Source organism: Pseudaestuariivita atlantica, assembly GCF_001205715.1.
Lineage (GTDB): Bacteria > Pseudomonadota > Alphaproteobacteria > Rhodobacterales > Rhodobacteraceae > Pseudaestuariivita > Pseudaestuariivita atlantica.
Genome location: NZ_AQQZ01000007.1, coordinates 1 through 222,945, shown reverse-complemented (window position 1 = coordinate 222,945; position 222,945 = coordinate 1). Strand labels below are relative to the sequence as shown.

Genomic DNA, 222,945 nt, shown 5'->3' with positions numbered 1-222,945 from the left:
GGATGGCGACGACACGCTTTATGGCGGGCTCGGCAACGACGTGCTCGACGGCGGCGCGGGCGACGACCTGTTCCGCACCGATACGTTCGAAGACGGCGCCACCACCACCATCCGCCCCGGCACCGGCACCAACACGCTGGAATATTTCGACACGCTCGAAGTCGACCTCGACGCCATCGTGTTCGACCCGGCCACCGGCGTGATGGAGTTCCGCTCCGCCTACGGCCAGGTCACGCAGGTCGACACCGCGACCGGAACGCTGGATTACGTGCAGTTCGTGGACCTGTTCGACCTGTCGCCCGGCAACCGCTACCAAGTCGTGACGGACGTGGCGCAGGCGACGCAAGTCGCCATCGCGCTGGCCGGGACCGATGGCAATGACGACGTCGTCATCCCCGACGCCGCCACCCTTGGCGGCCCCGCCCCGGACGGAACCGACCTTGGCCTTCTGTTCTTCAACGGCGGTGACGACCGCGTCACCCTGTCGGACGATTTCCTGCATATCGCCATCATGGGCGAAGGCGACGACACCGGCATCGGCGGATCGGGCAATGACCGCATGCAGGGCGATGCAGGCCAGGACAGCCTTCTCGGCAATGCCGGCGACGACACCCTGCTGGGCGATGACGGGCTCGACACGCTCGACGGCGGCACCGGCAACGACGCCCTCCTCGGCGGTGCGGGCAACGATACGGCCCTCGGCGCGACGGGACAGGATTCGCTCTTCGGTGATGACGGCGACGACCTGCTCGACGGGGGCGAGGACGACGACATCGTCAGCGGCAACGCGGGCAACGACACGCTGATGGGCGGCGCGGGCGACGACACGCTCTTTGGCGAGGCCGGCGCCGACCGGTTCGAAGGCGGCGACGGGTTCGACCTTGTCGACCATTCCGTCGATGGCGACGGGCGCATCCTCGTCGACCTGCAAACCGACGTGTCGGGCGCGGGCTTTGCCCGCTTCTACGACCACGGCGCGGCCGAGGGCGACACCTATGCCGGGATCGAACACGTCATCGGCGGGACCGCCGCCGACAACCTGCGCGGCGACGGGGCCGCGAACCGCCTCGAAGGCGGCGGCGTCAGCGACCGGCTGTATGGCCGCGCGGGGGACGACACGCTGGATGGCGGCGCGGGGGCGGACGCGATGTACGGCAACCTCGGCGCGGACGTGATGACCGGCGGCACGGGCGATGTTCGTGACCGCTTCATCTATTTCCAGGCCAACGAGACGGGCGTGGGCGCGGGCAACCGCGACATCATCACCGACTTCGTCTCGGGCGAGGACCGGATCGAGATCTCCCGCATCGACGCCGACATCACCCAAGGGTTCAAGCAGCGGTTCGAGTTCATCGGCGGGCTCGACTTCACCGGCCGCGCGGGCCAGCTGCGGTTCGAAATCGACGCCGGCACCACGCTGGTGCAGGCCGACCGCGACGGCGACGGCATCGCCGATTTCGAAATCGAGCTGACCGGCGAACTGTTGCTGACCCGCGACGACTTCCTGATCTGACGTCCTGCAACCCCTACGGGAGGTTTGACGCACCGCCTATCCCCGTGGCACTCATTGGACACGCATTTGAACACGAGGAAATAGATGCCGACCATTCGCGTTGACGGAGACATCTCCGACCGCATCAACCAGTTCATCGATTTCATGGCCAATGGCCTCGTGCGCGAAACGGCTTTTGGCTTCACCTTCTCCACCTCGGGCAGCGGCGGGGTGACGATGAACGGCACCGACCTCGCCTTCGCCGATAACGGCCAGGATTTCATCACGGGAACGGTCTCGCGGTTCGAGATGGCGCAGATCACCGCCAACGGCCTCGACCGCCCGTTTGACATCACCGGGCTGTCCGAAGACGCGACCGACCTGTTCTTCCTCGTCAGTCAGACCTCGACCACGATCACCGGCGCCTTCGACTTCGCCTATTTCCAGACGCTGCTGGATACGAGCAACTGGTTCGTTCAGGGCGGTGAAGGCGGCGACACGATCACGCCCGGCCTTGTATTCAGCCTTCTGAACGCGGACACGCTGCGCGGCGGGGACGGCGACGACACGCTCGACGGCGGGCCGGGCAACGACGACATCGAAGGCAGCACCGGCAATGATTCCATGGCCGGGAGCAGTGGCGACGACACCCTGCGCGGCGGCGACGGCAACGACACGCTGACCGATGGCGCGGGCAATGACAGCCTGTTCGGGGACGCGGGCGACGACCTGTTCGAGATGAACACGGGCGAGGACCATTTCGACGGCGGCCTCGGCAACGACACGATCGCGGTCGATACCGGCACCACCAGCGCCGACGCCTATACCGCCTATGGCAACCTCACGACCGGACGGGGCGGCGCGAACGAATTCACCCAACTGTCCGACACTTTCGCCAATATCGAGAACTACCACTTCACCGGCAACATCTTCATGACGCTGACCGGCACCGATGGCGCGAACGAGCTCTTCTCGGACAACGGCGCCGACACGCTTTTCGGCCTTGGCGGCGACGACACTTTGCGCAGCGGCGCGATGGATGACAGCCTCGATGGCGGCGACGGCGATGACGTTCTGGACGGCGAAGACGGCAACGACACGCTGGTCGGTGGCGCAGGCGTGGACGATCTGCGCGGCGGGAACGGCGACGACACGGTGATCGACGATGCCCCGCTTTCCGCCGGGGCCTTCCTTTCGGGCGGTGCCGGTGTCGACACGCTGGTCTACGATCATGACGGCAGCGCTGGTGCCATCATGGTGCACATGGAACTGGGCGGCACCTTCCTTGGCACGACCCAACTCGACGAATTCCGCGATTTCGAACATCTCGCGGTGACCGGAAGCGGATCGGCGATCCTCAACGGCGACGCCGGCGACAACAGCCTGTCCGGCGGCAGCGGCGAGGACACGCTGATCGGCAATAACGGCGACGATACGCTGGATGGCGGCGGCGGCGCGGATTCGCTCGTCGGCGGCCCCGGCTACGACATCGCGTCCTATGAAAGCGCCACGCGGTCCGTTCGGGTGGATTTGCAGAACCCCAACATCTCGTTCAACGACGCCGCCGGCGACACGTTCAGCGGGATCGAGGAATTCCAGACCGGCTCCGGCATCGACCAGCTGCGCGGCGATGCGGGCGACAACATCTTCCGCACCGGCGGCGTGTCGGACCGGCTTTATGGCCGGGCAGGCGACGACCTGCTCTTTGGCGAAGCGGGGGCGGACGCCTTCTATGGCGGGCTTGGCGCCGACACGATGACGGGTGGCGACGATGCCGGGCGCAGGGATCGCTACATCTATTTCAACGCCGTCGAGTCGGGCGTGGGCGCGGGCAACCGTGACGTCATCACCGACTACGTGGCGGGCGAAGACCGGATCGAACTCAGCCGGATCGACGCCGACCTCACCCAAGGCTTCAAGCAGCGCTTCGACTTCATCGGCGACGCGGCATTCAGCGGAACGGGCGGCGAACTCAGGTTCGAACAGACCGGCGGCATCACCCTCGTCCAGGCCGACCGCGACGGCGACGGCCTCGCGGATTTCGAGATCGAACTGACCGGCACACACACCCTCACGACCGATGATTTCCTGATCTGAACCACCTGCCGACGGAGCGCTCCACATGCCACTCCCCCATACCGGTTTCCTCTCCATCGTTCAGGGCGACTATCAGGGCATCCGTGACGAGATGAACCTCACGCCACTCTCGGACGGCGGGTATTTCGCGACGTGGCACGAAGCGAACAGCGCCACCGATGCCTACGACATCTACGGCCAGCGGTTCGACGCGCAGGGCGCGCCCACGGGCGATCCGGTGATCCTCAACACCGAACAGACGGATTTCCAGCGCAACCCGGACGTGACCCAGCTTGCCGACGGACGGCTGGTGGTGGTCTGGCAATCCTTCGGGCAGGAAGACGGGTTCATCGGCACCGTGGGCTACGGCATCTTCGCGCAGCTTTACGATGTGGACGGCACGCCGCTGGGCGATCCGATCCAGATCAACACCCAGACCCGCGACGACCAGATCAATCCCAACATCATCCCCCTTCTGGATGGCGGGTTCCTCGTGCATTGGCGCGAAACGGACTATCCCGGCCCGGAAATCGTCCTGCGCCGGTTCGATGCCAACGCCGACCCGGTGGGCGATGAGTTCCTGCTCGACCATATCGGCGACGGCCCGTCGAACATGCCGTCGCTCGTTCAGGCCCCCGATGGGCGGCTGCTGGCCACCTACCAGATCTTCGATGCCACGATCGGGAACTGGGACAGCTACCTCGGCCAGTTCGACCTGTCGGGCAATTCGGTCATGACCCCCGTCCTGCTGGGCGAAAACATCCAGTCGAGCTTCAATCCAACCGCACACATCACCATGGCCGCGGACGGGTCCTTCGTCGTCACGCTCGACTATACGTCGGTCAACGACCTCTACCTGATGCCCTTCGGCGCGGACGGCGTCGCGACCGGCCCGGCAGAGCCGGTGGGTGCGACTTATGCCTCCCCCCCCTTCTACCCGCAATCGACCTTCCTGCCCGACGGGCGGCTGGTGCTGACCTACAGCCAGCTCTTCGAGTCCGGGTCACGGGGCGTGATCCTCGACAGTGACCTCACCTTCGACGGGACCAGCTATTTCGACGTCTCCTTCGGTTACGAATGGGAATACGGTGCGCGGCCCACCCTGCTGGAAGGCGGCGCGCTGGTGCTGCAATGGTGGAACGACCTGATTCTCGACAATGCCCCCGCCCATTTCACCCAGGTCTTCTTCGACGACCCGATGGGCAGCGCCACGGGCTTCACCGAAGGGCGCGATACCATCACCCTGCCCGACACCGGATTGAACGTCGCGGCGCTTGGCGGCAGCGACAGCGTCACGGGCGGTGCGGACTCCGACACGATCTGGGGCGAAGGCGCGAACGACACGCTGGCAGGTCGCGGCGGCGATGACGTGCTGGATGGCGGCACTGGTGCCGACAGCCTGCTTGGCGATGCCGGGTCCGACCGGCTGTATGGCGCGGACGGGGCCGACACGCTGATCGGCGGCGATGACGGCGACGTGCTGGATGGCGGGCGCGGCACCGACTGGCTCATGGGCGGCGACGGGGCCGACTTCCTCACCGGCGGCGGCGGGACCGACACGCTTGATGGCGAGGCGGGCGACGACACGCTTCTGGCCAGCGACACCAGCGGCAGCACCCTGTCGGGCGGTTTGGGCCACGACCTGCTGATCGGCTCCACCGAGGCCGACATGATCGACGGTGGCACCGGCAACGACACGCTCGTCGGCAACCGCGTGGGGCCGCTGAACATGGGCGGGAACGAAACCGCCGCCGACACGCTTTTGGGCGGCGACGGCGACGACTTTCTCAGCGGTGGCGGCGCGGGCGCGCTGCTGGATGGCGGCGCGGGCAACGACCGCCTGACTTGGGGCCAAGGCACCGTCGACGGCGGCGCGGGCGAAGACACCCTGATCGACCCCGAAAACCTCGATTTCGGCAGCGAGTTCCGCGGCACCCGCGTCGATATCGACCTTCAGGCGGGCACCGTCGACTATTACGATGGCGTGCCTATCGGCACGATCCGCAACATCGAACATGTCGACCTTGCGCTTGGCGACAGCGCCGCCGACATCTCGGGCACGTCGGGCAACAACATCCTGATCGGCAGCAATCCCTACACCAACATCAACGGTCGCGGCGGCGACGACTACCTGTCCGGCTGGGGCGTTCTGAACGGCGGCGGCGGCAACGACACGATCGAAGGCCGCGAGCGCGACGACCGCCTGCTGGGCGGCGCGGGCGACGATGTGCTGATCACGCAGGTGCGGCAGGACACGCTGTATGGCCGCGACATCATCCGGGGCGGCGACGGGTTCGACCTCCTGGTGATCGACCCGGTCTATAACAACGGCCAGGTCGAGTATGTCGAGGTCAACCTCGCCACCGGCCTGATCGAAGAGCACGGATATTGGGAAGAGGCCCCGGTCCTTGAAGAGGTCGAAGCCGTGCAGGTGCTGGGCGACCTGCGCGCCCACCTGACGGGCGACGCGGGCGACAACCTGCTGGTCGGCGGCAACCTCGACGACACGCTGTCGGGCGGCGCGGGCGCGGATGCGCTGATCGGCGGCGCAGGCCACGACATCGCCGATTACACCTCCGCCACGCGGTCCGTGCGCGTCGACCTGCAGAACGCGGCCTTGTCCTACAACGACGCGGCTGGCGACACGTTCGACGGGATCGAGGAATTCCGCACCGGCGACAATATCGACCAGCTGCGCGGCGACGCGTCAGCCAACCTCTTCCGCACCGGTGGGCTCAGCGACCGGCTTTACGGCCGCGCCGGCGACGACACCCTGCTGGGCGAGGCGGGAGCCGATGCGTTCTATGGCGGGCTCGGGGCCGACGTGATGACCGGCGGCGACGATGCGGGCCGCCGCGACCGGTTCATCTATTTCAACGCCTCCGAGTCCGGCGTGGGCGACGGCAACCGCGACGTCATTACCGATTTCGTCTCGGGCGAGGACCGGATCGAGTTGAGCCGGATCGACGCGGACCTCACCCAAGGGTTCAAGCAAGCCTTCCAATTCATTGGCGACACGGCCTTTTCCGGCACGGCGGGCGAACTCAGGTTCGAACAGCAGGGCGGCATCACGCTGGTGCAGGCCGACCGCGACGGCGACGGCGCGGCGGATTTCGAGATCGAACTGACCGGCACCCTCACGCTCACAAGCACCGATTTCCTGATCTAACCGCCCTTCACCACGCACTCCGGCAGGAATTGACCGCCTTGACCCGGCGGTGTTAGCGTCGCTCTGCTTGCATTGAATTTCATTTTACAACCTGCGTTTGTTTGGAGTGTTTCCATGTCTGGTGCGATGACCTTTGCCACCCAACCCGTCCCCCCCACCACCTATGCCAATGACCGATCCGAAGACGTGATCGCCCGCGCCGATGGCGGCACCGCGGTCGCATGGTCGAACGGGGACCGCCTCTACCTGTCGCTCTTCGACGATGCCGGAATTGCCGAAGGCGACCCGATCCGCATCGACGTGCCCGGCCAGTTCGAGGTCCGCGACCCCGACGTCATCGAACTGCCGGACGGACGCTTGCTTGTCTCGTGGCACCAGCGCGCGGCCTTTGGCGCAGATGCCACGTTCGAAGCGCGCTTCTTCAACGCCGATGGCACGCCGGACGGCCCGTCCTTCACCCTGTTCGCCAGCCATTCACGCTCCACGCGCGGCCCTGACGTGGCGGTTCTCGACGACGGCACGCTGATCGTCACGGGCGTGGGACCAAACAGCGCGTTCGACCCCAACCTGACCACCGGCATCTCGGTCCTGGTGCGCCAGTTCGCCGCCGACGGCACACCGCTGACCGACCCGATGCAGGTCTTCGGCGATATCGAACTGTTCCCGACGGGCCCGGAAGTCGTGGCGCTTGAAAACGGCGGCTTCGTCATCGCATGGGGCGGCGGCTGGACGGGCAACCTCGTGGACCTCGAAGCATTCGGCCTCCAGCTTTACGACGCGGACCTGCAGCCCGTTTCCGTCACGCTCCCCCGGTTCGAAGTCCCGCCCGAATACCTGCCCGATTTCGGCAACCCGCGGATCGCCCCCCTGTCGGATGGCGGGTTCGTCCTCGCGGTCGGGTTCAACGACGAGGATTTCCTCTACAATGACGGGGTCGTGGCGCTGACGGTCAATTCCGACGGCACCATCGGATCGGCCCCGCAAGTCACGCTCAACGACACCGACCTGCTGCTTCTCGATGTCGTCGGCACGCCCGATGACGGCTACGCGCTCCTGATGCGCTCAAGGGCCGGTTTCCCGAACACCGACCTGCGTTATGTCCGCGTGGCAAGCGACGGCACGCCCGTGTTCGACACGCTTGTGAACGACCCCGGCGACCGCATCATCGACGGCCACATGACGGTAACGGGTAACGGCCATGTCACGCTGGCATGGAGCGAGTACTTCCAGAACTCCTTCGTGGCGGCCGATGCGCTCATGACCGCCTTCGGCCCCGACCTGTTCGGGACCGAGGCGGGCGACGACATCCTGATGCCCCTGCCCGGCCCCGGAGAGATCGACGGCCGCGGCGGCACCGACACCGCCGATTACAGCGCCGCTTCGGGCCGCGTGCTTGTGGACCTCGACCGCGACGTGTCGGGCGAAGGCTTCGCGCGGTTCTTCGACGCGGGCGCAGGGTCCGGCAACACCTTCACCAGCATCGAGAACGTGACCGGCGGCGCGATGGCCGACAACCTGCGCGGCGATGCGGGCGCCAACGTGATCGAAGGCGGCGGCGTCAGCGACCGGCTTTACGGGCGCGAGGGCGACGACACGATAGACGGCGGCACCGGGTTCGACGCGATCTTCGGCAACAACGGCGCCGACCTGATGATCGGCGGCGCGGGCGGCGACCGCTTCATCTATTTCCGCGCCACCGATACCGGCGTGGGCAGCGGCAACCGCGACGTGATCGACGATTTCACGCCGGGAGAGGACCGGATCGAGATCCGCCGCATCGACGCCGACATCACCCAGGGCTTCAAGCAGTCGTTCGACTTCATCGGCGACGCCGCGTTCAGCGGCACGGCGGGCGAGTTGCGGTTCGAACAGCAGGGCGGCATCACCCTCGTTCAGGCCGACCGCGACGGCGACGGAGCCGCGGATTTCGAGATCGAGCTGACCGGCACCCTGACCCTCACATCGGACGATTTTCTCATTTGAAAACGGCCCCACCGGCGATAACCTGCGGTCATTCAGGGGGACCAAATGCTTTCGAATGACCTGTTGTCGCTGGTGGGCGACGCGCCGCATTATCGCTGGAACATCGCGGCGCCGGTGGGCACGCCCGTCGTCATCACCTACAGCTTTCCGACCGAACCGGCGGATTACGACTTCTCCAGCACCTCGACCACGTTCGCCGCGTTCTCCTCCGCGCACCAGGTGCATATCCGCACCGCGCTCGACACCTGGGCAGCGGCCTCGGGCATCACCTTCGTCGAGGTCCCGCCGGGCGAAGGCGACATCCGCTTTTCCATGTTCGACATGACCGGGCTCAACAATTCCGCCGGGCGGCAATTGTCGGGCTATGCCTATTACCCGTCGATCTGGTGGTTCACAGATTCCAACGGCAACCCGACCGAATACAACGTCAACCACGACACGATCGGCGGCGACGTATTCCTCAACTCGAACTACTACTTCGCCAGCGCCGCCTCCATCGCCCCCGGCCAGCGCGGCTACTCGATCCTCCTGCACGAGATCGGCCACGCGATCGGCCTCGAACACCCGTTCGAGGGCACCTACACGATCGACCCCGCGCGCAACAACGGCACCTACACGGTCATGGCCTACGACCGCCCTCGCTCCACCACCGAACTGGGGATCTATGACCTCGAAGCGATGGAGTACCTCTACGGACCGGACAGCGCCTCGCTCACCGCCTCCTATGACGCAGTGCTGGACGCAGTCCTGATCGACGCCCCCGACATCCCGAGCTGGCTGCTCGCGGCATGGGACGGCGCGAACGTCCTGACCGGCGGCGCGGGCGACGATACCCTGCTCGGCGCGCGCGGCAACGACACGCTGATGGGCGGGCCGGGCGACGATTCAGTCCGCGCCAACGAGGGCGACGACCTGATCTATGACGGACCCGGCGCCGACACGCTGGAAGGTGGCTACGGCAACGACACCGTCATGGTCATGGCCGACGCGGCCGGCATCGAAATCGTGGCGTCATCGTGGTCGGGCACCATCACCCGTCCGGGCGGAGATACCGACCTGCTCGCCTCGGTCGAGACGATCATGGTCACGGGATCCGAGGGGATTTACGCGAGTGCCGGGGGCGTCGACATCCATGGCGGAGGTGGCGACGACACGATGGTCGCCTCGCTCGACGGCGCGATGCTCGACGGCGGGGATGGCAACGACATCCTGTCGACCCTGCGCTTTGTCGATGCGACGCTGATCGGCGGCGCGGGCAACGACACGATTGACGGCAATTCCGAGGACGACGTGATCGATGGCGGCGCGGGAGACGATGTCATCAATGGCGGCGACGGCAACGACATGATCGAGGCCGGTTCCGGCGCGGACGCGGTCGATGGCGGCGGCGGCTACGACATCGCCACCTTCTTCTCCGCCACCCGCTCGGTCCGCGTCGACCTGCAGAACCCCGCGATCAGCTTCGGCGACGCGGCGGGCGACAGCTATACCGGGGTCGAGGAGTTCCGCACCGGCGACGGCATCGACCAACTGCGCGGCGATGCCGGCGACAACATCTTCCGCACCGGCGGCGTATCCGACCGCCTCTATGGCCGCGCCGGTGACGACCTGCTCTTCGGCGAGGCCGGGGCGGACGCGTTCTACGGTGGTCTCGGCGCCGACACAATGACGGCGGGCGACGATGCAGGCCGCCGCGACCGGTTCATCTATTTCAACGCGGTCGAGTCGGGCGTCGGCGCGGGCAACCGTGACGTCATCACCGATTTCGTACCGGGCGAGGACCGGATCGAGCTCAGCCGCATCGACGCCGACCTCACGCAGGGCTTCAAGCAAGCCTTCCAATTCATTGGCGACAATGCCTTTTCCGGCACCGGCGGCGAGCTGCGCTTCGAACAACAGGGCGGCATCACGTTGGTGCAGGCCGACCGCGACGGCGACGGCCTCGCGGATTTCGAAATCGAACTGACCGGCACGCACACGCTGACAGCGGGCGATTTCCTGATCTAGTCTGCGCGAGACTGGCCTTTGCCCTCCGAGTAACAAGGATCTCTTTTGATGGACGCCTATATTTTAGAACCTGTTTTCTCGAACATTGTGAGGATCAACGGTGATGAAGGCGGGACGTTGCCCGACACAATCGTCGGTGCCGACCGACCGATTACCGGCCAGTACGAGATAACCGCGACTTTGACACTGGCGGCTGGTGGGACCCCAGAGGTATTTGGTCCGGTTATTGTCGACTTCGACAGGTCCAGCTTTTCGCTTGTTGATATCAACATTCCGGCGAATTCTCTTTCAGTCGGGCTCTATGACGTTGTTCTCGAGATCGAGCCGGTCAACGGCACGATCGACGATGATCCTTCGAACAACATTCGAGAGGTACGGCAGGTTGAAATCTGGGAACCGTTTACCGACGCCTATATCCAGCCGCCGAACTCCAATGCCATCTGGCCGATCTACGCCGACCAGGGCGGGACCCTGCCCGACGGGTTCATCCGCTCGGACACGCCGATCACCGGGCGCTATGAAGTAACCGCCACGCTGACACTAGAAACCGGAGGCCCGCCCGAAGTGTTCGGCCCGGTGGTCGTGGAGTTCAACGGCTCGGGGTTGGCGTTGGCGCAGATCATGATCCCCGCGGATGCGCTGGGACTTGGCGTTTATGATGTCGTGATGGCGATCGAGCCCATCGACGGCACGATGGACGACGACCCGACGAACAACGTGCTGGAGGTGCGGCAGGTGGAAATCCTGCCCCCCCGCCCCGACCTGACGCTGATCGAGGGCACCACAGAATTCGGCAGCGCCCCGGTGGGCGTTCTATTCGAGATTAGTGCGCAAATCACCAATAACCGCAATTTCACCGACACGCCCGTGATCCGGTTCTACCTGTCGGATGACGAGGTGCTTGACCCCCTAACCGACACTTTCATCGGCTCGGTCCGCGACGTGACCTTCGCCGGGATGGAGACGCAGACCGTCACAGTGGAGTCGTCGCTGGGCTTCGACAGTATTGGCACCGGCTTCGTCATCGCCGATGTCGAATCGGCCACCGTGGGCCGCGAGCAGGACACGTCCGACAATATCGGCGTCGTGGGAACGCTCACCATCACAGATGCGGTCCCCGATCTGGAGCCGTTCTACGTCGAGCCAATGGCGTTCTGGGCCGCCGATCAGTCGCTGGCCGGTTGGCGCGTGCAGTTTATCAATGACGGGTTCGGCGATTTCAGCGGCGCGCTGCGGGTGGAACTGTTCGCCTCCACCGACGGCACGATCAGCGTCGACGACGTGCAATTGGCGGACGTGACCACCCAGCCCTTCACGCTCGCATCTCGCGACCACACACTGGTCTCCGACGCCTATACCGACCCGGCCCAGTTCTATGCCATCCACCTCGAATCAACGCTGCGCGGGGTCGAGGTGCAATACCTCGTTCGCCTCACCCCCGCCGACGGCGCAACGCCGGATTACGACCCGACCAACAACGTGTTGCAACAGGCGTGGTCAAGCACGATGCGCGACAACAACGTCCCCTTCTTCTTTCTCGCAGACGGTGGCTTCGAGGATGGGTCAATGCTGAACGACTGGATCGTCGGACAGTCAGGAGATCAGAGGCTCGACGGGCGGTTGGGCGACGATCTCGTGCAGGCCGGGCCGGGCGATGACACGCTGCAAGGTGGGCCGGGCGATGACACGCTGGTACCCGAAGCGGGCCAGGACCAGATCGATGGCGGGCCCGGTCTCGACACTGTCAGCTACCGCAACGCCGAGGGCCGGGTGCTGGTGGACTTGCAAACCGACGTCTCAAGCGCAGGCTACGCGCGGTTCTTCGACGAGGGCGCCGGCGATGGTGATCTCTTTACCGAGATCGAAAACGTAATCGGTTCGAACCAGGCCGACAACCTGCGCGGCGACGGCGCGGACAACGATCTGCAAGGCGGCGGCGTCAGCGATCGCCTTTATGGCCGCGCCGGCGACGACACGCTCGATGGTGGAGGGGGAGCCGACGCCATCTACGGAAACCGCGGTGCGGACATGATGACAGGTGGATTTGACGGTATTCGGGATCGCTTCATCTATTTCCAAGCCAACGAGTCAGGCGTCGGCGCAGGCAACCGCGACGTCATCACCGATTTCGAACCGGGCGAGGACCGGATAGAGCTGTCTCGCATCGACGCCGACCTCACGCAGGGCTTCAAGCAAGCCTTCCAATTCATTGGCGACAATGCTTTTTCCGGCACCGGCGGCGAACTGCGCTTCGAACAACAGGGCGGCATCACGCTGGTGCAGGCCGACCGCGACGGCGACGGCCTCGCGGATTTCGAAATCGAACTGACCGGCACCCACACGCTCACCAGCACCGACTTCCTGATCTGACGGGGGTTCAGTCAGTCAGGCCGCGCGGGTTCATCCCGTCATGCTTGCCGATCTCGCGGCGCAGGATCTCCACGTCCGACAGCGCGTTGCGGAAGGTGTCCATGTGCGGCGCCCTGGCATGCGCGGCCAGCGCCTCCTCGTCGCGCCACTCCTCGTAGACGCGGAAGGTCCCCGGCTTCTCCACGTCCTCGTAGAACGCGTACAGAAGGCAGCCCTCGTCATCGGAGCGTGTCGCCTTGGCCGCGCGCGCGGCGGCCACGCGAAAGGTCTCGGCATCTTCGGGTGCGACCTCGATCACCCCGGTCACCACAAGTACGTCCATCCCGGCTCCTTTCCTCACTCGACCTCGGCCGCGCGCGCCTCCTCGACGCTCCGCCAGCCCTCACGCTGGCACAAGTTGGACCGCCCGCCCACCTTGTCCAGCGCCAGCGCGGGTGGGGAGGAGAAATACCACCGCGCCATGTCGTACAGGATCACCGCAAGGCACAGGTCGGAAATCTCCCGCATCGTCCCGGTTTCGACGGCGATCACGTTCAGCGCCTTCTGCGCGCCATCGCTGTTGCGCGTCAGCGGCACGCGGAAGAGGGCAAAGTTGCTCGCCGGCCCCAGCCGCGCCAGTTCGCGCCGCAGAACCTGTTCCAGAACGTGGCCCTCGGCATCCTCCGGCGCATCGAAATCGGCAAGGAACATCACGTAGACGTCGAGGTCGAACAGGTCGCGCCCCGGCTCGGCCGCAATCGCCCCCCGCCCCGCATCGAGGTCCGACAGTAGGATTTCCAGAAAGGCCCGGTTCGACCGCCAAAGACGCAGCGCGAATGGCCGCTCCAGCGCCGCCTCAAGGGGCCGCGCGGCCCCGGTCGGGGCCACGCCCTGCGAGGGCGCTTGCGTGGCCAGCATCAGCACCGCCGCACACAGCAGGGCGGCGCGGCGTCTCACAGGCCCAGCTGGTCGCGCATGAAGGCCAGCGCGACCGACAACCCGTCCGGCGCGATCCCGTGCGCCGTGCCCTTCATCACGTGGGCATAGACATCGCGGAACCCCGCGCCCTGCAGCGCCTCCACCGCCTGCGGAAGCGAGGCAGGCGGCACCACGTCGTCCATGTCGCCATGCACCAGCAGCACCGGCATCCGGCTCACCGTCTCGTCCGCCAGCAGTTCCGGGTAAAGCAGACGCCCGGAAAAGCCCACGATCCCCGCGACCGGGTCCTCGCGCCGGGGCGCGACATGCAGCGACATCATCGTGCCCTGGCTGAACCCGAACAGGCAGACCTGTTCCGGCAGCAGGTCATGATCGACCATCAGCGCGTCAAGAAAGGCGTTCAGGTCCGCCGCCGCCGCGTCCAGCCCCCGCGCCGCCTCTTCCTCGGACGATCCGTCAAGCCACGGGATCGGAAACCACTGGTATCCTCCGGGAAAGCCGGGGATCGCCTCGGGCGCGTCGGGGGCGACGAACAGCGTGTCGGGCAGATGCGGCGCCAGCGGATCGGCCAGCCCCAACAGGTCCGCCCCGTTCGCGCCGTACCCGTGCACGAACACCACCGCCGACCGGACCGAGCCCGATTGCGGCCCCCGCGTTTCTGCCTGCAAAACCCGTGTCACCGCACACCCTCCCGGTTCTTCGCCACGCGGTAGTAGGCCCAAAGCGCCCGCGCCGCAACCGACCGCCACGGCGCCCAATCCTCGGCAATCGCCCGCATCTCGCGCTCCCCTGGCCGCTCCGGCAAATCCAGCATCAGCCGCGCGCCCTCCTGCAAGGCCAGGTCGCCATGGGCAAAGACATCCGCGCGACCCAGCGAGAACATGGCATAGATCTCCGCCGTCCACGTCCCGATCCCCGACACCTGCGTCAGCGTGTCGATCACCCGGTCCGTCGGCGTGCTGCGCAACCCGTCGAAATCGATCCCCGCTTCCGCCAGTGCCCGCGCATACCGCACCTTCTGACGGCTGAGGCCCAACCCGCGCAACGCGTCGTCCGACGCCGCCCAGATCGCCTCCGGCGTCACCATGCCCGCGCCCTCCAGCCGCCCCCAGATCGCCGCCGCCGAGGCGACCGACACCTGCTGGCTCACGATCGCGCTCAGCACCTGCGCAAACCCGTCCGGGCGGCGCCGCAAGGGCAAGTCGCCACAGGCATCCAGTACCGGCACGAATACCGGCACCTCCGCCCGCAACCACGCCACGCCCTCGCGCACGCAGGCATCCGTCTCGATGATCCGCCCTATTCCCATGCGCCGGACCCTACCCGCTGCCAAACCCGAAACACAACGCCACCCGAACACACGCCGCCCGACATCTTCTTCTCTTCGAAAATATGTCCGCCGGAGGCTCCCACACCCTCCTTCCATCCCACCGCCCGCAATGGCGCAGATCCTGCGCGGCGACCCGTAGGACGGGTGCTCGCCACCCGTCGCTTCGCACCCGGCAGGGGGACCTTGTAGGTCGGGTGCTCGTCACCCGACAGGCGCACCTTGCCCCTGCCCGCCGCCCGCGCTACGCCTCGGCGCATGAGTGCCGCTCCCACCTCCGCACGCCGCAACGTGATCGTGCTCGTCATGGCGCAGGCCATCCTCGGTGCGCAGATGCCGATGATCTTCACCATCGGCGGGCTGGCGGGGCAATCGCTGGCCTCCAACGTGTGTTTCGCCACCCTGCCGATCTCGCTGATCGTGCTCGGCTCGATGCTGTCGGCCAACCCGATCTCGATGCTGATGCAGCGCCGCGGGCGGCGCGCGGGCTTCCTCGTGGGCGCTGCCGGAGGCGCGCTTGGCGGCGCCGTCGGCGCCATCGGGCTCTACACCGCCTCCTTCCCGATCTTCCTACTGGGCAGCCTCCTGACCGGCATCTACATGTCGGCGCAGGGCTTCTACCGCTTTGCCGCCGCCGACACCGCAACGCCCGAATTCCGGCCCAAGGCCATATCTTACGTCATGGCAGGCGGCCTCGCCGCCGCGATCCTCGGCCCGCAACTGGTCAAGGCCACGTCGGACGCCTTCGTCATCCCCTTCCTCGGCGCCTACCTCGCGGTGATCGTGCTGAACGTCGCGGGCTCTGCACTGTTCGGCCTCATCCGTATCCCGCCCCCGTCCGACGCCTCCGACGATCCCTCGCAGGGCCGCACCCGCTGGCAGCTGATCACCACGCCCCGCATCGCCGTGGCGGTGATCTGCGCGCTGGTGGCCTACGCGCTGATGAACCTCGTGATGACCTCCACACCGCTCGCCGTCGTAGGCTGCGGTTATACCAAGAACGACGCCGCCGACATCGTGTCGGCCCACGTGCTGGCGATGTTCGCGCCGTCCTTCTTCACCGGCCACCTGATCGCGCGCTTCGGGGTCGAACGCATCGTGACCCTCGGCATGGCGATCCTCACCGGCGCGGGGCTGGTGGCGCTGTCGGGCGTCGCGCTCGAAAACTTCTTCGTGGCGCTCATCCTGCTGGGGCTCGGCTGGAACTTCGGCTTCATCGGCGCAACTGCCATGCTCGCCGCCGCCCACACGCCCGCCGAACGCGGCCGGATGCAGGGCCTGAACGACCTGATCGTGTTCGGCGGCGTGACCGTCGCATCGCTGTCGTCAGGCGGTCTGATGAACTGCTCGGGCGGCGACCCCGTCGAGGGCTGGACGGCGGTGAACCTCGCCATGACGCCCTTCCTCGTCCTCGCCTTCGGTGCGCTCCTTTGGCTGGTCCTGTACGAACGCCGCGGCGGCACCGCCTCGGCCTGATCCGTCAGACGCGCCAGGCGGCGCGCGCCAGCGACAGCGCGCTGCGCATGGGTCCGGGCGCCAGCCGCCCCTCCGCCACCGCGCCCGGATCCCGCACCGCGCGCTCCAGCAAGGCCCGCGTCTGCCACCCCGCCAGAAGCGCAATCCGCACCGCCGGTGATCCCTTCGGCCCAGCGCGCCATGCCTCCAGCGCCGCCCGCGCCATGTCGCGCACCGCCTCCGGCCGCCCGTCGATCAGCGGCACCCGCCCCCGCGCCTCCAGTTCCGGCACCGCCCGAAGCCATTGCGCAACGCCCATGGCGCCGCCCCGCCGCGCGGCGATCTCACCATCCTCCGCGCCCAGCGCCTCGGCCGCGACCCGCATCAGCAGCCCCGATGTATCCGCCAGGTAGGCTTCCAGCGCCGCCTGGTCCGCGAAGGGGTCGCGCGCGATATCGGCCCGCCGCGCCGCGACCAGCGCATCCAGCGCCCCCGCCTGCGCCCGCGTCAGCACCCGCGCCAGTGGCGAGACCACCTCGTGCCGCCGCACCACGCCGCCTTCTGCAATCTCGCCCAACGCGTCGCGCCACCATTGCAGGCGCATCTCGGCGATCATCGGCTCCTGCGTCACCCATGGCGCGCGGCTCACCTCGATGTTGAACGCATGCAGCGGGAACAGCACCTCCCGCGCCGCGACCGGGGCCGCCATTACCGCGCGGAACCGCTCCGGGTCGCCGCGCTCCACCAGTTCCGCGCAGGCCTCGACGCTCATACCGGCCTCACGAGGCTCAACAGGTAGCCACATTCGCGCCGGTGCGCCCGCCACAGCTCCGCCTCCCGTGCACCCGCATCCAGCACCTCGGTCAGCGCCGCATCCGCCCCGTCCCTGAGCGCCGCGATCCGCGCATCGAGCGGCGTGTAATAGGCCTCCCACGCCGCATCGCTCACCACCCGTGTATCAAGCGTCTCGTACCCCGCCGCTCGTACCCGTGCGTCGATCCCCGCGGCATCGGTGATCGCCGGGTATTCCGCCCACATCTCCCGCGCCCCTTCGCTCGGGTCGGCGGTGAACCAGCAGAGTTCGGAAAAGGCGACCTTGCCACCCCGCGCCAGCGCCCCGCGCCACGCCTGCAAGCCTTCGGTCACCCCAAGGAAATAGAGCGCCCCCGCGCACCAGATCAGGTCATAGGGGCCATCCAGCGCACCCATGTCGCCCTCGATCACCCGCACCCTTGGCTCGTCGGCCCAGCGCGCCCGCGCCTCTGCCACGAACCCCGGATGCCGCTCCACCGCGTCCACCCGCGCGCGCGGCGCGGCCTCCAGTAGCGCCCCGATATCCGCCCCCGGCCCGCAGCCCGCGTCGCAAATGACAGCACCCGGCGGCAGCCCGGCCAGCCCCGTGGCCCAGGCCACCTCCGCCGCCTCGCCCGGCCCCTCGCGCGGCAGATCCCGGTGCAGTTCGAAAAACCGCGCCCGGTCCATCACACCGGGGTCGCGCCGTCGCGCACCAGCTTCCACGTGATCGCGTCCAGCAGCGCCTCGAACGAGGCGTCGACGAGGTTCGCGCTCACCCCCACGGTGGACCAGCGGCGGCCCTTGCCATCCTCGCTGTCGATGATGACCCGCGTCACCGCCTCGGTCCCGCCTTGGGTGATGCGCACCTTGAAATCGACCAGCCGCAGATCCTCGATCGCCTGCTGGTAGGGGCCCAGATCCTTCGCCAGCGCCTTCGACAGCGCGTTAACCGGGCCGCGGTCATTGCCGCTTTCATCCATCGACTCGCTGACCGACAGCTTCTTCTCGTCGCCCACCTTCACGACCACCACCGCTTCGGACAGCGACACCATGCGGTCGTACTTGTTCTTCCTCCGCTCCACCGTCACGCGGTAGCGCTTGACCTCGAAGAAGGCGGGCAACAGGCCCAGCTCCCTTCGCGCCAGCAACTCGAACGAGGCCTGCGCCGTGTCATAGGCATAGCCATCCGCCTCCCGCGCCTTCACGACGTCAAGGATGCGGCCCAGCGCCGGATCGCCCGGATCCACCTCCAACCCCGCATCCGCCAGCCGCTTGCGCAGGTTCGATTGCCCCGCCTGGTTCGACATCGGGATGATGCGCGCATTGCCCACCACGCCCGGATCGACATGTTCATAAGTGGCCGGGTCCTTGGCGATGGCCGAGGCATGCAGCCCCGCCTTGTGCGCGAACGCGCTCGCGCCAACATACGCCGCCTGCTTCTGCGGCACCCGGTTCAGGATCTCGTCCAGAAGGCGCGAGGTGCGCGTCAGCCCCGCCAGTGCGTCCTGCGTGATCCCGGTCTCGAACAGGCTCGCATAGGGCTCCTTCAGCATCAGCGTCGGGATCAGCGAGACGAGGTTGGCGTTGCCGCACCGCTCCCCCAGGCCGTTGAGCGTACCCTGCACCTGCCGCGCGCCCGCCATCACGGCGGCCAGCGACCCGGCCACGGCAGTCTCGGTATCGTTGTGGGTGTGAATGCCCAGCCGGTCCCCCGGCACTCCCGCCGCGATCACCTCGCCGGTGATCCGCCCGATCTCTTCCGGCAGCGTGCCGCCATTGGTGTCGCACAAGACGATCCACCGCGCCCCCGCCTCCATCGCCGCCCGCAGGCAGTCCAGCGCGTAGCCGGGGTTGGCCTTGTAGCCGTCGAAGAAATGCTCGGCATCGAACAGCGCCTCGCGCCCGTTCTGCACGAGATGGCGCACCGAGTCGCCGATGGCCGCCACGTTGTCCTCCAGCGTCACGCCCAGCGCGTCGGTGACGTGGAAGTCATGCGTCTTGCCCACGAGGCAGACCGCCGGCGTGCCCGCGTTCACCACCGCCGCCAGCACGTCGTCGTTCTCCGCCGACCGGCCCACGCGCTTGGTCATCCCGAACGCCGTCAGCGTGGCGTCGAGCTTCGGCAACGCCTCGAAGAACGCGCTGTCGGTGGGGTTCGCCCCCGGCCAGCCGCCCTCGACGTAATCCACCCCCAGCGCGTCCAGCGCGCGGGCGATCTGCACCTTCTCCTCGGTCGAGAACTGCACGCCCTGCGTCTGCTGCCCGTCCCGCAGCGTGGTGTCGTAAAGATAGACCCTGTCCATGCCCCCCCTTTCCCCCAGCCGGACGCACAAGACAAGGGGGTCGGCCCGCCCCGTCCCTTCTTCTCTTTGACAAATATGTCCCCCGGAGGGTCGCTCCGTCGCCCCTCCCGCCCCCCGGCAGGCTCGCACCACGGGCGGAAATCTGCTAGGATAGCATCCATGTCGCGCGATACCGTGAACCAGATCTGCAGCAGCTTTCCGGGGGCGGAATGGTCCGACCCCTGGGGCGGCGGGCACGATGCGTGGAAGGTCGGCACCAAGATGTTCGCCTGCATGGGCATCGCCAATGACGGCGTGTCGGTGAAGACCTCCTCGATCGAGATCGCGGAACTGATGATCGACACCGGCGATGCCGAACGCGCGCCCTATTTCCACAAAAGCTGGGTGCGCCTTCCCTTCAACGCCGATCCCGACTTCCTGCGCAAAACGCTGGAGACGAGCTACGACCTCGTCCGCGCCTCGCTCACGAAACGCGTGCAGGCCTCCATCCCGCCCCGCACCTGACCGCGCCGCGCAACGACGGGCCCTGGACCGGCGACCCGACGGTCACTTCCGGGCCCTTTATCCCAGCCATCCCGCACTAGCTGCGAACGACGCGCAAACTTCCACCAAATCGCCGGGCCGAGGGAGGGCCCGTCGATGCGCGGCGGCCTCCGGCCTTGATTCCGCGCGAACCTGAGCAGAGATGCGCCCCACACCGGCACCCCCCAAGTACATAGTCGGATCAAAGCGCCGCCCAGCCGCGCCGCCCTTGTCCCCAACCCCACGCCAAGCCGCGCGGCGACGGGACCTGGACCGGCGACCCGACGGTCATTCCCGCGCCCTTTATCCCCGCCACCCCGCATTAGCTGCGATCGGCGCGCCAACACCCACCAAATCGCCGGGCCGTGGGAGGGCCCGGCGATGCGCGGCGGCCTCCGGCCTTGATTCCGCCCCCCCCCGGCAGCGCAAGCTCACTCCGTCTCGGACGACCGGGCCCACAGGTTGATGCCTTCATCCTGCGCCAGCCGGTCGATCTCGGCCAGTTCGGCGTCAGAGAAGTCGAGGTTCCGAACCGCGCCCGCGCAATCCACGATCTGCGAGGCCTTCGACGCCCCGATCAGGGCCGACGTGACCCGGCCTCCCCGCAGCACCCATGCAAGCGCCATCTGCGCCAGCGTCTGGCCGCGCGCCTCTGCCATCCCGTTCAGCCCCCGGACCGAGGCCAGCGCGCGCTCGCTCAGCATCTCGTCGCGCAGCGACTTGCCCTGCGTCGCGCGGCTGCCTTCGGGGATGCCGCCCAGGTACTTCTTCGTCAGGATACCCTGTGCGAGCGGCGTGAAGGCGATCGACCCCACGCCCGCCTCCTCCAGCGTGTCCAGCAAACCGTCCTCCTCCACCCAGCGGTTCAGCATGTTGTAGGACGGCTGGTGGATCACGCAGGGTGTGCCGAGGTCCTTCAGGATCGCCACCGCCTCCCGCGTCCGGCGCGAATTGTAGGACGAGATGCCGGCATACAGCGCCCGCCCCGACCGCACGATGTGGTCGAGCGCCCCCATCGTCTCTTCCAGCGGCGTCTCGGGATCGAAGCGGTGGGAATAGAAGATGTCGAAGTAATCGACCCCGCACCGCGCCAGCGACTGGTCGCAGGACGCGACCAGGTACTTGCGGCTGCCGAACTCTCCATACGGCCCCGGCCACATCCGGTAGCCCGCCTTGTTCGAGATGATCAGCTCGTCCCGCAACCCCGCGAAATTGGTCCTCAGGATCTCTCCGAAGGCGACCTCCGCCGACCCGGCGGGCGGGCCGTAATTGTTGGCGAGGTCGAAATGCGTGATCCCGTGGTCGAACGCCGTACGGCACATCTCCCGCTTGGTCTCGTGCGGCGTGTCCTCTCCGAAATTGTGCCACAATCCCAGCGAGATCGCGGGCAGCTTCAGCCCCGACCGCCCGCAACGGCGGTACTGCATGCGGTCATAACGATCCTCGGCGGGGGTGTAGTCGGACATGAAGGCGGGGCGCGGCGGCAAGGTATGGGTCATGCCACACCGATACCGCAGTCCGCACCCGCCCGCCACCCGGTCCACAGGATTGAATCCCGGCACCGCCTTGCCTAGTGTCCCCGGCACCGCCGCCCCGTCCGACCGGAGAGCCGCACATGATCGCCTATGTCACCGTCGGGGCCGACGACATTGCCGCCGCCCGTCGCTTCTACACCGCCTTCCTGCACGCGCTCGGTTATGACCTCGACGAAGGGCCGGAAGGGCTCAGCTTTGCCCTGCCCGTCCCGGCGGGCGAAAGGCCGGTTTCGCCGGATTTCTATGTCAAGCCGCCCTTCGACGGGCAGGCCGCGCGCGCCGGGAACGGCACCATGACCGCGTTCGAGGCCCCTTCGCAGGCGCAGGTCCGCGCCCTGCACGCCGCAGCACTCGCCGCCGGTGGCAAGGATGAAGGCGCTCCGGGGTTCCGTCCCGATTACGGCCCGCGCTTCTACGTGGGCTACCTGCGCGACCCGCAGGGCAACAAGATCGCGCTGTTCTCCAGCAACCCGAACGAGCCGGGGCGCGACGACTGACGCGCCCTACCCCGCGCCGCTCGTCCGGCGCACGATCAGTTCCGGCATCACCAGCGCCCCCACCTCGGCCTCCGCGCCCGAGGTGATCAGCTGCACGATGGCATCCGCCGCCTTGGTGCCGATGGTGCGCGCCGGGATGCGCACGGTGGTCAGCGACGGTTCGAAATCGCGCGAGCCGTTGAAATCGCCGATCCCCGTCACCGCCATCTCTCCGGGCACGTCCACGCCATCCCGCGACAGCGCGTGCAGCGCGCCCCAGGCCAGCACGTCATTGCCGCAGATCAGCGCCGTGGGCCGCTCTTTCGCCGTGATCAGCCCCCGCACCGCCGACTTGGCCGAGGCCACGCTATAGGGCGTTTCCAGCCGCCAGAGCGTGTCGATGGCGCGGCCTTGCGCCTTCAGGGCATCGGTCACGCCGCGCATGCGCCCGCTGGCCCGGTCATTGCCGTCAAGCGGCGGGAACAGCGCCGCGATGCGTTCATGGCCCAGCGCCGCGACATGCTCCCCGATCAGGTACCCCGCGCGGTAATTGTCCGACCCGACGCAGGGCAAGGGCGCCTCCGCCGAATGGTTCCACAACAGAAGCGCCGGGATGTTCTGCTGCGCCAGAAGCTCATAGGTATCCGCCGAATGCTCGATCCCGATCAGGCCGATCCCGTCCACCCGGTGTTCGAGCATCTTCCGCGCCAGCGCGTATTCCCGTTCAAGGCTGTAGCCGTGAGAGGCCAGAAGGATCGTGAACCCCATCTCCTCCACCGCCGACGAGAAACTCTGGATCAGCTCGGCAAAGATCGCCTGGTCGATCGTCGGCACGATCACCCCGATCGTCCCGCTGCGGATGCCGTGGATCGTCTGCGCCGCGCGGTTGCGGATATAGCCCAGCCGCCGCACCGCCGCGTCGATTTTCTTGCGAGTCGCGGGCTTGACCAGTTCGGGGTGGTTGAAGCTGCGCGACACGGTCGACGGCGACACCCGCGCCGCCTTGGCCACGGCCAGTATATCGGCCTTTTGTTTCGCGTTATCAGCCATCTGCGACCCGTTCCTGCGCCAAAAATGAAAACATTTGCAAAACTATTTTCATCACTTACCCTCACATCTCAATCGCGACAAGCTGCGTTTGGGGAGGATACGGCTTGGAGTTCATCTACTATTTCGGCGACGTCTTCACGCCGTTCAACTTCATGCTGCTTCTGCTGGGGACGGTCGGCGGGCTGATCCTTGGGGCGACGCCGGGCCTGTCGCCCACGATGGCCGTGGCGCTCCTGATCCCCTTCACCTTCCGGCTGGAACCGGCCTCGGGCCTGATCCTGCTGGGCGCGGCCTATACCTCCACCGTCGCGGGCGGAGCGGTCAGCGCGATCCTGCTGAAGATACCCGGCGCCCCCGCAAATATCGCCACCACGCTCGACGGACACACGATGGCCAAGAAGGGCGAAGGCGCGCGGGCGCTGCAACTGTCCTTTATCGCCTCCGCCGTGGGCGGCGTCTTCGGCGTGCTGCTCCTGATCTTCCTCACACCTCTTCTGGCGCAATGGGCGCTGGCGTTCGGCCCCTCGCACCTCTTCTGGCTCGCGATCCTTGGTGTGACGATCATCGGCTCGCTCGATTCCAGTTCGGTGGTCAAAGGGCTCCTGTCGGGCTGCATCGGCCTCTGGCTCGCGACCATCGGGTTCGACGACATCATGGGCGCGCAGCGCTTCATCTTCCATTCCAGCGTCTCGGGCGGGATCAATGTGATCCCGGCACTGATCGGCCTCTTTGCCATCCCGCAGGTCATCACCATGTTCGCCAAGGGCCGCGCGCGGCTTGATGCCGAGGTTCTGTCGGTCGAAAAGCACCCGATCTCAAAGGCTTTCCGCGAAGTCTTCAACCGCTTCCGCGCCCTCAGCATCGGCACGATCACCGGGTCGATCATCGGTCTGATCCCCGGCGTGGGCGGCCAGATCGCGGGGCTTGTCGCCTATGACCAGGCCAAGAAGATGAGCCCCGAACGCGGCAAGTTCGGCACCGGCCACAGCGAAGGCGTGATCGCGGCGGAAAGCGCCAACAACGCCATGGTCGGCCCCTCGCTGGTGCCTCTGCTCACGCTGTCGATCCCCGGCTCACCCACCGCCGCAGTCCTGCTGGGCGGCCTCTTGATCCACGGCATCTTCCCCGGCAGCGACCTCTTCGACAACTACCCCGAGGTCGCGTGGACCTTCATCAACTCGATGCTGATCGGGCAGATCCTGATGTGCATCTTCGGCCTCTACATCGCGGGGCTGGCGGCGCGCGTCGCACAGGTGCCGAACAACGTGATGGCCGCCGTGGTGCTGGGGCTGGCGGTCTTCGGCAGCTACTCGGTCCAGAACTCGATGGGTGACGTCTACATCATGATGGCGCTCGGCACGGGGATGTTTTTCCTCGAACGCTTCGGGTTCTCGGCGGCGCCGCTGGTCCTTGGCCTCATCCTCGGCCCGATTGCCGAGGCGAACTTCATCCAGGGCTCCATGATCGCCAATGCGACCTCGTCCATCGGCAGCTACTTCTTCACCGGCCCGCTGAACCTCCTGCTCATCGGCATCGTGGTCGCCTCGGTCGCCTATTCCGGCTGGATGGAACTGCGCAGCCGCCGCTACACGACCAAGGACGACGCGGTCGCCAAGGAAGAGGCGCTGTCATGACAGACCTGCCCCGCAACCAGCACATAATCGCCAGCGGCCTCGTCGCCGCGGTGGGCGTGACCGTCGCCTATATCTCCTACACCGCGCAACCGGCGGCGGCGTTCCTGTTCCCGCGCATCATTTCGACCGTGTTCGTGGTGCTGGCGCTCTGGACCTTCGGCAAGGCGCTCCTGGGCCGGACCAAGGTGGGCAACGGCCTGTCGGCCACGGCAATCCGCAACATCCTGCCGGGCCTCGTGGTGGCGCTGGTCTACGTCTTCTGGGCGGCGCAGACGCTGGGTTTCTACACCGCGTCGACCATCACCTTCTTCATTCTCGTCACCCTCTATGACCCCGCCCCCCACGGCGAGGTCAAAAGCTGGGTCCGGCGCATCATCATCACGGCGGGCTTTCTCGCCGTCATGTACGGCCTCTTCGCGATGCTACTCAATGTCTTCACACCGCGAGAGATCTTCTTCTGAACCGCAAAAGCGGCAGAGCACATTCCAAGGGAGGAAAACCATGAAGAACCTTATTGCAGCCGCGTCCATCGCCCTGATGGGCCTGACCGGAGCCGCCGCCGCCGACGGCCACGCCAACTATCCCGAACGCCCGATGATGCTGATGGTCAGCTACGGCGCGGGCGGGGCGACCGACTTCCAGGCGCGGATCGTGACCATGACCGCGGGCAACGACGACGCGCTGGGCATGCCCATCGCGATCATCAACAAACCCGGCGCGGGTGGCCGCGTGGGCTGGAACTGGTTCGCGACGCAGGCCGAAGCGGACGGCTACACGCTTGGTGCCTACAACATCCCCCACTTCATCGCGCAGTCGATCGAAGGCGGCGTGGAATACGGTGCCGACAGCTTTGAACCCATCGCCAACTGGGGTGCCGACCCGGCCGTCTTCGTCGTGGCCGCCGACAGCCCGTTCAACTCGATGGCCGATGTGGTGAACTATGCCAAGGAAAACCCCGGCGGGCTGACCTTCTCGGGCGCGGGCCTCTTCGTGGGTCACCACATCGCGGCGCTGCAGCTTGAAAAGGCGGCGGGCGTGAAACTGGCCTACATCCCCAACAGCAAGGGCGGCGCGGGTGCCATGAAGGCCGTGATCGCGGGCGAAGTCCTCGGCGGCGTCAACAACCTGTCGGACGCGTTCCGCGCGCGTGAGGCGGGCAACGTCAAGATCCTCGGCGTGTTCGACCTGGAACGCAACGACTTCCTGCCCGACGTGCCGACGATGATGGAGCAGGGCTATGACATCGACAACGCATCGGTCAACTTCCGCGGCGTGATGGTGCCCAAGGGCACGCCCCAGCCGATCATCGACAAGCTGGCCGAAATCGTGCCGACGATGTTCGCCAATGGCCGCGTGGCCGGCAAGATGAAGGCCGGTGGCAGCCCGATGCACATCATGAACCGCGCCGAAGTGCAGGAAATGTGGGCAGCGCGCGAGAAAACGCTGAAAGAGCTTCTCGCAGGCCTTTGACCCGAACCGGCGGTGCGCGGATCGTCCCGCGCACCGCACCCTTTCACAGGACATGACATGACCGCGCCCGATCCCCTCACCGAACTCGATGCCATCGTCGCCCGCGCCCGTGCCGCGCAGGCCCGGTTCGAAGCGGACGGGTCGCAGGAACGGTATGACCGCGCGGCTCAGGCCGTGGGCTGGGCCATCATGGAGCCGGGCCGCAACCGGCACCTCGCCGAACTGGCGGTCGACACCACGGGCCTCGGCAACGTGCCCGACAAGATCACCAAGAACCACCGCAAGACGCTGGGCCTTCTGCGCGATATCCAAGGCGTCGCGACCTTCGGCGTGATCCGCGACGACGCCGCGACCGGCATCACCGAAATCGCCCGCGCCAAGGGCGTGGTCGGCGCCATCGTGCCTTCGACCAACCCCGCCGCGACCCCCGCCAACAACATCATCAACGCGCTGAAATGCGGCAATGCCATCGTGGTGGCTCCGTCTCCGAAGGGCGTGGCCAGCTGCGAGACGCTGATCGCCTACATCCATGCCGAGTTCGCCAGGATCGGCGAAGACCCCGACCTCGTGCAGATGGTCCCCGCGCCGGGCTCGAAAGAGAAAACCCAGCGCCTGATGGAGACCTGCGACATGATCGTCGCCACCGGCAGCCAGAACAACGTGCACCGCGCGCAGACCGCCGGCACCCCCGCCGTCGCCGTGGGCGCGGGCAACGTGACCGTCATCGTGGACGAAACCGCCGATCTGGCCGCCGCCGCCGAGAAGATCCGCGCCTCCAAGACCTTCGACAACGCCACCTCCTGCTCGTCCGAGAACGCGGTGGTTGTCGTCGACGCCGTGCGCGACGCCTTCATCGCCGCCATGGCCGAGGCTGGCGGCGCGCTGGTCGAGGATGAAGCCGCCATCGTCGCCGCCCTCTGGCCCGACGGGCACCTCAACCGCGCCGCCATCGCGCAGGACGCCGACAAGATGATCGCGGCCCTCGGCCTCGACGGTCGGGTGCCGGCGGGGACCGAATACATCGCCGTCCCCACCTCGGGCATCGGCCCCGACCACCCGCTGTCGGGCGAGAAACTGAGCCGCGTTCTGGCGCTTTATTCCGCCAAGGACTTCGACGACGCCGTGCGCATCGCCCGCGAAATCCAGCTGCACCAGGGCGCGGGCCATTCCGTGGGCCTGCACTCCACCAACCCCGACCGCCCCATGGTGCTCGCCACCGCGATCCCCACCAGCCGCGTGATCGTCAATCAGGCGCATACCTTCGCCACCGGCGGGTCGTTCACCAACGGCATGCCGTTTTCGCTGTCCATGGGCTGCGGCACGTGGGGCGGCAATTCGGTGGACGAGAACGTGCACTGGAAGCACTTCCTGCAATCCACCAAGATCGTTCGCGAAATCCCCCCGCGTGAGCCCAGCCTCGACGACATCTTCGCCGACTACTGGGCGCAGGCCGGAAAATGACTGTCGCCGCCGACACGCCGCCCGGCGGAACCGTCCGGGACTGGCTGGCGCGGCGCGCCAATGCGGGCGGTATCGCCTTCGTCTTCCCCGAAACCGACACGTCGATGGACTGGGCCACCCTTCAGGACCACGCACTGGCCTTCGCCCGCCTCCTGACCTCGAAAGGTGTCGCCAAGGGGGACAGCGTCGCCATCGTCTCCCCCAACAGCCGCGAAGGGCTGGTGGCCTTGTACGGTGCGCTCGCGGGCGGGTTCCGGGCGACCATGATCAACCTCGCCGCCGGGCGGGACGCCATCGCCTATGCGCTCGACCATTCCGGCGCGCGCTTCGCCTTCGTCCACCCCGCCTGTGCCGAGATGTTCGCTACCGCCAATGCCTCGGGCGTCACGGCGCTCGACCCCTCCGAACAGGCCGACGCGACGCTGCACCCCGTCACGCCCGCTGACCACGCCCTTCTGATGTATACCTCCGGCACAACGGGCCGGCCCAAGGGCGTACTGCACTCCCATGCGAGCCTTCTGGCGGGCGGCTGGACCACCACCATCGCCCACGCGCTGGGGCCGTCCGATCGCGGCTTCTGCGTCCTGCCCGTCTACCACATCAACGGCCTCTGCGTGACGATCATGGGCGCGCTTGTCTCTGGCGGCTCCCTCGCCGTCGTGTCGCGCTTTTCCGCCTCGCAATTCTGGGATCAGGCCGCGCGGGCGGGTGTGACGTGGTTCTCCGCCGTGCCCACCATCATCTCCCACCTCCTGCATGGCGATGCCGAACCGGACGAGGCCTGCCGCGCCCGCCTGCGCTTTGGCCGCTCCGCGTCGTCGGCCCTCGCGGTCGAGACGCAATCCGCCTTCGAGCGCCGCTTCTCAGTCCCCATCATCGAAACCATGGGCCTGACCGAGACCGCCGCGCAGATCCTGTCGAACCCCCTGCCCCCCGGCACCCGCAAGATCGGCTCGCCCGGCACCGGCTTCGGCTGCGAGGTCGAAATCCAGGGCCCCGACGGCACCCGCATCAATGACGGCACCGAGGGCGAGATCGTCGTGCGCGGACCCAACGTGATGCTCGGCTACCTCGACAACCCCGACGCCACCCGCGCCACCTTCCGCGACGGCTGGCTGCGCACCGGCGATTTGGGCCGGATGGACCCAGACGGCTACATCTTCGTCACCGGTCGCCTGAAGGAGCTGATCATCAAGGGCGGCGAAAACATCGCCCCGCGCGAGGTGGACGAGGCGCTCTACACCCACCCCGACGTGATCGAGGCCGCGGCCTTCGCCCGCAAATCCGACCGCTACGGCGAAACGGTCGAGGCGGCGGTGCGCGTGCGCGACGGCTCTCCCGTCACCGATGCCGATCTCAAGGACCTCTGCCAGGAACGCCTCGGCACGTTCAAGACGCCCGACGTCGTGCATTTCCTCGACGAACTGCCGAAAGGCCCGTCTGGCAAGATCCAGCGCCTCAAACTCGCCGACCTGATCGCCGCGCCCGCGCTGTGAGCCTCCCGCGCATCCGCGCCGCGCCTAGCGCACGAACTGCTCCACGTACTCCTCGCCCAGACCGACGCTTGCGTAATGCGCGCGGCACATGTCGATCTTGGTGAAGACGTCCTCGTATCCCAGGACCTCGCCGTAGGGGTCGACGTAACACATCACCCCGTTCACCTGGAACAGCGTGATCATCTCCTCCACGCCTTCCGGCACGACCAGCGTATGCGTCTCGCCCGGTGGTTCGAACACGTATCCGCCCTCTTCCGCGACCCAGTCGTGTTCAAGGTACTCCCACCGCCCCTTCAGCACGAAGCCGTGCACCGGTTGCGGATGGCGGTGGCGCGACAGCACGCCCGATTTGCGCACGCGCAGCAGGTTCACCCAGTACCCCTGCGACCGCGACAGGCACAGGGGCCGGAACCACACGTTTTCCGCCTGCGGCACCCACAGGCGTTCGTCCTCGGGCACCGCGTTCGGCACCACGATCTCCTCCAGCGCGTCCTTCGGAAAGGGCAGCTGGTAGGGCATCAACGGGTTTTCGTCCTTCATCGGGGTCTCCTCACATCGCCATGTAGCCACCGTCGACGGGATAGACCGCCCCGGTGACGAAACTCGCCTCTTCGCTCAACAGCCACGCGACCAGCGCGCCGACTTCCGCCGTTTTGCCCCAGCGCGCCATGGGCGTGCGGCCAAGGATGCCCGCCTCCCGCGCCGGGTCTGCGCGCAGGCCCTCGGTCATCTCCGTCTCGATCCAGCCGGGCGCGACCGCGTTCACGCGCACTCCGTCCCCGGCCCAGCGACCCGCCAGCGCCTTGGTCAACTGCGCGACACCGCCTTTCGAGGCCGAATAGGCCGGCACCAGCGGCCCGCCGAAGGTCGACAGCATCGAGGCCGTGGTCACGATCGCCCCGCTTGATGCCGCGAGCAACGGGTGCGCCGCAAGGCAGCAGCGCATCGTGCCCGTCAGGTTGACCGCGATCACCTGCTCGAACACGTCGATGTCGTATTCCTCGCCCCGCCGCAGGATGCCCGCGCAGGTCACCAAGCCATCCAGCTGGTCGAGCCCGCCGAAGAACTCCCCAACCGCAGCGCCATCGGTCACGTCCAGCACCTCGGCCCGCGCGCCTTCGGGCGCGTCGAACCCGGCCACCTCGTCGCCGGAGGCGCTGACCGCAATCACCCGCCAGCCATCGGCGGCAAGCCTCTGCACCACGCCCGCGCCGATCCCGCGCGTGCCTCCCGTGACCACCGCTGTCCGCGTCATCGCGTCTCCTCCCTCGCGCCGACGCTAGCCTTGTCCGAGACGCGCATGCAAGGGCGCGGCGAGGGGTTGCCCCGCCCCCGGCGCTCAGGCACCAAGGACGCGCGCACGAACGAGGTCCCCATGCAGCTCAGCCACCGCATCACCCACCTGCTCGACGGCGGCTCCGACGGGTGGGAGGTCTTCAACCGCGCCCGCGCCATGATCGCCTCGGGCACGCCCGTGACCGAGCTGACGATCGGCGAACACGACATCCGCACCGCCCCCGCGATCCTCGACGCCATGCACCGCGCGGCAAAGGCGGGGCATACTGGCTATGCCTCGGTCCCCGGCACACCCGCCCTGCGTGACACCATCGCCGCGCGCGTGACCGACCGGACCGGCGTGCCGACCACGCGCGACAACATCCTCGTGACGACCGGCGGGCAGGCAGCACTCTTCGCCGCCCACATGGCGGTGCTGGATCCCGGCGACACCGCGCTCTTCGTCGATCCCTATTACGCCACCTATCCCGGCACCCTGCGCGCCGCGGGCGCCGTGGCCCGCGCCATCCCCACCCTGTCGCGACACGGCTTCCAGCCGCAGACCGATGCGCTCGCCGCCGCCGCCCCCGGCGCGCGGTCGCTTCTGGTCAACACCCCCAACAACCCCACCGGCGCTGTCTATTCCGCCGCCACCATCGACGCGATCTGCGATACCTGCCGCAACCACGACCTGTGGCTCATCTCGGACGAGGTCTATTACACGCAGGTCTGGGACGGCACCCACATCACCCCCCGCGCGCGTCCCGGCATGGCCGACCGCACGCTCGTCGTGGGCTCGATGTCGAAAAGCCATGCCATGACCGGCTCGCGCGTCGGCTGGATCGTCGGCCCGCCGGACGTCATCTCCCACCTGATCGACCTCTCCACCGACACGACCTATGGCGTGCCCGGCTACATCCAGGACGCCGCCCTTTTCGCCCTGAACGAAGGCCGGGCGCTGGAAGAGGAAATCGCCGCCCCCTTCCGCCGCCGCCGCGCGCTGACCGAAGCGGCGCTTGCCGGCCAGAACGCCGTTCGCCTGATCCCCGCCGAAGGCGCGATGTACGTGATGCTCGACATCCGCGCGACGGGCCTCAGCGGCGAGGAGTTCGCCCACGCCCTCCTCGACACCCACCAGATCGCGGTGATGCCGGGCGAAAGCTTCGGCCAGTCCGCCGCCGGCCACCTGCGCGTCGCCATGACGGTGGACGATGCCAGCTACGAGGCCGCCCTGCGCACCCTCGTGGCCTTCGCCGCCGACCGCGCCCACGCCTCCGCCTGACGCTCCCTTGCGCGATTTTGCGGTTCCCACCCGCACGCGCCGCGCCTAACCTCGCCCCATGAAAGATGATCCCGGCTCCCGCTTTCGCGCCCTGCATGTCCGGGGCCAGCCGCTTGTCATGCCCAACCCGTGGGATGCAGGGTCGGCGCGGATGATGGCGGCGATGGGGGCACAGGCGCTCGGCACCTCGTCCGCCGCGCTCGCCTTCACGCTGGGCTATACCGACGGCCACGGGATCGACCGCGACACCCACCTCGCCCACGCGCAGGACCTGGTCGCCGCCACCGGCCTGCCCGTGTCGGGCGATTTCGAAAACGGCTATGGCGACGCGCCCGAGGACGTGGCCGACATCGTCCGCCTCGCCGCCGAGGCAGGTCTCGCCGGCATCGGGATCGAGGATACCGCGCTCCCCGGCACCGCGCCCTACCCGTTCGACCTCGCCGTCGAACGCATCCGCGCCGCGCTTTCCGCCGCCCGCGCCCTGCCGCGCGACTTCGTCGTGACCGCCCGCACCGATGTCGTCCTGCTGGGCACCGCCGACGCGGACGAGGCGCTGCGCCGCCTGCAGGCCTTTGACGAGGCGGGCGCAGATTGCCTCTATGCCCCGATGGGCAGCGGCATGGACATACAGGCCCGCATCTGCGCCACCTGCCGCGCGCCGGTGAACGTGCTCGTCACCGGCGCGTTTGCGGCAGAGAGCCGCGACAGCCTCGCCCGGATCGGGGCCGCGCGCATCTCCTTCGGATCGGGCGCCCTGCGCGCGGTGGCCCAAACCCTGCACGACGTCTCTGCCGCGGCCCTCGGCCCCGAAGGCCGGTTCGATCCGCTCGCCCGCGCGCTGCCGTTTGCCACGCTCGACCCGATGCTGCGCGGGTCCTGACGCCGATGACCGGCGCGCCCGTCTCCTCCCTCCGCAATCTCGGCCCCGCGATGGACGCCACCTGCGCCCGCGCGGGCATCCACTCAGCCGAGGAATTGCGCGAGATCGGCGCCGACGCCGCCTATGCCCGCCTGCTCGCCACCGGCACCAAACCGCATTTCATCGGCTATTACGTGCTGCACATGGCGCTTCAGGGCCGCCCGTGGAACGATTGCAAGGGCGAGGAAAAGAAGGCCCTCCGCGCCCGGTTCGACGCGCTCAAGGCCGCCTCCACGCAGGACGGCACCGGCCGCATCGAACAGGCCCTGAACGAGATCGGCACCGGCCTGCGCCGGTGACCACGCCGGAACTCTGCCCCACCCCTCCGGGTTGTTCCCCCAACACGATCAACACCGGAGAGACACATGGCTGACTTCATCCGCATCCTCATCGCCGTCCTGCTGCCGCCGCTTGGCGTCTTCCTGCAAGTGGGCCTCGGCGGGGCCTTCTGGCTCAACATCCTGCTGACGCTGCTGGGCTACATTCCCGGCATCGTGCACGCCGTCTACATCATCGCGCGCCGCCCCGCCCATGCCTGACCCGCACCCCGACCACGCCGCGCGGCTCGACCGCGTGGACCGCATCGCCAGACGGATGGACCGCGCCTTTCGCGTGCCCGTCGTCGGCATGCGCGTCGGCTATGACAGCATCCTCGGCCTGATCCCCGGCATCGGCGACGCGCTGGCACTGGCCCCCGCGGGCTACATCCTGCTCGAAGCGCACCGCCTCGGCGCTTCGCTGGGTACGCTGGCAAGGATGGGAGCAAACGTGGGCATCGACTTCGTGATCGGGGCGATCCCGTTGATCGGCGACCTGTTCGATATCGGCTGGAAAGCCAACACGCGCAATGCCGCCCTCCTGCGCCGCGACCTGTCCCGCCGGTCGCCCGCGATACCCCGGCGCCCAAGAACCGAGGCCGCCCACCAGGGCGGATGAGGCCCCCGCCTGACCCCGCCAAACGAAAACGGCCCGCGCAGGCAGCGCGGGCCGTTTCACATTCAGGGACGTGGAAAAGGTCAGCCGACCATTTCGAGACCCGAGAAGAAATACGCGATCTCGACCGCCGCCGTCTCCGGCGCGTCCGACCCGTGGACCGAGTTCTCGCCGACCGATTCGGCGAATTCCGCACGGATCGTGCCCGGCGCCGCGTCGGCGGGGTTCGTCGCACCCATCACTTCACGGTTCTTCGCGATCGCACCTTCGCCTTCCAGAACCTGCACGACGACCGGCTCGGACGCCATGAACTCGCACAGCTCGTCATAGAACGGACGCTCGGCATGCACGGCATAGAACACGCCGGCCTGCGCCTTGGTCAGGTGAATGCGCTTCTGCGCGACGATCCGCAGACCCGCATCCTCGAACTTGGCGTTGATCTTGCCGGTCAGGTTGCGCTTGGTGGCGTCCGGTTTGATGATGGACAGCGTGCGTTCGACAGCCATGTCGTGCTCCTCTGGATCGGGGCACGCATCCTTGCGGCCCCCTTGAAATTTGGCGAGGCCCTAACACGCGTCCGGGCGTGACGGAACCCCCGAAACGTGTCCTTGGCACCGGCAATCGGCACAACTCCGGGCGCGCGGGACCCGTCTGCTCATTTCCGGGGGGCAAACTGTGCAGATTGTACCGTTTCACCGCCATTGACAGGATCGGGGCCACCTGTCACCTCACGCCCCATGCTGCGCCTCACCGATCTGCGGTTCTCCATCGCCGGACGCCCCTTGCTCGAGGGCGCATCGGCCACGATCCCCACCGGCCACAAGGTCGGGCTCGTGGGGCGGAACGGCACGGGAAAAACCACGCTTTTCAAACTGATATACGGCGAACTTGCACTGGAATCCGGCCAGATCGACGTGCCCAAGGGCGCCCGCATCGGCGGCGTCAGCCAGGAAGTGCCGGGATCGGACGTGTCGCTGCTCGACACCGTGCTCGCCGCCGACACCGAACGCGCGGCGCTTCTGAAGCAGTCCGAGACCGAACAAGATCCTGACAAGATTGCAGAAATCCAGACGCGCCTGACGGATATCGACGCATGGTCGGCCGAGGCGCGTGCGTCGTCGATCCTGCGCGGCCTCGGGTTCGAACCGGATCAGCAGGCCCTGCCTTGTTCAAGTTTTTCAGGGGGTTGGCGAATGCGCGTCGCGCTTGCGGGTGTCCTTTTCGCCCAGCCCGACCTGCTGCTTCTGGACGAACCCACCAACTACCTCGACCTCGAAGGCGCGCTCTGGCTCGAAAGCTACCTCGCGCGGTATCCACATACCGTCATCATCATCAGCCACGACCGGGGCCTGCTGAACCGCGCGGTCGGATCCATCCTGCATCTCGAAGACAGGAAACTCACCTACTACACTGTTCCGTATGACAAATTCGCCGAACAGCGTGCCGCGAAACTGGCGCAGGCCGAGGCGCTGAACGCCCGCAACGCCGCCCGCGTCGCCCATCTGCAAAGCTTCGTGGACCGGTTCCGCTACAAGGCGTCCAAGGCCGTGCAGGCGCAGTCGCGGCTCAAGATGATCGACCGGATCAAGCTCATCTCCACCCCGCAAGAGGCTGCTTTGAAAGCCTTTTCCTTCCCAACGCCCGAAGAGTTGAGCCCGCCCATCGTGGCGCTCGACCACGCGGCGACCGGGTATGACGGCACGCCGGTGCTGCGGCGCATGACCCTGCGCATCGACCAGGACGACCGGATCGCGCTTCTGGGCAAGAACGGTGAGGGAAAATCCACGCTTTCCAAGATGTTGTCAGACCGTCTTGATGTGATGGAGGGGCAGAAAACCGCCGCCTCCAAACTCCGCATCGGCTATTTCGCGCAGCACCAGGTCGACGAGCTGGTGGTCGAGGACACGCCGCTCGACCACATCCGCCGCCTCCGCCCCGACCACCTGCCCGGGCGGCTCCGGGCCATGCTGGCGGGTTTCGGCCTTGGCGCGGATCAGGCGGAGACGCCGGTCGGCCAACTCTCCGGCGGACAAAAAGCGCGTCTTTCCCTGTGCTTGGCCACTCTGGACGCACCGCACCTGCTGATCCTCGACGAGCCGACCAACCACCTCGACATCGAAAGCCGCGAGGCGCTGGTGGAGGCGCTGAACGCCTATACCGGCGCCGTCGTGCTGGTCAGTCACGACATGCACCTGCTCAGCCTCGTGGCGGACCGGCTGTGGCTGGTGAAGGACGGCGGGGTCAGCCCTTATGACGGCGACCTCGAAAGCTATCGCAAGCTGCTGTTGTCAAACGACAAACCCGCATCGGCCGAGAAGAAGAAAGCGCCCCGACCCAGCCGTGAACGCATCCTCGAACTCAGGGCCGAGGTGCGCAAGTGCGAGGCGCGGATCGAGAAGCTGGAAGAGATGCGCGAAACGCTGGCCGCCCGGCTGGGCACGCCCGAGATGTACGAGGACGACCAGATCCACAAGATGGAACAATACCAGAAGAAATACGCCGAGGTGATGGAGGCGATGGACCGGGCGGAAGCCCTGTGGGTCACCGCGCAGGACAAGCTCGACAAGGCCGAACATGCCCGATAGCGCCTTTCTGATCACCGCCTTCGTCACGCTGTTCGTCGTGGTCGATCCCATTGGTCTTGCACCGCTTTTCGCCGCCCTGACGCAGGGGATGAGCACCGGTCGGCGGCGCCGCATCGCCCTGACCGCCTGCGCCGTGGCGATGGGCATCCTTGTCCTGTTCACCCTGCTTGGGGAGGCGGTTCTGGGCTTCGTCGGCATCTCCATGCCCGCCTTCCGCATCGCGGGCGGGCTGCTTCTGTTCCTCACCGCGCTCGAGATGCTGTTCGAGCGGCGCAGCAAGCGGCGCGAGGATCGCAACGAGGACGAGGTGTTCAACGACCCGTCGGTCTTTCCACTGGGAATTCCACTGATCGCAGGGCCGGGCTCCATCGCGACGGTGATCCTGCTGGCGGGCGAAGCGCCGGGATGGCCGGGCACCGCGTCGATCATCGGGTTGAGCTTTGCCGTCGTCTGCCTTGTTTTCGCGATGTTTTCCACCGCCGGACCGATGGAGCGCCTGCTGGGCCGGACCGGAATCAACGTCGTCACCCGCGTCCTCGGCATGCTGCTGGCGGCGCTGTCGGTGCAGTTCGTGCTGGACGGGCTGTCCGCCTATTGGGGCGGCTGACCCTTCCGCGACGCGGGCCCCGTGCCTATCTGGGTCGCAAAGGAGAGACGCATGGACGGCGACGATATTGCAAGACTGGTCTACTTGGGCCTCTTCGCGACGGTCATCGCGGGGGCGCTGCTGCTGCAGATGCGCCACCGGATGTCCGAGCTGGCGCGCGGCGCGGCGATCTGGGTGCTGATCTTCCTCGGCGCGATCCTTGCGGTCGGGCTGTGGGAGGACATTCGCGGCACCGTGTCACCGCGCGCCGCGGTCAACCAGTCTGACGGCACGATCACCATCCCCCGCGCGCCGGACGGGCATTACTATGCCACGCTGGACGTGAACGGCGCGCCGGTGACCTTCGTGGTCGATACCGGAGCGACCGGCATCGTGCTGTCGCGCGAGGATGCGGAGCGCGCCGGGATCGACGTGGACGGGCTGGCCTTCCTCGGCCAGGCGGCAACCGCCAACGGCACCGTGGCGATCGCGCCCGTGCGGCTGGACAGCATCGCCTTCGGCCCGATCGAGGATCGCAACCTGTCGGCCTCGGTCAATGGCGGCGAACTGGACCAGTCGCTTCTGGGCATGACCTATCTGCAACGCTATGCGCGGATCGAGATCGAGGGCGGCAAGCTCGTCCTTACCCGCTAGGCGGCAAAATTTTCCTGCGAAAATTTTGCCCCGCTCAGCGGCGCGCGAGGATGTAGTCGACAAGCTGCGCGGTGGAGCCGTCCTTGCCATCGGTCCCTTCTTCGCCCGTCACGACGGGGCCAAGGGCCGTCGCCAGTTCCTTGCCCAGTTCCACGCCCCACTGGTCGAACGAGTTGATGCCGAGGATCACGCCTTCGACGAACACGCGGTGTTCGTAGAGCGCCACGATCTGGCCGAAGATCTCGGGCGTGAGTTGCGGATAGACCAGCGTGGTCGACGGGCGGTTGCCCGGGAAGACGCGGTGGCGGGCCTGCCGCTCCAGCTCGTCGCCGTCGAACTTGCCCGCGACCTTGGCGCGCGCCTCGTCCAGCGTCCGGCCCCGCATCAGGGCTTCGGACTGCGCGAGGCAGTTGGCGACCAGCAGGTTGTGGTGGTGCTGCAATTCCGGCTCATGCCCTTGCGCTGCGACCATGAACTCGCAGGGGATCACCCGCGTGCCCTGGTGGATCAGCTGGTAGAAGGCGTGCTGGCCGTTGGTGCCCGGCTCTCCCCAGACGACGGGGCCGGAATGGTAGGGCAGCGTGGTGCCGTCGCGGGCGACGCCCTTGCCGTTGCTCTCCATCTCCAGCTGTTGCAGGTAGGCGGGCAGCCGCGACAGGCGCTGGTCATAGGGCAGGACGGCGCGGGTGGCGTAATCCATCACCTGGTTGTGCCACATGCCCACAAGCGCCAGCATCACCGGCATGTTCTCGGCCAGATCGGCGCTGCGGAAGTGCCGGTCCATCGCCTGCGCTCCGCGCAGCATGGCGCGGAAGGCGTCGGGCCCGACGGCGATCATCAGCGACAGGCCGATGGGTCCCCACATGGAATAGCGCCCGCCGACCCAGTCTTCGAACCCGAAGACGCGCGAGGGGTCGATGCCGAACTCCGCCGTCTTGTCCTCGGCCGAGGACAGGGCCGCGAATTGCGCGGCGGGGTCGGTTACGGTGTCGGACATCCATGCGCGCGCGGTGCGGGCGTTGGTCATGGTTTCGATCGTGGTGAAGGTCTTGGAGGCGACGATCACCAGCGTCGTGGCCGGGTCCAGCCCGCGCACGGTGTCGGCGATATGCGCGCCATCCACGTTCGACACGAAATGGCAGCGCGGGCCATCGTGGTAGGGCGCCAGCGCCAGCGTCGCCATCGCGGGGCCAAGGTCGGACCCGCCGATGCCAATATTGACCACGTCGGTGATCTGCCCGCCCTGCCCGGCAAAGCTGCCATCGCGGACGGCGGTGGCGAAGGCCTCCATCCGCGCCAGCGTGTCGAGAACGCCTGGCATGACATCCTCGCCTTCCACCGTCACCGGCCCGCCGTCGAGGTTGCGCAGGGCGGTGTGCAGGACGGCGCGGCCTTCGGTGTCGTTGATCGGCGCGCCCGCGAACATGGCGTCGCGTGCGGCTTCGACCCCGGCGGCGCGGGCCACGTCCAGAAGCATCTTGCGGGCGGTGTCGTCCAGTTGCGTCTTGGAATAGTCGAACAGCATGTCACCCATCCGGGTCGAGAACCCGCCCGCGCGGTCGGGATCATCGAACAGGCTGTCGATGCGGCGGTCGGCGATGGTGCCGGCATAGGTTTTCAGAGCGTCCCACATGGGTGGTCTCCTTGGCTTACGGGGCCCAGTGGACCGTGGCACCGGGCAAGACGGCGGCTACGGGGGCCTCGGCGGGCGACAGGACCAGCGCGCGGTCATAGGCGGCGCGCTTTTCCTCGCCAGTGATGACGATGTGCCGGGCGGCGGCGGTGTTCAGGACGCGCGCCGACAGGGTGATGCGCGGCTCGGGCGCACCGGGCGCGCGCATGGCGAGCAGGACGGGCGCGTCCTCGGCCAGCGCCGCGTCCAGTTGATCGGCACCGGGGAAGAGCGAGGCGGTGTGCATGTCCGCGCCCATGCCCAGCAGCACCACGTCCAGCGGCAACCGCGCCTCGATCGCGCCCGACAGGTCATCGAGCGCATCCTCGGGCGCATCAGCGGGCGCGTAAAGCGGCAAATAGCCCGCATCCGCCGCCTTGCCCACCAGCAGGCGCTCGCGTAACAGCCGCGTGTTGGAGCGTTCGTGATCCTCGGGCACCCAGCGTTCGTCGTTCAGCAGCACGTCGACGCGCGACCAGTCGAGCGGCGTCTCGGTCAGCCGGTCAAAGATCGGGCCCGGCGTGGTGCCCCCCGGCACGCACAGCGTCACCCGGTCGCGGCGGCCCATCGCCATGCGCAGATCGTCCGCCAGCCGCGCGGCCAGCGCCGCCATCAGCGCGTCGCGGTCGGCATAGGCGATCAGGCTCATGCTTTGATCTCCCGCCACCGGCGCCCGTCGCGGTGCATCAGCATCAGCGCGTCTTCCGGCCCCGAACTGCCCGGTTCATAGGGTTTCGGCACGTCGGCGCGGGCCTCCCAGCCGGCGATGATCGGGTCGGTCCAGGCCCAGGCCGCTTCCACCTCGTCCCCGCGCATGAACAGCGTCTGGTTGCCGCGGATCACGTCCATGATGAGGCGCTCATAGGCGTCCGGCACGTCCTCTGCCTCGGGTCCCAGCGCCTCGGAAAAGGTCATGTCGAGAGGAACCGTGACAAGGCGCATGCCCCCTGGCCCCGGCTCCTTGATGGTCACGTCCAGCGTCATGCCCTCGTTCGGCTGGAGCCGGATATGGAGCATGTTGGAATGTACGTCCTCGCCCTCGCCGATGTCGAAGATCGAATGGCGGGTAGGTTTGAAGACAACCGTGATCTCGGACATGCGCGCCTTCATCCGCTTGCCGGTCCGCAGGTAGAAGGGCACGCCCGCCCAGCGCCAGTTCTCGATATGACAACGCAGGGCGATGAAGCTTTCGGTGAAGCTCTTGGGGTTCTCGGCATGGTCGCGGTAGCTCGCCACGCCGCCGCCCGCCTCGTACTGGCCGCGCACGATGTGGTGCGGCTCGACGGGCGCAAGCGCGCGGATGACCTTCAGCTTTTCATCGCGCACGGCGTCCGGGTCGAACCGCGACGGCGGCTCCATCGCGATCAGGCACAACAGCTGCATCAGGTGGTTCTGCACCATGTCCCGCATCGCGCCGGACTTGTCGTAATAGGCGCCCCGCCCCTCGACGCTGACGGTTTCCGCCACGGTGATCTGGATGTGATCGACGAATTGCGCGTTCCAGAGCGGTTCGAACAGCACGTTGCCAAACCGCACCGCCATCAGGTTCTGAACCGTCTCTTTCCCGAGGTAATGGTCGATGCGATAAATCTGGTCCTCGCGGAAATGCTGGGCGAGGTCGGCGTTCAGCGCACGCGCGCTGCCCAGATCGCGGCCGAACGGCTTTTCCACCACGACGCGGCTGTCCTCGGTGGCAAGGCCATGGCTTTGCAGGCGCGCGGCGATGTCGCCGAAGAGGCCCGGACCGACCGAGAAATAGAAGGCGCGGACAACGTCGGAATCATCGCGCAACATGTCCTTCAGCGCGTCCCACCCGTCCTCGCCCCGCGCATCGACGCGCATGTAGTCGAGGGTTTCGAGGAAGTCGTCGAGCGTCGCGCCTTCGCAGGGCGCCCCCGTTCCGAATTCGGTGATCGCGTCGCGCACCATGTCCTGGAAGGCCCCGCGGTCGAGGTCGGACCGCGCCGCGCCGATGATGCGCGCGCCGTCCGGCATCTGCCCCGCGCAGAAGCGCCGGTAGAGACCCGGCAGAATCTTGCGCCGGGCAAGGTCGCCCGTGCCGCCGAAAATCACGAGGTCGAACCGGTCAACCGGTATGACGCGAGACACCATGGCCCATCTCCTTGTCCTCGATCCGCCCACGCTCCGGTCGCGCGTCGTTAGCGCTAACGGAATGGGTCGGCGCACCTGTAGCGGCCTTCGCGGGGCTTGTCTAACACGATGTCACAAACGGGCAATGGCAACATTGTGATGTGCCGAAGGTTTGCGCAGCCCCCCGCGCGGGTCTATCACGGCACGGCAGTGCTGCAGGCGGGGCGAGTGACCGATGAAAGACCAGGCTCTTGGCGAGACTGCCAAGTTCTCCGATCCGTTCGTGACCGCCAAGGGCGAGGAACGGGCCGAGGTCCCGCTGATGGGCGCAAAAACGCTGTGGTTCAACACCGGCACGCTGTGCAACATCACCTGCGCCAACTGCTACATCGAAAGCTCTCCCACCAATGACGCGCTGGTCTACCTGACGGCGGACGAGGTGTCGGGATATCTCGACCAGATCACCGCGCGCGGCTGGCCCGTGACCGAGATCGCGTTCACCGGCGGCGAGCCCTTCATGAACCCCCAGATGATCGAGATGGCGCGGCGCGCGCTTCAGGCGGGTTACGAGGTGCTGATCCTGACGAACGCCATGCAGCCGATGATGCGCCCGCGCGTCCGCGCGGGGCTTGAGGCGCTGCAGGCCGATCATCAGGGCAAGCTGACGCTGCGCGTGTCCCTCGACCACCATTCGGCGGCGTTGCACGATGCCGAACGCGGCGACGGCGCCTTTGCCCGCACGCTCGACGGCATGCGCTGGCTGCGCGATGCCGGGATCGCGATGACCGTCGCGGGCCGGATCGAGTTTTCCGAAACCGAAGCCGAGGCGCGGGCGGGGTTCGCGGCCCTCTACGCCGCCAAGGGGTTCGCGATCGACCCCGATCACCCCGCCCGGACGGTGCTTTTTCCCGAAATGGACGCCTCGGTCGACGTGCCCGAGATCACGACCGCCTGCTGGGGTATCCTGAACAAATCCCCGTCGGACGTGATGTGCGCAACCTCGCGCATGGTGGTGAAACGCAAGGGCGCCGATGCGCCCACGGTGCTGGCCTGCACGCTCCTGCCCTACGACGCCCAGTTCGACCTCGGCCCGACGCTGGAAGAGGCCGAGCGCCCGGTGCGCCTGAACCACCCCCACTGCTCCAAGTTCTGCGTCCTCGGCGGCGCGTCCTGCTCTGCCTGAGGCCGGGCTGGAAAGCCACCCTGACGCTAAACGGGCGCAAAACAACTGCGATGGATCGCCCCCGGCGCGCACCCCATGCGCTTCTTCTCTTCCAAAATATGTCCGCCGGAGGCTCCTGCCCGCGCGACCCGCGCCGCCCGGTCAGTCCATGGGGCGCAACAGTTCCACTTCCTCGCCCTCCCGCACGGCGGTGTAGAAACAGGACCGGCGGTTGGTGTGGCAGGCGGGGCCTTCCTGCGTGACCCGCACCAGCAGGCAGTCGCGGTCGCAATCGACGCGCAGGTCGACAAGCGTCTGCACGTGGCCCGAGGTCTCTCCCTTCACCCAGAAGGCCTGCCGGGAGCGCGACCAGTACGTGACGCGGCCCGTCTCGAGCGTACGGGCCACCGCCTCGGCATTCATCCAGGCCATCATCAGCACCTCGCCCGTGGCGTGATCCTGCGCGATCGCGGGGATGAGGCCTGCGACATCGTATCTGAGGCTTGCGGGATCGAATGCCATGCTCGCCCTTTCCTTGGCTCGTGCGACGCCTTATCTTTTCACCACAGCCGTGCGGGAAACGCCATGTCCGACAGTGACCTGATCAAACTCTATTCCTCGCGCATCCTTGCGCTCGCCGCCGACATGCCGTTGACGGATCGGTTGCCCGCGCCCGACGCGACGGTGATGAAGCGCGCGCCGCTTTGCGGCTCCACGGTGACGGTCGACATCAACGTCGAGGACGGGCGCATCAGCGGCTACGGGCAGGACGTGAAGGCCTGCGCGCTGGGACAGGCGGCGGCGTCGGTCGTGGGCCGCGCCATCGTGGGACGCACGCGGGCCGAGGTCGAAGCCGCGCGCGACGCGCTGCGCGCGATGCTGAAAAAGGACGGCCCGGTGCCGGACGCGCCCTTTGACGGGCTGGAGGTTTTACAACCTGCGCGCGAATACAAGAACCGCCATGCCTCGATCCTGTTGTCGCTCGAAGCGACGGCGGACGCGATGGCCGAGGCCGAAAAGGCCGCATGCGCCTAGGCTTTCGCGCGGCTGCCGAAGACGACCTTCCCGCCCTTTCTGCCCTGTGCATGCGGTCCAAGGCGCATTGGGGCTATGACGCCGCTTTCATCGAGGCCTGCCGGGACGAGCTGACCCTCACCACGCACGACCTCGGGGCGTTCGACATGCAGGTGGCCGCCGATGGTGCCGCGCTTCTGGGTGTCGCGGCGGTGGGGGTGACCGGGGCCGGGGCGGACCTGGAATTGCTGTTCATCGACCCGCCCGCGATGGGGCGCGGCATCGGGCGGGCGCTGTTCGTCTGGGCCTGCGACAAGGCGCGGACACGCGGCGCGCGGCGCCTGCGGATCGAGGCCGATCCCGGCGCGAGGCCCGTCTACGAGCGCATGGGCGCCACCGTGACGGGGCATGCGCCCTCCGGTTCGGTACCGGGGCGGAGGCTGCCTGTCCTGCATCTCGATCTGTGAGGTCTGGCGCTCCGCGGCCAAATCGGTCGCTTTCGCGATGGTATCGGGCGACCCGGCGCAATAGACCGGCGCAACAGTCTACAAAGGCGACCGCGCGATCCCATGTTCCTATCCGTCCTCGACATGTTCAAGATCGGCGTCGGCCCGTCCTCGTCCCACACGATGGGGCCGATGGTGGCGGCGGGCCGGTTCCTCGACCGCTTGCGCGCCGCGCCCTTCGCCGCGCACGGGTTGCGCGCCTCGCTGCACGGCTCGCTGGCGCATACCGGTGTCGGCCACGCGACGGACCGGGCGACGATCCTCGGCCTCGCAGGCGTGCTGCCCGACCGGTACGACCACGAGAAGGCCGAGGCCCTGCTGGCCGCGATCCGCGACACCCACACGATCACCCCGCCCGACCTGCCGCCGCTCGCCTTCGATCCGCGCGCCGATCTGCGGTTCGATTTCGGCCCCGCCCTGCCCGGCCACGCCAACGGGATGCAGCTGCAAGCCACGGATGCACAAGGCGATGTCATCCTGAGCGAGACCTATTATTCCATCGGCGGCGGGTTCGTCCTGACCGAGGCCGAGCTTGAGGAAGGCCGCGATACCGATACCGGCCCGCCCGTCCCCTACCCGTTCCAGACCGCCGCCGAGATGCTGGAAATGGCCGAGACCTCGGGCAAGTCCATCGCCGAGATGAAGCGCGCCAACGAACGCTCGCGCCGGGGCGACGTGACGCCGGACGTGGCGCGCGTCTGGCAGGTGATGCGCGACTGCATCGACCGCGGGCTGGAGGCGGACGGCACGCTGCCGGGCGGCCTTGGCGTCAAGCGCCGGGCGCGCGGCATCCACCAGGCGCTTCTGGCCGAACGCGGCATGAACCTGACCGCGCCGCACACGATCAACGACTGGATCAGCGTCTATGCCATGGCGGTGAACGAGGAAAACGCCGCCGGGGGGCAGATCGTGACCGCGCCTACCAATGGCGCCGCGGGCGTGGTGCCCGCGACCTTGCGCTATTACCTCGACCACGTGCCTGGCGCGTCCGAAGCGCGGGTGGAGGATTTCCTGATGACCGCCGCCGCCATCGGCGGGCTGGTGAAGTTCAACGCCTCGATCTCGGGCGCCGAGGCCGGGTGCCAGGCGGAGGTCGGCAGCGCCAGCGCGATGGCGGCGGCGGGCCTTTGCGCGGTGATGGGCGGCACGCCCGAGCAGGTCGAGAACGCCGCCGAGATCGCGCTCGAACATCACCTCGGCATGACGTGCGACCCGGTGCGCGGCCTCGTGCAGGTTCCCTGCATCGAACGCAACGGCCTTGGCGCGATCAAGGCGGTGTCGGCGGCCTCGCTCAGCCTGCGGGGCGACGGGACGCACCTTGTCCCGCTTGACGCCTGCATCGAGACGATGCGCCAGACCGGTGCGGACATGAGCGAGAAGTACAAGGAGACCTCTCTGGGAGGTCTCGCGGTCAACATACCCAATTGTTGAGCACCCCGCCGATTGACCAAGGGTCAGGGAGACAACAGCTTCGCCTTTTCCGCACAACTCCTGATTGCCAATGGAGAAAAACGCACTTAGCTTTTTGACATGACAGGCGACCGCCCGCTTCTAGGGATAATTCTGATGCTCCTCTTCTGCGCGATCGCGCCGTTGGGAGATGCCGTTGCCAAGATTCTCGGCCAGACCATCCCGATCAGCCAGCTTGTCTTCGTGCGCTTCGCGGTGCAGGCGGTGCTTCTGATCCCGCTGGTCTGGCTGGCCGCGCGGCCATGGCGGATGTCGCGTCGGGTGCTGGGGCTGACCGCGCTGCGCACCGTCATGCATGTCTTCGGCATCTGGGCGATGGTGACCGCGCTCAAGTTCCTGCCGCTTGCCGATGCGGTCGCGATTGCTTTCGTCATGCCCTTCATCATGCTGATCCTCGGCCATTACGTGCTGGAAGAGGAAATCGGGTGGCGGCGGTTCGGCGCCTGCGCGGTCGGGTTCGTGGGGACGCTGATGGTGGTGCAGCCCTCCTTTGCCGAGGTCGGCTGGCCCGCCCTTCTGCCGGTGGTCGTGGCGATCAATTTCGCCCTGTTCATGCTGGTCACCCGCCAGATCGCGAAAGAGACCGACCCGATCTCGCTTCAGGCGGTGTCCGGCGTGATGGCGACTGTGGGGCTGGCACCGGTTTTCCTGATCACCCATCCGCTGGGGGTGGCGGGACTGACCTTCGTGACCCCGACCTCCTTTGAATGGACGCTTCTGATCGCGATCGGCCTGCTTGGCACCGCCGCGCACCTTTTGATGACGTGGTCGCTGCGCTACGCGCCGTCGGCCACCTTGGCGCCCATGCAATACCTTGAAATACCGTTCGCCACCGCCATCGGCTGGGTCGTGTTCCGCGATTTGCCGAACGGTCTGGCCGCGATCGGGATTCTCGTCATCATGACCGCCGGGCTTTACGTCGTCTGGCGCGAACGGCGGGTCACCATCGTCACCCCGCCAACCCCCTGACCAGCGCGTCGAGGCACGATCTGGGCAGCAGGACGAGGCAGCCCGCCCCCTCCATTTCCAGCGTGACCGGGCCGGTCGCGCGGTTCGACGTCCCGATCCGCCCCATGGGTGACAGGGTCAGCCCGTCGATGGGCCAGTGCAGGCCGGTGCCGCGGCCCCGGACCTCGGCCAGCGGGTAGAGAGAGACGCGCGTGCCTGCATCCACATCCAGCGTCAGGCGGTCAGGCACATGGGCGATCACGTCGCGCGCGCCGACCAGCACGCAAGGCGTTGCGGCGTGGCGGACGAGGCCCGACAGCGCGGCAAGCGAATGATCCATGCGCCGTCCGAGGAAGCCCGCGGCAAGCACCAGCGGCGCGTTGATGCGCGACAGGCATTTCTCGAAATCGGTGCTGTCCTGCTCGGCGATCTCGTGCACGCGGCCGGGATCAAGGCGGGCGCGCAGGCCTTCGGGCAGCGAGTCCATGTCACCGATCACGCGGTCCGGCACGATGCCCAGACGGTCCAGCGTCAGCGCCCCGCCATCGGCGGCCACCACCAGCCCGGCACGGTCCCGCAGGGCGTGGATGTCGCGCGCCTTTGCCTTTCCCGCACCCACCAGAAGCACCGGCGCATCGGTATGAACCAATTCTTCAGACATCGCCGCTTTATTGTCGAAAATGGAAACAGAACACAATCCGGCCTTAAAATGATACGGTAATGACCGCAGATTCGGGCCGCTTTTGTCGCGGCCGACATGGTAAACGCTTGATCCGAGGCAGAAGTGGAAGTGAGCACTCCATGAATCAGTCAAACAAGATTCTTACTGTGTCCTATGGCACGTTTTCGTGCACCCTCGAGGGATTCGAGGACTCGTTCGACACGATGAAGGCGATTGCGGAGTATTTCCGCGACCTCGCGGCGGATGACCGGTATTTCGGGGCCGAACCGCCGACGCCCGATGCCGAGATGCTCGCCCGGATCGCGGAGAAGGAGATCGCCCGCCGGGTCGAGGCACATTCCGACACGTCCGGTATCCACCTGCGCGCGGCCACCCCTGCCCTGGCCGCTGCCGGTGCTGCTGCCATCGCGGATGAAACGCCGGCGGATGATGCCGAAGATGACGTCACCGACGCGCCCGCCGAAGACGAGGCCATCGTGGCCGAGGCCGATGCCGATGTCAGCGCGCTTGACCTCCAAGACGAGGACGACGGTGAGGACGGCGGTGCGGAAGAGGCCTCCGCCGAAGCCGAAGAGGCGGCGGAAGAGGATCACGCGGATATCGGGGATGCGGACGAAGACGCGGCCACGGTAGCCGAGGCCGATGCGGATGACATGGATGCGGAAGCCGAGGCGCAGGACGCCGAAGCGGACGCGCCCGCCGAGGATGCTGCCGCAACCGAGCCGGAGGAAGCGCCCGAACCCGAGGTCGACCTGGCCGCCATCGCCGCCCTGACAGAGGGCGCGGACCACGACGACGAGGACGGTGAGGAAGAGGATTACGAAGCGTCCGTCGAGGATGCGCCCGCCGACCTCCGTGCCGAGGACGAGGCCGCCGACGAGGTCGAGGCCGAAGTCGTGCCCGAACCTGCTCCTGCCCCTGCTCCCGAATTGTCGAGCGTTGCCGCCAAGCTGGCGCGCATCCGCCAGGTCGTGTCGCGCAAGGGCGAGGCCAGCGACGACGGGTTCACCGAGGACGAACATGCCGAGGCCGACACCGCGTTCGAGGAGCCGGGCGATCTTGAAGACATGTCGGTCGCGGCGGAAGCCCCGGCCCCGGCGGACACCATCGCCAATGTCCTCGACCAGATGCAGGCCGACGACGAGGATAACGCGGCGGACGAAGACGACGCGCCCAAGGCCGAAGCCGAACCCGCACCGCGCGCGCCGATCGCGGCCCGCGTGATCAAGGTCAAGCGGACCGAGTTCGAAAAGGCCGTGTCCTCGGGCATGCTGGAGGAAGTGGACGCGGATGACGCGGCATCGGAGGATGCCGAAGACACGCCCGAGCCGCAGCCCGCCGCCGCCAAGCCCGCGCGCGAAAGCACGCTGTCGGATGCGGATGAAGCCGATCTGCAGGCGGCGCTGGCCGCCGTTGCCGCCGAGGCGGAGGAGCCCGCCGAAGACGAAGATGAAGACGACACGCCGGACCACGCCGCCGACATGACGGCAGGCATGGACGCGTATGAGGACGACGACGCGGACGAGGATTACGAGGACGAAGACGACGCCATGACCGCGGCAGGGGCTGGCGCTCCGGGCCGTGACGTCCTGATGCGCGCCGGTGTGGCCGAGCATGACGACGAGGTCTCGCGCCTGCTCGACAAGGCGGATTCGGAAATGGCCGAACCGTCGGGCCGCCAGCGCCGCAACGCGATCTCGCATCTGCGCGCCGCCGTGGCCGCCACGCGCGAGGACGAGGATCTGGCCCGCGATCCGCAGTCAGACAGCGAAGCCTACCGCAACGACCTTGACGAAGTCGTGCGCCCCCGCCGCCCGGTCAGCTCCGGTTCGGCACGCGATGCGCGCCCGGACGACGTCAAGCCCGCGCCGCTGCAACTGGTGGCCGAACAGCGCATCGATTCACCTGCCGAGCCCGTGGCCCCCGTCCGCCCGCGCCGCGTGTCGGCCCTGTCGGCCATCGCCGACGGAGGCGAGGACGAGACGCTGGAAATCGACGGCGATGTCAGCTTTGCCGAGTTCGCCGAAGAGATGGGCGCGTCGGAATTGCCCGACCTCCTCGAAGCGGCGGCGGCCTACATGCGCTTTGTCGAGAAACGCGACGCGTTCTCGCGCCCGCAGCTGATGACCAAGGTGCGCAGCGCGGAATCGGTGACCTATTCCCGCGAGGACCGTCTGCGCAGCTTTGGCGTGCTTCTGCGCGAGGGCAAGATCGAGAAGACGCAAGGTGGCCAGTTCACCGCGTCGGACCGCATCGGCTATCGCCCGGACGACGACCGCGAAGCGGGCTGAGTCAGCCGTCCAGCCGAACCGGCTGTCCGTGCGGCGTTGAAAGATACGCCGCGCGCCATGCCGTGACCTTTTCGGCGATCTCTGCCGCTTCGATCCCCGATCGCTGCCGCAACAGACCTTCCAGCGCCGCCATCCATGCCAACCAGTAGCCCGGACCGCCATCGACCGGCCCGTCGGCCCGCGCCTCATCGAGCGCGGCGCCAAGCGCGTCGGACCATTCGGCGGCGGTGAACAGCCCCTCTCCTTCCAGCGCGCGGGTCACGGCGTAAAGCTGGGCCTGCCACGGCGCGTCGAACCCCGGCGGCGCGGTCATGGCGCGCGCAGGTAGGATTGCCAGAGATCGACCACGACCTCGTCCCGCGGGTGTTCGGGCGCCTCCCACAGGTCACCCGCCGCGAAGGCCACCGCGTACAGGTGTTCGGGCCGCTCGCCCAGCCCGTGCGCGGCGGCATCGGGCAGGACATGCGCGCCGTGATGGCGCAGGACGCGGCCCGTCAGCCCCGCGGCATAAGCGGGCAACCGGGTATGGCCACCCGCAACGAAGACATTGAACGGACGCGTGCGGGTCACGACGGACTGGCCGACGGCAAAGGCGGGCGGGTCGTCCACGTCACGGGTGTAGGGCACGCGGCGCCCGGCGGCGGCGGCAACCGCCTCGGGCGTGAGCTTGCGCGCCTGCATGTCGGCGGGGGCGGCACCGGGCGTACCGCTTTGCAATTCCTCGCCCGTCAGCACGCCACCCGCCACCAGCATGTCGGTCAGACCCGCGAGCCATTTCTCGTAGTAACTCAGCGCCATGTAGGTCGCGGGCGGCAGGCATTCGCGGCCATGTCGGCGGGCATCGATCGTCCAGCCGCCCAGCGGCATCGCGGCGGTTGTCAGCGCGTGGGCCCGCGTCTCCCAATCGGCCTTGAAGGCGGGGTATTCGGTGGCGTCGACCGGCCCGTCCCCGAACCGCCCGCCCATGTCGTGCACGCGGCTCATGCCGGGGCCTCGGGCAGGCCGGTGCCGACCATGGCATTGCGGGTGACCCATGCCTCGAGCGCGTCGGCATCGAGGCCCCGCGCCGCGTCGGGTTGCATCGGCAGGACGAGGTAGCGGGTTTCTGCCGTGGAGTCCCAGACACGCACGGCCTGATCCGCGGGCAGGTCGAGCCCGAATTCGGCCAGCACCTTGCGCGGCTCGCGCACGACGCGGGCGCGGTAAGCGTCGGACTTGTACCACGCGGGCGGCACGCCAAGCAGGGGCCACGGGTAGCAGGAGCACAAGGTGCAGACGACGACGTTATGGGTGTCGGGCGTGTTCTCGACGACGACGACATGTTCGCCCTGCGCGCCGGTCAGGCCCATCTCGATCAGGTCGGGCATCGCGTCATCGAGGATGCGGGCACGGAATGCCGGGTCGGTCCATGCGCGGGAGACCACCCGCGCACCGGCGCGAGGACCGACGTGATTCTGCATCTGGTCGACGATGGCGTCGACCGCCGCCGGGTCCACGAGGCCCTTGGCCACCAGAAGCGATTCGAGCGCCTTCACCCGCAATTCGGGCTCGGACGGCAGCAGGGTATGCGGGGGCGCGTCGCCGTGATCGTGTGGCATGACGCGACAGTGACGCGACGAGTGCGCTCTGTCCAGCATCGACGGGTTGCCCCCCGCCCGACTTGCGCTTACATGGGCGGAACGCATGGCAAACGAAGGGCTCCGGGCTTGGAAAACGTCGTCCTGATCATTCACCTGTTGTTGGCGCTGGCGCTGATCGGCGTCGTGCTGATGCAGCGCTCGGAAGGCGGTGGCCTTGGTATCGGCGGAGGCGGCGGTGGCGCCGTGTCGGGCCGGTCGGCGGCCACGGCCCTTGGCAAGGTGACCTGGGTGCTGGCCATCGCGTTCATCATCACGTCGATGACGCTGACGATCTTCGCGGCGCAGAACTCTGCCGGGTCCTCGGTGATCGACCGGCTGACAGATCCGGCGGCCCCGGCGAGCGAGGAACCGGCCGATCCGTCGCTGCCCGCGCTCGATGGCCTGCTGCCGCCGCCGAGCGGTGGCGCGGACGATCCGCTGGTGCCGACGCTCGACTGAGGCGGCGGCGCAGGGTCACCACCACACTTTGTTAACAATCAGGCTGACGCATCATCATGTTGCGGCAGCCTTGTGTCGGCGATGCGAATCCGCCTATACTGGATTCCCGTGGCGAGGGGTTTCCGAAGCACCGTTTTCGGCCCAGGCACAACAAGTCACGCGCCCGTCAGAACAAGGCGCGCAAGGTCACGGGGAGAGCAGTCAGACAATGGCGCGGTTCATTTTCATCACCGGCGGAGTCGTATCATCGCTGGGCAAGGGGCTGGCATCCGCCGCCCTTGGCGCGCTGTTGCAGGCGCGCGGGTTCTCGGTTCGCCTGCGCAAGCTCGATCCCTACCTGAACGTCGATCCCGGCACGATGAGCCCGTTCGAACATGGCGAGGTCTTCGTCACCGATGACGGGGCGGAAACCGACCTCGACCTCGGCCATTACGAACGCTTCACGGGCGTGCCCGCGCGCAAGACCGACAGCATCAGTTCCGGGCGCATCTATACCAACGTGCTCGAACGCGAACGGCGCGGCGACTACCTTGGCAAGACGATCCAGGTGATCCCGCACGTCACCAACGAGATCAAGGACTTCATCCGCATCGGCGAGGACGAGGTCGATTTCATGCTGTGCGAGATCGGAGGCACGGTTGGCGACATCGAGGGCCTGCCCTTCTTCGAGGCCATCCGCCAGTTCGCACAGGACAAGCCGCGCGGGCAATGCGTGTTCATGCACCTGACGCTTCTGCCCTTCATCAAGGCCTCGGGCGAGTTGAAGACCAAGCCCACCCAGCACTCGGTCAAGGAGTTGCGGTCGATCGGGCTGGCACCCGACATCCTCGTCTGCCGGTCCGAGGGCCCGATCCCGGTGAAGGAGCGCGAGAAGCTGGCGCTGTTCTGCAACGTGCGCCCCGACAGCGTGATCGCGGCGCAGGACCTCAAATCCATCTACGAGGCGCCGCTGGCCTATCACCGCGAGGGGCTGGACCAGGCGGTGCTGGACGCGTTCCAGATCACGCCCGCGCCGAAGCCGCAGCTGGACCGGTGGGAGGACGTGGCCGACCGCATCTTCCACGCCGAGGGCGCGGTGAAGGTGGCGATCGTGGGCAAGTACACGCAGCTGGAAGACGCCTACAAATCCATCGCCGAGGCGCTGACCCATGGCGGCATGGCCAACCGCGTGAAGGTGCAGATCGAGTGGGTCGACGCCGAATTGTTCGAAACCGAGGACCCCGCCCCGCATCTTGAAGGCTTCCACGCGATCCTCGTCCCCGGCGGGTTCGGCGAACGCGGGACCGAGGGCAAGATCCGCGCCGCGCAGTTCGCGCGGGAGCGGAAGGTGCCCTACCTTGGCATCTGCCTCGGCATGCAGATGGCGGTGATCGAGGCGGCGCGCAATGTGGCGGGGCTGAAGACCGCCGGGTCGGAGGAATTCGACCACGAGGCGGGCAAGAAGCGGTTCGAGCCGGTCGTCTATCACCTGAAGGAATGGGTGCAGGGCAACGCCAAGGTCGAACGCAAGGTCACCGACGACAAGGGCGGCACGATGCGGTTGGGCGCTTATGACGCGGTGCTGGCGGAGGGGTCGAAAGTGGCGGAAATCTATGGCGCGACGCAGATCGACGAACGCCATCGCCACCGTTACGAAGTCGACCTGACCTACCGCGACCAGCTGGAAGCGGTGGGTCTGAAATTCACCGGCATGTCACCGGACGGGCGGCTGCCCGAGATCGTGGAATGGGAAGATCACCCGTGGTTCATCGGCGTGCAGTTTCATCCCGAGCTGAAGTCGAAACCGTTCGAGCCGCATCCCCTGTTCGCCGATTTCATCCGCGCCGCGAAGGACGTGTCGCGGCTGGTCTAGGGCGAATGCTCATCCGCCCTGATGGGCGGCCTCGCCACCGGCGGCTCTGCGAAAGGGGAAGTGGTGGGTGATAAGAGATTCGAACTCCTGACATCTTCGATGTGAACGAAGCGCTCTACCACTGAGCTAATCACCCATCCGGGCCTTGCGTTTAGCCTCGGTCGGCTAGCGGTGCAAGAGCGTTTGAGCGAATTTCGCGGCGAAGCCCCGCGTCCACGGATTATGTTGACCACCGGCATGCCGACGGCTACCAAATTGGGTCATACGCTGGGGGAAAGGACGTATAAATGAAGAAGATCGTGTTGGCCGCTGCCCTTGGCGCGGCTGTCGCGGCGCCGGGTTGGGCCGATGGCCCGTCGACTGCCGTGATCGACCAGGACGTCATCGTCGAGGACGCAACCGCGCAGGCATCGTCCGGAAACGCGGAGATGCTGGTGGTGTTCCTGACCATCGCCGTGCTGGGCACCGCCCTGACGAACTAGAACAGAAAAGGGCCACGCCGGATCGGCGTGGCCCTTTCAATTGGCTTACCCCGTGATGTCAGTGCGTGACGGCGCTGGCCGCGTGGTCGTCACGCCGGGCCGCCGCTGCAGCCTCTTCGGCATCCTCGTCCCATTCGACCGGCGTCGGCGCCTCGATCAGCGCGTGTTTCAGCACGTCCTGAACGTGGTCGACCGGGATGATGTCGAGCCCTTCCTTCACATTGTCGGGGATCTCGGCGAGGTCCTTTTCGTTCTCGCGCGGGATCAGCACCGTCTTGATGCCGCCGCGGAGCGCCGCGAGGAGTTTCTCCTTCAACCCGCCGATGGCGGACGCATTGCCGCGCAACGTGACCTCGCCCGTCATGGCGATGTCCTTGCGCACCGGGATGCCCGTCAGGACCGACACGATCGCCGTGACCATCGCAAGGCCGGCGGACGGCCCGTCCTTGGGCGTGGCCCCGTCCGGCACGTGCACGTGGATGTCGATCTTTTCGAACTGCGGCGGCTTGACCCCGATCTCGGGCGAGATCGACCGGACATAGCTGGAGGCCGCGTCGATCGACTCCTTCATCACGTCGCCCAGCGTACCGGTGGTCTTCATCCGGCCCTTGCCCGGCAGTTTCAGCGCCTCGATATGCAGCAGGTCGCCGCCAACGGACGTGTAGGCAAGCCCGGTCACCACGCCCACGGCGTTCTCGTCTTCGGCGAGGCCAAAGCGATACTTGCGTACGCCAAGGTAGTCGGACAGGTTTTCCGGCGTGATAACAACGCTTTCAACGTCCTTCTTCACGATCTGGGTGACCGCCTTGCGCGCCAGCTTGGCCAGCTCGCGTTCAAGGTTCCGCACGCCCGCCTCGCGGGTGTAGTAGCGGATGATGTCGGTCAGCGCCTCGTCCGTCACCTCGAACTCGCCTTTCTTGAGCCCGTGGTTCTTGACCTGCTTCGACAGCAGGTGACGCTTAGCGATCTCGGCCTTCTCGTCCTCGGTGTAGCCCGACAGCGGAATGATCTCCATCCGGTCCAGAAGCGGGCCCGGCATGTTGTAGGAGTTCGACGTCGTCAGGAACATCACGTCGCTGAGGTCATATTCGACCTCGAGGTAGTGATCGACGAAGGTCGAGTTCTGTTCCGGGTCCAGCACTTCCAGCATGGCCGAGGCAGGGTCACCCCGGAAATCCTGCCCCATCTTGTCGATTTCATCGAGCAGGATCAGCGGGTTGGTGGTTTTCGCCTTCTTCAGCGCCTGGATGATCTTGCCGGGCATCGAGCCGATATAGGTCCGGCGGTGGCCGCGGATTTCGGACTCGTCGCGCACACCACCCAGCGAGATGCGAATGAATTCGCGCCCCGTGGCCTTGGCGACCGATTTGCCAAGCGACGTCTTACCCACGCCCGGAGGACCGACGAGGCACATGATCGGCCCCTTCAGCTTTTTCGAGCGTTGCTGCACGGCGAGGTATTCGACGATGCGTTCCTTCACCTTGTCGAGCGAGTAGTGATCGTCGTCGAGGATCTTCTGGGCGCGGCCCAGATCCTTCTTGACGCGCGACCGCACGCCCCACGGGATCGACAGCATCCAGTCAAGGTAGTTGCGCACCACCGTCGCCTCGGCCGACATCGGGCTCATGTTCTTCAGCTTCTTCAGCTCGCCCTCGGCCTTTTCGCGGGCCTCTTTCGACAGCTTGGTCTCGGCGATCTTGGCTTCCAGTTCCGCCACCTCGTTCGAGCCGTCCTCGCCATCGCCCAGTTCCTTCTGGATGGCCTTCATCTGCTCGTTGAGGTAGTACTCGCGCTGGGTCCGCTCCATCTGCGACTTCACGCGCGTCTTGATCTTCTTCTCAACCTGCAGGACGGACATCTCCCCCTGCATCAGGCCATACACCTTCTCCAGTCGCTCGCTCACGCTGAGCGTTTCCAGAAGGTCCTGCTTCTGGTCGACCTCGATCCCGAGATGGCCGGCCACGAGGTCGGCAAGCTTGGCGGGCTCGTCGGCCTCGGCCACGGCGCCCAGTGCTTCCTCGGGGATGTTCTTCTTGACCTTGGCGTAGCGTTCGAACTCTTCCGCCACCGAGCGCACCAGCGCCTCGGTCGTGGCGGTGTCGCCTGGCATCTCGGTCAGGTACTCGGCACGGGCCTCGAAGAAGTCGTCATTGTCGAGATATTCGGTGATGCGCACACGCGCCTGCCCTTCCACCAGAACCTTCACGGTCCCGTCGGGAAGTTTCAGCAATTGCAGCACATTGGCCAGCACACCGGCCTGGAAGATGCCCTGTGCATCGGGGTCGTCCTCGGCCGGGTCACGCTGCGATGACAGCAGGATCTGCTTGTCATCGGCCATCACGTCTTCAAGCGCCCGAACCGATTTGTCCCGCCCCACGAACAGCGGCACGATCATGTGGGGGAAGACCACGATGTCGCGCAGTGGCAGAACGGGATAGGACGCGTTGAGAGGTTCTCTCATATCTGTTCCTTTTTCTAGCAAGACGGGCCCGCCCCGATATGCGGCAGCATGGTCCGTCTCCGGTCAGGTGGTATATGTGGGGTTGTCGCGCAGGGGCGTCAACCGGGGCTGCTCATTGCGGTGAAACCTGCACGCTTCGCCGGCGAGACACAAGCCAACTGGGACATCGTCGCCGAATAATCTGTTGACCTTGGCGCGGACGGATTATCTCCCTGCCCATGCAGGTGGTGGCCCTTCTTCTGACGGCGGCGCTTTTCGGCGGCATGGTCTTTTTCAGCTTCGGTTTCGCGCCGGTGCTGTTCAAATTGCTGGGGCTGGAGCAGACGCGCCCGATCCTGCGCGGCACGTTTCCCTATTACTACCTTGTCGTGATCGGCGTGGCCGGGGCGGCCGCGCTCACGGCCATGTCGGCCTCCCTACTCGGCGCGGCGCTGCTGGGCGCGATCTGCGGCAGCACGATTTATGCGCGGCAGGTCCTGATGCCACGGATCAATGCCGCGACGGATGCGGGCGATACGGCGGGCTTCAAGCGCCTGCACGGGGCGTCGGTCGTGCTGCAACTGGTGCAGATCGCCGCCTGCGCCTATGCGCTGGTGCTGATCACCTGACGGGACGGCGGGCGGGGCGATCCGCGCATGCGGGAGCGGCACACGTCCGGCCCGGTCAATAGCGGTAGGTCTTGAAATCCTCGCTCAGGCGGTCGCGGATCTCGGCCGGGGCCCGGTCGTTGGAAAAGATCGACAGGAAGGCGTGCGGCGCGCCGTCCGTTTCAAGGCAGACGATGATCGCGTCGTCGCCCGCCTCGTTCATGTCCCACTGGTAGACGATCCATTCGTCGTCCGTCCGGTCGCCGACCTCGAAGGTGTTGAACAGGGAAAACCGGGCAAAGACCCGTTTGGCGTTCACCATGCATTGCTCCATGTCGGGGGTCGGCCCCAGGTCGGCCACGGCCCAGCCTTCGGCGGCAGCCTGGCCACCCAGGCCGGCGACAAGCGTCGCCATGCAGACAATTCTGTGCATTTCCAATTCCTCGCTGAAAATTCAATGGCGCCATTGTGCCCACCGGACCGGCACCTGTCCAACCCCGGATCGGTGCATGTACCGGGCTCTCGGTGCCACACCGCGGGCTGCAAAGGGCGCGCGGGATCTTGCGCGGCGCACCCCTCGCCCGCTAGATCGGTCGCAGACGACCGGAGATCGACATGATGCGCTACCGTTCCGATATCGACGGGCTTCGCGCCGTGGCGGTCCTGCCGGTGATCCTGTTCCACGCCGGCATACCGGGTGCCGATGGCGGGTTCATCGGGGTCGACATCTTTTTCGTGATCTCGGGCTACCTGATCACCGGGCTCTTGCTGAACGACCTGGCACAGGGGCGCTATTCCATCGCGCATTTCTATGAACGGCGGGTCCGGCGCATCCTGCCCGCGCTGTTCCTCGTGATCGCGGTCTGTATCCCCTTCGCATGGGCGTGGATGCTGCCCGACGAGTTCGAGGATTTCGCGGGCAGCCTGTCGATCGTGGTCTTCCTGTCGAACTTCTACTTCGCAGGCGAGGTCGATTATTTCAACGATGCCGCGGAGTTGCAGCCTCTTCTGCACACGTGGAGCCTTGCGGTGGAAGAACAGTTCTACCTGTTCTTTCCGCCGCTTCTGGCGCTCGTGTGGCGGTTCGGACGGCGCGGGGCCTTCATCGCCGTGGCGATCCTGACGGCGCTGAGCCTGGTGCTTGCGCTCACGGCGTCCGGCACCGATCCGCAACGGCTGTTCTATTTCTCACCCGCACGCTTCTGGGAGATCGGCGCCGGGGCGCTTTGCGCGTTTTCCACCCGCGACTGGAGCCGTAGGGGCCGCGAGGCCGGGACCTTCGCGGGTCTCCTGATGATCCTTGCCGCCTTCTTTCTGGTTGATCGGGGTACGGTGTTTCCCGGCCCCTGGACCGTCCTGCCGGTGGCGGGGGCCGCGCTGATCCTCCTGGTGGGCGGCGCGGAGACGCGGGTGGGTCGGTTCCTGTCCCTGCGGCCGTTCGTCTGGATCGGGTTGATCAGCTACTCGGCCTACCTGTGGCACCAGCCGCTCTTCGCCTTCGCCCGCATCCGGCTGATGGGAGAGCCCAGCATCGCCGTCATGCTCGGTCTCTCGGCCATGAGCCTTGGGCTCGCCGCGATCAGCTGGCGGTTCGTGGAACAGCCCTTCCGGCGCCGCTCGGGGCCGGTCCTGCCGCGCCGCCCGGCCCTGTTCGGCACCTTCGCGGTTCTCGGCGCGGCGCTGCTGGGGCTGGGTATCTGGGGGTTCCAGACCGAGGGCCTTCCCACCCGGTTGTCCCCCGAGGCACGGGCGCAGATCGCCTATCTCGACGACCGCCCGGCGCAGACCAGGCCCTGCCTTGCCAAGCCCGGCAAGTCGAAACCCGCCCATCCGTGGCCCCGATGTTCGACCCCCGGCGCCGATGCCGACGCACCGCCCGACGCGATCCTGATGGGCGACAGCCACATGATCGCGCTGTCCGGGCGCAGCATCGACGCGCTCGCGCAGGAAGGCCGGACGGCCTATGTCGCGGCGCATGCGGGATGCCCGGCGGTCGGCGGGTTGACGCGTCTCGACAAGGGCGACCCGCGCGACTGCATCACGTACCAGGACGGCATTCTCGACTATGCCGAAAAGACCGACGCGCCCGTGATCGTGATCGCCCAACGCTGGGCGCTTTACGTGGACGGCACGCGGTTCGACAATGGCGAAGGCGGGCACGAACGTGGCGGCCCGGTGGTTGTCGATACATGGCCCGAACGGCTGGCCAGTGCCGACCCTGCCGCGCGGCGCGCCGCGATCCTTGCCCGGTTCGAAGAGGCGCTTGCCGCGCTGTCGGAAAAGGCCGCCCTCGTGCTGGTCGATCCCGTGCCCGAGATCGGCTGGTCCGTGCCCCGGCTCGCCGCGCGCTGCGCCATGAACGGGACGGCCGCCTGCCCGTCGGACGTGTCCTATGACCGCTATCTGGAGCGGAACGCCGACGTGCTGGCGATGATCGGGCGGCTGGCCGAACGCGACCGCATCACGCGAGTCAGGACGGCAGAGGCGTTCTGCGACATGCAAGCCGGCGGGCGTTGCGCGATTTTCGACGACACCGGCAAGCCGCTTTACTTCGACGATGACCACCCGGCCGACAGCACCGGCGCCCAGCGCATCGCGCCGATGATCGCGGCCGCGGTGCGGGACGCCGGACGCTGAGATCACAGGGGCGGGATGTCGCCCGCTTCGCGCTCGGCATGAAATTCACGCTCGAACGCGTTGAATTCCCCCGATGAAATCGCATCTCGCATCCGGCCCATCAGGTCCTGGTAATAATGCAGGTTGTGCCATGTCAGCAGCATGCCCGAGATCATCTCTCCCGCGCGGAAGACGTGGTGCAGGTAGGCGCGGGAATAGCTGCGGCAGGCGGGGCACGCGCAGGCCTCGTCCAGCGGGCGCGGGTCGTCGGCGTGGCGGGCGTTCTTGATGTTGACCTGTCCGCGCCGCGTCCATGCCTGCCCGGTGCGCCCCGAGCGCGAGGGGAGCACGCAATCCATCATGTCGATCCCGCGCTTGACCGCGCCGACGATGTCGTCGGGCTTGCCCACGCCCATCAGGTAACGCGGCTTGTCCTGCGGCAGCTGCTCCGGCGCGTAATCGAGGCAGGCAAACATCGCCTCCTGCCCCTCGCCCACGGCCAGCCCGCCCACGGCGTAGCCATCGAACCCGATATCCACCAGCGCCTCGGCGCTTGCCTTGCGCAGGTCCTCTTCCAGCCCGCCCTGCTGGATGCCGAACAGCGCATGTCCGGGCCGGTCACCGAACGCCGCCTTGGACCGCGCCGCCCAGCGCATCGACAATTCCATGCTGTCGGCGATGCGGTCCCGGTCGGCGGGCAGCGCCGGGCATTCGTCGAAACACATCACGATGTCCGACCCCAGTAGCCGCTGGATCTCCATCGACCGCTCGGGCGTGAGCATGTGGCGCGAGCCGTCGATATGGCTGCGGAAGGTCACGCCCTCCTCGGTCAGCTTGCGCAACTCGGCAAGGCTCATCACCTGGAACCCGCCCGAGTCGGTCAGGATCGGCCGGTCCCAGTTCATGAACCCGTGCAGTCCCCCCAGCCGCGCGATCCGCTCTGCCGTGGGCCGCAGCATCAGGTGATAGGTGTTGCCGAGCAGGATGTCGGCGCCGGTGGCGGCCACCGATTCCGGCAGCATCGCCTTCACGGTCGCGGCGGTCCCCACCGGCATGAAGGCGGGCGTGCGAATGGCACCGCGCGGCGTGTCGATCACGCCGGTCCGCGCGCGCCCGTCCGTTGCGGTGAGAGTGAAGTCGAAAGTCCGGCCCATCCCCCGCTTATGCGCCGCCCCCGCCCCGTTGCCAAGCGTCGCAAACAGGCGATCCTGTCGCAAAAGGTCTGGACAGGACGCCGGCGCGTCGGTCACGCTGATATCCATGACCGGAGACGTTTGGAAAGTGGCCCTCATCATCCGCACCATCGGGGCGGAGCGGGGCCGTGCCGCGCGCGGGCGCCCTTAAGGTCGCATCCGCCGCCCTTCCCGCAATTCCAGACCAAGACGCAGAACCATGACCGATCAGACCCCCGTGTCCCGCCGCGCCGGCGGACGCTCCGCCCGAAAGGCCGCCCGCGCCGCGGCCCTTCCCGACCACATGCGCCCGATCCGCCCCGGCCTGTCGGGCGGCACCTACACCCCGCTTACGCAGGAGGGGATGGAGAAGATCCACCGCGCCGCGCTTGACGCGCTGGAAGAGATCGGGCTGAGCGAAGCACCGGCCTCCGGCATCGCCGCGATGGAGGCGATCGGCGCCAGGCTGGGTGACGACGGCCGCATCCGCTTCCCCCGCGCGCTGGTCGAAGACGTGTTGGCCTCCGCCAACCGGCAGATCACGCTTTGCGGGCGCGATCCGGCCAATGACCTCGACCTGTCGGGCCACCGGGTGCATTACGGCACGGCAGGCGCGGCGGTGCACATGGTCGACGTGGACGCGCGCCATTACCGCGACAGCACCTTGCAGGACCTGCACGACGCCGCGCGCATCTGCGACACGCTCGACAACATCCATTTCGTGCAGCGGCCCATGGTGGCCCGCGACATCACCGACAACCGCGAGATGGACCTCAACACCATCTATGCCTGCGTGTCGGGCACGAAAAAGCACATCGGCACCTCTTTCACCGAACCGTCCTTCGTCCCCGACGCGCTCGAGATGCTGCACATGATGGCGGGCGGTGAGGACGCATGGCGCGAACGCCCCTTCGTCAGCAATTCCAACTGCTTCGTCGTCCCGCCGATGAAGTTCGCGACCGAATCCTGCGAGGTGATGGAAGCCTGCATCCGCGGCGGCATGCCCGTCCTTCTGTTGAGCGCCGGACAGGCCGGGGCCACCGCCCCCGCCTCCATCGCCGGGGCCATCGTGCAAGCGGTGGCCGAATGCCTTGCCGGTCTTTGCTACGTCCACGCAATCAAACCCGGCCACCCGGCGATCTTCGGCACATGGCCCTTCGTGTCGGACCTGCGCACGGGTGCGATGTCCGGCGGATCGGGCGAACAGGCGCTGCTGTCGGCAGGCTGCGCCCAGATGCACAAGTTCTACGGCCTGCCCGGTGGTGCGGCGGCGGGTATCGCCGATGCCAAGCTGCCCGACATGCAGGCCGGGTGGGAGCAGGCCACGTCGAACGTGATGGCGGGGCTTGCGGGGCTCAACATGGTCTACGAGGCGGCGGGGATGCACGCCTCCCTCCTCGGGTTCTGCCATGAAAGCCTGATCCTCGGCGACGACCTGATCGGCCAGGCGCTGCGCTGCGTGCGCGGGATCGAGGTGACCGAAGACAACCTGTCCCTCGACGTGATGCGCGCCACCTGCATGGGCGGGCCGGGTCACTACCTCGGCTCCGACCAGACGCTGGGCCTGATGCAGACCGATTACGTCTACCCCGCGCTCGGCGACCGCACCTCCCCCAAGGAGTGGAACGAGAACGGCAAGCCCGACCTCATCGCCAAGGCCACCGCGCGGAAAGAGGCGATCCTCGCCACCCGCAGCCCCGCCCGCCTTCCGGCGGACGTGGATGCCGCGATCCGCGCGCGGTTCCACATCCACCTCGACTGACCCCTTGGTCGAATTCGGCCCATCGTGTAGGCTCGGCAGCATATTTTCATGACGCCGAGCCTTTCCATGACCCGATTTGCCATCCTGATCCTTGGCCTCTGGGCGAGCCTTGCCGCCGCACAGACCTGGCCTGACTACACCTCCACCACCGTCAACGATTACGCCGACCTCCTCGACCCGGCGGCCGAGGCACGGCTCGACGCGCGCCTGAACACCTTGCGCGCCGATACCGGCGTCGAGATGACGATCCTCACCATCACCCGGCAGGACGACTACACCTACGGCACCACGCCCCCGCCCACGATCGAGGACTTCGCGACCGGCGTCTTCAACCAGTGGGGCATCGGCAATGCCACGCGCAACGATGGCGTCCTGATCCTCGTCGCCGCCGCCGACCGTGAAATGCGGATCGAGCTTGGCGCGGGCTATGGTCAGGACTGGAACGCCTTCGCCGCCGACGTGCTCGACCGCTCCTTCCTGCCCGCCTTCCGCGAGGGCCGCTTCCAGGAGGGGATCGAAGCGGGCACCGAGGACACGATCAACGCCATCGTGATGCCCTTCCTCGCAGGCGAGGACGCCCCCTCCCCCGGCCCCGATATCGGCTGGCTGCTGGTCGGCGGCATCGCAGCCTTCGTGCTTGGCGGCCCCCTTGTCGCCGGCGCGCGCCGGCGCCTCGCCCGCTGCCCGCAATGCGGCGAACGCGGGCAACGGCACAACACCGAAACGCTCGTCCGCGCCACAAAATCGCAAGGCGGGCGCAAACGCCGCACCGTGACCTGCCCGCATTGCGGCCACCACGACACGACGGAATGGACAACCTCGCGCGTGTCGTCGTCTTCTTCCTCCTCCTTCGGGGGCGGTTCCTCTGGCGGCGGCGGCGCAACCGGGCGATGGTAGGCACCGACACACCACCCCTGCCGGAGCGCCTTCATGCCCCTCGCCTATGCCTACCTTCTGGCCGCCATCCTGTTTGAAACGCTCGGCACCACCGCGCTGAAAGCGAGCGAGCAATTCACCAGACCGCTGCCCACCATCGTCACGCTCACCTGCTTTCTCGCGGCGATCTGGTTCCTCGGCATCTCGTTCAAGACGATCCCCGTCGGCATCGCCTATGCCATCTGGTCGGGCCTCGGCATCGTGCTGATCGCCACCTTCGCCTTCCTCGTCTTCGGCCAGCGCCTCGACGCGCCCGCGCTGATCGGCATGGGTATGATCCTCGGCGGCATCCTCGTCATCAACCTCTTCTCGAACACGGCGACGCATTAAGCGCCACGCCCCCCTTCTTCTCTTTCAAAATATGTCCGCCGGAGGCTCCGACGGCCGCCACGCGCACTTCGCTCTGGTCTTTCTCGCACCCGCAGCGTAAGGCGCGGCCCAACCACCACGGAGCCTCCCCCATGGACATGCGCAACATCGCCATCATCGCCCACGTCGACCACGGCAAGACGACGCTGGTTGACGAATTGCTGAAGCAATCGGGCGCCTTCCGTGAAAATCAGGCGGTGGCCGAACGCGCGATGGACAGCAACGACCTCGAACGCGAGCGCGGGATCACCATCTTTGCCAAGCCCACCTCGGTGGAATGGAAAGGCACCCGGATCAACATCGTCGATACGCCCGGCCACGCCGATTTCGGGGGCGAGGTCGAACGCATCCTGTCGATGGTCGATGGCGTGGTGCTGCTGGTCGATGCCGCCGAAGGCCCGATGCCGCAGACCAAGTTCGTGACCTCCAAGGCGCTGGCGCTGGGACTGCGGCCCATCGTCGTGCTGAACAAGGTCGACAAGCCCGATGCCGAACCCGACCGCGCGCTGGACGAGGTGTTCGACCTCTTCGCCTCGCTCGAAGCGGATGACGACCAGCTCGACTTCCCGCATCTCTACGCCTCGGGCCGCTCCGGCTGGGCCGATGCCGAACTGGACGGCCCGCGCAAGCATCTCGACGCGCTCTTCAACCTGATCGTGAACCACGTCCCCAAACCGAGGCAGTCCACCAGGACTGACGAGGATTTCCGCATGCTGGCGACAACCCTCGGCGCGGACCCCTTCGTGGGCCGCATCCTGACGGGCCGGGTGGAAACCGGGCGGCTCAAGGTCGGCGCGACGGTGCAGGCGCTGTCGCGCATGGGCCAGAAGATCGAACAGTTCCGCGTGACCAAGATCCAGGCCTTCCGCGGCCTCGCCCAGCAGGACATCGACGAGGCCGTCGCGGGCGACATCGTCAGCCTCGCCGGCATGTCCAAGGCCACAGTCGCCGACACGATCTGCGCGCTGGCCGTCGACGAACCGCTCGACGCGCAACCGATCGACCCGCCCACCATCTCGGTCACCTTCGGCATCAACGACAGCCCGCTGGCGGGCCGCGATGGCAAGAAGGTCCAGTCGCGCGTGATCCGCGAGCGCCTGATGAAAGAAGCGGAATCGAACGTCGCCATCAAGGTCACCGACACGCCGGGCGGCGAGGCCTTCGACGTGGCGGGCCGGGGCGAATTGCAGATGGGCGTGCTCATCGAGAACATGCGCCGCGAAGGGTTCGAACTCTCGATCTCCCGCCCCCGTGTCCTGATGCGCGAAGAGGACGGACAGACGCTGGAACCGGTCGAGGAAGTCACCGTCGACGTGGACGACGAACATTCCGGCGCGGTGATCGAAAAGCTGACGGGCCCCCGCAAGGGCGAGATGACCGAGATGCGCCAGCAGGGCGGCAAGACGCGCATCATCGCGCATGTCCCCTCTCGCGGCCTGATCGGCTATCACGGCGAATTCCTGACCGACACGCGCGGCACCGGAGTGCTGAACCGCGTCTTCCACGGCTGGGTTCCGCATCGCGGGCCGATCCCCGGTCGCCGCGCGGGCGTACTGATCTCGATGGAGAACGGCGTGTCCGTGGCCTATGCGCTCTGGAACCTCGAAGAGCGCGGGCGGATGTTCATCGGCGCGCAGGAGCCGGTCTATACCGGCATGATCATCGGCGAGCACAGCCGCGACAACGATCTGGAAGTGAACCCGCTGAAGGGCAAGAAGCTGACCAACGTGCGCGCCTCGGGCTCGGACGAGGCGGTGCGGCTGACCACCCCGGTGCGCATGTCGCTGGAAGAGGCGATCGCCTATATCGACGATGACGAACTGGTCGAGGTCACGCCAAACGCGATCCGCCTGCGCAAACGCTACCTCGATCCGCACGAACGCAAGCGGATGTCGAAACAGGCCTGAACAGCCCCCGGCGCTTGACCTGAGAAATTAATCAATGACACTGCGCCGCACCATCAGGGGGCAGCGCATGGCATTGAGAGTGGCAGGTCTGGCGATAGTCGCCGCAAGCATGGCGGCACCGGTGATCTGGCTGCCGGGGATCGCGGCGGGGCGCGACACGCTGGCGCTCTTCAGCCAGTATCTCGGCATGACGGCGCTGATCGGGATGGCCCTGTCGCAGGTGATCGCCACCCGCTGGCCGGGGGTCGAGGCGATCTTCGGCCCGCTCGACGAATCCTACCGGCTGCACAAGTGGCTGGGTCTTTGGGCGCTGGCGGCGAGCTTCCTGCATGACACGATCGACGCCGACATGCGCGGGCTTGGCCGCGAAACCGCGCTGGTCGACGCGGCGGAGACGGCCGGAGAGATCAGCCTTTACGGCCTTCTGATCCTCGTCGCGATCACCGTCGCGACCTTCATCCCCTACCACCTGTGGAAATGGACGCACCGGTTCATCGGCGTCTTCTTCGTGCTGTCGGCCTTCCATTACCTGTTCATTCTCAAACCCTTCGCCAACGGCGATCCGCTTGGGCTCTACATGGGCGGTATCTGCCTGCTGGGGCTTCTGGCCTATGCCTATACCTCGGCCCCGCGAAGCTGGCGGCCCTCCCGCGCCTACCGCGTCGACACGCTGGAACGTCAGGGCGAGGCGCTTGTGGTAAACATGAGCTCCGAAGGCCGCGCGCTCCGGCACCGCGCGGGCCAGTTCGTCTTCATCAGCTTCCCCGAAATCGGCATGTCCGAACCGCATCCCTTCACCCTCAGCGGTCCCCCGCGCGAGGATGGCCGGTTGCGTATCAGCATCGCGCCCCTGGGCGATTACACCAGCCTGCTGATGTCGCGCCTTGAAGCCGGCACGCCCGCCCGTGTCGAAGGCCCCTTCGGCGACTTCGCCATCGCGCGCGGTCCGCAGGTCTGGGTCGCGGCGGGTATCGGCATCACGCCTTTCGCCGCGATGGCGGGGGCGCTGAAACCCGCAGACGGCCCCGTCACGGTGATCCACACGGTCCGCGACCCGGCCAAGGCCGCGCATGTCGCGGAGATGACGGACCATGCCGCCACCCTTCCCAACCTCGACTTCATCCCGTGGCACAGCCGCGCGCAGGGACGGATCGATGCCGATACCATCGCCGACATCGCGGGCGGGCTGACGGGCAAGACGGTCCTCTATTGCGGGCCTTCCAGCCTGCGGGACGCGCTGAAAAAGGACCTGCGCAAACACGGGGTCAGCGCGCGCAGGTTCCGTTACGAATTGTTCGAGATCAGGACGGGTATCGGCATGAACTGGCTGCTGGCCCGGCTCACGCGGCAGGTGCCGGTGCGCCGCCGCGCCCCGGCGGAATAGGCCCTATTCCGCGTCGGGCTTGCAGACGACTTCCTTCATGACGATGTATTCGTCGCGGATCTTGGTGCGGATCTCGCGATAGACAGCGGGGTATTCGCGCAGCTCGATCATGTTGCCCTTCTTGACGTATTTGCGTTCGGGCTTCTTGACGAGTTCCTTCGTCACCCGGAATTGCGCGGGCACCGTCACCTTCTGGTAGCAATTGAGCAGGCGGTACCGCTCGCCATTGCTGTCGATCTTGGTTTCATCCGCCACGGCTGGCAGCGCCAGCGCGGCGACAAGTGCGGTCATGATCGCGGTTTTCGACATCTCGGGCCTCCGGACCTGTCTTTTTGCCGGGGCTACCGCAGGAAATTGTCTCAAATGCGGGGGAAATGCGGCACCGGGGCGGAGATCGCGTGCAACCACAGCCCCGAACGCAAAGAAGGCGCCGCTAATAGGACGCCTTCTTCAAGTCTGTAAACTGGGTCGCCGGGATCAGTTCCCGTTGCGGCAGGGTGCCTTGCGCTTGATGTAGTACCCTTCCTTCACGAGGGTCTTCATCTCCTTCATGATGGCGGGGTAGTAGATTTCCACCATCTGGCCGTTCTGGTAGACCCATTTGGTCTTCGCGGCCTGGTGCGGCACGTGGGTGGTCGAGTACTTCGCGGGCACCCAGACCTTGTCGTAGCATGCAATGACTTTGCCTTCCCATGCGAGGGCGGGGGCAGCAAAACCGGCCGATGCAACGATAGCAGCGATCGTCAGCTTTTTCATAGAACTTCTCCTAGTAGGACTAAAGTAGGAAAAAGGTACGCGCTCATTCCCTGCCGCGGCGACACCCCGTTTCGGCCGATTGCGTAAAAACTGGCCGGGAACGGGAAAAAATGGCGAAAATGAGGCAGGGTGTGTCTTTTCGGCAATAGTTTGCCGATCGCCCCGTAACCCCCTAAAAACGCTATTGTTTTTAAACGGGAAACAACCGCCGTTAACCATGATGATTGTCTATGGAGTTGCCGCGAATCAACGCTGGACTTCACGGCACTGAGAGTGATGCACAAGCTCCCTGAAAATTCATTGGCTTTGTGAAAACATCGTAAATACCGGCGCCCCACCGCCAATCCATTGGACTCTCTCGTTCCAATGCAGCGCGTGGCGGAGTATCATTCATCTTATAAATGTACGCTTCTATTTGAACCGGAGAATTTCCATGTCGTTGCGCAAAGCTCTTTTGGGCCTGTTGCTGGTCTGGTCGACCGACGCCGCCGCCCTGACCTGCGAACCCGAAATAGACGCCTACCTCGGCGCTGCTGATAGTGCCAAGGCACGGGCCAGTCTCGACTTGATGGCCTGCCTCGCCCAAGAGCATCACTACAACACGTTCGGCGCGTATTACCGCGCCCCCGCGGGCACGAAGGCGATCTTCCAGCTGGCTCTGTCCAATCCGCCGAGCCTGAACGCGACCAATACGGGCGTTCTGGCCATGGCCAGACAGGTCACACCCAAAAAGTCCTGCCCGTCTCCGACCGCTATACTTGGCGCGGCTCGCGCGGCACAAGAGGACTGCATCTGCGGGACAGGGAAAAGCACCACCGGCCAACCCGCAACGGCCAAGATGGAACCGCTGAAGCTATTCTTGACCGTTCCGGTCGACGCGCTTGGCGCCTTGCCACTGGCAGATGTGGGCCGGATGCAGAACCTTATCGACACACGACTGCAGGACTTCAGGGAGCCTTACTCGACGCAGCGCAACTTGGGCGTCCTCCTTGGGCAAACGGAGTGGATCAAGATTGATCAGGCGGCTCCTGCCGGATCAGACGTGATCAACGACATCCTGGACGGCGGGTTGGCGACTTGGCCGACAGACAGCGTACTGGGAAACTGGCAGAACGCGGTTCCCGATTTGGCTGCAACCACCAACCTCCTTTCAGGCGTCCGCGCCAGCGACGGGACGTGCTTTTGCGCAATCGGGCGTGCCACGACCGGGCCAACTGATCCGCTCAAGGATATCGCGAATGACATCCGGCACATCTTTGAACGCAACGGCATGCCTGCCACGGATATCGGGGTGACCCTGCGACTCGAGACATTGGAGGCAGGTCAATGATCCTCGATGGACTGTTGACCGATTTCGGCCTGATCGCCCTGTCGGTCATCACCACCATGATTGTCGTCGGGCTTGCCGCCGGAGCGGCGTTGCAGGGGCGCAGTGACACGCAGGCCCTGTTCCCGATCATGTTCGGCCTCTCAGTGATCGGCACTGTCGCCGGGGTCACCGGGGGAACCAGCCGCGACGGGGTGGTTGGTGACATCGTGCCCGCCGCGCTGGCATTGATCGGGACCGTGTCGATCTATGTCTTCGGCGCGCAACCGGCCAAGGACCGCGAACCGCTCGTCGCGTTCGGAGCAGCCGCCTTCGCATTGTCGCTGGGTCTTGGCTATGCGGTTGGAGCCGCGAACCGTGGTCAATCGGACGCCTACCTGCGCATCCTGGCGCGGTGCGATGCGGTATTTTCCAACGACGCGGTGCTGACGAACGATGCCGCTTTCCTGCGGGCCGCCAACCTTTGGGGCGAGGCCTGTTCAGAAGTCTGGGCAAGCGATCATGCCAACACGGCGGACAATGCCCGCTCTACCGAAGGCGAACGGCACCGGCAGGCCCTGATCGCCCGTGCTCAATACGAATTGCATCTTCTGCGCGAACGCATTTCGGATTGACTCCCCCGACGTCGCGTCGGTGTTAAAGGTTTCGTGACAGCGCGCCCGCATTCTCGTACACAGCCCACGACCCGTGCCGACTCGTGATGCCACTTCAGGAACGCGCCCGCTTGACCAGACAAATGCCCCCCGCCCACCCGTTCGACGACACCATGCTCGATGACGGCGACACGCTGCACGAGGAATGCGGGATCTTCGGGATTGTCGGCGTCGCGAACGCGGCAAGTTTCGTGGCGCTTGGCCTGCATGCCCTGCAGCATCGCGGGCAGGAAGCCGGCGGCATCGTCGTGCATGACCCCGAACAGGGGTTCAACAACGCCCGGCGCTTCGGATACGTGCGCGACAACTTCACCGATCCCGCCACGATGGCCACCCTGCCCGGTCCCATCGGCATCGGCCACGTGCGCTATTCCACCGCCGGATCGAAAGGCGCGACCGCGATCCGCGACGTGCAGCCGTTCTTCGGCGAGTTCTCGATGGGTGGCGCGGCGATTGCCCACAATGGCAACATCACCAATGCCGACGCCCTGCGGCGGGAATTGATCGAGCGTGGCTCGATATTCCAGTCGTCGTCCGACAGCGAATGCATCATCCACCTGATGGCACGGTCGCTGCAGCGGTCGATCCCCGACCGGATGGAAGACGCGCTGCGCCGCGTCGAAGGCGCGTTTTCGGTCGTGGCCATGACCCGGACCAAGCTGATCGGCGTGCGCGACCCGCTGGGCGTGCGCCCGCTGGTCATCGGTCGCATCGGCGAGGACGGCTGGGTGCTGGCGTCGGAAACCTGCGCGCTCGACATCGTCGGTGCCGAGTTCCTGCGCGAGGTCGAACCGGGGGAGATGGTCGTGATCACGCCCGCGGGCATCGACAGCCGCCACCCCTTCCGCCCGTCGCGCCCGCGCTTCTGCATCTTCGAACACGTCTATTTCTCGCGCCCCGACTCGATCCTCGGCGGGCGCAGCGTGTACGAGACGCGCGAGGCCATCGGGCGCGAACTGGCCAAGGAAAGCCCGGTGGAGGCCGACCTCGTCTGCCCCGTCCCCGACAGCGGCACCCCCGCCGCCATCGGCTATTCGCTGGAATCGGGCATCCCGTACGCTATGGGCATCATCCGCAACCAGTACATGGGCCGGACCTTCATCGAACCGACCGAGCAGATCCGCAACATGGGCGTACGGCTGAAGCTGAACGTGAACCGCGCGCTGATCCGCGGCAAACGGGTGATCCTCGTCGACGACTCGGTCGTGCGCGGCACCACCTCCCGCAAGATCAAGGAAATGATCCTCGACGCGGGCGCCAAGGAAGTGCATTTCCGCATCGCCTCCCCGCCCACCGCCTGGCCCTGCTTCTACGGCGTCGACACGCCCCAGCGCGAGAAACTGCTCGCCGCGACGATGAGCGAGGACGAGATGCGCGACCACCTCGCCGTGGACAGCCTCAAGTTCATCTCGCTCGACGGCCTCTACCGCGCGGTCGGAGAGGCCAAGGGCCGCAACCCGAAAGCCCCGCAATATTGCGATGCCTGCTTCTCGGGTGAATACCCGGTCGAACCCTCCGACCAGATCGAAAAGGGCTTCACGCTGAAAGCCGCCGAGTGATCGGCAGACCCTCGCCACCCCGCGCCTGACGCGGCGTCGCCACCTCTTCCTCCCCGCGACATCCGCTCATATCTCGCCCCTCCGAAACGACACGGAGAGCAAGATGAGCCAATCGAGCAAGGCCGCCGAACACGCGACCGAACAGGTCCGCCTGCCCCACAACCGCCCCGTCCTTCTGGGCACCTTCCTCGACGACACCCCCCGCGCCCTGATCAAGATGCCCTCGGGCCAGACCCACATGCTGGAAACCGGCGCCCTCCTGAACGGAGACGAGATCCTCGTCATCGAAGACGGTCGCATCGCGCTCGACCACAACGGCACCGCACGCTGGTTGACCATCCCCTGACCCCGTGGTCTGGTCGCGGCGAAGGATCCCTCCTTCTTCGGTTCGACAAATACCTCGGGGGTCCGGGGGCTGGCCCCCGGTTGCGCAACATGGCCAATTCCTACGACAGCGGGCGCCTCGATCTGCCCTTCGTTGGCATCTCCACCTTCGGCAAACGCCCCTATGTGAGCGACTGGTCCGCGATCGACGCCGACGTGGCGATCCTCGGCGCGCCGTTCGATTTCGGCACGCAATGGCGCTCCGGCGCGCGGTTCGGCCCGCGCGGCGTGCGCGAGGCCTCGACGCTCTTCTCCTTCGGCCATGCGGGAGCCTATGACCACGAGGATGACGCGACCTACCTGCCCGGATCGGTCCGCATCGTGGATATCGGCGATGCCGACATCGTCCACACCGATACCGAGAAAAGCCACACCAATATCGAGGCCGGCGTGCGCGCCATCCTCGACGCGGGCGCGCTACCCGTCACCATCGGCGGCGACCATTCGATCAACATCCCCTGCATCCGCGCCTTCGATGGACAGGGCGACATCCACGTCCTGCAGATCGACGCGCATCTCGATTTCGTCGACGAACGCCACGGGGTCCGTCACGGCCACGGCAACCCGATGCGCCGGGCCGCCGAACAGCCCTATGTCACCGGCCTCACGCAAGTCGGCATCCGCAATGTCAGCTCGACCGCAAAGGAAGGCTACGACGACGCCCGCGCGATGGGGTCCGACATCCTCAGCGTCCGACAGGCCCGCACCCTTGGGACCAAAGCGCTGGCGGCCCGCATCCCCGCAGGCGCGCGGCTTTACATCACCATCGACATCGACGCCTTTTGCCCCTCCATCGCCCCCGGCACCGGCACGCCGTCGCATGGCGGGTTCCTTTATTACGAGGTGCTGGAACTGATGCAGGCGGTGGCGCAAAGCCACGACATCGTGGGGATCGACCTCGTCGAGGTCGCGCCGGATTACGACCCGACCGGCTCCACCTCGATCCTCGCGGCGCAGCTTCTGCTCAACACGCTCGGCTTCATCTTCCACGCGCGCGGCGATGGGTAAGCGCGTCACCACCGCCCCCCTACCCCCCGGCGCGCTTCTGGCGCGCTATGCCGATCGTGACGATTGCTACACCGACTGCTTTACCGTCACCGTGGACGGCCCCGTGGACCTGCCCGCTTATGTCGAGGCGTTCTACACCGCGTGGCTCTTCCGCATCGAACGCCAGATCCTCGGGCTGGCGGGCTACCGCTCTACCGATGTCGAGGCGCGGGCGCTGGCCCGGTCCGGGACCGACCGCTTCGCCGCGTGGACGGTCGAGGATCGCAGCGACAGCCAGCTTCTCATGTGCGACCCCTCGTCCGCGACGCGCTCATGGCTCGCCGTCGCGCCTGACGAGGCTGGCACCCGCCTCTATTTCGGCTCCGCCATTGTGCCGCCGGAGCCGGGCCGCGATCTCGGCACCGTCTATCGCGCGCTTCTGGGGTTCCACAAACTCTACTCCCGCGCCCTTCTCGCCACCGCCCGCGCCCGCGTCATCCGGACGCGGTAAGTGCGCCGCTGGCAGGCCGCGAGATGCCGCCAATCGGCTTTCGCTTTCCGTCACGCGCCCTATGCTCGCGCTCAAGCACGGAGCACGCCATGAGCAACGATCCCCTCGTCGTCTTCACCCCGTCCGGCAAGCGCGGCCGCTTCCCGGTAGGCACCCCCATCCTTCAGGCCGCGCGGCAGCTTGGCGTCGACCTCGACAGCGTCTGCGGCGGGCGGGGCATCTGTTCGAAATGCCAGGTCACGCCGTCCTATGGCGACTTCCCGAAACACGGGATCACGGTGCGCGACGGCGCGCTCAGCGACTGGAACGCGGTCGAGCAACGCTATGACGACAAACGCGGATTGCCGAAGGGCCGTCGCCTTGGCTGCCAGGCGCAGGTGCAGGGCGACGTGGTGATCGACGTGCCGCCCGAAAGCCAGGTGCACCGGCAGGTCGTGCGCAAGGAAGCCGCCGCCCGCGACATCGAAATGGCCCCCGCCACCCGGACCTATTACATCGCCGTGGACGAGCCCGACATGCACACGCCCACGGGCGACGTCGAACGCATCGACCGCGCGCTGTCCCAGCAATGGGAGATCGAGGGCGCCACCGTCGAGCCCTCCCTGCTACCCGACCTGCAGAAGGTGCTGCGCAAGGGCAACTGGTACGTCACCGTCGCCGTGCATGCCGACCACCGCGGCGGCCCACCGCGCATCCTGCAGATCTGGCCGGGTCTTTACGAAGGCGGGCTGCACGGGCTGGCCATCGACCTTGGCTCCACCACCATCGCCGCGCATCTGTGCGACCTGCGCACCGGGGCCGTCCTTGCCTCGTCCGGCGTGATGAACCCGCAGATCCGGTTCGGCGAGGACCTGATGAGCCGCGTCAGCTATGCCATGATGAACCCCGGCGGCGACAAGGACATGACGGACGCCGTCCGCACCGCCATCAACGGCCTGACACAGGGCATCGCGACCGAGGCGGGGATCGACACGCAATCGATCATGGAAACCGTGTTCGTCTGCAACCCGGTCATGCACCACCTGCTGCTCGGAATCGACCCGGTGGAGCTGGGCCAAGCCCCGTTCGCGCTTGCGACCTCCGATAGCCTGACGCTGCCCGCCCCGTCGCTCGACCTCACCGCGATGAACCCGTGCGCGCAGGTCTACCTTCTGCCCTGCATCGCGGGCCATGTGGGGGCCGATGCCGCCGCCGTGGCACTGAGCGAGGAACCGGGCAAGCGCGAGGACCTGTCGCTGGTCGTCGACGTCGGCACCAATGCCGAGATCCTTCTGGGAAACACCACGCGCGTGCTCGCCTGTTCGTCCCCCACCGGCCCCGCGTTTGAAGGCGCGCAGATCAGCTCCGGCCAGCGCGCCGCCCCCGGCGCCATCGAACGGGTAGAGATCGACCCCGCCACCAAGGAACCCCGCTTCCGCGTGATCGGCTGTGACCTCTGGTCCGACGAGGACGGCTTTGCCGAGGCGACCAAGGGCACCGGCATCACCGGCATCTGCGGGTCGGGCATTATCGAAGCCGTGGCCGAGATGCGCATGGCGGGCCTTCTCGACCCATCGGGCCTGATCGGGTCGGCCGAGGCGACAGGCACCCCGCGCTGCATCCCCGAAGGCCGCACCCACGCCTATGTCCTGCACGACGCCTCCGACACGGGCGGGCCGCGCATCACCGTGACCCAAGGCGACATCCGCGCGATCCAGCTGGCAAAATCGGCGCTTTATGCGGGCGCGCGCCTGCTGATGGACGAAATGGGCGTCGACAAGGTCGACCGCGTGGTGCTGGCGGGCGCGTTCGGCGCGCATATCTCGCCCAAGCACGCGATGGTGCTGGGCATGATCCCCGACGTGCCGCTGGATCACGTGACCTCTGCCGGCAACGCGGCGGGCACCGGCGCGCGCATCGCGCTCTGCAGCATCACCGCGCGGGCGGAGATCGAGGAAACGGTGCACCGGATCACCAAGGTCGAAACCGCTATCGAGCCGAAGTTCCAGGAACATTTCGTCGCCGCCAACGCCATTCCGCACGCGACCGACCCGTTCCCCGAACTGCGCGCCGTCGTGAACCTGCCGCAGGTCAGCTTCAACACCGGCAGCGATGAAGGCGGCGGTCGCCGCCGCCGTCGCCGCGCCTGAGCGTCAAGGGAGACACGCCATGGATCATCACTCCGCGGGCGACCGCCCCGACCGGCCCGGCCCCGCCGAGTATTTCACCGGCGACGTGACCCTCACCCCGATCATCGAGGCACCCCTGCCCGCGCAACTGCGCGCGCTCAGCGTCACGTTCCAGCCCGGCGCGCGCACGGCATGGCACACCCATCCGCGCGGACAGACGATCTTCGTCACCGCCGGGGAAGGCCGCGCCCAACGTCGCGGCGGTCCGGTCATCACGCTGAAACCCGGCGACACTGTGTTCTTCCATCCCGATGAAGAGCACTGGCACGGCGCGGCGCCCGACGCCGAAATGACCCACGTCGCCATGCAGGAAGCCGACGACAGCGGCACCCATGTCACGTGGCTCGACCATGTGAGCGACGCCGACTACACCGCCTGACGGCGCTGGCCTGGAGGGCGGGCCGCTGACGCGCGATTTTCGCCAGGAAATCGGGCTCAGCCGGGGCGTCCGGAGGCGAGCGCCGCCCCGTCCTTCATCGCCCTCAGCTTGGCATAGGCGATGTCGGGATCGACCGTGCCAAACCCCGCGAACGTCCCGAACCCGCAATCCGACCCCGCGATCACGCGGTCCTCGCCCACGATCCCGGTGAACCGCTCCAGCCGCTGCGCGACCAGTTCAGGGTGCTCGATGAAGTTCGTGGTCGTATCCACCACGCCCGGCACCAGTACCTTGTCGTCGGGGATGTCGGCCTTGCGATCGCGGAACACCGTCCATTCGTGGGCGTGGCGGGGGTTCGACGTCTCGAACAGGACATAGCGCGCCTTGGTCGACATCAGCGTGTCGAACACGGTGGCCATGTCGATGTCGCAGCAATGCGGCCCTTCGTAATTGCCCCAGCAGATATGCACGCGCACCTTGTCGGCGGGCACGTTCTGCAGCGCGTGGTTCAGCGCCTCCACATGCGCGCCCGCGATCCTGAGGAACTCGTCGTCCGACAGGTCGGCAAACAGCATGTGCCGCGACAGGGCAAGGTCGGGGCAATCGAGTTGCAGGTCCAGCCCCGCACCCACGATGGTTTCGTATTCCTCGCGCATCGCATCGGCCAGCGCTGCAAGATAGGCCTCCCGGCTTGGGTAGTAATCGTTCTGCAGGAACAGCGAGATCACGCCCGGAGAGGCCGCGTTCATGAACCCCCGCTCGACCCCGTGCGCGGCCATCGCCGCCTTGAGGTTGGCAATGTCCTTTTCCAGCTCACCCTGCCCTTTCGACTTCACCTCTCCCACGCACATGGGCCGCGCGTATTTCGGCGTGCCGCCATCGTCGGCGAGCCGTTTCAGGAAGCCGGGAAACATCTTGAGGTCGGCGGGCGCGTTGCGGGGGCTGTCGCCGTCGAACCCGGTGTAGCGGTCCTTGACGTAGGTGGCATACGAGATCTTCGAGGTCTCGCCATCCGACACGATATCGACCCCGGCCTCGACCTGCCGGGCGACGGTCGCGTCCACGGCCTCGGTCATCGCGGCATCGAAGGCCGCCGGGTCATAATCTTCGCCGCGCTCACGCGCGAAGATGAAATCCACCACCTTCTGGCTGCGCGGCAGCGAGCCCACATGCGTTGTCCGGATTGCCATGATGCCCTCTCCCTCACCTCTTCACGGTTTTGTGAGGCCAAGCGCGGGCAAGGTCAACGCCCTGACGGGGGCTCAACGATTTTGCAGGGCTTGCGCGGAATCAAGGCCGCAGGCCGCCGCGCATCGCCGGGCCCTCCCACGGCCCGGCGAATTGTCTGAACGACGCGCATCGTCCATCCCTTTTCCGGATTTGCAGGCATAAAGCGCCTTGGCTCGTCCGTCGGCTCGCCGGTCCAGGGCCCGACGAAGCGCGGCGGCTCACCCAGTGTGCAACAGGATCTGCTTCCAAAGCGCCGTTTCATCGAACAGCGTGAACTCCCGCCGCAGACCCCACGGCCCGAATTCGGCATGGGAGGCGCCCATGACATGGACCTCGGCCCCGGTAGGCGTGCCGAACGCGCCCCAGCCGTCATGCTTGCCCGTCAGCGACCAGCGCAGCGCGGCGCGGGGCGGCATCATCGGGTCGTACCGCCCGATCTGGTGGTGGATTTCGAACGTCGCCGACGGAAACGCCGCGCGCAGGCCCATCCAGAACCGGTCCACCGGCCCGTGGCTGATCCCGTCCACGCCGCCGGGGTAGTGCGAGGCAACGGCCCGGTCGTATTCCGCCGGGATCGCGGCCATGTCGGCCCCCATGATCCGGGTCAGGATATCGGCGTATTTCGCGCCCCAATCGTTATCGTTTCCGCGCCCCTTGTAGGGGCCCTCGATGTCGCGGGAGGGATGGAAGGTCGGTGTGCTTTTCTCCGGCCCGCCCTCTTTCGCGATCAGGTCAGCGGCATACTCCTTGGGGTCCCATCCCAACTGCCGCACGATCGCGCCCTGATCGCGGATCAGCCATTCGTCGTTGATCTGGTTGTTGATCGCGTGACAGTCGGCGATGATCCGGTACTGCAACCGCTTGCCCGTCGCCGTGCCATAGACCCCGTCGCCCGAATGCGTCGCCGTCGAATGCAGACGATGAGACGACAGCATCCCCTCTTCCGGCGTGCCCGACCAGATCACGTCCTCTCCGTACAAAGTCCGGTCCGGGAACTCGGCCAGCGTCGCCATCGTCGCCGCGATCACGCCCTGATTGCCGACCACGACCGACGCTGGCGAGCGCACCACGATGTCCGGCGCGTAGTATTCGTGCAGCGTGGCGATGCCCCGGTCTTCCCAGATCTCCTTGGTGATCCCGATGATATAATCGGGGAAGTCCTTGAACCGGTTTGAAAATCCCTTCATGGGGTCGTCCTTTCCATGCCTTCGGGCAGCCGCGCCGACCCGCGGATCACAAGTGGGCTGTCGATCACGTCCGCCGTGGGTTTCACGCCCGGCGCCGCGATCTGGCGCAACAGCGCCTTGACCGTCGCATCGACCATGCGGTTGGCGCGCTGGCGCACGGTCGTCAGGTCGTAAGCGGGCCATGCCGCGGGCGGCACGTCGTCGTATCCCACGACCGAGATATCGCCGGGCACGTCCAGCCCCAGATCGGCGCGCAGCGCGTCCATCACCGGGAACGCCATGTGGTCATTGGCGATGAACAGCGCGTCCGGGCGGTCGGGCCCGTCGCACATGCGCAACGCGGCCTCGCGCGCGCGATCCTGCAGGAAGGCTCCGTCGCCCCGCGCATGCAGGGTCAGGCCCGCACCGGTCAGGGCCGCCAGCAACCCCGCCTCCCGATCCCGCTGGGTCGAGGCGCCCTCGTAGCCCGCGATATACCCGATCCGGCGATGCCCGCCCGCGATCAGGAACTCGCCCACCGCGCGGCCGCCGCCGAAGTTGTCGGAGGTGACGGTGTTGACCCCCGCCCCATCCTGCGTGCGGTTGAACAGCACCACCGGCACCGATTGCGCGCGGCAGCGGTCCGTCAGTTCCGACGACAGATCGACCGAGGCGACGACGATCCCATCCACCTGGTAATCGAGGATTTCGTCCATGATCCGGTCCACGCCCTCGGTCGTCTTGGACACCATGAAGACCAGCACGTGATACCCTTCGGCCTGAAGCGCGTTCGACAGCTTTTCCAGCGCCTCCGGGTAGAAGTAATTGTCGAGGTAGGCGACGATCAGCCCGATGATGCGGCTTTTGCCGGTGATCAGCGACCGCGCCAGCACATTGGGGCGATACCCCAGCGCATCCGCCGCCGCGCGGACCTTCTTGCGGGTGGTTTCGCTGACCGACGCGCCGGGGGTGAAGACGCGGCTGACCGCCGACTGGCTCACGCCCGCCCGCTCTGCCACCTGATGCGCCGTCACCCGAGCCATGTCAGTCCGCCGTCCAGCCCCCGTCCACCAGAAGCGAGGTGCCGGTCACCAGCGCCGAGGCATCGCTGGCAAGGTACACGACCGCGCCCATGATATCCTCCACCTCGCCGATGCGGCCCAGCTTGATCTTGTCCTCGACCCATGCCTTCAGTTCGGGCCGCGCGAAAGTCGGCTTGGTCAGTTCGGTGACGATGAAGGTCGGCGCGATGCAGTTCACGCGGATCTGGTGCGGCCCCCATTCGATCGCCATCGCCTTGGTGAACCCTTCGACGCCGTGTTTCGTCCCGCAATAGACGGCACGCTCCTGCCCGCCGACCTGCGCCATCTGGCTGGTGATGTTGATGAGCGATCCGGGTTTCCCGGCCTCGATCAGCCCCTTGGCGACCGCCTGCGTCAGGAAATACGCGCCCTTGAAGTTCAGTGACTGGACGGCGTCGAAATCCTCTTCGGTAGTTTCCAGCGCAGGGCCGTGGCGGGCCAATCCGGCGGAGTTCAAGAGAATGTCGTAAGGCCCCGTTTCCGCAACGCTTTTCACGGTTGCCGGGATGTCGGACACGTCCATCGCCAGCGCGTCGGCCTCGCAGCCTTCGGCCTTCAGCTCGGCAACCGCCTCTTCCAGCTTGTCGACCCGCCGCGCGGCCAGCGTCACCGAAGCTCCTGCACGGGCCAGCGCCACGGCGCAGCCCAGCCCGATGCCCGAGGAAGCCCCGGCAACAAGGGCGCGGCGGCCTTCAAGTGAAAAGGACGGGGTGTGCGGCAGGGTCATCGGCTCTCTCCCAGAAGCTCTCGCATGCGGTGGAACACGTCTATACCCAACTGGTGGTAAAGGTGAAGAAGGTCGACCAAGACCCAGTTTTCCCGGATCTTTCCCCGCTCCATTCGCCAGAAATCGAGACTTCGCAGGGTGACCTTCTGCCCCGTCCCCGGCAGCCCAAGCCAGCCGCCCCCCGTCAGCGTCTGTGCCATGTTGGGCCAGCCCGTCACGCCGACATAGGCGCCTTCGGCGATGAAGTGGTGCCTGGTCTCGTCCGCGTGCTGCCCCCGGTCGGGCATGGCGGCAAGGAAAGGGCGCTGGTGGTGATTGCGGAACCCGTCGATCCCCCGCGCGGTGCCGATGCCCGCGGGGCCGTACCACGACATGTCCGTGTGCCAGAACCGGGGCATTTCCATCGCGTCGGGCGGCTCTGCCGGGTGGCGGGACATGGCTGTCAGCATGTCGATGACATGGGAGCGGGAGGTGTCCGACAGGTCCGCGTCATGAGGGCCGAGGCCGTCGCAGGTCGCCGGTCCGGGAACGTTCCATTCGCGCCCCAGGGACGGCGCCATCGGCCAGGTCCGCGCCTGAAGCATCACTTCAGGTATGTCCCACAAGGCCTGAATTTCAATGATCTTTCCGTCGTCAAACCGGTAGAACTCGTGGAGCCGCATATGCGCAAGGTGCCCGGTTGGCGGAATGCCCAGCCACGGCACGTCGAACAGCCCGACATAGGTCCCGCCGCAGCCGACCCAGCTTGCGCCGTCCTCGTCTTCACCGGCAATCACGATCCAGTCGCGGCGTTCCAGATCGGGCCATGCGGTGCCGAGCGGCGCGAAGGTCTTTTCCCAGATCGCCTCTGCCCCTGTCAGGTCCCCGAACGGGTGGCAGAAGCGGCCCAGAACGTCTGGCGCGCAGGCGGCGATGAACGCCTCCCGCGCCGCCGCCGGGTCGCCTTGCGCAAGGGCCGCGCGGAACGGCTGAAGCGCCGCCTTATGCGCGGCTGCGCTCACTCCGCCGCGCCGCCATAGGGCACGTTCTGCCCGCCATACCGGCGCACGCGCACGTTGGCCTGTTCGGCATGGCCCACGAACCCTTCCAGCAGGCACAGGCGCGAGCAATAGGCGCCGATTTCCGCCGCCGCCTCGTCCGTCGTCACTTTTTGATAAGAGTGCGTTTTCAGGAACTTGCCGACCCACAGCCCGCCGGTATAGCGCCCCGCCTTCTTGGTCGGCAGCGTGTGGTTGGTGCCGATCACCTTGTCGCCGTTCGCCACGTTGGTGCGCGGCCCGAGGAACAGCGCGCCATACGAGTGCATGTTGTCGAGGAACCAGTCGTCCCGGTCGGTCATGACCTGCACGTGTTCCGACGCGATATCGTTCGCGACCTCCAGCATCTCGTCATAGCTGTCGCAGAGGATCACCTCGCCATACTCCTCCCACGATTTCGACGCCGTGTCGGCGGTGGGGAGGATCTGCAGGATGCGGTCGATCTCGGTCAGGGTTTCCTTCGCCAGACGCTCGGAATTGGTGACCAGAACGGCGGGCGAGTTGTAGCCGTGCTCGGCCTGCCCCAGAAGGTCGGTCGCGCACATCTCGGCATCGACGGTGTCGTCGGCGATCACCATGGTTTCGGTCGGGCCTGCGAAGAGGTCGATGCCGACCCGGCCATACAGCTGGCGTTTCGCCTCGGCCACGAAGGCGTTGCCGGGGCCGACGAGCATGTGCACGGGGTCGATCGTCTCCGTCCCGATCGCCATCGCGCCCACGGCCTGGATACCACCCAAGACGTAGATCTCATGTGCGCCGCCAAGGTGCATCGCGGTCACCACGGCGGGGTTCGGTTTGCCCTGCCACGGCGGAGTGGCGGCGATGATGCGCGGCACGCCCGCGACCGAGGCGGTGGCGACCGACATGTGCGCCGAGGCGACCATCGGGAACTTGCCGCCCGGCACGTAGCACCCCACCGATTGAACGGGGATGTTGCGGTGGCCGAGGATCACGCCGGGCATCGGCTCCACCTCGATATCCAGCATGCTGTCGCGCTGCGCCTGCGCGAACTTGCGCACCTGCTCCTGCGCGAACTTGATGTCCTCCATGTCGCGCGGAGAGACTTCGGCCATCAGTTCATCGATCTGGGCCTGGGACAGTCTGAAGCTTTCCGGTGCGTAATTGTCGAACTTCTCGGACAGGGTGCGGACCGTGGCATCGCCGCCCTCTTCGATATCCTTGAGCGTCTGTTCGACGATGGCGCGCACCTTGCTGTCGTCTTCAGCGCGGTCGGCATCGGATTTGGCGGTCTTCAGATGGGTGATGGCCATGTGCGGGCTCCTTTTGGCGTGGAGGCCCCGGATCAAGTCCGGGGCGGCGTGTCTAGGGGGTGGGTGGCGTCCTGTCGCCACGGTCGAAGGCTTCCCAGCCTTCGCCGTCGAAGACGTCGACACCCAGTTGAGAGAGGACATGCGGGAAGTCGACCATCACGTAATTGTCGGTGATGCGGCCGTCCTCGACCTTCCAGAAATCCATGTACCGGATCTCGATCCGCTTGCCGGTGGGCGCGATGCCCATGAAGGTGCCGCCGTGGGTGGCTTCCTGCCTGCCGAAGGCGGCGGCCCATTCGCCCATGTAGAGGCGTGCCTCGTCGATGCAGACCTTGTCGTGGAAGGCGGCCTGGAACGGTTTTTGCCAATTGTCCTGAAAGGCTTGCAAACCGATCTTGGTCCCGCAGCCGGTATTGCCCATCCAGCGGAAGGATTGGGCGAAGAACTCGCCGATATCGGCGATGCGGTGGTCGTTCAGGCCATCGACCATGCCTTCGATCACGGCACGGGTTTCTGCCGTTTTCGACATGTCGGTATCGCGGGTGAGGACCGCCTGTTCGGGGCGTGCGCCTGTCATGTGAGACCTCGGGGTTGGGTGGCGGGCCGCGGGAGCCTCCGGCGGACATATTTGGGAAGAGAAGAAGACATCAGGGTGCCTCCAGCAGGTCGACGTCGAGTTGGAGCAGGACATGAGGAATGTCGACGAAAACCCAGTTTTCGCGAAGTTTATCGCCCTCGCGCCGCCACCAGTCGCAGACGCGCATGTAGAGGCGTTTGCCGCTTGGAGGCTGGTCGAGGAAGGACCCGACCTGCACGCCCGTGAGCGACGGCCAGCCGCCCGAGCAGACGTAGTCGCCATCGCCAAAGCGGCAGAAATGTTCGGTCATGCCGTTGCCCGCGCTGCCGCCGGACCAGCCGTCGAACGCGCTTTCGAAGGGGACCTGGAAGCGCTGGAACCCTTCGATGCCGACGAAGGAGCCGAAGGCGCCGGGGCCGTACCAGATCATGTGGTCGTGCCAGTAGGGGCGCCATGCCTCGTCGGGCGTGGCGAGGCCGGCGAGCATGTCGGTGACCATCCGGTAGGAGGATTGGCTGCGGGCGGTGTCTTGCGCGGACCATTGCAGGCCGTCCTGCGTCATGGGGCCGGGCTGGATGCCGGTGAAACCGCGCGTGTCGCCGGGGCTGTGGGTGATGGGCCACTGGCCGCAGGCGATCATCAGTTCGGGGATGTCGAGGAAGATGTAGCTTTCGACCGCGCGGCCCGCGTCCATCCGGTGAAACTCGCCGAAGCGGAGCCATGCGAGTTCGCCCGTCGGTGCGATCCCCAGCCACGGCGCGTCGAACTGGCCGCTGAAGTAGCCGGTGTTCGACACCCACTCCCTGCCCGCCATCGCGATGTAATCGGCCCTGGTCAGGGTCGAGAAGCTGCGGTGCAGGCTGTCGAGAAGCGTGATATAGGGCGTCTCGTTGAAGGGGTGCACGATGTGGCAGGTGGCATCGGGCGCGAAGAAGGCGTCGGCGGCCGCAAGGTGCGCCGAGGGATCGGCACTTGCATACGATTGCACGTAGGCGCGCAGGGCATCGCGGTTGGTTTGCATGCGCCCTGCCCCGCCCTAACCCTTGACCGCGCCCGCAGTCAGGCCCGACACGATCTGGCGCTGGAAGAACATCACGAGGATGAAGAGCGGCACGGTGGCCGACACCACGGCGGCAACGGCGAACATCACGTTGCCCTCAGTCTGGGTGGTGCCGAGGAAGGCGTTGATCGCCGGGATCATCGTCCGGTTCGATTCCGCCAGCAGCATCGAGGTCACGGCGAAGTCGTTATAGGCCAGAAGGAATGAAAACAGCCCCGTGGTGATCACGCCGGGCCACATGACCGGCATGATGACCAGCCGGAACGCCTGGAACTGGGTGCAGCCATCGACCTTGGCGCTCTCGTCTAGGTCCTGCGGGATCTTCTGGAAGAAGGAGTTGAGCATCCAAAGGGTGAAGGGCTGGTTAATCGCCACCAGCACGATGATCGCCGTCGGCAGGAACCCCCAGACGTTATACTGGAAGAAGGGCGGCAGGTAGCCCGAGACCAGCGTGATCGGCGGGATCGCGCGGAAGATCAGCGCGGTGATGAGCAGCCAGAAGACGTAATTGTAGGACGACCGCGACAGGGCATAGGCGCCCAGCGTTCCGATGGTCAGCGACGTGGCGACCACGAAGAAGCACACGATGAAGGTGTTGATGACGTTCTGGCCGAACCCTTCCTTGATCCACGCGCCTTCGTACCCGGCAAGCGTGAACGGGCTGCCATAGGTCGCCTCGGTATTGCGGCCGTAGAAGGCGTTGGTCCAGTCGGCGATCGAGAAGAAGTCGAGCTCGATCTTGAAGGAGCCCCAGAGCGTCCAGATGAACGGGAAGGCGGCGATGATCAGCCAGACGGCGATGAAGACGACCGATCCGATCTTGAGCCACGTGGGGCGGTATTTGGCTTGCGTGGACATGTCAGTGCGCCTTCCCTTTGAAGTCGCGCCAAGTGCGTACAAGCACGGGGCTGAGCAGGATCGCGACACCGATCACCGTCAGAACCGAGGTGGTCGCGGCGGCGGTCAACTGGCGTGTCTCGCCACCGAGGTCGTTGAAGATGATCCAGCTGAGCGAGGTGGCGTGCGCCTCGGCCGAGAAGCCGATGATCGGTTCGAACACGCGGAAGTTGTCCATCAGCTGGATGAGCGCCACGAAGGTCACCAGCGGCATCAGGTGCGGGATGATGACGTATCGGATCTGCTGCCAGCGCGTCGCGCCGTCGATCTGCGCGGATTCCAGCGTGTCCTGCGGCACGGTTTGCAGGCCTGCGTAGAACACGACGAAGGCGAAGGGCGCGGACGACCAGATGCCGTAGACGATCAGCGAGATCCACATCAGCGGCGTCGACGCCTTCAGCGACAGGGTCGGATCATTGGCGAGGTAGGACAGGAAGTTGCCGAGGATGCCGCGACTGTCGACCATCCAGAAGAGGACCAGCGCGCCGACCAGCGGCGTCACGATCATGGGCAAGAGCGAGAAGAAGATCACGAAGCCCTTCACCGCCTTGTTCAGCGAATTGACCCCCACGGCGATGGCAAAGCCCAGCATGATCAGAAGCGGCGTGCAGACGAAGGTGTAGGTCAGGGTGAAAGCGAGCGAGCGATAGAACGGCAGGTTGCCGAGGGCGGAGAAGAAATCGCCAAAACTGTCAGACGACCGCCATGCGTTGCCGACTTCGGCGGTGGCGAGGTGACCGCGGTCTTTATAGATGTCAAAGCCCACGAACCGGCCCAGCGGCTGGTCGGCGCGCAGTTGCGCGGTGGCCTCCTGGTCGACCGTGGTGGACTTGGTGCAGCCGAAGGGGCCGCAGTTCTCGGATTCGATCAGCACCGCCTCGTGCGGGACAAACACCGATTGCATGATGATCGACACCAGCGGGGCGGCGATGAACACCAGCATGGCCAATGCCGTGGGCAGGAAGAACCAGAAGAACGTGCGGTGTTTCATGGACCTGACCGGATCGGAGGAGGTGCGGGGATGGATGGGTGCGCGGATCGCCCGCGCACCCGGTGAGGCGTCCTTACTGCAGGAAGCCCTTTTCCTTGGCGGCGGCGGTGTAGGCCGCTTCGACGTCGGCCAGCGCCTGTTCCGCCGATTCCGAGCCGTTCATGAAGTCCGTCAGCTCAGCGCCGAGGGCGGTGTGCATCAGGCCCATGTAGGGCAGCATCGGGTACGGGATGGTGTTGGCTTGCGCGGCGGCGAACACGCCCACGGCGGCCTCGGTCGGCTCGTAGCCGTCGATCAGCCACACGGCCTGCTTGGCGACTTCTTCATCCTCGAGGATTTCCGGACGGATCGCGTGCTTCATCGCGATGAAGGTGGCCTCGGCCTCTTCGTCGCTGATGTTCTTGGCGACGGTCCAGCCGTCCCACCACAGGGTCGAGGCCGGGATCGAGCCACCGCCCACGGTCATCGGACCCGCGATTGCGAACCCGTCGACGACTTCCTGCGGCACGCCTTCGGCGTCGGTCATGGTTGCGGCGCGCGAGCCCCACATGTTCATGACCGCGACGTTGCCGGCGCGGAATTCCGCGTTGGTGGCGTTGGAGTCATGCGTCAGGAAGTCGGGGTTCATGTATTCCGACAGCGCCTTCATCATTTCCAGCGCCTTGATGCCGGCTTCGGAGTTCACGTTCGGCTCGGCCGAGCCGTCCTTGAAGTGCGACCCGCCGTAGCCCAGGAACATGTTGTTGAATTCCTGTGCGAGGTTCCAGCCCGCCTTGTAGGCACCGCCCACGGGGTTCTCGGCCAGGCCCTGGTCGCGCAGGACCTTGGCGGCGGCCAGCATGTCTTCATAGGTGGTCGGAACTTCGAGGCCCGCTTTTTCCAGCAGGTCCGCGCGGTAGACGAGGTGCTGCGCGTTCGCCATGAACGCCACCGCCATCACCTTGCCGTTGATGGTGATCAGCTGGTTCGGCTTGATGCCGTCGCCGTGCTTGGCCACCAGGTCATCCAGCGGGCGGATGACGTCTTCGTTCATCAGCGCCACGATGGAGGAGTTGGCGATGATCGCCGAGGTGTATTCCGCCGGGTTGCCCGACATGCCCGCCACGTTGATCTTCTGGTGGTCGGCGGTGAGGTTGGTGGTCACTTCGGCGCCGGAACATTCCTGCGCGCCCGCACCCACGGTCTGGATCGCCGGGAATTCGTTGCCGACGATCGACACGCGTGCGTTGATCGAGCAGCCATGCCCGTCGGCATAGGCCATCGTCGAGGTGGTCGCGAGGATCGCGGCCAGTGCGACTTTCTTCATGAACATCTTCAGTCTCTCCCTGGTTGATCGGGTGCGCCTTCGAAGCACGCACCCCGTTCCCCCGGCCGTTCGCGGCCGGGAAACCCTTTGCGGCCTATACCGCTATTCGTGCGCCGCTTTGCCTGTCGAACAGGTGGCAGATCTCCGGCGGGACCGAGATGGACACGGTATCGCCGATCTCGGCACGGTATTCCTTGCTTGCCTTCACGTTCACCTGCTGGCCGTCGACGCGGACGGTGACCATGGTGGCGTCGCCCAGCAGTTCCATCGAGTAGGCGGGCGCGGTGATCTGGCCGCTGGTGTCGTTCGACACGGTCGCGTCCTCGGCCCGGAAGCCCAGCGTCACCGGGCCGTCGGGGCCTTTCAGCCCCGTCACCTCGGTCCCCTGCGCGGTGAAGCGGCCACCGGCGAGGTGGCCGTCGATCAGGTTCATCGCGGGCGACCCGATGAAGCCTGCCACGAAGGTGTTGGCCGGGTTGTCATAGATCTCGGTCGGGCTGCCAACCTGCTGGACCACGCCCGCGTTCATCACGACGACCCGGTCGGCGAGCGTCATCGCCTCGATCTGGTCGTGGGTCACGTAGACGGTGGTGACCTGCAATTCGTGGCTGAGGTTCTTGATCTGCGCCCGCGTCGAGACCCGCAGCTTGGCGTCGAGGTTCGACAGCGGCTCGTCCATCAGGAAGACATTCGGCTCCCGCACGATGGCGCGCGCCAACGCCACGCGCTGCCGCTGGCCGCCCGAAAGCGCGGCGGGCTTGCGGTGCAGAAAGTCCGTGAGTTCAACCATTTCCGCGGCTTTCATCACCCGCGCATCATGTTCCGACTTGTCGACCTTCCGCACTTTCAGCGGGAAGCGGATGTTGTCGTAGACATTCATGTTCGGGTAAAGGCCGTAGCTTTGGAACACCATCGCCACGTCGCGGTCCTTGGGTTCGAGGTCGTTGACCTTGCGGTCGCCGATCCAGATCTCCCCCTCGGTCACCTCTTCGAGGCCCGCGATCATGCGCATCGTGGTGGTCTTGCCGCAGCCCGAAGGGCCGAGGAGCACGAGGAATTCGCGGTCCGCGATCGTCAGGTCGAAATTGTCGACCCCAACGAAGGAACCCCAACGCTTGGACAGATTGCGCAGCTGGATTTCAGCCATGACTCCCCCCTTGCACCGCACAGGCCGCGGCGTGTTGCCAAGCTAGACACAGGCCCGCGATGCTTGGCAAGGGTATTTTTGCAATCGTATGCAAAAAACCCGTCCAACGGGTGCGGCAGGGGATTTTCAAAGCGTTGGCAACGCATCGAGAGGGCAAATCAGGGCACGCGCGGGAATCGCGGCCGTGCTATCCGGCCGCCCGATCAGCGGGCCAGCACGATATCCGCCCGGAGACCGCCAAGCCGGTCGCTGTGACCCAGCACAAGCGTGCCGCCGTGGCCCCGCGCGATATCCGCCGCGATGGTCAGGCCAAGCCCCACGCCCGACCCCATGTCCTGGTTGCGCGCGGGATCAAGCCGCACGAAGGGACGCATCGCCGCCTCGCGGTCATCTTCCGGGATGCCGGGGCCGTCATCCTCCACCCGGAAACAGATCGAGCCCGGCCCGACCTCGACCGAAACCTCGGCGCGTGTGCCGTAGCGCACGGCGTTGCCGATCAGGTTGTCGAGCGCGCGGCGCAGGGACAGGGGCCGCGCGACGAGCGGCGCGGTGTCGTCGACGTGGCCGAGGGTCACGTCGATCCCGCCGCGCCGGGCATCCTCGACCACGCCTTGCGCGAAGGCGACGGGGTCGATCTCTTCGGGCTCGCCGCTGGCGGCATCGCCGCGCGCGAAGGACAGGAACTCGTCGACCAGCCGCTGCATGTCCTCGACATCGCGCAGCATCGCCGTGGCCTCGGCGTCGTCATCCTGCATCGACAGACCCAGCTTGAGCCGGGTGAGCGGCGTGCGCAGGTCGTGGCTGACGCCCGACAACATGCGCGTGCGCTGTTCGATCTGCCGCTCGATCCGGGCGCGCATGTCGAGGAATGCCGTGCCCGCCTCCCGCACCTCGATCGCGCCCGACGGCTTGTAATCCACCCGCTGCCCCTTGCCGAAAGCGCTGGCGGCATGCGCCAGTCGCGTGATCGGGCGCAACTGGTTGCGCAGGTACAGATACGCGATGATCGTGAAGAGCACGCCGAAAACCAGCATGTTGACCAGCAACTGGTGCGGGTTCGAGGCCGACACGCGGCTGCGGTCAAAGGACAGTTCCACCACGCGCCCGCCGGCGCCCAAGACGACGATGACCTCACGCTCGGTTGGCAGGCGCACCTGTTGAAGCGCGGGCACGTTTTCCACCAGTGTGCGGGTCACCACACCCCCGGTCAGGTCGTACCAGAACCGCTCGTCCTCCCGCGCGGGTCCGTCCGCATCCGGCCACGTCGCGTCGTAACCCAGTTCGTCCATCAGGTCGGCAAGCGCCGCGTCGTCCGGCCCCGCGCCCGCCTCGATACGGTGCGTGAACAGGTTGAGCTCGCGGCTGATCGAGTCCACCATCTGCACCGTGACGCCTTCGAAATGGCGTTGAACGAACACGATGGACACGACCAGTTGAATCGTCAGGACCGGCAGGATCAGGATAAGCGCGGCACGGCCGTACAGACCGCGCGGAACGTAGCGTTTGAGCCAACCGAAGGACATGCGCCCGAACGTATGCGCCCGAGGCGGACGGGGGAACCGCAAAATGCCGTCTGATGGCGTGATCGAGGTCGCCCCGGCGCTGCGCCGCCTGCGCGCGCCCAACCCCTCCCCCATGACCGAGCGCGGGACGAACACCTACCTCCTCGGCACGCGCGGCGTCGCCGTGATCGATCCAGGCCCCGATGACGCGGCCCACCTCGCCGCGATCGAGGCCGCGCTTGCTCCGGGTCAAAGCGTGAGCCACGTGCTGGTCACGCACGCCCATCTCGACCACTCCCCGCTCGCGCCCCGGCTTGCCGCGCGGCACGGCGCGCCGGTTCTGGCCTTCGGATCCGCCCGCGACGGGATGAGCCCGGTGATGCGCGAGTTGCTCGACGGCGGGCTGGCAGGCGGCGGAGAAGGGATCGACCATGCCTTCCAACCCGACCGGCGCGTGGGCGACGGCGAAGAGATCGCGGGCGACGGATGGAGCCTCACCGCGCTGCACACGCCCGGCCATATCGGCAATCACCTGTGTTTCCTGGCCGATGGCGTGGCGCTGTCGGGAGACCACGTGATGGGATGGGCGACCTCGCTCGTCTCTCCGCCCGATGGCGACCTGACGGATTTCATGGCGTCCTGCGCGCATCTGCGCGCGGCCTGCGCGGCCCGCGGCGTGACCCGCCTGTTGCCCGGCCATGGCGACCCGGTGGAGGATGCACTCGCGCGCATCGACGCGCTCGTCGCGCACCGGCTGGGCCGCGAGGCGCAAATCCTCGACGCGCTTGATGCCGCGCCGGGCACCGCCGACGCGCTGGCGCAACGTATCTATACCGACGTGAACCCGGCACTGATGCCCGCCGCCGCCCGTAACGTGTTGGCGCACCTGATAGATCTGAGCGGACGAGGCCACGCCCGCCCTGCCCCGCACCTCTCTGCCAAGGCCACGTTCACCCGCGCCTGATTTCCTGCATTTTGCCGTCAAAACCCACTGGACGCCCTCCCGACCTGTTGCTATATCGCCTGCCACGGTTCCGGCGTAGCTCAGCGGTAGAGCAGTTGACTGTTAATCAATTGGTCGTAGGTTCGATCCCTACCGCCGGAGCCAATAACAACAAAGCCTTAGCGGGAAATCGCTGAGGCTTTGGTCGTTTTTAGTCTCTTTTTACTCTGAGGTACCTCCCGAAACTCGCGCGACGGCGTCATGTGCTGCAAGGGCAAAAAACCAGCGCACTGGCGCGCCGCACAGCACGCATCCGGATTTGCTGGCAATGCCATGGCCAAACCGGGGGGCTCGTTCACGTGCGCAAGTATGTCAGGGCGTTCCGCAGATGCCCGGTCAACTGGTCCACGTGGTCCTTTTCGATGATCAACGGCGGGGACAGGATGATACGGTCTCCGACCGGGCGGACGATGCTGCCCTGGGAAAGACAGGCATTGAAAACGCGATCCGACGCTTTGAAAGACGCCGCGAACGGACGTTTCTCTTCCGGTGCTTCCATCAGGTCGATTGCCGCCATAAGACCGATCCCGCGGACATCGCCGACGTGCCGGTCCTCTGCGAGGGTCCTCAGGCTGGACTGGAAATAGTCGCTGATCTCTTGCACGTGCGACAACAGACCCTCACGTTCGATGATCGCGACATTTTCCAAGGCGGCACGGCAGGCCACCGGATGCCCGAAATAGGTCAGGCCCATCGAGAACACACCACCTTCGCATTGCGGGCGGCTGATGACGTCGTAGATTTCGTCCGAGATCAGGGTGGCTCCGAGCGGGATGTAGCCGGACGTGATCCCCTTGGCGCAGACGAGGATGTCGGGCTGGTGGTCGAACACGTCTTCCGAGGCAAACCAGTGGCCAAGCCGCCCGAACGCGGTCACGACCTCGTCGGCGATATAAAGCATGCCGTGGCGTTTGCAGACCTCCCACATGCGCCGGTGGTAGCCGCGGGGCGCCACAAGCACGCCACCCGCCCCCATGATAGGTTCCGCGATGAAGGCCGCGCAGTTGTCGGGGCCCAGCTGCTCGATGCGGGTCTCGAACTCCTGCACCAGATGGTCGCAATAGGCCTGTTCACTCATGCCTTCGGGCTTGGCGAACATATCCGCGGCAGAAACGTGGTGGATGAAGTTCTCGCCAACCTTGTCAAAGCTGTTCTTGGTTCCGTGGATGCCCGTCAACTCGGCGGCCACGTAGGTGGCTCCGTGATATGCGTTGTTGCGCGAGATGATCTTCTTCTTCCGGTGATCGCCGCGCATCGTGAAATAGTAGTGCACGAGGCGGATAGCTGCGTCATTGGCAGTTGAACCGCCGCAGGTGTAATACACGTGGTTCAGGCTGCCCGGAGCATGATTGGCCAGCCACGCCCCGAGTTCCGCCGCCGGTTCATTCGTCGAGTGTCCGAACGGATTGTAATACTGCATCTTCATGACCTGGTCGGCGATGGCCTCGGCCATCTCGCGGCGACCATGGCCAATGTTCACGCACCAAAGTCCGGCGATCGCGTCGATGAATTTTCGACCATCGGTGTCAGTCACATGCATGCCGTCTGCACCGGTGATGACCTGGCTGCCTTCGTCGTGAAAGCTGGCGAAATCGGTATACGGGTGCAACACGTGGGCCTTGTCTTTGGCCCAGGCAGAATTGGCTTCGGCGTTCATGGCATGGCTCCAAGCTGTGGCTGGTTCCAGCCTACCTCAGGCGAAGGGGCTTTACCTCTCCCCCTTTCGGGTGACGACGCGCCCCGCACCGGAGTATCCCGGCTTATTGGGTGAACAGGTATTTCAGGGGATCTCCCTTGGCACCGGGCGGCATCGCACGCAAGGCATCAAGGAAAAGTGGCAAAAGCGCGCCCTGCGCGGACAGCCCCAGTTTGCCATAGATCCGGCGCCTGTGCGCCTTGACGGTTTCGGGGCTGTTCTTGAACATCAGCGCAATGGCCTTGGTGGAATGACCCTTCAGGATCATGCGCGTGATCTCGGCCTCGCGCGGAGACAAAACCGAGTTTCCGAAGGCCGCAAAAGACTCGTCCAGATGTGCCGCAAGTCGCCCGGACCCATCGGGGCTTTCCGGGGTCAGCACCGTCCAGTGGCGCCGTGCAAGCGCACCAACGACCGGCAATAGCGCGCGCAGGCGTGCAACCGACATCGCGCGATCATCGTACACTCCCAGGGACAGGAAAAGCGCCGCCTCGGATGAGATGGGAAGCATCACGCCACATTCGTCCGAAAGCGAAAGTTCAAGAAAGAACTTTTCGTAATACTCGGACATCAGGAAATCATCCGGCGCTATGGCGTGCAGACTGTCGACGCGATCGCACGGGTCGCGCAGAAACAGTTCGTAAAAGGGATCAAGCACGAAGGCGACGTCAAAGTATGTCCCGAGTGCCTCGATCACGTCGGGGTCGGTTCGGGTGGAATAAATCTCCATCGGCTTGTCGTTTCTAAAAAACGCCGACAGATGCGCGGCCTGGGCGTTGCTGACACCCATGCACAACAAAGAAAGCGCGCGTGGGAAAGTGCGTTGGCCGACGGCTTCGATTGCCGATGTCAGGGCTTGGGTATCAGCAGGGGAAAGCTCGGCATTGGTCACGGAGGTCAGAATGACAGTTTCAACCGCCGTTTTCAAAGCCTTCCAGTACGTTTACCGCGTTCACACCGATCTCGGCGATGTCGTATCCGCCCTCCATCACGAACAATGCCGGCAGTTTCAAAGCAGCGATGTCCGCCCCATAGGTGATGAAATCCGCGCTTTTCAACTTGAAGAAACTGATGGGGTCGGTTTCGAACGTGTCGACACCAAGCGAGATGATCAAAACCTCTGGCCCATAGGCGGCAACCTTTTCAATCGCGTCCTGCAGGCTTTTGCGCCAGGTGACGAAATCGGTGCCGGGCGGCAGCGGGTAGTTCACGTTGAACCCTTCGCCCGCGCCCTTTCCGGTTTCATCGGCGTGGCCCAGGTAATACGGGAATGCATCCATCGGGTCCCCGTGGAGCGACAGGAACAAGACGTCTTCGCGTTCATAGAAGATATCCTGTGTCCCGTTCCCGTGATGGAAATCAACGTCGAGGATGGCGACGCGCTCTGCCCCGTTGTCCAGCAGGTGCTGTGCCGCGATGGCGGCATTGTTGAGAAAACAGTAACCGCCATACATATCCAGTGCGGCGTGATGACCTGGCGGCCGGCACAGTGAAAAGACGCTTCTGGCGCCCTGACGCAGACGCTCTGCCCCGGTCAATGCGACCTGCGCTGACGCGTAGGCCGCATCCCACGTGCCGTCCGAGATCGAGGTTTCGCTTGCCAGCGCATAATAGCCCAGAAGGCCATCGATATGCTTCGGGATATGCGTCGAGGTGCGCCGCGCGGGCCAAACCGACGGAATGGCCTCACCCTTGAACCCGGCCGCCTGCCATTCAGTCCAGACGGACTGCAGAAAGGCCACGAAATCAGCGTCATGCACCGCGAGGATCGGCTGCATCCCGAAATCGTCCGGCGGGTTGACTGGTCCAAGCCGCACCGAGCGCACACGCTCAACGATATACTCGGCGCGCGATGGGCGCTCGAACGGTTCCACGAGTTCGCCGCCGTAAAGCTCTGACCTGGCATTTCGGCGTTTGTGGGTTTCGCTAAAGATCGTTTCCAAGGGAATGGCCTGTCATAAAGCGGGCCCGGCATCCAAGGGAGTGCCGGGCTGTTGCGCTTACTTTTTCAGATTGGTCCAGATCTGATCATAGACCGCTTGGGTGGCTTCATCGCAAACCTGAATGAACGCACCCGCGCCGGCGCCCGGCTGCGGATTGGCCTCCGGCAACGTGGCGAGGGCCGGGTCGAGGAATTCCGCCGTGCCCGACAGCCCGTTGCCATACCGGGCAAAGTTCGACACCGCGGCGATGTTTTCGGGTTCCAGCAGGAAATCCATGAACTTGATCGCGCTGTCGCGGTTCGGCGCGTCCTTGAGCAGAACGACGTTGTCCATCCATACGACATAGCCCTGCGTCGGGAAGGCATAGGTGATCGAGGCTTTCTCTTCGCGTGCCTTGGCCGAGAAGCCGTCATAGATCATGCCGGCGGCGGCATCGCCTGACACCAGCACCTCTTTGGCGGTATCCGAGTTGAACGACGCCCAGTTTTCCTTGGCGGCCTGAAGCATGTTGTTCAAAGCCTTCAGTTGCTCGCGATCGGTCGAGCATTGCGGAATGCCAAGGTGCAGCGACGCCATCGCCAGCACCTCACCCTGACTGTCGAGCATGTTGATCTTGCCCTTCAGCTCTTCCGGCGGGTTGAACAGGATATCGGTCGTGTTGATGTCGCCGGAATACGTGTCGGTATCCACCGAGAACGAGGTCGACCCCCATTGATACGGAATCGAGTGTTTCCAGCCGGGATCGAAGCTGGGATTTGCCCATTGCGGCGCGATATTGCCCTTGTTCGCAAGTTCGCCGTCGCCAATCGTGTCGAGCATCCCTTCGCCGATCATGATTTCGACCATGTAATCGCCCGGCACAGCCACGTCATAGGTGCCCAAGGCTCCCGCCTTGAGCGAGGCAAGCATGGCTTCGTTGCTGTCATAGGTATCCATGGTGACGTTGATGCCGGTTTCAGCCGTGAATTTGTCCAGCAGTTCCTGCGGGATGTATTCGAACCAGTGATACAGAACCAATTCGCCTTCGGCTTGCGCCGCACCGACCGTCATCGCCAGCGTGATGGCTGTTGTCGTGAGGAATTTCATGTCTTTCTCTCCTGTTGGTCTTTTCACTTCGTGTTGTCCCACTTCGCTGCGAAGTAGGAAATTGCGACCATGATCACCGACACGCCAAGAAGCATCGTGGAAATGGCCATGATGTTGGGCTTGATGCCCTGTTTCACCGATCCGAAAATCGCCGTCGGCAGGGTTTCGACCCCGGCACCTTTGACGAAATTGGTGATGATGAAGTCGTCGAGGCTGACGATGAAGGCCAGCAGGAAGCCCGAGATGATGCCGGGGATCATCAAGGGCAGCAGGACGCGCCGAAACGCCTGAAAGCGTGTCGCATAAAGATCCATCGCCGCCTGTTCGAAGGTGTCTTCCAGACCCTGCATCCGCGCCTGGACGGGCAGATAGGCGAAGGGGATGCAGAACGCGATATGGGCGATGAGGATCGTCAGGTAGCCACGCGAAATCCCGATCGAGTTGAAGAAGATCAGCGTCGCCACGGCCAGCACGATTTCGGGCACCATGATCGGCAGCGTGATCAACCCGAGTGAAGGCATGCGCAGACGAAACCGTCCGGCCCGGACGATTGCCGTGGCCGATGTGACGGCTATGGCGGTGGCAACCGTTGCGGCGACCAGCGCGATGGTGAAGGAATTGAACGCCGCCTCCTTGAATTTGCCGCTTTCGGGGCCGACGAACACATCCGCATACCAGCGCAGCGACATGCCTTCCCAGACGGTGATCGAACGGGAATCGTTGAAGGAATACACCGTCACCACCACCAGCGGCGCGTACAGGATGAACAGGCACAGCAGCGTGATGCCGAAGAAGCCGCGATAGGCCCGGACATTGGTGGCGGGCTTCATCTTGGCCCCTCCGCCCGGCGTTGCAGGCTGGTCGCAACGAGAAGCGCGATGAGGACGAGTGTCAGCAGGATCATCGAAGCCGCGGCACCGAAGGGCCAGTTGCCGGCGTTGCCCTTGAATTGCTCTTCGATCAGCGAACCGATCATGAAGTTCTTGGCGCCCCCCAGAAGGTCCGGCGCAAGAAACGCGCCAAGGCTTGGGACAAAGACCAGAATGCACCCGGCAATCACACCCGGTTTCACGGCTGGCAACACCACGCGGCGCAGCGTGGCCCACTTCGTGGCGTACAGATCGGCCGCGGCTTCGGAATAGGTGAAGTTGTACCTCTCGACGGCCGCGTAGATCGGCAGGACCATGAACGGCAGGTAGCTGTAAAAAAGGCCAAGCTGCACCGCGAGATTGGTGTTGATCAGCCGCAAGGGTTCGTCCAGCACACCCAGCGCAAGCAGCGTGTCATTCAAGGGGCCCTGCTCGCGCAGAAGAAACCGCATGGACACCGTCCGGATCAGCAGGTTGACCCAATAGGGAATGGTGATGAGGAACACCCAGATCGCGCGGGTGTCTTTCGGTCGGGTGGCGATGAAATAGGCTGTCGGAAACCCGATCAAAAGCGACAGCAGCGTCGCCAGCCCGGCCTGCCAGATCGAGCGCCAGAAGATGGTGATGTAGGTCCATTCGATCCTGGGAGGCTCGTCGCCGAACAGCCCGCGATCAAAGAAGAACTGGTCATAAGCGGCAAGCGAGAATTCCCATATCACACCGCCGCGAAATTCCTTGGTCAGGAAGGAATAGACCAGCATCATCGCCACCGGCGCCGCGACAAAGACAAGCAAAACGGCCCATGCCGGAACAAGAAGCGGATAACGCACGGGAGCGTAGGTTTCAGAAACCGGGCCGCGCCCCTTCTGCACCCCGCCCCCCGCCATCAGTCCATGAGCAGGCGCGCGGCACCTGCCTCGAAGTTGACGAACACATTCGCGCCGGGTTCGAAGATCGTGCTGCGCGCCGAGTTCGAGATGCGCACCGAGATTTCGGGGCCGCCATCCACCTTGAGCCAAGTCGCGATATCGGTACCGACAAAGATGTTCTCGACGACCCGTGCCGGTACCGCGATTCCCGAGGCGTTGCCTGCGGACAAAACCATGCGTTCGGGCCGCACCGAAAGACAGGCCGAACCCGACGCCTGTCCGGGGGCATCGCATTCGATCACGTGTCCGCCGCCGATCCGGCACTTGGCTCGACCGTCCGCAACCTCGCTGATCGTGACCTCGATCAGGTTCGTTTCGCCGATGAAATCGGCGACGAACCGGTTCTGCGGGTGCTCGTAGATCTCGCGCGGTGCGCCAAGCTGCTGCAACTCCCCGGCCGACATGACCGCGATCCGGTCGGACATCGTCAAGGCTTCTTCCTGGTCGTGGGTGACGAAGATGAAGGTGATGCCGGTCTCGCGCTGAATGTGCTTCAGCTCGATCTGCATGGCCTTTCGCAGCTTGAGATCAAGCGCCGACAAAGGCTCGTCCAGCAACAGAACCTTGGGAGACGGGGCCAGGGCGCGGGCAAGGGCCACGCGTTGCTGTTGGCCACCCGACAACTGGGCCGGCTTGCGGCTGGCGAATTGCGACAGTTGCACAAGTTCCAGCATTTCACCGGCGCGCGCCTTTGCTTCGGCCCTGGATTTTCCCAGCATCTCAAGCCCGAAACTCGCGTTTTCCAGAACGGTCATGTGCGGGAACAGCGCGTAGTTCTGGAACACCGTGTTCACTGGCCGCTTGTTCGGCGGCAGCGCATCGATTTCCGTGCCGAACAGAAAGATCGCGCCTTCGGTGACGTCTTCGAAACCGGCGATCATGCGAAGAAGCGTTGTCTTGCCGCAACCGGACGGGCCAAGCAGCGTGAAAAATTCGTTGTGGTAGACACCAAGCGAGATGCTTTTGAGCGCGGTGAAGTCGCCATAGCGTTTGACGGCATTTTGCACATCCACAGCGATTTCGGCGACTTGCGACATGAACGCGTCCTGTTGGTCGTGGTCAGGCTAACGGTTGTCGGACCGCAAAGTCTTGTCACCCCTTAGGGGGACGCGATCCCGCACCGGATTTCATGTTTGCCTGTTCAAAGTTGCCATTGACCGAGCATTCACCTTTTTCGGAATACCGGAAAGGGCTAGCGTGCCAGCGAAAGGCCCGGTGCCCGCCATGTCAGGAAGCCAGCGCGTGGAGACAATCGATACCTTGGTCGTCGGAGCCGGTCAGGCAGGGATCGCAGTCAGCCGTCATCTGACGGAGCATCGGGTGCCGCATCTGATTTTGGAGAAAGACCGCATCGCCGAAGCCTGGCGCAGCGGCAGGTGGGACGACCTGGTCACCAACGGGCCGGTCTGGCACGATCGTTTTCCCGATCTCGAGTTCGAGGGAGATGCGCCGGATGCCTTTGTCGGCAAGGACCGCGTGGTTGCGTATCTCGAACAATACGCCAAGCAGCACCAAGCGCCGATCAGGACGGGAGTCGAGGTGCTTGGGGCCTCGCGCACGGAGGGAGAGGCGGGGTTTCTGGTTGAGACAAGCAAGGAGCCGGTACGCGCGCAACGCATTGTTGCGGCGACCGGGGCCTTTCAGCACCCGGTCATTCCCGGAATCGTGCCCGACGACGCCGGGTGCACGCAGATGCACTCTTATGCCTACCGCAATCCTCGGACACTGGCGCCCGGTTCGATCCTTGTCGTGGGAAGCGGCTCGTCCGGAGCGCAGATCGCCGATGAGTTGAACCGGGCCGGACGGCGGGTGTTTCTGTCCGTCGGTCCGCATGACCGCCCGCCCCGCCGGTATCGCGGCCGCGATTTCGTGTGGTGGCTTGGCGTCCTGGGGTTGTGGGACCTTGCGGCCATGGAACCGGGGACCGAACACGTGACCATCGCCGTAAGCGGAGCCTATGGCGGGCAGACCATGGATTTTCGCCGTTTGGCCCAAGAAGGCGTGAACCTTGTGGGCATGACACGGGCATATTCGGATGGCGTCATGCACTTTGCCGACGACCTGCAAACCAACATGGCCAATGGCGACGCCAGTTACCTCGGTATGCTGCAGGCCGCAGACCGTTACGTGCACCGCATGGGGCTGGACCTGCCGGAAGAACCGGATGCGCATGTGATGCTACCCGATCCGTCCTGCCTGAGCGATCCGATCCTCACCCTGGACCTTGGCGCTGAAGAGGTGAGCACGATCATCTGGGCAACGGGATACCGGCGCGATTACGACTGGATGAAATTCGATGCCTTTGACGGCGACGGCGCCCCGATCCACCAGCGCGGCATCTCGACCGAGCCGGATGTCTATTTCCTCGGCCTGCCCTGGCAATCACGGCGCGGCTCGACCTTTCTTTGGGGCGTTTGGCATGATGCAAAATTCGTGGCCGACCAAATCGCCATCCGCCGCGCCTATGAACTCTACCGGCCTTAGCCAACAGACGGAGACCGCATGGCCCATACCCGCCTTCGCAAGTTCAACACCGCTGCAACCTATCCCGAGCAGAACCTCGACAATGATCTCTGTCAGGCCGTGGTTACGACGGGTGGCAAGACAGTATGGTTGCGCGGGCAATGCCCGCAGAACCTCGATGATGCGAAGAACATCGAAAGCCATGACCCGGTCGAGCAGACACACAAGGTCATGCAGAACATCAAGCAGTTGATCGAGGAGGCCGGCGGCGAGATGGCGCATCTTGTCAAGGTCGTCGTCTACATCACCGATGTGCGCCACCGCGAAGCGGTCTATCGCACCATGGGCGAATATATCAAAGGTGTGCATCCCGTTTCGACCGGGCTGGTCGTACAGGCCCTGGCCCGCCCGGAGTGGCTGGTCGAAATCGACGGCACCGCCGTGATCCCCGAAGGCTACGGACGATGACCTTTTCACTGGTCGCGCGCTGCGCCGAGACGGGCATGTTCGGGGTTGCGATTTCGTCGTCGTCGCCCGCGGTTGCCGCCCGATGTGCCTATACCCGCGCCGGGGTCGGTGCGGTGGCCAGCCAGAACATCACCGACCCACGGCTCGGGCCGTTCGCGCTGGACCTGATGCAGGGCGGCATGTCGGCGCACGAGGCGATCACCGGTGTGCGCGACCAGGGCGCGTTCATCGAGTATCGTCAGGTGCTGGCGATTGACCGCCTCGGGCAGACCGCGATCCATTCCGGCCCCAATGCCTTGGGAATCTGGACCGAAGCCGCCGGAGTTGATGTCGTGTCGGCGGGGAACTTGCTGGCGAACGAAAACGTGCCAAGCGTCATCGTCTCGGCTTTCGAAGACAGCGCCGGACATCTCGGCGACCGCCTGATCACGGCGCTTCGGGCCGGGCTCGCCGCGGGCGGTGAAGCGGGGCCCGTGCATTCGGCGGGGATGCAGCTTTGCGACGCGGTGCCGTGGCCCGTCGCCGATTTGCGCTGTGACTGGACGGAAGATTGCCCGATCGAGGCCGTGGCCACTGCCTGGGAGGTCTACAAACCGCAGCTCGACGCCTATGTGCAGCGCGCGCTCGATCCGCGCGAGGCGCCGTCTTATGGTGTGCCGGGTGATGCATAGACCGACCCACACAAGCTACACGATCTGACCGGAGACCCGTTTTGCGCGACCCTCGCTACGACATCTTGTTCGAGCCGGTTCAGATCGGGCCGCTCACCGCGAAGAACCGCTTTTACCAGGTGCCGCATTGCAACGGAGGCGGCTATCGCGATCCGTCGGCCGCTGCGGCCATGCGAGGATCTAAAGCCGAGGGCGGCTGGGGCGTGATCTTTACCGAGCAGTGCGAGATCCACCATACCTCTGAAATCACGCCGTTCATCGAGTTGCGTTTGTGGGAGGACAAGGACATCCCCATGCTGCGCCGGATGTCCGAGACGATGAAGGAACACGGGGCCCTTGCGGGCATCCAGCTGGCCTATTCCGGTGTGAACGGTCCAAACCTTTATACCCGCGAAGTGCCGCTGGCCGTGTCCGCACAACCCATCCGCACCTTCACCAATGACCCCCTGCAGGCGCGCGCCCTGGACAAGTCGGACATACGCGATCTGCGCCGCTGGTTCGTGAACGCGGCGAAGCGGTCGAGGGAAGCCGGGTTCGATCTGATTTGCCTGTACGGCGCCCACGGCTTTGGCATTTTCCAACACTTTCTCAGCCGCGTGACCAACCACCGCACCGACGAATATGGCGGCAGCCTCGAAAACCGCGCCCGGTTCGCGCAGGAAGTCGTGGCCGATATCCGCGATGCGGTCGGCGATGCGATGGGGCTGACCATGCGGGTCTCGCTTGATGAGACCATCGGCGATCTTGGATTTTCCAACGCCGAGGTCCGCGACTTCGTGGAGATGAACCGCAATCTGCCCGATCTTTGGGATCTGGCCCACGGCACGTGGGAGGATTGCAGCGGCCCGTCCCGGTTCAAGGAAGAAGCCGCGCAGGAGGCTCTGGTTCGAGGCATCCGCGACTTGACGGACCGTCCGATCGTGGGCGTCGGGCGCTTCACCAGCCCCGATGTCATGGCGCGCATGATCAAGAGCGGCACGCTTGACCTGATCGGCTGTGCGCGTCCTTCTATCGCGGATCCGTTCCTGCCGAAGAAAATCGAAGAAGGCCGGATCGAAGATATCCGAGAGTGCATCGGCTGCAACATCTGCATCACCGGCGACATGACCATGTCCATCAGCCGCTGCACCCAGAACCCGACCTTCATGGAGGAATGGCGCAAGGGCTGGCACCCGGAGCGCATGAACGCCAAGGGAAACAGCTCGAACGTGCTGGTGGTCGGTGCGGGCCCGGCGGGGTTGGAAGCAAGCCTTGCCCTGGCCAACCGCGGCTATGACGTCGCCCTCGCCGAGGCCGGCCGGGTGCTGGGCGGCCGTGTCGCCCGAGAGCGCACGCTGCCGGGGCTCAGCGCCTGGGGGCGCGTCGCCGATTACCGGGACTACCAGTTGCGACAAAAGGCCAATGTCGAGATCTACTTCGACTCGATGCTGGACGCCAATAGCATCCTTGAATTCGGGTTCGACCATGTCTGCCTTGCGACCGGCGCGACATGGCGGCGTGACGGGGTCGCGCGCCAGCATGTGGTGCCGTTTCCGACCAATGACGCCCTTCCGATATTTACACCTGATGACTTGATGGCGGGCCGGATACCAGCCGGTCATGTCGTGATCTATGACGATGATCACTATTACATGGGCGGTGTTCTGGCCGAGCTACTCGTCCAAAGCGGATGCACGGCCACCCTTGTCACGCCCGCCGCCGCCGTCAGCGAATGGACCGTCAACACGTTGGAGCAACATGAAATCCACCGCAGGTTGGCCGAGATGGGGGTGCGCATCGAGTTGAACCGCGGCGTGACGGCCATTGGCGCGGATCACGTAGAGACAAACTGCGTCTTCACGGACCGACGCCAACCCATGCCCTGCGACGCGGTGCTGCTTGTCACCTCGAGACAGGAAAACAACGCCGTTTTTGGCGATCTCAAGTCTCGCGAGGACGCGTGGTTGGATGCAGGCATCAGGTCGGTAACCCTGATCGGAGATGCCAATGCCCCCGGTCCGATTGCATGGGCGACCTATGCCGGACACAGGTATGCGCGCGAACTGGATGGCGAAGACATCGGCGATGCGCTGCCATTCAGGCGCGAAGTGACCCAACTGGACGCATGGAAACGAAGTGACCCGAACGCTTGATATCCTCGAAAGGCTGATAGCCTTTCCCACGGTAAGCAGCGAAAGCAATCTGGATCTTGTCGACTGGACACAGACCATGTTGCAGAATGCGGGGTTCGGGGTGACCCGGATTCCGTCGGCCTGTGGCAGGAAAGCCGGACTGTTCGCGCGCATCGGGCCCAAGGCAGGCGGAGGCATCTGTCTGTCCGGGCATACCGATGTCGTGCCGACCGACGGCCAGGACTGGACAAGTCACCCCTTCCAAATGACGCGCAGCGAAACGCATGTCTTCGGGCGCGGCACGACCGACATGAAGGGTTTCGTGGCAAGCGCGCTCGCACTTGCAGAGCGTGTTGACCCCTCGCGATTGTCCGCGCCGCTCGGCATCGTGCTGTCCTATGACGAAGAAGTGGGCTGTGTCGGCATCAAGGAAATGTTGCCAACGCTTGCCCCTCTTCTGGGTCATCCAAGGCTCGTTATCGTCGGAGAGCCGACCTCGATGCGGGTTGCTGTCGGGCATAAGGGAAAGACAGCCCTGCGGGTGCGGTTCGGCGGTCAGGCGGGGCACAGCGCGCTCGCGCCAAATTTCGTGAATGCCATTCAAGTCGCCGCGCGTTTCATTCTGGAAATGAAAGACTTGCAGGACCGCGTTGCCAAGGGCCCGGCAGACCCAGATTTCGAGATTCCTTACAGCACGATACATGTCGGCAAGATCAACGGCGGACGTGCGGTCAACATCGTGGCGGACGAGACCACGATCGACATGGAAGTCCGCTCGGTAACCCCGTCGGCCGGTGCCGAGATACTGTCCGACATTCGTGCCATTGCGTCGTCGCTGGCGGCCAGCGAAGGCGCTGACGTTTCGATCAGTGAAACCGGGGCCTATCCGGGCCTGGGGGCCGATCAAGATCAGGAAACGTTGGAAACGGCCATCGAACTGGCTGCTGGCAGGGACACGACCAAGGTCGCTTTCGGTACGGAAGCCGGATACTTCGCGGCTATGGGTCTGAACACATGTATCATCGGCCCCGGTGACATGGCGACCGATGGCCATCAACCGGACGAGTCTCTTGCGTTGTCTCAACTCTCGCAATGCGGCCTGATGATGGACCGGATTCTGGCGGAGGTGAGCCGTCCGTCGGCGCGTTCGCGGCCGGGATAGCGCGTGAAAAACTCTTGCCTGACCGTGTCATGGCTCGGGAATTGTCCGCAAGGCGAACGGAGGCGACGGTGGGCCGGACGCCCGGCCCGCTGGCCCGTGGTTCTCGTCCTGGGTTGTGCTGCACGTCGGAGTGATCGCACGCATTTCAGGTTCGACGTCCGTCCGGACGGTTTCGCGGCGGAACCAGACACGATGTTTCGCACCCCTTCCAGCAGCCAGACATGCGGTGGGTTACCGGCTTTGCATACGTGGCGGACCGCATGAAGCTGGCAGTTGCCACCATCGATCGGCAGGGGTGAACAATCGAAACCGAACCGGCGTGCGGTGGTGTGGGACACCCGGCCTGGCGTGGCAGCCAGCGCTTGCACATGCTCACCCGTGGCACCACGCCAAACCCGCTTTGCCCTGTCCTATCCTCCGTCGGCATGCGACTAATCCGGGATGACACGGATCAATATCGAACAATTGCGCACGTTCCTCGCCGTGGTCCGGCACGGGGGCGTGCGCAGGGCGGCGGGTGTGCTCAACCTGACGCAGCCGGCGGCCACGGCGCGGATCAAGAACCTCGAGGAGTCGCTGGGATGCGCCCTGTTCGAGAGGCGCGCGGGGGGCATGCGCCTGACGAAGCGGGGCGAGTTGCTGCTGGCACATGCCGAGAAGTTCGAGCACCTGACCGAGCTGGTGGAGCGCGACGTGGTCGACCCCGAGGGCGTCGAGGGGCGATTGCGCCTTGGCGTGTCCGAAACCATCGCGCAATGCTGGCTGCCCGACCTCGTGTCGCGCCTGCACCTGCTTTATCCCCGGCTGGAGATCGAGTTCAACGTCGATATCTCGGTGCATCTGCGCGAGGGCCTGATGAACCGGGAGATCGATCTGGCGATCCTTCTGGGCCCGGTCTCGGAACACCGGGTCAACAATATCGAACTGCCCGGCTTTGACCTCGCATGGTACGCCGCGTGCTCGCGCAGCGATGACCTTGAAACGCTGGATTCAAAGCGCCCGGTCCTGACCTATGCCCGCAATACCCGGCCCTTTCGCGAGTTGAAGGAGATGCTGTTTGAACGTGTCGGACCGGATGTGCCGCTCTTTCCGTCCTCGTCCCTGTCGGCCTGTTTCCGGCTGGTCGAGGCCGATCTTGGCGTGGCGGTCCTGCCCCGCGCGCTGGGCCGCGAATACATCGCCAGCGGGCGCATCATCGAGTTCGATCCCGGCTGGGTGCCCGCGCCGCTGCAGTTCACCGCCTCCTACCTTGGCGAACCCAAGAGCCACCTGATCGAGACCGCGGCCAAGGTCGCGCTGGAGGTTGCGACGGCATACGTAAATGATAGAAATCCGTGATCGATACATAAAAATATATTGAATTTGATTTTATAGGTTGAAAGCGTGACGCTCGGCGCAGCATCGGGGGATACGTGTGAGCGCCACTTACCAACAGCTGAAATCCCGCACGCTGCCAGAGCAGCGCGCCGCGATCCGCGCGGGGGAGTATTGCTCCCACACCGCCGGGCTTGGCCAGGGATACCTGCAGGCCAACCTCGCCATCATGCCCGAGGCCTATGCGCTCGACTTCATGCGCTTCTGCCAGCGCAATCCCAAGCCCTGCCCCCTGACCGGGGTGAGCGATACGGGCAACCCGATGATGGCGACGATGGGCCGGGATATCGACATCCGGACGGACGTGCCCGCCTACAACATCTATCGCGACGGCAAGCTGGCCGGGTCGGCGCATGACATCCGCGACATCTGGCAGGATGACCTGGTCGCCTTCGCGCTGGGATGCTCGTTCACCTTCGAACACGCGATCCTGCGGGCGGGCATTCCGGTCTGGCATATCGAGAACGACACCACGGTTCCGATGTTCCGGTCGAACATCGACACGGTTCCCGCGGGGCCCTTCCGGGGCAAGATGGTGGTGTCGATGCGCGCGGTGCCTGAAGACCGGGTCGATGCGGTCGTCGAGATCTCGCGCCGTTTCCCGCTGGCCCACGGCGCGCCGGTCTACTGGGGCGATCCGGCGAAGATCGGCATTGCCGATGTCGCGAACCCCGAATGGGGCGATCCCGCCCCTGTCCATCCCGGCGAGGTGCCAGTGTTCTGGGCCTGTGGCGTCACCCCGCAAGTGGCGCTGGAGGCCGCGCGTTTGCCGCTCTGCATCACGCACAAACCCGGTCACATGCTGATCACCGACGTCGCCGAAGACGCGGAAATACCCGTTCTGACCTTCACCTGAGATAATCACGTTTCCAACAGGGAGATCCAAATGAAACGCATCGCAACATGTCTTGCCCTCACCACGGCGCTCGCGACACCCGCGCTGGCCGAAACCCTTTCGGTCGTCGGCAGCTGGTCCGGCCTGCCGCTGCACAAGCAGTACGAGGCACCCTTCTGGAGCGAGACGCTGCCCGCTGCCTCGGGTGGCGATATCGAGGTCAGCCTGACCACGCACAACCAGATGAACCTTGGCGTCGGCGACGTGTTCCGCCTGCTGGGTGACGGCGTCTACGACGTCGCGATGACGGTGGCCGATTACGCGGTGGCCGATGCGCCCGAGCTGGAAGGGCTCGACGTGCCGCTGCTGGCGCTGACCGCGGACGAGGCGCGCGCCATGGTCGACGCGGCCCGCCCGATGGTGTCCGACATCTACCGCGACCGGTTCAACAGCCGCGTGCTGGCCATCGCGCCCTATCCGCCGCAGGTCGTGTTCTGCAACGCCGAGATTTCGGGGCTGGACGACCTCGCCGGCAAGAAGATCCGCGCCTCGGGCCGGATGACGGCGAAGTTTCTCGAAGCGCTTGGCGCCGAGGGCGTGAATGTCGGCTTCTCGGAGGTGCCCGGCGCGCTGCAGAAAGGCGTCGTCGATTGCGCCGTGACGGGTGCCGGATCGGGTTACTCGGCGGGCTGGTGGGAAGTGTCGACGCACCTGCTGCCGATCCCGCTTGGCGGCTGGGACAGCGTCGTGACCGCGATCAACATGGACAAGTGGAACAGCCTTGACGCCGAGACGCAGGCGCTGATCACCGACCAGATCGCGACCAACTTCGAAGGCCCCGCATGGGCCTCGGCGCAGGACGCATTGGTGAACGACATCGCCTGCCTGACCGGCAACGGCGACTGCCCGGCGGGTGAGGCCCGCGGCATGACGCTGGTCGAGGTGTCGGACGCCGATTTCGCCAAGGCGCGCGAGGTGCTTGTCGGACAGGTCCTGCCCGACTGGGCCGAACGTGCCGGCGGCGACTGGGCCGAGCGCTGGAACGCCAGCGTCGGCGCCACGGTCGGCGTGACCATCGCCAACTGACCGGTCGGGATGGGTGCCTCTGTCGCACCCATCCCGCCATTCCACCAACGATGACAGGCCCCGGAGGGCGGATGGAACTGGTAGTCCTTGATAAGCTGCGCAGCCTGAACCGGCGGATCGCGATCCTGACGGGGATCGTCCTGCTGGTCTGCGCCGGCGTCGTCCTTCTGGACATCATATTGCGCCGCCTCGGGTCGTCCTTCGGCGGCACCGACGAGATTTCCGGCTATGTCATGGCCATCGCGACCTCGTGGGGGATGTCCTTCACCCTGCTGGAGCTTGGCCACGTCCGCATCGACATCCTGCGGTCGCGCACGGGACAGCTTGGGCGCGCGGTGTTCGACCTGTTCTCGATGACCGTCGTGGCCGCGACGGTGACACTGATCGCCGTGAAGTGCTGGCCGGTGCTGGCGCGGTCGCTGGCCAATTCGTCCCGCGCGAACACGCCGCTGGAAACGCCGCTGGCCTGGGTCCAGACGCCGTGGTTCGCGGGCTGGATCTGGTTCGCGGTCGTGTCGTGGCTGACGCTGATCGCCGCCGTTCTGCTGGTGGTGAAGGGCCGGTTCGAGCAATCCGAGGCCGCCATCGGCTGCTTCGGCGAAGGCGAGGAAGCCCTGAAATGATCGGTTACCTGTCCATCGGCCTCCTCGGTCTTCTGTCGCTGTCGATTCCGGTCGGCGTGGTCCTGTTCCTGCTGGGGTTCGGCGTCGACGCCTTCTTCAGCCCCTTCCCGCTGATCCGGGGGCTGGGCAACCAGGTCTGGTCGACCTCGAACAACGCGACACTGATCGCGATCCCCTTCTTCGTGCTGCTGGGCGAGATCCTTGTCCGGTCGGGCATCGCCACACGCACCTATGCCGCGCTTGACCGCTGGGTCAGCTGGCTGCCGGGCGGGCTGGTGCATGCCAATGTCGCCACGGCGACGATGTTCTCGGCCACGTCGGGGTCTTCGGTCGCCACCGCCGCCACCGTCGCCACGGTGGCCATGCCGCAGGCGGAAAAGCTGGGGTATGATCCCAAGCTCTTTTCCGGCGCCATCGCGGCGGGCGGCACGCTGGGGATCATGATCCCGCCGTCGATCAACCTGATCGTCTACGGCTTCCTGACGCAAACCTCGATCCCGCGCCTGTTTCTTGCCGGTCTTGTCCCCGGCCTCGCGCTGGCGGTCGGGTTCATGGTCATCACGATGCTGATCTGCATGGTGCGCCCGTCACTGGGCGGCACGCGGCGCGTCTTCCCCTTCCCCGAGATGCTGCGCGCGCTCTTGCAGCTGATCCCGATCGTGCTGCTTTTCACCATCATCATCGGCACGATCTACAAGGGCTGGGCCACGCCGACCGAGGCCGCCGCCGTCGGCGTCGCGGGCGCGGTGCTGATCGCGGCCTTCTTCGGTGGCATCAGCGTTCAGATGTTCACCGACAGCATCCTCGGCACGGTCAAGATCACGTCGATGATCATGCTGGTGGTGATCGCCGCCTCGTTCCTGAACTTCACCCTCGCCTCCGCCGGGTTGGGGCGGGAGCTTGAGCAATTCCTCAACAGCCTCGGCCTGTCGCCGCTGGGCACGATCCTCGTGGTGGTGCTGATCTACATCGTGCTCGGCTTCTTCATCGAGACGCTGTCGCTGATGGTGGTCACGATCCCGATCATCGTGCCGCTGGTCGTGGCGCAGGGCTATGACCCGATCTGGTTCGGCATCCTGATGATCGTCCTGATCGAGATGGCGCTGATCACGCCGCCTGTGGGGCTGAACCTTTACGTGGTGCAGGGCGCCCGGAAGTCCGGCAAGATGAGCGAGGTCATGCTGGGCAGCATCCCCTACGTGGTGGCGATGCTGGTCATGGCGGGGCTGCTGATCGCCTTCCCGGCCATCGCGCTGTACCTGCCTTCGGTTCTTGGAGGGTGACGCGCCATGCGGTTCGTCGTGGACGAGACAGAGATCCCCGCCCGGATCACCTCGCTCGTGATCGCGGGCTGGACGGGGCGCGACCCGGCGGCCGTCAGGCACCACGTTGACGAGTTGGCGGCACTGGGCGTCGCCCCGCCCAGCGAGGTGCCGCTTTACTATCGCGTGTCCAGTTCGCTGCTGGTGCAATCCTCCGGGATCGAGGTTCTGGGCACTGCCACCTCGGGCGAGGTCGAACCGGTTCTCGTCAGGCTTGGGGGCGCGCTGTATCTCGGGATCGGGTCCGACCACACGGATCGCGAGCTGGAGGCCGTGTCGGTCGCCGCCTCGAAACAGGCCTGCCCCAAGCCCGTAGGCGAGACCCTGTGGCGCTTTGAAGAGGTCGAAGCACGGCTCGACGACCTCGTCCTGACCTGCGCGATCGAGGAGGACGGGCGCTGGACGACCTACCAGCAGGGAACGCTTGCGGGCATCCGCCCGCTCGCAGAGCTTGCCCGCGCGGCTGGCCTCTCCGACAACCAGGCCATGTTCTGCGGCACCCTTGGCGCGATTGGCGGCGTGCGTCCGGCCGGAGCCTACAGGATGAGCCTGACCGATCCCGCAAGCGGCCGCAGCCTTGGCCTGTCCTACACGGTCCGGACGCTGCCGGTGGTGTCCTAGGGAGCACGCCTTGCCCGACCTCGATGACATGACATGGCCGCAGATCAGGCATGCCGGGTATGACGGGTTCGTCGTCACCTTCGGCACGCGACTGAGCGAACCGGCGAACCGGGCCGCGCTGGCCTTCCGCGATGCCATCGACCATGCCGGGATCGACGCGGTCGAGGAAAGCTCGACCTCGCTCGTCTCCGCCTACGTCCGCTTCGACCCCCTGCAAAGGGACCACGCGGCCATGCGCGCGACGCTGGAAACGCTGGTGCAGCAGCACGACTGGTTCGCGGTTGGCCTGCCGAGCGGGCGCAGGCTGTGGCGGGTGCCCACCGTGTTCGGCGGCGACGCCGCCCCGCAACTGGCCGAGGCTGCCAGCGTCGCGGGGTTGAGCGAACGGGACGCCATCGCCTCGATCGCGGAAACGCAGGTTCGCGTGCAGACCATCGGCTTCGCGCCGGGCATGCCCTATCTTGGCGAATTGCCGCCCGCATGGGACATCCCGCGCCAGACCGAGCTTACCGCGCGGGTCCCCGCGGGCGGGTTGTGCGTTGCGATCCGCCAGCTTGTGCTCTTCCCGGTCGACACGCCCACCGGCTGGCGCCACGTGGGGCAGACCGCGCTGAGGCTGTTCCGCCCCGATGCGCCCGAGCCGTTCCTGTTGCGGCCGGGCGACGAGGTGCTCTTCGATCCGGTCAGCCCCGAAGAGCTTGACCGCGTCCGGGATGACGCGAATGGCGGCGCAACCTGCGAAGACATCGCATGACCCGCGCGCTGATCGTGCATCGCGCCGGGCCGGGGGTGACCGTGCAGGATCCGGGGCGGCCGGGATACCTCGCCTACGGCCTGTCGCGCGGGGGCGCTGCCGACCGGCTGGCGCTGGCCGAAGGCGCCGCCCTGCTGGGCCAGTCCGACGCCTTGGCCGTGCTGGAAATGGCGGGGATCGGGGGCGAGTTCGAGGTCACCGAGGCGACGCGCATCGCCCTGACAGGCGCGCCCATGCGCGCCAGCGTGGACGGCACCCGCATCGCGTGGAACGCCTGCCACCGCCTCGAAGCCGGCGCGCGCCTGTCCATCGGGGCGGCCGGGACGGGCAATTACGGCTACCTGCACCTGGGTGGCGGGGTTGCCCTGCCCCGGAGGCTGGGCGGCTGCGGCACGCACCTGTCGGCGGGGCTCGGCGCGCCCCTGAAGGCCGCGGACCGGCTGGAGATCAGGCCAGACACCGGATCGCGGACCGGCATGGCGGTGGCCGCGGATGACCGGTTCGGCGGCGGGACCGTCCGCATCGTGGCGAGCCTTCAGACCGACCTGTTCGCGGCGGGTGAACGCGCGCGGTTCGAGGCGACGACATTCCGGCGCGACGCGCGGGGCAACCGCATGGGCGTGCGGCTCGACCCCGATGGACCGGGCTTCGAAAGCGAGGCGGGGCTGAGCGTCCTGTCCGAGGTCATCGTGCCCGGCGACATCCAGATCACCGGGGACGGCACGCCTTTCGTGCTGCTGAACGAATGCCAGACGATCGGCGGGTATCCGAGGATCGGATCGGTCCTGCCCGCCGACCTGCCGAAGGTCGTGCAGGCGCGGGCGGGCGAGACGTTGCGGTTCTCCTTCGTCTCGCTGGAGGAGGCGGTGGCCATCGAGGCGCGGGCGCGCGATGCAAGGAAATCCTTGCGCAAACGGCTCACGCCCCTCATCCGTGATCCGGCCACCATCGCCGATCTGCTGTCTTACCAGCTGGTCAGCGGGGTGACGGCGGGTGATGATCTTGAAAGGAGTGAGCGATGACGCGATCGGTCGACCTGAACGCCGACATGGGCGAAAGTTTCGGCCCGTGGGTCATGGGCGACGATGCCCGGCTGCTGGAGATCGTGACCTCCGCCAACATCGCCTGCGGGTTCCATGCAGGCGATCCGGACGTGATGGCCGCGACGATGCGCGGCGCTTCGGACCGGGGCGTCGGGATCGGGGCGCATCCCGGCTTCAACGACCTGCACGGCTTCGGGCGGTACCGCATGTCCCTGCCCGGCGAAAGCCTTGGTAACCTCGTCCGCTACCAGGTCGCGGCGGCGCAGGGCATGGCGCGGTCCATCGGCGCCGATGTCCGGCACGTGAAGCTGCACGGCGCGCTGGCGAACATGGCGTCCGAGGACAAGGCCATGGCGCTGACCTGCTACAGCGCCGCGCTGTCGGTCGCGCCCGACATCATCGTCATGGTCCTCGCGGGCACCGCGCAGGAAGCGGCGGCACGGGAGTTGCGCTGCGCCGCCGCGGCCGAGATCTTTGCCGACCGGGCCTATAACGACGACGCGACGCTCGTTGACCGCAGCCAGCCCGGCGCGGTGATCCACGGCGCCTCCCGCGCCGCCGCGCGCGTGGTCGACATGGTCCGCGCCGGGGCCATCATCTGCGAAAGCGGCAAGCACATCCCGACCCGCATCGACACCGTCTGCCTGCACGGCGACACCCCCGAAGCGGTCGGGATCGCGGGCGCGACCCGCGCGGCGCTGGAAGATGCCGGCATCTCGGTCCGCCAGTTCCCCGGCGCTCCGTTCGACGCGGACAGCTGAAGACACCGCCGCCGTCGCAAACGACGATCCGCGCCTCAGGTCGCAGGCACTTCCTGCCGGCACCAACCTGTCACTAGGCCTTGCCTCGGCGCATTTATACATTCATATTCGCATAAACGAATTTGACAGGATGGCCCGATGACCCTTTCCCGCCGTACATTCATGGCCGGTGCCGCGGCGGCGCCGCTGGCCGGTGCCCTGCCCCGCCTTGCGCTGGCGGAAATGACCATCGGCGAGGCGACGCTGACGACCGTCAGCGATGGCAACCTCGTCCTGCCCGGCGGGTTCGTGTTCGACACGATGCCACAGGATGAACTGCCTGCCCTGCTGCAGGAATTCGGCCTGTCGCGCGACCGCGTCACGCCGGAATGCAACCTCGCGCTTTACCGCGACGGGACGCACACCGTCCTTTTCGACGTGGGCTCGGGTCCCGATTTCATGCCAAGCGCCGGGAAGATCGTCGACAGCCTCGACGCCGCGGGTGTCGCGCCCGAGGACGTGACCCATGTCCTGTTCACCCATGCCCACCCCGATCACATCTGGGGCCTGCTGGACGATTTCGACGAGCCGCTGTTCTACGAGGCGACCTGCCTGATGGGCCGGGCCGAGTGGGACTACTGGTGGAACCCCGAAACGGTGGACACTATCGGCGAGGCGCGCGCGGCTTTCGCGGTGGGCGCCAAGCGCCGCATGGAAGCGATCGAGGACAGTGTCGAGTTCTTCGATGACGGGGACGAGGTCCTGCCGGGGATCGCGGCGGTGGCAACCCATGGCCACACGCCCGGCCACATGGCGTTCGAGCTGCGCGGCGGATCGGACGCGGCGCTGGTCGTCGGCGACGCCATCGGCAACCACCACGCCGCGTTCCGCAAGCCGCATTGGGAAAGCGGCGCCGACCACGACAAGCAAAGCGCCATCGCTGTCCGCCAGATGCTTCTGGACCGGCTGGCCTCGGAACAGATGCCGCTGGTGGGCTTCCACCTGCCCCAAGGCGGGATGGGCCGGGTCGAACGGGACGGCGACGCCTACCGCTTCGTGGGGGGATGAGGATGCGCTGGCTTCTCCCCGCCCTGTTTATCGCGACCGCCGCCATGGCGGACCAGAGCATCCCCGACCAGTATCCCGGCTCGCCGCTCTATTCGAAACCGGTCGAGGTGATCCCGCATGTCTGGTCGGCGATCGGGGCCACCGCGCCGCCGACCTATGAAAACTCGGGCCACAACAACAACCTCAGCTTCATCGTCACCGGCGACGGCGTGATCGTCATCAATGGCGGCGCGGCCTACATCCTTGCCGAGGCGCTGCATGCCGAGATCAGGGCCGTCACCGACCAGCCCGTGAAGCTGGTGATCGACGAGAACGGCCAGGGCCACGCGATGCTGGGCAATTCCTACTGGGCCGAACAGGGCGTGCCGATCCTGGCCCACGTGGACGCCGCGCACGAGATCGAGGAGCGCGGCAACCGCATCCTCGAAGCGATGAAGCGGTATAACGGCGACAAGGCCGAAGGCACCTTCGTCGCGCCCCCGACCGACACGTTCGAGGACAAGCGCGTGATCGAGATGGGCGATTTCCGGATCGAGGTACTGCATCTTGGCCCCGCGCACGGCCCCGGCGACATACAGGTCTGGCTGCCCGAACAGGGCCTCGTGATCGCGGGCGACATGGCGTTCCACCAGCGGATGCTGCCGATTTTCGAGGACACCATCGCGCTCGACTGGATCGAGACATGGGATACCGGGTTCGAGGCACTGGGCGCGACCTATGTCATCCCCGGCCACGGCACGCCCACCAACATGGACCAGGTGCGCCGCTATACCCGCGACTACCTTGTCTACCTGCGCGGGAAGATCGGCGAGCATATCGACAATGGCGGCGACCTTGCGGACGCCTATTACGTCGACCAATCGCCCTATGCCCATCTCGACACGTTCGAGGAACTGGCGACCCGCAACGCGGGCCGGGTCTACGAACAGATGGAATTCGAATGATCCGCCTCGTTGCCGCAATCGCCCTGTCGGCGTCCACCGCGCTGGCCAATCCGGTGCATGAGGCGATGCAGGATTACGCCGATTTCGCGACCTACGACGCGGGCATCATCCTGCCCGAACAACTGAGCGCGGAGATCTTTGCCGCCGTCACCTTCATCGACACGCGCAGCGCCGAAGCTTACGCCGAGGCGACCATCCCCGGCGCGCGGAATATCGAGTGGCGCGAGATTTTTGCCCGGTTGGACGAGGTGCCGCAGACGGGCAAGGTGGTCCTCTTCTGCAATACCGGCGCGCTGTCGGCACAGGCAGCATTCGGATTACGGGTCCTCGGGCGCGACAATGTCCTGATCCTGCAGACGGGCTACCTCGGCTGGCTGGAAACCGCCGCCTACCACCCCGAAAGCTGACCCGCGCTACTCTGCCGCGATGGGCCTGCGCGCCAGCTGGCACTGCGTCCACAAGGCTTCGAGCGCGGTCAGCAGGCGGTCGATATCGGCCTCGGTGTGCACGGGCGACGGGGTGATGCGCAACCGCTCGGTGCCCTTGGGCACGGTCGGGTAGTTGATCGGCTGGATGTAGATCCCGTGCTCGTTCAACAGCATGTCCGAGATGTATTTGCACTTCACGGGGTCGCCCACCATGACCGGGATGATGTGGCTGGGATTGTCGATATGCGGCAGGCCGATGGCGTCCAGCCGCGCCCGCACCTCGGCCACGCGCTCCTTCTGGATCGCGCGTTCAGCGGAGGATCCTTTCAGGTACCGGATCGACGCCGCCGCACCCGCCGCCACGGCGGGCGGCAGCGCGGTGGTGAAGATGAAACCGCTCGCAAAGGAACGGACAAAATCGCACAATTCGGCAGAGGCGGCGATGTAGCCGCCCACCACGCCGAACGCCTTGCCCAGCGTGCCTTCGATCACCGTCAGGCGGTCCATCACGCCTTCGCGTTCGGCGATGCCGCCGCCGCGCGGGCCGTACAGTCCTACGGCATGCACCTCGTCGAGGTAGGTCATGGCGTTGTAGCGGTCGGCAAGGTCGCAGATCGCGGCGATGGGCGCGATGTCGCCATCCATCGAATAGACGCTTTCGAAGGCGATCAGCTTGGGCTGCTCGAGGGGCAGCGCGGCAAGCTTGGCTTCGAGGTCTTCGAGGTCGTTGTGCTTCCAGATCAGCTTTTGCGCGCGGGAATGGCGGATGCCTTCGATCATGGAGGCGTGGTTCAGCGCGTCCGACAGGACGACGCAACCGGGGATGCGGGAGGCCAGCGTGCCCAGCGCGGCCCAGTTCGACACGTAGCCGGAGGTGAACAGCAGTGCTGCCTCCTTGCCGTGCAGGTCGGCCAGTTCGGCCTCCAGCAGGACGTGATCGTGCGTGGTGCCCGAGATGTTGCGCGTCCCGCCAGCGCCCGCGCCCGCGCGGTCGAGCGCGGAGTGCATGGCGTCCAGCACCGCGGGGTGCTGACCCATGCCGAGGTAGTCGTTCGAACACCAGATCGTCACTTCGCCCGGTCCGTTGTGGCAATTTGCGTTGGGAAAGTCGCCGCAATGCCGTTCAAGCTCGGCAAATTCGCGGTAATCTCCCGCCTCGCGCAACGCGTCCAGTTCGGACCGGAAGAAGTGTTGATAATCCATCAGTTGCTCACAGCCTCCGCCACGATGTCGGTCAACAGGTCCTCGACCTTCTGCATGGGCCCGTCGGGGTAATCGCGGTGGATGATCGACACGCCGTCGGGTGTTTCGACCACGGCGATGCCATAGGGGCAGTGCACGATGTTCATCGGGTCGGCCTCCATCACCTCGCGGCTGACGACGGCAGAACAGAAGACGAAGATGTCGGCATTGGTGAAGAGCGTCACGTCCGATCCCACGTCGGCGCCGGTGCGGTTCAGCATGTCACCGACCTTGCTGACTAGGTCGATCACGAGGCCGCGGTCAACGATGGCCGATTCCACCGAAAAGGTCGCGTCATCAAAGCTGCCGTCGAACGGCACCACGATCGCGCCTTCGGCGGCGACCTGCGTGGCAAGGCCCATGCCCAGTGCAAGGGCGAGAAAAGCCGGTTTCATGTCCAGTCCTCCTTTATGTGCAGGCAGGTTGGCACGGCCGCAGCGCCCCGGCCTTGATCAGGATCAAGGCCGGGGCATTTATCGTCAGGCCTTGGCGCCGAACATGTCGGCGGTGATGCCCGCGTACCAGCCTTCGCTTTCCTCGTAGGTCGCCTGCCGCACCTCGGCGCTTTCGCCGGTCTGGGACACGAAGCCGTCGATCTTGGCGATCTTCTCGTCCGTCGCCTCGTAGGTGGCGCCGACCTTGATCCCGTCATTTGTGTCGATCAGCGACCAGCACGTGTTCGAGAACTTGGCCGGGAAGACGCGGCTGCCGGTCAGCGCGCCGCGCACGGCGTTGGCGCAGACCTTGGCCTGGCTGTTGGCCGAGAAGCCCGATTTCGGCATGTCGCCCTGCTGGCTGGCATCGCCAAGGACGTGCACGTCCGGATCGGCCTTGGACGACATGTCGATCGCGTTGACCGGTGCCCAGTTGCCGTCCGTCACGCCGGCCATGTCGGCGATCCGGCCCGCCTTCATCGCCGGGATGACGTTGCAGACCGCGACCTCGGTCACTTCGCCGTCGATGTCGAGCGTCATGTCCGCCGCGTTGACCGACACGTTGTCGCCGCCGAAATCGGGGCCGATGCGTTCGATCATGCCGCCATAGTGCTTTTGCCAGCCTTCCTCGAACAGGCCCTGTTTCGAGAATTTCGGCTTGGGATCGGCGATCAGGATCTTGGCGGTCGGGTTGTTGGCCTTGAGGTAATGCGCAACCATCGACACCCGCTCGTAGGGTCCCGGCGGGCAGCGATAGGGGTTCGGCGGCGCGACCATGCCGAAGACACCGCCCTGCGGCATCGCTTTCAGTTGCGCTTTCAGAAGCTCGGTCTGCGACCCGGCCTTGTAGGCGTGCGGCATCGCGTTCTGCGTCGACAGGTCCCAGCCGGGCACCGCGCCATCGATGAAATCGATGCCGGGCGACAGGATCAGCTTGTCGTAGCCGACCGACCCGCCACCGGCGAGCGACACGGTCCTGGCGTCGCGGTCCACGTCCACGGCCCAGTCATGCACGACGTTCACACCGTTCGCGGCCAGCCCGCCATAGGTGTGGCCAAGGTCGTCCATGTCCTTGAACCCGCCGAGATAGAGGTTCGAGAAGAAGCAGGTGTAATAGGTGCGCGTGGGTTCGATCAGCGTGACGTCGATCGCGCCCTTGCTGTCCTTGGCGATATAGCGCGCGGCGGTCGCCCCGCCTGCCCCGCCGCCCACGACGACGACGCGCGGCTTGCCGTGCCCGTCCGCCAGCACCGCCGGGGCCGACAGCGTGGCGGATGCCGCCACGGTCGTACCCAGGAATGTCCGTCTGTTCATTTTCATTGCAGTTCCTCCCTAAAATAACGGCGTCATTCGACGTCCAAATTGGTAAAATACGCGGCCAGCGCCGCGATCTCTTCGTCGCCCAGCGGGGCGGCAATCATCTGCATGACCGGATGGTCGCGGTACTGGGTCTTGTATTCGTACATGGCGACCCGGAAGAGGACGTCATCGAGGTAGACGATGGCCGGGATCCCGTTCGATTCACCGCTCGACTGGTGGCAGGTCGTGCATTCACCGCCGAGGTATTCGCCGTATTCCGCGTCACCCAGCGCCGTCAGGACCTCGGGCGAGACCCCGACATCGGCGGCAAATTCCGCGATTTCTTCCGCCGTGTAGATCCCTTCGGCCCAGCCCGCGCCCGCCGAGAGGGCAAGCGCGATGCCAAGGGCCAGCGCGGGGCGCGTCATGATCCCTCTCCGAAGCTGGCGAGATAGGCGGTGATCGCCTCGATATCCGCCTCCTTCTTCAGGCCCGAGAAGGACATCTTGGTCCCCTTCATGTACTCCTTCGGCTTGGCGAGGAAGGCGGCGAGCGATGCCTCGTCCCAGACGCGGCCCTCTTCCATCGCCGCCTTGAATACGTTGGAATACTTGAAGCCGTCCACCGACCCGATCGTGCGGCCGATGAGGTTGTTGAGCTGCGGGCCGGACTTGTTCTTGGCGCCTTGCCCCACCTGGTGGCAGGCCTTGCACTTCTTGAACACCTTCTCGCCCGCCGCGACCAGTTCAGCACCCGCATCTTCCTCGGGCGCCTCGACTGCTGCGGGTTGCACCGCCGGGGTCGTGGCCGCCGCCTGCGTGACCGCCGCCACGTGCGAGGGGCCGTCGGCGGTAAAGCTCGGCAGGCTGTCCAGCTGGTCCCTTGCGTGGTTCATCACCGATTCCGTGCCGCCCTCGGGCGGTTCGGAGACAAGGAAGACCGAACGCATCGTGATCTTCACCTCGTCCTTGCAGTTTTCCATGCAGGGCTCGGCGCTCCAGTCGGCATATTCGCGGTCGGGCCGGTCGTCGATGACGAAGCCGTCCTTGTTGTACATTTCGAACTCCGCGAAATTCTCGCTCGACAGCTCGAATTCGTCATCCACGAGGTCGTTGGAGTAGAGGATGTAGGCGACGATGGCATAGGTTTCGTCCGCCGTCAGCGTGCCCGCCTCGCCGAACGGCATCGAGCGGTGGACGTAATCCCACACGGTCGACAGGTAGGGCCAGTAGGAGCCGACGGTCTTGACCGGGTCCTTGTCGGCAAGCGTGTCGAACCCGCCGGCCAGCACCGGCCAGTTGTCCACGCCTTCGGCGAAATCGCCGTGGCAGGACGCGCATTTGGCGGCAAAGACCTCTTCGCCGGTGAACACGTCGCCCGCGCCTTCGGGCAGGCCGCGCCCGTCGGGCAGGACGTCCACGTCCCAGGCGGCAAGCTCTTCGGCATGGGCCGCGCGGCCAAGGCCGAAGGCGCCGTCACGTTCGGGTGCCGGAGCGGTCAGCGACAGGGCCACGGGCCGCGCTTCCAGTTCCGCGACACGCGCGCGCGCCTCTTCCTGAACGGCGGCGATCTGCGCCTGCAGGCCCTCGTTGGCGGCGGCCTGTTCGACCACCCGCGCCTCCGCGGCCTGCGCCTGCGCGAGTGCCATGTCGGCCTCTTGCGCCTTGTAGCCGCGCGTAGACAGGCCATAGGCCGCGCCCAGCACGATCCCGGTCACGCCCAGTGCGGGCCACAGGGGGTTAGGAGACTTCGACATTCTCGGCGATCCCTTGTTCGTTCACGTACCAGGTCTGGATACAGTTGTTGTGGTAGACGGAGTTCTCGCCCCGGCTGTCGCGCAGTTGCGCCTTGGTGGGCTGGACGTATCCGGTCTCATCCATCGCGCGGGATTGCAGCAGCATCGGTGCCCCGTCCCAGTCGACGTCGAGGTAGAAGCGCGTGAGCGCCTTGGTGTCGCCCTGCTTGCCCAGCCGCGCGGTCTCCCACGTGATGCCGCCATCGCGCGACACGTCCACGCGGGTGATCTGCCCGTGGCCCGACCATGCCAGACCCGAGATGACCAGCGGGCCCTTCCCGTGGGTGATCGGCATTTGCGGCGAGGGCGAGGTGATGACGGATTTCGCGTCCATCACCCATGTCCATTTGCGCGCCGTGCCGTCCTCGTAAACGTCGGTGTATTTGCTGGTTTCCTCGCGGCTTTCGACGGGTCCATCGACCACCTCGATCCGGCGGAGCCACTTGACCCACATGTTGCCTTCCCAGCCCGGCACGACGAGGCGCACCGGGTACCCGTGCTCCATACGCAAAGCCTCGCCATTGGCCTTGAACGCAACGAGCACGTCGTCCAGCGCCTTTTCCATCGGGATCGACCGCCCGTTCGAGGACGCGTCCGCACCCTCGACATAGACCCACTTGTCGGCGCTGATATCCGCGCCCGCCTCTTTCAGCAGGGTCCTGAGCGGCACGCCGGTATATTCCATGTTGTGGATCATGCCGTGGGTGAACTGCGCGCCGTTCAGCTGCGCACCGGCCCATTCCATGCCCGTATTCGCTGCACATTCGCAGAAATAGACGTGGTTTTCGCGCGGGAAGCGTTCGATGTCGGCATAGGTGAAGACCAGCGGGCGATCGACCAGCCCGTTGATCATCAAGCGGTAATCCTGCTTCGACAGCTCGATCGCGCCCGAATGGTGGCGTTCGAACGCGCATCCTTGCGGCGTGATCGTCCCTTCCAGCGCGTGGATCGGCGTGAAGTTGATCGACGAGATCGGAGAGGCCGTCAGCCACTCGACGTTCCGCCGCACAACGTGGCTCTCGAAGCTGATCGGCATGCCATAAGGCGTCTCGTCCACGCCTGCGCCGGTATAGGACGCCCAGTCCTGCAATTCGGTGATCAGCGGATCGGGGCCGCTTTGCGCGGCAGCGGCTCCTGCAACTGTTCCCGCTGCCATGGCCGCGCTGCCCTTCAGGAAGGCGCGGCGCGAAGGTCTGCTGAGCGCATCGCTCATATGTCTGCTCTCCTTGCAACAAATGATCCCGCCGCCCCCGGCGACGGGATCAGGGTAGACTGGTCAGGGACGGACGTAGGCGTATCCGTTCTCCTGCAATTCGATCAGCCGCACGACGCCCGAAGTCACCATGTCGGCCTCGCTCATCAATTCGATCTCCTTGCCCGCCTTCTCGCTCATCTTGCGATGCGTGTTGCCGCATGCGGCGAAAGACAGGTTGTCGAGTTCAAGCGACATCGCCGAGATACGATGCTCGACCGGGCTTTTGCCCGGGATGAACATGTTCAGACCCGGACCATAGGCGACCACTTCGATCACGACCTCGTCGCCCACGCTTTCGTAGTACTTCGACACGTTGACCACGTTGTTCAGCGCCATGTTCATGACCTGAGGATCGTTTTCGTCGACGTGAATGGCGACGTAGTGTGTCTTGCCCTCGGCAAAGGCACCGCCGGCCGCAAGACTGGCAGCCACTACCGCCGCTGTCAGGACTGATTTCATTGGTTCTTCCTCCCTTTCAAACCCCAGTAACGATGACGGAATTGTTGGGAGCGGTGCTCACCGTGCCTTGCTTGCGGATGTGGCTTTCGACCACGTCCCAGATCTGCGGTCCCTCGGTGCCTTCGTTGACGCTGGCCCAGCCGGTCACGACGTATGACTTGGATGGGTCGATGGCCTCGCCCGTCGCCAGAAGCGTCATGTCGGAAATGCGGCTGCCCTGCGGTTTGGACACGTCGATGCGGTAGCCAAGCCCGCCGGTGCGCACCATGTCCCCGCCCTGCTGGTAATAGGGATCGGGGTTGAAGATGTTGTCGGCCACGTCTTCGAGGACGACCTTCAGGAATTCGCCCGTGAACTCGGTCCGGTAGGCGCGGCCATAGGTCATGGACGTCACGCCGTAGATATCCTCGCGCGTGATGTCCTGACCGGGCAAGAGCGACGGCCCCCATCGCACGCCGGGAGACAGCGCGATCTGCGCGTCGCGTTCGCTGAGCAGCGCGTCGCAGATCAGGTCGTCCCACGTCCCGTTGAAGTTGCCGCGGCGGTAAAGGAGGCTGTCGGTCTGGCCGATCACCTCGGCCATTTCCGCTTCGTAGGGCGCGCGCTGTTCATCGATCAGCGCGGCGACTTCGGCATCCGGCGTAATCACGTCCGAGAAGATGGGGATCAGCTTGGTGCGGTAGCCCATCATCCGCCCGTCGCGGATATCCAGATCGACGCGGCTGACGAACTTCCCGTTCGATCCCGACGGCACGAGGATCGTCTCGCCCACCAGCACGGGTTCGGGCAGTGCGTCATGAGTATGGCCCGACAGGATCACGTCGATCCCCGGCACAACGCTCGCCATCTTCTTGTCGACGTCGAACCCGTTATGGGACAACACGACCACGCATTCGGCACCCGCCGCGCGGACCTCTTCGACCATCGCCGCCATGTTCTCGTCCCGGATGCCGAAGGAGTATTCGGGGAACATCCAGCCGGGATTGGCGATGGGCATGTAGGGGAAGGCCTGCCCGATCACGGCGATCTTGGTGCCGCCGCGTTCGAACATCTTGTAGGGCGCGAACAGCTCTGCCGGTTCGTCCCACTCGGCGTCGAATATGTTCTGGCCCAGTGCGGCGAAGGGCAGGTTTTCCACGATCTCGGCCACGCGGTCGCTGCCCAGCGTGAACTCCCAGTGGAAGGTCATCGCGTCGGGCGCGAGGGCGTTCATTACGTTGACCATGTCCTGCCCCTGCGTCTTCAGGCAGGTGTAGGAGCCGTGCCACGTATCGCCCCCGTCCAGGAGGATCGCGTCGGGGCGGTCGGCGCGGATGGCCTTGATCACGGTTGCGACGCGATCAAGGCCACCGACGCGGCCATAGGCTTGCGCCAGGGAGGAAAAGTCGCCCGAGGACAGGGCGTAATGTGACGGGCTGCCATCGGCGATACCGTAAAGCTTGCGGAAGTCCGCGCCCGTCACGTGCGGCACCGCGCCCTTGTTGGGACCCACGCCGATATTGATCGAGGGTTCGCGGAAATAGATCGGTTTCAGCTGCCCGTGAATGTCCGTGACATGGATAAGCGACACGTTTCCGAACGTGTCGAATTCCAGAAGCTGGTCCTGCGTCAGGGCCTGCTGGGCAGCGACCCGCGCCCAGTTGCCGAAGCCCGAGGCTCCGAGGATGGCGGCGCCGGCCATGCCGACCTGCAGAAAGTCGCGACGGGAGATCATGTGGTGTCCTGATCCTCAATACATATGCGCATAACTGAATGTAATGCGCAAAAACAGGCCCCGCGCCATGGACGCAGGGCCTTTCAGGTTTGGTTAGTTGCGGACCGAAGGTGTTTCGACCGACAGGCCCTGCCCCCGCGATGCGAGATACAGTTCGAGCGCCAAGAATTCCTCGCCACCCTCTTTGTAGGGCGTTGCGCGGATGTTCTTCATGCATCCCTTGAACCGGCCATGGGCCGAGTTCAGCTTGGCGTTCTTAAGGCGGTAGGTCGGGAACCCGTTGATCTGGCCCTGGGACAGGTGGTCGGCGCGGATCATCACGCCGTAATTGTCCTCGTGACAGTTGGAGCACGCCATCTGCAGCTGGCCGACCTTGGTGTAGTAAAGTTCCTTGCCCTTCTCCCAGAACGGCGCCGCTTCACCATCGATGGCCACGTTGACGGGCATGCCGCGCGATTGCAGGCCGATCAGGGCGGTGACCGCGGTCATCTGGCCGCCCGACCATTTCCACGGCTCGGCGCCCATGCGCTCGGTCCGGCATTCGTTGACAAGGTTCTCCATCGTGACCAGTTCACCGTCCTCGACGCGCGGCAGCGTCGTGCGCAGACCGGCAAAGTCGGCGACATCCTCGTGGCAGGACGAACACGCCTTGCCTTCGGATCCTTCGACCTTGTCGAACAGGTCGATGCCCTTGTCGACGAACACCATCGCCGGGTTCTCGAAGTCGTCGGTTTCCAGCGCCTGCGTCTCCTGCGAGCGGAAGCGCCAGCCCGAATAGATCGTGTCGACGTTTTCCATGTGCGCCGGTGCGGCGACTTCCGTCACCATCGGCTCGCCTTCGATGGAAAGCGAATTGCTGTCCTGCGCCAGGCCTGTCCCCGCCGCAAGAATGAGTGCCGTTGCTATGCTGAACGTCGTCCGCATGGCGTCCTCCCTGTTCCCTTTGCGTGCTCTTACGACACGCTGATTTTCTTGGTCGTCTCGTACACGTCGCCGTCGTCGTCGTACCACGTGAACGTGAACTCGCCCGATTCCGGCACGACAGCCTCGAACTGGAAGTAGGGGTTCGTGGAGATCGCGGGTTCGAGCGTCACGTCGATCACGTTCTGGCCGTTGAAGTCGGCGGTGAAGCGATTGATGATCGAACGCGGGATGACGTTGCCGTCATCGTCCTTGCGCTGGCCGCTTTCCATCTTGTGGCTGATCAGGGTCTTGATCGTGATCGTGTCGCCTGCAGCCGCGCTTTTCGGGACCTTGACGCGGGGTTTCACACCAGTTGCCATAATATCTCTCCTCGTCCTTCAGGTCAGCCGCCGCAGCCGCCGATGGTCACTTTGACGTTGGCCTGCGCCTTCTGGAACGTGCCGTCTTCCATCTTGGCGATGGCGATCACGTTCTGGGTGCCGGCGAGGCGGATCCGCGTCGATGCGGACCGCGAGGCGCTGAGCGGCCCGAAGGTGAAGGTGGCGACCGCCGGGAGCGGGTTGCCATCGGCGTAAAGCGTCACCTGCGCCGCGCCCGGTGCGTCGACCGAGATCGGAACCGTGTTGCCGTTCTCGGCGATCTCGGGCGCGTCGATCGTGATCACCCCCTCGCCGATCTCCGCACCACCCGTCAGGGCCGCGATCGCTTCCTCGGTCTGGTTGGCAAAGGCGGGCAGACCCGTGAGGCTGGCCAATGCGAACGTGCCGGAACCGATGGCGAGAATTTTTCTCCGTGTCAGGTCCATGTTGAACTCCTTCCCTGGAAGATCACTCTTCCTTCAGTGTCATCAGATAGGCGACGACATCCTCGACCTGCTGCGCGGTCAGGATGCTCTGGCCATCAAAGCCTTCGAGCGGGCGGACATAGCCGCTGTCGATGTAGAAGGCGGGCATCATCGTGTCCTCGAACGTCATCTTCGCGTTCGCCACGATCCCGCGCAGTTCCGCCTCGTTCCAGCGGTCGGCGACGCCATCCAGCATCGGCGCGACCTCGCCGTGGAACGATTCCTCCGACAGGTCGGAATTGGCATGGCAGGCGAGGCAGTTGCCCTGCTTGCGGTTGGCAAAGACCTTGCGGCCCTCGGCGGCGTCACCCGCGACCCCGGTCAGCGACGCGGCGACGACGCCTTCGTCGAACATGACCTTGGTCGGTGCGACGACCTCTGCAAGGGCCGTGGTCGCGCCCAGCGCCGCGATCAACCCGAATAGCGATGCGTGTTTCATGCATCCTCCCTGTGACGATTCCGGTTCTTGTTTTCCCGGTACCCTACGGCACACGGTTCGCGTGACGCAACATCAAATTCAACTAAGTGAATTTTTGTATCTGTTCCGGGTGTTGCGCGGGCGCCGGGGGGGTCTGGCCCCGGAATTCCCGCACGGGGCGGTGACTGTCGCAGGTGCTCCGTCGCCCTGCCGGTCGGGCAATCCCCGCGCACGGGGCGGCATAATCCTTCGTTCTTCCCCAGAAAGGGCACATTTTGCGGCCAGACCAAGCGTGCAACGAGTGAAACGGTTCAGGAAACGCATGATGCCCAAGGTTCAAAAACTCACCGCTGTCCAGTCGCGCATGATCCATGTCGGCATGGTGATGACCATCGGCAGCGTCATCGCGGTGCAGTTCGTGCAGAGCGGCGCCGTGGAATTCGCGCTTGTCGCGCTGGCGCTGATCGGGATCGTCCTGTCCATCGCCCCGCTTCTTGCCAGCGACGACAGCGGCTGGTGGGCCGCGCTGCGCCAAAAGGTCCGGGACGCCGATGCGGACGATGACCTGTGGGAGTGCTCCCAACCGACGCGGACGCGTGGCCAAGGCGACGACGAAGAACGGGACGATTAGAGCCGGAACCGCCCTGCCCGCACCGGACGGTCAGCCATTGTCTTCCTCGATCCGGCGCGCGTGGTACTTCTGGAACGGCTCGTCCGTCTCGTAACCCTTTTCGACCACCCAGCGCATCATGTTGAGCGTGGTGCCCGGCCCGAAGGCCCCCGGCATCATGGCGACCGCGGCCTGCGCGGCGGTCTGGCCTTCCTCCACCTCTTCGGGCAGGAAATAGATGCTCGGCGTGAACAGCGCACCCCAGCGTTTGACCATGTCCTTCTCGGGCATCGCCTCCCCGTCGAAATCGGTGACCTCGACATCGCCGAACATGTTGATCTGGACGACGAAGAAGTTGTCTTCGATGAACTGTTCGATCTCGGGAATGACGAAGACCTCCTCGTGCATCTTCTTGCAATAGATGCAGCCCCGCTGTTCGATGATCAGCATCAGGCGCTTGCCCTCGTCGTTCGCCTCGGCAAGGTCCTCGCCGAGGTCCTTGAACGTGTCGCGCATCCACGCCGTCTTGTAGAGCCCGTCATCCCCCATCTCGGCGGCAAGCGCCGTCGAGGCAAAAAGGGCGGCGAACAGGATTGTCAGCACGCGTTTCATGGCAATCTCCTTCCTTGTCAGCCGATGGCGCTGAAGACGGGAAACGTCTCGAGCATCCATTGGGCGATGATGTTGACGGAATTGGTGGCGATCAGGATGCCGAAGACGATCAGCAGGACGCCCATCAGCTTCTCGACCAGGCCAAGGTAGCGGCGAAAACGGGCCATCCACGACATGAAGGGGCCGATGAACAGCGCGGCGGCGATGAACGGCAGGGTCATGCCCAGCCCGTAGGTGAAAAGCAGCATCGCGCCCTGCCCCGCGCTGTCCTGCCCGGCGGCGGTGAACAGGATCGCGGCCAGCACCGGGCCCACGCAGGGCGTCCAGCCGAAGGCAAAGGCGAACCCGATGACATAGGCCCCCAGAAGCCCGACATTCGAGGTCTCGCCCGCATCGGCACGGAACTGGCGGTACAGAAACCCGATGCGGACCACCCCGAGGAAGTGCAAACCCATCGCGATGATGATCGCCGCCGCGACCCAGCGCAGCACGTCGAAATACTCGCGCACCAACCCGCCAAAGACGGTGGCGGTGGCGCCAAGGCCGACGAAGACGGTGATCACGCCCAGCGCGAAACAGCAGGCCGCGAGGAACGCGCGCAGGCGCACGGCCGCCGACACCTCGGCCCCGGCAGAGATCTGGTTCATGCCGACGCCCGCGAGGTAGCTGAGGTAGAACGGCACGATTGGCAGGACGCAGGGTGACAGAAAAGACAGCAGACCCGCGATAAATGCGCCGAAAAACGTGACATCGAACATTTTCGGGAGCGCCCTTGTCTTGAGATATTCAAAAATTAGATTATGACAAAGTGAAGCAGAGCGTCAACGGATGGTCCAAATGCGGATGCTGAAAGCGGGTGCCGTGGCCCTGATCGCGGTGCTGCCATTTGCAGCCCACGCCGAACCGTACCTCCTGATGGCCGAGGAGCACGGCTGTTACTGGTGCGAGAAGTGGAACGAGGAGATCGCCCCGATCTATCCCAAGACCGTCGAGGGCCGCACGGCGCCCCTGCGCCGCTATGACCTGCACAGCGAAACGCCCGATGTCGTCTTCGAACGGCGGGTGCAATACACGCCCACCTTCATCCTCGTGGAGGACGGCAAAGAACTGGGCCGGATCGAAGGCTATCCGGGCGAGGACTTTTTCTGGGGCCTGCTGACGGTCATGTTCCAGCGCGCAGGCATCCCCTTGGAAGAGGCGAGTTAATCCCCTATGAGCACGCCCATGACACTCGAAGCCGACAACGCGCATACCGCACCGTCCCGCCTGCCCGTGTTCGACAAGGACACCTGCCCCGAGGACATGGAGCGGATGATGGAAAACGCGCAGCGCGCGTCCAACTTCCTCAAGGCGATCAGCCATGAAGGGCGGCTGATGATCCTGTGCCACCTCGCCTCGGGCGAGAAGTCGGTGACCGAGCTTGAAGAGCTTCTGTCCGCCCGCCAGGCGGCGGTGTCGCAGCAACTGTCCCGCCTGCGGCTCGAAGGGCTGGTCACGCCCCGCCGCGACGGCAAGGCGATCTACTACAGCTTGACAGACGACCGGCCCCGGCAAATCATGGAAGTGGTCTACGACCTGTTCTGCAGGGAAGACTGACCGGACGCCTCGCCAGCGTTCGGTGCGGGAGGAAGCCAATGCTGGAAACGCTGGGAGAAGCCAACACCACGGCTTTGATCGGATTGTTGGGTGGCATCGCCCTGGGCCTTGCCGCGCGCATCGGGCGTTTCTGCACCCTTGGCGCCATCGAGGACGTTCTTTACGGGGCCGATGACCGGCGCATGCGGATGTGGGCGATCGCCATCGGCGTGTCGATCATCGGCGTGCATGTCGCGCTGTCGACCGGTCATTTCGACCTTGGCGAGGCGGCGTATCTCGACCGCGTCTGGAACCCGCTCGGGTCTATCGTCGGCGGGCTGATGTTCGGCTATGGCATGGCGCTGAGCGGCAATTGCGGCTACGGCGCGCTGGCGCGACTGGGCGGTGGCGACCTGCGATCCTTCGTGATCGTGCTGGTGATGGGGCTGTCGGCCTATTTCGTGATGTCGGGGCCGCTGGCCCATGCCCGTGTCTGGCTGTTCTCGGTCGAGATGGACGCTTCGACACCGCAGGGCTTCTCCCAACTTCTTGACACTGCTGGAATTTCACCGCTTGTGACCGGGCTGGTTTTTGGCGGAGTGCTGATTGCGCTGGCGCTGTCGAGCGCCGAGATGCGCCGCGCGCGGGGGCAGATCTTCTGGGGTGTCGTCGTGGGGCTGGCCATCGTGTCGGGCTGGGTCGGCACCTACTGGGTCGCAGTCACCGGGTTCGAGGCGGAGCCGATCGAAACCCACACCTTCGCCGCGCCCATCGGCGACACGATTTTCTACGGCATGACGGCATCGGGCAACGCCCTGTCCTTCAGCGTCGGATCGGTGCTGGGCGTGGTGATCGGCGCGACGCTCGGCTCCTATTCCAAGGGGCATTTCCGGTGGGAGGCCTGCGAGGACCCGCGCGAATTGCGCCGCCAGCTTTTTGGCGCGGCGCTGATGGGTCCGGGCGCGATCCTTGCCGTGGGATGCAGCGTCGGTCAGGGCATTTCCGCCTTTTCCGTGCTCGCCTTCAGCGCGCCCGTCACCTTCGCGGCGATCTTCATCGGCGCGGCGCTTGGATTGCGGCAGCTGATCTCGGGCTTTGCCCCGGCCGAGTGACCGCCCGTCCGCCCGCGACGGGAGTTTTCACGAAAAAACACAGTGACATTCCCCGGCGGGTGTGAATTCTGGGACCCTGTCACGACATGACCCGCCCTGCCGCACGGCATCCGGGTCATACGGAAATGGGAGGACTTATCCATGACACCGAAACAGCGCATCTGCGGTCTTGCGGGCGCGGTACTGGCCGCGGGCCTTGCCACCGGCGCCGCCGCACAGGACGTCACGCTGAAGCTGCACCAGTTCCTGCCGCCGCAGGCCAACGTGCCCAGCAAGATTCTCGACGTCTGGGCCGACAAGGTCGAAGCCTCGTCCGACGGCGCGATCAAGATCGACCGTTTCCCGTCCATGCAACTGGGCGGCGTGCCGCCGGAACTGATGGACCAGGCGATCGACGGCGTGGCCGACATCGTGTGGACGGTGGTGGGCTACACCCCCGGTCGCTACCCGTCGACCGAGGTGTTCGAACTGCCCTTCATGGTGGCCGATGCGCGTGACGCGTCCTGCGCCTACTGGAAGATGTTCACCGAGCACATGGAGAATGGCGAATTCGCCGATCTGAAGATTCTCGGCACGTGGGTGCACGGCCCCGGCATGCTGCACACCGCCGACCCGGTGGAGACGCCTGCCGACCTGCAGGGTATGAAGATCCGCGGCGGGTCGCGGCTTGTGAACGAGCTTCTGACCGTGGCCGGCGCCACGCCCGTCGGCATGCCCGTGCCCGCGATCCCCGAAGCCCTGTCCAAAGGTGTGATCGACGGCACCACGATCCCGTGGGAAGTCACGCCCGCGCTGAAGATCCCCGAACTGGTCGAGTTTCACACCGAGTTCGAGGGCAACGCGCTTTACACGCTGACCTTCGTGCTGGCGATGAACAAGGGCGTCTATGAAGGGCTGAGCGACGCGCAGAAGGCCGCGATCGACTCCAATTCGGGGCTCGACTTCTCGATCTTCGCGGGCGGCGTGATGCAGGACATGGACGCGCCCGCGCGCGCCATCGCCGAAGAGGCCGGGAACGAGATCACGACGATCTCCGACACCTCGGAATGGCAGGAACTGGTCGCGCCCATCTATGACAGCTGGATCGCCGACGTGGCCGATGACGGCATCGACGGTCAGGCTCGCATCGACGAGGCCCGCGCGCTGATGGGCGGCGAATGCAAGGGCGCGATGTCCAAGATGTGACGCGCCGGGGCGCGGGCGGGTGACCCTGCCCGCCTGCCCCCGCAACACGATCCGCGGGACGGGCCGACAGGTCCGCCCCGCCCCAACGGTCAAGGCAGGATGCATCAGGCAATCGACAGGCTGGCGCGCATGTTCGCGCTTCTGGGCGGTGCGGTCCTGTCCGCGCTGATCGTGCTCACCTGCGCGTCGGTCGCGGGGCGCGCGATCAACACCATCCTGCACGGCGACTGGATGCAGCAGACGCTGCCGGGCCTCGCCTCGGCGCTGCTGGCAACGGGTATCGGCCCGATCAACGGCGATTTCGAAATCGTCGAGGCCGGCATGGCCTTTGCCATCTTCGCCTTCCTGCCGATCTGCCAGCTGCACGCCGCCCATGCCTCGGTCGACATTTTCACCGAACGGCTGCCCGCAGGCGCCAACCGCGCGCTGCGCGCCGTGACCGAGGCCGTCTTCGCCGCCGTCCTTATCCTGATCGCGGTGCAGCTCTGGTCCGGGATGCTGTCGAAATTCCGCTCTGGCCAGACGACTTTCCTGCTCGAATTCCCGGTCTGGTGGTCCTATGCCGCCAGCGTGGCCGCGGCGGGCGTCGCGGCGCTGGTCGGCGTCTACGTCGCCGTGATGCGCGCGCGCGAGGCGGTCGAGGGCCGCGCGATCCTGCCCGACAATGCAGGAGACGCGCCTTGAGCGATCTTGCCATCGGGGTTCTGTCCTTCCCGGCGCTTCTGACCCTGATCTTCCTGCGCGTGCCCATCGGGCTGGCGATGTTCCTGACGGGGCTTGTCGGCCTCGTGATCGTGACGGGGGAGACGACGATCCCGTTTGCGCGCCTCAAGTCCGAAACCTTCACGACCTTTTCCAACTACTCGCTGTCCATCGTGCCGATGTTCCTGCTGATGGGCCATTTCGCGACGCTGGGCGGGATGAGCCAGGCGCTGTTCCGCGCCGCAGAGGGCTGGCTCGGTCACCGCAAGGGCGGGGTCGCCATGGCCTCGGTCGGGGCCTGCGCGGGGTTCGGCGCGATCTGCGGGTCGTCGCTTGCGACCGCCGCCACGATGAGCCGCGTCGCCCTGCCCGAACTGAAGCGGTACGGCTATTCGGGCGGCTTTTCGACCGCGACACTGGCGGCGGGCGGAACCTTAGGCATCCTGATCCCGCCCTCCGTCATCCTCGTGATCTATGCCATCCTGACCGAGCAGAACATCGCCAAGCTGTTCCTCGCCGCCTTCATCCCCGGCATCCTTGCCGCCCTTGGCTACATGCTGGCGATCTCGGTCTACGTGCGGCTGAACCCCGGCTCTGCCGGGACGCGCCCGCGCCTGCCCTACGTCGCGCGGTTCCGCGCGTTGCTGGATGTCTGGCCGGTGCTGATCGTGTTCCTGCTGGTCGTGGGCGGCATCTACCTTGGCTGGTTCACCCCGACCGAAGGCGCCGCCGTCGGCGCGCTTGGCACCGGGGTGATCGCATGGGCCGCCGGCGGGCTGACCCGAGTGACGCTCGCCGAAAGCTTCGTGGTGACGGCAAAGTCGACCGCCATGATCTTCTTCATCGTGCTGGGCGCGGCCTATTACAACGGCTTCCTCGCGCTGACCCAGTTGCCGCAGGAGGCGGCAGGATGGGTCGGCGAAAGCGGGCTCAGCCCGTGGGTCATCATCGCGATCATCCTCGTCTTCTACCTGCTGCTGGGCTGCCTGATGGACAGCCTGTCGATGATCCTGCTGACCATCCCGATCTTCTGGCCCATCGTGCAGGAACTGGATTTCGGCCTCGTATCCATGGTCGACCTGCAATCCTCGCGGCTCGCCGCGCTGGTTGCCAGCGGTGCCGAACTGCCCTCCACCGTGCTGGAAGAGGCCCGATCGCTGCTGGCGGCAGGTCAGGAACTCCCGCGCGAGATCACGCGGGAACTGGGGCTGAGGGGCGTGACCAAGGGCGCACTTTCCCGCGTGAACGTCGAACAGACGGCGATCTGGTTCGGCATCCTCGTCCTGATCGTGGTCGAGGTCGGCCTGATCACGCCACCCGTCGGCATGAACCTCTTCGTCATCAACGCGATGGACCGGTCCACGCCGATGGTCGAGACATACAAGGCGGTGATCTATTTCGTCGCGACGGACCTGATCCGCGTCGCGATCCTGTTCGCCTTCCCCATCATCACGCTGATGCTACTGCCGCTTTAGCGGCGAACCAGGGGGATGCGTGGTACCCAAGGCCGGACTCGAACCGGCACGCCCGCAAAGGCGGGGGATTTTGAATCCCCTGCGTCTACCATTCCGCCACTTGGGCACGCATGGCCGCGAGTCGCGGCCGGTCTTCTGTTTACCAGCCCCAAGCGCAGATGGAACCCCCGCACGCGCCGCGCGGCCGCGCCATATTCCGTTAAAACCTTCGCTAACCGGCCGGTCGTGATTTGCGCGGCATTAAGCCTCGTTGGCCCAGTTTGCGCGATCAACACGAACACGATGAAAGGGTCCCGCAATGCACAAGCTTTTCCTGTCCGCCGGTCTTGCAGCCTGCCTTGCCCTGCCCATCGGAGAGGCCGCCGCCAGTTCGGACACGACCGAATTGAAGGCGACCCTCCAGGCGTCCATGCAGCGGGACCTTGAACGGCAGATGATCGACGGCGCCATCGCGCATCTCGACCTCTAAACGGGGGAAGCGACCAGTTACTACCCAACCGACCGCCACCCGAGGATCCTGACGATGGGTGACTATTTCGTCATGTGCGCCGGGTTGTTGACCAAGGACGGCGTCAGGCAGCCGGTCGATTTCCACATGGCGCGGAACGGGCGCCGCTTCACGATCTTCCGCACCGAAATCGGTAACCGCGCGCCCCTGAAGAAACTGATCAAGGCCGGAATCGCGCGACCCTTGAAATAACAATGTCCCTCACTGCAGCCCCGGCCCGCCCGATCCGCTTCATTGAACGGACGTTCTGGCTTTACGTGAAGTTGTCGCTCGTGCTTGTACCGACCTTCCTCGTTTTCGCGACGGTCGGGCTGGTGTGGCTGTCCGACTGGATCGCGCTGCAAAGGCAGGAATCGCTGGCCGTGCGTACCGGCAATTCGGCGGCCCGGATCGGCGGCGCGCTGGAACGGTTCAGTGACCGGCAGGACGCGCCCCCCGACTGGTCGCACCCGCATGTTCGCGAACTGATGCAGACGCTTCTCAGCGATTCGGCCGTACGCTGTGTCGAACTGGAGGCGGACCGCACCGGCGACGTGCTGGCCGTGGCGCCGCAGGGCCTCGGCTGCGCCGGGCAGGCGATCGACCACACCATGGAGTACGAGATCTTTTCCGACCCCGTCCTGCTTCTGAAACTGCATTACGATACCGACGAATTGCGCGAGGAGCAGATGCATCACCGCGAGTTTTCCATCGCGCTCCTTGTCGGCGGCCTGATGGTGGCGATGCTGACCAACTGGCTCAGCTTCTCGATCATCATCGGGCGCCCCCTGACCTCGCTGATCACCCGGCTGGAAGATGCCAAGAAACGGGCCGAAGCCGCGAACGAGGCGAAATCGGATTTCCTTGCCCAGATGAGCCACGAAATCCGCACGCCGAGGAACGGCGTGATCGGCATGGCCGACCTGCTGGATGCGACCGACCTCGACAAGACTCAGAAAGGCTATGTCCGGACGATTGCCGACAGCGCCGACGCGTTGCTGACAATCATCAACGATATCCTCGACTTCTCGAAATTGGAGGCGGGCAGGATCGACCTCGCGCAAGAGGCCTATTCGCTGGCGGAAACGGCCCGCCAGGTGGTCGAGCTTCTGCGCCCGGCCGCGCGCGACAAGGACCTTGCGCTGTCGCTCGACATCGACCCGGACCTGCCGGATGTCGTGCAGGGCGATGCCGGGCGGGTGCGGCAGGTCCTGCTGAACGTGATCGGCAACGCGATCAAGTTCACCCTCGACGGCTGGGTCTGGGTGCGGCTGGACCGCACGCCCGACGGCGCGGCCATCGCCGTGTCCGACAGCGGCACCGGCATCCCGCCCGAAAAGCTCGACACCGTCTTTTCCGCCTTCGAACAGGTCAACAATGCCCGTAACTGACAGTTCGACGGCACCGGGCTGGGGCTTTCCATCTCGCGCAGCCTCGCGCGGGCGATGGGCGGCGACCTCACCGTGTCTTCGACCGAGGGCGCAGGCACCGAATTCGTCTTCACCCTGCCCCTTGATGCCGTGGCGCGGCCCGCCGCCCCGCGGCAAGACGTGCAGGCGGCGGCCAGCAGCGTCCGCCCCGGTTGGGCGCGCGGGCGGCGTATCCTTGTCGTTGACGACAACGCCACCAACCGGCTCGTCATCGAGCGGTTCATGGCCGACAGCGGGGCCGAGATCACGTTCGCCACCAACGGGCAGGAGGCTGTCGACACCTACAAGGCATCGCCCTGCCCGACGATCCTGATGGACGTGTCGATGCCGGCGATGAACGGCCTCCGCGCGACCGAGATCATCCGCGGGCTCGAAGGCAAGAGCGGTATCACACCCAGCCGGATCATCGCGTTGACCGCCAATGCGCACCAGACCGACCGCGACGCAGCCACGCGGGCGGGGATGGACGCCTTCCTGACGAAACCCTTGCGCAAGGCCGATTTGGTCGATGCGCTGATGTCGCTCTTCGGTGCCGCGCCCTCCCCTGCCTGACGCGACAAACACCGCGGCTTTCCATCACCGGCAAGACCGCGTAGACCCGGTGCCGAACCATTGCCGCACGGGCCTGACATGATCCGACGCCTTTACGACTGGACCCTGCGCCTGGCCGAGCATCCCCGCGCTTTGTGGGCGCTGTTTTTCGTGTCGTTCATCGAGGCGTCGGTCTTTCCCATTCCGCCGGACGTGCTGATGATCCCGATGATCCTCGCCGCGTCGCGCCGCGCGTGGCTGGTGGCCGCCACCGCGCTTGTCGGGTCGGTTCTGGGCGGTCTTCTGGGCTATGCCATCGGCGCCTTCGCCTTCGACAGCGTCGGCGCGCCGCTGCTGGAGGCGATGGGCAAATCCGCCTCGATGGAGGCGTTCAACGACCGCTTCAACGGCGTGGGGTTCTGGGCCGTGCTGGTGGCGGGCCTCACCCCCTTCCCGTTCAAGGTCATCACCATCATGTCGGGCTGGACCGGCATGCCGCTGGCCACCTTCATCGTGACGTCGATCATTGCGCGCGCGCTGAGGTTCTTCATCGTAGCCGCGCTCCTGTGGAAATTCGGCGCCCCCATCCGCGACTTCATCGAGCGGCGACTTGGCTGGGCCTTCGCCGCCTTTCTGGTTGTTCTCATTGCCGGTTTCGCGGCAGTAAGGGTCCTATGACACGCACCACCCTCATCCTGATCGCCGCCGCCGGGTCCGCCGCGCTTTTGCTTGGCGCATTCGGTTTCCAGCACCTTGGCGCGCTGGCGCCGTGCAAGCTCTGCCTCTGGCAGCGCTGGCCGCATGCCGTGGCGGTGGCACTGGGCGCGCTGGCGCTGCTGCTTGCGGGGACGGGGCAGCGCGTCATCGCGCTGCTGGGTGCCGTGGCCGCCTTCACGACGGCGGGCATCGGCCTTTACCATGTCGGGGTCGAGCAATCGTGGTGGGAAGGTCCGAACACCTGCACCTCGGCGCCAGTGGGAACCCTGTCGACCGACCAGTTGCTGGACCAGATCATGACCGCGCCGCTGGTCCGCTGTGACGAGATCGCATGGTCCTTCGCGGGCCTGTCGATGGCCGGCTGGAACATGGTGATCGCCTTCGGGCTGGGGCTCGTCTGGCTCGCCGCCGCGCGGCAACGCGACGCCTGATCCGGACGGTATGGAGGTGATGTAGGTCGGCTGCTCGTCAGCCGACCCCCTTCACAGGTAGTCGGACCGTTGCAGGGCGTATTTCGCCATCTTCTCGTTCAGGGTCCGGCGCGGCAGGCACAGCTCTTCCATCACGCTGGCGATGGATCCCTTGTGACGCCGCATCGTGTTGTCGATCAGCATCCGCTCGAACGCCTCGACATATTCCTTGAGCGGCTTGCCCTCGGTCGTCATCACCGGCTGCATCTCTTCGTGGTCGTTCATCAGGAGCGACGCGATCGTGCCCGACCCGCGCCGGTTCTGCAGCACCGCGCGCTCGGCCACGTTGATCAGCTGCCGCACGTTGCCGGGCCACGGCGCCTGCAACAGCTGCGCCGCTTCCTGCGCCGACACGTCCGGCGCCTCGCACCCGTATTCCTCGGCGAATTGCTCGCTCAGGCGGGTGAACAGCGTCAGGATGTCCTCGCCCCGCTGGCGGAGCGGCGGCACGGTGATCTTCAGCGCCGCCAGCCGGTAATAGAGGTCCGAGCGCAACGCGTCCTCGCAGGTCTTGTCCTGCTCCTGCAGGTTGGAGATCGCAACGATCCGCGTCTCCGCCGGCGTGCCCTGTTCGTTGATCACGCCCAGAAGCCGCGCCTGCAGCGTGTCCGACAGCGCCTCGATATCCTCAAGCACCAGCGTCCCGCCGCGAGCCTCCTCGATCGCGGGCAGGAAGGCATCATCGGCGCGCGCAGGCCCGAAGAGCCGCCGCGACAGCGCCTCTTCCTCCAGCGCACCGCAGGACAGCAGCACGAACTTCTTGCCCGCCCGGCTGCCCACCGCGTGCAGCGCATGCGCAACCAGCGTCTTGCCGGTGCCGGTCTCCCCGTCGATCAGCACATGGCCGTCGGCCTGCCCGAGGTCGAGGATATCCTCCCGCAACCGCTCCATCACGGGCGACGCGCCGATCAGCTTCTTCATCAACTGCCCACCATCGGACAATTCGCGGCGCAGCGCCCGGTTGTCGAGCGTCAGGCGGCGCGCGTTGGCGGCCTTCTTGGCCAGTTCGGTCATCCGGTCGGGGTTGAACGGCTTTTCCAGGAAATCGAATGCGCCGACGCGCATCGCCTCCACCGCCATCGGCACGTCGCCGTGGCCGGTTATCATGATGACCGGCAGCGCGCTGTCGGTGCCCATCAGCTTGCGCAGGAATTTCATCCCGTCCATGCCCGGCATCTTGATGTCGGTGATGACGATACCGGGGTAATCGGCCCCCAGCTTGCCCAGCGCGTCCTCGGCGGACGGGAAGGTTTCGGTGTCATAGCCCGACAGTGCCAGCCACTGGCTGATCGATTGCCGCATATCCTGTTCGTCATCGACGATCGCGATTTTCATGGGCCGTGCCATGCCTGATCTCCGCTCGTTTTATTCCGCTGCCGCGGTTTGTTCGTCCAAGATAGGCAGCTGCATCTCGAATACAGCCCCCCCGGCCTCGGCGTTTCGTGCCGTCAGCCGACCGCCCAAATCGTTCACGATGCCGGACGAGATGGCAAGGCCCAGCCCCACCCCGTCGCCGGGACGCTTGGTGGTGTAGAATGGCTCGAACAAGGCATCCAGATCCTCGATGCCATGCCCGTTGTCCCGCACCGTCAGGGTCGCGGTCTCGCCCTGTGCGAGGATGATCTCGATCTCGGGATGCTCGGCGCCCTTGGTGGCGTCCAGCGCGTTGCGCAGAAGGTTCACCATGACCTGTTCGATGCGCACCCTGTCGCCCAGCACGCGCACCTCTTCCGAGGGCAGGATCCGGGTGATCCCCACCTGCCGCGATTTCAGCTGCGGCTCCATCATCGACAGGGCCGAAGCCAGCGCATCCCCCATGTTTACCGGGCTTAAACTCTCTGCACCCTTGCGGGCATAGGACTTCAACTGCCGCGTGATCGTGCCCATCCGCTCGATCAGGTCGTCGATGCGCTGGAACGACGACAGTGCCTCGTCGGGCCGGTTCCGGCCCAGCAGAAGACGCGCGCCGGCAAGGTAGGTCTTCATCGCTGCAAGCGGCTGGTTCAACTCGTGGCTGACGGCTGCCGACATCTCGCCAAGGGCGGCCAGTTTCGACGATTGCGCCAGCGTCTGTTCGGCCACCGCCAGCGTCTGCTGCACGCGCTCCCGCTCGGCAATTTCCCGCTGTAGCCTTGCGTTCAATGCGCGAAGCTCTGCCGACTCGCGTTGGAACAGCCGCATGCGGACCGCCGTCTTGCGACTGAGGAAATAGAAGGCCAGCGCCAAGAGGATCGCGAATCCCATGATTTCGAGCGCGAGGACCGAATTCACCCGTTCGCGCACGCTGGCGTAGTTGGTGAAGGACACGATGCGCCAGCCGCGGAAGGCCAGCCGCGCCTCGGACCGCATCATCGCCTCGCCGGCGAGGTAGGCGTCGGCCGGCAGCGCCGTCCAGTCCGCCGTGGCCTGTATCGCGCGTTCGATGGCGCCTTCGGGGTCCTGCCGTGCCAGCGCCTCGTCCTCCATCAGGCCCCGCCACCGCGGTTCCGTCGCAAGGATGATCGTGCCCTCGCTGTCGGTCACCAGCACGGCCGCCGTGATCCCGGCCCAGGCGCGTTCGAACTTGGCCAAATCCACCTCGACGGCGATCACGCCCAGCGTCTCGCCCTCTGCCTGCACCTTCCGGGAATAGTAGAAATGGTAGCCCGACGCCTCGCGCGGCACGAGAGAGAACACCGTGGCGCTGGACCGCACCGCGTCAAGGAAATGCCGCTGGTCGCGCATGTTGACGCCGATCCGGGTCCGCTCGGTCGCCGCCACGACGCGCCCGTCCTTGTCCATCAGGAAAAGCGAGGCCGCGCCGATCTCTTCCACAAACCCGATCAGGCGCTGGGTCGACCGGGAGTAATCGCCGTCGCTCAGCGCCCCGATCAGCTCGCGGTCGCGCGCCAGAAGCTGCGGCACGATCGCGTTCGACCGCAACTCCGACAGCAGGTTGCCCGAATGCAGCGCCAGCCGCAGGTCGGCGCGGTTGCGCGTGCTTTCCGTAAACCGCTCGGTCAGGTAGGTGTTGGTCAGCCAGACCGTCAGCGCCGCGATCCCGAGAAGGACAAGCAACGCGATCCGCACCCGCCAGCTGATCGCCGACGTGCGCTCGCGCAAGCTGGGTGAGGCGCCGTTTGCCATGACCGCACCCTAGGCGCCCCGGCAGGTGGTCTCAAGTCACGCGGGCGCGAGCGCGCCCACGAGATGCGCGAAAAGCGGCTGACCGTCGGTTGCGCCATGGCCCGCATCCACCGCGCGCTCGGGATGCGGCATCATCCCCAGAACGCGCCGGTTCTCCGACAGGATGCCCGCGATGTCGCGGTCCGACCCGTTGGGATTGTCGGTATAGCGGAACGCGACGCGCCCCTCGCCCTCCAGACGGTCGAGCGTCTCTGCATCGGCGCGGTAATTGCCGTCATGGTGCGCGATGGGCAGCGCGATCTCGGCCGCCTCGCCATACCCGGCGGTGAATTCCGATTGCGCGCCCACGGTCAATCCGACCGTGCGGCACAGGAATTTCAGCCCGGCATTGCGCATCAGCACGCCGGGCAGCATCCGCGCCTCGGTCAGCACCTGGAAGCCGTTGCAGATGCCAAGGGCGTAACCGCCCCGCTCGGTATGCCGGACCACCGCGCGGCAGATCGGCGACTGCGCCGCGATCGCCCCGCACCGCAAGTAATCGCCATAGGAAAAGCCGCCGGGAATACCAACCACGTCCACGCCCTCGGGCAGGTCGGTCTCCTTGTGCCAGACCCGCGTGACATCCGCCCCCGCCCGCTCGAACGCCACCGCCAGGTCGCGATCACAGTTCGATCCGGGAAAGACGATGACCGCCGCCTTCACGCGCTCACCTCGATCTCGTAACGCTCGATCACGGTGTTGGCGAGAAGGCCTTCGCACATCTTCTCGACCTCGGCCCGCGCCGTCGCCTCGTCCGCGGCGTCGAGGTCCAGCTCAATCACCTTGCCCTGCCGCACACCGCCGACACCGCCGAACCCCATCGCGCCCAGCGCATGGCGCACCGCCTCGCCCTGCGGATCAAGAACCCCGTCCTTCAGCATTACGTGCACTCGCGCCTTCATCTCGCTGCCCCTGCTTCTTCTCTTCGTCAAATATGGCCCCCGGAGGGCCCGCCTGCCGCCCGCGCCGCCGCGCTCAGTTGATGAGCGTCGGCTTGGTGATCGGCATCGCGCCCTTCTGGATCACGCCCAGCCGCTGCGCCACTTCCGTGTAGGCATCGGTCAGGTTGCCCAGGTCGCGCCGGAACACGTCCTTGTCGAGCTTCTGGCCCGTCTCGATATCCCACAACCGGCAACTGTCGGGGCTGATCTCGTCCGCCACGACCAGTCGCTGGTAATCGCCTTCATAGACGCGCCCGATCTCGATCTTGAAATCCACCAGCCGGATGCCGACGCCGTACATCAGGCCCGAAAGGTAATCGTTGACCCGCAGGGCAAGGCTCAGGATGTCGTCCATGTCCTGCTGCGAGGCCCAGCCGAAGGCCGCGATATGCTCCTCGGTGACCAGCGGATCGCCCAGCTTGTCGTCCTTGTAGCAATATTCGACGATCGGGCGCGGCAGCGCCGTGCCCTCCTCGATCCCCAACCGCTCCGACATCGACCCGGCCGCGAAATTGCGCACGATCACCTCCAGCGGGATGATCTCGCAGGACCGCACCAGCTGTTCGCGCATGTTCAGGCGGCGGATGAAATGGGTGGGCACGCCGATCGCGTTCAGACCGGTCATGAAGAACTCGCTCAGGCGGTTGTTCAGCACGCCCTTGCCGTCGATCACGTCCTTCTTCTGCGCGTTGTACGCGGTGGCATCGTCCTTGAAATACTGCACCAGCGTGCCGGGCTCGGGGCCCTCGTACAGGATCTTCGCCTTGCCTTCGTAAATCTTCTTGCGCCGTGCCATCTGGGGGTAACTCGCTTTCTCGCAGCGCCTCTCGCGGACCGCGTGCCCGCGTCATAGTGGATGCGCCCGCCCCCCGCAAGAAGCCTCCCCTTGCACCTGCCCTGACCGAGAGGCATATCGGATGGGAACGAAACCTGTCCCGACCGAGGAGGCCAGTCACATGTCGAGCTTTGATGAACGCGAAGACGCCTTTGAAAAGAAATATGCCCACGATGCAGAGATGCAGTTCAAGGCCGAAGCCCGCCGCAACAAGATGCTCGGCCTCTGGGCCGCACAATTGATGGGCAAATCCCCGGAAGAGGCCAAGGCCTACGCCACCGAGGTCGTGAAAGCCGACTTCCAGGAAGCGGGCGACGAAGACGTCTACCGCAAGATCGCGGGCGACCTGGGCGACGCCGCGTCCGAGGCCGAGATCCGCGCGAAGATGGCGGAATACCTGCTCGAGGCCAAGGCGCAGATCCTCGCCGAATAACCCGGCACCGCGGGTCCGGCCCATGGGCGGCCGGGCCCCGCATCGCGAGGCGGCCCATCAGGGCCGACGAGCAATCCCGGCAAAGATCATGCGCTTCATTCATGATCTACATGCAAGACTTCGATTTGATTCATCACTGGCAGGCGTGGGACAAGAACGCTGTCAACGATGAGCCTCCCATGACCAATCCCCTCGAAATTCTCCTCGACCGCCGTGACTGGCTGCTGGCCGACGGCGCGACCGGAACCACGCTGTTCGACATGGGCCTCGCCTCCGGCGATGCGCCTGAATTGTGGAACGCCGATCACCGCGACCGCGTGCGTACGCTCTACAAGGGGTCCGTGGATGCGGGCAGCGACATTTTCCTCACCAACTCCTTCGGCGCCAATGCCTCGCGCCTCGCGCTGCACAATGCCGCCGACCGCACCTTCGAACTGAACCGCCTCGCCGCCGAGATCGGGCGCGACGTGGCCGATGCCGCCGGGCGGCCGGTGATCGTTGCCGGCTCGGTCGGCCCCACGGGCGAAATCCTTGAACCCGTGGGCGCGCTGACCCATGCCCGCGCGGTGGCGATGTTCCACGAACAGGCCGAGGGCCTGAAAGCGGGCGGGGCCGACGTACTCTGGCTCGAAACGATCTCCGCGCCCGAGGAATTCAACGCCGCGGCCGAAGGCTTTGCGCTGGCCGACATGCCGTGGTGCGCGACCATGAGTTTCGACACGGCCGGGCGCACCATGATGGGCGTGACCTCCACCGCCTACGCGGCCCTGGTCGAGGCGCTGCCGAACCCGCCGCTGGCCTTCGGGGCCAATTGCGGGACGGGCGCATCCGATCTTCTGCGCACCGTCCTCGGCTTTGCCGGGACAGGCACGACACGGCCCATCATCGCCAAGGGCAATGCCGGCATCCCGAAATACCACGACGGCCACATCCATTACGACGGCACCCCCGACCTGATGGCCGATTACGCCGTCATGGCCCGCGATTGCGGCGCACGGATCATCGGCGGGTGCTGCGGCACGACGCCCGAACACCTGCGCAAGATGCGCACCGCCCTTGAAACGCGGAAGCGGTCCGCGCCCCCGTCGCTCGACCAGATCGCCGCGGCGCTCGGGGCCTTCACCTCCGACAGCGACGGAACGGGCGACACCGCCGCCCCGGCCCGCCGGACGCGCCGCCGCAGCCGCGCCTGACCTAGACCCCGAAGGTGCGGCGCATCGCGGCGCGGTCGGCGGCGGCCTTTGCCGCCATCCAGTCGCGGAACCGGCGCTGCACCGGCCCCAGCCGCCGGGCCTTCTGCCAGACCAGCCGGTGCCAGAAGCGCGCCGGCACCACGCTTCGCGGACCCAGCGGCATGACAAGCTCGCCGTCCATGACGCCGTGCAGGCTGTCCGCCAGCCCGCCCAGCACCAGGCCCAGCCCCATCCGCGCCATCCGCGCGCCCGAGGCCGACATCTCCACCGCCGCGCCCGCGCCCGCGCCCTGCGGATCCACCTCGATCCCCGTACGCGCCGCCCATTCGTGCCAGCCGCACCATTCCGGGTCCGACGTCGCCACCGGAGACCAGACCATCGGCACCCCGGCCAGCGTGCGCGTCTCCGGGCCCAACCCGTAGCGCCGCGCGAAATCGCGTGTGCAGATGGGCACGACGCCGCTGGGCATCAGGTCGACCGATCCCAGGTCCGGCCCCGGATCATCCATGTAGCGGATCGCGAACTGGATGTCGGACCGGGAGAGGTCGACCACCTCCCACCGCGTGTCGAGCCGCAGGTCCAGTTCCGCCTCGGTCGCGAACAGGTCCGGCAGGTGGCGCGGCAACCAGACCTCGGCAAAGGTCTGGGTGACGGTGATCGACAGGTGATCCGGCATCTCCGCCCCGTCGAGCCGCCCCGCGACCTCTCCCAACGCCGCGAAGGCGCGTGCCAGCGCCTCCCTTTCCCCCGCCAGCGAGGATGTCGGGACCAGCCCGGCAGAGGTGCGCCGGAACAAGTCACGTCCCAGCCGCGCTTCGAGCCGCCGGATCTGCGCCGTCACGGCGGCCTCGGTCACGCCCAGTTCGGCGGCCGCCGCGGCCACGCCGCCCAGCCGTGCCACCGCATCCGCGGCCTGCCAGCCCTTCAGGTGAGAGACGGCGCGCATGTGCCACAACATTTTGTCATGTCGGACCATCGATAACTGACGTGCAGGCGACAGCGCAAGCGCGCAGGATAGGACCATCAGCCAACAGGACAGGAGGCCGCCATGCAAACCTATGTCATCGAAAGGGAAATACCGGGGATCGGGTCAATGTCGCCCGCCGAACTGAGCGTTGCGGCACAGACATCCAACGCCACGCTGGCCCGGCTGGCCCCGCGCGTGCAGTGGCAGCACTCCTATGTCGCCGACAACAAATCGTTCTGTATTTACCTGGCCGAGGACGAGGCCGCGATCAAGGAGCACGCGCAGGCAAGCGGGTTCCCGGCGGACAGGATCACCCCGATCGGCAAGCGGATCGACCCGACAACCGCGCGGCTTTAACCGACGTCAAACAGCGAAAGCTGGTCTCCCGCCCGCTCCGGCCTGCGAAAGAGGTCGGTGCGGAGCGGGGGCAGGCGTATGTCCAGCCCGTTGGCCCGCGCCGCGCGACGCCAGCGGGCCGCGATCATCTGGGCGTAATGCCCCTCCCCCCTCAACCGGTGCCCCCAGCGCGCGTCGTAATCCTGCCCGCCATGCATTTCCCGCACCCGCGCCATGACCCGCGCCGCGCGGTCGGGTACGTGTTCTTCGAGCCATTCGCGGAAGAGCGGTGAGACCTCTCGCGGCAGGCGCAGCATGACCCAGCTTGCGCCCACGGCCCCGGCCTTGGCTGCCGCGGCCAGAAGCGCCTCGACCTCGTGATCCGTCAGCCCCGGCACGATCGGAGAGGTCATGACCCGCACCGGCACCCCGGCCTCCGACAGCCGCTGCACTGCCGCCAACCGGCGCGCGGGCGTGGGGCAGCGCGGCTCCATCGCGCGGGCGAGCCGCGCGTCGAGCGTCGTGATCGACATGCCCACTCGCACCAGCCCCTCCGCCGCCATGGGGCCAAGCAGGTCGATATCCCGCTCGATCAGAGTACCCTTGGTCACTATGGCCACCGGGTGCCGCGCGCGGGCCAGCACCTTCAGCACCTCGCGCGTCAGGCGGCGGTCCCGCTCTTCCGGTTGGTAGGGATCGGTCGCCGTGCCAAGCGCCAGAACGTCGGCGCGGTAGGACGGCTTGCGCAGCTCCGCCTCCAGCACCTCAGCCGCGCCGTCCTTGGCCACCAGCCGCGTTTCGAAATCAAGCCCCGCCGACAGGCCCAGATAGGCGTGCGTGGGCCGTGCAAAGCAGTAGACGCAGCCATGCTCGCACCCGCGATAGGGATTGATCGCGCGGTCGAACGACAAGTCGGGCGAGGTGTTGCGGGTGATGACGCGGCGCGGATGTTCAACGCTCACCTCGGTCCGGAAGGGCGGCAGATCCTCCTCCCGGTCCCACCCGTCATCCACCGCTTCCCGCGCCAGGTCGAACCGGCCGGGCGCGTTGCTGACGGCGCCTCGCGCACGCCGTCGCGCCGGATCGATGGCATCGGGTGGCTGGGTCATGGGCCATGATTAGAACAAATGCGGAACATTCACAACAAGCCGATAATCTTCTTGAAGGATTATCATTTCACAATGCGCGGCGCCGCCCCTAGAAGTCGGGGACGGAACCGCCGATGTCGGTTTTCAGACAGCCCGGATACGCACTTCGCGCGAAGGCTGGCAAAACACCCCGCACGGAGCCCCGCCATGTCGGACCAAGAAGACGATATCATCCTTTCCGAACTGGACGACGACGAACTTGTCCAGCAGATGTTCGATGACCTCTATGACGGTCTGAAGGAAGAGATCGAGGAAGGCGTGAACATCCTCCTCGAACGCGGCTGGGAACCCTACCGCATCCTGACCGAGGCGCTGGTGGGCGGCATGACCATCGTGGGCCAGGATTTCCGCGACGGCATCCTGTTCGTGCCCGAGGTGCTGCTGGCCGCGAACGCGATGAAGGGCGGCATGGCCATCCTGAAACCGCTTCTGGCCGAAACCGGCGCACCGCGCGTCGGCAAGATGGTGATTGGCACCGTGAAGGGCGACATCCACGACATCGGCAAGAACCTCGTGTCGATGATGATGGAAGGCGCGGGATTCGAGGTTGTGGACCTTGGCATCAACAACGCCGTTGAAAGCTACTTGGAGGCGATCGAGGCGGAACAGCCCGACATCCTCGGCATGTCGGCGCTGCTGACCACCACAATGCCCTACATGAAGGTCGTGATCGACACGATGGTCGAACAGGGTATCCGCGACGATTACATCGTGCTGGTGGGCGGTGCGCCCCTGAACGAGGAATTCGGCAAGGCCATCGGTGCCGACGCCTATTGCCGGGATGCCGCCGTGGCGGTGGAGACGGCCAAGGAATTCGTCGCACGCAAGCACAACCAGCGCGCCGCCGGGTAACCGGGCGGCGTATTGATCGCACCCGGCGGGATGGGGCATCCTTGCACCATGGACGATCAAAGCCTCACGCATGACGGGTTGGACGCGGCCGGAACGGGCCGCATCCTTCTTCTGGCCTGCGGCGCGCTCGCGCGGGAGATCATCGCGCTGAAAGAGGCGAACGGCTGGTCGCACATGGACCTGCAATGCCTGCCCGCCATCTTCCACATCGCGCCCGACAAGATCGTGCCGGCGGTGGAAAAGGTGGTCGCGGAACGGCGCGCCGATTATGCCGACATCTTTGTCGTCTACGCCGATTGCGGAACCGGCGGGCTGTTGCAGGCGGCCTGTGACCGGCTGGGCGTCCGGATGATCGCCGGGCCCCATTGCTACAGCTTCTTCGAGGGGAACGAGGCCTTCGCCGCCCGCGCCGAGGACGAGATCACGACCTTCTACCTGACCGATTTCCTCGCCCGGCAATTCGACGCCTTCGTGTGGAAACCACTCGGGCTCGACCGGCACCCGGAATTGAGGGACACCTATTTCGGCCACTACACCCGCGTGGTGTACCAGGCCCAGACGGACGACCCCGACCTGACCGCCCGCGCCCGCGCCTGTGCCGACAGGATGGGCCTTAGCTTCGAGCGGCGGTTCACGGGGTACGGGGACCTGAGAATCGCGCTTCAAGAATTCGCGTGATGGCGAACACAGGCGCGCGCTGGAGGGCATGTTCCGGCGCCGCATAATATCCTGAACGTAGACAATTCCTAAAGTTGTCACAGAACAATCGCGCCGTATTAAGTGATTGAATTATCGGGATGTCGACTTTTCTCCAGTGCTCTTTCGGCTGCTTTTTTTCATACGGTAGAATCTCCGAAAAAATCTAACTCACTGAATTTGTTGACTCACGGCTTCCGATACTCGTAACGTTCCCATCAGGAATTTTTTGTTCCTTTTTATTTCACATAGCGAGACTGAAATGAGCCAGACTAAATTAAAGGTGCGCGCGGATTCACCGCAATGGACCGATAGCGGGATGGAGTTCAAGCCCGGCGATGAATTCACGATTTTTGCCGAGGGCAAGATTGCGAACCAGGGACCAACCAACCTGCGCGTACCACCGGAGGGTAGCGGCGTTATTGCGGAGAAGCATTCAAGCTTCCCGGCCAAGGGATTTGCCAAGCACGGTTTGATCGGCCGGATCAAGGCCGATGACGGCACGGCGCAAATGTTCGCCGTCACCTCCGAAACGCAAACGATCAAGGTCGAGAAAAGCGGCAACCTCAGTTTCATCGTCAACGACAATGAAGGCATGTACGGTGACAACGGGGGCAGTTTCGACGTCACCATCTCGCGGTTGTCGAAGGACCCCGGCCATACCCGCGGTTCGCTCGAAGTCCTGAATGAATCGCGGATGAACATGCGGCCTTTGTCAGAAGGCGGGCACCGTCCGTACGACCAGCACCAGGTGCACGAACTGCGAGAGCCGATCCACGTTCAAACCCCGCGCACCACGGTGGAAATCGTTTTCGACGCGTCGGGTTCCATGGACACGGAAATCGAGTTGAACGATCGCACGGAAAAGCGGATCGATGTCGCGAGATTTCTTGCAAAGAAGACCGCATGGGCCGCGATCCCGCCGCAGTGCATCCTGGCGTTGCGCGTGTTCGGCCCCAAGCTGCCGGGCGCCGAAGAGCAGACGCGTTCGAATGGCGATTCCTACTTCACCACCTTGATGTCGCCGCCCCATTTGGCGGAAGAGCACGATCAGGTTGCCGGCGCGCTGCAGGAAGTGCATGCGAGCGGCGCCACTCCCATTGCCGCCTCGCTGGCGCGCGTGCCTGACGACCTTGGAGGGACGGATCCGGAATCCCATCGGATCGTGGCCCTTTTCACCGACGGTGACGAAAACTGCGACGGCAACGTCGATGAAGCCATCCAATATCTCACCACTACCGGCCACGACGTCGTGCTCAACATCGTCGGTTTGAACATTTCGGACGATGCCCACAAGGAGAAGTTCGAAAGATGGGCCGCTGCTGGCAACGGCACCTATTTCGATGCAGGGCACCCGCAGGCGATGCAGCGCTCGATGGCGCTGGCCGTCAATGCACCGTTCACGGTCACGTCGACGAGCACCGGAGAAATGGTGTTCAAGGGCCATGTCAGCGGTGAGAGCGCCGCGCTGGATCCGGGCGAATACACCGTGTCAATCGGCCGGAATTTCAGGACAAACGTTGAAATCGAACCCGGCCAGAAAACGCGGATCGTGGTGGGTCACTGACGGCGCCTGTCCGGGAAAATACCGCGATCCAGCGGCCAGGGCATCACGCCTTGGCCGCGACCTCGCGGATGCGGCCGATCATCGCGCGCAGCCCGTTCGAGCGTTGCGCCGACAGGTGATCGTTCAGGCCCAGCCGCGCGAACTCGGCGCCGGCGTCGACGCGGGCGACCTCGCCCATCGGCAGGCCGTCATACAATGCACGCAGGACCGCGATCAGGCCGCGCACGATCATCGCGTCGCTGTCACCGCGGAAATGGAAGGTGGACCCGTCGGGTTCGGGATGCAGCCAGACCTGGCTGGCGCAGCCATCCACCTTGGTCGCGGGCACTTTCAAAGCGTCATCCAGCGGGGGCATCGCCTGCCCCTTCTCGATCACGTAACGGTACCGGTCCTCCCAATCGTCGAAAAACTCGAAATCCGCCACGATGTCTTCGAATGCCGGTTGCGCCATGTCCGCCCCTGCCCTTGCCGTTGTCCCTGACCTAGGCGAGCGCACCCGCGACGTCCAGTGCGCGGGCAAGCCTTTTCAACGCGTCCGCGATCCACTAGGGTCGCGCAAAAGACGAGCGAAATCCGATCCATGACACGCGCCATTTCCATCCTCATCCTGTCCGCCTTCGTGTTGAGCAGTTGCGGTGCCGTGCGCGAGTCGCGCCTGAACCCGTTCAACTGGTTCGGTCGCGGCGAACCGGTGGAACTGGACGCGGCGCGCGAAAGCAACCCGCTTATTCCGCAACGGTCGGTCTTTGCCGCGCGGCGCCCCGACAAATCCTATTCCGGCGTGCCCGTCCTGCAGGTGACCGACCTGCGGGTCGACCGCAAACCGGGCGGTGCGCTGATCGTGGCGACCGGCATCACCGAACGGATCGGCGCCTATGACACGCGGCTGGTGCTGGAAGGGGTCGAAGGCAGCACCCGCGTCTACGCGCTGCGCACGCTTTACAATCCCGGCATCACCGCCGTCGGCACCTCGCTTGCGCGTACCGTGACTGCGGGCGTGCGTGTATCGGACGACGACCTTGCCGGCATCTCCCGCATCCGCCTGGTCAGCGCGTCGAACGCGCTTGAATCGCGGCGCTGAGGGACAGCCCTACAACTCGATGGTGACGACCCGGCTGCCCTTGGCGGCCAGCGCGGTCTTGCCATCGCACAGGCGCAACGCCTCGTCCCCGAACACCTCCCGACGCCAGCCCGACAGGGCCGGCACGTCGCGCGACCCCGCGGCGATGGCATCGAGGTCCGAGGCCGAGGCGATCAGGCGCGAAGCGACCTCGGTCTCGTCCGACTTGGCCTTCAGAAGCACCCGCAGAAGGTCGGCAAGCGCGGGATTGACCTGCAGCTTCTCGCGGCCCCGTTCGGCCCGCGGCAGATCGGCGTCGGGCATGTTCAGCCCGGCCTCGACCGCCTCCAGGATACCTTCGGCGATCGCGCCCTTGCGCGCCTCGCGAAGCAACAGCCGCGACCGGCCAAGGTCCTGCTGAGACCGTGGCTTGGTCGAAGCGAGCTCCACCAGCGCGTCATCCTTGAACACCCGGTTGCGCGGCACGTTGTTGGCCTGCGCATAGCGTTCGCGGAACGCCGCCAGTTCCTTTACAAGACCAAGGAACCGCGTCGAATTCGTGCGGGTCTTGACCCGCTGCCACGCCTCGTCGGGCGGGTTCTGGTAGGTTTCGGGCGCCGTCAGGATCGCCAGTTCCTCTTCGACCCAGTGCGCCCGCCCGCTCTTGTCGATCTTGGCGGCGAGGTGCTCGTAGATCTCGCGCAGGTGGGTGACGTCGCCCAGCGCGTATTTCTTCTGCGCGTCACTCAGAGGGCGGCGCGACCAGTCGGTGAAGCGGGAGGACTTGTCGAGCGACTTGCGCGCGATCTTGCGCACCAGCGTCTCGTATCCCACCTGCTCCCCGAACCCGCAGACCATCGCGGCGACCTGCGTGTCGAACAGCGGTTCGGGAAAGACGCCCGCCTCGACGAAGAAGATCTCGATATCCTGCCGGGCGGCGTGGAACACCTTCACCACCGACTTGTCGCGGAAGAGGTCGTACATCGGGTCAAGCGACAGATCGCCCGCCAGCGGATCGACCAGCACCGCGTCGTTTTCGCCGTCACCGGCATAGGCCAGCTGGATCAGGCACAGTTTCGAGTAATAGGTCCGTTCCCGCAGGAATTCGGTGTCGACAGTCACGTAGTCGGTCTGCGAGGCGCGGGCGCAGAAATCTGACAGCGCCTCGGTTGTTGTGATCGTTTCCATGCGTGCCTTGTCGTTCTGTCCTGCCACTCTACAGATGCCTCGTGAACGGGCAACCTGTGATTGCGGCTCCTAGATGTGGATCGGCGTCCGGTCCCCACTGGCAAAGCGGCGCAGCACGGCGGGGTAAAGCTCGTGCTCTCGCGCCAGCACGCGCGCGGCCAGCGTCTCTGGCGCTTCTCCCGGCACCACCGGGACCTTCGCCTGACCAAGGATCGGCCCGTCATCAAGGTGCGGCGTGACCTCGTGCACGGTGCATCCGTGTTCCGTCTCTCCCGCCGCGAGGGCCCGCGCGTGGGTGTCGAGCCCGCGGTATTTCGGCAGAAGCGAGGGGTGAATGTTCAGCATCCGGCCCGACCAGCGATCGACGAACCCCGCCGTCAGGACGCGCATGAACCCGGCAAGGCAGATGATGTCGGGCGCGGCCTCGGTAATGCGGTCGTGCAGAACCGCCTCGAATGCCGGGCGGTCGCCCTTGAACGGGCGGTGATCGACCACCGCCGTCTCGACCCCCATCTCGGCGGCGCGGGCAAGGCCGCCCGCATCGGCGGAATTGGCAAGGACAAGGCAGGGACGCGCGGGATGGTCGTCTACCATGCTGCGCACCAGCGCCACCATGTTCGACCCACCGCCCGAAATCAGGATCGCGACGCGGCGCGTCACGCAAGCGCCCCCGAATACCGGACGCCCTTGCCTTCGACGACGCGACCCAGCGGCACGACCGTCTCGCCCGCTTCGTGCAGCGCGACGGCGACGGCTTCGGCCTCGGACGCGGCGGCGACAACGATCATCCCGATCCCGGCATTGAACGTCTTCAGCATCTCGGCCTCTTCGACGCCGCCCACCTCGGCCAGCCAGCGGAACACGGGTGGCAGTTTCCATGCGGTCAGATCTACTTCGGCCCCAAGCGCGTCAGGCAGGACACGCGGCAGGTTCTCGGTGATGCCGCCGCCGGTGATATGCGCCAGCCCATGCACGCCGCCCGTCTTGATCGCCGCCAGCGCCGGTTTGACGTAGAGCCGCGTGGGCGTCAGCAGCGCCTCGCCCAGCGTGCCGTCGCCAAAGGGCGAGGCCGCGTCCCAGCCCAGCCCCGACATCTCGACGATGCGGCGCACCAGCGAATAGCCGTTCGAATGCACCCCGTCCGAGGTGAGGCCCAGAAGCACATCGCCCTCACCCACGCCCGCAGGCAGCGCCGTGCCGCGTTCCATCGCGCCGACGGCAAAGCCTGCAAGGTCGAAATCCGCGCCCTCGTACATGCCCGGCATCTCGGCGGTTTCGCCCCCGATCAGCGCGCAGCCTGACCGCACGCAACCCTCGGCGATGCCTTCGACGATCGCGGTCGCGCGGTCCACGTCCAGCGCGCCGGTGGCGAAATAGTCGAGGAAAAACAGCGGCTCGGCGCCCTGGCACACAAGGTCGTTCACGCACATCGCCACAAGGTCGATGCCCACGCCGCCGACATGGCCGGTATCGATGGCGATCCGCAGCTTGGTGCCGACACCGTCGGTCGCGGCGACCAGCACGGGATCGGTGAACCCCGCCGCCTTCAGGTCGAACAACCCGCCGAACCCGCCCAGCCCAGCCATGACACCGGGCCGCATCGTGCGCTTGGCGGCGGGCTTGATCCGTTCCACCAGCGCGTTGCCCGCGTCGATATCCACCCCTGCCTCTGCATAGGTCAGGCCGTTCTTGGCTTGGCTCATGGTCGGTCCCTCGTTTTGCGCCCCGGATACGCGAGCCGTGCGCGCGAGTCCACGGCCCTTGACGCCCCTCGCCGCCATTGCCAAACACGTGCGCGGAGGGCCTGTAGCTCAATTGGTTAGAGCAGAGCGCTCATAACGCTTTGGTTGCGGGTTCAAGTCCTGCCGGGCCTACCACCCTTCCCCTCACTTGGGCGTGAGTGCGTCTTGCGCCGCCGCCCGCCCTTCGGCAAGACAGGCCCGACGGGAGAGATGCCATGCCGGACAAACGCGCCGCCGATTACCTTGCCGAACGGCTTTACGAGGCCGGGTGCCGCCACGCCTTCGGAATGCCCGGAGGAGAGGTGCTGACGCTGGTCGACGCGCTGGAAAAGGCGGGCATTTCCTGCGTGCTGGCCCGCCACGAAAACGCCGCCGCCTTCATGGCCGAAGGGGTCTGGCACCGCACAGGCGCGCCCGGCATCCTGATTGCCACGCTGGGCCCCGGCATCCTGAACGGCATCAACGCCATCGCAAATGCCCATCAGGACCGCGTGCCGCTGATCGTGCTGGCGGGTTGCGTCGACGCGGCAGAGGCCGAAACCTATACCCACCAGGTCGTGGACCAGCAGGCGGTGCTCCGCCCGATCACCAAGGCGTCGTTCCGGCTGACGGCAGAGGCCTGCGACATCGTCGCCGACAAGGCCGTGACCATCGCGACCGAGGACCGCCCCGGCCCGGTCCATATCGACGTGCCCATCGGTGTCGCGAATACCCCCGTCACCGTGGCGCGCCTGACCCGCAGGCCCGCCGCCATGCCCGCCGTGCCCGCCGACCTTTCTCAAGCCGCGGCGTGGCTGTCAGAGGCCGAGCGCCCGGTGATGATCGCAGGCCTCGATGCGATGAACGAAGATGCGGGCGACGCCGTGCGGGGCATGGCCGAACGCTTCCGGATACCCGTCATCACGACCTACAAGGCCAAGGGGATTCTGGATGAAGATCACGCCCTAAGCCTTGGCGGTGCGGGGCTTTCTCCACTTGCCGATTCGGCGCTGGTGCCCTTCGTGCAGCAATCCGACCTGATCCTGTGCGCCGGATATGACCCGATCGAGATGCGGCCCGGCTGGCGCGACGTGTGGGACCCCGCCCGCACCCGCGTGATCGACATCGCCGCCGTGCCGAACCACCAGTACATGCACCAGGCCACGCTCAACGTCGTGGGCAACACCCGCGCCACGCTCGAGGCCTTGTCGAAGGCGGCCACGCCGCGTGAGACTTGGGCGAATGGCGAGGTGCAGGCGGTCAGGTCCGAATTGGCAAAACTGTTCCCGGTCAATGACCTGTGGGGCGCAGCTGCGGTGATAGACGAGGTCGAGGCGGCCTTGCCCGCCGACGCCATCGCCACCGTCGACAGTGGCGCGCACCGCATTCTCCTCAGCCAGATGTGGACCTGCCGCGCGCCGCGCACGCTGCTGCAATCCTCGGCGCTTTGCACGATGGGCTGCGCGATGCCGCTGGCGTTTGGCGCGAAACTGGCCGAACCCGACCGCCCGGTCGTGGCCTTCGTGGGCGATGCCGGGTTCATGATGGTCGCCGGAGAGGTCTCCACCGCGCTCGACCTCGGCCTGCCGGTCATCATCGTGGTCTTCGTCGACGCCTCCCTCGCCCTGATCGAGAAGAAGCAGCGCGAGCGGCAATTGCCCAACGCCGCCGTCGATTTCGGCCATTTCGATTTCGCGGCCATCGCCCGCGGTTTCGGCGGGTACGGTCACACGGTCCGTTCCCGCGAAGAGCTGCACGCCGCCATGGCAACGGCGCTGACCGCCGACCGCGTCACCGTGATCGCGGCGGAGATTGACCGCCAGTCTTACGATGGGAGGATCTGACATGCCGGGACCGCTGGACGGACTTTTCGTGCTGGACCTGTCGCGCATCCTCGCCGGGCCGACCTGCACGCAGCTTCTGGGCGATCTGGGGGCCGAGGTCATCAAGATCGAGGCGCCGGGCAAAGGCGACGATACGCGCGGCTGGGGGCCACCTTACGTGATGGGCGAAGACGGACAGCCGACGGATTTGTCGGCCTACTACATGTGCGCCAACCGCAACAAGAAATCCGTGACGGTCGATCTTGCGTCTGCCGAGGGGCAGGAGACCATCCGCAAGCTCGCCGCCCGCGCCGATGTGGTGATCGAGAATTTCAAACCCGGCGGGCTGGCCAAGTACGGGCTGGATCACGCGACGCTCTGCGCGGCGCATCCGGGCCTTGTCTATTGTTCGATCAGCGGGTTCGGGCAAACCGGACCGAACCGCGACAAGCCCGGATACGACCTGATGGCGCAGGGCTATGGCGGGATCATGTCGCTGACCGGAGAGGCCGACAGACCGCCCATGAAGGTCGGCGTGGGCATCGCGGACGTGATGTGCGGGATGTACGCGACTGTCGGCATCCTCGCCGCGCTGCGCCACCGCGACCGGACGGGCGAAGGCCAGCACATCGACCTCGCGCTGGTGGACACGCAAATGGCGTGGCTGATCAACCAGGGCACCAATTACCTGACCTCGGGCAATGTGCCGTCGCGGATCGGCAACGCGCATGTGAACATCGTGCCCTACGACGTCTTTGCAACCTCCGACGGGCACGTGATTGTCGCGGTGGGCAACGACGCGCAGTTCGCGCGCTTCTGCGATTTCCTCGGCCAGCCCGGCTGGGCCGACGACCCGGATTTCGCCACCAACACCGCCCGCCTGAACAACCGCGCGCGGCTGGAGCCGATGATCGCCGACGCCATGCGTCAGCACGCCATGGACGCGGTGATCGCGGGGCTTGAAGCGCGCAAGGTACCGGTCGGCCCGGTCAACGACGTGGCGCAGGCGCTTGGATCGGACCAGGCGCAGGCGCGGGGCATGACGGTGTCGATGCCCGTGCCGGGCAGCGCGGACGGGGCGGTGACGCTCTTGGGCAATCCGCTCAACTTCTCGGCCACGCCCGTCACCTACCGCCGCCCGCCACCTTCGGTCGGTGCGGATACCGACGAGGTCCTGTCCTCCCTCGACCCGTGATCGCGGCGAGTTGATTTGGTGCATCGGCGGTAAGTTGGGACAAGGCAGGCGTCACCCAAGACCGGAGAACCGCCATGCGCCCCCTGCTCGCCGCCCTGTTTCTTGCCCTGTCACTGTCGCCCGCCGCCGCGCTTGAACCGCGCGACGGATGGGTCGTCTTGCCCACGATCCATACCTATGCCGACCTCGTCCAGCGGGTGCGCGCGGCGGTGAAGGACGCGCCCATCAACATCGTGACACAGGCCAGCGCCAGCGATGGCGCGCGGATGCAGGGGCACACGATCCCCGGCAACCGCGTCTTCGGGCTGTATCGCAACGATTACGCCCGCCGGATGCTCGACGCATCCGTCGCGGCGGGGATCGAGGCACCGATCCGCCTGTACGTGACCGAGAACGCCGACGGCACGGCCACGCTCAGCTACAAGACCCCCACGGCGGTCTTCGCCCCCTATTTCGACGAGGGCGGTCTGGCCTTGTCGGACCTCGCCGCCGAGCTTGACACGGTCTTTTCGCAGATCGCCCAAAACGCGGGCAATCCATGAGCCGCGCCGCGAAAAACGCGCCATCGGCAAAGTGTTGCGGGATATGCGGGGGGCGCCGGGCAGGTTCCGGCTCACACCCTGTCACGACATGGTGATGTTGCATATGCAAGGATTGTGCGACGGGGGTACGGCACGCTACGCCACCTTGGACCGCTTTGGCAGCAAGGACAGTTGAGCGATGCACCATGACCAGTTCGGCTACCCCGTAACCGTGTCCAGTCCCGATGCCGGCAAGGCGTGGGACAGCCTGGTGACCGCCTTTCTTGCCCATTCGGCAGCGGCGCCCGAACATCTGGGCGCGGCGCTGGCGGCCGATCCCGATTTTGCCATGGCCCACGCCGCCAAGGGCCTGTTCTACGTCCTGCTGGGCCGGCGCGAATTGATGGACACCGCGCAAGAGGCGCACGCCGCCGCCCTTGCCGCCGCCGACCGCATCCCGCCGACCGACCGCGAGATCGGCGTGGTCCGTGCACTGACGGCCTACCTTGCCGGGCGTCCGAGCCAGGCCGTGGCCGAGATGGAGGTGATCCTCGCCACCCATCCCGAAGACGCCTTTGCCATGAAGCTTGGCCACGCGATCCGCTTCGTTCTGGGTGACAGCAAGGGCATGCGCGCCTCGATCGAGGCGGTCCTGCCGCATTACGCGCCAGACCACCCTGCGCGCGGCTACCTGATGGGATGCTATGCCTTCGCGCTGGAAGAGACCGGGGAGTACGAACAGGCCGAAACCGCGGGCCGGATGGGGCTTTCGCTGTGCCCCGACGACGCATGGGGGCTGCATGCGGTTGCGCATGTGCATGACATGACGGGCAATTCCCGCGCGGGCCTCGGCTGGCTGACCGGGCGGGAAGCGGCCTGGGCACATTGCAACAATTTCCGCTACCACGTCTGGTGGCACAAGGCGCTGATGCATCTCGACCAGGGGGAGACCGCAACCGTGCTCGCCCTATACGACGACCAGATCCGGGCCGAGAAGACCGACGATTACCGCGACATCTCGAACGCGACATCGCTGCTATCCCGGCTGGAGCTTGATGGCGTCGAGGTCGGCGACCGGTGGGAGGAACTGGCGGACCTGTGTGCCAACCGGACCGAAGACGGCTGCCTGATCTTCGCCGATCTGCACTACATGCTGGCGCTGGTCGGCGGGCGGCGGGAGGCGGCCGTGGGCACGATGCTCAAACGACTGCATGCCGATGCGCGGGCCACCTCCAGAACAGAGATCACGGCGCGCATGGCGCGTCCGGGCCTCAGCGCCGCGACCGGGCTCGAAGCGTTTGGCGACGGGGATTACCGCAGCGCGTTTCTGAACCTCGCCCATGCGCGCGGCACGATGCAGCAGGCCGGCGGCAGCCATGCCCAGCGCGACGTGTTCGAACGCCTGACGATCGACGCGGGCATCCGCGCCGGATTCCTCGACGAGGCCGAGGACATCCTGCGTGACCGCACCCGCCGCCGCGCGGGCCGCGAGGATCGCTTTGCCACGGTTCGGATGGACCTGATCGCAGATGCCCGCGGCCCATGGTCCGCGCATGACCGGCTTCCGGCGGAATAGCCCGCCATGGCGAGCCTTGCCGATCCCCACGCAATCCCGCAAAACGCGGCCACCATGGCGACGCCCGTACAGAAAGTGCGCGATATCCGGCTGGATTTCTTCCGCGGCATCGCGATGTTCATCATCCTTCTCGCCCATACGCCGGGCAACCTGTGGACGCGCTGGATCCCGGCGCGCTGGGGCTGGTCGGACGCGACCGAGATGTTCGTCTTCTGCTCGGGCATGGCCAGCGCCATTGCCTTCGGCAAGCTGTTCCAGACCCGTGGACTGGGCTGGGGCAGCCTGCGCATCAGCTTCCGCGTCTGGCAGGTCTACTGGGCGCATATCGGCCTCTTCATGGTGATCCTCGCCACCATGCTGGCCGTCAACGCGCTGGGGTTCGACCTGCGCGACTATGTCGGGCAGCTGAACCTCTACCCCTTCCTCAACAACCCCGAGGGCAACGTGATCGGCCTCATGACGCTGACCTATGTGCCCAACTATTTCGACATCCTGCCGATGTACCTCGTGATCCTCGCCATGATCCCGCTGGTCATGGCGCTGGCGCGGATCGACGTGCGGCTGGTGGCGCTGTTCGTGGGCGCGGTGTGGCTGGCCGCGAACCTTGAAATTGCCGAGCTGTGGCAGGACGGTGACATCACGCCCCTGCAATTGCCCGCGCAGTTGTGGTTCCCCGAAGGTTCGAACGCGCGGCCGTGGTTCTTCAACCCGTTCGGGTGGCAACTGGCCTTCTTTACCGGCTTCGCCCTGATGATCGGCTGGATCCCCACCCCGCCGGTGAACCGCTGGCTGATCGGCCTCGCCGTGGTTTTCGTCGTCTGGTCGTTCTTCTTCTCGTCCGTGGGCCTGCGCAATTTCGGGTGGCTGCCCGAGTGGTGGGACCCGGTGCGCGATACCCTGCGCGGCTGGCGGCGCGACATGGGCGTCTTGGCGCACAAGACCGATTTCGGCCTCCTGCGCTATCTGCACATGCTGGCGCTGGCCTACCTTGCATGGGTTCTCGTGGGCCCCGGCGGCGCGCGCCTGACAGCGCATGACGCGCTGCAGCCGGTGATGCGGCTGATCGTGAAGGTCGGGCAGCAATCACTGGCGGTCTTCGTCTTCTCGATGCTGCTGGCGCGGCTTCTGGGCGTGTGGCTCGACGAGACCTCGACCCTGTCGGACAGCGGGCGGCTCGTGCGTGATCCGTGGATCAACGCGGGTGTGAACCTCGCCGGCTTCGGCCTGATCATCGGCTGCGCCTACATCGCGGGCTTTTACAAGTCGCAGCCGTGGAAGGTGCGCAAGTGATCCGGCGCGAGGTCCTGCGCCTGCTGGCCGCCGTGGCGGCCACGCCCGCCGCCGCCGTGGGCAGCGGTGGTGGAGGCATGGGACCGCGCGTCGTGTCGGAGGCACCGTTCAGCGAGGCGCTGCTGAACATGATGGCGCGCAAGATCGCTGCACGCCCTTACCAGCCGCGCCCCATGGTGCCCGACGCGTGGCAGAAGATGAGCTATGACGAATACAAGTCGATCTGGTTCAACACGCAAAAGGCCGTCTGGTCGGGCACCGATGCGCCGCTGCGCGTCGACCTCTTCCACCCCGGCCTCTACTTTCCCTCGCCCGTGCGCGTCGCCGTGGTCGAGGACGGGATCGCCCGCGAACTGGGATTCGACTGGGACCTCTTCGACAAGACCGACCGCGCGCCGGACCTGCCGCTTGACGGCGTCGGCGGCTATTCCGGCCTGCGCCTGCGCACCCCCCTGACCGGTGACGGCAATTTCCAGGAATACGCCGTCTTCCAGGGCGCCAGCTATTTCCGGGTGATCGGCAAGGGGGAGGTCTATGGCCTGTCGGCCCGCGGCCTCGCCATCGACACCGCCGGCAAGATGGGAGAGGAATTTCCCGACTTCACCCGGTTCTGGGTCGAACGCCCCGACGCGGATGCAACGATGCACCGCGTTCACGCCCTGATGGAAAGCCCCTCGGTCACAGGCATCTACCATTTCGACCTGACGCCGGGCGACGACGCCATCGTCGACGTGCGCGTCACGCTTTGGCCGCGCCGGGCGCTCGACAACCTGGGCATCGCGCCCCTGACGTCGATGTTCTTCTTCGACGAGACGAACCGCACGGGGTTCGACGATTTCCGCCCCGCCGTACATGACAGCGACGGGCTGACCGTCCTGAACGGCAATGGCGAGGCGCTGTGGCGACCGCTCGCCAACCCGCGCGAATTGCAGGTGTCGAGCTTTGTCGACACCGATCCGCAGGGTTTCGGGCTTGGACAACGCGCGCGCGGCTTTTCCGATTTTGCCGACCTCGAAGCGCTTTACCACAAGCGCCCGACGCTCTGGATCACGCCGGGAGAGGCTTGGGGAAAAGGCGCCGTCACGCTGGTCGAAATCCCGACGGACAAGGAAATCTACGACAATATCGTCGCCTACTGGCGCCCGCGCGAGCCGCTGGCGGCGGGGTCGGAACACAGCCTCAGCTATCGCATGACGTGGACCGACGACGCGCCGCGCGTGAAGGATGTGGCGCGGGTTCTGAACACGCGCATGGGGCGTGGCCATGTGTTCAAGGAAAAGATCACCGCAGCGATCGATTTCGAACCGCATCCTGCCTTGGGCGAGGACTGGGACGATCTGGTCATCCACACCTCCAGCAACCGCGGCAAGGTGTCCGAAGGTATCTTGCAGACGAACCCTGAAACCGGCGGCCCACGGCTGGCCTTCAGTTTCGAACCGGGTGAGGCGCGGTCGATGGAATTGCGCGCGCAGCTGATGCGCGACCATGCCTCGGTTTCCGAAGTTTGGCTGTATCGATGGACGGCGTGACCGCTCCGCTTTCTACGGCGGATGTCCCGCCCGAGGCGCCGCTGGCACAGCCCGTGCAGGCGCTGGACCGGGCCGAGTACGACGCATCCGCCCCCGGCATCGTGGCGGCCGCCCAGATCTGGGCGTGGCGCGCGGCGATCTTCCTGCCCGCGCTTGGCACAACGGCGTGGATGACGGGCACCTTTGCCCGCTGGCGTGCCGATGACGGGTTTGCGTGGCTGGAATGGGTGCTTGTGGGGCTGGTTGCCCTCACCTTCTTCTGGATCTGCCTTGCGGTCAGCACCGCCACGGTGGGCCTTGTCCGTCTGGCCATGCAGCGCCCTGCCGCGACGGATGCGCAGCCTGATGCGTTGCGCGTCGCGCTGCTGGTCCCGATCTATCACGAGGACCCGGCAGAGGTCTTCGGCAACGCCGCCGCGATGATGCGGGCACTGGCCGAGGCCGGAAAAGCCCACGCGTTCGAGCTGTTCATCCTGTCCGACACGCAGGAACCGCGCCTTGCCGGGATCGAGCGCGCGGCGTTTGCCGCCCTGCGCGCCACGCTACCCAACGGCCCGCCCGTCTGGTACCGCCGCCGCGCCCGGAACACGGAAAAGAAAAGCGGCAACATCGCCGACTGGACCCGCCGCTGGGGCGGGGCGTATGACGCGATGGTGGTGCTGGATGCCGACAGCCTGATGTCGGCCGAGGCGCTGACGCGACTGGCCGACGAAATGGCCGCCGACCCGTCGGCGGGCCTGATCCAGTCCGCCCCGGCGCTGATCGGGTCGAATACGCTCTTTGGCCGGGTGCAACAGTTTTCCTCGGCCATATGCGGCGCGCTTCTGGCACACGGGCTGGCCAGCTGGACCGATAGCGAGGGCAATTACTGGGGCCACAACGCGATCCTCCGCACGCGTGCGTTCGCCGCCTGCGCGGGCCTGCCTGCCATGCCGTCGCTGCGCGGCAAGGGCGGCCTGATCCTGAGCCACGATTTCGTCGAGGCGGGCCTTCTGCGCCGCGCCGGCTGGGCCGTGCGCTTTTTGCCCGAGATCAAGGGGTCCTACGAGGAACCCCCCGCCACGCTCATCGACTTTGCCCTGCGCGACCGACGCTGGTGCCACGGCAACCTGCAGCACCTGATGCTTCTGGGCACGCGCGGGTTTCACGCGGTGTCGCGGTTCCACCTGCTGAACGGCGCGGTCAGCTACCTGTTGTCGCCCATCTGGTTCATCCTGCTGGTGATCTGGGCGCTTCTGGGCAATGGCGACAACAGCGTGATCCGCTACTTCTCGGACGACAACCCGCTCTACCCCGAATGGCCCGAGATGTCGGGCGTGTCGTCCCTGCTGATCCTCGTCTTCATGTACGGGATGCTGCTGGCACCCAAGGTGATGGGCGCGGCGTCGCTGTGGATGACGGGGATGACGCCCGCGCGGCTGGGTGGATGGGCGCAGTTCGCGCTGTCCTTCGTGCTGGAGGTCGCGGCCTCGATCCTCTTCGCGCCGATCATGATGGTGCAGCAACTGGTGGCGGTCTTGCGCTGCCTGACCGGGGTGCAGCCGTCATGGGCACCGCAGGCGCGCAAGGGGGGCAGTTACGGGCTGTGGACCGTGGCCAAGTTCCACGCGCTGGAAACCGTCAGCGGCTGGCTCCTGATGCTCGGGATGGGGCTGGGCGTCGTGTCGCTGTGGCTCTTGCCCATCGCGATCAGCCTTGCCTTCGCGGTGCCCCTGTCGCTGGCCTCGGGGATCGATTTGACACGCTGGCGGATCACGCGGCGGTGGATGGCAACGCCCGAGATCCTCGACGCGCCACGCATCATCCGCCTTGCCCGCCGGTCCCGCGCGCAGTTCCGCGCCATGCTGGACCAGGTCACGCCGGCCGAATGACGCGTGGGAGAATTTTCGCAGGAAAATTCTCCCACGCATAAAGTTCGTACGAACTTTATGCGCCCCAACCACCGCCACCGGGGGTCTGCATCCCGAACACCGCGCCTGCGGGCAGGTCGATCTCGTCATTGCCTTTCAGGTCGATGCGCCGCCCGTCCGGCATCTCGGCCCAATCGACGCCCACCGCGCCCGGTGACCCGCCTTCGACGCCGAACGGCGGCACCACCCGGTGCGAGCAGAGCGTGGTGACCGTCACCGGCACGAGGAATCGCAGGAGCCGCGTGCAGCCGTGCCCGCCGCGCCAGCGCCCCTTGCCGCCCGAGCCATCCCGCACGCTCCAATGCTCCAGCCGCACGGGGAAGCGATTTTCGAGGATCTCGGGATCGGTCGAGCGGGTGTTGGTCATGTGCGTCTGCACCGCGTCGCAGCCGTCGAACCCCGGCCCCGCGCCCGTCCCGCCGCAGATCGTCTCATAGTTCTGGAAGTCGTCATTGCCCCAGACGAAGTTGTTCATCGTCGCCTGGCTGCCCGCGATCACGCCCAGCGCACCGTAAAGCGCGTTGCAGGCCGCCTGGCTGACCTCGGTATTGCCGGAGATCACGGCGGCCGGGTATTCGGGGTTCAGCATCGACCCTTCCGGCACCACGATGTCGAGCGGTTTGAGGCACCCTTCGTTCAAAGGGATCGCCGCCCCCACCATGGTGCGGAAGACATACAGCACCACCGCCCGGCTGATCGATTTCGGCGCGTTGTAATTGCCGGCCTGCTGCGGCGAGGTGCCCGTGAAATCGATCCGCGCCGACCGCGCCGCACGATCGACCGTGACCTTCACGCGGATCCGCGCGCCTTCGTCCATGGGGTAGTCGAATGTGCCGTCTGTCAGCCGGTCGATCACCCGGCGCACGCTTTCCTCGGCATTGTCCTGCACGTGGCCCATATAGGCCTTCACGACGTCGAGCCCGTAACGCTCGACCACCTTCAACAGCCCCTGCCGCCCGGTCTCGTTCGCCGCCACCTGCGCCTTCAGGTCGGCCATGTTCTGGCTCACGTTCCGGCATGGATACCGGCCCGAGCGGAGGACGGATTCAGCCTCTTCCTCAAGCAGCCGCCCGCGGTCCACCAGCTTGACGTTGTCGATCAGCACGCCTTCCTCGTCGATATGGGTGCTGTCCGGCGGGGCCGATCCGGGCGTGCGCCCGCCGATATCGGCATGGTGCCCGCGAGAACCCAGCCAGAAGACCGGCGTGCCACCCACGAAGACCGGCGTGACAACCGTCACGTCCGGCAGATGCGTGCCACCGTTGAAGGGCGAGTTGAGCATGTAGGCGTCGCCCTCGGCCACGTCGGGGTTGAGGCGCATCACCGTCTTGATCGAATCCGACATCGACCCGAGGTGCACCGGCACGTGAGGGGCGTTCGCCACCAGGTCGCCCTCGGCATCGAAGATCGCGCAGGAAAAGTCGTAGCGTTCCTTGATGTTGACCGACCATGACGTGTTGGCGAGCGTTGCGCCCATCTGGTCGGCCACCGACATGAAGAGGTTGTTGAAGACTTCCAGCAGGATCGGATCCGCCTTGGTTCCCGCCGCCTGCACGCGGGCCTTTGCGGTGGTGCGGGTGAGGATCAGGTTGCCCATCGCGTCGACCTCAGCCGCCCAACCCGGTTCGATCACGTTGGTGCCGGTCGCCTCGGTGATGATGGCGGGTCCGTCGATGCGCTGACCGGTCGCCATGTCGTCGCGCGCGTATAGCGGCGTGTCCTGCGCCTGCCCCTCGAACACGACGCTCAGCCGCGCGCGGATGCCCGCACCTTCGCCCACCGGCGCGGGTGCCGGGGCCTCTCCGGTTGCGCCCACGGCCTCGACACTGACCATGTCGAACAGGACCGCGCGTTCCGGCGAGGCAAAGCCGAACCGCGCGCGGTGCGCGTCTTCGAAAGCCGCTTTCATGGCATCGGTCGCGCCCCATTCAACCTCCAGCGCCTGGTGCGATCCGTCATAGCGCAGATGCGCGCGCGCCAGCGTCCGCACATCGTCGATGCCTTGCGCGCGCACTTCCTCCTCGGCCTCCGACGCGACCCTCTCCAGCGCGCGTTCCGCTGCCGCGATGTCTTCCAGCGGTGCATCGACCTGCGCTTCCCGCAGGGCGCGGATGTCGGCAAGACCCATGCCATAGGCCGACAACACCCCGGCATGCGGGTGCAGGAACACGCGCGTCATGCCAAGCGCATCGGCCACGAGGCAGGCATGTTGCCCCCCCGCCCCGCCAAAACACTGCAGGGTGTATCCGGTCACGTCATGCCCGCGCTCGACGCTGATCTTCTTGATGGCGTTGGCCATGTTGTCGACCGCGATCTTGAGGAAGCCTTCGGCCATCTCCTCGGGCGAGAGGGGGGCGGCACCTGTATCGGCGGCCACCTCCTGCGCCAGCGACTCGAACCGGGTGCGCACCGCGTCGGCATCCAGCGGTTCGTCGCCGCCGGGGCCGAACACGGCGGGGAAATGGGCCGGGTTCAGCTTGCCCAGCATCACGTTGCAATCGGTGACCGTCAGCGGCCCGCCCCGGCGGTAGCAGGCGGGTCCGGGATCGGCGCCCGCGCTTTCCGGGCCCACCTGGAACCGGCCGTCGCGGTAGGTGCAGATCGACCCGCCGCCTGCCGCCACGGTGTGGATGTCCATCATCGGCGCACGCATCCGCACGCCCGCGACCTCGGTCTCGAAACTGCGTTCGTAATCGCCCGCGTAGTGGCTCACATCGGTCGAGGTGCCGCCCATGTCGAAGCCGATCAGCCGGTCGTATCCCGCGGCGCCGGCTGTCTGGACCATGCCGACGATACCGCCCGCCGGGCCGCTGAGGATCGCGTCCTTGCCCTGGAACAGCTGCGCATCCGTCAGCCCGCCATTCGACTGCATGAAGTAAAGCGCCTGCGCCGCCCGCCCGAGGTCCAGCGCGCCCGAGACCTGGTCGACATAGCGCCGCAGGATCGGCGAGAGGTAGGCATCGACCACCGTCGTATCGCCCCGCCCGACGAGCTTCGCCAGCCGCGACACCTCGGCACTGGTGGAGACCTGTGTGAACCCGATCTCGCGCGCGATTTCGGCCGCGCGGGCCTCGTGCACGGGGTTGAGGTAGGCGTGCAAACCCGCGATGGCGACGGCGCGGATGCCGTCGTCGAAGGCGTCCTGCAATGCCGCGCGGGTCGCATCCTCGTCCAGCGGCGTCAGCACCTCTCCCTCGGCATCCAGCCGCTCGGGCAGTTCGGCCACCCGGTCGTACAACAGGTCAGGACGCTTGATGGCGAGGTCGAACAGGCGCGGGCGCGTCTGGTAGCCGATCTTCAGCAGGTCGCGGAAGCCTTGGGTGATGAGCAGCAGAACCCGCTCCCCCTTGCGCTCCAACAGCGCGTTGGTCGCGACGGTCGTGCCCATCTTGACCGCGCCGATCAGGTTGTCGGCAAAGGCGCCTTTCGTGCCGGTCAACTGGCGGATGCCTTCGACCGCCGCATCGGCATAACGTTCGGGGTTCTCGCTGAGCAGCTTGTGGGTCAGGATCGCGCCGTCGGGCGTGCGCGCGACCACGTCGGTGAAGGTCCCGCCCCGGTCGATCCAGAACTCCCAACGTCCACTCATCGCGCCCTCCCGCTTCCGGCAGGTGGAGATGGCCTCAACGCTGACAATTTGTCAACGATTTGTCATTTTGTGCTGCAGGATTTCAGGAGTGCCGGAAATGTTAGGGACGCAGCGGCAGGCTTTCGGCCCAGTCCAGCACCATGTCGGCCCATCCCGGCGGAACGCCGTGCCCCCCGGCGAAAAGCGCGAATTCCAGCGCGCTTCCCGGCGCGCAGTCTTCCCAGCGCCGCCGCCAGAACGTCTCTCCCACCTCGAAGGCCGAGGGCCGGGTCTGGCGGCATCCGTTCTCGGTGCGGAACAGGTCCATCGCGTAGAAGGCGTCGCCCTGGTGAAAGGCCATGCCGTTGCGCTCGCCAAGGTAGCGACCTTCCAGCGGCACGGTGCCGTCGCGCCAGCCATGGGTGTGCAAGAGCCGCACCGGACCGGCGCAATCGACGGGATGCGGGCGCCAGAACGATCCGCTCACCGGTGCATAGGCCATGAACTGGTCAGGCCGCGCGCAGGCGGCATAGGTCACCATCGACCCGCCGATGGAAAAGCCCGCCAACACCGCGCGATCCGGGTCCACGCCGAACCGCTCTGCCGCGTCCGCGAGGACGGCGTCGAAGAACGCCGTCTCGTCCCGCTGCGGCGGCCAGTTGGGATGAAAGGACCAGCTGGTGCCTTGCCCGTTCGGGCGCGTCAGGCCCTGCGGCGCGATATAGGCCCAGCCGCGTTCCGTCGCACGCCGCGACGTGCCGCCATTGCGGACAAGCGACGCGGCCTGCCCGCGAAACCCGTGCAGGAACATCATCACCGGGTACGGGCCTTCGCCCTCGGGCAGGACGATGTGATAGGAGCCTTCCGCGATCTCGCAGGGCGCATCGACCCCGCCGCAGGTCTGTGCCCATGCCGCCGGGGCGAGGACCACCGCCGCGAGGCAGGCTTGCAAGAGCCTGACGAGCCTCACCCTTCTACTACCGGAAGCCCGCGTTTCAGCCATCCCGGCCCGGCGCGTGACCCCAGCATTCCCTCGGGCACGTCGATGATGCGGGTGAACCCCGCCTGTTCCAGCCTGCGCGACATGCGCGCCGACCGCACGCCGCGCGCACAGATCAGCGCGATGGGCCGGGCGGTGTCGCCTTCGGCCAGCGCCGTCAGCGCGGCGACGAAATCGTCGCGCCGCATGTCGAGCGGTGCCGCGCCCGCGCCCACGCCCGTCAGCTTCCATTCGTCGGGGCGGCGGATGTCGATCAGCAGGATGTCGCCAGAGGAGGCGGCGGCATGCGCTTCTTCCGGCGTCATCTCGGCCCCTTCGAATTCGGGCTGCAGGGTCCAGACGGCAAAGCCGCCCGCCGCCGCGGCGCCCGCGGCCAGCATCAGGTTGCGACGTGTCAGCACCGACATTTCAGCCTTCCCCCGCATAGCGCGACACGATGGCAACCGCCTGTTCCGCCGGCAGCACGGGCGGCAACAGTGTCAGCACCTCGCCCGCGCCGCTCAGCAGGTAGATATGCGCGCCGTGGGAATAGATCGGGCCATGCTCCGGGTCGTCGAACAGGTGCTCGAATTCCACGCGATAGGCGTCATAGGCGACCTGCAACGCCTCTTCCGTGCCGGTCAGGCCGACAATTCGCGGGCTGTATTCCGCCAAGGCCGGCCCCATCGTGTCCACCGTGTCGAGCTTGGGGTCGATGGTGACCATCACGGGCACCACCTCCACCCCGCGTTCGGAGAGGCCCTCCGCCATCTCGGCCATCAGCGGCAAGGCCGCCGAGCAGATGCCCGGACAGGTCGCGTAGCCGAAGAACAGCAGCTGCATGCGGCCTTGCGGTTCGGCCTCTGTCCGCGCGGCGCCGGTGTGATCGACCAGCGCGAACGGCCCGCCAAGGTCCCAAGGCAGCGGGGTCACCGCCTTGGGCAAGTCCGCCGCGGCGACGCGACCTTCCGGGGCGCCGGAGGTGTCGGAATGCACCTCGGTCCCGTGCGCGGCGGCCATGCCGCCCCACAGCGCCAGCGCCGCCGCGAGCAACCTCATTCGTGCAGGCCCTTGATGAACTCGGCCTCTTCCTCGACCCCGAGGCCCAGGTACCCGTCCGCCTCGATCGCGGCGTTGACGCGTGGGTCGCGCCGGAACCACGGGCCCTTGCCCTTGGCTTCGGGGTTGGCGGCGGCCCATTTCTTGGTCCAGGTGTTCGCCTTGACCCACTCTTCGGCCCCCACGGTGCGGATCTTCTGGACGAGGTAGACATTGGTCGCGCCAAGGTCCGGGTCCTCGATCATCAGGCCGTCCACTTCGACGTCCTGCCCGCAATAGGGCAACAATTCCAGCGCCGCGCCGGTGAAGGCCGGTTGCGAGTTCTTGTTGGGGAAGACAAGCACGTTGTCCGCCGCGCGTACGAGGCCAAGCTGCCGCCGCCCGTCGCCGCAATTGTCGGGGCAATCGCCCGTCAACTCGCACAGGATGTCGACGACCTTGGCTTCGAACAGCGCGGGCTGCTCGGCATAGAGGTTCCATGACCGCGCCTCGGACCCTTCCGAGAAATCCTGCGCCGCCAGCGGTGCGGCGACCAGCGCGAGTGCTGCTGCAATCCAGTGTTTCATGGTCTCACGCTCCTCAGTTCTTGGGTTTCGGGACGGCAAAGGGCGGCACGACGTCGTAGTCGAGATGCGACAGGTTCGTGATCCCCTCGCTCACCACCTGTTCGACCACGATGTATTTCAGTCCGTCGCGTTCATACAGCATCCCGTCGGCGGTCACCTGGTGGCTGGCGAGCGAGAGTTGCGTGTCGCCCGAGGCAGAGCCGTCATCGCCCTCGATCTTCAGGACCATGTAGACCTGCCCGTCATCGCCCAGAAGGCCCACCGGGATACCCCCCGCCGAGCACCACAGCGCGCAGGTGTGGTGCGCGGTGCCGACGACGGCATCGGGACCGCCCATCACGCCGGAATAGTAACACCAGGTGTCGATGATTTCGCCGGTCACGCTGATCCGTTCCCCGGCGGCAAAACCGCTGGTCGGTAGCGCGAGGGCCATTGCGGCGATGAGGTATCGCATGGGCTTCTCCCTGTTTGGTTGCCTTTGGGTCAGACTGCCAGTTTGCCGGGGCCTTGCCTACGGGGTGCATGATAAACTCGCACCCTTCCGCGATCACGTTTTGTCGAGCCACGCGCCAAGGATGCGGTCTGCCCCGGCCATCCCCCCCGCCCCCGCCACGTCGCGCCGCTGGCCCAGCCGCGCGAGGTAGCCGTCCGCCAGCGGTCCGGGCGCGGCATCCAGCAGCGCGGCGGCGGACAGGAGTTCACCGAGGTCGAGCGCGAACCCGCGCGCGCCCGCCGGGTCCGGGCCGTTGCCGGACGTGGCGCGATGACGTTCCAGCGCGGCATCGAACCCCGCATGCTGCCCGCGCGCGGCATCAAGGACCGCGTCCAGTGCCTCTGCCGCGCGCGGCTCCCGCGCCAGCGTGCGCAGGATGTCGAGGCAGATCACGTTCCCCGACCCTTCCCAGATCGAGTTCAGCGGCGCCTCGCGATACAGCATCGGCATGGGCGTGTCGTTGACGTATCCCATGCCGCCCAGCACCTCCATCGCCTCGGCCACGACGGCGATGCAGCGCTTGTTGTTGATGAATTTCGCGATCGCCACGCCGATCCGGGCAAAGGCGCGGTCCGCTTCACCGGCACCGTCGAAAGCCCGCGCGATGCGGAACCCCAGCGCCGTCGCGGCGGCGGCGTCGAGCACGAGGTCGGCCAGCACCTGCTGCATCAGCGGCTGGTCGATCAGCGTCGCACCGAAGGCCTGCCGCCCCTCGACCCACCATGTCGCCTGCGCCACCGCCGCGCGCATCAGCGCCGCCGGGGCCATCGCGGTGTCGAGCCGCGTGTGATGCACCATCTCGATGATCGTGCGCACGCCCTCGCCATCCTCGCCCAGCATCTCGGCCCGCGCGCCGTCATACTCGATCTCGGACGAGGCATTGGCGACGTTGCCCATCTTGTCCTTCAGCCGCTGCAGGCGGATGCCGTTCGGCCCGTCCTCCAGCCAGCGCGGCACGAGGAAGCAGCTGAGCCCCGCCTTCGTCTGCGCCAGTGTCAGGAACCCGTCCGACATCGGCGCCGAGCAGAACCATTTGTGCCCCGTCAGCCGCCACGCCCCGTCCGCCGGTTCGGCCCGCGTGGAATTGGCGCGCACGTCCGATCCGCCTTGCTTTTCCGTCATCGCCATGCCGAGTGTCAGCGCCGGCTTTTCCGCCTCGGGCACGGCGCGCGGGTCGTATCCGCGGTCCATCAGCTTGGCTGCCCAATCGTCACGCCCCGCGCCTTGCAGCGCGGGCACCCCGGCATAGGCCATGGTCAGCGGGCAGCAGATGCCGGGTTCCACCTGGCTCAGCAGGTAAACCATCGCGGCATGGGTGGCGTGGCCGCCCGCCGCCCCCTCCCACGCAACCGCGTGATACCCCGCCGCCCGCCCGGCGGCGTGAACCGCGTGATATCCGGGGCTGTAGGCGACCTGGTCGCGCCGCGCGCCGTCGCGGCCGAACAGGTCGAGCCGGGGGAGATCGCGCCGCGCCGCCTCCGCCGCGTCCCGCATTTCGGGCGTTTGCAGGGTTTCGGCAAAGGTTCCGGCCGCCCTCGCATCACCGCCCGCGCCCGCAAGGCAGCGCCGCAACATCGCGTCATCTGCCCACAATCCCGGCACGGTGCCGGGATCGGGCTGGTTTTCGACCCGGTGGGTCGCCAGATCGCGGGTGGATGTCATGGATCGAGTGTAGGCCCTAGCCCCCGTGCGAGGCAACTGTGCACCGGGTGTGGCGCGTCGGCACGTTCCCGCGTCCCTTGCGAATCAGGGGATTCCCATCCGATTCGCAATCTGGCACAGTGGCCGAAAGCGCCGGGAAACGGCGCGCGAACCAGAGGCAGACCAGATGAACTCCGCTCGCCCCAGCCTGGGACCGCTGATCTTCTTCAGCCTTGCGTTCTGTGTCTCGCTCTATTTCACATTCGCCGCCGTGCAGGGCGATTTCGGCGTCTTCCGGCGGGCCGAGATCGAAAGCGACGCCCGCGCGCTTGCCGACGAACTGGCGCTTTTGCAGGCCGAGGTGGCGGTGATGGAAAACCTGACCCACCGGCTCAGCGACACGTGGCTCGATCTTGACCTGCTCGACCAGCAGGCCCGCGACGTGCTGGGCCTGATCCGGCAGGATGAAATCGTGGTGCAATAGGCGCCGCGCCCCCGCATCTTCCAGAATTTTCCGGTTGTTGGAACGCAAACGCACTGCATGCGTTCTGTGCATACCTGAAATGCGGTTGCCGCTACGGCAAAGATTTGTCTCGCGGGCCGCCAAGAACTAAGATAGTTTAATGCTAAACTACTTTTGCAGTGGAGGAGTCGCCGCCCCATGGCCGCACGCAAAACAAGCAAGAAATCGAACATCTCTGCCGAGGAATTGACGTCTTATTACAAAGACATGCTGCTGATCCGCCGGTTCGAGGAGAAAGCCGGCCAGCTCTACGGCATGGGACTGATCGGCGGGTTCTGCCACCTCTACATCGGACAGGAAGCGGTTGTCGTCGGCCTCGAAGCCGCCGCGGAAGAGGGCGACAAGCGCGTCACCTCCTACCGCGATCACGGCCACATGCTGGCCTGCGGGATGGACCCCAACGGCGTGATGGCCGAACTGACCGGGCGCGAGGGCGGCTATTCCAAGGGCAAGGGCGGCTCGATGCACATGTTCAGCCGCGAGAAACACTTCTACGGCGGGCACGGCATCGTCGGCGCGCAGGTGCCGATCGGCGCGGGCCTCGCATTCGCCGACAAATACCTTGAAAACGGGCGCGTGACCTTTGCCTATTTCGGCGACGGCGCCGCCAACCAGGGCCAGATCTACGAGACGTTCAACATGGCGGCCCTGTGGAAACTGCCGGTGATCTTCGTGATCGAGAACAACCAGTACGCCATGGGCACCGCGCAACGGCGCTCCACCTCCACGCCCGCGCTTTACACCCGCGGCGAGGCGTTCGGCATTCCGGGAGAGGAGGTCGACGGCATGGACGTGCTGAAGGTGAAGGAAGCGGGCGAGAAGGCGGTGGCCCACTGCCGCGCCGGTGACGGCCCCTATATCCTTGAAATCAAGACCTATCGCTATCGCGGCCACTCGATGTCGGACCCGGCGAAATACCGGACCCGCGAAGAGGTGCAGAAGATGCGCGACGAGCATGACTGCATCGAAAGCGTTCGCAGGATGCTGATCGAAGGCAAGCACGCGACCGAGGAAGACCTCAAGGCGATCGACAAGGAGATCAAGCAGATCGTCAACGCGTCGGCCGAGTTCGCCAAGGAAAGCCCCGAGCCGGATGTGAGCGAGCTTTATACCGACATCTACGCGGACGAACTTCCGCAAGGCGAGGTCGCCTGACATGCCGCATTTCGAAATCCACGCCACCGATGTGGAACGCGCCAAGGCATTCTATGGTGGCCTTTTCGGCTGGACCTTCGCACCCATGCCGGGCGCCGAGGAGATGGGCTATCACTTGATCGAAGGCGACGACATCGGCGTTGAAAAGCCCGTGTCGGGCGGCGTGATGACCCGGATGGGTCCCGCGCCCGAGCCGGGATCGCCGATCCGCGGCGGCACCATGACCTTTGCCGTCGCCGATTGCGACGAACGCTATGCATGGGCGCTGGCGAACGGCGGGGCCGAGGCCCTGCCCCCCGAAGATTATCCCGGCGTCGGCCGCTGCGCCTACGTCGAGGATGGAGAAGGAAACGTTGTCGGAATGATTTCGCCAGCGGGAGGAACCGAATAAATGGCAACCGAAATTCTGATGCCCGCGCTGTCGCCCACAATGGAAGAGGGCACGCTTGCGAAATGGCTGGTGAAGGAAGGCGACACCGTGTCGTCCGGCGACATCCTGGCCGAGATCGAAACCGACAAGGCCACGATGGAATTCGAAGCCGTCGATGAAGGCGTGATCGGCAAGATAATGGTCGCCGAGGGCAGCGAAGGCGTGAAGGTCAATACGCCCATCGCGATCCTCGTCGAGGAAGGCGAAGACGTTCCCGACACGGCCAGCGCCTCGTCGGCCCCTGCCCCCGCCGCCCTGTCGGGCGAGGAAGGCAAGACCGAGGCGAAAGCCAACGCGGCGACGCCCGCCGCCCCGAAAGCGCCGGAAACGGACGCCTCTCCGGACTGGCCCGAAGGCACCGCGATGAAACAGCAGACCGTGCGCGAGGCATTGCGTGATGCCATGGCCGAAGAGATGCGCGGCGATGCCGGCGTGTTCCTGATGGGCGAGGAGGTGGCCGAGTACCAGGGCGCCTACAAGGTCAGTCAGGGATTGCTGGACGAATTCGGCTCGAAGCGCGTGATCGACACGCCGATCACCGAACACGGCTTCACCGGCATCGGCGTCGGCGCGGCCTTCGGTGGCCTCAAACCGATCGTCGAGTTCATGACCTTCAACTTCGCCATGCAGGCGATCGACCAGATCATCAACTCCGCCGCCAAGACGCTTTACATGTCAGGCGGCCAGATGGGCTGTCCCATCGTCTTCCGCGGCCCGAATGGCGCGGCGGCGCGCGTCGCCGCCCAGCACAGCCAGGATTACGCGGCGTGGTACAGCCACATTCCGGGTCTCAAGGTGGTGCAGCCCTACTCGGCCTCGGACGCCAAGGGCCTGCTGAAAACCGCGATCCAAGATCCCAACCCGGTGATCTTCCTCGAGAACGAGATCCTCTATGGCCGGTCCTTCGACGTGCCCGACATGGACGATTTCACCATCCCCTTCGGCAAGGCCCGCATCTGGCGCGAAGGCACCGACGTCACGCTGGTGAGTTTCGGGATCGGGATGCAATACGCCCTGCAAGCCGCTGAAAAGCTTGCCGAAGACGGGATCAGCGCCGAGGTCATCGACCTCCGCACGCTGCGCCCGATGGACACGGGCACCGTCATCAAGTCGGTGATGAAGACCAATCGCTGCGTCACGATCGAGGAAGGCTTCCCCGTCTGCTCCATCGGCAACCACATCTCGGCCGTGCTCATGCAAGAGGCGTTCGACTACCTCGACGCGCCGGTCATCAACTGCACCGGCAAGGACGTGCCGATGCCCTATGCTGCGAACCTCGAAAAGCTGGCGCTGGTGACCACGGCCGAGGTGATCGAAGCCGTGCACAAAGTGACCTACCGGTAAGGAGCGGGACAGATGCCAACTCAAATCCTCATGCCCGCCCTGTCGCCCACCATGGAAGAGGGCACGCTGGCAAAGTGGCTCGTGAAGGAAGGCGACACCGTGTCGTCCGGCGACCTTCTGGCCGAGATTGAAACCGACAAGGCCACGATGGAATTCGAGGCGGTGGACGAAGGCACGGTGGGCAAGATCCTCGTCGCCGAAGGCAGCGAGGGCGTAAAGGTCAACACGCCCATCGCGGTCCTTCTGGAAGACGGTGAAAGCGCCGATGACATCGGCGACGTGTCCGAACCGGCCAAGGCCGACGCGTCGTCGAACGCCACACCTGCCGAAGCCTCTGACGCGACCGAACCGGCCAAGGGGTATGGACGCGGCGACGCGCCCGCATCTGATGCACCGGCAGAAAAGGGTGACCGCATCTTCGCGTCCCCGCTCGCGCGGCGGATCGCCAAGGACAAGGGCCTCGACCTGTCGCAGATCACCGGGTCGGGCCCGCATGGCCGGATCGTGAAGGCGGATGTCGAAAGCGCCACGCCCGGCGCGGCTAAGCCCGCCGCCGCCAAGGCCGAGGCTCCGGCTGCCGCCGCGGCCCCTGCCCCGGCCCTCGCCTCCGGGCCGTCGGCGGATGCCATCGCCAAGATCTATGCCGACCGCGAAACCGAGGACGTGCCTCTTGACGGGATGCGGAAAACGATTGCCGCCCGCCTGACCGAGGCCAAGCAATCCATCCCGCATTTCTACCTGCGTCGGGACATCAAGCTCGACGCGCTGCTCAAGTTCCGCTCGCAACTCAACAAGCAGCTGGAGCCGCGCGGGGTGAAACTGTCGGTCAACGACTTCATCATCAAGGCCTGCGCGCTGGCGCTTCAAACGGTGCCCGATGCCAACGCCGTCTGGGCGGGCGACCGGATCATCCGGCTCAAACCGTCCGACGTGGCCGTCGCCGTCGCCATCGAAGGCGGCCTGTTCACGCCGGTGCTGAGAGATGCTGACATGAAATCGCTCTCGGCCCTTTCGGCTGAAATGAAGGACCTCGCCACCCGCGCGCGCGACCGCAAACTGGCGCCGCACGAATATCAGGGCGGCAGCTTCGCGATCTCGAACCTCGGCATGTTCGGCATCGACAATTTCGACGCCGTCATCAACCCGCCGCATGGCGCGATCCTCGCCGTGGGCGCGGGCGTGAAGAAACCGGTTGTCGGGGAGGATGGCGAGCTGACGGTGGCAACCGTGATGTCGGTCACCCTCAGCGTCGATCACCGGGTCATCGACGGGGCGCTCGGCGCGGACCTTCTGAAGGCCATCGTCGAAAACCTCGAAAACCCGATGGTGATGCTCGCGTAAGGCAAAAAGGCCGGGGACATGCCCCGGCCTTTCGAATTCCGATGATGCAACCGCTCAGGCGCCGGATGACAGGATCTGGTCCATCGTGATGGATGGCTGGGCGCATCCGGCCTCGCCGACGATGCGCGCGGGGACACCCGCCACCGTCTTCATCGGCGGCACGTCCTGCAACACGACCGACCCCGCCGCGATCCGCGAGCAATGGCCGACGCTGATATTGCCCAGCACCTTCGCACCCGCGCCGATCAGCACGCCATTGCCGATCTTGGGATGCCGGTCTTCCTCTTCCTTGCCGGTCCCGCCCAGCGTGACCGAATGCAGCATCGACACGTTGTCACCAACAACGGCCGTCTCGCCGATCACGATGGAATGGGCGTGGTCGATCATGATGCCGCGGCCCAGCCGGGCGGCGGGATGAATATCCACGCCGAACGCTTCGGACGCGCGCATCTGGAAGAAATAGGCAAGGTCCTTGCGCCCCTCGCGCCACAGCCAATGCGCGATGCGATAGGCCTGAAGTGCCTGGAATCCCTTGAAAAACAGCATCGGCTGCAGGAACCTGTGGCAGGCCGGGTCACGGTCATAGACCGCCATCATGTCGGCCCGCGCCGCCTGCCCCAGCGACGGATCGCTTTCCAGCGCCTCGTCACAGATCTCCCGCAGCAACTGGTCCGGCATCTCGCCCGAACTCAGCTTCAGCGAAACGCGGTAGGCCAGCGCCTTTTCCAGCGTGTCATGGTGCAGGATGCTCGAATGCACCACGCCCCCCAGAAGCGGCTCGGTCGCGATCGCTTCGCGCGCCTCTTCGCGGATCCGAACCCAGACGGGATCGACCTCTGCAATCTTGGTACGTGTCTCGGCCACAACGACCTCCCTCATGCCTTGGGGGAGCATATAGGGTCCCAAGCCGCTTGCACAAAACACTTTCTGTCATGCACCCTGTCACAGGCATGAATGACACCGACCTGACATCCCTGCGCAACGCCGTCAAAACGCGACTGGCAGAGCTTGACGCCGAAGACGCCCGCGGGACCGACGCGCAGGCCACGGTCACGCTCGACCAGCAGATGGTCGGGCGCCTCAGCCGCATGGACGCCCTTCAATCACAAGCCATGGCGCGCGCCACGCAAACGCGCCGCGATGCCGAGCGGGCACGACTGACCGACGCGCTGGCGCGCATGGACACCGAAGACTTCGGCTATTGCGAGGATTGCGGGGAAGAAATCGCCCTCGGCCGCCTGAAACTCGACCCCGCCGCGCGGCTCTGCATCGAGTGTCAGCGCGGCTGATCCCGCCGCGCCAGCCGTTCGAACACAAGCGCCAGACAGCGCGCATACAGACGGTCGCAAAAAACGGGTTCCGTCGGCAGAACACCGGGACCGATCCGGGACGACAGCGTTCCCGTGCCAAGCCTTGCATGCGCCCTCCCAAACCGTTTGCGGTACTTGTCCGCATGCCCCGCCTGCGCGATCAGGCCGTCACAGACCTCTCCGCGCGCCACGCGCGGCACCGCCATCAGCAGACGCGCCGCATGCGTCACGTCGATGAACGTGGCAGGCCGCATCACGCGCCCCATGCCAGCCGCGCGGCGGGTCCGGCCCCGTAAATGGCCGAGATCTGCGCCACCGCAACCTCGAACACCGCGGGCCCTCCATCCTCGACCTGCGCGGCCGCGGTATAGGTCCAGTCGGGCGCGCTCACCTGCTCCTCACGCAAGAGGTTGCCTGCCTCGAAAACCTGCACGAGGTACCGCTCGCTCTCCTCGCCCAGCGGGACTTCGGGCGCATCCCAGGCGTCACCGGCGATCCGGGTCCGCCGGATCCATGAAAGCACAAGGTCGCCACCATCCGGTGCGGCGGCAAGATGCGCCGGGGAATAGGGGCGCAACCCGTTGCCATCGAACGCCTCCACCACCTCTTCGTAGGTAGGATCGTCGATGGGTCGCCGGGCCGGGCCGATCCGGAAATGCTGCGCGATCCGCCGCTGGTTCAGGCTCAACCCGATCTGCTGCGGCGTGCCGTCCAGAAGCACGATCTGCGACCCAGCGGGCCAGACCGGTGGCATGATCCCGTCGCTTCCCGCCTGCCCCCGCAACCGGTGGGTCAACTCGAACCGCCCGTCGCCCAGCGGCAGCACGTCGCGGAACTGGAACAGCTCCCAGTTTCCCGTACTGCCATCCCCGATGGCGGCAAGGTTGCCCCCTGCCAGCAAGGCCGCATCGGTGATCCCCTGAACCTCGCCCTGCGTCAGCGACACGCGCAGCGGCGCACCCCGGTCGATGACCCCCGACCGGGCCGAGAACATCGGCGTTTCCGTCTCTCCGATCGCCGAAGGTGCTGCCACGATCTCGTCCAGCGCGTAATCCGCCCCGGTCGATGACCGGTAGACGGCCACCGTTCCCGGCCACGGCAGCGAGGTCACGGCAAGATGCGGCGCGTGCGGCACCTCGTCCCCGCTGATCAGCGGCAGGTCCATGAACACCGGCAGAACGGGGATCGCGGGCACGAAGGCCGCAAGGACCGGATCGGCGCCGTCGATGTCGGACGGCGTGTAGACCGTTGGCTCGATCCGCACCGCTTCCAGCGCCTGACCCGCGCCCACCTCGACCCGGTCCACCCGGTACCGCGCCGCCTCGGGCGCACCGGCCACTTCCACGACATCGCCCGCCGCCACGTCCATCCGCGACGGGGGCAACCGGAAGCGCAGGGTGTCACGCGCCACGCGCGCCTCGGTCAGCCAGCGCTCGGCCACCTGCCGCCCTTCAGCGCGGGTCAGGACTAGGGGGAACTCGCTTTCGGACACGTTATGCGTCCGGTCCTCGGCCAGCACCGCCTCTTCCGAGATCACGGCGTAATCGCCCTCGGCCTCGAAGAACTTCACCCGCACCCGGCCCATCAACTCGATGTCAGAGCCCCGCGCGGCCTCAATCGTGGCGCCGTCGCCCTCGGGCTCGGCCAGATCATCAGCCGGTACCTGCACCGCGGGACGGCCGTCGCGCATCTGGAACACCAGCAGCCCGTCCCGCTCGATCGCGTCAAAGCCATAGCGCAGCATCAGGGGCTGCAGGGCGGCGCGCGCATCCGACACGTCGTCAATGGTGTATCCGCGCACGATGCCGCGCAGATCGCTCACGTCGATCTCGACCAAACCCGCCCGCGCGCAGATCTCCCGCACGACATCGGCCAGCGTCCGGAACGACACCCGCCCGGTGATCCAGTGACCGCGATGGTAATTCTCGCCATCGCTCCACTCCTCAGACAGGCTCGGGAACCACGGGAAGGGCCGCGCATCCCACGCCCAGACAAAGGCGCGCGACATGTCCAGCATCTCCGCTCCGTAGACCTCGGATACCGGGTTTCGCTCGGGATCGCCCCAATAGGTCATCACCGCGCGCAGGTACTGCGCCTGGATGTAATCGTCCCGTGCGCCGGTCGAGTAATGCGGCAGGCTCGATTCCGAGGATTTGGGATCAAGGAACTTGTTGGGCTGGTTGGTGCCCTTGTCGACGGCCGCGCAGCCATACTCGGTGAACCAGACGGGCTTGGATTGCGGTTGCCAGTCGGTGGGCACCGCTTCGCGCACGCCGCCGATGCGGTTGTGATGCGGGTTCAGCCACCAGTTCCGCACGTCCTTGTAGCGGTAGACCCACGGCTCGTCATGGGCGCCGTCGGTGATCGGCGTCCGGTCCTGCACGTCCCGCGCCTGCGGCCCGGCATAGTACCAGTCATAGCCCTCGCCGCCCTCGATATTGGCGCGCAGGTAATCGACGTTCGACACGTCTCCCCATGCGACATCAAGGTGATCGGGACCGTCCCGCCAGTCCGACAGCGGCATGTAATTGTCGATCCCGATGAAATCGATCTCCTCGTCCGCCCAAAGCGGATCGAGATGGAACAACACGTCGCCCGATCCGTCCTGCGGGTGATAGCCGAAATATTCCGACCAATCCGCCGCGTACCCGATCTTCACACCCGGACCCAAGAGCGCCCGGCACTCCGCCGCCAGCGCCCGCAGGGCCGCGACCGCCGGGAAGGTGTTCCCCGCCCCCCGGATCTGCGTCAGCCCGCGCATCTCGGACCCGATGCAGAAGGCATCGACTCCACCCGCCGCCGCACACAACGCCGCCTGGTGCAGGATGTACCGCCTAAAGCCCCATTCGACAGGACCGGAATAGACCACCGCGTCACCCGCCACCGCGAAATCCGTGGCCGAGGCCGTGCCGAAAAACGCATCCACCTCGGCCGCCGCCGCGGCAGAGCCATCGACCGACCCGTCGACACCCGGCGCAAGCGAGGTCGTGATCCGCCCCCGCCACGGCAGCGCAGGCTGGCCGTCTTCACCCGAATAGGGATCGGGAAGCGTGTTGCCCGCCATCTGGTCCATCAGGATGAACGGGTAATAGGTCACCGCCTTGCCCGCCTCGCCCAGCGCTCGGATCGCCTGCACGACCGATTGATCGGTCGGGGTGCCACCATAGACCGGGCGCCCGTCAAGTTCCGGCACCACCTCCGCCGTCGTCCGCGTCAGCCCCGCCACGCGCCACGGCATCTTCTTGCCGTCGAACTGCGCCTGCTCGACCTTTGGTTTGATCTCGCAGGACCCGCAGCGCAGGTCGGACCCGAACCAGCTCACGATAAGCGAGGCCGCCTCGCAATTCGGCACCTCCTGGTCCAGCTGCTGCAACGAGGTCTCGAAATCCGTCAGCCCCGAGGGCGTGTTCACGTTGGCCGAGGCGGACGATCCCTTGCCGTACTTGATATGCACCTGCTCGGTCGCCAGCGCGTATTCGCCCGATCCCGGCATCATCGCCACCGCGCGGATGCCGCGCGCCATCGACCCGTCAGCGCTTTCGGCATCTTCGGCCACGGGGCGCGTGATCTCGAAATTGAACTGGGGGATGCGGTTGCCGAACTGCGTGAGCGAGAGATCCTCCATGACGACATAAGCCGTGCCGCGATAGGCCGGCACCGTGCCCGCACCCTCGACAGCCTCGATCTTTGGATCGGGCAACTGGTCGTCGGTGCCGTGATAGACGCGCATGTTCAGATCGTCGGGGCTCACTTCGGCACCGTCCGCCCAGACGCGATGCACGCCCGTGATCTCGCCCTCGCCCAACGCGATGGCAAGGCTCACCGAGTAGGAATAGGTCTTCACCTCCGGTTCCGCCGGGGCCGCGCCCTTGCCGCCCCCGCCCGAGGTCTTGACCTTCTCGGTGAACTCGGTCGCCCAGATCACGTGGCCCGGCACCCGCAAGCGGCCATAGGCATGCGCGATCGCCGCGCCCTCGCCCGCGCCCGTCAGGCGGAACCGGTCCACCTGCCCGCGCTTGACCGTCGCCGATCCCTGCCCCATCAGCCGCGCATCGATGGCCCGGCCCAGCGTGGCACCCACGAACCGGCCCGCGGCCACCGCCGACAGGCCAAGGAACGTGCCGCCGATCGAGCCGCCGATCGCCGCGCCCGCGACAGATAACAAGATGGTCGCCATGGATCACTCTCCCCGCGGAAATTCGAACCGCGCCACGATGCGGCGCGCCCAGGGGCCGCTCAGGCTGTTCTCGACAACCCCGTGGCCGGTAAAGGCATGGATGAAACGCGGGGCCTCGCCCGTCGCGGACTGGACGCCCACATGCTTGGCGACCGCGCCATGGCGCATGCGAAAAAGCAGGATGTCGCCAAGCGCCGCCGCCTCGCGCGGTTTGGAGACGAGGTGCTCAAGCGCGGCGCGCCACAACGCCTCGTCGCCCTGCGGCTCCGACCAGTCGCGCGTATAGGCGGGCACGGCCACGGGCTCGGGGCCCACCACCGCGCGCCACACGCCACGCAAGAGACCAAGGCAATCGGTGCCAACCTGCCTCTCGCTGCCCTGATGCAGGTAGGGCGTACCCAGCCAGCCCCGCGCCTCGGCCACCACGTCCGGGCGGCTCATCTCCGGCTCCCGCCGGAATTGACCCTGGCTCGGGCCGGTTGGACCATCACCCAATCGTCTTCGGGTATGTCCGGGAAACCCTGGAAGTTCAGCACGTTGTCGAACTTGAACCGGCAGGTCTGGAACCGCCGGTCGCAACCGACCGTCACCTGGACAACATCACCGGGAGCCAGCGGCGCGCGCAGGCTGTCCCACAGCTCGATCACGCGCGCTTCGCCCTCGATCCGGTCATCCTTGATCATGCCGGTCAGGCCCTCGGCCTCTCCGCTCACGATCCGCACGACGCCGCGCTGGAACCATTCGGGCTCGAAGGCGGCCAGCTCGGGAAAGCGCAAGACGCGGTTCTCCTCGACGGCCTCCACCGGCCCCTCGTGGCGATAGCCCGGCGTGCTCAGGTCAACCCGGCACGACGCATCCCCCAGCACCGCCGAACAGGGCTTCTGGTACACCCGCCCCACCGGCTGGTTCAGCACATCGGTCAGGCCCCGTATCTCGGCCCGGAACGCACCATCACCTCGCACGATCTCGCCAATCGCGCCCCGGAACAGCAGCTTGCGCACCGCCACGTCGTCCCACCTGACCAGCCAGGCGCGGATCTCGGCCCGGTCGAACCGGCCCGCGTCGATCTCGTCCTCGGCAATCGCGTCATGGCTCAGCGCGCCCACCGCCTCGGTATTGTCCACCGACAGGCCGGTGGATTGCTGGAGCGCCATGGCCGACAACCCGCTGTCGGCGCGGAAGGTGATCCCGTCAAAGGCAAGGTCGCGGTCGTGATCGGTGAAGCCCATGACCTTGCCATCCGCCCGCGTCAGCGCCCAGGCGTGGCAGACATGCGTGGCACCGGTTTTCAGATGTTCGATCAGCGCGTTCACAGCCGCACCTCCACCACCGGGACATTCGGCACGTCACCGGCCCGGAAACTCGCCACGCTCGTCTGGATGCGGTCGGTGTCGAACCGCACCGGCACGTCGAACTCGAACCCCGCCGTGACGGCAAGGTCCTCTGCCGGAGCCTGCGTGAAGGTCACGATGCCGGTCTCGGTATCGACCGAGTATTCCAGCCCGTCCTGCTGCTCGGTCCCCTGGATGCCGGCGCGCACCGTGCCCTCGACCGGCTTCAGGATCGGCCGCACCTGCGCCTGCGCGCCCGACCGATAGGTCTTCACCAGCTGAAACGCCGTCCGGTGCCCGTCACCGCGTCCGATCACCTGGTCCTCGTAGGCAGGCTCGTCCGTGGGCAGGCAGGATTTGAAATCCGCCCAATCCTTCCACCGGAACCCGTGCAACTGCCCCTCGCGCGCCTCGAAGAACGCGATCAGCGCCGCCACGTCGTCAAGCGACCGCAACCCGACGCCCGCGTCGTACCGCCGCCGCGCCTGCGACCACGGCGTGTTGCGCTCCTCGTACCCGTTGGCCAGCGCCACGATATCCGTCCGCCGCTCGGGCCCGCCGACCGAGCCAAAGCTCAGCCCTGCGGGAAACCGCACCTCGTGAAAACTCATCTGTCAGGCCCCCTCAGGAATTGCGTTGGGCGCGGCTCAGCGCGCGCGCGGCCTGTGCCGCGATCTGGCTCTCGGACCGCTGGAACCCCGCCACGTCCGGGGTCGAGATGTTCATGACCACCGTCACCGAACCGCCTCCGCCCGCCGCGCGCACGCCCAGCTTGCCATCGGCACCGCGTGCCAGCGGCATGATTGCCTCCGGCCCCGCTTCGCCCATCAGGCCGGTGCCGCCCCGCATGGGAAAGCTCACAGGCCCCGTGACCACGCCACCCGTTGCGAACGGCGTGACGCGACCTTGCGTGAACGGCGCGCCCTTCTCGAACGGCGACCACTGACCGAACAGCGCCTGCGCGCCCTGCGCCAGAAGGCCGCCGAAATGGTCCGTCACCGGCTTCACGGCGGCATTGTAGGCCGCGTTGATCAGCGACCGGCTCACCGCTTCCAGCGCGTCGGTCAGCTTGAACCCGTCGAACACGACACCGTCGATGGCGCGGCGCAGACCGCGGCTGAACGTCCGCTCCATCGCCGCCGCCTGCTGGCCGGTGGCGCTGAAGGTCTGGTGGATGCGTTTCAGCTCCGCATCGAACCCCGCCGCCATGGTCGCCGCCTGCCCCAAAGAGCCTTCCAGCTGGTCAATCTGCTCTTCCAGTGTTTCCTGCTCGGTCATCCTCGTCTCCTTGATCGGGATAGGCGGCCATCAGGGCATCCAGCCCCTTGCGCCCCAAAGGCGCGGCGTGACCGCCCCCCAGCAACAGCTGCAATTCCGCCGGCGTCAGCGCCCAGAACGTCACGGGATCAAGCCGCAACCCGCCAAGACCCGCGCGCATCAGCGCCGGCCAGTCAAACCGCGCCATCGTCGGCCCCGGCAAAGGCGCGGGTGATCAGTTCCGCTGCCGCGCGGCTCGCCGCCACCGGCCCGCCCGCGATCTCGGCCTGCGCCAGGTCGGCGGCGGACCCGGTCCAGCCGCCACCCCGCAATCCCGCCAGCAACAAGGCCAGCACGTCGCGGGCGCGGAAAGCGCCGGTTTCGAACCGCTCGATCAGCGCCACAAGGCTGTCGGCCTCCAGCGCGTCTTCCAGTTCCGCCAGCGCCCCCAGCGTCAACCGCATCACGTGGCGCTGGCCGTCGATCTCCAGCGCCACGTCTCCCCTCCAGCGATTGACCATGGATCAGGCGACCGGCTCGGGAGTGAAGGTCAGCACCCCGGCCGAGGCCAGCGACATCTCGTAGGTCGCCTCGCCGTTATGCGATCCCGCATACTCGATCGACGACACCTGGAACGCGCCCTCGATCGTGCCGAAATCGGGCACGATCACCTGGAAATCCGGCGTCTCCCCGTCAAAAAAGATCTGCCGCGCGCGTTCATCCGTACCCGCATCCTTGAACACGCCCGACCCGCTGATCGCCGCGCTCTTGACGCCCGCGCCCGCCAGCAACTCGCGCCAGCCGCCCTGACTTTCCAGAGAGGTCACGTCGACCGCCTCCGCGTTAAAGCTCACCCGCGTCGCGCGCAGACCTGCCATCGTCTCGAACAGACCGTCGCCGGTCAGGTCGACCTTCACCAGAAGGTCCTTGCCATTCTGAGCCGCCATTGCCCAAACTCCTCAATGATGTGAGTGTGTTGTGCCGCATATCTCATGCGACACCTGAAGATTAGGTATCCTCGACCCGCGCCCGAAACGTCAGATCGATCCGCCGCAGCGCGTTGCCGTCCTCGCGCCGGGCCGCGGCCTTCACGAAGTTGAGCGACACAAGCCGCCCCCGCGACAGAACAAGGTCCGCGTCGATCAACGCGTCGCCCACCGCCGCCGCCGCCGCCTTCGCACTCTGGAAGCCCGCCGACGACGTCACGACCGACACCACGAAATCGTGCCGCGCCCCGCGCCCGGTCTTGTCCGACCGGTCGGTGACGCGTTCAGGCCCCAGCGCCACGTAAAGCGACGGGGCCGTGCCCGACGGCAGCGCGTCATAGACCGACGAACCCACCTCGGCCATCACGCCCGCATCGCCCGCCAGCCGGGCATAGACCGCGGCCTGCAAGGCCTCTGCAACGCCGTAACTCATGTGACCCGCTCCTCCTTGGCAAAGCAGACAAGGTACCGGCCCGCCGCGTCGTTTTCGGCGACCGCCTCGATCAAGAAGACCCGGCCGCCGTCGCGGAACCGCTGCCCGGCGACGGGCCGCATCGACGACCCCTGCGGCGCACCGCGCACGATGATCCGGAACGTCACGACCGACAGCGCCGACGCCTCGCCCGCGCTTTCCCGGCCCGACCGTGCACGGATGTCCGCCCAGATCGTGCCCAGCGGCATCCAGATCTCGGCGAACCCGCCCGCGCCGTCCGGCACGCGGTCCAGTGTTTCCAGTACCAGCTGCCGGTTCAGCTGCACGGTCATGACGGCACACCGCCGAAGACGCGCATCACCCGGAACCGCTCGATCAGGGCGGTCACACCGAACGGCATGCATCCCTGCCCCAGCGCCACGTCGTGACGGTATTCATAGTAATGCGCCGCCAGCATCAGCACCGCCTGCTGCAGATCCGGCGGGATGTCCGACCAGACCGCACCATACCCGGCGGTGAACACGACCTGCGCCGATCCTCCGGTCGGGATCGTCGGCAGGCAGGCGCCGCGCGGGCGCAGGCGCGGACGGTGCGTGTCCGCCTCCAGCCGCACCGTCTCCAGCCCGACAACCGTGGGATCGCCGCCGGCATCGATCAACGTGACCGCCGTCACCAGGTTCACCGGCGCCACCGGCAAGACCTGCCCCTCGGGATCGCGCCACGCGGACAGGCTCCACGAAAACTCCCGCACGAACAGGGCCTTGCCCGTCCGCGCCTCGATCGCGGCAAGGGCCGCGCGCAGGAAACCGACCAGAACGCCATCCTGAACGGTATCCTCGGCGAACCCGGTGCCCATCCGCAGATGCGCCTTCAGCTCCGCCACCGGCAGGGCCGCGTCCGCGACCTGCGTTTCTTCCACCAACATCATCCGCCACGTCTCCACTGGATATCGCCGCTCCCTCGGTCAGATCGGACGCGCCGGGCCCTGCACCGCTCGGACGGAGGGGAGCAGCTAGACAGCACAGGTTTGGAATACCCAAACGCGCCCACGAGAGGCGCCCCGAAGGACGCCCCCCGCATCCGGTCCCGCCTTACGACAGGCCGAATTTCAGCAGCTTGATCGCGGCGAAATCGCTCACGTCGCCACCCACCCGCTTGGTCGCGTAGAACAGCACGTTCGGCTTGGCCGAGAACGGATCGCGCAGCACGCGAAGGTCCGGGCGTTCCGCGATGGTATAGCCGGCTGCGAAATCGCCGAAGGCGATGGCATAGGCGTCGGTCGCGATGTCGGGCATGTCCTCGGCGATGACGACCGGGTAGCCCAGAAGGCGCGCCGGTTCACCTGCGGCCAGTCCGTCCGACCACAGGAAGCGGCCATCGGCGTCCTTCAGCTTGCGCACCGTACCGGCGGTCTTCGAGTTCATCACGAAGGTGCCGTTCGCGCGATAGGCCGCGCCCAGCGCATAGACGAGGTCGACGATCGCGTCGGCCCCGTTGAACGCCGCATCCGCGCCGGTCGCGACGTAGCCAAGGCTGTTCCAGGCCCACGCGGCATTGTCGACCGCCGTGTGATCGAGGAACCCCTTGGGCTTGCCCACCCCGTCGCCGGTGACAAAGGCCGCGGCCTCGGTCCGGGCGAACTTGTCGGCGATGCGCGCGGCCAGCCAGCCCTCGATGTCGAACGCCGCGTCGTCCAGCAGGCGTTGCGAGGCTTTCGGCAGGGCCGACAGCTCGTGCAGCGGGATCGAAATGCGGTCGATCGTCGGCGTGCCCGTCTCGGTCGCGGCGGCGGTTTCATCCGCCCAGCCCGCGCCGATGTCGTTCTGGTCCACCAGCACGTCATACGTCGTCGCCTCGACATTCACGACCGTCGCGACGGACCGGATCGAAGCGGTCGAGATCAGCGCCGCCTTGATCGCTTCCGACGTCATGGGATCGACAAGGTAGCCGCCATCCGAATTGATCGCGGTCGACAGCGCCTTGGTCTCCATCTCGATCCCGCGCAGCCCGTCATCCTCGCCCGAACGCAGGTATGCGTTGAAGGCCTTCTTGTGGGGGGCTTCGAAATCGTTGGCGGTGGCCAGCGCCGGGCGGCGAGCTGCCATCATCTTGCGGTCCATTTGGGTCATGCGAGTATCCTGCTCTTGAAGTTTTGCCTGAATATCGGACTGGAAGTCCTTGATGTCGTTCATGAAGCCAGCAACTGCGCGCTTCACGTCCTGTACCGGGCCCTGCCCGGTCTCAGCCTCGGTCGTCATGTGCCTGATCCTTCGGCTTTCGAGTTGGGGGCGCGACGCGCGCGGCCCAGGTCCTGGCGGGCCGTGTCAAACGCTACCGCCAATTCAGTCAGCACCGCGTCGGTCAGGGTCTCGCCCTTGCCCGCCACCCGTGCCTCGCGTTGCATCGGGAAAGTCACCAGCGACACTTCCCAAAGCTCCACCTCGGTCAGAAGCCGCCGTCCGGCCTCGTCGCGCGCCGCTTTCACGGTGCGATATCCGATGGACAGCCCCTCGATGGCTCCCGCGTCCAGCAGCGCCGCCGCCTCGCGGCCCTTGGCCACGCTGTCCAGAAGACGCCCCTTGACGTAAAGACCGCGCGCGTCCTCGCGCACCTCGTCCCACACGCCGATCGGCTGGGCCGGGTCATGCTGCCACAGCATCTTCACCTTGCGTTTCGCGCCCAGCGAGGCCTTGTAGGCCCCCGGCGTCACCACGTCGCCGCCCTGATCGACCTGACCGAAAAGCGAGGCATACCCCTCGATCCCGGTGCCATCGATCACGCGCACGTCTTCACCCAGCCGGGCGAACTTGCGTTCCAGCTCCATCACGTTTCCTTGCCTGTTTTGAATGAGTTACGGCACGATATTCAAAATCGACTCCAGCGCCGTCGCCAGCACCACCGCCACCACGCCGTAGACGGTCAGCCACAACCGCCGCTCCAGCCGCTCCATCGCCGCCTCGATCCGGTCCAGGCGCGCGCTCACGCCCTCGAACTGCAGCTTCGATACCTGCTCGTGCGCCGCAAGGCGCATCGCCGGCGCGCAGTCGAACGGCGCGAAGCCGATGGTCGAACTGTCCCGCCGTTCAGCCATCCGCGACCTCCAGCGGCGGCAGACCCAGCAGCGCGCGCTTCTCGGCATCGCTCAGGAAGCTCGCCCCCCCGATGGATCGCCACTGCGCCTCGCGCTCGTTGGCCAGCGCCGGGACCTGGTCCAGATCGGGTTTCAGCACGATGGCCTCGCCCTGATGCGCCGACAGCCAGTCCGCGAGGTGCGCCAGCACCTTCGCGGCCAAGGGCAGCACCGTCAGCCGGTAAAAGGCGCGGTTCGCCTCCTGGTAATTGGCATAGGCCGCGTCACCGGGAATCCCCAGCAGCATCGGCGGCACGCCAAAGGCCAGCGCGATCTCCCGCGCCGCCGCCTCCTTGGTCTTCTGGAATTCCATGTCCGAAGGCGAAAAGCCCATCGGCTTCCAGTCAAGACCGCCTTCCAGCAGCATCGGACGCCCCGCATTGCGCGCACCCTGGTGATGCGCCTCCATCTCAGACACCAGCCGGTCATACTGGTCGTTCGACATGGTGCCGCCACCCGCCTCGCCGCGATAGACGATCGCGCCCGACGGCCGCGCCGCGTTGTCCAGCAAAGCCTTCGACCAGCGCGAGGCGCTGTTGTGCACGTCGATGGCCATCGCCGCCGATTGCAGCGGCGACAGCCCGTAATGGTCGTCCTGAGGGTGGAATGCCTTCAGATGCGTGACCTGCGGCACCTCGCCCAGCGTGAACCGATGCTTGCGCCCGCCCACCGCGTATTCATAGGCGACGGGCCAGCCATCCGCACCGGGAACCACCGACATCCGGTCCGACCGCAGCACATGCAACTCCACCGGAAGACCCGCTTCGGAGGCCACGCCCTCGACATAGGCATTGCCGCTCAGCAGCAGCTGGCCATACAGCGCCTCGAACAGCTCCGCCCGCCCCTGCGCCGGGTTGGGCCGCGCGACCAGATCCAGCACCGGGTGCGCCTCGTACCGCCGCTCGCCGTCCTGGCAGATCATCGGCAACGCCGCCGCCGCCTCGGCGATCATCTTCACGCAGCGAAACCCCACCGGGTTCCCGGCATAGCCCGTGCGCGCCAGCGACACCGCGTCACGCGGGCTCCACGCCACCCGACCGGACGAGGCATAGGCCACCACCGGCCCCGTCGCGCTCGCCTTCTCCTCGGGCACGGCGAGCCCGCCGCGTTTCAGGAAATCAAAAACCATGCCTTGCTCCTCAAGTTCGGATATCGCGCCTTGGCGGCGTCTCCGCGCGTCAGATCACCCGCATCCGCGGCTGGCTCCACTCGGCCATCGGCTCGATCATCAGGTCGGTCAGCGCCCAGACAAGCGCATCCACCCGGTCGGGCGAACCGCGCCCGTCAAATCCCGCACGCGTCATCTGCGCCATCTGGTCTTCCAGCGCCTCGAGCCCCGCCACGTGCCTGACCCGTGCCTGCTCGTACAAGGCGGCAACCGGCTCGGCCCGCGCCACCTTCCCGCGCGAGGCGCGCACCGCCTTGTACGGCACGCCCGGATCAAGCTGCCGCATCAGCGTCTCGACCAGCGCGCCGCCCTGGTTGACCTCGGCCACCAGCCGGTCCGCACCGAACCGCTGGTAGGCCGCCAGCGCCGCGCGCGCCCATTCCGTGGGGGACGCGCCCTCGACCGTCTCGTCGGCCAGCACATAGGCCCGCCAGTCCTGCGGCGGGCCTTGCGTGACCGCACCCGCAACCACGATCCCGCAGGCATCCGCCGCCGATCCTTCGCTGACCGGCGGATCAACCGCCACGATCACGCGGTCGAAATCCGGCGTCTTGTCCACCCGCGCCGCGTCCAGCATGTCGCTCGTCCAAAGCGCGCCCTCGATCTCGGTCAGCAATTCGCCGTCCAGCTCCTGCCGCCCGATCCGCGTCCCCGCATACTTGCGCCGCACTTCGTCAAGGAAGGGCGAGGCCAGGTAGGCCGCGTTCGCCTCGGTCGGCGCATGGGTCGTGACCGTCGTCTTCTCCGCCAGAAGCTCACGCAGATGCGGCACGTTCTGCGGTGTCGTGGTCACGCATTGCCGCGGGTCGTCGCCCAGCCGCAGCGCGAATTGCAGATTGTCCATCGCCCGGCCCCCATCGGGCCACTTGGCGTATTCATCGCACCACGCCGCGTCGAATTGCGGCCCGCGCAGTCGTTCGGGATCATGCGCGGAAAAGATCCGCGCCACCGCCCCGTTCGGCCAGACCAGCAGACGGCGCGAGGCCACCCAGTCCGGCCTCCGGTCAGGAGGTGACACGGCAAGGATGCCGCTTTCGCCGAACACCATGACCTCGCGCGCCTGCTCCAGCGTCTCCGCCACCAGTGCCACGCTGCGCGCCCGGCCGGGATCGAGGGGCCTTGACCCCTCGACCATCGACCGCACCCATTCCGCCCCGGCGCGCGTCTTGCCCGCGCCCCGGCCGCCCAGACACACCCAGCTGCGCCATTGTCCCTCTGGCGCGATCTGGTGGTCATGGGCCCAGAAGTCGAACAGGAACGGCAAAGCCAGAAGCTCCCCCGTCCCCAACTCGCTAAGGAAGGTCGCCCGTACCTCCGCAGGCGCGGAGGCGATCCAGACGGCACCCGATTTCAACGCGTGCCGCGTCGAAGTCGAGCGCATAGTCGCGTCCGGGAGCGATGCCCCGGTCGTGCTTCTTTCGCTCTTCAAGCTTTCTCTCCAGATCCAGTGCCGTGCGTATCCATCCCGATACGTCTGTCAGCATCCGTTTCCCGTCAGTACCCGAGCCGATCTCGCCTATCGCGACCTCGTCCATCCACGCGGACAGGCGGGCGCGAAGGGCGACCAGTTGCCGTTCGAGTTCAGCCACCTGATCATCGATAGGCGCGTCTCCTTCCGGAGTTACCAATGTCATATTCTGCTCAACCGCCTCTCATGGGAGTGTGCTCCGCACGAGCGACATGAAAAAAGCGGCCAACAGGGTTGCCCCCGTGCCGCTTGCCCACGTCTCCTAGCTTGATTGAAGGTGTACCTTGGACCGTTCGCAAAGTCAAGCGAAATCGCGCGGGCCCTTCCGGCTAACCGTACGGTACCATTAACAAATTCCTAATCCACGGCGTTGCGAGGCGGGCCTGCAAGGGCCCGACGAACCCCCTACTGGTTGGCCCGTTCCGCCTCGATCTTGCGCCACTCGGCCACGTTGCGGTTGTGCTGTTCCAGCGTCTCCGCAAAGGCGTGCCCGCCGGTCCCGTCCGCCACGAAGAACAGGAAGCGTGAACTGTCGGGGTTCACCGCCGCCTCGATCGCCGCGCGGCCCGGATTGGCAATCGGCGTCGGCGGCAGCGCCGGGATGACATAGGTGTTGTAGGGCGTCGCGCGCCGCAGCTCGCTCTGCCGCAGCCCACGGCCCAGAACGCCCTGCCCCTTGGTGATGCCATAGATCACCGTCGGGTCGGTCTGCAGGCGCATGCCGCGCCGCAGGCGGTTCACGAACACGCTCGCCACCTGCCCGCGCTCCGCCGCGACGCCGGTCTCCTTCTCGATGATCGAGGCAAGGATCAGCGCCTCTTCCGGGCTGTCGAGGGGGATGTCCGCATCACGTCCCTCCCACGCCTCGGCGAGGATGCGCTCCTGCGCCGCGACCATCCGGTCGAGGACGCTTTTTACCGTGTCGCCCTTGCGCACTTCATAGCTGTCGGGCGCCAGCGTGCCTTCGGCGGGCACCTCGGCGTCCCCGGTCAGCACCGGCACCGATTTCAGGCCCTCCACGATCTGCCAAGAGGTTGCGCCTTCCGCCACCGCGACCCGGATGCGGGTATCCGCCGGGTTGTCGAACAGCGCCGCGATCTCGGCGGGCGCGTCCTCGGCCGTCGGATCATAGGCCGCCGTCTCGACGTAACGGTTGGTCTGCGGGTCCAGTTCACGCAGCTGCACTTCCTGCCGCGTCACGCCGATGCGGAACACCATCTCGGTCCCGCAGGTCGATGCGCCACCGCGCGTCACCACGTCCACGATCTCCGCCATCGAGCTTCCGGGCTCGATCAGGTACGACCCCGCCTTCAGATCACCCGACTTGTCACCGTAATCGACCCCCAGCCGGAAGATCGGCGCGCTCGAAATCGCGCCCTGTGCCGCAAGGTCGCGCGACACCCGCGAAAAGTTCGACCCGCGATCCACCTTCAGGCACATCGCCTGCGCCAGCGGCCCCGGCCCGTTATACTGGCTCTGCCCATAGAGGATCGCGCCCCCGGTGAGGAACACCAGGACGATCAGCAGGGTCAGCGTGTTCGCCGCGATATGCCGCCACATGGGCCTCAGACCTTCCTGAAGATCACGCTCGCATTCGTCCCGCCGAACCCGAACGAGTTCGACAGCGCCACGTTGATCTCGCGCTCGCGCTTGACGTTGGCGGCAAGGTCAACCGGCGTTTCAATCGCGGGTGTGTCGAGGTTGATGGTCGGCGGCGCCACCTGGTCGCGGATCGCGAGGATCGAAAAGATCGCCTCGATCGCGCCCGCAGCCCCCAGAAGGTGGCCGGTCATCGACTTGGTGGACGACATCGTCACCTTGCCCGCCGCGTCGCCCATCAGCTTTTCCACCGCGCCCAGTTCGATCACGTCCGCCATGGTCGAAGTGCCATGCGCGTTGATGTAATCCACGTCCGCCGGTTCCAGCCCCGCCTTTTTCAGCGCCATCTTCATGCAACGCAGCGCGCCGTCGCCATCCTCGGACGGGGCGGTGATGTGATAGGCGTCGCCCGACAGGCCATAGCCCACGACCTCGGCATAGATCTTGGCACCGCGCGCGACCGCGTGCTCGTATTCCTCCAGCACCACGATGCCCGCACCCTCGCCCATCACGAACCCGTCGCGGTCGGCGTCATAGGGACGGCTCGCCGTCGACGGGTCGTCGCGGCGCTTGGTCGACAGCGCCTTGCAGGCGTTGAACCCGGCAATCCCGATTTCCGAGATCGAGGCCTCGGCCCCACCGGCCACCATCACCTCGGCATCACCGTCGCGGATCAGCCGCGCCGCGTCGCCAATGGCGTGGGCCCCGGTCGAACAGGCCGTCACCACCGCGTGGTTCGGCCCCCTGAACCCGTACCGGATCGACACCTGACCCGAGATCAGGTTGATCAGCGCGCCCGGCACGAAGAACGGCGACACCCGCCGCGGGCCCCGTTCCTTCAGCAGGATCGCGGTTTCGGCGATCGAGTTCAGCCCGCCGATCCCCGACCCGATCAGGACACCGGTCTCTTCAAGGTCCGACCGGTCCTCGGGCGTCCAGCCCGCATCCTCGACCGCCATCTGCGCCGCGGCCATGCCGTAGCGGATGAAGGTGTCGACCTTGCGGGCCTCTTTCGGCTCCATCCAGTCGTCGCAGTTGAACGTCCCGTCGCTGCCATCGCCCAGCGGCACTTCGCAGGCATAGTTCGTGGCAAGGTGGTCCGCGTCGAACCGCGTGATCGTGCCCGCGCCCGAGCGTCCTTCGAGGATCCGGCTCCACGATGCCTCGACCCCGCAAGCCAGCGGCGTCACCAGCCCCAGCCCCGTCACAACTACCCTGCGCATGTCCGCTCTTCCCCGTGCTCGTCGTTGCGCGCGCTCATACCGGAGTTTGCGCCCCTTGGGCAAGGCCCGCGGCATCGTCCCGGCGTTAACCCGTTCTTTACACGTAACCCACGGGTTACCCTGCCCCGTCCCGCGCTATTTGTGCTCCCGGTCGCGCAATTCGGTCTTCAGCACCTTGCCATAGGCGTTGCGCGGCAGCGCCTCGACGAAGCGCCAGGCGCGCGGGCGCTTGTAGCGGGCAAGATGCGCAAGGCAATGCGCCTCCAGCACCGCCGCATCGGCGCTGCCCACGACATAGGCCACGACCTCCTCGCCATAGTCATCATGCGGCCTTGATATGACCGCCGCCTCCATCACGCCTTCGTGCCGTGCCAGCACCTCCTCGATCTCGCGCGGGTAGATGTTGTACCCGCCCGAGATGATGAGGTCCTTCGACCGGTCCACCAACGTCAGCAGCCCGTCCTCGCGCAGCCACCCCACGTCGCCCGTCCGCAACCAGCCGCCGCCGAACGTCGCCCCGGTCGCCGCCTCGTCGCGCCAGTAACCGGCGCAGACGATGTCGCCCCGCGCCGCCACCTCGCCGCGCTCTCCCTGCGGCACCGGCGTCCCGTCCGGACCCAGCACCGCGATCTCGACACCCGCCTGCGCGAAACCCGCCGATTCCAGCAGCGCCGCGTCGCCCTCGGCCATCTGCTGGCGGGTCAGCGCGGTCAGCGTCATCGGGGCCTCTCCCTGCCCGTATAGCTGCGCGAGCTTTGGCCCGTAAGCGCCCAGAAACGCACGTACATCCGCCACCGGCATCGGTGCCCCGCCATAGATCGCCGCCTTCAGCGGCGACAGGTCCACACCCGCAGCCACCAGCCGCCGCAGGATCGTCGGCGCGGCAAAGAACACCGCCCCCGGCCAGTCGCGCAACAGCCCCGCCATCTCTGCCGGATCGAACCCGCCCGAGCCCGGCACGACCTGCACCGCGCCCTGCCGCAGATGCACCAGCGCATAAAGCCCCGAGCCGTGGCTCAGGGGCGACGGATGCAGGATCGCGGCCCATGGTGGTTCGGGATCGACCGAGGCAAGATAGCCCCGGCACATCGCATCGAGGTTGCGATGCGTGATCATCGCCCCCTTGGGTCGCCCCGTCGTGCCCGAGGTGTAGAACAGCCACGCGAGGTCATCCGCCGCCACCGCGCGCGCCGCGAAATCGGTGCCCGAGGAGGCGGCCTCCTCCCACGCCTCGCCGCCCAGCGTGATGACCTCCCGGCCCGATGCCCCGGCCTGCGCGGCAAGGTCCGGCCCCGCGCAGACAAGCGACACATCGGCATGGGTCAGGATCCACGAGGTCTCGGCCTCCGCCAGCCGGGCATTGACCGGCACCGCCGCCGCCCCGCAGGACCAGATCGCCAGAAGCGCCTCGAAATACCGGGGCGCGTTGCGCGACAGGAGGGCGACGCGGTCTCCCGCCCCGATCCCGCGCGCGTCCATGGCGGCCGCAAGACCCGCGACGCGACGCGCAAGGGTGGCGTAATCGGCAAAGACCCGCGCGCCCTCGGCCACCGCCGGGCGGTCGGGCGCCTCCCGCGCCCATCGCGCCAGATCATCCAGTGCCGTCCGCATGCCTGCCTCGCCTTCCCCGCCCGTGCAGATTGCCCGGTCACACGCCGATTGCCCAGCCCGAAAGCCGGGCCGCGTCACGTGTTGATATGAAGGTGAGCCGGACGGCTGGGTTTCAGGCCAGTTCCGCGATCTTGCTCAGATCGAACTGGTCGTTCTGATGCAGAAGCGCCGCCGGGTATTCGCGGTCCTTCACCAGCCGATCGACCGTGAAGCCGGGTTCGATGGCCTTCAATTGCTCGACCATCCTGAGCGCGTCTTCCTGCCGCCCCGCGCGGGCATGCAACGCGATGAGATATCGCAGAGGCGGCCGGAAATCCGGGTTCTGCAACCGACAGGACTCGGCGAAGTATTCTGCTTCGGAAAACTTGCCCGTGCTCAACGCCGCCGCGAAAACCTGGCTGTCCCACCAGAAGCGATGCGGCGAGGTCGATGCAAGCTGGTTGGCCTTCAGCGTGTATTTCAAGGCCTCCTTGCTGTTGCCGGCATGCATGTTGGCAGAGCTGAGCGCGAACCACGCCATGGGGTTCTGCGGGTTCAGTTGCACGCTGCGCTTGGCAAGGAACATGCTGCGATCATACGAGCGCAGGGTGAGGCAGAAGGTATTGGCCACCGTTGCCAGAACCATCGAATTGTTCGGCTCGATCTCCAGCGCCCTGGCGCAGAGCGACTCTGCCTCGTCCTTCAGGGCCTGTTCGTCGTATCCGTGACGTTCGATCTTCATGATCGTCTTGGCCTGCGCGCGCCATGCAAGGTAGAGGCCGCGGGCTTTGATCTGGAACGCGCGTTCGAACATCTTGTCGGCCGACAAAACCGCATCGGACTGGATCGCGAACATGCTGCGGATGGCGCGCCGGCAGATCGAATCCGGGCAATCGGTTTCCGGGTCCCTGCCCAACAGCAATTCATCGCCAAGCGCATCCACCAGCCGGTTGGACAGCAAGGCGATGTCCGGGTGATCGGACGGTGGCGCGCCCTGCATTTCGACGGTCGTCCGGTCTGCCCAGATGTGAAGCCCGCGCGAGGGGCGGGACAGCGCCATCCGGACGCCCACCGACGAGGCGGAGAAACGGCATGTCTCTATTTCCACGTGCCACAGGTTTTCGTGAATAACGGGCTGGTCGCCGGTTATGACCTCGACCGAAAACGCCTCGCGCAAATGCCGCGCGACGTTGTCCGTCATCAGGCTGCCAAGCCATTCAAGCTGGCCGAACCCGCCTTCGCCCGACACCTTGTTGGTAATCGCGATGGCTTTCGGGGATTGTGCGGGCGGTGCGAATTGCGTTTCCAGTCGGGCAGTCGCGGGCAACAAACCCTTTCGGCTGCTCCGCGACAAATGAAGCCATTCTTCGAACGCCTCGTCGCGAATGTGCATCCCTTCGAGAAAATCGTCTTCGTCGTTCGAGACGAGTTCGACGAAATCGAGGTTCAGTGCGATACTTTTGCGAGAGACGTCAAGGAGTTGCGGGAAATCCAACAGCGATTTTCGGACCTGTACCAGGCACTGGCGAAGACTGCCCGACGCCTGTTGCGGCGAGCGGTCACTCCACAGCCGCGTCTGAAGCCAGTTTCTGCTGCGCGATCCGTTCTGGGACGTTGCAAGCATGGCAAGGAGAGCCTGCGCCTTGGATGAGTTAGGCGTGACGTCAATTCCGTTCTCGAATTCCACCCGAAACGGTCCGGTCAAATACACCCGGACCATGGGCACCCCTTCACCTTGCATTACTCCAACCCCATGCAAGCGACCCCAATAGGGTACAATCTTTGTCGTATCTTTCAACTTATTTGACCGAAAGCGTCAAAGAACCGCGAAAACGACACCCGCTTCCCTTGGGCCCCGTTGAGTGCTCAACACTTTAAAGGAATATTAATTTTGGGAAAAAACAGAACGGGAGAAGGGGTATGCCCAGATACGGAAGCGTTGGTGGTTCGGTTGGCGGATCGGTTGGCGGCAGCGTCGGTGGCAGCGTTGGCGGATCGGTCGGTGGATCGGTAGGCGGAAGCGTCGGCGGCTCGGTCGGAGGCTCGGTCGGCGGCGCATTCGCGGTCGGTCATGCCGATAGCGAGGCCTCGCCGCTGGTCAGTTCGGCATTGCTCACCGCCCGCGACGGAGTGACGGGGTACTGGGACGGGTCGGTCAACCAGAACCTCGCCGACAACCTCGACGTGCTGAAACTGCCGGGAGACGCGGGTTACCTCGATGCCCTCCGGAAGCCCTATGGCGGATATGTCCTTGAAACCCTTATGTGTTCGCGGTTCGGCTTCACGCAGATCCTTGAAGAAAAGGATGCAGCTGACGGCACCAAGATCAAGGAAAGCCTTGGCGTGACGATGACCTTCGACGGCCATCCGTTGACCAGCCTCACGCGTCCGACGCAGGAGCACTTCGCCAAGCAGATGTCGTGGCTGCGCGCCTATGCCGATCTGCGCGACGACCGGCTGGCGGAAATCCACGTGCAGCTGAAAGACATGATGTCGTTCTTCGGCGCGCAGTCCTATCTGGATGACGGCCGCCGGAAGTACACGCTGATGCTTCTGAACGTGGTGCGCAACCTGTCGATCCAGCTTGAAACGCCTTTCAAGTATTACTGCCGCGCCGCGCGGCCGATCGATTATGCCGAGCAGGTTCAGCCGACCATCCAGACGCCAAATCACTCCAGCTTTCCGTCCGGCCATTCGCTGGAGACCTTCGCGGTGGCGGCGGTTCTGTACCGGCTGCAGACCGGGAACGGCGCCGCACACGGCATTTCGGGCTCCCGGAAATCCGTCGGACTTGACCCGGCTGTCTCTGCCCTGCCGTTCCGGCTGGCGCACCGGATCGCAACGAACCGGACCGTCGCCGGCGTGCATTTCCCGGTGGACTCGCTCGCCGGTGCCTATGTCGGATGCGTCATTGCCGATGCCGTCTGGGCGCTTGCCTCGGGCGACACGCTGCAACCGCGGTCCCTGCAGCTCGCAGATAATGACGGGGGCATGCAGGCCGACTTCCTGTTGCGGGATTTCGACCTGCTCGAGGGCGTCTCTGACGCCGACAAACCCATCAAGGACACCGCAATTCTCCCCGAACTGGCGCTGATCTGGAACCGTGCCGCGCAGGAATGGCCGGGTGACCCAGCGGCGATCGCTGGAGAGACAGATGAGTGACGCATGGCACAAGGCAGGCACGCTGGGGGACAAGATTGGCCCCTACGCGCATTGGTGGGAAGACAAGGAGAAGCCTTTCCTTCCCGATGACATCAAGGGACTGAACGAATTCAACATATCCATGGGCCGCCCAAGGAGTACGCTCAAGTTTCTGGGCGAAATGCCTTCGGCCTCTCAAGGCCCGCAGGTGAGCAATTCGCTCTTCCAGTCAGGCGAGGCCGTGCCCTTGCCGGACGCCGTGGCAAACGAAAAAATCCCGCACGATGACTGGGACTTTTCCAAGATCGAACACCGGTTGCCGGGGGACATTCCTGCGGACACCGTGATTGTCGGTATCCTCGACACCGGGATCGCGCTGAGCCACATGGGCACGAATATCAGTCCGGGCAAAACGCGCATCATCTCGTCGTGGCAGCAAGGCGCCGCCATGCGGTGGGAAAGCGTCGCGAACCTCGCTGATGACACCACGGAATACCAACAAAGCGAGCCGTGGTTGCCGTGCGGGCGCGAGGTCTTTTCCGGAGAGATCAACGCGGCGCTGGAAGCGTTTGGCGATGCACAGGGCGTTGTGGACGAGGAAGCGTTCAACCGCGCGCTGAGGATCAGCTCTCCCGACCTGATCATGGGCAACCGCGACCTAGAAATGGCGACGGCGCACGGCACCCATACATTGAGCCTTGCCGCCGGTATGGATCACGAGAACACCACGCGGGAAGAACGGGAACGCCAGCGCATCATCGCGGTCAATCTTCCCGCGCAGTTTTCGCACGGCTCTGGCGGCAACTTCCTGCCCTATTTCGCGGTCTACGGTGTCGACCGCATCCTGTACCTGGCCGATGCCCTGTGGCTGAAGAACACACCGGACCCGGACAGCCATGCCGTACGCGGCTACCCGATCGTTATCAACTTTTCCTACGGCATGATGGCGGGCCCGAAGGACGGGTATCACACGATCGAACTCGCGCTGAAGAACCTGTTCGAGGACCGGAAAAAGCAGGCCAAGGCCGGGCAGACCATGTCGCCGGTTCGCATCATGATGCCTGTCGGCAACGACAACCTGCTGCGCGGTGCGGCGTCGACCGTGCTGGCAGCCGAGGGAACGCCCTTTGGCCTGAACAACAACCTGAAAGCCAGGGAACGCATTACCGTGCCGTGGCGCATCCAGCCGGCGGATTCGACGGCGAATTTCGTGGAAATCTGGAGCGAGGCAAAACCGTGCGCGGATTTCTATGCCATGCTGGAACGGGTCGAAGTGTTTGTAACGCCTCCCGGACGGGAAAAGCTGCGGATCACCGACCTGAGTGCAAATGCCTATTCGGACCTTGCCGACTATGCGCGCGTCTATGTGCGTCACGTCGCCATTGACCCGAACACCGGCCCCACGATCCATGTGCAAGAAGCGGGGACCAAGAACCCGAACGCACGGTTCAGGCTGGCGATCCTTGTCTGCGTCGCGCCCACAACGCTCGACCTGCCCGATGCGCCGCTGGCCCCGGCGGGCGAGTGGACGGTCGAGGTGAAATACGACGGGCCTGAAACGGTCGATTTCACCCTCTACATCCAGTCGGACCAGTCCGCGGTCGTGACCAGCAAGACGGGCAAGCGGTCATACTTCGACCACGAGAATTATCGCTCCCACATGACGGAACACCACCACGACCACCGGGAGGAAACCGGCGCCGTCGCGGACACCTATTCGTTTGACGAGGACAAGTGTCCTGAAGACAACGACAACTGGTACCAATACGGACCGGTGCAGCGGCGCGGCACGCATAACGCCATCTCGTCGCTGTCTGATCCCGAGATGATCGCGATCGGCAGTTTCGATGACTCGAGCGGCTATCCCACCTCGTATTCGGCGACCACCGACGGCAACCCGCAACTTGACTATGACTCGAAGTCCGCGCGCGAAATCACGGCGAAGTACCCCAAGAACAACGGACGGAAATTCCTGACGGTCAGCTATCCCGGCGAAAACGCCCCGTCCCTCTTCGGGCTGCTGGGTGCCGGGTCTCGCGACGGGTCGGTCATCGGGTCGAGGGGCACCAGCATGTCCACCGCGCTTGCGACGCGCGAAGCCGCGAACGCGTTCATGGAGGCCGAGCCGCAGGACTATCCGCATATCGGTTCGCAGGACTGGTTCCGCGATCTTGGCCGGGAAAGCGAATTGGAGCAGCAAGTCGACAATTGGGGACAGGACCTGAAATGGCCCCTCGCGTGCGACGAAGGTGTGCTCAAGATTGGCTCGGGCCGCTTGCCGGATCCCCGGAAGAAGCTCGTGAACCGGCTGGGCGGCACGCCGTATGCCACGGAAGACGAGCTTGAGTGAGTGATCCGAAAGGGCGGACCGCCCTTGTCGGGGAGGGTTTGCCCTGCTCCGTCAGGCGGTCGCTTGCGAGGACGGCGGATGGTGCGCTCGCCCGGCCGGCGAGCATACGTGCGGCCCGCGCTTCGATCGTCACGATGGAGGTAAGATGGCTGGGATGACAGGACTCGAACCTGTAGCCTACGGTACCAAAAACCGGTGCTCTACCAATTGAGCTACATCCCAACCGTACCGGGCGATCTACTGTGCCGGATCGGGGGGATCAAGCCCTTTGACGCCGATTTTTTGCCGCAGGCCGCGCGGCGCCGCGATCACTCGGGCGGCGCGTCCCGTTTCAAGAGGTCATTGACCTCTCCCGTCTCGCGCTCGTCGGCCACGATCGCCTCCAGCTGGTTCTCCATCGTGGCGTCGACATCGGCGACATCGACGTCGCGCACGGGCGGTGGCGCGGGTTTCGCGGCGTTCTCGCGCGCCTCTTCCGGCCCGTCTTCGAGCCCCGCCAGTCCCTTGATGCGGTAGGTCGGTTCGGGCATCTCCACGCCCTCGGCGGTGAGGGCGGCCATGACGAGGCGGATCGCTTCGCTCCGCGCGCCGACCCAGCTTGTGTTGTGCTGGTCGATCCACGCCACGCAGCGCAGCGTGACGGTCGAATCTCCCACCGTTTCCAGCCAGGTATTGGCGGCGGGCGTTTCCAGCGTGAACGGCAGGCTGGTCAGCGTTTGCAGGGCGATATCCTTGGCATGCGCAAGGTCCGCCTCGGGCCCGATGCCAAGGTCGAAGACGAACCGCCGCTCGGTATTGCGGGTGTAGTTCACGATGCGGCTTTTGAAGACGGTCGAGTTGGGGATGCGAATGTGGTTGCCGTCGAAGGACAGAAGGATCGTCGCGCGGCTGGTCAGGCGGATGACGTTGCCGATGTCGCCGTCGATCTCGATCGTGTCGTTGGGGCGGAAGGGCTGGCGGATCGACAACATGATCGAGGCGATGAAATTCTCCACCGTGTCCTTGACCGCGAAACCGATGGCGAGGCCGATGATCCCCGCCGCGCCAAGGATCGTCGACAGAAGCGCGGTGGCGTTCAGGATGTCCAGCGCCACGACCAGCCCCGCCACGCCGAACCCCAGCCGGATCAGCGTGCGGTAGATGTCGGCGATGAAGGTGTTGGGCGCCAGCCGGTCCCACGGTTGCTTGCGCGAGGCCACGAAGAAGCCCAGCAGCAGCACGACGCAGAAGGCGACGACGGCGATGCTGAGAAGGGGAATGAAGGCCACGAATTGCGACAGGCGGTGCATGAACCGCTCGACCGCCGGGTTCAGGCGTTCGACCACGTCGGTGGTCTCAGCTACCTCGTTCTCGATGGCGACGACGCCCTCGACCCGCGCGACAAGGTCGTTCAGGGACGCCGCCTTGCTGGCGTCCAGCGTCGTGCCGCGAAGGGTCACGATGCCCGAGGTCACGGTTACCGTGACGTCGCCGAACCCGTCCAGTTCGGCAAGGATATCGCGGATGCGCACCGCGATGGCGGCATCGCGGTCGGCGCTGTCCTCGACCCCGATGGTGCCGGTCGGCTGATCTTCGGACTGGGCCGCGCCCGCGATCGGCAGGGCAAGGAAGACGATCAGCAAAAGCCATCTGAACATGAGGAAATCCGGTGTTCTGAAATCTGACAGGAGCGATACTAGCGCGCCCGCGAAGGCGTTGAAAACCCTTGCCGATGGCCGCCCGCGCGCGCAACCATGTCAAGGGAGGAATACCATGCGCAGCTTTTCCGAGATCGAGGATATCGCCCGCGACCGTCACGGCGCGGCGCTGGAAGACAGGATCGGCAACGGCCCGGCCTCGCCCGCCGAACTGGCGAAGGTGCCCGAGGACCGGTGGCTCGCGCAATTCACCAAGTCGGTTTTCCAGGCGGGCTTCAACTGGAAGGTGATCGAGGCGAAGTGGGACGGGTTCGAAGAGGCCTTTCGCGGGTTCGACGTCGATGCCTGCGCCTTCATGGCCGAGGACTGGTTCGAGGACCTGACCACCGACACCCGCATCGTGCGCAACCCGATCAAGATCCGCACCGTTCAGGCCAACGCCCAGATGATCGCCGACATGCGCGAAAAGGGCGGTGCGGGCGTGGTCATCGGCGGCTGGCCGTCGGAGGATTTCGTGGGCCTTCTGGCGCATCTCAAGGCGCATGGCAGTCATCTGGGCGCGGCCAGCGGTCAATACGCGCTGCGGTTCCTGCGCCGGGACGGGTTCATCCTGTCGCGCGACGTGGTGGCCCGGCTGGTGGCCGAGGGGGTAGTGGACAAGGCGCCCACCTCGAAAAAGGCGATGGCGGCGGTGCAGGCCGCGTTCAACGCGTGGCGAGACCAGTCCGGAGCCTCGCTGGTGCGCATCAGCCGCGTGCTGGCCCTGTCGGTTTAGGGAGACGGTTGATGGATTTGCAGACTGCAAACGCCGCGTTGCGCGAGAATTTCGCCGAGTGGGTGCTGGCGCTTTATCCGCGTGTCACGGCCATCGATGCGGACGGCTCCGCGACGCTGGAGATGCCGATCACGCCCGCGCTGGCGCGGATCGGCGGGATCGTGTCGGGGCAGGCCCTGTCGGCGCTGGCCGACACCGCGATGGTCTTTGCCTGCGCGGGCAAGCTGGGCGCATTCCGGCCCGTGGCCACTACCAACCTCGACCTGCAATTCCTGCGCCCCGGTACGGGCGCGCGGATCGAGGCGCGGGCCGAGGTTGTGCGCGCGGGCCGCTCGCTCATCTTCACGCGGGCCGAACTGGTGGCCCTGCCCGCCAACAAGTCAGTCGCCACCGCGACCGCCACGTTCGCCAATCCGGGATAGGAGAGACCATGCCCCTTCAGGCCACGATCATGCTTCTTGCGGGGCTCGGGATTCCCGTGCTTGCCGCCCTGAATGCAGCCCTTGGGCGGCACATGGGTTCACCCGCCGTGGCGGCGGTGATCCTGTTCGCCGTGGCGCTGGCGGTGACGGTGGCAACCGCGCTTGTCACCGGGCCGCGCGCGGTGGTGCACGTGGCAAGCGCGCCCCGGTACCTGCTGCTGGCTGGTGCGCTGGTGGCGTTCTACGTGTTGTCGATCACCTATATCGCGCCCAGTTTCGGGGTGGGGAACGCGGTGTTCTTCGTGCTGCTGGGGCAGTTGGTGAGCGCGGCGGTGATCGACCATTACGGGTTGTTCGGCGCGCAGGTCTCTCCGTTGTCGCTGACACGTGCTGGAGGGGTCGCAGCGATGGCCTTCGGGGTCTGGCTGACGCAGCAGGCGTGAGCGTACCTCGCCGAGTACCATGGTTGCAGACGGGCCGCGGCGCGTCGATCCAGCTGTTCCGCTATTATGCTTTATGCCTGCCACGTTCGCACACCGCCCCAGCGATGCACCAAGACCAGACAATTCGACGTGCCGTGGGGGCGGCCCGTCGAAGCGCGGCGGGCTGAAGCCCTTGATTCCGCGCAAGGTCTCTCGCCCAACCGGTGCAGACGGGCCGCGGCGCGTCGATCCAGCTGTTCCGCTATTATGCTTTATGCCTGCCACGTTCGCACACCGGGTCAGCGATGCACCAAGACCAAACAAATCGACGTGCCGTGGGGGCGGCCCGTCGAAGCGCGGCGGGCTGAAGCCCTTGATTCCGCGCCAGTTCTCTCGCGCTACCGGCGCAGACGGGTCGGAGGGTGATCCGTCCCCTCCAATCTTTTTGCACAAAAATCGGCTGCCGGGCGGTGGAAGCGCCGCGGGCTGAAGCCCTTGATTCCGAGCCCGTTCTCTCGCCCATCCCGTGCAGACGGGCCGCGGCGCGTCGAGCCAACTGTTGCGCTGTAGTGCTTGATGTCTGCCACGTCCGCACGCCGCCCCAGCAATGCGCCTGGACCAGCCAAATCGACGTGCCGGGGGGCGGCCCGTCGATGCGCGGCGCCTTCGGCTTGATTCCGCGCGGGGACTAAGACGCAAAGTCCGGCAAAACGCCCTACCCTGCGAAACCCTGCGTCTGTGCCCACAAGGCGTCCGGGACGTCCACGACCTTTGCCGCGACCTTGCCCTCGCCCGGCAGGCGTGCGCCGGGGTCGCTGGCGATCACCTCGGCCAGCGCGGCAAAGCGGTCGCCAAAGCCCGGTTGCACCGAAGGGTCGATCAGCAGGTAATACTGGCCAAGGTCATGCGGCGCGCCCTCGGGCGCTTTCAGGGGCTTTACATCGGCGCTGATCGTGCTGCCGGTCATGGCGGCGGCGAGGACCTCGACCATCAGGCCCATGCCCCAGCCCCGCGCGCCACCGGCGGACACGAGCGCACCCTGCAACGCGGCTTCGGGGTCGGTGGTCGGCTGGCCTTCGGCGTCGACGGCCCAGCCTTCGGGGATGGCTTCTCCTGCCGCCTTGGCCATGGTGATCTTGCCCAGCGCCACGGCGCTGGTGGACTGGTCGAGGTGCAGCGCCATGCCGCCCTGCCCGTCCGGCACGGAAAAAGCCATCGGGTTGGTGCCCAGAACGCGCTTGCGCCCGCCGGGAGCGGCCACGATCGGGCTGGCATTGGTCGCGCCGAACGCGATCAGCCCGCTCGCGGCGATCTGGCGGGTGAAGTGGCCCAGCGCGGTGCAGGTATGGGCGTGGCTGACGGCAAGGCTGGCGACGCCCTGTTCCTGCGCCACGCGCACCGCCTCGTCCAGTGCCGCGGCAAACGCCACCTGCGCGAAGCCGAACCGGGCATCGACGGCCACGACCCCCGGACGGGGGCGCGTCACCACCGGGTCGGCCTGTCCGTCCACCCGGCCCGAGCGGAGCTGCTGGCAATAGCTTTCAAGGTAGTAGAGGCCGCAGATGCGGTTGCCAAAACTTTCCGCCTCGGCCACCGCACGGGCGACAAGCGTTGCCGCGCGGTCAGAGGCACCATGCGCGGTCAGCGCGCGGTGCGTCGTTTCCGCGATCTCGGCAATGGCGACCTGCGGCATGGTATCCCCTCCCTTGGCAGTGGCGCTCAGGGGGACACCTATCCGCGGCCAAGGTCAAGTCGCGGAGGAAGCGTTCTCGACGAAGGTGATGCTGTCGAGCGGCACTTCGGCGGTCAGGCCCGCCAGCGTCACGCCCGTCCCGTCGGAAAACGCCACGACGACGCCGTCGGCGGTTACGGTCTGGCTGGCCACGGTCGGTGCCGTCCCGTCATAACGCACGACAAGCAGGTCGTCGGTCGCGTTGAAATCGCTGACGGTGCCGCCTGCCGCGAGGATGTCGAACACGTCCTCGCCCGAGCCGCCGGTCACGGTGTCGCCCGCGCCCACGCCCAGCGTGTCGTTGCCCGCTTGGCCTTCCAGCACGTCCGCCGCGCCATCGTCGCTCAGCGCGAGCCCGCCGCGCAGGATGTCGTCGCCCGATCCGCCCATCAGAGTGTCCGAGCCCTCGTCACCGCGCAGGTCGTCGCTGCCGGTGCCGCCGTCGAGCAGGTCGGCGCCTTCGCCGCCGAACAGCGTGTCGATCCCGTCGCCACCCGACAGTGCGTCGTCGCCGGTATTGCCGCTCAGCGCGTCGGCGCCGTCGTCGCCGAAGATCGTGTCATTGCCCGCGCCGCCCGCCAGAACGTCGTTGCCGCCAAGGCCCGACATGCTGTCATTGCCGTCGCCGCCGCCCGCGACGTCGTTGACGGCGTCGGACCCGGTAAAGACCTGGTCGATGACGATGCCGCCCGTGGTGTCATCGCCGGTGCCCGTGGTGTCGTCACCCGTGCCGGTCGTATCGTCGCCAGCGCCCGTCGTGTCGTCACCCGCGCCCATGGTATCCTCGCCCGCGCCAGCCGTGTCGTCGCCCGCGCCAGCGGTGTCATCACCGTCTTCCACCATCATTTCGAGCAGCACATCACCCAGCGTGGCGTGGAACCCTTCGGGGGCCAGCTCGTCAAGACGCTGCTGTGCAATGTCCTCGTCGATATCCTCGTTGTTCTGATCCGACGTGAACGCGGCGGCAAAGGCCGACAGGCCCAGCGCGGCGATGATCAGTTCCAGACCGAAGGCAATCATGTCGAGCCCCTTTCCCGCGGCAACGATTGGTTACCTGCGGCGATACGGGAACAGATTGACTTGAATTTGGCGAAATCAGGCCGGAACGAGGACACCCGCATCAAGCCGCACGCGCCGGTCCATGCGCGCGGCGAGGTCGAGGTTGTGGGTCGCGATCAGCGCCGACAGCCCGGTATCGCGCACCAGCGCGAGCAACCTGCCGAACACCTGGTCCGACGTGTCGGGGTCGAGGTTGCCGGTGGGCTCGTCCGCCAGAAGCAGCCGGGGCGCATTGGCCAGCGCCCGGCAGAAGGCCACGCGCTGCTGTTCGCCGCCCGACATGGCGGCAGGCCGGTGATCGGCGCGTTCACCCACTCCGACGCTCGACAACAGCTCCATCGCGCGCGCCCGCGCCGCGGATTGCGAGATGCCGTTCGCAAGTTGCGGCAGGACGATGTTTTCCAGCGCGCTGAATTCGGGCAGCAGGTGGTGGAACTGGTACACGAACCCCACGTCACGGCGGCGGATGCGGGTGCGGGCGCGGTCGCCGAGGCCCGTCGTCTCCCGCCCCGCGATGCGCACCGACCCGGCATCGGCGGTATCCAGAAGCCCCGCGATGTGCAGAAGCGTCGATTTGCCCGCGCCGGAGGGCGCGACCAGCGCCACGACCTCACCTGCCGCGACATCCAGATCTACGCCGCGCAGCACCGCGATCTCGGACGGCTGGCCGTGGTTGTAGGCCTTGGTGACGCCCGACAGGCTGAGGACCGGATCACTCATACCGCAGCGCCTCCACCGGGTTCATGCGTGCGGCGCGCCGGGCCGGGAAGATGGTGACGATGAAGGAGAGCGACAGCGACAGGGCAACGGCACTCAGCACGTCGGCCAGTTCCAGTTTGGCAGGCAGCGCATAGATGCCCCGGATCGACGGGTCCCAGACCCCGCCGCCCATCGCCCAGTTCACGAAGGAAAAGATCGGGTCGATGTAGATGGCAAAGAGGCAACCAAGGATCACGCCCGCCGCCGTGCCGATCAGGCCGGTGAAGGCGCCGCAGATGAAGAAGACGCGCAGGACCGACCCCTCGGTCAGGCCCATGGTGCGCAGGATGCCGATGTCGCGGCCCTTGTTCTTGACCAGCATGATCAGGCCCGAGACGATGTTCATCGCGGCGATCAGGACGAGGATCGACAGGATGATGAACATCACGTTGTCCTCGATCTCCAGCGCGCGCAGGAACCCGCCCGAGGCATCGCGCCATGTCCAGACGAGAGCGGATTGCCCGCCCGCGCGCAACAGGTCGAGCGTCAGGGCGTCGACCTCTTCGGGGGCTTCGACCATGACCTCGAACTCGTCGGCCACGCCTTCGCGGTTGAAATAGGCCTGCGCCTCGGCGAACGGCATGTAGACGCGGGTGCGGTCGATGTCGTAGCGGCCCGCGGTGAAGACGTAGACCACGTCATAGGCCTTGACCCGTGGCGAGACGCCGAACGCCGTGCGCGCCCCGTTGGGAGAGATCAGGCGGATGCGGTCGCCCACGGTTACGCCCAGCAGGCGGGCGACGCCCGATCCGATGGCGATGCCCTGTTCGAAATCGTCGATGCTGCCCAGCGCCTCTTCGGGATCGGCGATGCGGGGGATGGTGGCGAGGTCGGCGGCGGAGATGCCGAACACCTCGACCCCGGCATTGCCGTCGCTGCTGGTCGCCATGACCTGCCCCTTGACCAGCGGTGCGACGCGGGTGACGCCCGGCACGGCGCGCAGGTCGGCGGCGATCCGTTCATAATCGGGGATGGTGCGGGTGAGTTGCCCCGTCTCGGTCACGCGCTGCTGGTTGTAGACGGTGACATGGGCGTTCGCGCCAAGGATCGTGTCCACGAATTCCGCGCGGAAGCCCGAGCGCACCGCAAGCGTCGCGATCAGCGCGAACACGGCGAGCGTGATGCCGATCAGGCTGATCCACGTCATGACGCTGACCCCGCCCTCGGCGCGTTTGGCGCGCAGGTAGCGCCATGCGATCATCCACTCGAAAGGGGCAAAGGGCGCGGGGCTCGCGGCCATGTGTCTGCTCTGGTCCGTTATCGTTGCGGATGGTCTGCGCTTTCAGGGCAGGTCCGTCAAGGGCAGCGGGTCTTTTCCGCCGGTCGCCGGCGGGCGCGGTCAGAACTTCGGCGCGCGCTTCTGCATGTTGGCCATGACGGCTTCCATCTGGTGGGGTTTGCCGATCAGCGCGGCCTGTTCGGCACTTTCGGCCAGCAGCACCGCGTCGGGTGCCTGCGTCTCTGCCACCGCCATAAGGCGCTTTGCCGCGCGGATCGCCGAGGGCGACTTGCCCGCGATTTCCGCCGCCAGCGCATCGGCGCGCGCCTGCGGGTCGTCGGCCAGTTCGGTGACGATGCCCCAACCCAGTGCCGCTTCGGCGGCGAAAACCTCACCGGTATAGACCAGCCGCCTCACGATGTCGGAGGGCGCAAGGTGCGGCAGGCGGATCATGCTACCCATGTCGGGGACAAGGCCCCATTTCATCTCCATCACCGACATTTTCGTGTCGGGTGCGGCGATGCGGATATCCGCGCCAAGAGCCACCTGAAGCCCGGCCCCGAAACAGGTGCCGTGCAGCGCCGCGATCACCGGCACCGGCAGCTTGTGCCAGGCAAGCGACACTTCCTGGAAGTCGTTGGTGTCGCCATGGGTGCGCGGGTTCAGAAGCGTGGCCGGATCCTGCGTCGCAAACGCGGCAAAGCTCGCCACGTCGAGACCCGCCGAAAAGGCGCGACCCTCGCCCGACAGCACGACCACGCGCACGTCGTCGCGGTCAAGGCCATGCGCGGCGCCGATCAGTTCTTCGATCATGGCGCGGTCGAAGGCGTTCATCTTGTCGCCCCGCGTCAGGCGAACCTGCGCGACGTGGTTGTCGATCTCGACGGAAACGCGAGCCATCGGCCTCTCCCCTTGTGTGCAGCGGCACTGTGACGGTGCGCGTGGGCGAAGACCAGTGCGACGTCAGGGCACAAGCCGGTCGATCGCGCGCATCGCCCCGATGGAGCGGTCGTAGACCAGCGTCAGGACACGGCGGCCACCGACACGGCCAGCCAGGGGCACGGCGCGCGCGGCAAGTGCGGCGCCCGACAGGACAAGAAAGGAACGGCGGTCCATGGCGACTCTCCAGTTGCGAACCGTTCTCATGTAAGCACCTGTCGGCGGACAATCAACCTTGTCAGCCCCAGACCCGCCCGCTACGCATTCCGCCATGACATATCCGCGCCTGACACCGCTTGCCGAAAGCCTGCCATCGACCGTGCCCTTCGTCGGTCCGGAAACGCAGGAGCGCGCCCTGTCGCGGCTGTTCGACGCGCGGCTGGGAGCGAACGAGTCGGTCTTCGGCCCCTCCCCCGTGGCGCTGGCCGCGATGCAGGCGGCGGCGGGTGACGCGTGGAAATACGGCGATCCCACCAATCACGACCTGCGCGAAGCGCTGGCCGCGCATCACGGCGTGACGCCGGACCACGTGACCGTGGGCGAAGGGATCGACGGGCTGCTGGGCGTTCTGGTGCGGCTGCTGGTGGGTCCGGGCGATGCGGTCGTGACCTCGGACGGGGCCTATCCGACCTTCAACTTCCACGTCGCGGGGTTCGGCGGGGTGCTGCACAAGGTGCCCTACCGCGACGATGCCGAGGACCTCGACGCGCTGATCTCCCGCGCGGCGGAAACGGACGCCAAGCTCATCTACTTCGCCAATCCCGACAACCCGATGGGAAGCTGGGCGTACGGAGCCGGGATCGAAGCCGCGCTCGACCAGCTGCCCGAGGGGTGCCTCTTGTGCCTCGACGAGGCCTATGTCGAGTTCGCACCCGAGGATGCGGTGCCGCAGATCGCGGCGGACGACCCCCGCGTGATCCGCATGCGCACGTTTTCCAAGGCCTATGGCATGGCGGGCGCGCGGGTGGGTTATGCGCTGGCCGCCCCGGCGCTTGCATCGGCATTCGACAAGGTGCGCAACCATTTCGGCGTGAACCGCATCGCGCAGGCGGGCGCGCTGGCGGCGCTTGGCGACCAGCGCTACCTGCGGGACATCGTGGCGCGCGTGGCCGAGGCGCGCGCGCAAATCGCCGAGGTTGCCACCCGGCATGGCCTCTCCGCCCTGCCCTCGGCCACCAATTTCGTGACGCTCGATTGCGGGCGCGACGAGGTCTTTGCCAAGGCGGTGCTGGAAGGGCTGATCGCGCGGGGCGTGTTCGTGCGCATGCCCTTCGTCGCGCCGCAAAGCCGCTGCATCCGCGTGACGGCGGGCAAAGAGGCTGACATCGCGCATTTCGCCCGTGCCCTGCCCGAGGCGCTCGACGCGGCAAAGGGCCGCTGACGCGCGGGGCGGTCACGAAGATTTTGCTGGTCCTGTGACGGGGTAGCGGTAACGTGGTGGTACCTTGTGAAAGGACACCCGCGATGCGCCACCCGATGAAGGAAGCCCCGAACTACACCAATGCCTGCCTCGTGATGGGGTTCGTGAACCTGTTCTGGATGTTCATCTTCATCTGGATCACGATCGGCATGTGGGCGGTGATGGCCACGGGCTATGCCATCGACAAGTGCATCAGCTGGCTCGCGCGGCGCCGCGCGACCTAACCCTCCGCCAGCGCCCGCGTCGCGGCATCAAGCGCGCCGCGCCCGCGCGGGATGTCCAGCGCATCCAGGCCCGCCTCGATACTTCCCAGCATGCCAAGGACCATTCCCGCGTTCAGATGCCCCATGTGGCCCAGCCGGAAGAAGCCGTGCCAGGCCGGGTCGCCCGGTTCGGCCATGCCCAGCCCGATCCCCAGCGTCACGCCCGCGTTCGTCTCGGTCCAGTTGCGCAGGCGGGTGGCGCGGTCCTCGCCCAGCCGCAGCGCGGTGACGGCATTCGACCGGAAGGCCGGGTCGGCGACGTTCAGCTCCATCGGGCCATCGGCGGCCCATGTCTCGCAGGCGGCATGGATCGCGCGGGCAAAGAGCGCGTGGCGGTCCCACACCGCCTCGATCCCTTCGTCGAGCAGCATGTCGAGCGCGGTGCGCAGGCCATACAGGTGGTGCGTCGGCGCGGTTCCGCAGAAATGCTGGTAGTAGATTTCGGGGTTGGCGCGCGGCGTCCAGTCCCAGTAGCGCGACACGCGCGGCATGTCGGCCCGCACCCGCGCGGCGCGGTCGTTGAAAAAGACGAAGGCCAGCCCCGGCGGCACCATCAGCCCCTTCTGACAGCCCGCGACCATCACGTCGGCGCCCCATGCGTCCATTTCGAACGGGTCGCAAGCAAGCGAGGCGATGCAATCGGCCATCAGAAGCGCGGGGTGTCCGGCGGCATCCATCGCGCGGCGCAGGGCGGCGATGTCATTGCGGATCGACGTGGCGGTGTCCACGTGCACGGCCAGCACCGCCTTGATGCGGTGCTCGGTATCGGCGCGCAGGGCCTCTTCGATTTTCTCCATGTCCATCGGCGTGCGCTTGCCGTGGTCCATCAGGTCGACCGTGGCCCCGAGGCCTTCGGCCATCTCGCCCCAGCCGATGCCGAAACGGCCCGTGGCGGGCACGAGGACGCGGTCGCCGGGGGCGACCACGTTGGCAAGGGCCGCTTCCCATGCCGCGTGCCCGTTGCCGATATAGATCGCCACCTGCCCCTCGGTCCGCGCCACGCGGCAGAGATCGGGCAAAAGCGAGTGCGTCATGTCGATCAACTCGCCCGCGTAGATGTTGGGTGCGGGCCGGTGCATGGCCTGCAACACCGCGTCCGGCATCACCGACGGGCCCGGAATGGCAAGGTAGTGGCGACCGCGATCAAGCGACATGAAACGTTCCTGTGCAGGGTTCCGGCGCGACCCTAAAGCCCCCGTCCGGACGTTGGAAATGCAATTCGGTGATACCTTGCGTCACTTTCGCGAATGTGCCGCGCGACTTGCCATGGCGGGCGCGAGCCTCTACATCGCGCGGGCTTGCCCCCTTGGGACCTGTTTTGACATGCTGCGCCGCCTCTGGACCTCGATCGAAGACCGCGAACGCGCGCTGCGCCGCTCCTTCGGGAAGGACATCACGACGCCGCGCGGCCGGTTCTGGGCCAAGGTGCATTACCACCTGTTCGATCACGCCTTCCTCCGCGTCTGGTGGACGAATTTCTGGGAAATAGCACCGGGCGTCTACCGGTCAAACCACCCCACGCGGGCCCGGTTCGAGAAATACGCCGCCATGGGGATCAAGACGGTGATCAACCTGCGGGGCGAGGATGACCAGTCCTTCCACCTGTTCGAAAAGGAAGCCTGCGAGGATCTGGGCCTGACGCTGGTCAATGCCAAGCTCTGGGCGCGCGACGCGCCGCCCAAGTCGCGCTTTCTGAAGGTGATCGAGGCGCTGCGCGAGGCGGAACGCCCGATGATGTTCCACTGCAAGTCGGGTGCGGACCGCGCGGGCATGGTGGCCGCGATCTACCTGATGGTGTTCGAGGGCGCGCCGGTGGCCGAGGCCAAGAAACAGCTGGGCCTGAAATACATCCACCTCAAGTCCACCGCGACGGGCATCCAGGATTACATCCTCGACGTCTACGAGGCGCGCGTCGCCCGTTCCCCCATCGGGTTCGAGGAATGGTTGCGCACCGAATACGACCAGAACGTCATTCGCGCCGGGTGGGATGCCAAAACCCCGCCCGATGAGGTAGACCTGTCGGCATGACGACCCCCGACCATTCCCGCGGGCTGCTGCGGTGGCTCTGGTCGCGCTACCTGCGGCGCTACAAGGGCACGCTGGCGCTGGCGCTTTTGTTCATGGCCATCGAGGGGTCGATGTTCGGCCTTCTGGCGCGGATGATGAAGCCGATGTTCGACCAGCTGTTCGCGGGGGGCGATGCGGGGCTTCTGACATGGGTCGCCGTCGTGATCTTTGCCGTCTTCGTCGTGCGCGCGGTGGCGTCGGTCCTGCAGAAGGTGCTGCTGACCAAGCTCGGCCAGCAGACGGCGGCGGATATCCGGCAGGACCTTCTGGCGCACCTGATGCGGCTCGACCTGTCGTTTCACACCGAACATCCGCCCGGCGTGCTGATCCAGCGGGTCGAGGGCGACGTGGCCGCGATCAACCGCGTCTGGACGACCATCGTGACCGGCGCGGGCCGCGACGTGGTGGCGCTGATCGCGCTTTTTTCCGTGGCGCTGTGGGTCGACTGGGTCTGGACGCTGGTGGCGCTGGTCGGCGCGCCCCTGCTGATCGCCCCCGGCGCGCTGTTGCAGCGTTACGTGCGCCGCCACGCGCGCACCGCGCGCGACCTCGCCGCGCGCCTGTCGGGCCGGTTGTCCGAGGTGTTCCAGGGCGTGGCCCCCATCAAGCTGAACCAGCTGGAGGCCTACCAGTCCGACCGCTATGCCGAGTTGACCGAGGCGCGGGTGAAGACCGAGGTGCGCACGCAATTCGGCGCGGCGTCGGTCCCCGGCCTGATCGACATCATGTCGGGGATCGGATTCGTGGGCGTGCTGATCTATGGCGGCGGGGAAATCCTGTCAGGCGCCAAGACCGTCGGCGACTTCATGGCGTTCTTCACCGCGATCGGCCTCGCCTTTGAACCGCTGCGGCGGCTGGGCGCGATTTCGGGCGTGTGGCAGGTGGCCGCGGCCGCGGTGGAACGCATTCGCGAATTGCTGGCGGCAGAACCGTCGATCCTGTCGCCTGCCCACCCCAAACCCGCGCCCGAAGGCGATCTGGACGTCGTGTTCGACAACGTGACGCTGGCCTATGGCGACACGCCCGTCCTGCGCGACGTGTCCTTCACCGCGCCTGCGGGCAGGACCACGGCACTGGTCGGCGCGTCGGGCGCGGGCAAGACGACCGTCTTCTCGGCCCTTGCGCGCCTTGCGGACCCCCAGGAAGGCGCGATCCGGCTTGGCGGAACGGACATCCGCGAATTGTCATTGGATGACCTGCGCGCGCGCCTGTCGATGGTCAGCCAGGAACCGGCGCTGTTCGACGACAGCCTGCGGGAGAACATCACTTTCGGCGCCGAGGTCGATCCCGCGCGGCTTCAGGCGGCGCTTGATGCGGCCCACGTGACCGATTTTCTGCCGCGACTGCCGGATGGGCTCGACAGCCCAGTGGGGCCGCGCGGGTCGTCGCTGTCGGGCGGGCAGCGGCAGCGCGTGGCGATTGCCCGCGCCATCCTGCGCGATACGCCCGTCCTGTTGCTGGACGAGGCGACATCCGCCCTTGATGCGCAGTCGGAACAGGTGGTGCAGGCCGCCCTTGCGGACCTGTCCAAGGGCCGCACGACGCTGGTGATCGCGCACCGGCTGTCGACGATCCGCGACGCCGACCAGATCATCGTGATGGACCAGGGGCAGGTCGTGGCCGTGGGCACGCATGACGCTCTTCTGGCCGAAGGCGGGACCTATGCCCGCCTGCACGCGCTTCAGTTCGACGTGTAATCCCGCGCCAGCCTTTCGGGACTGACCCCGCCCATGTAGCGCGCCAGCGTCCACAGGTTGCGCCCCCCGCGCCGCATCCATCCCTGCGCGCGGTACTTCGCGGCGCTGGTCACCGCCACGCCGTCCAGCGCGACCAGCCTCCCCTTCAGCGCGCGGGCGATCGCCACGTCCTCCATCAACGGCTGGTCGGGATAGCCACCCACCTCGGCATAGAGGGTTGCGGGCAGCAGCAGACCCTGATCGCCGTAGGGCAGCCCGAACAGCCGCGACCGCAGGTTGGCCCAGCCCGCCACCAGCCGCGCGGGCAGCCCGCCGCTGTCGAAGGCGAGGCGGAAATACCCCGCCCCCGGCGTGGCACGGGACAGGTGGGCCGTCGCGGCCTCGGACCAGCCGGGGGCAAGCTGGGTGTCGGCGTGCAGGACCAGCAGGTGATCGCCACGCGCCGCCGCCGCCCCGGCCCGCAACTGCCCCCCGCGCGATGCGGGAACGGACAGAAAGCGCGCGCCCAGTTCTTCGGCGACCTCGGCGGTGTGGTCGGTCGATCCGCCATCGACCACGATCACCTCGCGGATCAGGCCGGCCTCGACCCCCTCCATCAGGGCGGCGGCAGTGCCCGGAAGGGCCGTGGCGGCGTTGAGCGTGGGGATCACGACCGAAATCGGTGCGCGCATGGCAGGTTTTCCGCTGTTGTTTGCCCTGCCCCGCCATATATCACCGGAACCGGACCGCAAAGGAGGTGACGATGCCTGCCACGCCCGACCCCCGCACCGTTCTGGCCGTGACCGGCCCGGACGCGGTGGAGTTCCTGCAGAACCTCGTGACGAACGACGTCACGCGCGCCCGCGACGGGCTGGTCTATGCCGCGCTTCTGACGCCGCAGGGCAAGTACCTTGCCGACTTCTTCGTGCTGGGGACGGATGACGGTTTGCTGCTGGACTGCGCGGCTACGCAGGCTCCGGCGCTTGCCCAGCGGCTGGGCATGTACAAGCTGCGCGCGGCGGTGGAGATCGCAGAGAGCGGGCTGACCGTTTCGCGCGGCACCGGCTCTGCGCCCGAAGGGGCACTGGCCGATCCGCGCGATCCCTCGCTCGGCTGGCGGCTTTACCGCGAGGGTCCGGCGACGGATGACGGCAGCGACTGGGACGCGCTGCGCGTGGCGGCCTGCGTGCCGCAGACGGGGATCGAACTGACGCCCGACACCTACATCCTCGAAGCGGGGTTCGAGCGGCTGCACGGCGTCGATTTCAGGAAAGGCTGCTATGTCGGGCAGGAAGTCACCGCGCGGATGAAGCACAAGACCGAGCTGCGCAAGGGCCTCGCCCGCGTTCGGGTTTCGGGGGATGCGGCGGCGGGCGACGAGATCACCCGCGACGGCAAGGCGGTGGGCATGTTGCACACCCGCGCGGGGGACGAGGCCATCGCCTACCTGCGATTTGACCGCGCCGGGGAGGGAATGACGGCCGGAGAGGCCAGTGTTTCGGTGATCTGACGCGACGTTCCGAACCGGCCCGGTCAGGCGCGTTCGGAATATTCCATGGTCTCGGTGTTCACGACGATCATCTCGTCCTGGCCGACGAAGGGCGGCACCATGACCTTCACGCCGTTGTCGAGCGTCGCGGGCTTGAAGCTGTTGGCGGCGGTCTGGCCTTTCACCACCGGCTCTGTCTCCACCACCTGGCAGGTGACCTTTTGCGGCACGGTCGCGTTCAGCGCCTCGGATTCGTAGAACTCCACGACAATTGTCATGCCGTCCTGCAGGAACGGGCGGCGGTCGCCCAGCAGGTCCGCGGGCAGTTCGATCTGCTCGTAAGTCTCTGAATCCATGAAAACAAGCATGCCGTCGTTTTCATACAGGAACTGCTGGTCCTTCTGTTCCAGCCGCACCCGCTCGACCTTGTCGGCGCTTCTAAACCTTTCGTTAAGTTTTGACCCGTTACGAAGGTTCCGAAGCTCGACCTGGGCGAACGCGCCGCCCTTGCCGGGCTTCACGTGATCGACTTTGACTGCGGCCCACAGACCGTCGTTGTGCTCGAGAACATTACCCGGGCGGATCTCGTTTCCGTTGATTTTCGGCATTGTGGCTAAAACGTGGCAAATAGTTGAAGGGAAGTTGGCAGCACCTATATCTGGCGGATGCAAAGGGCGCAAGACGACCTATCTCGTGCTGCACCTGCAGCAAGCCATGCACAGAGCGCATGGGTGGCATGCAGAAACGGGGTACCCGAATCGGGAAGGATCGGTCATAAAGCGCGTCACGTCTGAAACACAAGAGCAAGAACAAGGACGACGAGATGAAAGATTTCGTTGATGGCACGGCTTACAACTCCGAACAGGGCAACCGCGCCCGGAAGTTGTTTGCAGCCGTGGTACTGGCGGCGCTCGATGATGCGATCGCCGATGACAAGAAATTCGGCAACGGGCCCGAGCAGATCGCCCGCTGGGCACGCTCGCGCGACGGGCGTGAGGTGCTGTCCTGCGCCGGGATCGACCCGAACGAGCGCGTTGTCTCCGGCCTGATGGAATTCGTGGCCAAGGGTGTGCGCACCTCGGTCGCGCTGTCGCGGGAAGAAAGCGAGCGGCGCAACGCGGCGCTGCAGCAGGAAGCCGCCTGACCCTTACGGGCCGACCAGACCTGTTTGACCGCGTGCCTGCCCGGCGCGCGGTTTTTCTTTGCCCTGTCGCGGCTTAGAACAGCATGCGGAACCAGATGCTGGTGATGCCCAGTTGCAGGAACAGCAGGATCGCAAGCGCCGCGCGCCATCCCCAGTGCCTGATCCGCCACCCGGCCCAGAGGCCGAGGATGAGCGATGCCGCCCCCTCGATCGGGCCGACGATACCCGCGTGGCGGCGGGCGTCCCAGTAGCTGACGGGGCTTTCGAAGATCCAGTTGGTCAGGGGCCAGAAATGCGCGCGCCCGTCATCGTGGTGCAGCGGGAAATCGAGCGCGATGTGCAAGAGCCCCGCCCCGGCAAAGGCCGTCAGCACCGCGTGCCGCCGCCACAGCGCCCAGGCCAGCAATCCGCCCCACAGGATCGCGGAATTGTCGATGGCGAACACGGTCTGCCACGCATCCGAATAATAAAGCTCGCCGAACACCACGTTGGGCGGGATGCGCAGCAGGTACAGCGACACCGCGCCCATCAGGTAGAGCGACAGGTCGGGGGCCAGCGCGCCCAGCGTGGCGGCCCAGAGCGTGGCGGGACGGTCGGGTTTGCCGAAGGCCGCGATACCGAAGATGAGGTGCGCGGGGGTGTTCATCCACCCTGCCCGCGCGTGTCCGGCGTGTCAGTCAATGTCCTGGCTGGCGAGCGCGCGGTGGATTTCGCGGCGCACCAGCTTGCGGACGTTGCGGGTGATGCGTTCGCCCAGCGCGCCCTGCAATTCCTCGCGCACGATCTCGGCCACCATGTCGCGCAACAGGTCCTCGTCGATATCGGCGACGGAGGGCGCGGCCGGTTCCGGTTCGGCATCCTGCGTGGTGCCGTGATGGCGGAAGGGGATGGTCTGCGCTTCGGCCTCGATCGGGTTGCCCATCTCCTCGGCCTCGGGCTCGAAATCCGAGGCACCGCTGTGCCGCATCAGGCGTTCCAGCTCGGCGATCCGGTGGGTGAGGCCCGCCTTTTCCGGCGGCGTCGATCCCGCCGGTTCCACGGCAGGTGCAGCGGCTTCGGCTTCGTCCGCGACGTGGTCGGGCTGCGACATGTCCGGCTCGGCGATGGCGGCGTCTGCCTCGTCGGCCTCTTCCGGCGCGGCGTCCACCGCTACCGGGGCGACCGGTGCATCCTCTTCAGCCTCGGCTTGCGGTTCAGGCGCGAACTCTTCGGTGACGGCGGTCACCGCCTCGTCGGAAGGTTCAGCAACGTCAAGGGCTTCAGCGGCAGCATCCGTGTCGGGTGCCGGAACATCTTCGGCCTGTGCGTCCTGCGCGGCCTCGACCTCCGGCTCCTCTTCGACAGCGGTGGCCTCTGCAACTGGCTCAACCGCGTCGTCGACGGCCGCTTCGGGAGCGTCCTCGACCGTTACCTCGGCCTCGTCCGTGGCGGGCACTTCGGTGGTTTCCTCGGCCGCGCTTTCCTCGGGCTCTGACGTCAGCACGCGCAAGGCGGGGGTCAGGACAAGGCGATCCGCCTCGGCAGGCTTGTTTTCGACCGTTTCGGAGGCGGCCATTTCGGGCTCAGGGCGCGCGTCATCCTTTGTTTCCGCCTCCAGCCGGTGGGGATGGGGCGGCGTGTCATCGCGGCCATCTTCGGAAATCAGGCGACGGATGGAGGACAGGACATCCTCGATCTCTACGTTCGTGACGGGTTCGGACATTGTTTTGCGATCACTCTAGCCTCGGCGTCAGCATAGCCCACGCCACGAAATCGCACAACAGATAGACCCAATTCTACTGTTTTCCCAAGGCTTTCAGGACACGGTCCAGTTTCTGGCCCTGCAGCGAGTTGCCCGGCGCGTCCTTCACGAGGTTGTAGTAGGCGGCCGGATCGTATTGCTGGACGGGCAGGTTCAGGTGTTCGACCGTCAGAAGGCCCATGGCCGAAAGCAGCGTGTAGGCGGCGATGTATTCATCGACCGCGGCCGAGATCTCGCTCGCACGGGCGTTCAGCAATTCCTGTTCCGCATCAAGCACATCCAGCGTCGTGCGCGCGCCCAGCTTGGCCTCTTCACGCACGCCTTCGAAGGCGACGCGCGCGGCGCGGATCTGGGCCTGGCTCGCCCGGCGGCTGGCCTGCGCGACGGCGACTTGCGACCATGCTGTGCCGACATTCAGGCGCACCGCGTGGCGCACGTTGTGCAGGGCGCCCCGCGTCGCATCGCGGTTGGCCGCCGCCTGCCGGATCAGCGCGGGCAGACGACCGCCCTGGTAGACCGGGCCGGATGCTTCCAGCGAAATCGAGCCGAATTGCTGCGCGTTGCGGCGCGGCGCGCTTTCCGACGCCCCGATCCGGCCCTGCAGGGACACGGTGGGCTTGGTCTGTGCCTCGGCCCGCAGGATGTTCAGCTCGGCCACGGTCACGTTGCGCTGCGCCTCCCGCATGTCGGGATGGGTGCGCACGGCGATCGCCTTGGCGGCATCCTCGGACGAAGCGGTCTTGGGCAGGCTGCGCGGCGCGACGAGGTGGCCGGGCGGATGCCCGACGACTGCCGCGTACTCCTCCCGCGCCTGGTCGAGCGCGCCGATGGAGGACGCCAGCAGGCTTTCGGCACTGGCAAGCCGCGCCTCGGCCAGCGAGACATCGGTGCGCGTGACCTCGCCCACGTTGAAGCGATCCTGCGCCGCGCGCCGTTCCTGCCGCAGAAGCCGCAGGTTGTTCTGCCGCAGGGCGACGTTCTCCGCCTCCCGCTGGACGTTCATGAAGGCGCGCACCGCGCGCAGGAGCACCTGCTGTTCGACCGAGATCAGGCGTTCCCGCGTGGCCAACACCGATTCCTTCGCGGCATCGATCGCAAGCCGGTTCGCGCCGAAATCGATCAGCGTCAGTTCGGCCACCAGGGCGATCTCGATATCCGTGCTCGCGCTGTTGGAGGTGACGAACCCGGTCTGGATCGAATTCGATCGCCGCAGGGTGCGCCCGAAGGAGGCTGACCAGTTGATGACCGGGCGCAGGGCCGACACCGCGATGGCCACGTCCTCGTCCGCGGCGCGCAGCAGCGCGCGGTTCTGGTCCAGAAGGCCGGAATGGGTATAGGCCGATACCAGCGCATCGGCGAGCGTTTCCGAGGCCGCCTGCCCCGCACAGACCACGCTCAACGCAAGCGCGCCCGCCGTCCGTCTGATCCAATGCTGCATCGCGGCCTACCCCCGGTTCAGGCCGGACCGATCAGAGGACAAACCCCCGTTCCCGTTCGAAACCGGGAAGAAGCGGCGCGGTCGCGTTGAACGCGTTGCGCCAGTTGATCGATCCGTCGATTTTATATCCAATCTTCACGGTACCTAGCGCACCGTCCATGAACAAAGCGATAATGCGTCCGCCATCCTTGACCTGCGCGGCCAGCGCGTCCGGCAGTTGCGCGATGCCGCCCTGCAACATGATGACGTCATAAGGCCCGTGTTCGGCGGCACCTTCGGCCAGCGGCCCGTGATGCACGATCACGTTGTCGGCCCCGTTCTGCGACAGAAGCGCCTGCGCCTCCTCGACCCGCTCCTCGTCGTCTTCCACGGCGACGACGGCCTCGGCCATGCGCGCCAGAACCGCGGCCGAATAGCCAAGCCCGGACCCGATATCGAGCACGAGGTCGTCGAGTTCGACATTGGCGAGGTCCAGCATCTTGGCGAAGGTGCGCGGCTCCAGCACGACCCGCGATCCGTCCAGCGGCACCGCTTCGCCCACATAGGCGGTCGCGACGTAGTCACCCGGCACGAAGGCCTCGCGCGGCACGGTCAGCATCGCGTCGATGATGGGAAATTTCGTCACGTCGGACGGTCTGATTTGCGTGTCCACCATCATGGTCCGGCGGGCGGCAAAATCGGTCATGTCGAGGGCGCTCGTCTGTAGCTGTCTGTCCTGGCCCCTGTATGGACCGCGCGCGCGTGGCAGAACAAGCGGAAAGTATCTGAACCGACCGGTTCGGCTGTGGATTGCTGCAGATTGACGCCGCGCCGGTCGCAGACCGCACCCCGCCCCGCGAAAACCGCCTTGCATTGGCGCCCAAAACGCATCATCTAGTCGCTTCATCACCCGGGCCCTGCGCCCGACCGGCTGGCGAGTTGGCGGAGTGGTGACGCAGCGGATTGCAAATCCGTGTACACCGGTTCGATTCCGGTACTCGCCTCCAACATCTTGTATGCGTTTCGCCAAATTCTGGCAAAAACCACAAGATCTATAACCGAGCAGTCAGAACCACGCTCGTACACAATCTATACACAAAACGCGGCCGCGTTTTGTCGTGTGCGTAGCTATGCTCTTTTCAAAAACTGAAACGAGAGGAACGTGGCAATGAGCTACGGGGTCGAGACTGTACGCGTTGCGAAAAATGTTGTGCTAGACAAACGCAAGCGCAGCCCAAATTGGTATGCCAGACTAACGCTGCCCGAGCGCAAAAAGCCTGAGGTAAAAAGCACCAAGACAGATGACTTGGAGCTGGCTCGGGAACGCGCACTGGAAATGTATTACGATGCAAAATCACGCATCGCCAATGGTTTGCCAGCCAGTACACGCAAGTTCAAACATGTTGCGGGGTACACTATTGGGCGGATGCAAGACGCCTTGGATGCAGGCGGCGGCAAGCAGGCCTACAAGGATTACATCAGCGCATTGCGCGTTTGGCTGATCCCATTTTTTGGCGGCATGGACATCACCACAATCGACATGGCTGCGCTGAAGGCGTTCGATGAATGGCGTGAGGCAAAGCACGGGCGCCGCTTTAGCAAGAGCGGCATCAGCAACCACAATGCGGCACTCAACAGAGTGTTCGACGATGCAGTGATGCACAAATGGATGAGCCACAACATGCGGCCCGACTTGCTCAACAAAGGTGTGCCCAAAAAGAGTCGCGGTAGCTTCACAGCCGCAGAGTATGAAACGATCTTTAAAGCTCTGCGTACTTGGCATGAAGAAACCAACAACGAAAAAGCTGAATACACCCGGGAAGTGCTACGCAATTTGGTGCTGGTACTTGCAAACACCGGTATTCGGCCTGGGACCGAAGCGCTGCGCCTGCGTTGGCGTCACGTAGATTGGTATGTTGAAGGCACAACAAGATACCTGCGCATCTTCGTAGACGGCAAAACACGTGGTCGCTCGCTCATCTGTCGTGACCCCGTTGAAAAGTATCTCCTGCGTCAAAGCCAACTCAACCCTAACCTCAACTATATGAACCGCCCCGGGTTTACCGGAGAGTAAAACACTCAAAGGATGAGCCCT

223 protein-coding genes, 6 tRNA genes and 1 pseudogene (1 of these 230 only partly in view) are annotated in these 222,945 nt (G+C 66.1%); 113 read left to right on the top strand and 117 right to left on the bottom strand.

Features of this window, described 5'->3' with window-relative positions:
- The 6 genes from ATO11_RS21705 to ATO11_RS15775 all read left to right on the top strand — a co-directional run.
- A protein-coding gene (locus ATO11_RS21705; protein WP_050531872.1) for a calcium-binding protein crosses the window boundary here: on the top strand, positions 1-1,513 show its 3' portion. The gene continues 866 nt to the left of window position 1, outside the view; only the last 1,513 of its 2,379 coding nucleotides appear in the window; the start codon falls outside the window, past its left edge; it ends in the stop codon at positions 1,511-1,513.
- 84 nt (positions 1,514-1,597) lie between these two features.
- On the top strand, positions 1,598-3,589 hold the full coding sequence (locus tag ATO11_RS15795) for a calcium-binding protein (RefSeq protein WP_050531871.1): 1,992 nt from the start codon (positions 1,598-1,600) through the stop codon (positions 3,587-3,589).
- A gap of 25 nt (positions 3,590-3,614) precedes the next feature.
- The gene (locus ATO11_RS15790) at positions 3,615-6,737 is read left to right on the top strand and encodes a calcium-binding protein (protein ID WP_050531870.1); all 3,123 of its coding nucleotides are present in this window, start codon (positions 3,615-3,617) and stop codon (positions 6,735-6,737) included.
- Positions 6,738-6,851: 114 nt separating this feature from the next.
- Complete coding sequence (locus tag ATO11_RS15785) at positions 6,852-8,720, top strand: M10 family metallopeptidase C-terminal domain-containing protein (RefSeq protein ID WP_050531869.1); 1,869 nt, start codon at positions 6,852-6,854, stop codon at positions 8,718-8,720.
- Positions 8,721-8,765: 45 nt separating this feature from the next.
- A complete protein-coding gene (locus ATO11_RS15780) occupies positions 8,766-10,727 on the top strand; it encodes a M10 family metallopeptidase C-terminal domain-containing protein (protein WP_050531868.1) in 1,962 nt (653 codons plus the stop codon).
- Between the two features lie 48 nt (positions 10,728-10,775).
- A complete protein-coding gene (locus tag ATO11_RS15775) occupies positions 10,776-13,097 on the top strand; it encodes a M10 family metallopeptidase C-terminal domain-containing protein (RefSeq protein ID WP_242601438.1) in 2,322 nt (773 codons plus the stop codon).
- A 7-nt stretch (positions 13,098-13,104) separates the two neighbouring features.
- Here the strand turns inward: ATO11_RS15775 and ATO11_RS15770 are convergent, their stop codons facing one another.
- From ATO11_RS15770 to ATO11_RS15755, 4 genes are read right to left on the bottom strand one after another with little or no spacing between them, the layout of a single operon-like run.
- Positions 13,105-13,419, bottom strand: coding sequence for a putative quinol monooxygenase (locus ATO11_RS15770; protein ID WP_050531866.1), 315 nt, complete (start codon positions 13,417-13,419; stop codon positions 13,105-13,107).
- Positions 13,420-13,433: 14 nt separating this feature from the next.
- Positions 13,434-13,994, bottom strand: a complete 561-nt coding sequence (locus ATO11_RS15765) for a hypothetical protein (protein ID WP_134643140.1) — start codon at positions 13,992-13,994, stop codon at positions 13,434-13,436.
- Between the two features lie 35 nt (positions 13,995-14,029).
- On the bottom strand, positions 14,030-14,695 hold the full coding sequence (locus ATO11_RS15760; RefSeq protein WP_050531864.1) for an alpha/beta hydrolase: 666 nt from the start codon (positions 14,693-14,695) through the stop codon (positions 14,030-14,032).
- Positions 14,692-15,324, bottom strand: coding sequence for a DNA-3-methyladenine glycosylase family protein (locus ATO11_RS15755; RefSeq protein ID WP_082176378.1), 633 nt, complete (start codon positions 15,322-15,324; stop codon positions 14,692-14,694). Before ATO11_RS15755 ends, ATO11_RS15760 begins: the two co-directional genes overlap by 4 nt.
- Positions 15,325-15,600: 276 nt before the next feature.
- Here ATO11_RS15755 and ATO11_RS15750 point away from each other — a divergent pair, with 276 nt between their 5' ends.
- A complete protein-coding gene (locus ATO11_RS15750; protein WP_050531863.1) occupies positions 15,601-16,818 on the top strand; it encodes an MFS transporter in 1,218 nt (405 codons plus the stop codon).
- Between the two features lie 4 nt (positions 16,819-16,822).
- Here ATO11_RS15750 and ATO11_RS15745 read toward each other — a convergent pair whose 3' ends face one another.
- Genes ATO11_RS15745 through cimA form a run of 3 tightly spaced genes read right to left on the bottom strand, consistent with a single transcriptional unit; the run spans position 16,823 to position 19,895 of the window.
- Positions 16,823-17,569, bottom strand: a complete 747-nt coding sequence (locus ATO11_RS15745; protein WP_050531862.1) for a squalene/phytoene synthase family protein — start codon at positions 17,567-17,569, stop codon at positions 16,823-16,825.
- Positions 17,566-18,279 carry a class I SAM-dependent methyltransferase gene (locus tag ATO11_RS15740; protein WP_050531861.1) on the bottom strand — a complete coding sequence of 238 codons (714 nt, stop codon included), beginning with the start codon at positions 18,277-18,279 and terminating at the stop codon, positions 17,566-17,568. The genes ATO11_RS15745 and ATO11_RS15740 overlap by 4 nt, the downstream gene beginning before the upstream one ends.
- Positions 18,279-19,895, bottom strand: coding sequence for a citramalate synthase (gene cimA, locus ATO11_RS15735; RefSeq protein WP_050531860.1), 1,617 nt, complete (start codon positions 19,893-19,895; stop codon positions 18,279-18,281). The genes ATO11_RS15740 and cimA overlap by 1 nt, the downstream gene beginning before the upstream one ends.
- A gap of 159 nt (positions 19,896-20,054) precedes the next feature.
- Between cimA and ATO11_RS15730 the strand changes: the two genes are divergently transcribed.
- Positions 20,055-20,399 (top strand): MmcQ/YjbR family DNA-binding protein, encoded by a 345-nt coding sequence (locus ATO11_RS15730; RefSeq protein ID WP_050531859.1) that lies wholly within the window; start codon positions 20,055-20,057, stop codon positions 20,397-20,399.
- 449 nt (positions 20,400-20,848) lie between these two features.
- On the opposite strand, the gene mgrA is transcribed toward ATO11_RS15730, so the two are convergent.
- A complete protein-coding gene (mgrA, locus tag ATO11_RS15725) occupies positions 20,849-21,916 on the bottom strand; it encodes an L-glyceraldehyde 3-phosphate reductase (RefSeq protein WP_278044299.1) in 1,068 nt (355 codons plus the stop codon).
- A gap of 116 nt (positions 21,917-22,032) precedes the next feature.
- On the opposite strand from mgrA, the gene ATO11_RS15720 reads away from it, so the two are divergent.
- Positions 22,033-22,449, top strand: coding sequence for a VOC family protein (locus ATO11_RS15720; protein WP_050531858.1), 417 nt, complete (start codon positions 22,033-22,035; stop codon positions 22,447-22,449).
- A 6-nt stretch (positions 22,450-22,455) separates the two neighbouring features.
- On the opposite strand, the gene ATO11_RS15715 is transcribed toward ATO11_RS15720, so the two are convergent.
- Positions 22,456-23,478 (bottom strand): LacI family DNA-binding transcriptional regulator, encoded by a 1,023-nt coding sequence (locus ATO11_RS15715; protein ID WP_082176376.1) that lies wholly within the window; start codon positions 23,476-23,478, stop codon positions 22,456-22,458.
- A gap of 104 nt (positions 23,479-23,582) precedes the next feature.
- Between ATO11_RS15715 and ATO11_RS15710 the strand changes: the two genes are divergently transcribed.
- Genes ATO11_RS15710 through ATO11_RS15690 form a run of 5 tightly spaced genes read left to right on the top strand, consistent with a single transcriptional unit; the run spans position 23,583 to position 29,539 of the window.
- Entirely contained in the window at positions 23,583-25,112 is a 1,530-nt protein-coding gene (locus tag ATO11_RS15710; RefSeq protein WP_050531857.1) for a tripartite tricarboxylate transporter permease, read from the top strand.
- Positions 25,109-25,573 (top strand): tripartite tricarboxylate transporter TctB family protein, encoded by a 465-nt coding sequence (locus ATO11_RS15705; RefSeq protein ID WP_050531856.1) that lies wholly within the window; start codon positions 25,109-25,111, stop codon positions 25,571-25,573. Before ATO11_RS15710 ends, ATO11_RS15705 begins: the two co-directional genes overlap by 4 nt.
- A gap of 40 nt (positions 25,574-25,613) precedes the next feature.
- The gene (locus tag ATO11_RS15700) at positions 25,614-26,582 is read left to right on the top strand and encodes a tripartite tricarboxylate transporter substrate binding protein (protein WP_050531855.1); all 969 of its coding nucleotides are present in this window, start codon (positions 25,614-25,616) and stop codon (positions 26,580-26,582) included.
- 57 nt (positions 26,583-26,639) lie between these two features.
- Complete coding sequence (gene sauS, locus ATO11_RS15695; protein ID WP_050531854.1) at positions 26,640-28,043, top strand: acylating sulfoacetaldehyde dehydrogenase; 1,404 nt, start codon at positions 26,640-26,642, stop codon at positions 28,041-28,043.
- Positions 28,040-29,539, top strand: coding sequence for an AMP-binding protein (locus ATO11_RS15690; protein WP_050531853.1), 1,500 nt, complete (start codon positions 28,040-28,042; stop codon positions 29,537-29,539). The genes sauS and ATO11_RS15690 overlap by 4 nt, the downstream gene beginning before the upstream one ends.
- A gap of 24 nt (positions 29,540-29,563) precedes the next feature.
- Here ATO11_RS15690 and ATO11_RS15685 read toward each other — a convergent pair whose 3' ends face one another.
- Complete coding sequence (locus tag ATO11_RS15685) at positions 29,564-30,079, bottom strand: 2,4'-dihydroxyacetophenone dioxygenase family protein (protein WP_050531852.1); 516 nt, start codon at positions 30,077-30,079, stop codon at positions 29,564-29,566.
- Between the two features lie 10 nt (positions 30,080-30,089).
- Positions 30,090-30,794 carry an SDR family NAD(P)-dependent oxidoreductase gene (locus ATO11_RS15680; protein WP_050531851.1) on the bottom strand — a complete coding sequence of 235 codons (705 nt, stop codon included), beginning with the start codon at positions 30,792-30,794 and terminating at the stop codon, positions 30,090-30,092.
- A 120-nt stretch (positions 30,795-30,914) separates the two neighbouring features.
- Between ATO11_RS15680 and ATO11_RS15675 the strand changes: the two genes are divergently transcribed.
- From ATO11_RS15675 to ATO11_RS15660, 5 genes are all read left to right on the top strand, one after another.
- Positions 30,915-32,096 carry a pyridoxal phosphate-dependent aminotransferase gene (locus ATO11_RS15675; RefSeq protein ID WP_050531893.1) on the top strand — a complete coding sequence of 394 codons (1,182 nt, stop codon included), beginning with the start codon at positions 30,915-30,917 and terminating at the stop codon, positions 32,094-32,096.
- A gap of 58 nt (positions 32,097-32,154) precedes the next feature.
- Positions 32,155-32,976, top strand: coding sequence for an isocitrate lyase/PEP mutase family protein (locus ATO11_RS15670; RefSeq protein WP_050531850.1), 822 nt, complete (start codon positions 32,155-32,157; stop codon positions 32,974-32,976).
- Between the two features lie 5 nt (positions 32,977-32,981).
- Positions 32,982-33,314, top strand: a complete 333-nt coding sequence (locus ATO11_RS15665) for a TfoX/Sxy family protein (RefSeq protein ID WP_050531849.1) — start codon at positions 32,982-32,984, stop codon at positions 33,312-33,314.
- A gap of 66 nt (positions 33,315-33,380) precedes the next feature.
- A complete protein-coding gene (locus ATO11_RS21265) occupies positions 33,381-33,554 on the top strand; it encodes a YqaE/Pmp3 family membrane protein (RefSeq protein ID WP_082176375.1) in 174 nt (57 codons plus the stop codon).
- On the top strand, positions 33,547-33,951 hold the full coding sequence (locus tag ATO11_RS15660) for a DUF4112 domain-containing protein (RefSeq protein ID WP_050531848.1): 405 nt from the start codon (positions 33,547-33,549) through the stop codon (positions 33,949-33,951). Before ATO11_RS21265 ends, ATO11_RS15660 begins: the two co-directional genes overlap by 8 nt.
- An 80-nt stretch (positions 33,952-34,031) precedes the next feature.
- Here the strand turns inward: ATO11_RS15660 and ndk are convergent, their stop codons facing one another.
- Positions 34,032-34,454, bottom strand: a complete 423-nt coding sequence (gene ndk, locus ATO11_RS15655) for a nucleoside-diphosphate kinase (RefSeq protein WP_050531847.1) — start codon at positions 34,452-34,454, stop codon at positions 34,032-34,034.
- Positions 34,455-34,685: 231 nt separating this feature from the next.
- On the opposite strand from ndk, the gene ATO11_RS15650 reads away from it, so the two are divergent.
- Genes ATO11_RS15650 through ATO11_RS15640 form a run of 3 tightly spaced genes read left to right on the top strand, consistent with a single transcriptional unit; the run spans position 34,686 to position 37,773 of the window.
- Positions 34,686-36,533 (top strand): ABC-F family ATP-binding cassette domain-containing protein, encoded by a 1,848-nt coding sequence (locus tag ATO11_RS15650; RefSeq protein ID WP_050531846.1) that lies wholly within the window; start codon positions 34,686-34,688, stop codon positions 36,531-36,533.
- Complete coding sequence (locus tag ATO11_RS15645) at positions 36,523-37,140, top strand: MarC family protein (RefSeq protein ID WP_050531845.1); 618 nt, start codon at positions 36,523-36,525, stop codon at positions 37,138-37,140. The genes ATO11_RS15650 and ATO11_RS15645 overlap by 11 nt, the downstream gene beginning before the upstream one ends.
- Positions 37,141-37,191: 51 nt before the next feature.
- Entirely contained in the window at positions 37,192-37,773 is a 582-nt protein-coding gene (locus ATO11_RS15640) for a retropepsin-like aspartic protease family protein (protein ID WP_050531844.1), read from the top strand.
- Positions 37,774-37,807: 34 nt separating this feature from the next.
- Here the strand turns inward: ATO11_RS15640 and pgi are convergent, their stop codons facing one another.
- Genes pgi through zwf form a run of 3 tightly spaced genes read right to left on the bottom strand, consistent with a single transcriptional unit; the run spans position 37,808 to position 41,557 of the window.
- The gene (gene pgi, locus ATO11_RS15635; protein ID WP_050531843.1) at positions 37,808-39,406 is read right to left on the bottom strand and encodes a glucose-6-phosphate isomerase; all 1,599 of its coding nucleotides are present in this window, start codon (positions 39,404-39,406) and stop codon (positions 37,808-37,810) included.
- Positions 39,407-39,422: 16 nt separating this feature from the next.
- Positions 39,423-40,094, bottom strand: coding sequence for a 6-phosphogluconolactonase (pgl, locus tag ATO11_RS15630; protein ID WP_050531842.1), 672 nt, complete (start codon positions 40,092-40,094; stop codon positions 39,423-39,425).
- Positions 40,091-41,557: a glucose-6-phosphate dehydrogenase gene (gene zwf / locus ATO11_RS15625; RefSeq protein ID WP_050531841.1), complete on the bottom strand. Its 1,467-nt coding sequence runs from the start codon at positions 41,555-41,557 to the stop codon at positions 40,091-40,093. The genes pgl and zwf overlap by 4 nt, the downstream gene beginning before the upstream one ends.
- Before the next feature lie 214 nt (positions 41,558-41,771).
- On the opposite strand from zwf, the gene ATO11_RS15620 reads away from it, so the two are divergent.
- Positions 41,772-42,719 (top strand): radical SAM protein, encoded by a 948-nt coding sequence (locus ATO11_RS15620; RefSeq protein WP_050531840.1) that lies wholly within the window; start codon positions 41,772-41,774, stop codon positions 42,717-42,719.
- A gap of 141 nt (positions 42,720-42,860) precedes the next feature.
- Here ATO11_RS15620 and hisI read toward each other — a convergent pair whose 3' ends face one another.
- The gene (hisI, locus tag ATO11_RS15615; RefSeq protein WP_050531839.1) at positions 42,861-43,220 is read right to left on the bottom strand and encodes a phosphoribosyl-AMP cyclohydrolase; all 360 of its coding nucleotides are present in this window, start codon (positions 43,218-43,220) and stop codon (positions 42,861-42,863) included.
- 63 nt (positions 43,221-43,283) lie between these two features.
- Between hisI and ATO11_RS15610 the strand changes: the two genes are divergently transcribed.
- From ATO11_RS15610 to ATO11_RS15595, 4 genes are all read left to right on the top strand, one after another.
- On the top strand, positions 43,284-43,733 hold the full coding sequence (locus ATO11_RS15610; RefSeq protein WP_050531838.1) for an iron-sulfur cluster assembly scaffold protein: 450 nt from the start codon (positions 43,284-43,286) through the stop codon (positions 43,731-43,733).
- Positions 43,724-44,179 (top strand): GNAT family N-acetyltransferase, encoded by a 456-nt coding sequence (locus ATO11_RS15605; RefSeq protein ID WP_050531837.1) that lies wholly within the window; start codon positions 43,724-43,726, stop codon positions 44,177-44,179. The genes ATO11_RS15610 and ATO11_RS15605 overlap by 10 nt, the downstream gene beginning before the upstream one ends.
- Positions 44,180-44,281: 102 nt before the next feature.
- Positions 44,282-45,649 carry an L-serine ammonia-lyase gene (locus ATO11_RS15600; protein WP_050531836.1) on the top strand — a complete coding sequence of 456 codons (1,368 nt, stop codon included), beginning with the start codon at positions 44,282-44,284 and terminating at the stop codon, positions 45,647-45,649.
- Positions 45,650-45,748: 99 nt separating this feature from the next.
- Positions 45,749-46,657 carry a DMT family transporter gene (locus ATO11_RS15595; protein WP_050531835.1) on the top strand — a complete coding sequence of 303 codons (909 nt, stop codon included), beginning with the start codon at positions 45,749-45,751 and terminating at the stop codon, positions 46,655-46,657.
- On the opposite strand, the gene ATO11_RS15590 is transcribed toward ATO11_RS15595, so the two are convergent.
- Positions 46,638-47,297, bottom strand: coding sequence for a thiamine diphosphokinase (locus ATO11_RS15590; RefSeq protein WP_050531834.1), 660 nt, complete (start codon positions 47,295-47,297; stop codon positions 46,638-46,640). The two genes, ATO11_RS15595 and ATO11_RS15590, sit on opposite strands and share 20 nt — an antisense overlap.
- 140 nt (positions 47,298-47,437) lie before the next feature.
- On the opposite strand from ATO11_RS15590, the gene ATO11_RS22200 reads away from it, so the two are divergent.
- On the top strand, positions 47,438-49,609 hold the full coding sequence (locus ATO11_RS22200; protein WP_165586990.1) for a hypothetical protein: 2,172 nt from the start codon (positions 47,438-47,440) through the stop codon (positions 49,607-49,609).
- Position 49,610: 1 nt separating this feature from the next.
- Here ATO11_RS22200 and ATO11_RS15580 read toward each other — a convergent pair whose 3' ends face one another.
- From ATO11_RS15580 to nthA, 3 genes are read right to left on the bottom strand one after another with little or no spacing between them, the layout of a single operon-like run.
- A complete protein-coding gene (locus tag ATO11_RS15580) occupies positions 49,611-49,922 on the bottom strand; it encodes a nitrile hydratase accessory protein (protein WP_050531832.1) in 312 nt (103 codons plus the stop codon).
- Positions 49,919-50,593, bottom strand: coding sequence for a nitrile hydratase subunit beta (gene nthB / locus ATO11_RS15575; protein ID WP_050531831.1), 675 nt, complete (start codon positions 50,591-50,593; stop codon positions 49,919-49,921). Before nthB ends, ATO11_RS15580 begins: the two co-directional genes overlap by 4 nt.
- On the bottom strand, positions 50,590-51,207 hold the full coding sequence (gene nthA / locus ATO11_RS15570) for a nitrile hydratase subunit alpha (protein ID WP_050531830.1): 618 nt from the start codon (positions 51,205-51,207) through the stop codon (positions 50,590-50,592). The genes nthB and nthA overlap by 4 nt, the downstream gene beginning before the upstream one ends.
- Before the next feature lie 108 nt (positions 51,208-51,315).
- On the opposite strand from nthA, the gene secG reads away from it, so the two are divergent.
- Positions 51,316-51,687, top strand: coding sequence for a preprotein translocase subunit SecG (gene secG / locus ATO11_RS15565; protein WP_050531829.1), 372 nt, complete (start codon positions 51,316-51,318; stop codon positions 51,685-51,687).
- Between the two features lie 208 nt (positions 51,688-51,895).
- Entirely contained in the window at positions 51,896-53,539 is a 1,644-nt protein-coding gene (locus ATO11_RS15560; protein WP_050531828.1) for a CTP synthase, read from the top strand.
- 61 nt (positions 53,540-53,600) lie between these two features.
- Here the strand turns inward: ATO11_RS15560 and ATO11_RS15555 are convergent.
- Positions 53,601-53,675: transfer RNA gene (locus tag ATO11_RS15555), tRNA-Val, on the bottom strand.
- Positions 53,676-53,826: 151 nt separating this feature from the next.
- Between ATO11_RS15555 and ATO11_RS15550 the strand changes: the two genes are divergently transcribed.
- Complete coding sequence (locus tag ATO11_RS15550) at positions 53,827-54,021, top strand: hypothetical protein (protein WP_050531827.1); 195 nt, start codon at positions 53,827-53,829, stop codon at positions 54,019-54,021.
- Between the two features lie 58 nt (positions 54,022-54,079).
- On the opposite strand, the gene lon is transcribed toward ATO11_RS15550, so the two are convergent.
- Positions 54,080-56,482 (bottom strand): endopeptidase La, encoded by a 2,403-nt coding sequence (gene lon, locus ATO11_RS15545; RefSeq protein WP_050531826.1) that lies wholly within the window; start codon positions 56,480-56,482, stop codon positions 54,080-54,082.
- A 218-nt stretch (positions 56,483-56,700) separates the two neighbouring features.
- Here lon and ATO11_RS15540 point away from each other — a divergent pair, with 218 nt between their 5' ends.
- Positions 56,701-57,090 carry a DUF4149 domain-containing protein gene (locus ATO11_RS15540; RefSeq protein ID WP_050531825.1) on the top strand — a complete coding sequence of 130 codons (390 nt, stop codon included), beginning with the start codon at positions 56,701-56,703 and terminating at the stop codon, positions 57,088-57,090.
- Positions 57,091-57,145: 55 nt separating this feature from the next.
- Here ATO11_RS15540 and ATO11_RS15535 read toward each other — a convergent pair whose 3' ends face one another.
- Positions 57,146-57,502 carry a hypothetical protein gene (locus ATO11_RS15535; protein WP_134643139.1) on the bottom strand — a complete coding sequence of 119 codons (357 nt, stop codon included), beginning with the start codon at positions 57,500-57,502 and terminating at the stop codon, positions 57,146-57,148.
- 182 nt (positions 57,503-57,684) lie between these two features.
- Between ATO11_RS15535 and ATO11_RS15530 the strand changes: the two genes are divergently transcribed.
- Positions 57,685-59,706, top strand: a complete 2,022-nt coding sequence (locus tag ATO11_RS15530) for an acyltransferase family protein (RefSeq protein ID WP_050531823.1) — start codon at positions 57,685-57,687, stop codon at positions 59,704-59,706.
- Positions 59,707-59,708: 2 nt separating this feature from the next.
- Here the strand turns inward: ATO11_RS15530 and tgt are convergent, their stop codons facing one another.
- On the bottom strand, positions 59,709-60,839 hold the full coding sequence (gene tgt / locus ATO11_RS15525) for a tRNA guanosine(34) transglycosylase Tgt (RefSeq protein WP_050531892.1): 1,131 nt from the start codon (positions 60,837-60,839) through the stop codon (positions 59,709-59,711).
- 238 nt (positions 60,840-61,077) lie between these two features.
- Here tgt and ATO11_RS15520 point away from each other — a divergent pair, with 238 nt between their 5' ends.
- The 5 genes from ATO11_RS15520 to ATO11_RS15500 all read left to right on the top strand — a co-directional run bounded on the left by ATO11_RS15520 (position 61,078) and on the right by ATO11_RS15500 (position 67,215).
- Positions 61,078-62,619 carry a trimethylamine methyltransferase family protein gene (locus ATO11_RS15520; protein WP_050531822.1) on the top strand — a complete coding sequence of 514 codons (1,542 nt, stop codon included), beginning with the start codon at positions 61,078-61,080 and terminating at the stop codon, positions 62,617-62,619.
- Between the two features lie 66 nt (positions 62,620-62,685).
- Entirely contained in the window at positions 62,686-63,516 is an 831-nt protein-coding gene (locus ATO11_RS15515) for a TPM domain-containing protein (RefSeq protein ID WP_050531821.1), read from the top strand.
- A gap of 33 nt (positions 63,517-63,549) precedes the next feature.
- Complete coding sequence (locus tag ATO11_RS15510; RefSeq protein WP_050531820.1) at positions 63,550-63,885, top strand: DMT family transporter; 336 nt, start codon at positions 63,550-63,552, stop codon at positions 63,883-63,885.
- A 131-nt stretch (positions 63,886-64,016) separates the two neighbouring features.
- The gene (typA, locus tag ATO11_RS15505) at positions 64,017-65,831 is read left to right on the top strand and encodes a translational GTPase TypA (protein ID WP_050531819.1); all 1,815 of its coding nucleotides are present in this window, start codon (positions 64,017-64,019) and stop codon (positions 65,829-65,831) included.
- Between the two features lie 109 nt (positions 65,832-65,940).
- Positions 65,941-67,215, top strand: coding sequence for a ferredoxin reductase family protein (locus tag ATO11_RS15500; protein ID WP_050531818.1), 1,275 nt, complete (start codon positions 65,941-65,943; stop codon positions 67,213-67,215).
- Positions 67,216-67,218: 3 nt separating this feature from the next.
- Here the strand turns inward: ATO11_RS15500 and ATO11_RS15495 are convergent, their stop codons facing one another.
- Both ATO11_RS15495 and ATO11_RS15490 read right to left on the bottom strand, forming a co-directional pair.
- Entirely contained in the window at positions 67,219-67,524 is a 306-nt protein-coding gene (locus ATO11_RS15495; RefSeq protein WP_050531817.1) for a hypothetical protein, read from the bottom strand.
- 168 nt (positions 67,525-67,692) lie between these two features.
- Positions 67,693-67,971, bottom strand: a complete 279-nt coding sequence (locus tag ATO11_RS15490; protein ID WP_050531816.1) for a hypothetical protein — start codon at positions 67,969-67,971, stop codon at positions 67,693-67,695.
- A 433-nt stretch (positions 67,972-68,404) separates the two neighbouring features.
- Between ATO11_RS15490 and ATO11_RS15485 the strand changes: the two genes are divergently transcribed.
- The 8 genes from ATO11_RS15485 to ATO11_RS15450 all read left to right on the top strand — a co-directional run bounded on the left by ATO11_RS15485 (position 68,405) and on the right by ATO11_RS15450 (position 75,939).
- Positions 68,405-69,301, top strand: a complete 897-nt coding sequence (locus ATO11_RS15485; RefSeq protein WP_050531815.1) for a hypothetical protein — start codon at positions 68,405-68,407, stop codon at positions 69,299-69,301.
- The gene (locus ATO11_RS15480) at positions 69,298-69,912 is read left to right on the top strand and encodes a hypothetical protein (RefSeq protein ID WP_050531814.1); all 615 of its coding nucleotides are present in this window, start codon (positions 69,298-69,300) and stop codon (positions 69,910-69,912) included. The genes ATO11_RS15485 and ATO11_RS15480 overlap by 4 nt, the downstream gene beginning before the upstream one ends.
- Before the next feature lie 122 nt (positions 69,913-70,034).
- On the top strand, positions 70,035-71,510 hold the full coding sequence (gene purF, locus ATO11_RS15475) for an amidophosphoribosyltransferase (RefSeq protein ID WP_050531813.1): 1,476 nt from the start codon (positions 70,035-70,037) through the stop codon (positions 71,508-71,510).
- A 103-nt stretch (positions 71,511-71,613) separates the two neighbouring features.
- Positions 71,614-71,856, top strand: coding sequence for a hypothetical protein (locus ATO11_RS15470; RefSeq protein ID WP_050531812.1), 243 nt, complete (start codon positions 71,614-71,616; stop codon positions 71,854-71,856).
- A gap of 89 nt (positions 71,857-71,945) precedes the next feature.
- A complete protein-coding gene (gene speB / locus ATO11_RS15465; RefSeq protein ID WP_050531811.1) occupies positions 71,946-72,902 on the top strand; it encodes an agmatinase in 957 nt (318 codons plus the stop codon).
- Positions 72,895-73,392: a hypothetical protein gene (locus ATO11_RS15460; protein ID WP_050531810.1), complete on the top strand. Its 498-nt coding sequence runs from the start codon at positions 72,895-72,897 to the stop codon at positions 73,390-73,392. Before speB ends, ATO11_RS15460 begins: the two co-directional genes overlap by 8 nt.
- A gap of 89 nt (positions 73,393-73,481) precedes the next feature.
- Positions 73,482-75,521: an ASKHA domain-containing protein gene (locus tag ATO11_RS15455; protein ID WP_050531809.1), complete on the top strand. Its 2,040-nt coding sequence runs from the start codon at positions 73,482-73,484 to the stop codon at positions 75,519-75,521.
- A 19-nt stretch (positions 75,522-75,540) separates the two neighbouring features.
- A complete protein-coding gene (locus ATO11_RS15450; RefSeq protein ID WP_050531891.1) occupies positions 75,541-75,939 on the top strand; it encodes a (R)-mandelonitrile lyase in 399 nt (132 codons plus the stop codon).
- Between the two features lie 56 nt (positions 75,940-75,995).
- Here the strand turns inward: ATO11_RS15450 and ATO11_RS15445 are convergent, their stop codons facing one another.
- From ATO11_RS15445 to ATO11_RS15385, 13 genes are all read right to left on the bottom strand, one after another.
- On the bottom strand, positions 75,996-77,129 hold the full coding sequence (locus ATO11_RS15445; protein WP_050531808.1) for a cobalamin-independent methionine synthase II family protein: 1,134 nt from the start codon (positions 77,127-77,129) through the stop codon (positions 75,996-75,998).
- 258 nt (positions 77,130-77,387) lie between these two features.
- Complete coding sequence (locus tag ATO11_RS15440; RefSeq protein WP_050531807.1) at positions 77,388-78,356, bottom strand: nuclear transport factor 2 family protein; 969 nt, start codon at positions 78,354-78,356, stop codon at positions 77,388-77,390.
- Positions 78,353-79,378: a LacI family DNA-binding transcriptional regulator gene (locus tag ATO11_RS15435; protein WP_050531806.1), complete on the bottom strand. Its 1,026-nt coding sequence runs from the start codon at positions 79,376-79,378 to the stop codon at positions 78,353-78,355. Before ATO11_RS15435 ends, ATO11_RS15440 begins: the two co-directional genes overlap by 4 nt.
- Before the next feature lies 1 nt (position 79,379).
- Positions 79,380-80,144, bottom strand: a complete 765-nt coding sequence (locus ATO11_RS15430) for an SDR family NAD(P)-dependent oxidoreductase (RefSeq protein WP_050531805.1) — start codon at positions 80,142-80,144, stop codon at positions 79,380-79,382.
- Positions 80,141-81,145, bottom strand: a complete 1,005-nt coding sequence (locus ATO11_RS15425) for an ester cyclase (RefSeq protein ID WP_050531804.1) — start codon at positions 81,143-81,145, stop codon at positions 80,141-80,143. The genes ATO11_RS15430 and ATO11_RS15425 overlap by 4 nt, the downstream gene beginning before the upstream one ends.
- A complete protein-coding gene (gene hisD, locus ATO11_RS15420; RefSeq protein WP_050531803.1) occupies positions 81,142-82,452 on the bottom strand; it encodes a histidinol dehydrogenase in 1,311 nt (436 codons plus the stop codon). Before hisD ends, ATO11_RS15425 begins: the two co-directional genes overlap by 4 nt.
- A gap of 52 nt (positions 82,453-82,504) precedes the next feature.
- Positions 82,505-83,029, bottom strand: a complete 525-nt coding sequence (locus tag ATO11_RS15415) for an ester cyclase (RefSeq protein WP_050531802.1) — start codon at positions 83,027-83,029, stop codon at positions 82,505-82,507.
- Between the two features lie 70 nt (positions 83,030-83,099).
- Positions 83,100-84,050 carry a nuclear transport factor 2 family protein gene (locus tag ATO11_RS15410; protein ID WP_050531801.1) on the bottom strand — a complete coding sequence of 317 codons (951 nt, stop codon included), beginning with the start codon at positions 84,048-84,050 and terminating at the stop codon, positions 83,100-83,102.
- 15 nt (positions 84,051-84,065) lie between these two features.
- Positions 84,066-84,947 (bottom strand): carbohydrate ABC transporter permease, encoded by an 882-nt coding sequence (locus tag ATO11_RS15405; RefSeq protein ID WP_050531800.1) that lies wholly within the window; start codon positions 84,945-84,947, stop codon positions 84,066-84,068.
- A gap of 1 nt (position 84,948) precedes the next feature.
- Complete coding sequence (locus tag ATO11_RS15400) at positions 84,949-85,977, bottom strand: carbohydrate ABC transporter permease (RefSeq protein WP_050531799.1); 1,029 nt, start codon at positions 85,975-85,977, stop codon at positions 84,949-84,951.
- Positions 85,978-86,050: 73 nt separating this feature from the next.
- Entirely contained in the window at positions 86,051-87,289 is a 1,239-nt protein-coding gene (locus tag ATO11_RS15395) for an extracellular solute-binding protein (protein WP_082176369.1), read from the bottom strand.
- Between the two features lie 88 nt (positions 87,290-87,377).
- Entirely contained in the window at positions 87,378-88,430 is a 1,053-nt protein-coding gene (locus tag ATO11_RS15390; RefSeq protein WP_050531798.1) for an ABC transporter ATP-binding protein, read from the bottom strand.
- Between the two features lie 203 nt (positions 88,431-88,633).
- The gene (locus tag ATO11_RS15385; RefSeq protein ID WP_050531797.1) at positions 88,634-89,953 is read right to left on the bottom strand and encodes an ATP-binding protein; all 1,320 of its coding nucleotides are present in this window, start codon (positions 89,951-89,953) and stop codon (positions 88,634-88,636) included.
- A gap of 43 nt (positions 89,954-89,996) precedes the next feature.
- Between ATO11_RS15385 and ATO11_RS15380 the strand changes: the two genes are divergently transcribed.
- Together ATO11_RS15380 and ATO11_RS15375 are read left to right on the top strand one after the other, a co-directional pair.
- Positions 89,997-90,896 (top strand): MBL fold metallo-hydrolase, encoded by a 900-nt coding sequence (locus ATO11_RS15380; RefSeq protein WP_050531796.1) that lies wholly within the window; start codon positions 89,997-89,999, stop codon positions 90,894-90,896.
- Between the two features lie 69 nt (positions 90,897-90,965).
- A tRNA-Asn gene (locus tag ATO11_RS15375) sits at positions 90,966-91,040 on the top strand.
- Positions 91,041-91,230: 190 nt separating this feature from the next.
- Here the strand turns inward: ATO11_RS15375 and ATO11_RS15370 are convergent.
- The 7 genes from ATO11_RS15370 to ATO11_RS15340 all read right to left on the bottom strand — a co-directional run bounded on the left by ATO11_RS15370 (position 91,231) and on the right by ATO11_RS15340 (position 98,495).
- A complete protein-coding gene (locus ATO11_RS15370; RefSeq protein ID WP_050531795.1) occupies positions 91,231-92,592 on the bottom strand; it encodes an aminotransferase in 1,362 nt (453 codons plus the stop codon).
- Positions 92,593-92,695: 103 nt separating this feature from the next.
- On the bottom strand, positions 92,696-93,523 hold the full coding sequence (locus tag ATO11_RS15365; protein WP_134643138.1) for a helix-turn-helix transcriptional regulator: 828 nt from the start codon (positions 93,521-93,523) through the stop codon (positions 92,696-92,698).
- A 19-nt stretch (positions 93,524-93,542) separates the two neighbouring features.
- Positions 93,543-94,574, bottom strand: a complete 1,032-nt coding sequence (locus ATO11_RS15360) for a histone deacetylase family protein (protein ID WP_050531793.1) — start codon at positions 94,572-94,574, stop codon at positions 93,543-93,545.
- Between the two features lie 57 nt (positions 94,575-94,631).
- Positions 94,632-95,660: an extracellular solute-binding protein gene (locus tag ATO11_RS15355; protein ID WP_050531792.1), complete on the bottom strand. Its 1,029-nt coding sequence runs from the start codon at positions 95,658-95,660 to the stop codon at positions 94,632-94,634.
- Between the two features lie 23 nt (positions 95,661-95,683).
- Complete coding sequence (locus ATO11_RS15350; RefSeq protein ID WP_050531791.1) at positions 95,684-96,490, bottom strand: ABC transporter permease; 807 nt, start codon at positions 96,488-96,490, stop codon at positions 95,684-95,686.
- Complete coding sequence (locus ATO11_RS15345) at positions 96,487-97,416, bottom strand: ABC transporter permease (RefSeq protein WP_050531790.1); 930 nt, start codon at positions 97,414-97,416, stop codon at positions 96,487-96,489. The genes ATO11_RS15350 and ATO11_RS15345 overlap by 4 nt, the downstream gene beginning before the upstream one ends.
- Entirely contained in the window at positions 97,416-98,495 is a 1,080-nt protein-coding gene (locus tag ATO11_RS15340; RefSeq protein WP_050531789.1) for an ABC transporter ATP-binding protein, read from the bottom strand. Before ATO11_RS15340 ends, ATO11_RS15345 begins: the two co-directional genes overlap by 1 nt.
- A gap of 205 nt (positions 98,496-98,700) precedes the next feature.
- On the opposite strand from ATO11_RS15340, the gene ATO11_RS15335 reads away from it, so the two are divergent.
- The 17 genes from ATO11_RS15335 (at position 98,701) to ATO11_RS15255 (ending at position 115,150) form a co-directional block, all read left to right on the top strand.
- The gene (locus ATO11_RS15335; protein ID WP_242601436.1) at positions 98,701-99,942 is read left to right on the top strand and encodes a flavin-containing monooxygenase; all 1,242 of its coding nucleotides are present in this window, start codon (positions 98,701-98,703) and stop codon (positions 99,940-99,942) included.
- An 18-nt stretch (positions 99,943-99,960) separates the two neighbouring features.
- On the top strand, positions 99,961-100,389 hold the full coding sequence (locus ATO11_RS15330; RefSeq protein WP_050531787.1) for a RidA family protein: 429 nt from the start codon (positions 99,961-99,963) through the stop codon (positions 100,387-100,389).
- Positions 100,386-101,060, top strand: a complete 675-nt coding sequence (locus ATO11_RS15325; protein ID WP_050531786.1) for a DUF1028 domain-containing protein — start codon at positions 100,386-100,388, stop codon at positions 101,058-101,060. The genes ATO11_RS15330 and ATO11_RS15325 overlap by 4 nt, the downstream gene beginning before the upstream one ends.
- Before the next feature lie 41 nt (positions 101,061-101,101).
- Positions 101,102-103,192 carry an oxidoreductase gene (locus ATO11_RS15320; RefSeq protein WP_050531785.1) on the top strand — a complete coding sequence of 697 codons (2,091 nt, stop codon included), beginning with the start codon at positions 101,102-101,104 and terminating at the stop codon, positions 103,190-103,192.
- Positions 103,176-104,333: an acetylornithine deacetylase gene (gene argE, locus ATO11_RS15315; protein ID WP_050531784.1), complete on the top strand. Its 1,158-nt coding sequence runs from the start codon at positions 103,176-103,178 to the stop codon at positions 104,331-104,333. The genes ATO11_RS15320 and argE overlap by 17 nt, the downstream gene beginning before the upstream one ends.
- Before the next feature lie 441 nt (positions 104,334-104,774).
- Positions 104,775-105,671 (top strand): LysR family transcriptional regulator, encoded by an 897-nt coding sequence (locus tag ATO11_RS15310; protein WP_050531783.1) that lies wholly within the window; start codon positions 104,775-104,777, stop codon positions 105,669-105,671.
- Positions 105,672-105,747: 76 nt separating this feature from the next.
- A complete protein-coding gene (locus ATO11_RS15305) occupies positions 105,748-106,563 on the top strand; it encodes a putative hydro-lyase (RefSeq protein WP_050531782.1) in 816 nt (271 codons plus the stop codon).
- A gap of 30 nt (positions 106,564-106,593) precedes the next feature.
- Positions 106,594-107,628, top strand: coding sequence for a TRAP transporter substrate-binding protein (locus tag ATO11_RS15300; protein WP_050531781.1), 1,035 nt, complete (start codon positions 106,594-106,596; stop codon positions 107,626-107,628).
- 71 nt (positions 107,629-107,699) lie between these two features.
- A complete protein-coding gene (locus ATO11_RS15295) occupies positions 107,700-108,251 on the top strand; it encodes a TRAP transporter small permease subunit (protein ID WP_050531780.1) in 552 nt (183 codons plus the stop codon).
- The gene (locus ATO11_RS15290) at positions 108,248-109,534 is read left to right on the top strand and encodes a TRAP transporter large permease (RefSeq protein WP_050531779.1); all 1,287 of its coding nucleotides are present in this window, start codon (positions 108,248-108,250) and stop codon (positions 109,532-109,534) included. Before ATO11_RS15295 ends, ATO11_RS15290 begins: the two co-directional genes overlap by 4 nt.
- 6 nt (positions 109,535-109,540) lie before the next feature.
- The gene (locus ATO11_RS15285; RefSeq protein ID WP_050531778.1) at positions 109,541-110,194 is read left to right on the top strand and encodes a DUF2848 domain-containing protein; all 654 of its coding nucleotides are present in this window, start codon (positions 109,541-109,543) and stop codon (positions 110,192-110,194) included.
- Positions 110,195-110,222: 28 nt separating this feature from the next.
- On the top strand, positions 110,223-110,948 hold the full coding sequence (locus ATO11_RS15280) for a 5-oxoprolinase subunit B family protein (protein ID WP_050531889.1): 726 nt from the start codon (positions 110,223-110,225) through the stop codon (positions 110,946-110,948).
- Positions 110,945-111,970 (top strand): 5-oxoprolinase subunit C family protein, encoded by a 1,026-nt coding sequence (locus tag ATO11_RS15275; RefSeq protein WP_050531777.1) that lies wholly within the window; start codon positions 110,945-110,947, stop codon positions 111,968-111,970. Before ATO11_RS15280 ends, ATO11_RS15275 begins: the two co-directional genes overlap by 4 nt.
- A complete protein-coding gene (locus tag ATO11_RS15270) occupies positions 111,967-112,752 on the top strand; it encodes a LamB/YcsF family protein (protein ID WP_050531776.1) in 786 nt (261 codons plus the stop codon). Before ATO11_RS15275 ends, ATO11_RS15270 begins: the two co-directional genes overlap by 4 nt.
- Before the next feature lie 138 nt (positions 112,753-112,890).
- Positions 112,891-113,799 (top strand): MBL fold metallo-hydrolase, encoded by a 909-nt coding sequence (locus ATO11_RS15265; protein ID WP_050531775.1) that lies wholly within the window; start codon positions 112,891-112,893, stop codon positions 113,797-113,799.
- Positions 113,800-113,801: 2 nt separating this feature from the next.
- Positions 113,802-114,743, top strand: coding sequence for an MBL fold metallo-hydrolase (locus tag ATO11_RS15260; protein ID WP_050531774.1), 942 nt, complete (start codon positions 113,802-113,804; stop codon positions 114,741-114,743).
- Positions 114,740-115,150 (top strand): rhodanese-like domain-containing protein, encoded by a 411-nt coding sequence (locus ATO11_RS15255; RefSeq protein WP_050531773.1) that lies wholly within the window; start codon positions 114,740-114,742, stop codon positions 115,148-115,150. Before ATO11_RS15260 ends, ATO11_RS15255 begins: the two co-directional genes overlap by 4 nt.
- Positions 115,151-115,156: 6 nt before the next feature.
- On the opposite strand, the gene hemA is transcribed toward ATO11_RS15255, so the two are convergent.
- The 12 genes from hemA to soxX all read right to left on the bottom strand — a co-directional run bounded on the left by hemA (position 115,157) and on the right by soxX (position 125,576).
- Positions 115,157-116,374, bottom strand: coding sequence for a 5-aminolevulinate synthase (hemA, locus tag ATO11_RS15250; protein WP_050531772.1), 1,218 nt, complete (start codon positions 116,372-116,374; stop codon positions 115,157-115,159).
- A complete protein-coding gene (locus ATO11_RS15245; protein ID WP_050531771.1) occupies positions 116,374-116,808 on the bottom strand; it encodes a hypothetical protein in 435 nt (144 codons plus the stop codon). Before ATO11_RS15245 ends, hemA begins: the two co-directional genes overlap by 1 nt.
- 84 nt (positions 116,809-116,892) lie before the next feature.
- On the bottom strand, positions 116,893-118,167 hold the full coding sequence (locus ATO11_RS15240) for an NAD(P)/FAD-dependent oxidoreductase (protein WP_050531770.1): 1,275 nt from the start codon (positions 118,165-118,167) through the stop codon (positions 116,893-116,895).
- Between the two features lie 26 nt (positions 118,168-118,193).
- Complete coding sequence (locus ATO11_RS15235; RefSeq protein ID WP_050531769.1) at positions 118,194-118,574, bottom strand: c-type cytochrome; 381 nt, start codon at positions 118,572-118,574, stop codon at positions 118,194-118,196.
- Positions 118,571-119,902, bottom strand: coding sequence for a c-type cytochrome (locus ATO11_RS15230; RefSeq protein WP_082176367.1), 1,332 nt, complete (start codon positions 119,900-119,902; stop codon positions 118,571-118,573). Before ATO11_RS15230 ends, ATO11_RS15235 begins: the two co-directional genes overlap by 4 nt.
- Positions 119,886-121,154, bottom strand: coding sequence for a sulfite dehydrogenase (gene soxC, locus ATO11_RS15225; protein WP_050531768.1), 1,269 nt, complete (start codon positions 121,152-121,154; stop codon positions 119,886-119,888). The genes ATO11_RS15230 and soxC overlap by 17 nt, the downstream gene beginning before the upstream one ends.
- 63 nt (positions 121,155-121,217) lie before the next feature.
- Entirely contained in the window at positions 121,218-121,655 is a 438-nt protein-coding gene (locus tag ATO11_RS15220; protein WP_050531767.1) for a DsrE family protein, read from the bottom strand.
- 16 nt (positions 121,656-121,671) lie between these two features.
- Positions 121,672-123,369, bottom strand: coding sequence for a thiosulfohydrolase SoxB (gene soxB, locus ATO11_RS15215; RefSeq protein ID WP_050531766.1), 1,698 nt, complete (start codon positions 123,367-123,369; stop codon positions 121,672-121,674).
- Positions 123,370-123,462: 93 nt separating this feature from the next.
- Positions 123,463-124,293, bottom strand: a complete 831-nt coding sequence (soxA, locus tag ATO11_RS15210; protein ID WP_050531765.1) for a sulfur oxidation c-type cytochrome SoxA — start codon at positions 124,291-124,293, stop codon at positions 123,463-123,465.
- A 29-nt stretch (positions 124,294-124,322) separates the two neighbouring features.
- On the bottom strand, positions 124,323-124,652 hold the full coding sequence (soxZ, locus tag ATO11_RS15205) for a thiosulfate oxidation carrier complex protein SoxZ (protein ID WP_050531764.1): 330 nt from the start codon (positions 124,650-124,652) through the stop codon (positions 124,323-124,325).
- A gap of 23 nt (positions 124,653-124,675) precedes the next feature.
- Positions 124,676-125,098: a thiosulfate oxidation carrier protein SoxY gene (gene soxY / locus ATO11_RS15200; protein ID WP_050531763.1), complete on the bottom strand. Its 423-nt coding sequence runs from the start codon at positions 125,096-125,098 to the stop codon at positions 124,676-124,678.
- A 22-nt stretch (positions 125,099-125,120) separates the two neighbouring features.
- Positions 125,121-125,576: a sulfur oxidation c-type cytochrome SoxX gene (gene soxX / locus ATO11_RS15195; protein ID WP_050531762.1), complete on the bottom strand. Its 456-nt coding sequence runs from the start codon at positions 125,574-125,576 to the stop codon at positions 125,121-125,123.
- 304 nt (positions 125,577-125,880) lie between these two features.
- On the opposite strand from soxX, the gene ATO11_RS15190 reads away from it, so the two are divergent.
- A complete protein-coding gene (locus ATO11_RS15190) occupies positions 125,881-126,186 on the top strand; it encodes a hypothetical protein (protein WP_134643137.1) in 306 nt (101 codons plus the stop codon).
- 30 nt (positions 126,187-126,216) lie between these two features.
- Here ATO11_RS15190 and ATO11_RS15185 read toward each other — a convergent pair whose 3' ends face one another.
- Positions 126,217-126,777 (bottom strand): thioredoxin family protein, encoded by a 561-nt coding sequence (locus tag ATO11_RS15185; protein ID WP_050531760.1) that lies wholly within the window; start codon positions 126,775-126,777, stop codon positions 126,217-126,219.
- Positions 126,778-126,794: 17 nt separating this feature from the next.
- Positions 126,795-127,535 (bottom strand): cytochrome c biogenesis CcdA family protein, encoded by a 741-nt coding sequence (locus tag ATO11_RS15180; protein ID WP_050531759.1) that lies wholly within the window; start codon positions 127,533-127,535, stop codon positions 126,795-126,797.
- Positions 127,536-127,614: 79 nt separating this feature from the next.
- Here ATO11_RS15180 and ATO11_RS15175 point away from each other — a divergent pair, with 79 nt between their 5' ends.
- The 6 genes from ATO11_RS15175 to ATO11_RS15150 all read left to right on the top strand — a co-directional run bounded on the left by ATO11_RS15175 (position 127,615) and on the right by ATO11_RS15150 (position 132,826).
- Positions 127,615-127,983, top strand: coding sequence for a thioredoxin domain-containing protein (locus tag ATO11_RS15175; RefSeq protein ID WP_110553724.1), 369 nt, complete (start codon positions 127,615-127,617; stop codon positions 127,981-127,983).
- Between the two features lie 18 nt (positions 127,984-128,001).
- Positions 128,002-128,373: an ArsR/SmtB family transcription factor gene (locus ATO11_RS15170; RefSeq protein WP_082176383.1), complete on the top strand. Its 372-nt coding sequence runs from the start codon at positions 128,002-128,004 to the stop codon at positions 128,371-128,373.
- Positions 128,374-128,411: 38 nt separating this feature from the next.
- Positions 128,412-129,464 carry a YeeE/YedE family protein gene (locus ATO11_RS15165; protein ID WP_050531757.1) on the top strand — a complete coding sequence of 351 codons (1,053 nt, stop codon included), beginning with the start codon at positions 128,412-128,414 and terminating at the stop codon, positions 129,462-129,464.
- A 141-nt stretch (positions 129,465-129,605) separates the two neighbouring features.
- Positions 129,606-130,649: a TRAP transporter substrate-binding protein gene (locus ATO11_RS15160; protein WP_050531756.1), complete on the top strand. Its 1,044-nt coding sequence runs from the start codon at positions 129,606-129,608 to the stop codon at positions 130,647-130,649.
- A 99-nt stretch (positions 130,650-130,748) separates the two neighbouring features.
- Entirely contained in the window at positions 130,749-131,333 is a 585-nt protein-coding gene (locus ATO11_RS15155) for a TRAP transporter small permease (RefSeq protein ID WP_050531755.1), read from the top strand.
- The gene (locus tag ATO11_RS15150) at positions 131,330-132,826 is read left to right on the top strand and encodes a TRAP transporter large permease (RefSeq protein ID WP_050531754.1); all 1,497 of its coding nucleotides are present in this window, start codon (positions 131,330-131,332) and stop codon (positions 132,824-132,826) included. Before ATO11_RS15155 ends, ATO11_RS15150 begins: the two co-directional genes overlap by 4 nt.
- A 20-nt stretch (positions 132,827-132,846) precedes the next feature.
- Here the strand turns inward: ATO11_RS15150 and ATO11_RS15145 are convergent.
- Positions 132,847-132,932 (bottom strand) — tRNA-Leu (locus ATO11_RS15145).
- A gap of 192 nt (positions 132,933-133,124) precedes the next feature.
- On the opposite strand from ATO11_RS15145, the gene ATO11_RS22195 reads away from it, so the two are divergent.
- The 6 genes and pseudogenes from ATO11_RS22195 to ATO11_RS15125 all read left to right on the top strand — a co-directional run bounded on the left by ATO11_RS22195 (position 133,125) and on the right by ATO11_RS15125 (position 136,422).
- Positions 133,125-133,295, top strand: coding sequence for a hypothetical protein (locus tag ATO11_RS22195; protein WP_165586988.1), 171 nt, complete (start codon positions 133,125-133,127; stop codon positions 133,293-133,295).
- Between the two features lie 54 nt (positions 133,296-133,349).
- Positions 133,350-133,526: a hypothetical protein gene (locus ATO11_RS22190; RefSeq protein ID WP_165586987.1), complete on the top strand. Its 177-nt coding sequence runs from the start codon at positions 133,350-133,352 to the stop codon at positions 133,524-133,526.
- Between the two features lie 2 nt (positions 133,527-133,528).
- Positions 133,529-134,818, top strand: a pseudogene (locus ATO11_RS22530) (sensor histidine kinase); the annotation flags it as partial.
- 15 nt (positions 134,819-134,833) lie between these two features.
- On the top strand, positions 134,834-135,295 hold the full coding sequence (locus ATO11_RS22400; protein WP_278044300.1) for a response regulator: 462 nt from the start codon (positions 134,834-134,836) through the stop codon (positions 135,293-135,295).
- A gap of 78 nt (positions 135,296-135,373) precedes the next feature.
- Positions 135,374-135,952 carry a YqaA family protein gene (locus ATO11_RS15130; RefSeq protein ID WP_050531751.1) on the top strand — a complete coding sequence of 193 codons (579 nt, stop codon included), beginning with the start codon at positions 135,374-135,376 and terminating at the stop codon, positions 135,950-135,952.
- On the top strand, positions 135,949-136,422 hold the full coding sequence (locus tag ATO11_RS15125) for a disulfide bond formation protein B (RefSeq protein ID WP_050531750.1): 474 nt from the start codon (positions 135,949-135,951) through the stop codon (positions 136,420-136,422). The genes ATO11_RS15130 and ATO11_RS15125 overlap by 4 nt, the downstream gene beginning before the upstream one ends.
- Before the next feature lie 51 nt (positions 136,423-136,473).
- Here the strand turns inward: ATO11_RS15125 and ATO11_RS15120 are convergent, their stop codons facing one another.
- From ATO11_RS15120 to purC, 5 genes are all read right to left on the bottom strand, one after another.
- Positions 136,474-137,808 (bottom strand): sigma-54-dependent transcriptional regulator, encoded by a 1,335-nt coding sequence (locus ATO11_RS15120; protein WP_050531749.1) that lies wholly within the window; start codon positions 137,806-137,808, stop codon positions 136,474-136,476.
- Between the two features lie 18 nt (positions 137,809-137,826).
- Positions 137,827-139,587 (bottom strand): sensor histidine kinase, encoded by a 1,761-nt coding sequence (locus ATO11_RS15115; RefSeq protein WP_050531748.1) that lies wholly within the window; start codon positions 139,585-139,587, stop codon positions 137,827-137,829.
- Positions 139,588-139,623: 36 nt separating this feature from the next.
- Positions 139,624-140,289 carry a phosphoribosylformylglycinamidine synthase subunit PurQ gene (gene purQ / locus ATO11_RS15110; RefSeq protein WP_050531747.1) on the bottom strand — a complete coding sequence of 222 codons (666 nt, stop codon included), beginning with the start codon at positions 140,287-140,289 and terminating at the stop codon, positions 139,624-139,626.
- Positions 140,286-140,528: a phosphoribosylformylglycinamidine synthase subunit PurS gene (gene purS, locus ATO11_RS15105; RefSeq protein ID WP_050531746.1), complete on the bottom strand. Its 243-nt coding sequence runs from the start codon at positions 140,526-140,528 to the stop codon at positions 140,286-140,288. The genes purQ and purS overlap by 4 nt, the downstream gene beginning before the upstream one ends.
- A 73-nt stretch (positions 140,529-140,601) precedes the next feature.
- A complete protein-coding gene (purC, locus tag ATO11_RS15100) occupies positions 140,602-141,363 on the bottom strand; it encodes a phosphoribosylaminoimidazolesuccinocarboxamide synthase (protein ID WP_050531745.1) in 762 nt (253 codons plus the stop codon).
- Between the two features lie 160 nt (positions 141,364-141,523).
- On the opposite strand from purC, the gene ATO11_RS15095 reads away from it, so the two are divergent.
- Both ATO11_RS15095 and bmt read left to right on the top strand, forming a co-directional pair.
- The gene (locus ATO11_RS15095; RefSeq protein ID WP_050531744.1) at positions 141,524-141,835 is read left to right on the top strand and encodes a DUF1476 domain-containing protein; all 312 of its coding nucleotides are present in this window, start codon (positions 141,524-141,526) and stop codon (positions 141,833-141,835) included.
- Between the two features lie 179 nt (positions 141,836-142,014).
- Positions 142,015-143,028, top strand: a complete 1,014-nt coding sequence (gene bmt, locus ATO11_RS15090) for a betaine--homocysteine S-methyltransferase (protein WP_050531886.1) — start codon at positions 142,015-142,017, stop codon at positions 143,026-143,028.
- A 1-nt stretch (position 143,029) separates the two neighbouring features.
- On the opposite strand, the gene ATO11_RS15085 is transcribed toward bmt, so the two are convergent.
- Entirely contained in the window at positions 143,030-143,974 is a 945-nt protein-coding gene (locus tag ATO11_RS15085) for a LysR family transcriptional regulator (protein WP_050531743.1), read from the bottom strand.
- Between the two features lie 102 nt (positions 143,975-144,076).
- Between ATO11_RS15085 and ATO11_RS15080 the strand changes: the two genes are divergently transcribed.
- A complete protein-coding gene (locus tag ATO11_RS15080; RefSeq protein WP_050531742.1) occupies positions 144,077-144,352 on the top strand; it encodes a DUF4242 domain-containing protein in 276 nt (91 codons plus the stop codon).
- Here ATO11_RS15080 and ATO11_RS15075 read toward each other — a convergent pair.
- Positions 144,349-145,440: a PA0069 family radical SAM protein gene (locus ATO11_RS15075; RefSeq protein ID WP_050531741.1), complete on the bottom strand. Its 1,092-nt coding sequence runs from the start codon at positions 145,438-145,440 to the stop codon at positions 144,349-144,351. The genes ATO11_RS15080 and ATO11_RS15075 overlap by 4 nt on opposite strands.
- Before the next feature lie 186 nt (positions 145,441-145,626).
- On the opposite strand from ATO11_RS15075, the gene ATO11_RS15070 reads away from it, so the two are divergent.
- The 3 genes from ATO11_RS15070 to ATO11_RS15060 all read left to right on the top strand — a co-directional run bounded on the left by ATO11_RS15070 (position 145,627) and on the right by ATO11_RS15060 (position 148,594).
- Complete coding sequence (locus ATO11_RS15070; RefSeq protein ID WP_050531740.1) at positions 145,627-146,331, top strand: corrinoid protein; 705 nt, start codon at positions 145,627-145,629, stop codon at positions 146,329-146,331.
- A 48-nt stretch (positions 146,332-146,379) separates the two neighbouring features.
- Entirely contained in the window at positions 146,380-147,009 is a 630-nt protein-coding gene (locus ATO11_RS15065; RefSeq protein ID WP_050531739.1) for a DUF1638 domain-containing protein, read from the top strand.
- Positions 147,010-147,289: 280 nt separating this feature from the next.
- On the top strand, positions 147,290-148,594 hold the full coding sequence (locus tag ATO11_RS15060) for a LecA/PA-IL family lectin (protein ID WP_110553719.1): 1,305 nt from the start codon (positions 147,290-147,292) through the stop codon (positions 148,592-148,594).
- 43 nt (positions 148,595-148,637) lie between these two features.
- Here the strand turns inward: ATO11_RS15060 and ATO11_RS15055 are convergent, their stop codons facing one another.
- Positions 148,638-149,045 carry a SufE family protein gene (locus ATO11_RS15055; protein WP_050531737.1) on the bottom strand — a complete coding sequence of 136 codons (408 nt, stop codon included), beginning with the start codon at positions 149,043-149,045 and terminating at the stop codon, positions 148,638-148,640.
- A 129-nt stretch (positions 149,046-149,174) separates the two neighbouring features.
- Between ATO11_RS15055 and ATO11_RS15050 the strand changes: the two genes are divergently transcribed.
- Positions 149,175-149,675, top strand: coding sequence for a hypothetical protein (locus tag ATO11_RS15050; protein ID WP_050531736.1), 501 nt, complete (start codon positions 149,175-149,177; stop codon positions 149,673-149,675).
- A gap of 9 nt (positions 149,676-149,684) precedes the next feature.
- On the opposite strand, the gene rnd is transcribed toward ATO11_RS15050, so the two are convergent.
- From rnd to purM, 3 genes are all read right to left on the bottom strand, one after another.
- The gene (gene rnd, locus ATO11_RS15045; protein ID WP_050531735.1) at positions 149,685-150,842 is read right to left on the bottom strand and encodes a ribonuclease D; all 1,158 of its coding nucleotides are present in this window, start codon (positions 150,840-150,842) and stop codon (positions 149,685-149,687) included.
- Between the two features lie 69 nt (positions 150,843-150,911).
- Complete coding sequence (gene purN, locus ATO11_RS15040) at positions 150,912-151,502, bottom strand: phosphoribosylglycinamide formyltransferase (RefSeq protein WP_082176355.1); 591 nt, start codon at positions 151,500-151,502, stop codon at positions 150,912-150,914.
- The gene (gene purM / locus ATO11_RS15035) at positions 151,499-152,545 is read right to left on the bottom strand and encodes a phosphoribosylformylglycinamidine cyclo-ligase (protein WP_050531734.1); all 1,047 of its coding nucleotides are present in this window, start codon (positions 152,543-152,545) and stop codon (positions 151,499-151,501) included. The genes purN and purM overlap by 4 nt, the downstream gene beginning before the upstream one ends.
- Positions 152,546-152,642: 97 nt before the next feature.
- Between purM and ATO11_RS15030 the strand changes: the two genes are divergently transcribed.
- The 8 genes from ATO11_RS15030 (at position 152,643) to mdoH (ending at position 162,368) form a co-directional block, all read left to right on the top strand.
- Positions 152,643-152,719, top strand: a tRNA-Ile gene (locus tag ATO11_RS15030).
- Between the two features lie 80 nt (positions 152,720-152,799).
- Entirely contained in the window at positions 152,800-154,407 is a 1,608-nt protein-coding gene (locus tag ATO11_RS15025; protein ID WP_050531733.1) for a thiamine pyrophosphate-binding protein, read from the top strand.
- 1 nt (position 154,408) lies between these two features.
- On the top strand, positions 154,409-155,581 hold the full coding sequence (locus ATO11_RS15020; RefSeq protein WP_050531732.1) for a CaiB/BaiF CoA transferase family protein: 1,173 nt from the start codon (positions 154,409-154,411) through the stop codon (positions 155,579-155,581).
- Positions 155,582-155,655: 74 nt separating this feature from the next.
- The gene (locus ATO11_RS15015; RefSeq protein ID WP_050531731.1) at positions 155,656-156,123 is read left to right on the top strand and encodes a DUF302 domain-containing protein; all 468 of its coding nucleotides are present in this window, start codon (positions 155,656-155,658) and stop codon (positions 156,121-156,123) included.
- A 178-nt stretch (positions 156,124-156,301) separates the two neighbouring features.
- Positions 156,302-157,678 (top strand): tetratricopeptide repeat protein, encoded by a 1,377-nt coding sequence (locus ATO11_RS21695; RefSeq protein WP_050531730.1) that lies wholly within the window; start codon positions 156,302-156,304, stop codon positions 157,676-157,678.
- 54 nt (positions 157,679-157,732) lie between these two features.
- On the top strand, positions 157,733-158,968 hold the full coding sequence (locus ATO11_RS21690) for an OpgC family protein (protein WP_242601435.1): 1,236 nt from the start codon (positions 157,733-157,735) through the stop codon (positions 158,966-158,968).
- Positions 158,969-159,045: 77 nt separating this feature from the next.
- Complete coding sequence (locus ATO11_RS15000) at positions 159,046-160,497, top strand: OpgD/OpgG family glucan biosynthesis protein (RefSeq protein ID WP_423212714.1); 1,452 nt, start codon at positions 159,046-159,048, stop codon at positions 160,495-160,497.
- The gene (gene mdoH, locus ATO11_RS14995) at positions 160,485-162,368 is read left to right on the top strand and encodes a glucans biosynthesis glucosyltransferase MdoH (RefSeq protein WP_050531727.1); all 1,884 of its coding nucleotides are present in this window, start codon (positions 160,485-160,487) and stop codon (positions 162,366-162,368) included. The genes ATO11_RS15000 and mdoH overlap by 13 nt, the downstream gene beginning before the upstream one ends.
- A 55-nt stretch (positions 162,369-162,423) precedes the next feature.
- Here mdoH and ATO11_RS14990 read toward each other — a convergent pair whose 3' ends face one another.
- The 7 genes from ATO11_RS14990 to ATO11_RS14960 all read right to left on the bottom strand — a co-directional run bounded on the left by ATO11_RS14990 (position 162,424) and on the right by ATO11_RS14960 (position 170,734).
- Positions 162,424-165,996 carry a hydantoinase B/oxoprolinase family protein gene (locus ATO11_RS14990; RefSeq protein WP_050531726.1) on the bottom strand — a complete coding sequence of 1,191 codons (3,573 nt, stop codon included), beginning with the start codon at positions 165,994-165,996 and terminating at the stop codon, positions 162,424-162,426.
- A gap of 100 nt (positions 165,997-166,096) precedes the next feature.
- Positions 166,097-166,945: a CE1 family esterase gene (locus tag ATO11_RS14985; RefSeq protein WP_050531725.1), complete on the bottom strand. Its 849-nt coding sequence runs from the start codon at positions 166,943-166,945 to the stop codon at positions 166,097-166,099.
- A complete protein-coding gene (locus ATO11_RS14980; protein WP_242601433.1) occupies positions 166,942-167,382 on the bottom strand; it encodes a rhodanese-like domain-containing protein in 441 nt (146 codons plus the stop codon). The genes ATO11_RS14985 and ATO11_RS14980 overlap by 4 nt, the downstream gene beginning before the upstream one ends.
- A 1-nt stretch (position 167,383) precedes the next feature.
- On the bottom strand, positions 167,384-168,013 hold the full coding sequence (locus tag ATO11_RS14975) for an SCO family protein (RefSeq protein WP_050531723.1): 630 nt from the start codon (positions 168,011-168,013) through the stop codon (positions 167,384-167,386).
- A complete protein-coding gene (locus ATO11_RS14970; RefSeq protein ID WP_050531722.1) occupies positions 168,010-168,579 on the bottom strand; it encodes a hypothetical protein in 570 nt (189 codons plus the stop codon). The genes ATO11_RS14975 and ATO11_RS14970 overlap by 4 nt, the downstream gene beginning before the upstream one ends.
- Before the next feature lie 13 nt (positions 168,580-168,592).
- A complete protein-coding gene (locus ATO11_RS14965; protein WP_050531721.1) occupies positions 168,593-169,033 on the bottom strand; it encodes a hypothetical protein in 441 nt (146 codons plus the stop codon).
- Positions 169,034-169,126: 93 nt separating this feature from the next.
- Positions 169,127-170,734, bottom strand: coding sequence for an acyl-CoA dehydrogenase family protein (locus ATO11_RS14960; RefSeq protein ID WP_050531720.1), 1,608 nt, complete (start codon positions 170,732-170,734; stop codon positions 169,127-169,129).
- 166 nt (positions 170,735-170,900) lie between these two features.
- Here ATO11_RS14960 and ATO11_RS14955 point away from each other — a divergent pair, with 166 nt between their 5' ends.
- The 5 genes from ATO11_RS14955 to ATO11_RS14935 all read left to right on the top strand — a co-directional run bounded on the left by ATO11_RS14955 (position 170,901) and on the right by ATO11_RS14935 (position 175,506).
- A complete protein-coding gene (locus ATO11_RS14955) occupies positions 170,901-171,197 on the top strand; it encodes an FtsB family cell division protein (protein WP_050531719.1) in 297 nt (98 codons plus the stop codon).
- A gap of 177 nt (positions 171,198-171,374) precedes the next feature.
- Positions 171,375-172,391, top strand: coding sequence for a pyruvate dehydrogenase (acetyl-transferring) E1 component subunit alpha (pdhA, locus tag ATO11_RS14950; protein ID WP_050531718.1), 1,017 nt, complete (start codon positions 171,375-171,377; stop codon positions 172,389-172,391).
- A gap of 1 nt (position 172,392) precedes the next feature.
- The gene (locus ATO11_RS14945) at positions 172,393-172,782 is read left to right on the top strand and encodes a VOC family protein (RefSeq protein WP_050531717.1); all 390 of its coding nucleotides are present in this window, start codon (positions 172,393-172,395) and stop codon (positions 172,780-172,782) included.
- Positions 172,783-174,165: a pyruvate dehydrogenase complex E1 component subunit beta gene (locus ATO11_RS14940; RefSeq protein ID WP_050531716.1), complete on the top strand. Its 1,383-nt coding sequence runs from the start codon at positions 172,783-172,785 to the stop codon at positions 174,163-174,165.
- Between the two features lie 12 nt (positions 174,166-174,177).
- Entirely contained in the window at positions 174,178-175,506 is a 1,329-nt protein-coding gene (locus ATO11_RS14935) for a pyruvate dehydrogenase complex dihydrolipoamide acetyltransferase (protein ID WP_050531715.1), read from the top strand.
- A 54-nt stretch (positions 175,507-175,560) separates the two neighbouring features.
- Here ATO11_RS14935 and cysE read toward each other — a convergent pair whose 3' ends face one another.
- On the bottom strand, positions 175,561-176,385 hold the full coding sequence (gene cysE / locus ATO11_RS14930) for a serine O-acetyltransferase (RefSeq protein ID WP_423212713.1): 825 nt from the start codon (positions 176,383-176,385) through the stop codon (positions 175,561-175,563).
- A 53-nt stretch (positions 176,386-176,438) separates the two neighbouring features.
- Between cysE and ATO11_RS14925 the strand changes: the two genes are divergently transcribed.
- Positions 176,439-176,795: a TraR/DksA family transcriptional regulator gene (locus tag ATO11_RS14925; RefSeq protein WP_242601432.1), complete on the top strand. Its 357-nt coding sequence runs from the start codon at positions 176,439-176,441 to the stop codon at positions 176,793-176,795.
- On the opposite strand, the gene ATO11_RS14920 is transcribed toward ATO11_RS14925, so the two are convergent.
- The 22 genes from ATO11_RS14920 to ATO11_RS14825 all read right to left on the bottom strand — a co-directional run bounded on the left by ATO11_RS14920 (position 176,783) and on the right by ATO11_RS14825 (position 196,505).
- Positions 176,783-177,070, bottom strand: a complete 288-nt coding sequence (locus tag ATO11_RS14920; protein ID WP_134643135.1) for a DUF7742 family protein — start codon at positions 177,068-177,070, stop codon at positions 176,783-176,785. The genes ATO11_RS14925 and ATO11_RS14920 overlap by 13 nt on opposite strands.
- Positions 177,070-180,993, bottom strand: coding sequence for a baseplate multidomain protein megatron (locus ATO11_RS14915; RefSeq protein ID WP_050531712.1), 3,924 nt, complete (start codon positions 180,991-180,993; stop codon positions 177,070-177,072). Before ATO11_RS14915 ends, ATO11_RS14920 begins: the two co-directional genes overlap by 1 nt.
- A gap of 3 nt (positions 180,994-180,996) precedes the next feature.
- The gene (locus tag ATO11_RS14910; protein WP_050531711.1) at positions 180,997-181,434 is read right to left on the bottom strand and encodes an NlpC/P60 family protein; all 438 of its coding nucleotides are present in this window, start codon (positions 181,432-181,434) and stop codon (positions 180,997-180,999) included.
- On the bottom strand, positions 181,431-182,306 hold the full coding sequence (locus ATO11_RS14905) for a DUF2163 domain-containing protein (RefSeq protein WP_050531710.1): 876 nt from the start codon (positions 182,304-182,306) through the stop codon (positions 181,431-181,433). The genes ATO11_RS14910 and ATO11_RS14905 overlap by 4 nt, the downstream gene beginning before the upstream one ends.
- Entirely contained in the window at positions 182,303-182,935 is a 633-nt protein-coding gene (locus ATO11_RS14900; RefSeq protein ID WP_050531709.1) for a DUF2460 domain-containing protein, read from the bottom strand. Before ATO11_RS14900 ends, ATO11_RS14905 begins: the two co-directional genes overlap by 4 nt.
- A gap of 13 nt (positions 182,936-182,948) precedes the next feature.
- On the bottom strand, positions 182,949-183,602 hold the full coding sequence (locus ATO11_RS14895; RefSeq protein ID WP_050531708.1) for a phage tail tape measure protein: 654 nt from the start codon (positions 183,600-183,602) through the stop codon (positions 182,949-182,951).
- Positions 183,568-183,789, bottom strand: coding sequence for a rcc01693 family protein (locus ATO11_RS21255; protein ID WP_082176353.1), 222 nt, complete (start codon positions 183,787-183,789; stop codon positions 183,568-183,570). The genes ATO11_RS14895 and ATO11_RS21255 overlap by 35 nt, the downstream gene beginning before the upstream one ends.
- Positions 183,776-184,102 (bottom strand): gene transfer agent family protein, encoded by a 327-nt coding sequence (locus tag ATO11_RS14890; RefSeq protein ID WP_050531707.1) that lies wholly within the window; start codon positions 184,100-184,102, stop codon positions 183,776-183,778. The genes ATO11_RS21255 and ATO11_RS14890 overlap by 14 nt, the downstream gene beginning before the upstream one ends.
- 3 nt (positions 184,103-184,105) lie before the next feature.
- Positions 184,106-184,528 carry a phage major tail protein, TP901-1 family gene (locus ATO11_RS14885; protein ID WP_050531706.1) on the bottom strand — a complete coding sequence of 141 codons (423 nt, stop codon included), beginning with the start codon at positions 184,526-184,528 and terminating at the stop codon, positions 184,106-184,108.
- Between the two features lie 61 nt (positions 184,529-184,589).
- On the bottom strand, positions 184,590-185,000 hold the full coding sequence (locus tag ATO11_RS14880; protein ID WP_050531705.1) for a DUF3168 domain-containing protein: 411 nt from the start codon (positions 184,998-185,000) through the stop codon (positions 184,590-184,592).
- A complete protein-coding gene (locus ATO11_RS14875; protein WP_050531704.1) occupies positions 184,997-185,332 on the bottom strand; it encodes a head-tail adaptor protein in 336 nt (111 codons plus the stop codon). Before ATO11_RS14875 ends, ATO11_RS14880 begins: the two co-directional genes overlap by 4 nt.
- Entirely contained in the window at positions 185,329-185,928 is a 600-nt protein-coding gene (locus ATO11_RS14870) for a head-tail connector protein (protein WP_050531883.1), read from the bottom strand. Before ATO11_RS14870 ends, ATO11_RS14875 begins: the two co-directional genes overlap by 4 nt.
- Positions 185,929-186,091: 163 nt before the next feature.
- Positions 186,092-187,258, bottom strand: coding sequence for a phage major capsid protein (locus ATO11_RS14865; protein ID WP_050531703.1), 1,167 nt, complete (start codon positions 187,256-187,258; stop codon positions 186,092-186,094).
- Complete coding sequence (locus ATO11_RS14860; protein WP_050531702.1) at positions 187,255-187,824, bottom strand: HK97 family phage prohead protease; 570 nt, start codon at positions 187,822-187,824, stop codon at positions 187,255-187,257. The genes ATO11_RS14865 and ATO11_RS14860 overlap by 4 nt, the downstream gene beginning before the upstream one ends.
- A 27-nt stretch (positions 187,825-187,851) precedes the next feature.
- On the bottom strand, positions 187,852-188,091 hold the full coding sequence (locus ATO11_RS14855) for a GTA head formation protein, RCAP_rcc01685 family (RefSeq protein ID WP_050531701.1): 240 nt from the start codon (positions 188,089-188,091) through the stop codon (positions 187,852-187,854).
- Positions 188,084-189,259 carry a phage portal protein gene (locus ATO11_RS14850; RefSeq protein ID WP_050531700.1) on the bottom strand — a complete coding sequence of 392 codons (1,176 nt, stop codon included), beginning with the start codon at positions 189,257-189,259 and terminating at the stop codon, positions 188,084-188,086. Before ATO11_RS14850 ends, ATO11_RS14855 begins: the two co-directional genes overlap by 8 nt.
- A gap of 49 nt (positions 189,260-189,308) precedes the next feature.
- Positions 189,309-190,679, bottom strand: coding sequence for a DNA-packaging protein (locus ATO11_RS14845; protein WP_082176352.1), 1,371 nt, complete (start codon positions 190,677-190,679; stop codon positions 189,309-189,311).
- Positions 190,591-190,887 (bottom strand): hypothetical protein, encoded by a 297-nt coding sequence (locus ATO11_RS21840; RefSeq protein WP_165586986.1) that lies wholly within the window; start codon positions 190,885-190,887, stop codon positions 190,591-190,593. The genes ATO11_RS14845 and ATO11_RS21840 overlap by 89 nt, the downstream gene beginning before the upstream one ends.
- 284 nt (positions 190,888-191,171) lie before the next feature.
- Positions 191,172-192,326: an endolytic transglycosylase MltG gene (mltG, locus tag ATO11_RS14840; RefSeq protein WP_050531699.1), complete on the bottom strand. Its 1,155-nt coding sequence runs from the start codon at positions 192,324-192,326 to the stop codon at positions 191,172-191,174.
- Between the two features lie 5 nt (positions 192,327-192,331).
- Positions 192,332-193,588 (bottom strand): beta-ketoacyl-ACP synthase II, encoded by a 1,257-nt coding sequence (gene fabF / locus ATO11_RS14835; RefSeq protein ID WP_050531698.1) that lies wholly within the window; start codon positions 193,586-193,588, stop codon positions 192,332-192,334.
- 135 nt (positions 193,589-193,723) lie between these two features.
- Complete coding sequence (locus tag ATO11_RS14830; RefSeq protein ID WP_050531697.1) at positions 193,724-195,199, bottom strand: class I adenylate-forming enzyme family protein; 1,476 nt, start codon at positions 195,197-195,199, stop codon at positions 193,724-193,726.
- Positions 195,200-195,311: 112 nt separating this feature from the next.
- Positions 195,312-196,505 (bottom strand): tetratricopeptide repeat protein, encoded by a 1,194-nt coding sequence (locus ATO11_RS14825; RefSeq protein ID WP_134643133.1) that lies wholly within the window; start codon positions 196,503-196,505, stop codon positions 195,312-195,314.
- A gap of 27 nt (positions 196,506-196,532) precedes the next feature.
- On the opposite strand from ATO11_RS14825, the gene ATO11_RS21835 reads away from it, so the two are divergent.
- The 3 genes from ATO11_RS21835 (at position 196,533) to ATO11_RS14815 (ending at position 200,669) form a co-directional block, all read left to right on the top strand.
- The gene (locus ATO11_RS21835; RefSeq protein WP_134643132.1) at positions 196,533-196,829 is read left to right on the top strand and encodes a hypothetical protein; all 297 of its coding nucleotides are present in this window, start codon (positions 196,533-196,535) and stop codon (positions 196,827-196,829) included.
- Positions 196,830-197,098: 269 nt separating this feature from the next.
- A complete protein-coding gene (locus ATO11_RS14820) occupies positions 197,099-198,340 on the top strand; it encodes a phosphatase PAP2 family protein (RefSeq protein WP_050531695.1) in 1,242 nt (413 codons plus the stop codon).
- The gene (locus ATO11_RS14815) at positions 198,333-200,669 is read left to right on the top strand and encodes a S8/S53 family peptidase (protein ID WP_050531694.1); all 2,337 of its coding nucleotides are present in this window, start codon (positions 198,333-198,335) and stop codon (positions 200,667-200,669) included. The genes ATO11_RS14820 and ATO11_RS14815 overlap by 8 nt, the downstream gene beginning before the upstream one ends.
- Before the next feature lie 146 nt (positions 200,670-200,815).
- Here ATO11_RS14815 and ATO11_RS14810 read toward each other — a convergent pair.
- A tRNA-Gln gene (locus tag ATO11_RS14810) sits at positions 200,816-200,891 on the bottom strand.
- An 86-nt stretch (positions 200,892-200,977) separates the two neighbouring features.
- Positions 200,978-202,306: a mechanosensitive ion channel family protein gene (locus tag ATO11_RS14805; RefSeq protein WP_050531693.1), complete on the bottom strand. Its 1,329-nt coding sequence runs from the start codon at positions 202,304-202,306 to the stop codon at positions 200,978-200,980.
- Between the two features lie 115 nt (positions 202,307-202,421).
- Between ATO11_RS14805 and ATO11_RS14800 the strand changes: the two genes are divergently transcribed.
- From ATO11_RS14800 to ATO11_RS14790, 3 genes are read left to right on the top strand one after another with little or no spacing between them, the layout of a single operon-like run.
- Positions 202,422-203,081 carry a DNA-3-methyladenine glycosylase I gene (locus tag ATO11_RS14800; RefSeq protein WP_050531692.1) on the top strand — a complete coding sequence of 220 codons (660 nt, stop codon included), beginning with the start codon at positions 202,422-202,424 and terminating at the stop codon, positions 203,079-203,081.
- Between the two features lie 11 nt (positions 203,082-203,092).
- The gene (locus ATO11_RS14795) at positions 203,093-203,503 is read left to right on the top strand and encodes a PaaI family thioesterase (protein WP_050531691.1); all 411 of its coding nucleotides are present in this window, start codon (positions 203,093-203,095) and stop codon (positions 203,501-203,503) included.
- 8 nt (positions 203,504-203,511) lie between these two features.
- The gene (locus ATO11_RS14790) at positions 203,512-203,946 is read left to right on the top strand and encodes a DMT family transporter (protein WP_050531690.1); all 435 of its coding nucleotides are present in this window, start codon (positions 203,512-203,514) and stop codon (positions 203,944-203,946) included.
- Positions 203,947-204,640: 694 nt separating this feature from the next.
- On the opposite strand, the gene ATO11_RS14785 is transcribed toward ATO11_RS14790, so the two are convergent.
- The 6 genes from ATO11_RS14785 to ATO11_RS14760 all read right to left on the bottom strand — a co-directional run bounded on the left by ATO11_RS14785 (position 204,641) and on the right by ATO11_RS14760 (position 209,810).
- Positions 204,641-205,618, bottom strand: coding sequence for an Ldh family oxidoreductase (locus ATO11_RS14785; protein ID WP_050531689.1), 978 nt, complete (start codon positions 205,616-205,618; stop codon positions 204,641-204,643).
- Between the two features lie 54 nt (positions 205,619-205,672).
- Positions 205,673-206,677 (bottom strand): calcium-binding protein, encoded by a 1,005-nt coding sequence (locus ATO11_RS14780; RefSeq protein ID WP_050531688.1) that lies wholly within the window; start codon positions 206,675-206,677, stop codon positions 205,673-205,675.
- Between the two features lie 75 nt (positions 206,678-206,752).
- A complete protein-coding gene (locus ATO11_RS14775; protein ID WP_050531687.1) occupies positions 206,753-207,436 on the bottom strand; it encodes an ABC transporter ATP-binding protein in 684 nt (227 codons plus the stop codon).
- A complete protein-coding gene (locus ATO11_RS14770; RefSeq protein WP_050531686.1) occupies positions 207,429-208,715 on the bottom strand; it encodes a lipoprotein-releasing ABC transporter permease subunit in 1,287 nt (428 codons plus the stop codon). The genes ATO11_RS14775 and ATO11_RS14770 overlap by 8 nt, the downstream gene beginning before the upstream one ends.
- A gap of 99 nt (positions 208,716-208,814) precedes the next feature.
- Entirely contained in the window at positions 208,815-209,594 is a 780-nt protein-coding gene (locus ATO11_RS14765) for a crotonase/enoyl-CoA hydratase family protein (protein ID WP_050531685.1), read from the bottom strand.
- A gap of 63 nt (positions 209,595-209,657) precedes the next feature.
- Positions 209,658-209,810, bottom strand: coding sequence for a Tat pathway signal protein (locus ATO11_RS14760; RefSeq protein WP_242601431.1), 153 nt, complete (start codon positions 209,808-209,810; stop codon positions 209,658-209,660).
- Between the two features lie 94 nt (positions 209,811-209,904).
- On the opposite strand from ATO11_RS14760, the gene ATO11_RS14755 reads away from it, so the two are divergent.
- Both ATO11_RS14755 and ATO11_RS14750 read left to right on the top strand, forming a co-directional pair.
- The gene (locus tag ATO11_RS14755; protein ID WP_050531683.1) at positions 209,905-211,014 is read left to right on the top strand and encodes a pyridoxal phosphate-dependent aminotransferase; all 1,110 of its coding nucleotides are present in this window, start codon (positions 209,905-209,907) and stop codon (positions 211,012-211,014) included.
- 83 nt (positions 211,015-211,097) lie between these two features.
- Positions 211,098-211,277, top strand: a complete 180-nt coding sequence (locus tag ATO11_RS14750; protein ID WP_050531682.1) for a hypothetical protein — start codon at positions 211,098-211,100, stop codon at positions 211,275-211,277.
- On the opposite strand, the gene ATO11_RS14745 is transcribed toward ATO11_RS14750, so the two are convergent.
- Positions 211,274-212,470 carry a pyridoxal-phosphate-dependent aminotransferase family protein gene (locus ATO11_RS14745; RefSeq protein WP_050531681.1) on the bottom strand — a complete coding sequence of 399 codons (1,197 nt, stop codon included), beginning with the start codon at positions 212,468-212,470 and terminating at the stop codon, positions 211,274-211,276. The genes ATO11_RS14750 and ATO11_RS14745 overlap by 4 nt on opposite strands.
- A gap of 169 nt (positions 212,471-212,639) precedes the next feature.
- Here ATO11_RS14745 and ATO11_RS14740 point away from each other — a divergent pair, with 169 nt between their 5' ends.
- Positions 212,640-213,344 (top strand): phosphatase domain-containing protein, encoded by a 705-nt coding sequence (locus ATO11_RS14740; RefSeq protein WP_050531680.1) that lies wholly within the window; start codon positions 212,640-212,642, stop codon positions 213,342-213,344.
- Positions 213,341-215,080 carry an ABC transporter ATP-binding protein gene (locus ATO11_RS14735; RefSeq protein ID WP_050531679.1) on the top strand — a complete coding sequence of 580 codons (1,740 nt, stop codon included), beginning with the start codon at positions 213,341-213,343 and terminating at the stop codon, positions 215,078-215,080. Before ATO11_RS14740 ends, ATO11_RS14735 begins: the two co-directional genes overlap by 4 nt.
- Here the strand turns inward: ATO11_RS14735 and ATO11_RS14730 are convergent.
- Positions 215,065-215,751 carry a TIGR04283 family arsenosugar biosynthesis glycosyltransferase gene (locus ATO11_RS14730; RefSeq protein ID WP_050531678.1) on the bottom strand — a complete coding sequence of 229 codons (687 nt, stop codon included), beginning with the start codon at positions 215,749-215,751 and terminating at the stop codon, positions 215,065-215,067. The genes ATO11_RS14735 and ATO11_RS14730 overlap by 16 nt on opposite strands.
- 71 nt (positions 215,752-215,822) lie before the next feature.
- Between ATO11_RS14730 and ygfZ the strand changes: the two genes are divergently transcribed.
- Positions 215,823-216,569: a CAF17-like 4Fe-4S cluster assembly/insertion protein YgfZ gene (ygfZ, locus tag ATO11_RS14725; RefSeq protein ID WP_050531881.1), complete on the top strand. Its 747-nt coding sequence runs from the start codon at positions 215,823-215,825 to the stop codon at positions 216,567-216,569.
- Between the two features lie 23 nt (positions 216,570-216,592).
- On the opposite strand, the gene efp is transcribed toward ygfZ, so the two are convergent.
- Positions 216,593-217,156, bottom strand: coding sequence for an elongation factor P (gene efp, locus ATO11_RS14720; protein WP_050531677.1), 564 nt, complete (start codon positions 217,154-217,156; stop codon positions 216,593-216,595).
- A 215-nt stretch (positions 217,157-217,371) separates the two neighbouring features.
- Here efp and ATO11_RS14715 point away from each other — a divergent pair, with 215 nt between their 5' ends.
- The gene (locus ATO11_RS14715; protein ID WP_050531676.1) at positions 217,372-217,692 is read left to right on the top strand and encodes a DUF6280 family protein; all 321 of its coding nucleotides are present in this window, start codon (positions 217,372-217,374) and stop codon (positions 217,690-217,692) included.
- Positions 217,693-217,765: 73 nt separating this feature from the next.
- Here ATO11_RS14715 and ATO11_RS14710 read toward each other — a convergent pair whose 3' ends face one another.
- The 4 genes from ATO11_RS14710 to ATO11_RS14695 form a co-directional block, all read right to left on the bottom strand.
- Entirely contained in the window at positions 217,766-218,338 is a 573-nt protein-coding gene (locus ATO11_RS14710; RefSeq protein WP_050531675.1) for a hypothetical protein, read from the bottom strand.
- 27 nt (positions 218,339-218,365) lie between these two features.
- On the bottom strand, positions 218,366-219,394 hold the full coding sequence (locus ATO11_RS14705; RefSeq protein ID WP_050531674.1) for a hypothetical protein: 1,029 nt from the start codon (positions 219,392-219,394) through the stop codon (positions 218,366-218,368).
- Between the two features lie 73 nt (positions 219,395-219,467).
- Positions 219,468-220,871: a TolC family outer membrane protein gene (locus ATO11_RS14700; RefSeq protein WP_050531673.1), complete on the bottom strand. Its 1,404-nt coding sequence runs from the start codon at positions 220,869-220,871 to the stop codon at positions 219,468-219,470.
- A gap of 31 nt (positions 220,872-220,902) precedes the next feature.
- On the bottom strand, positions 220,903-221,556 hold the full coding sequence (locus ATO11_RS14695) for a protein-L-isoaspartate O-methyltransferase family protein (protein ID WP_050531672.1): 654 nt from the start codon (positions 221,554-221,556) through the stop codon (positions 220,903-220,905).
- 227 nt (positions 221,557-221,783) lie between these two features.
- Here ATO11_RS14695 and ATO11_RS14690 point away from each other — a divergent pair.
- Both ATO11_RS14690 and ATO11_RS14685 read left to right on the top strand, forming a co-directional pair.
- A tRNA-Cys gene (locus tag ATO11_RS14690) sits at positions 221,784-221,857 on the top strand.
- 161 nt (positions 221,858-222,018) lie between these two features.
- Complete coding sequence (locus ATO11_RS14685; protein ID WP_050531671.1) at positions 222,019-222,924, top strand: site-specific integrase; 906 nt, start codon at positions 222,019-222,021, stop codon at positions 222,922-222,924.
- The last annotated feature ends 21 nt before the right edge of the window (positions 222,925-222,945 follow it).

What these genes read in the sequence shown, in the direction of transcription:
- ATO11_RS15795 (WP_050531871.1), top strand. Translation starts at nt 1,598, where the DNA reads ATGCCGACCATTCGCGTTGACGGAGACATCTCCGACCGCATCAACCAG.
- ATO11_RS15790 (WP_050531870.1), top strand. Translation starts at nt 3,615, where the DNA reads ATGCCACTCCCCCATACCGGTTTCCTCTCCATCGTTCAGGGCGACTAT.
- ATO11_RS15785 (WP_050531869.1), top strand. Translation starts at nt 6,852, where the DNA reads ATGTCTGGTGCGATGACCTTTGCCACCCAACCCGTCCCCCCCACCACC.
- ATO11_RS15780 (WP_050531868.1), top strand. Translation starts at nt 8,766, where the DNA reads ATGCTTTCGAATGACCTGTTGTCGCTGGTGGGCGACGCGCCGCATTAT.
- ATO11_RS15775 (WP_242601438.1), top strand. Translation starts at nt 10,776, where the DNA reads ATGGACGCCTATATTTTAGAACCTGTTTTCTCGAACATTGTGAGGATC.
- ATO11_RS15770 (WP_050531866.1), bottom strand. Translation starts at nt 13,419, where the DNA reads ATGGACGTACTTGTGGTGACCGGGGTGATCGAGGTCGCACCCGAAGAT.
- ATO11_RS15765 (WP_134643140.1), bottom strand. Translation starts at nt 13,994, where the DNA reads ATGCTGGCCACGCAAGCGCCCTCGCAGGGCGTGGCCCCGACCGGGGCC.
- ATO11_RS15755 (WP_082176378.1), bottom strand. Translation starts at nt 15,324, where the DNA reads ATGGGAATAGGGCGGATCATCGAGACGGATGCCTGCGTGCGCGAGGGC.
- ATO11_RS15750 (WP_050531863.1), top strand. Translation starts at nt 15,601, where the DNA reads ATGAGTGCCGCTCCCACCTCCGCACGCCGCAACGTGATCGTGCTCGTC.
- ATO11_RS15745 (WP_050531862.1), bottom strand. Translation starts at nt 17,569, where the DNA reads ATGAGCGTCGAGGCCTGCGCGGAACTGGTGGAGCGCGGCGACCCGGAG.
- ATO11_RS15740 (WP_050531861.1), bottom strand. Translation starts at nt 18,279, where the DNA reads ATGGACCGGGCGCGGTTTTTCGAACTGCACCGGGATCTGCCGCGCGAG.
- cimA (WP_050531860.1), bottom strand. Translation starts at nt 19,895, where the DNA reads ATGGACAGGGTCTATCTTTACGACACCACGCTGCGGGACGGGCAGCAG.
- ATO11_RS15730 (WP_050531859.1), top strand. Translation starts at nt 20,055, where the DNA reads ATGTCGCGCGATACCGTGAACCAGATCTGCAGCAGCTTTCCGGGGGCG.
- mgrA (WP_278044299.1), bottom strand. Translation starts at nt 21,916, where the DNA reads ATGACCCATACCTTGCCGCCGCGCCCCGCCTTCATGTCCGACTACACC.
- ATO11_RS15720 (WP_050531858.1), top strand. Translation starts at nt 22,033, where the DNA reads ATGATCGCCTATGTCACCGTCGGGGCCGACGACATTGCCGCCGCCCGT.
- ATO11_RS15715 (WP_082176376.1), bottom strand. Translation starts at nt 23,478, where the DNA reads ATGGCTGATAACGCGAAACAAAAGGCCGATATACTGGCCGTGGCCAAG.
- ATO11_RS15705 (WP_050531856.1), top strand. Translation starts at nt 25,109, where the DNA reads ATGACAGACCTGCCCCGCAACCAGCACATAATCGCCAGCGGCCTCGTC.
- ATO11_RS15700 (WP_050531855.1), top strand. Translation starts at nt 25,614, where the DNA reads ATGAAGAACCTTATTGCAGCCGCGTCCATCGCCCTGATGGGCCTGACC.
- sauS (WP_050531854.1), top strand. Translation starts at nt 26,640, where the DNA reads ATGACCGCGCCCGATCCCCTCACCGAACTCGATGCCATCGTCGCCCGC.
- ATO11_RS15690 (WP_050531853.1), top strand. Translation starts at nt 28,040, where the DNA reads ATGACTGTCGCCGCCGACACGCCGCCCGGCGGAACCGTCCGGGACTGG.
- ATO11_RS15685 (WP_050531852.1), bottom strand. Translation starts at nt 30,079, where the DNA reads ATGAAGGACGAAAACCCGTTGATGCCCTACCAGCTGCCCTTTCCGAAG.
- ATO11_RS15680 (WP_050531851.1), bottom strand. Translation starts at nt 30,794, where the DNA reads ATGACGCGGACAGCGGTGGTCACGGGAGGCACGCGCGGGATCGGCGCG.
- ATO11_RS15675 (WP_050531893.1), top strand. Translation starts at nt 30,915, where the DNA reads ATGCAGCTCAGCCACCGCATCACCCACCTGCTCGACGGCGGCTCCGAC.
- ATO11_RS15670 (WP_050531850.1), top strand. Translation starts at nt 32,155, where the DNA reads ATGAAAGATGATCCCGGCTCCCGCTTTCGCGCCCTGCATGTCCGGGGC.
- ATO11_RS15665 (WP_050531849.1), top strand. Translation starts at nt 32,982, where the DNA reads ATGACCGGCGCGCCCGTCTCCTCCCTCCGCAATCTCGGCCCCGCGATG.
- ATO11_RS21265 (WP_082176375.1), top strand. Translation starts at nt 33,381, where the DNA reads ATGGCTGACTTCATCCGCATCCTCATCGCCGTCCTGCTGCCGCCGCTT.
- ATO11_RS15660 (WP_050531848.1), top strand. Translation starts at nt 33,547, where the DNA reads ATGCCTGACCCGCACCCCGACCACGCCGCGCGGCTCGACCGCGTGGAC.
- ndk (WP_050531847.1), bottom strand. Translation starts at nt 34,454, where the DNA reads ATGGCTGTCGAACGCACGCTGTCCATCATCAAACCGGACGCCACCAAG.
- ATO11_RS15650 (WP_050531846.1), top strand. Translation starts at nt 34,686, where the DNA reads ATGCTGCGCCTCACCGATCTGCGGTTCTCCATCGCCGGACGCCCCTTG.
- ATO11_RS15645 (WP_050531845.1), top strand. Translation starts at nt 36,523, where the DNA reads ATGCCCGATAGCGCCTTTCTGATCACCGCCTTCGTCACGCTGTTCGTC.
- ATO11_RS15640 (WP_050531844.1), top strand. Translation starts at nt 37,192, where the DNA reads ATGGACGGCGACGATATTGCAAGACTGGTCTACTTGGGCCTCTTCGCG.
- pgi (WP_050531843.1), bottom strand. Translation starts at nt 39,406, where the DNA reads ATGTGGGACGCTCTGAAAACCTATGCCGGCACCATCGCCGACCGCCGC.
- pgl (WP_050531842.1), bottom strand. Translation starts at nt 40,094, where the DNA reads ATGAGCCTGATCGCCTATGCCGACCGCGACGCGCTGATGGCGGCGCTG.
- zwf (WP_050531841.1), bottom strand. Translation starts at nt 41,557, where the DNA reads ATGGTGTCTCGCGTCATACCGGTTGACCGGTTCGACCTCGTGATTTTC.
- ATO11_RS15620 (WP_050531840.1), top strand. Translation starts at nt 41,772, where the DNA reads ATGAAAGACCAGGCTCTTGGCGAGACTGCCAAGTTCTCCGATCCGTTC.
- hisI (WP_050531839.1), bottom strand. Translation starts at nt 43,220, where the DNA reads ATGGCATTCGATCCCGCAAGCCTCAGATACGATGTCGCAGGCCTCATC.
- ATO11_RS15610 (WP_050531838.1), top strand. Translation starts at nt 43,284, where the DNA reads ATGTCCGACAGTGACCTGATCAAACTCTATTCCTCGCGCATCCTTGCG.
- ATO11_RS15605 (WP_050531837.1), top strand. Translation starts at nt 43,724, where the DNA reads ATGCGCCTAGGCTTTCGCGCGGCTGCCGAAGACGACCTTCCCGCCCTT.
- ATO11_RS15600 (WP_050531836.1), top strand. Translation starts at nt 44,282, where the DNA reads ATGTTCCTATCCGTCCTCGACATGTTCAAGATCGGCGTCGGCCCGTCC.
- ATO11_RS15595 (WP_050531835.1), top strand. Translation starts at nt 45,749, where the DNA reads ATGACAGGCGACCGCCCGCTTCTAGGGATAATTCTGATGCTCCTCTTC.
- ATO11_RS15590 (WP_050531834.1), bottom strand. Translation starts at nt 47,297, where the DNA reads ATGTCTGAAGAATTGGTTCATACCGATGCGCCGGTGCTTCTGGTGGGT.
- ATO11_RS22200 (WP_165586990.1), top strand. Translation starts at nt 47,438, where the DNA reads ATGAATCAGTCAAACAAGATTCTTACTGTGTCCTATGGCACGTTTTCG.
- ATO11_RS15580 (WP_050531832.1), bottom strand. Translation starts at nt 49,922, where the DNA reads ATGACCGCGCCGCCGGGGTTCGACGCGCCGTGGCAGGCCCAGCTTTAC.
- nthB (WP_050531831.1), bottom strand. Translation starts at nt 50,593, where the DNA reads ATGAGCCGCGTGCACGACATGGGCGGGCGGTTCGGGGACGGGCCGGTC.
- nthA (WP_050531830.1), bottom strand. Translation starts at nt 51,207, where the DNA reads ATGCCACACGATCACGGCGACGCGCCCCCGCATACCCTGCTGCCGTCC.
- ATO11_RS15560 (WP_050531828.1), top strand. Translation starts at nt 51,896, where the DNA reads ATGGCGCGGTTCATTTTCATCACCGGCGGAGTCGTATCATCGCTGGGC.
- ATO11_RS15550 (WP_050531827.1), top strand. Translation starts at nt 53,827, where the DNA reads ATGAAGAAGATCGTGTTGGCCGCTGCCCTTGGCGCGGCTGTCGCGGCG.
- lon (WP_050531826.1), bottom strand. Translation starts at nt 56,482, where the DNA reads ATGAGAGAACCTCTCAACGCGTCCTATCCCGTTCTGCCACTGCGCGAC.
- ATO11_RS15540 (WP_050531825.1), top strand. Translation starts at nt 56,701, where the DNA reads ATGCAGGTGGTGGCCCTTCTTCTGACGGCGGCGCTTTTCGGCGGCATG.
- ATO11_RS15535 (WP_134643139.1), bottom strand. Translation starts at nt 57,502, where the DNA reads ATGCACAGAATTGTCTGCATGGCGACGCTTGTCGCCGGCCTGGGTGGC.
- ATO11_RS15530 (WP_050531823.1), top strand. Translation starts at nt 57,685, where the DNA reads ATGATGCGCTACCGTTCCGATATCGACGGGCTTCGCGCCGTGGCGGTC.
- tgt (WP_050531892.1), bottom strand. Translation starts at nt 60,839, where the DNA reads ATGGGCCGGACTTTCGACTTCACTCTCACCGCAACGGACGGGCGCGCG.
- ATO11_RS15520 (WP_050531822.1), top strand. Translation starts at nt 61,078, where the DNA reads ATGACCGATCAGACCCCCGTGTCCCGCCGCGCCGGCGGACGCTCCGCC.
- ATO11_RS15515 (WP_050531821.1), top strand. Translation starts at nt 62,686, where the DNA reads ATGACCCGATTTGCCATCCTGATCCTTGGCCTCTGGGCGAGCCTTGCC.
- ATO11_RS15510 (WP_050531820.1), top strand. Translation starts at nt 63,550, where the DNA reads ATGCCCCTCGCCTATGCCTACCTTCTGGCCGCCATCCTGTTTGAAACG.
- typA (WP_050531819.1), top strand. Translation starts at nt 64,017, where the DNA reads ATGGACATGCGCAACATCGCCATCATCGCCCACGTCGACCACGGCAAG.
- ATO11_RS15500 (WP_050531818.1), top strand. Translation starts at nt 65,941, where the DNA reads ATGGCGGCACCGGTGATCTGGCTGCCGGGGATCGCGGCGGGGCGCGAC.
- ATO11_RS15495 (WP_050531817.1), bottom strand. Translation starts at nt 67,524, where the DNA reads ATGTCGAAAACCGCGATCATGACCGCACTTGTCGCCGCGCTGGCGCTG.
- ATO11_RS15490 (WP_050531816.1), bottom strand. Translation starts at nt 67,971, where the DNA reads ATGAAAAAGCTGACGATCGCTGCTATCGTTGCATCGGCCGGTTTTGCT.
- ATO11_RS15485 (WP_050531815.1), top strand. Translation starts at nt 68,405, where the DNA reads ATGTCGTTGCGCAAAGCTCTTTTGGGCCTGTTGCTGGTCTGGTCGACC.
- ATO11_RS15480 (WP_050531814.1), top strand. Translation starts at nt 69,298, where the DNA reads ATGATCCTCGATGGACTGTTGACCGATTTCGGCCTGATCGCCCTGTCG.
- purF (WP_050531813.1), top strand. Translation starts at nt 70,035, where the DNA reads ATGCCCCCCGCCCACCCGTTCGACGACACCATGCTCGATGACGGCGAC.
- ATO11_RS15470 (WP_050531812.1), top strand. Translation starts at nt 71,614, where the DNA reads ATGAGCCAATCGAGCAAGGCCGCCGAACACGCGACCGAACAGGTCCGC.
- speB (WP_050531811.1), top strand. Translation starts at nt 71,946, where the DNA reads ATGGCCAATTCCTACGACAGCGGGCGCCTCGATCTGCCCTTCGTTGGC.
- ATO11_RS15460 (WP_050531810.1), top strand. Translation starts at nt 72,895, where the DNA reads ATGGGTAAGCGCGTCACCACCGCCCCCCTACCCCCCGGCGCGCTTCTG.
- ATO11_RS15455 (WP_050531809.1), top strand. Translation starts at nt 73,482, where the DNA reads ATGAGCAACGATCCCCTCGTCGTCTTCACCCCGTCCGGCAAGCGCGGC.
- ATO11_RS15450 (WP_050531891.1), top strand. Translation starts at nt 75,541, where the DNA reads ATGGATCATCACTCCGCGGGCGACCGCCCCGACCGGCCCGGCCCCGCC.
- ATO11_RS15445 (WP_050531808.1), bottom strand. Translation starts at nt 77,129, where the DNA reads ATGGCAATCCGGACAACGCATGTGGGCTCGCTGCCGCGCAGCCAGAAG.
- ATO11_RS15440 (WP_050531807.1), bottom strand. Translation starts at nt 78,356, where the DNA reads ATGAAGGGATTTTCAAACCGGTTCAAGGACTTCCCCGATTATATCATC.
- ATO11_RS15435 (WP_050531806.1), bottom strand. Translation starts at nt 79,378, where the DNA reads ATGGCTCGGGTGACGGCGCATCAGGTGGCAGAGCGGGCGGGCGTGAGC.
- ATO11_RS15430 (WP_050531805.1), bottom strand. Translation starts at nt 80,144, where the DNA reads ATGACCCTGCCGCACACCCCGTCCTTTTCACTTGAAGGCCGCCGCGCC.
- hisD (WP_050531803.1), bottom strand. Translation starts at nt 82,452, where the DNA reads ATGGCCATCACCCATCTGAAGACCGCCAAATCCGATGCCGACCGCGCT.
- ATO11_RS15415 (WP_050531802.1), bottom strand. Translation starts at nt 83,029, where the DNA reads ATGACAGGCGCACGCCCCGAACAGGCGGTCCTCACCCGCGATACCGAC.
- ATO11_RS15410 (WP_050531801.1), bottom strand. Translation starts at nt 84,050, where the DNA reads ATGCAAACCAACCGCGATGCCCTGCGCGCCTACGTGCAATCGTATGCA.
- ATO11_RS15405 (WP_050531800.1), bottom strand. Translation starts at nt 84,947, where the DNA reads ATGTCCACGCAAGCCAAATACCGCCCCACGTGGCTCAAGATCGGATCG.
- ATO11_RS15400 (WP_050531799.1), bottom strand. Translation starts at nt 85,977, where the DNA reads ATGAAACACCGCACGTTCTTCTGGTTCTTCCTGCCCACGGCATTGGCC.
- ATO11_RS15395 (WP_082176369.1), bottom strand. Translation starts at nt 87,289, where the DNA reads ATGTTCATGAAGAAAGTCGCACTGGCCGCGATCCTCGCGACCACCTCG.
- ATO11_RS15390 (WP_050531798.1), bottom strand. Translation starts at nt 88,430, where the DNA reads ATGGCTGAAATCCAGCTGCGCAATCTGTCCAAGCGTTGGGGTTCCTTC.
- ATO11_RS15385 (WP_050531797.1), bottom strand. Translation starts at nt 89,953, where the DNA reads ATGTCCTTCGGTTGGCTCAAACGCTACGTTCCGCGCGGTCTGTACGGC.
- ATO11_RS15380 (WP_050531796.1), top strand. Translation starts at nt 89,997, where the DNA reads ATGCCGTCTGATGGCGTGATCGAGGTCGCCCCGGCGCTGCGCCGCCTG.
- ATO11_RS15370 (WP_050531795.1), bottom strand. Translation starts at nt 92,592, where the DNA reads ATGAACGCCGAAGCCAATTCTGCCTGGGCCAAAGACAAGGCCCACGTG.
- ATO11_RS15355 (WP_050531792.1), bottom strand. Translation starts at nt 95,660, where the DNA reads ATGAAATTCCTCACGACAACAGCCATCACGCTGGCGATGACGGTCGGT.
- ATO11_RS15350 (WP_050531791.1), bottom strand. Translation starts at nt 96,490, where the DNA reads ATGAAGCCCGCCACCAATGTCCGGGCCTATCGCGGCTTCTTCGGCATC.
- ATO11_RS15345 (WP_050531790.1), bottom strand. Translation starts at nt 97,416, where the DNA reads ATGGCGGGGGGCGGGGTGCAGAAGGGGCGCGGCCCGGTTTCTGAAACC.
- ATO11_RS15340 (WP_050531789.1), bottom strand. Translation starts at nt 98,495, where the DNA reads ATGTCGCAAGTCGCCGAAATCGCTGTGGATGTGCAAAATGCCGTCAAA.
- ATO11_RS15330 (WP_050531787.1), top strand. Translation starts at nt 99,961, where the DNA reads ATGGCCCATACCCGCCTTCGCAAGTTCAACACCGCTGCAACCTATCCC.
- ATO11_RS15325 (WP_050531786.1), top strand. Translation starts at nt 100,386, where the DNA reads ATGACCTTTTCACTGGTCGCGCGCTGCGCCGAGACGGGCATGTTCGGG.
- ATO11_RS15310 (WP_050531783.1), top strand. Translation starts at nt 104,775, where the DNA reads ATGACACGGATCAATATCGAACAATTGCGCACGTTCCTCGCCGTGGTC.
- ATO11_RS15300 (WP_050531781.1), top strand. Translation starts at nt 106,594, where the DNA reads ATGAAACGCATCGCAACATGTCTTGCCCTCACCACGGCGCTCGCGACA.
- ATO11_RS15295 (WP_050531780.1), top strand. Translation starts at nt 107,700, where the DNA reads ATGGAACTGGTAGTCCTTGATAAGCTGCGCAGCCTGAACCGGCGGATC.
- ATO11_RS15290 (WP_050531779.1), top strand. Translation starts at nt 108,248, where the DNA reads ATGATCGGTTACCTGTCCATCGGCCTCCTCGGTCTTCTGTCGCTGTCG.
- ATO11_RS15285 (WP_050531778.1), top strand. Translation starts at nt 109,541, where the DNA reads ATGCGGTTCGTCGTGGACGAGACAGAGATCCCCGCCCGGATCACCTCG.
- ATO11_RS15280 (WP_050531889.1), top strand. Translation starts at nt 110,223, where the DNA reads ATGACATGGCCGCAGATCAGGCATGCCGGGTATGACGGGTTCGTCGTC.
- ATO11_RS15275 (WP_050531777.1), top strand. Translation starts at nt 110,945, where the DNA reads ATGACCCGCGCGCTGATCGTGCATCGCGCCGGGCCGGGGGTGACCGTG.
- ATO11_RS15270 (WP_050531776.1), top strand. Translation starts at nt 111,967, where the DNA reads ATGACGCGATCGGTCGACCTGAACGCCGACATGGGCGAAAGTTTCGGC.
- ATO11_RS15265 (WP_050531775.1), top strand. Translation starts at nt 112,891, where the DNA reads ATGACCCTTTCCCGCCGTACATTCATGGCCGGTGCCGCGGCGGCGCCG.
- ATO11_RS15260 (WP_050531774.1), top strand. Translation starts at nt 113,802, where the DNA reads ATGCGCTGGCTTCTCCCCGCCCTGTTTATCGCGACCGCCGCCATGGCG.
- ATO11_RS15255 (WP_050531773.1), top strand. Translation starts at nt 114,740, where the DNA reads ATGATCCGCCTCGTTGCCGCAATCGCCCTGTCGGCGTCCACCGCGCTG.
- hemA (WP_050531772.1), bottom strand. Translation starts at nt 116,374, where the DNA reads ATGGATTATCAACACTTCTTCCGGTCCGAACTGGACGCGTTGCGCGAG.
- ATO11_RS15245 (WP_050531771.1), bottom strand. Translation starts at nt 116,808, where the DNA reads ATGAAACCGGCTTTTCTCGCCCTTGCACTGGGCATGGGCCTTGCCACG.
- ATO11_RS15240 (WP_050531770.1), bottom strand. Translation starts at nt 118,167, where the DNA reads ATGAAAATGAACAGACGGACATTCCTGGGTACGACCGTGGCGGCATCC.
- ATO11_RS15235 (WP_050531769.1), bottom strand. Translation starts at nt 118,574, where the DNA reads ATGACGCGCCCCGCGCTGGCCCTTGGCATCGCGCTTGCCCTCTCGGCG.
- ATO11_RS15230 (WP_082176367.1), bottom strand. Translation starts at nt 119,902, where the DNA reads ATGTCGAAGTCTCCTAACCCCCTGTGGCCCGCACTGGGCGTGACCGGG.
- soxC (WP_050531768.1), bottom strand. Translation starts at nt 121,154, where the DNA reads ATGAGCGATGCGCTCAGCAGACCTTCGCGCCGCGCCTTCCTGAAGGGC.
- ATO11_RS15220 (WP_050531767.1), bottom strand. Translation starts at nt 121,655, where the DNA reads ATGAAATCAGTCCTGACAGCGGCGGTAGTGGCTGCCAGTCTTGCGGCC.
- soxB (WP_050531766.1), bottom strand. Translation starts at nt 123,369, where the DNA reads ATGATCTCCCGTCGCGACTTTCTGCAGGTCGGCATGGCCGGCGCCGCC.
- soxA (WP_050531765.1), bottom strand. Translation starts at nt 124,293, where the DNA reads ATGCGGACGACGTTCAGCATAGCAACGGCACTCATTCTTGCGGCGGGG.
- soxZ (WP_050531764.1), bottom strand. Translation starts at nt 124,652, where the DNA reads ATGGCAACTGGTGTGAAACCCCGCGTCAAGGTCCCGAAAAGCGCGGCT.
- soxY (WP_050531763.1), bottom strand. Translation starts at nt 125,098, where the DNA reads ATGGACCTGACACGGAGAAAAATTCTCGCCATCGGTTCCGGCACGTTC.
- soxX (WP_050531762.1), bottom strand. Translation starts at nt 125,576, where the DNA reads ATGAAACACGCATCGCTATTCGGGTTGATCGCGGCGCTGGGCGCGACC.
- ATO11_RS15190 (WP_134643137.1), top strand. Translation starts at nt 125,881, where the DNA reads ATGCCCAAGGTTCAAAAACTCACCGCTGTCCAGTCGCGCATGATCCAT.
- ATO11_RS15185 (WP_050531760.1), bottom strand. Translation starts at nt 126,777, where the DNA reads ATGAAACGCGTGCTGACAATCCTGTTCGCCGCCCTTTTTGCCTCGACG.
- ATO11_RS15180 (WP_050531759.1), bottom strand. Translation starts at nt 127,535, where the DNA reads ATGTTCGATGTCACGTTTTTCGGCGCATTTATCGCGGGTCTGCTGTCT.
- ATO11_RS15175 (WP_110553724.1), top strand. Translation starts at nt 127,615, where the DNA reads ATGCGGATGCTGAAAGCGGGTGCCGTGGCCCTGATCGCGGTGCTGCCA.
- ATO11_RS15170 (WP_082176383.1), top strand. Translation starts at nt 128,002, where the DNA reads ATGACACTCGAAGCCGACAACGCGCATACCGCACCGTCCCGCCTGCCC.
- ATO11_RS15165 (WP_050531757.1), top strand. Translation starts at nt 128,412, where the DNA reads ATGCTGGAAACGCTGGGAGAAGCCAACACCACGGCTTTGATCGGATTG.
- ATO11_RS15160 (WP_050531756.1), top strand. Translation starts at nt 129,606, where the DNA reads ATGACACCGAAACAGCGCATCTGCGGTCTTGCGGGCGCGGTACTGGCC.
- ATO11_RS15155 (WP_050531755.1), top strand. Translation starts at nt 130,749, where the DNA reads ATGCATCAGGCAATCGACAGGCTGGCGCGCATGTTCGCGCTTCTGGGC.
- ATO11_RS22195 (WP_165586988.1), top strand. Translation starts at nt 133,125, where the DNA reads ATGCACAAGCTTTTCCTGTCCGCCGGTCTTGCAGCCTGCCTTGCCCTG.
- ATO11_RS22190 (WP_165586987.1), top strand. Translation starts at nt 133,350, where the DNA reads ATGGGTGACTATTTCGTCATGTGCGCCGGGTTGTTGACCAAGGACGGC.
- ATO11_RS15130 (WP_050531751.1), top strand. Translation starts at nt 135,374, where the DNA reads ATGATCCGACGCCTTTACGACTGGACCCTGCGCCTGGCCGAGCATCCC.
- ATO11_RS15125 (WP_050531750.1), top strand. Translation starts at nt 135,949, where the DNA reads ATGACACGCACCACCCTCATCCTGATCGCCGCCGCCGGGTCCGCCGCG.
- ATO11_RS15120 (WP_050531749.1), bottom strand. Translation starts at nt 137,808, where the DNA reads ATGGCACGGCCCATGAAAATCGCGATCGTCGATGACGAACAGGATATG.
- ATO11_RS15115 (WP_050531748.1), bottom strand. Translation starts at nt 139,587, where the DNA reads ATGGCAAACGGCGCCTCACCCAGCTTGCGCGAGCGCACGTCGGCGATC.
- purS (WP_050531746.1), bottom strand. Translation starts at nt 140,528, where the DNA reads ATGAAGGCGCGAGTGCACGTAATGCTGAAGGACGGGGTTCTTGATCCG.
- purC (WP_050531745.1), bottom strand. Translation starts at nt 141,363, where the DNA reads ATGGCACGGCGCAAGAAGATTTACGAAGGCAAGGCGAAGATCCTGTAC.
- ATO11_RS15095 (WP_050531744.1), top strand. Translation starts at nt 141,524, where the DNA reads ATGTCGAGCTTTGATGAACGCGAAGACGCCTTTGAAAAGAAATATGCC.
- bmt (WP_050531886.1), top strand. Translation starts at nt 142,015, where the DNA reads ATGACCAATCCCCTCGAAATTCTCCTCGACCGCCGTGACTGGCTGCTG.
- ATO11_RS15085 (WP_050531743.1), bottom strand. Translation starts at nt 143,974, where the DNA reads ATGCGCGCCGTCTCTCACCTGAAGGGCTGGCAGGCCGCGGATGCGGTG.
- ATO11_RS15080 (WP_050531742.1), top strand. Translation starts at nt 144,077, where the DNA reads ATGCAAACCTATGTCATCGAAAGGGAAATACCGGGGATCGGGTCAATG.
- ATO11_RS15075 (WP_050531741.1), bottom strand. Translation starts at nt 145,440, where the DNA reads ATGACCCAGCCACCCGATGCCATCGATCCGGCGCGACGGCGTGCGCGA.
- ATO11_RS15070 (WP_050531740.1), top strand. Translation starts at nt 145,627, where the DNA reads ATGTCGGACCAAGAAGACGATATCATCCTTTCCGAACTGGACGACGAC.
- ATO11_RS15065 (WP_050531739.1), top strand. Translation starts at nt 146,380, where the DNA reads ATGGACGATCAAAGCCTCACGCATGACGGGTTGGACGCGGCCGGAACG.
- ATO11_RS15060 (WP_110553719.1), top strand. Translation starts at nt 147,290, where the DNA reads ATGAGCCAGACTAAATTAAAGGTGCGCGCGGATTCACCGCAATGGACC.
- ATO11_RS15055 (WP_050531737.1), bottom strand. Translation starts at nt 149,045, where the DNA reads ATGGCGCAACCGGCATTCGAAGACATCGTGGCGGATTTCGAGTTTTTC.
- ATO11_RS15050 (WP_050531736.1), top strand. Translation starts at nt 149,175, where the DNA reads ATGACACGCGCCATTTCCATCCTCATCCTGTCCGCCTTCGTGTTGAGC.
- rnd (WP_050531735.1), bottom strand. Translation starts at nt 150,842, where the DNA reads ATGGAAACGATCACAACAACCGAGGCGCTGTCAGATTTCTGCGCCCGC.
- purM (WP_050531734.1), bottom strand. Translation starts at nt 152,545, where the DNA reads ATGAGCCAAGCCAAGAACGGCCTGACCTATGCAGAGGCAGGGGTGGAT.
- ATO11_RS15025 (WP_050531733.1), top strand. Translation starts at nt 152,800, where the DNA reads ATGCCGGACAAACGCGCCGCCGATTACCTTGCCGAACGGCTTTACGAG.
- ATO11_RS15020 (WP_050531732.1), top strand. Translation starts at nt 154,409, where the DNA reads ATGCCGGGACCGCTGGACGGACTTTTCGTGCTGGACCTGTCGCGCATC.
- ATO11_RS15015 (WP_050531731.1), top strand. Translation starts at nt 155,656, where the DNA reads ATGCGCCCCCTGCTCGCCGCCCTGTTTCTTGCCCTGTCACTGTCGCCC.
- ATO11_RS21695 (WP_050531730.1), top strand. Translation starts at nt 156,302, where the DNA reads ATGCACCATGACCAGTTCGGCTACCCCGTAACCGTGTCCAGTCCCGAT.
- ATO11_RS21690 (WP_242601435.1), top strand. Translation starts at nt 157,733, where the DNA reads ATGGCGACGCCCGTACAGAAAGTGCGCGATATCCGGCTGGATTTCTTC.
- ATO11_RS15000 (WP_423212714.1), top strand. Translation starts at nt 159,046, where the DNA reads ATGGGACCGCGCGTCGTGTCGGAGGCACCGTTCAGCGAGGCGCTGCTG.
- mdoH (WP_050531727.1), top strand. Translation starts at nt 160,485, where the DNA reads ATGGACGGCGTGACCGCTCCGCTTTCTACGGCGGATGTCCCGCCCGAG.
- ATO11_RS14990 (WP_050531726.1), bottom strand. Translation starts at nt 165,996, where the DNA reads ATGAGTGGACGTTGGGAGTTCTGGATCGACCGGGGCGGGACCTTCACC.
- ATO11_RS14980 (WP_242601433.1), bottom strand. Translation starts at nt 167,382, where the DNA reads ATGTCGGTGCTGACACGTCGCAACCTGATGCTGGCCGCGGGCGCCGCG.
- ATO11_RS14975 (WP_050531723.1), bottom strand. Translation starts at nt 168,013, where the DNA reads ATGAGGTTGCTCGCGGCGGCGCTGGCGCTGTGGGGCGGCATGGCCGCC.
- ATO11_RS14970 (WP_050531722.1), bottom strand. Translation starts at nt 168,579, where the DNA reads ATGAAACACTGGATTGCAGCAGCACTCGCGCTGGTCGCCGCACCGCTG.
- ATO11_RS14965 (WP_050531721.1), bottom strand. Translation starts at nt 169,033, where the DNA reads ATGCGATACCTCATCGCCGCAATGGCCCTCGCGCTACCGACCAGCGGT.
- ATO11_RS14960 (WP_050531720.1), bottom strand. Translation starts at nt 170,734, where the DNA reads ATGACATCCACCCGCGATCTGGCGACCCACCGGGTCGAAAACCAGCCC.
- ATO11_RS14955 (WP_050531719.1), top strand. Translation starts at nt 170,901, where the DNA reads ATGAACTCCGCTCGCCCCAGCCTGGGACCGCTGATCTTCTTCAGCCTT.
- pdhA (WP_050531718.1), top strand. Translation starts at nt 171,375, where the DNA reads ATGGCCGCACGCAAAACAAGCAAGAAATCGAACATCTCTGCCGAGGAA.
- ATO11_RS14945 (WP_050531717.1), top strand. Translation starts at nt 172,393, where the DNA reads ATGCCGCATTTCGAAATCCACGCCACCGATGTGGAACGCGCCAAGGCA.
- ATO11_RS14940 (WP_050531716.1), top strand. Translation starts at nt 172,783, where the DNA reads ATGGCAACCGAAATTCTGATGCCCGCGCTGTCGCCCACAATGGAAGAG.
- ATO11_RS14935 (WP_050531715.1), top strand. Translation starts at nt 174,178, where the DNA reads ATGCCAACTCAAATCCTCATGCCCGCCCTGTCGCCCACCATGGAAGAG.
- cysE (WP_423212713.1), bottom strand. Translation starts at nt 176,385, where the DNA reads ATGAGGGAGGTCGTTGTGGCCGAGACACGTACCAAGATTGCAGAGGTC.
- ATO11_RS14925 (WP_242601432.1), top strand. Translation starts at nt 176,439, where the DNA reads ATGCACCCTGTCACAGGCATGAATGACACCGACCTGACATCCCTGCGC.
- ATO11_RS14920 (WP_134643135.1), bottom strand. Translation starts at nt 177,070, where the DNA reads ATGCGGCCTGCCACGTTCATCGACGTGACGCATGCGGCGCGTCTGCTG.
- ATO11_RS14915 (WP_050531712.1), bottom strand. Translation starts at nt 180,993, where the DNA reads ATGGCGACCATCTTGTTATCTGTCGCGGGCGCGGCGATCGGCGGCTCG.
- ATO11_RS14910 (WP_050531711.1), bottom strand. Translation starts at nt 181,434, where the DNA reads ATGAGCCGCCCGGACGTGGTGGCCGAGGCGCGGGGCTGGCTGGGTACG.
- ATO11_RS14900 (WP_050531709.1), bottom strand. Translation starts at nt 182,935, where the DNA reads ATGAGTTTTCACGAGGTGCGGTTTCCCGCAGGGCTGAGCTTTGGCTCG.
- ATO11_RS14895 (WP_050531708.1), bottom strand. Translation starts at nt 183,602, where the DNA reads ATGACCGAGCAGGAAACACTGGAAGAGCAGATTGACCAGCTGGAAGGC.
- ATO11_RS21255 (WP_082176353.1), bottom strand. Translation starts at nt 183,789, where the DNA reads ATGGCGCGGTTTGACTGGCCGGCGCTGATGCGCGCGGGTCTTGGCGGG.
- ATO11_RS14890 (WP_050531707.1), bottom strand. Translation starts at nt 184,102, where the DNA reads ATGGTCAATCGCTGGAGGGGAGACGTGGCGCTGGAGATCGACGGCCAG.
- ATO11_RS14885 (WP_050531706.1), bottom strand. Translation starts at nt 184,528, where the DNA reads ATGGCGGCTCAGAATGGCAAGGACCTTCTGGTGAAGGTCGACCTGACC.
- ATO11_RS14880 (WP_050531705.1), bottom strand. Translation starts at nt 185,000, where the DNA reads ATGAGTTACGGCGTTGCAGAGGCCTTGCAGGCCGCGGTCTATGCCCGG.
- ATO11_RS14875 (WP_050531704.1), bottom strand. Translation starts at nt 185,332, where the DNA reads ATGACCGTGCAGCTGAACCGGCAGCTGGTACTGGAAACACTGGACCGC.
- ATO11_RS14870 (WP_050531883.1), bottom strand. Translation starts at nt 185,928, where the DNA reads ATGATGTTGGTGGAAGAAACGCAGGTCGCGGACGCGGCCCTGCCGGTG.
- ATO11_RS14865 (WP_050531703.1), bottom strand. Translation starts at nt 187,258, where the DNA reads ATGACGACCGAGGCTGAGACCGGGCAGGGCCCGGTACAGGACGTGAAG.
- ATO11_RS14860 (WP_050531702.1), bottom strand. Translation starts at nt 187,824, where the DNA reads ATGGAGCTGGAACGCAAGTTCGCCCGGCTGGGTGAAGACGTGCGCGTG.
- ATO11_RS14855 (WP_050531701.1), bottom strand. Translation starts at nt 188,091, where the DNA reads ATGGCTGAACGGCGGGACAGTTCGACCATCGGCTTCGCGCCGTTCGAC.
- ATO11_RS14850 (WP_050531700.1), bottom strand. Translation starts at nt 189,259, where the DNA reads ATGGTTTTTGATTTCCTGAAACGCGGCGGGCTCGCCGTGCCCGAGGAG.
- ATO11_RS14845 (WP_082176352.1), bottom strand. Translation starts at nt 190,679, where the DNA reads ATGCGCTCGACTTCGACGCGGCACGCGTTGAAATCGGGTGCCGTCTGG.
- mltG (WP_050531699.1), bottom strand. Translation starts at nt 192,326, where the DNA reads ATGTGGCGGCATATCGCGGCGAACACGCTGACCCTGCTGATCGTCCTG.
- fabF (WP_050531698.1), bottom strand. Translation starts at nt 193,588, where the DNA reads ATGCGCAGGGTAGTTGTGACGGGGCTGGGGCTGGTGACGCCGCTGGCT.
- ATO11_RS14830 (WP_050531697.1), bottom strand. Translation starts at nt 195,199, where the DNA reads ATGCGGACGGCACTGGATGATCTGGCGCGATGGGCGCGGGAGGCGCCC.
- ATO11_RS21835 (WP_134643132.1), top strand. Translation starts at nt 196,533, where the DNA reads ATGAAGCCATTCTTCGAACGCCTCGTCGCGAATGTGCATCCCTTCGAG.
- ATO11_RS14820 (WP_050531695.1), top strand. Translation starts at nt 197,099, where the DNA reads ATGCCCAGATACGGAAGCGTTGGTGGTTCGGTTGGCGGATCGGTTGGC.
- ATO11_RS14815 (WP_050531694.1), top strand. Translation starts at nt 198,333, where the DNA reads ATGAGTGACGCATGGCACAAGGCAGGCACGCTGGGGGACAAGATTGGC.
- ATO11_RS14805 (WP_050531693.1), bottom strand. Translation starts at nt 202,306, where the DNA reads ATGTTCAGATGGCTTTTGCTGATCGTCTTCCTTGCCCTGCCGATCGCG.
- ATO11_RS14800 (WP_050531692.1), top strand. Translation starts at nt 202,422, where the DNA reads ATGCGCAGCTTTTCCGAGATCGAGGATATCGCCCGCGACCGTCACGGC.
- ATO11_RS14795 (WP_050531691.1), top strand. Translation starts at nt 203,093, where the DNA reads ATGGATTTGCAGACTGCAAACGCCGCGTTGCGCGAGAATTTCGCCGAG.
- ATO11_RS14790 (WP_050531690.1), top strand. Translation starts at nt 203,512, where the DNA reads ATGCCCCTTCAGGCCACGATCATGCTTCTTGCGGGGCTCGGGATTCCC.
- ATO11_RS14785 (WP_050531689.1), bottom strand. Translation starts at nt 205,618, where the DNA reads ATGCCGCAGGTCGCCATTGCCGAGATCGCGGAAACGACGCACCGCGCG.
- ATO11_RS14780 (WP_050531688.1), bottom strand. Translation starts at nt 206,677, where the DNA reads ATGATTGCCTTCGGTCTGGAACTGATCATCGCCGCGCTGGGCCTGTCG.
- ATO11_RS14775 (WP_050531687.1), bottom strand. Translation starts at nt 207,436, where the DNA reads ATGAGTGATCCGGTCCTCAGCCTGTCGGGCGTCACCAAGGCCTACAAC.
- ATO11_RS14770 (WP_050531686.1), bottom strand. Translation starts at nt 208,715, where the DNA reads ATGGCCGCGAGCCCCGCGCCCTTTGCCCCTTTCGAGTGGATGATCGCA.
- ATO11_RS14765 (WP_050531685.1), bottom strand. Translation starts at nt 209,594, where the DNA reads ATGGCTCGCGTTTCCGTCGAGATCGACAACCACGTCGCGCAGGTTCGC.
- ATO11_RS14760 (WP_242601431.1), bottom strand. Translation starts at nt 209,810, where the DNA reads ATGGACCGCCGTTCCTTTCTTGTCCTGTCGGGCGCCGCACTTGCCGCG.
- ATO11_RS14755 (WP_050531683.1), top strand. Translation starts at nt 209,905, where the DNA reads ATGACATATCCGCGCCTGACACCGCTTGCCGAAAGCCTGCCATCGACC.
- ATO11_RS14750 (WP_050531682.1), top strand. Translation starts at nt 211,098, where the DNA reads ATGCGCCACCCGATGAAGGAAGCCCCGAACTACACCAATGCCTGCCTC.
- ATO11_RS14745 (WP_050531681.1), bottom strand. Translation starts at nt 212,470, where the DNA reads ATGTCGCTTGATCGCGGTCGCCACTACCTTGCCATTCCGGGCCCGTCG.
- ATO11_RS14740 (WP_050531680.1), top strand. Translation starts at nt 212,640, where the DNA reads ATGCTGCGCCGCCTCTGGACCTCGATCGAAGACCGCGAACGCGCGCTG.
- ATO11_RS14735 (WP_050531679.1), top strand. Translation starts at nt 213,341, where the DNA reads ATGACGACCCCCGACCATTCCCGCGGGCTGCTGCGGTGGCTCTGGTCG.
- ATO11_RS14730 (WP_050531678.1), bottom strand. Translation starts at nt 215,751, where the DNA reads ATGCGCGCACCGATTTCGGTCGTGATCCCCACGCTCAACGCCGCCACG.
- ygfZ (WP_050531881.1), top strand. Translation starts at nt 215,823, where the DNA reads ATGCCTGCCACGCCCGACCCCCGCACCGTTCTGGCCGTGACCGGCCCG.
- efp (WP_050531677.1), bottom strand. Translation starts at nt 217,156, where the DNA reads ATGCCGAAAATCAACGGAAACGAGATCCGCCCGGGTAATGTTCTCGAG.
- ATO11_RS14715 (WP_050531676.1), top strand. Translation starts at nt 217,372, where the DNA reads ATGAAAGATTTCGTTGATGGCACGGCTTACAACTCCGAACAGGGCAAC.
- ATO11_RS14710 (WP_050531675.1), bottom strand. Translation starts at nt 218,338, where the DNA reads ATGAACACCCCCGCGCACCTCATCTTCGGTATCGCGGCCTTCGGCAAA.
- ATO11_RS14705 (WP_050531674.1), bottom strand. Translation starts at nt 219,394, where the DNA reads ATGTCCGAACCCGTCACGAACGTAGAGATCGAGGATGTCCTGTCCTCC.
- ATO11_RS14700 (WP_050531673.1), bottom strand. Translation starts at nt 220,871, where the DNA reads ATGCAGCATTGGATCAGACGGACGGCGGGCGCGCTTGCGTTGAGCGTG.
- ATO11_RS14695 (WP_050531672.1), bottom strand. Translation starts at nt 221,556, where the DNA reads ATGACCGATTTTGCCGCCCGCCGGACCATGATGGTGGACACGCAAATC.
- ATO11_RS14685 (WP_050531671.1), top strand. Translation starts at nt 222,019, where the DNA reads ATGAGCTACGGGGTCGAGACTGTACGCGTTGCGAAAAATGTTGTGCTA.